This is a genomic window from Lysinibacillus odysseyi 34hs-1 = NBRC 100172, assembly GCF_001591965.1.
GTDB classification, from domain to species: Bacteria; Bacillota; Bacilli; order Bacillales_A; family Planococcaceae; genus Lysinibacillus_B; species Lysinibacillus_B odysseyi.
Window position 1 is genome coordinate 1 of record NZ_BCVX01000006.1, and the last position, 230686, is coordinate 230686.

General features: G+C 40.1%; 241 protein-coding genes and 2 riboswitches (1 of these 243 cut by a window edge). Of the genes, 91 read left to right on the forward strand and 150 right to left on the reverse strand.

The window, feature by feature from the left end; all coding sequences use genetic code 11:
- Positions 1 to 228: 228 nt before the first annotated feature.
- From BOD01S_RS10730 to BOD01S_RS10750, 5 genes are all read right to left on the reverse strand, one after another.
- Positions 229 to 513, reverse strand: coding sequence for a hypothetical protein (locus tag BOD01S_RS10730; protein ID WP_036154048.1), 285 nt, complete (start codon positions 511 to 513; stop codon positions 229 to 231).
- A gap of 175 nt (positions 514 to 688) precedes the next feature.
- Positions 689 to 862 carry a hypothetical protein gene (locus tag BOD01S_RS23700; protein WP_233153140.1) on the reverse strand — a complete coding sequence of 58 codons (174 nt, stop codon included), beginning with the start codon at positions 860 to 862 and terminating at the stop codon, positions 689 to 691.
- A gap of 644 nt (positions 863 to 1506) precedes the next feature.
- A complete protein-coding gene (locus BOD01S_RS10740; protein WP_036154046.1) occupies positions 1507 to 1815 on the reverse strand; it encodes a hypothetical protein in 309 nt (102 codons plus the stop codon).
- 46 nt (positions 1816 to 1861) lie between these two features.
- Entirely contained in the window at positions 1862 to 2257 is a 396-nt protein-coding gene (locus BOD01S_RS10745) for a DUF6508 domain-containing protein (protein WP_052124817.1), read from the reverse strand.
- A gap of 183 nt (positions 2258 to 2440) precedes the next feature.
- On the reverse strand, positions 2441 to 3427 hold the full coding sequence (locus tag BOD01S_RS10750; RefSeq protein ID WP_036154044.1) for a YhdH/YhfP family quinone oxidoreductase: 987 nt from the start codon (positions 3425 to 3427) through the stop codon (positions 2441 to 2443).
- A 103-nt stretch (positions 3428 to 3530) separates the two neighbouring features.
- Between BOD01S_RS10750 and BOD01S_RS10755 the strand changes: the two genes are divergently transcribed.
- Complete coding sequence (locus BOD01S_RS10755; RefSeq protein ID WP_036154042.1) at positions 3531 to 3953, forward strand: MarR family winged helix-turn-helix transcriptional regulator; 423 nt, start codon at positions 3531 to 3533, stop codon at positions 3951 to 3953.
- Positions 3954 to 4323: 370 nt separating this feature from the next.
- Here BOD01S_RS10755 and fabZ read toward each other — a convergent pair whose 3' ends face one another.
- Entirely contained in the window at positions 4324 to 4761 is a 438-nt protein-coding gene (gene fabZ / locus BOD01S_RS10760; RefSeq protein WP_036154040.1) for a 3-hydroxyacyl-ACP dehydratase FabZ, read from the reverse strand.
- Positions 4762 to 5255: 494 nt separating this feature from the next.
- On the opposite strand from fabZ, the gene BOD01S_RS10765 reads away from it, so the two are divergent.
- The 3 genes from BOD01S_RS10765 (at position 5256) to BOD01S_RS10775 (ending at position 7414) form a co-directional block, all read left to right on the forward strand.
- The gene (locus BOD01S_RS10765) at positions 5256 to 5600 is read left to right on the forward strand and encodes a DUF2500 domain-containing protein (RefSeq protein ID WP_036154038.1); all 345 of its coding nucleotides are present in this window, start codon (positions 5256 to 5258) and stop codon (positions 5598 to 5600) included.
- Positions 5601 to 5936: 336 nt separating this feature from the next.
- The gene (locus BOD01S_RS10770) at positions 5937 to 6347 is read left to right on the forward strand and encodes a hypothetical protein (protein ID WP_036154035.1); all 411 of its coding nucleotides are present in this window, start codon (positions 5937 to 5939) and stop codon (positions 6345 to 6347) included.
- 704 nt (positions 6348 to 7051) lie between these two features.
- The gene (locus tag BOD01S_RS10775; RefSeq protein WP_036154033.1) at positions 7052 to 7414 is read left to right on the forward strand and encodes a hypothetical protein; all 363 of its coding nucleotides are present in this window, start codon (positions 7052 to 7054) and stop codon (positions 7412 to 7414) included.
- Between the two features lie 229 nt (positions 7415 to 7643).
- Here BOD01S_RS10775 and BOD01S_RS10780 read toward each other — a convergent pair whose 3' ends face one another.
- Together BOD01S_RS10780 and BOD01S_RS10785 are read right to left on the reverse strand one after the other, a co-directional pair.
- A complete protein-coding gene (locus BOD01S_RS10780) occupies positions 7644 to 9041 on the reverse strand; it encodes an amidase (protein WP_036154031.1) in 1398 nt (465 codons plus the stop codon).
- Positions 9034 to 9225 (reverse strand): hypothetical protein, encoded by a 192-nt coding sequence (locus tag BOD01S_RS10785; protein WP_036154030.1) that lies wholly within the window; start codon positions 9223 to 9225, stop codon positions 9034 to 9036. The genes BOD01S_RS10780 and BOD01S_RS10785 overlap by 8 nt, the downstream gene beginning before the upstream one ends.
- A gap of 467 nt (positions 9226 to 9692) precedes the next feature.
- Between BOD01S_RS10785 and BOD01S_RS10790 the strand changes: the two genes are divergently transcribed.
- Positions 9693 to 10460 (forward strand): hypothetical protein, encoded by a 768-nt coding sequence (locus tag BOD01S_RS10790; RefSeq protein ID WP_036154028.1) that lies wholly within the window; start codon positions 9693 to 9695, stop codon positions 10458 to 10460.
- A gap of 100 nt (positions 10461 to 10560) precedes the next feature.
- On the forward strand, positions 10561 to 12027 hold the full coding sequence (locus BOD01S_RS10795) for a hypothetical protein (RefSeq protein ID WP_036154026.1): 1467 nt from the start codon (positions 10561 to 10563) through the stop codon (positions 12025 to 12027).
- 90 nt (positions 12028 to 12117) lie between these two features.
- Here the strand turns inward: BOD01S_RS10795 and BOD01S_RS10800 are convergent, their stop codons facing one another.
- Entirely contained in the window at positions 12118 to 13176 is a 1059-nt protein-coding gene (locus BOD01S_RS10800; protein WP_052124816.1) for a hypothetical protein, read from the reverse strand.
- Positions 13169 to 13750, reverse strand: coding sequence for an RNA polymerase sigma factor (locus tag BOD01S_RS10805; RefSeq protein ID WP_081977934.1), 582 nt, complete (start codon positions 13748 to 13750; stop codon positions 13169 to 13171). The genes BOD01S_RS10800 and BOD01S_RS10805 overlap by 8 nt, the downstream gene beginning before the upstream one ends.
- A 110-nt stretch (positions 13751 to 13860) precedes the next feature.
- Between BOD01S_RS10805 and BOD01S_RS10810 the strand changes: the two genes are divergently transcribed.
- Complete coding sequence (locus BOD01S_RS10810) at positions 13861 to 14592, forward strand: TspO/MBR family protein (protein ID WP_036154024.1); 732 nt, start codon at positions 13861 to 13863, stop codon at positions 14590 to 14592.
- Between the two features lie 138 nt (positions 14593 to 14730).
- On the opposite strand, the gene BOD01S_RS10815 is transcribed toward BOD01S_RS10810, so the two are convergent.
- Complete coding sequence (locus BOD01S_RS10815; RefSeq protein WP_036154022.1) at positions 14731 to 15912, reverse strand: MFS transporter; 1182 nt, start codon at positions 15910 to 15912, stop codon at positions 14731 to 14733.
- Between the two features lie 35 nt (positions 15913 to 15947).
- The gene (locus BOD01S_RS10820; RefSeq protein WP_036154020.1) at positions 15948 to 16925 is read right to left on the reverse strand and encodes a dimethylarginine dimethylaminohydrolase family protein; all 978 of its coding nucleotides are present in this window, start codon (positions 16923 to 16925) and stop codon (positions 15948 to 15950) included.
- A gap of 105 nt (positions 16926 to 17030) precedes the next feature.
- Here BOD01S_RS10820 and BOD01S_RS10825 point away from each other — a divergent pair, with 105 nt between their 5' ends.
- Positions 17031 to 17858, forward strand: a complete 828-nt coding sequence (locus tag BOD01S_RS10825) for a MerR family transcriptional regulator (RefSeq protein WP_036154018.1) — start codon at positions 17031 to 17033, stop codon at positions 17856 to 17858.
- A gap of 212 nt (positions 17859 to 18070) precedes the next feature.
- Here BOD01S_RS10825 and BOD01S_RS10830 read toward each other — a convergent pair whose 3' ends face one another.
- The 4 genes from BOD01S_RS10830 to BOD01S_RS10845 all read right to left on the reverse strand — a co-directional run bounded on the left by BOD01S_RS10830 (position 18071) and on the right by BOD01S_RS10845 (position 20815).
- Positions 18071 to 18925: a helix-turn-helix domain-containing protein gene (locus BOD01S_RS10830; protein WP_036154016.1), complete on the reverse strand. Its 855-nt coding sequence runs from the start codon at positions 18923 to 18925 to the stop codon at positions 18071 to 18073.
- Positions 18926 to 19077: 152 nt separating this feature from the next.
- The gene (locus BOD01S_RS10835; RefSeq protein WP_036154015.1) at positions 19078 to 19620 is read right to left on the reverse strand and encodes a short-chain dehydrogenase; all 543 of its coding nucleotides are present in this window, start codon (positions 19618 to 19620) and stop codon (positions 19078 to 19080) included.
- Between the two features lie 140 nt (positions 19621 to 19760).
- Entirely contained in the window at positions 19761 to 20042 is a 282-nt protein-coding gene (locus BOD01S_RS10840; protein ID WP_036154013.1) for a hypothetical protein, read from the reverse strand.
- Positions 20043 to 20350: 308 nt separating this feature from the next.
- On the reverse strand, positions 20351 to 20815 hold the full coding sequence (locus BOD01S_RS10845; protein ID WP_036154011.1) for a DUF2975 domain-containing protein: 465 nt from the start codon (positions 20813 to 20815) through the stop codon (positions 20351 to 20353).
- 94 nt (positions 20816 to 20909) lie between these two features.
- Between BOD01S_RS10845 and BOD01S_RS10850 the strand changes: the two genes are divergently transcribed.
- On the forward strand, positions 20910 to 21395 hold the full coding sequence (locus tag BOD01S_RS10850) for a CDI toxin immunity protein (protein WP_036154009.1): 486 nt from the start codon (positions 20910 to 20912) through the stop codon (positions 21393 to 21395).
- 109 nt (positions 21396 to 21504) lie between these two features.
- On the opposite strand, the gene gdh is transcribed toward BOD01S_RS10850, so the two are convergent.
- Together gdh and BOD01S_RS10860 are read right to left on the reverse strand one after the other, a co-directional pair.
- On the reverse strand, positions 21505 to 22290 hold the full coding sequence (gene gdh / locus BOD01S_RS10855) for a glucose 1-dehydrogenase (protein WP_036154007.1): 786 nt from the start codon (positions 22288 to 22290) through the stop codon (positions 21505 to 21507).
- A gap of 18 nt (positions 22291 to 22308) precedes the next feature.
- A complete protein-coding gene (locus tag BOD01S_RS10860; protein ID WP_036154005.1) occupies positions 22309 to 23169 on the reverse strand; it encodes a RhaT/GlcU family sugar-proton symporter in 861 nt (286 codons plus the stop codon).
- Positions 23170 to 24013: 844 nt separating this feature from the next.
- On the opposite strand from BOD01S_RS10860, the gene BOD01S_RS10865 reads away from it, so the two are divergent.
- Entirely contained in the window at positions 24014 to 24781 is a 768-nt protein-coding gene (locus BOD01S_RS10865) for a hypothetical protein (RefSeq protein WP_036154003.1), read from the forward strand.
- A 102-nt stretch (positions 24782 to 24883) separates the two neighbouring features.
- Here BOD01S_RS10865 and BOD01S_RS10870 read toward each other — a convergent pair whose 3' ends face one another.
- Positions 24884 to 25300, reverse strand: a complete 417-nt coding sequence (locus BOD01S_RS10870) for a GNAT family N-acetyltransferase (protein ID WP_244887301.1) — start codon at positions 25298 to 25300, stop codon at positions 24884 to 24886.
- A 229-nt stretch (positions 25301 to 25529) separates the two neighbouring features.
- Here BOD01S_RS10870 and BOD01S_RS10875 point away from each other — a divergent pair, with 229 nt between their 5' ends.
- The 7 genes from BOD01S_RS10875 to BOD01S_RS10905 all read left to right on the forward strand — a co-directional run bounded on the left by BOD01S_RS10875 (position 25530) and on the right by BOD01S_RS10905 (position 32904).
- Complete coding sequence (locus tag BOD01S_RS10875; RefSeq protein WP_036154001.1) at positions 25530 to 26285, forward strand: ABC transporter ATP-binding protein; 756 nt, start codon at positions 25530 to 25532, stop codon at positions 26283 to 26285.
- Complete coding sequence (locus BOD01S_RS10880; RefSeq protein WP_036153999.1) at positions 26285 to 28210, forward strand: FtsX-like permease family protein; 1926 nt, start codon at positions 26285 to 26287, stop codon at positions 28208 to 28210. The genes BOD01S_RS10875 and BOD01S_RS10880 overlap by 1 nt, the downstream gene beginning before the upstream one ends.
- Before the next feature lie 15 nt (positions 28211 to 28225).
- On the forward strand, positions 28226 to 28588 hold the full coding sequence (locus BOD01S_RS10885) for a YxeA family protein (protein WP_036153998.1): 363 nt from the start codon (positions 28226 to 28228) through the stop codon (positions 28586 to 28588).
- Positions 28589 to 28903: 315 nt separating this feature from the next.
- A complete protein-coding gene (locus BOD01S_RS10890) occupies positions 28904 to 29611 on the forward strand; it encodes a response regulator transcription factor (protein WP_036153996.1) in 708 nt (235 codons plus the stop codon).
- 2 nt (positions 29612 to 29613) lie between these two features.
- Positions 29614 to 31020 (forward strand): sensor histidine kinase, encoded by a 1407-nt coding sequence (locus BOD01S_RS10895; RefSeq protein WP_036153994.1) that lies wholly within the window; start codon positions 29614 to 29616, stop codon positions 31018 to 31020.
- Between the two features lie 410 nt (positions 31021 to 31430).
- Complete coding sequence (locus BOD01S_RS10900; protein ID WP_036153992.1) at positions 31431 to 32063, forward strand: TetR/AcrR family transcriptional regulator; 633 nt, start codon at positions 31431 to 31433, stop codon at positions 32061 to 32063.
- 106 nt (positions 32064 to 32169) lie between these two features.
- The gene (locus tag BOD01S_RS10905) at positions 32170 to 32904 is read left to right on the forward strand and encodes a glucose 1-dehydrogenase (RefSeq protein WP_036153990.1); all 735 of its coding nucleotides are present in this window, start codon (positions 32170 to 32172) and stop codon (positions 32902 to 32904) included.
- A 186-nt stretch (positions 32905 to 33090) separates the two neighbouring features.
- Here the strand turns inward: BOD01S_RS10905 and BOD01S_RS10910 are convergent, their stop codons facing one another.
- The 4 genes from BOD01S_RS10910 to BOD01S_RS10925 form a co-directional block, all read right to left on the reverse strand.
- The gene (locus BOD01S_RS10910; RefSeq protein WP_036153988.1) at positions 33091 to 33708 is read right to left on the reverse strand and encodes an NAD(P)/FAD-dependent oxidoreductase; all 618 of its coding nucleotides are present in this window, start codon (positions 33706 to 33708) and stop codon (positions 33091 to 33093) included.
- A gap of 131 nt (positions 33709 to 33839) precedes the next feature.
- A complete protein-coding gene (locus tag BOD01S_RS10915) occupies positions 33840 to 36266 on the reverse strand; it encodes a heavy metal translocating P-type ATPase (RefSeq protein ID WP_036153986.1) in 2427 nt (808 codons plus the stop codon).
- Positions 36267 to 36338: 72 nt separating this feature from the next.
- On the reverse strand, positions 36339 to 36545 hold the full coding sequence (gene copZ, locus BOD01S_RS10920) for a copper chaperone CopZ (RefSeq protein ID WP_036153984.1): 207 nt from the start codon (positions 36543 to 36545) through the stop codon (positions 36339 to 36341).
- A 73-nt stretch (positions 36546 to 36618) separates the two neighbouring features.
- A complete protein-coding gene (locus BOD01S_RS10925) occupies positions 36619 to 36951 on the reverse strand; it encodes a metal-sensitive transcriptional regulator (RefSeq protein ID WP_036153982.1) in 333 nt (110 codons plus the stop codon).
- A gap of 373 nt (positions 36952 to 37324) precedes the next feature.
- Between BOD01S_RS10925 and BOD01S_RS10930 the strand changes: the two genes are divergently transcribed.
- Positions 37325 to 37729 carry a hypothetical protein gene (locus BOD01S_RS10930; protein ID WP_036153980.1) on the forward strand — a complete coding sequence of 135 codons (405 nt, stop codon included), beginning with the start codon at positions 37325 to 37327 and terminating at the stop codon, positions 37727 to 37729.
- Positions 37722 to 38387 carry a TVP38/TMEM64 family protein gene (locus tag BOD01S_RS10935; RefSeq protein WP_036153978.1) on the forward strand — a complete coding sequence of 222 codons (666 nt, stop codon included), beginning with the start codon at positions 37722 to 37724 and terminating at the stop codon, positions 38385 to 38387. Before BOD01S_RS10930 ends, BOD01S_RS10935 begins: the two co-directional genes overlap by 8 nt.
- 59 nt (positions 38388 to 38446) lie before the next feature.
- Here BOD01S_RS10935 and BOD01S_RS10940 read toward each other — a convergent pair whose 3' ends face one another.
- The 9 genes from BOD01S_RS10940 to BOD01S_RS10980 form a co-directional block, all read right to left on the reverse strand.
- A complete protein-coding gene (locus BOD01S_RS10940; RefSeq protein WP_036153976.1) occupies positions 38447 to 39478 on the reverse strand; it encodes a C45 family autoproteolytic acyltransferase/hydolase in 1032 nt (343 codons plus the stop codon).
- A gap of 15 nt (positions 39479 to 39493) precedes the next feature.
- A complete protein-coding gene (locus BOD01S_RS10945; RefSeq protein WP_244887302.1) occupies positions 39494 to 40240 on the reverse strand; it encodes a MerR family transcriptional regulator in 747 nt (248 codons plus the stop codon).
- A 110-nt stretch (positions 40241 to 40350) separates the two neighbouring features.
- Complete coding sequence (locus BOD01S_RS10950; protein WP_036153972.1) at positions 40351 to 41535, reverse strand: MFS transporter; 1185 nt, start codon at positions 41533 to 41535, stop codon at positions 40351 to 40353.
- Between the two features lie 392 nt (positions 41536 to 41927).
- The gene (locus BOD01S_RS10955; protein ID WP_036153970.1) at positions 41928 to 42431 is read right to left on the reverse strand and encodes a hypothetical protein; all 504 of its coding nucleotides are present in this window, start codon (positions 42429 to 42431) and stop codon (positions 41928 to 41930) included.
- Positions 42432 to 42525: 94 nt separating this feature from the next.
- Positions 42526 to 43026 (reverse strand): methylated-DNA--[protein]-cysteine S-methyltransferase, encoded by a 501-nt coding sequence (locus tag BOD01S_RS10960; protein ID WP_036153968.1) that lies wholly within the window; start codon positions 43024 to 43026, stop codon positions 42526 to 42528.
- Positions 43010 to 43927: a DNA-3-methyladenine glycosylase family protein gene (locus BOD01S_RS10965; RefSeq protein WP_036153965.1), complete on the reverse strand. Its 918-nt coding sequence runs from the start codon at positions 43925 to 43927 to the stop codon at positions 43010 to 43012. Before BOD01S_RS10965 ends, BOD01S_RS10960 begins: the two co-directional genes overlap by 17 nt.
- Positions 43914 to 44453, reverse strand: a complete 540-nt coding sequence (locus BOD01S_RS10970) for a bifunctional transcriptional activator/DNA repair enzyme AdaA (protein ID WP_036154121.1) — start codon at positions 44451 to 44453, stop codon at positions 43914 to 43916. Before BOD01S_RS10970 ends, BOD01S_RS10965 begins: the two co-directional genes overlap by 14 nt.
- A 60-nt stretch (positions 44454 to 44513) precedes the next feature.
- Positions 44514 to 45284, reverse strand: coding sequence for an isocitrate lyase/PEP mutase family protein (locus BOD01S_RS10975; protein ID WP_036153963.1), 771 nt, complete (start codon positions 45282 to 45284; stop codon positions 44514 to 44516).
- A gap of 263 nt (positions 45285 to 45547) precedes the next feature.
- The gene (locus BOD01S_RS10980; protein ID WP_036153961.1) at positions 45548 to 46135 is read right to left on the reverse strand and encodes an NAD(P)H-dependent oxidoreductase; all 588 of its coding nucleotides are present in this window, start codon (positions 46133 to 46135) and stop codon (positions 45548 to 45550) included.
- Positions 46136 to 46252: 117 nt separating this feature from the next.
- Here BOD01S_RS10980 and BOD01S_RS10985 point away from each other — a divergent pair, with 117 nt between their 5' ends.
- Together BOD01S_RS10985 and BOD01S_RS10990 are read left to right on the forward strand one after the other, a co-directional pair.
- On the forward strand, positions 46253 to 46681 hold the full coding sequence (locus tag BOD01S_RS10985) for a MarR family winged helix-turn-helix transcriptional regulator (RefSeq protein WP_036153959.1): 429 nt from the start codon (positions 46253 to 46255) through the stop codon (positions 46679 to 46681).
- A 350-nt stretch (positions 46682 to 47031) separates the two neighbouring features.
- Entirely contained in the window at positions 47032 to 47283 is a 252-nt protein-coding gene (locus BOD01S_RS10990) for a hypothetical protein (RefSeq protein WP_036153958.1), read from the forward strand.
- Between the two features lie 431 nt (positions 47284 to 47714).
- On the opposite strand, the gene BOD01S_RS10995 is transcribed toward BOD01S_RS10990, so the two are convergent.
- The 7 genes from BOD01S_RS10995 to BOD01S_RS11025 form a co-directional block, all read right to left on the reverse strand.
- The gene (locus tag BOD01S_RS10995) at positions 47715 to 48458 is read right to left on the reverse strand and encodes an SDR family NAD(P)-dependent oxidoreductase (protein WP_036153956.1); all 744 of its coding nucleotides are present in this window, start codon (positions 48456 to 48458) and stop codon (positions 47715 to 47717) included.
- Between the two features lie 320 nt (positions 48459 to 48778).
- The gene (locus BOD01S_RS11000; RefSeq protein ID WP_036153954.1) at positions 48779 to 49888 is read right to left on the reverse strand and encodes a sensor histidine kinase; all 1110 of its coding nucleotides are present in this window, start codon (positions 49886 to 49888) and stop codon (positions 48779 to 48781) included.
- On the reverse strand, positions 49866 to 50558 hold the full coding sequence (locus BOD01S_RS11005) for a response regulator transcription factor (protein ID WP_036153952.1): 693 nt from the start codon (positions 50556 to 50558) through the stop codon (positions 49866 to 49868). Before BOD01S_RS11005 ends, BOD01S_RS11000 begins: the two co-directional genes overlap by 23 nt.
- 33 nt (positions 50559 to 50591) lie before the next feature.
- Positions 50592 to 51167: a VanZ family protein gene (locus tag BOD01S_RS11010; RefSeq protein ID WP_036153950.1), complete on the reverse strand. Its 576-nt coding sequence runs from the start codon at positions 51165 to 51167 to the stop codon at positions 50592 to 50594.
- Positions 51168 to 51417: 250 nt separating this feature from the next.
- On the reverse strand, positions 51418 to 52263 hold the full coding sequence (locus BOD01S_RS11015) for a hypothetical protein (RefSeq protein WP_143815057.1): 846 nt from the start codon (positions 52261 to 52263) through the stop codon (positions 51418 to 51420).
- Positions 52264 to 52884: 621 nt separating this feature from the next.
- Positions 52885 to 53310 carry a hypothetical protein gene (locus BOD01S_RS11020; RefSeq protein WP_036153946.1) on the reverse strand — a complete coding sequence of 142 codons (426 nt, stop codon included), beginning with the start codon at positions 53308 to 53310 and terminating at the stop codon, positions 52885 to 52887.
- 434 nt (positions 53311 to 53744) lie between these two features.
- Positions 53745 to 55118, reverse strand: a complete 1374-nt coding sequence (locus BOD01S_RS11025) for a vWA domain-containing protein (protein WP_244887303.1) — start codon at positions 55116 to 55118, stop codon at positions 53745 to 53747.
- A 969-nt stretch (positions 55119 to 56087) separates the two neighbouring features.
- Between BOD01S_RS11025 and abc-f the strand changes: the two genes are divergently transcribed.
- From abc-f to BOD01S_RS11035, 3 genes are all read left to right on the forward strand, one after another.
- Positions 56088 to 57347: a ribosomal protection-like ABC-F family protein gene (gene abc-f / locus BOD01S_RS11030; RefSeq protein ID WP_322786774.1), complete on the forward strand. Its 1260-nt coding sequence runs from the start codon at positions 56088 to 56090 to the stop codon at positions 57345 to 57347.
- A 47-nt stretch (positions 57348 to 57394) separates the two neighbouring features.
- Positions 57395 to 57535 (forward strand): P-loop NTPase family protein, encoded by a 141-nt coding sequence (locus BOD01S_RS23920; protein ID WP_322786773.1) that lies wholly within the window; start codon positions 57395 to 57397, stop codon positions 57533 to 57535.
- Between the two features lie 449 nt (positions 57536 to 57984).
- A complete protein-coding gene (locus BOD01S_RS11035; protein WP_088321756.1) occupies positions 57985 to 59247 on the forward strand; it encodes an Nramp family divalent metal transporter in 1263 nt (420 codons plus the stop codon).
- Positions 59248 to 59388: 141 nt separating this feature from the next.
- Here BOD01S_RS11035 and BOD01S_RS11040 read toward each other — a convergent pair whose 3' ends face one another.
- From BOD01S_RS11040 to BOD01S_RS11055, 4 genes are all read right to left on the reverse strand, one after another.
- Positions 59389 to 60300 (reverse strand): sigma factor regulator N-terminal domain-containing protein, encoded by a 912-nt coding sequence (locus BOD01S_RS11040; protein WP_036153940.1) that lies wholly within the window; start codon positions 60298 to 60300, stop codon positions 59389 to 59391.
- Positions 60273 to 60791, reverse strand: coding sequence for an RNA polymerase sigma factor (locus BOD01S_RS11045; protein ID WP_036153938.1), 519 nt, complete (start codon positions 60789 to 60791; stop codon positions 60273 to 60275). The genes BOD01S_RS11040 and BOD01S_RS11045 overlap by 28 nt, the downstream gene beginning before the upstream one ends.
- Before the next feature lie 226 nt (positions 60792 to 61017).
- Positions 61018 to 61764, reverse strand: coding sequence for a YwqG family protein (locus tag BOD01S_RS11050; protein WP_036153936.1), 747 nt, complete (start codon positions 61762 to 61764; stop codon positions 61018 to 61020).
- Between the two features lie 54 nt (positions 61765 to 61818).
- The gene (locus BOD01S_RS11055) at positions 61819 to 62865 is read right to left on the reverse strand and encodes an ankyrin repeat domain-containing protein (RefSeq protein ID WP_036153934.1); all 1047 of its coding nucleotides are present in this window, start codon (positions 62863 to 62865) and stop codon (positions 61819 to 61821) included.
- 216 nt (positions 62866 to 63081) lie between these two features.
- Between BOD01S_RS11055 and BOD01S_RS11060 the strand changes: the two genes are divergently transcribed.
- Entirely contained in the window at positions 63082 to 63672 is a 591-nt protein-coding gene (locus BOD01S_RS11060; protein ID WP_036153932.1) for a TetR/AcrR family transcriptional regulator, read from the forward strand.
- Positions 63665 to 64762 (forward strand): DUF418 domain-containing protein, encoded by a 1098-nt coding sequence (locus BOD01S_RS11065; RefSeq protein ID WP_036153930.1) that lies wholly within the window; start codon positions 63665 to 63667, stop codon positions 64760 to 64762. Before BOD01S_RS11060 ends, BOD01S_RS11065 begins: the two co-directional genes overlap by 8 nt.
- A gap of 280 nt (positions 64763 to 65042) precedes the next feature.
- On the opposite strand, the gene BOD01S_RS11070 is transcribed toward BOD01S_RS11065, so the two are convergent.
- Positions 65043 to 65930, reverse strand: a complete 888-nt coding sequence (locus tag BOD01S_RS11070; RefSeq protein ID WP_036153928.1) for a LysR family transcriptional regulator — start codon at positions 65928 to 65930, stop codon at positions 65043 to 65045.
- 118 nt (positions 65931 to 66048) lie between these two features.
- On the opposite strand from BOD01S_RS11070, the gene BOD01S_RS11075 reads away from it, so the two are divergent.
- On the forward strand, positions 66049 to 68052 hold the full coding sequence (locus tag BOD01S_RS11075; RefSeq protein WP_036153926.1) for a YhgE/Pip domain-containing protein: 2004 nt from the start codon (positions 66049 to 66051) through the stop codon (positions 68050 to 68052).
- Positions 68053 to 68215: 163 nt separating this feature from the next.
- Here the strand turns inward: BOD01S_RS11075 and BOD01S_RS11080 are convergent, their stop codons facing one another.
- Complete coding sequence (locus BOD01S_RS11080) at positions 68216 to 68731, reverse strand: hypothetical protein (RefSeq protein ID WP_233153138.1); 516 nt, start codon at positions 68729 to 68731, stop codon at positions 68216 to 68218.
- A gap of 5 nt (positions 68732 to 68736) precedes the next feature.
- A complete protein-coding gene (locus BOD01S_RS11085) occupies positions 68737 to 69210 on the reverse strand; it encodes an RNA polymerase sigma factor (protein ID WP_036153922.1) in 474 nt (157 codons plus the stop codon).
- A 335-nt stretch (positions 69211 to 69545) separates the two neighbouring features.
- Between BOD01S_RS11085 and BOD01S_RS11090 the strand changes: the two genes are divergently transcribed.
- Positions 69546 to 73328 carry a S8 family serine peptidase gene (locus BOD01S_RS11090; RefSeq protein ID WP_052124815.1) on the forward strand — a complete coding sequence of 1261 codons (3783 nt, stop codon included), beginning with the start codon at positions 69546 to 69548 and terminating at the stop codon, positions 73326 to 73328.
- A gap of 246 nt (positions 73329 to 73574) precedes the next feature.
- On the opposite strand, the gene BOD01S_RS11095 is transcribed toward BOD01S_RS11090, so the two are convergent.
- Positions 73575 to 74534 (reverse strand): helix-turn-helix transcriptional regulator, encoded by a 960-nt coding sequence (locus tag BOD01S_RS11095; protein ID WP_036153920.1) that lies wholly within the window; start codon positions 74532 to 74534, stop codon positions 73575 to 73577.
- A gap of 108 nt (positions 74535 to 74642) precedes the next feature.
- Here BOD01S_RS11095 and BOD01S_RS11100 point away from each other — a divergent pair, with 108 nt between their 5' ends.
- Positions 74643 to 75122, forward strand: a complete 480-nt coding sequence (locus tag BOD01S_RS11100; RefSeq protein ID WP_036153918.1) for a GyrI-like domain-containing protein — start codon at positions 74643 to 74645, stop codon at positions 75120 to 75122.
- Positions 75123 to 75425: 303 nt separating this feature from the next.
- Entirely contained in the window at positions 75426 to 75851 is a 426-nt protein-coding gene (locus BOD01S_RS11105; RefSeq protein WP_052124814.1) for a DUF3995 domain-containing protein, read from the forward strand.
- A gap of 125 nt (positions 75852 to 75976) precedes the next feature.
- Here BOD01S_RS11105 and BOD01S_RS11110 read toward each other — a convergent pair whose 3' ends face one another.
- From BOD01S_RS11110 to BOD01S_RS11130, 5 genes are all read right to left on the reverse strand, one after another.
- Complete coding sequence (locus BOD01S_RS11110; protein ID WP_052124813.1) at positions 75977 to 77446, reverse strand: MFS transporter; 1470 nt, start codon at positions 77444 to 77446, stop codon at positions 75977 to 75979.
- A 450-nt stretch (positions 77447 to 77896) separates the two neighbouring features.
- Positions 77897 to 78565, reverse strand: coding sequence for an ankyrin repeat domain-containing protein (locus BOD01S_RS11115; protein WP_036153916.1), 669 nt, complete (start codon positions 78563 to 78565; stop codon positions 77897 to 77899).
- Between the two features lie 27 nt (positions 78566 to 78592).
- Positions 78593 to 79285, reverse strand: a complete 693-nt coding sequence (locus tag BOD01S_RS11120; RefSeq protein WP_036153914.1) for a response regulator transcription factor — start codon at positions 79283 to 79285, stop codon at positions 78593 to 78595.
- 18 nt (positions 79286 to 79303) lie between these two features.
- On the reverse strand, positions 79304 to 80755 hold the full coding sequence (locus tag BOD01S_RS11125; protein WP_036153912.1) for a sensor histidine kinase: 1452 nt from the start codon (positions 80753 to 80755) through the stop codon (positions 79304 to 79306).
- A 68-nt stretch (positions 80756 to 80823) separates the two neighbouring features.
- Complete coding sequence (locus tag BOD01S_RS11130; protein WP_036153910.1) at positions 80824 to 81786, reverse strand: DUF4822 domain-containing protein; 963 nt, start codon at positions 81784 to 81786, stop codon at positions 80824 to 80826.
- Between the two features lie 363 nt (positions 81787 to 82149).
- Between BOD01S_RS11130 and BOD01S_RS11135 the strand changes: the two genes are divergently transcribed.
- Entirely contained in the window at positions 82150 to 83007 is an 858-nt protein-coding gene (locus tag BOD01S_RS11135) for a dimethylarginine dimethylaminohydrolase family protein (protein WP_052124812.1), read from the forward strand.
- A 290-nt stretch (positions 83008 to 83297) separates the two neighbouring features.
- On the opposite strand, the gene BOD01S_RS11140 is transcribed toward BOD01S_RS11135, so the two are convergent.
- The gene (locus BOD01S_RS11140; RefSeq protein WP_036153908.1) at positions 83298 to 84035 is read right to left on the reverse strand and encodes a class I SAM-dependent methyltransferase; all 738 of its coding nucleotides are present in this window, start codon (positions 84033 to 84035) and stop codon (positions 83298 to 83300) included.
- 306 nt (positions 84036 to 84341) lie between these two features.
- Between BOD01S_RS11140 and BOD01S_RS11145 the strand changes: the two genes are divergently transcribed.
- Entirely contained in the window at positions 84342 to 85049 is a 708-nt protein-coding gene (locus tag BOD01S_RS11145) for a DNA alkylation repair protein (protein WP_036153907.1), read from the forward strand.
- An 861-nt stretch (positions 85050 to 85910) separates the two neighbouring features.
- On the opposite strand, the gene BOD01S_RS11150 is transcribed toward BOD01S_RS11145, so the two are convergent.
- Positions 85911 to 86408, reverse strand: coding sequence for an AAA family ATPase (locus BOD01S_RS11150; protein ID WP_036153905.1), 498 nt, complete (start codon positions 86406 to 86408; stop codon positions 85911 to 85913).
- A gap of 378 nt (positions 86409 to 86786) precedes the next feature.
- Between BOD01S_RS11150 and BOD01S_RS11155 the strand changes: the two genes are divergently transcribed.
- Complete coding sequence (locus BOD01S_RS11155) at positions 86787 to 87257, forward strand: DinB family protein (RefSeq protein WP_036153903.1); 471 nt, start codon at positions 86787 to 86789, stop codon at positions 87255 to 87257.
- Positions 87258 to 87532: 275 nt separating this feature from the next.
- Here BOD01S_RS11155 and BOD01S_RS11160 read toward each other — a convergent pair whose 3' ends face one another.
- The 5 genes from BOD01S_RS11160 to BOD01S_RS11180 all read right to left on the reverse strand — a co-directional run bounded on the left by BOD01S_RS11160 (position 87533) and on the right by BOD01S_RS11180 (position 92781).
- Positions 87533 to 88186, reverse strand: a complete 654-nt coding sequence (locus BOD01S_RS11160; RefSeq protein WP_036153900.1) for an SIMPL domain-containing protein — start codon at positions 88184 to 88186, stop codon at positions 87533 to 87535.
- A 120-nt stretch (positions 88187 to 88306) separates the two neighbouring features.
- Positions 88307 to 89035: a 7-carboxy-7-deazaguanine synthase QueE gene (gene queE, locus BOD01S_RS11165; RefSeq protein ID WP_036153897.1), complete on the reverse strand. Its 729-nt coding sequence runs from the start codon at positions 89033 to 89035 to the stop codon at positions 88307 to 88309.
- A complete protein-coding gene (gene queD / locus BOD01S_RS11170; protein WP_036153895.1) occupies positions 89028 to 89501 on the reverse strand; it encodes a 6-carboxytetrahydropterin synthase QueD in 474 nt (157 codons plus the stop codon). The genes queE and queD overlap by 8 nt, the downstream gene beginning before the upstream one ends.
- A gap of 340 nt (positions 89502 to 89841) precedes the next feature.
- A riboswitch (PreQ1 riboswitch) is annotated at positions 89842 to 89888 on the reverse strand.
- A 157-nt stretch (positions 89889 to 90045) separates the two neighbouring features.
- Positions 90046 to 91239, reverse strand: coding sequence for a M20 metallopeptidase family protein (locus tag BOD01S_RS11175; RefSeq protein WP_036153893.1), 1194 nt, complete (start codon positions 91237 to 91239; stop codon positions 90046 to 90048).
- A gap of 12 nt (positions 91240 to 91251) precedes the next feature.
- The gene (locus BOD01S_RS11180) at positions 91252 to 92781 is read right to left on the reverse strand and encodes an AbgT family transporter (protein ID WP_036153891.1); all 1530 of its coding nucleotides are present in this window, start codon (positions 92779 to 92781) and stop codon (positions 91252 to 91254) included.
- A gap of 151 nt (positions 92782 to 92932) precedes the next feature.
- Between BOD01S_RS11180 and BOD01S_RS11185 the strand changes: the two genes are divergently transcribed.
- Positions 92933 to 94222 (forward strand): hypothetical protein, encoded by a 1290-nt coding sequence (locus BOD01S_RS11185; RefSeq protein ID WP_036153888.1) that lies wholly within the window; start codon positions 92933 to 92935, stop codon positions 94220 to 94222.
- A gap of 682 nt (positions 94223 to 94904) precedes the next feature.
- Here the strand turns inward: BOD01S_RS11185 and BOD01S_RS11190 are convergent.
- The 3 genes from BOD01S_RS11190 to BOD01S_RS11200 all read right to left on the reverse strand — a co-directional run bounded on the left by BOD01S_RS11190 (position 94905) and on the right by BOD01S_RS11200 (position 100543).
- Positions 94905 to 96665, reverse strand: coding sequence for an extracellular catalytic domain type 1 short-chain-length polyhydroxyalkanoate depolymerase (locus tag BOD01S_RS11190; protein WP_036153887.1), 1761 nt, complete (start codon positions 96663 to 96665; stop codon positions 94905 to 94907).
- Positions 96666 to 96810: 145 nt separating this feature from the next.
- On the reverse strand, positions 96811 to 98301 hold the full coding sequence (gene dacB, locus BOD01S_RS11195; protein WP_081977932.1) for a D-alanyl-D-alanine carboxypeptidase/D-alanyl-D-alanine endopeptidase: 1491 nt from the start codon (positions 98299 to 98301) through the stop codon (positions 96811 to 96813).
- A 994-nt stretch (positions 98302 to 99295) separates the two neighbouring features.
- Positions 99296 to 100543 carry a helix-turn-helix domain-containing protein gene (locus BOD01S_RS11200; RefSeq protein ID WP_036153883.1) on the reverse strand — a complete coding sequence of 416 codons (1248 nt, stop codon included), beginning with the start codon at positions 100541 to 100543 and terminating at the stop codon, positions 99296 to 99298.
- 154 nt (positions 100544 to 100697) lie between these two features.
- Between BOD01S_RS11200 and BOD01S_RS11205 the strand changes: the two genes are divergently transcribed.
- The gene (locus BOD01S_RS11205; RefSeq protein ID WP_036153881.1) at positions 100698 to 101456 is read left to right on the forward strand and encodes an SDR family NAD(P)-dependent oxidoreductase; all 759 of its coding nucleotides are present in this window, start codon (positions 100698 to 100700) and stop codon (positions 101454 to 101456) included.
- 623 nt (positions 101457 to 102079) lie between these two features.
- On the opposite strand, the gene BOD01S_RS11210 is transcribed toward BOD01S_RS11205, so the two are convergent.
- A complete protein-coding gene (locus tag BOD01S_RS11210) occupies positions 102080 to 104455 on the reverse strand; it encodes a DEAD/DEAH box helicase family protein (protein ID WP_036153879.1) in 2376 nt (791 codons plus the stop codon).
- Positions 104456 to 104782, reverse strand: coding sequence for a nucleoside triphosphate pyrophosphohydrolase (locus tag BOD01S_RS11215; RefSeq protein WP_036153877.1), 327 nt, complete (start codon positions 104780 to 104782; stop codon positions 104456 to 104458).
- Between the two features lie 192 nt (positions 104783 to 104974).
- Here BOD01S_RS11215 and BOD01S_RS11220 point away from each other — a divergent pair, with 192 nt between their 5' ends.
- The gene (locus tag BOD01S_RS11220) at positions 104975 to 105433 is read left to right on the forward strand and encodes a hypothetical protein (protein ID WP_036153875.1); all 459 of its coding nucleotides are present in this window, start codon (positions 104975 to 104977) and stop codon (positions 105431 to 105433) included.
- Between the two features lie 90 nt (positions 105434 to 105523).
- Here the strand turns inward: BOD01S_RS11220 and BOD01S_RS11225 are convergent, their stop codons facing one another.
- Both BOD01S_RS11225 and BOD01S_RS11230 read right to left on the reverse strand, forming a co-directional pair.
- On the reverse strand, positions 105524 to 106045 hold the full coding sequence (locus tag BOD01S_RS11225) for a hypothetical protein (RefSeq protein ID WP_156117028.1): 522 nt from the start codon (positions 106043 to 106045) through the stop codon (positions 105524 to 105526).
- A gap of 41 nt (positions 106046 to 106086) precedes the next feature.
- Entirely contained in the window at positions 106087 to 106425 is a 339-nt protein-coding gene (locus BOD01S_RS11230) for an anti sigma factor C-terminal domain-containing protein (protein WP_244887304.1), read from the reverse strand.
- A 261-nt stretch (positions 106426 to 106686) separates the two neighbouring features.
- Between BOD01S_RS11230 and BOD01S_RS11235 the strand changes: the two genes are divergently transcribed.
- Positions 106687 to 107916, forward strand: a complete 1230-nt coding sequence (locus tag BOD01S_RS11235; RefSeq protein ID WP_244887305.1) for an MFS transporter — start codon at positions 106687 to 106689, stop codon at positions 107914 to 107916.
- Here the strand turns inward: BOD01S_RS11235 and BOD01S_RS23705 are convergent.
- The 6 genes from BOD01S_RS23705 to BOD01S_RS11260 form a co-directional block, all read right to left on the reverse strand.
- Positions 107845 to 108678, reverse strand: a complete 834-nt coding sequence (locus BOD01S_RS23705) for a helix-turn-helix domain-containing protein (protein ID WP_036153867.1) — start codon at positions 108676 to 108678, stop codon at positions 107845 to 107847. The genes BOD01S_RS11235 and BOD01S_RS23705 overlap by 72 nt on opposite strands.
- A 367-nt stretch (positions 108679 to 109045) precedes the next feature.
- Positions 109046 to 109210 carry a hypothetical protein gene (locus tag BOD01S_RS22940; protein WP_156117027.1) on the reverse strand — a complete coding sequence of 55 codons (165 nt, stop codon included), beginning with the start codon at positions 109208 to 109210 and terminating at the stop codon, positions 109046 to 109048.
- 157 nt (positions 109211 to 109367) lie between these two features.
- The gene (locus BOD01S_RS11245) at positions 109368 to 109853 is read right to left on the reverse strand and encodes a GyrI-like domain-containing protein (RefSeq protein WP_036153865.1); all 486 of its coding nucleotides are present in this window, start codon (positions 109851 to 109853) and stop codon (positions 109368 to 109370) included.
- 104 nt (positions 109854 to 109957) lie between these two features.
- Positions 109958 to 110830, reverse strand: a complete 873-nt coding sequence (locus BOD01S_RS11250) for a GNAT family N-acetyltransferase (RefSeq protein ID WP_036153862.1) — start codon at positions 110828 to 110830, stop codon at positions 109958 to 109960.
- Between the two features lie 15 nt (positions 110831 to 110845).
- Positions 110846 to 111313, reverse strand: coding sequence for a GNAT family N-acetyltransferase (locus tag BOD01S_RS11255; RefSeq protein WP_036153860.1), 468 nt, complete (start codon positions 111311 to 111313; stop codon positions 110846 to 110848).
- Between the two features lie 192 nt (positions 111314 to 111505).
- A complete protein-coding gene (locus BOD01S_RS11260) occupies positions 111506 to 111874 on the reverse strand; it encodes a class I SAM-dependent methyltransferase (RefSeq protein WP_156117026.1) in 369 nt (122 codons plus the stop codon).
- 272 nt (positions 111875 to 112146) lie between these two features.
- On the opposite strand from BOD01S_RS11260, the gene BOD01S_RS11265 reads away from it, so the two are divergent.
- On the forward strand, positions 112147 to 112527 hold the full coding sequence (locus BOD01S_RS11265; protein ID WP_036153856.1) for a nuclear transport factor 2 family protein: 381 nt from the start codon (positions 112147 to 112149) through the stop codon (positions 112525 to 112527).
- Between the two features lie 54 nt (positions 112528 to 112581).
- On the opposite strand, the gene BOD01S_RS11270 is transcribed toward BOD01S_RS11265, so the two are convergent.
- Together BOD01S_RS11270 and BOD01S_RS11275 are read right to left on the reverse strand one after the other, a co-directional pair.
- A complete protein-coding gene (locus tag BOD01S_RS11270; RefSeq protein WP_036153854.1) occupies positions 112582 to 113208 on the reverse strand; it encodes a hypothetical protein in 627 nt (208 codons plus the stop codon).
- Positions 113209 to 113511: 303 nt separating this feature from the next.
- The gene (locus BOD01S_RS11275) at positions 113512 to 114327 is read right to left on the reverse strand and encodes a lipid II flippase Amj family protein (protein ID WP_174523085.1); all 816 of its coding nucleotides are present in this window, start codon (positions 114325 to 114327) and stop codon (positions 113512 to 113514) included.
- A gap of 172 nt (positions 114328 to 114499) precedes the next feature.
- On the opposite strand from BOD01S_RS11275, the gene BOD01S_RS11280 reads away from it, so the two are divergent.
- The 3 genes from BOD01S_RS11280 (at position 114500) to BOD01S_RS11290 (ending at position 117416) form a co-directional block, all read left to right on the forward strand.
- Entirely contained in the window at positions 114500 to 114937 is a 438-nt protein-coding gene (locus tag BOD01S_RS11280) for a GNAT family N-acetyltransferase (protein ID WP_233153137.1), read from the forward strand.
- Between the two features lie 46 nt (positions 114938 to 114983).
- Positions 114984 to 115766: an MBL fold metallo-hydrolase gene (locus tag BOD01S_RS11285; protein ID WP_036153852.1), complete on the forward strand. Its 783-nt coding sequence runs from the start codon at positions 114984 to 114986 to the stop codon at positions 115764 to 115766.
- Positions 115767 to 116129: 363 nt separating this feature from the next.
- Positions 116130 to 117416 (forward strand): murein hydrolase activator EnvC family protein, encoded by a 1287-nt coding sequence (locus BOD01S_RS11290; protein WP_036153849.1) that lies wholly within the window; start codon positions 116130 to 116132, stop codon positions 117414 to 117416.
- A gap of 98 nt (positions 117417 to 117514) precedes the next feature.
- Here BOD01S_RS11290 and BOD01S_RS11295 read toward each other — a convergent pair whose 3' ends face one another.
- Positions 117515 to 118243 (reverse strand): hypothetical protein, encoded by a 729-nt coding sequence (locus tag BOD01S_RS11295; protein WP_036153847.1) that lies wholly within the window; start codon positions 118241 to 118243, stop codon positions 117515 to 117517.
- 200 nt (positions 118244 to 118443) lie between these two features.
- On the opposite strand from BOD01S_RS11295, the gene BOD01S_RS11300 reads away from it, so the two are divergent.
- Complete coding sequence (locus BOD01S_RS11300) at positions 118444 to 119853, forward strand: LysM peptidoglycan-binding domain-containing protein (protein ID WP_036153845.1); 1410 nt, start codon at positions 118444 to 118446, stop codon at positions 119851 to 119853.
- A 314-nt stretch (positions 119854 to 120167) separates the two neighbouring features.
- Here the strand turns inward: BOD01S_RS11300 and BOD01S_RS11305 are convergent, their stop codons facing one another.
- From BOD01S_RS11305 to BOD01S_RS11325, 5 genes are all read right to left on the reverse strand, one after another.
- Positions 120168 to 122639 (reverse strand): ABC transporter permease, encoded by a 2472-nt coding sequence (locus BOD01S_RS11305; protein ID WP_036153843.1) that lies wholly within the window; start codon positions 122637 to 122639, stop codon positions 120168 to 120170.
- Positions 122632 to 123366: an ABC transporter ATP-binding protein gene (locus BOD01S_RS11310; RefSeq protein WP_036154105.1), complete on the reverse strand. Its 735-nt coding sequence runs from the start codon at positions 123364 to 123366 to the stop codon at positions 122632 to 122634. Before BOD01S_RS11310 ends, BOD01S_RS11305 begins: the two co-directional genes overlap by 8 nt.
- Positions 123367 to 123415: 49 nt before the next feature.
- Positions 123416 to 123952, reverse strand: coding sequence for a sigma-70 family RNA polymerase sigma factor (locus BOD01S_RS11315; protein ID WP_233153136.1), 537 nt, complete (start codon positions 123950 to 123952; stop codon positions 123416 to 123418).
- 281 nt (positions 123953 to 124233) lie between these two features.
- A complete protein-coding gene (locus tag BOD01S_RS11320; protein ID WP_169804319.1) occupies positions 124234 to 124518 on the reverse strand; it encodes a hypothetical protein in 285 nt (94 codons plus the stop codon).
- A 170-nt stretch (positions 124519 to 124688) separates the two neighbouring features.
- Entirely contained in the window at positions 124689 to 125264 is a 576-nt protein-coding gene (locus tag BOD01S_RS11325; RefSeq protein WP_036153837.1) for a hypothetical protein, read from the reverse strand.
- A 330-nt stretch (positions 125265 to 125594) separates the two neighbouring features.
- Here BOD01S_RS11325 and BOD01S_RS11330 point away from each other — a divergent pair, with 330 nt between their 5' ends.
- On the forward strand, positions 125595 to 125924 hold the full coding sequence (locus BOD01S_RS11330; protein WP_036153835.1) for a four-helix bundle copper-binding protein: 330 nt from the start codon (positions 125595 to 125597) through the stop codon (positions 125922 to 125924).
- A 170-nt stretch (positions 125925 to 126094) separates the two neighbouring features.
- Positions 126095 to 128173: a thioredoxin domain-containing protein gene (locus BOD01S_RS11335; protein ID WP_052124810.1), complete on the forward strand. Its 2079-nt coding sequence runs from the start codon at positions 126095 to 126097 to the stop codon at positions 128171 to 128173.
- A 729-nt stretch (positions 128174 to 128902) separates the two neighbouring features.
- Here the strand turns inward: BOD01S_RS11335 and bioB are convergent.
- Genes bioB through bioD form a run of 4 tightly spaced genes read right to left on the reverse strand, consistent with a single transcriptional unit; the run spans position 128903 to position 132542 of the window.
- Complete coding sequence (gene bioB / locus BOD01S_RS11345) at positions 128903 to 129898, reverse strand: biotin synthase BioB (RefSeq protein ID WP_036153830.1); 996 nt, start codon at positions 129896 to 129898, stop codon at positions 128903 to 128905.
- Positions 129899 to 129905: 7 nt separating this feature from the next.
- The gene (locus BOD01S_RS11350; protein WP_036153828.1) at positions 129906 to 130487 is read right to left on the reverse strand and encodes a biotin transporter BioY; all 582 of its coding nucleotides are present in this window, start codon (positions 130485 to 130487) and stop codon (positions 129906 to 129908) included.
- On the reverse strand, positions 130454 to 131857 hold the full coding sequence (gene bioA, locus BOD01S_RS11355) for an adenosylmethionine--8-amino-7-oxononanoate transaminase (RefSeq protein ID WP_052124808.1): 1404 nt from the start codon (positions 131855 to 131857) through the stop codon (positions 130454 to 130456). The genes BOD01S_RS11350 and bioA overlap by 34 nt, the downstream gene beginning before the upstream one ends.
- Positions 131838 to 132542 (reverse strand): dethiobiotin synthase, encoded by a 705-nt coding sequence (gene bioD / locus BOD01S_RS11360; RefSeq protein WP_036153826.1) that lies wholly within the window; start codon positions 132540 to 132542, stop codon positions 131838 to 131840. Before bioD ends, bioA begins: the two co-directional genes overlap by 20 nt.
- Before the next feature lie 393 nt (positions 132543 to 132935).
- Between bioD and BOD01S_RS11365 the strand changes: the two genes are divergently transcribed.
- Positions 132936 to 133790: an MBL fold metallo-hydrolase gene (locus BOD01S_RS11365; RefSeq protein ID WP_036153824.1), complete on the forward strand. Its 855-nt coding sequence runs from the start codon at positions 132936 to 132938 to the stop codon at positions 133788 to 133790.
- Between the two features lie 284 nt (positions 133791 to 134074).
- Here the strand turns inward: BOD01S_RS11365 and BOD01S_RS11370 are convergent, their stop codons facing one another.
- Positions 134075 to 134866: a permease prefix domain 1-containing protein gene (locus tag BOD01S_RS11370; RefSeq protein ID WP_052124807.1), complete on the reverse strand. Its 792-nt coding sequence runs from the start codon at positions 134864 to 134866 to the stop codon at positions 134075 to 134077.
- Positions 134853 to 135203: a PadR family transcriptional regulator gene (locus tag BOD01S_RS11375; protein ID WP_036153821.1), complete on the reverse strand. Its 351-nt coding sequence runs from the start codon at positions 135201 to 135203 to the stop codon at positions 134853 to 134855. Before BOD01S_RS11375 ends, BOD01S_RS11370 begins: the two co-directional genes overlap by 14 nt.
- A 261-nt stretch (positions 135204 to 135464) precedes the next feature.
- Here BOD01S_RS11375 and BOD01S_RS11380 point away from each other — a divergent pair, with 261 nt between their 5' ends.
- From BOD01S_RS11380 to BOD01S_RS11400, 5 genes are all read left to right on the forward strand, one after another.
- A complete protein-coding gene (locus tag BOD01S_RS11380) occupies positions 135465 to 135797 on the forward strand; it encodes a hypothetical protein (protein ID WP_036153818.1) in 333 nt (110 codons plus the stop codon).
- Between the two features lie 15 nt (positions 135798 to 135812).
- Positions 135813 to 136211 carry a DUF350 domain-containing protein gene (locus BOD01S_RS11385; protein ID WP_036153815.1) on the forward strand — a complete coding sequence of 133 codons (399 nt, stop codon included), beginning with the start codon at positions 135813 to 135815 and terminating at the stop codon, positions 136209 to 136211.
- 141 nt (positions 136212 to 136352) lie between these two features.
- Positions 136353 to 136685: an RNA helicase gene (locus tag BOD01S_RS11390; protein WP_233153135.1), complete on the forward strand. Its 333-nt coding sequence runs from the start codon at positions 136353 to 136355 to the stop codon at positions 136683 to 136685.
- Between the two features lie 8 nt (positions 136686 to 136693).
- Positions 136694 to 137941, forward strand: coding sequence for a glutathionylspermidine synthase family protein (locus BOD01S_RS11395; protein ID WP_036153811.1), 1248 nt, complete (start codon positions 136694 to 136696; stop codon positions 137939 to 137941).
- 261 nt (positions 137942 to 138202) lie between these two features.
- Positions 138203 to 138805, forward strand: a complete 603-nt coding sequence (locus BOD01S_RS11400; RefSeq protein WP_036153809.1) for a hypothetical protein — start codon at positions 138203 to 138205, stop codon at positions 138803 to 138805.
- Positions 138806 to 138955: 150 nt separating this feature from the next.
- Here the strand turns inward: BOD01S_RS11400 and BOD01S_RS11405 are convergent, their stop codons facing one another.
- Positions 138956 to 139702: an SDR family NAD(P)-dependent oxidoreductase gene (locus BOD01S_RS11405; RefSeq protein WP_036153807.1), complete on the reverse strand. Its 747-nt coding sequence runs from the start codon at positions 139700 to 139702 to the stop codon at positions 138956 to 138958.
- Between the two features lie 155 nt (positions 139703 to 139857).
- On the opposite strand from BOD01S_RS11405, the gene BOD01S_RS11410 reads away from it, so the two are divergent.
- A complete protein-coding gene (locus BOD01S_RS11410) occupies positions 139858 to 140406 on the forward strand; it encodes a TetR/AcrR family transcriptional regulator (RefSeq protein WP_052124806.1) in 549 nt (182 codons plus the stop codon).
- A gap of 119 nt (positions 140407 to 140525) precedes the next feature.
- Here BOD01S_RS11410 and BOD01S_RS11415 read toward each other — a convergent pair whose 3' ends face one another.
- Positions 140526 to 141566 carry a DUF4179 domain-containing protein gene (locus tag BOD01S_RS11415; protein WP_036153805.1) on the reverse strand — a complete coding sequence of 347 codons (1041 nt, stop codon included), beginning with the start codon at positions 141564 to 141566 and terminating at the stop codon, positions 140526 to 140528.
- Complete coding sequence (locus BOD01S_RS11420) at positions 141563 to 142123, reverse strand: sigma-70 family RNA polymerase sigma factor (RefSeq protein WP_036153803.1); 561 nt, start codon at positions 142121 to 142123, stop codon at positions 141563 to 141565. The genes BOD01S_RS11415 and BOD01S_RS11420 overlap by 4 nt, the downstream gene beginning before the upstream one ends.
- A gap of 197 nt (positions 142124 to 142320) precedes the next feature.
- Between BOD01S_RS11420 and BOD01S_RS11425 the strand changes: the two genes are divergently transcribed.
- Positions 142321 to 142863, forward strand: coding sequence for a DUF5412 family protein (locus BOD01S_RS11425; protein WP_052124805.1), 543 nt, complete (start codon positions 142321 to 142323; stop codon positions 142861 to 142863).
- A 406-nt stretch (positions 142864 to 143269) separates the two neighbouring features.
- Here the strand turns inward: BOD01S_RS11425 and BOD01S_RS11430 are convergent, their stop codons facing one another.
- The 3 genes from BOD01S_RS11430 to BOD01S_RS11440 form a co-directional block, all read right to left on the reverse strand.
- A complete protein-coding gene (locus BOD01S_RS11430; RefSeq protein WP_244887307.1) occupies positions 143270 to 144493 on the reverse strand; it encodes an erythromycin esterase family protein in 1224 nt (407 codons plus the stop codon).
- 67 nt (positions 144494 to 144560) lie between these two features.
- Positions 144561 to 145130 (reverse strand): DUF2812 domain-containing protein, encoded by a 570-nt coding sequence (locus BOD01S_RS11435; RefSeq protein ID WP_036153801.1) that lies wholly within the window; start codon positions 145128 to 145130, stop codon positions 144561 to 144563.
- Entirely contained in the window at positions 145117 to 145434 is a 318-nt protein-coding gene (locus tag BOD01S_RS11440; RefSeq protein WP_036153799.1) for a PadR family transcriptional regulator, read from the reverse strand. The genes BOD01S_RS11435 and BOD01S_RS11440 overlap by 14 nt, the downstream gene beginning before the upstream one ends.
- A 1265-nt stretch (positions 145435 to 146699) precedes the next feature.
- On the opposite strand from BOD01S_RS11440, the gene BOD01S_RS22545 reads away from it, so the two are divergent.
- Positions 146700 to 146852, forward strand: a complete 153-nt coding sequence (locus BOD01S_RS22545) for a YrzI family small protein (RefSeq protein ID WP_081977928.1) — start codon at positions 146700 to 146702, stop codon at positions 146850 to 146852.
- A 1183-nt stretch (positions 146853 to 148035) separates the two neighbouring features.
- On the opposite strand, the gene BOD01S_RS11445 is transcribed toward BOD01S_RS22545, so the two are convergent.
- The 3 genes from BOD01S_RS11445 to BOD01S_RS11450 form a co-directional block, all read right to left on the reverse strand.
- Positions 148036 to 148524, reverse strand: a complete 489-nt coding sequence (locus BOD01S_RS11445) for a YndM family protein (protein WP_052124803.1) — start codon at positions 148522 to 148524, stop codon at positions 148036 to 148038.
- A 117-nt stretch (positions 148525 to 148641) separates the two neighbouring features.
- Positions 148642 to 148809 carry a hypothetical protein gene (locus BOD01S_RS23290; protein ID WP_169745608.1) on the reverse strand — a complete coding sequence of 56 codons (168 nt, stop codon included), beginning with the start codon at positions 148807 to 148809 and terminating at the stop codon, positions 148642 to 148644.
- A 63-nt stretch (positions 148810 to 148872) separates the two neighbouring features.
- Complete coding sequence (locus tag BOD01S_RS11450) at positions 148873 to 149517, reverse strand: SDR family oxidoreductase (protein WP_036154088.1); 645 nt, start codon at positions 149515 to 149517, stop codon at positions 148873 to 148875.
- 311 nt (positions 149518 to 149828) lie between these two features.
- Between BOD01S_RS11450 and BOD01S_RS11455 the strand changes: the two genes are divergently transcribed.
- Positions 149829 to 150707: an aminoglycoside phosphotransferase family protein gene (locus BOD01S_RS11455; protein ID WP_036153795.1), complete on the forward strand. Its 879-nt coding sequence runs from the start codon at positions 149829 to 149831 to the stop codon at positions 150705 to 150707.
- Positions 150708 to 150795: 88 nt separating this feature from the next.
- Here the strand turns inward: BOD01S_RS11455 and BOD01S_RS11460 are convergent, their stop codons facing one another.
- The 6 genes from BOD01S_RS11460 to BOD01S_RS11485 form a co-directional block, all read right to left on the reverse strand.
- Positions 150796 to 151212, reverse strand: a complete 417-nt coding sequence (locus BOD01S_RS11460) for a DUF4279 domain-containing protein (protein WP_052124802.1) — start codon at positions 151210 to 151212, stop codon at positions 150796 to 150798.
- A 30-nt stretch (positions 151213 to 151242) separates the two neighbouring features.
- Entirely contained in the window at positions 151243 to 151800 is a 558-nt protein-coding gene (locus BOD01S_RS11465) for a cysteine hydrolase family protein (protein WP_036153792.1), read from the reverse strand.
- A gap of 99 nt (positions 151801 to 151899) precedes the next feature.
- Positions 151900 to 152364 carry an NUDIX domain-containing protein gene (locus tag BOD01S_RS11470; protein WP_036153790.1) on the reverse strand — a complete coding sequence of 155 codons (465 nt, stop codon included), beginning with the start codon at positions 152362 to 152364 and terminating at the stop codon, positions 151900 to 151902.
- Positions 152365 to 152433: 69 nt separating this feature from the next.
- Positions 152434 to 152868, reverse strand: coding sequence for a hypothetical protein (locus BOD01S_RS11475; protein ID WP_036153787.1), 435 nt, complete (start codon positions 152866 to 152868; stop codon positions 152434 to 152436).
- 149 nt (positions 152869 to 153017) lie between these two features.
- Positions 153018 to 154049 (reverse strand): DUF1835 domain-containing protein, encoded by a 1032-nt coding sequence (locus BOD01S_RS11480; RefSeq protein ID WP_052124801.1) that lies wholly within the window; start codon positions 154047 to 154049, stop codon positions 153018 to 153020.
- A gap of 10 nt (positions 154050 to 154059) precedes the next feature.
- Entirely contained in the window at positions 154060 to 154668 is a 609-nt protein-coding gene (locus BOD01S_RS11485; protein WP_036153785.1) for a DJ-1/PfpI family protein, read from the reverse strand.
- Between the two features lie 138 nt (positions 154669 to 154806).
- Here BOD01S_RS11485 and BOD01S_RS11490 point away from each other — a divergent pair, with 138 nt between their 5' ends.
- The gene (locus BOD01S_RS11490; RefSeq protein WP_036153783.1) at positions 154807 to 155223 is read left to right on the forward strand and encodes an Lrp/AsnC family transcriptional regulator; all 417 of its coding nucleotides are present in this window, start codon (positions 154807 to 154809) and stop codon (positions 155221 to 155223) included.
- 110 nt (positions 155224 to 155333) lie between these two features.
- On the opposite strand, the gene BOD01S_RS11495 is transcribed toward BOD01S_RS11490, so the two are convergent.
- A complete protein-coding gene (locus tag BOD01S_RS11495; RefSeq protein ID WP_036153780.1) occupies positions 155334 to 155972 on the reverse strand; it encodes an NAD(P)H-binding protein in 639 nt (212 codons plus the stop codon).
- A 239-nt stretch (positions 155973 to 156211) separates the two neighbouring features.
- On the opposite strand from BOD01S_RS11495, the gene BOD01S_RS11500 reads away from it, so the two are divergent.
- Entirely contained in the window at positions 156212 to 156733 is a 522-nt protein-coding gene (locus tag BOD01S_RS11500) for an RNA polymerase sigma factor (protein WP_036153777.1), read from the forward strand.
- Positions 156705 to 157820, forward strand: a complete 1116-nt coding sequence (locus BOD01S_RS11505; protein ID WP_052124800.1) for a hypothetical protein — start codon at positions 156705 to 156707, stop codon at positions 157818 to 157820. Before BOD01S_RS11500 ends, BOD01S_RS11505 begins: the two co-directional genes overlap by 29 nt.
- 84 nt (positions 157821 to 157904) lie before the next feature.
- Here BOD01S_RS11505 and trxA read toward each other — a convergent pair whose 3' ends face one another.
- Positions 157905 to 158222 (reverse strand): thioredoxin, encoded by a 318-nt coding sequence (gene trxA, locus BOD01S_RS11510; RefSeq protein WP_036153775.1) that lies wholly within the window; start codon positions 158220 to 158222, stop codon positions 157905 to 157907.
- Between the two features lie 237 nt (positions 158223 to 158459).
- Between trxA and BOD01S_RS11515 the strand changes: the two genes are divergently transcribed.
- Positions 158460 to 158915, forward strand: a complete 456-nt coding sequence (locus BOD01S_RS11515; RefSeq protein WP_036153773.1) for a hypothetical protein — start codon at positions 158460 to 158462, stop codon at positions 158913 to 158915.
- Between the two features lie 144 nt (positions 158916 to 159059).
- On the forward strand, positions 159060 to 159686 hold the full coding sequence (locus BOD01S_RS11520; protein WP_036153769.1) for a DUF3885 domain-containing protein: 627 nt from the start codon (positions 159060 to 159062) through the stop codon (positions 159684 to 159686).
- Between the two features lie 208 nt (positions 159687 to 159894).
- Here the strand turns inward: BOD01S_RS11520 and BOD01S_RS11525 are convergent, their stop codons facing one another.
- Both BOD01S_RS11525 and BOD01S_RS11530 read right to left on the reverse strand, forming a co-directional pair.
- Positions 159895 to 160635 carry a hypothetical protein gene (locus BOD01S_RS11525; protein ID WP_036153766.1) on the reverse strand — a complete coding sequence of 247 codons (741 nt, stop codon included), beginning with the start codon at positions 160633 to 160635 and terminating at the stop codon, positions 159895 to 159897.
- Between the two features lie 63 nt (positions 160636 to 160698).
- Positions 160699 to 161577 (reverse strand): hypothetical protein, encoded by an 879-nt coding sequence (locus BOD01S_RS11530; RefSeq protein WP_036153764.1) that lies wholly within the window; start codon positions 161575 to 161577, stop codon positions 160699 to 160701.
- A 66-nt stretch (positions 161578 to 161643) separates the two neighbouring features.
- Here BOD01S_RS11530 and BOD01S_RS11535 point away from each other — a divergent pair, with 66 nt between their 5' ends.
- Genes BOD01S_RS11535 through BOD01S_RS11545 form a run of 3 tightly spaced genes read left to right on the forward strand, consistent with a single transcriptional unit; the run spans position 161644 to position 166269 of the window.
- Positions 161644 to 163635 (forward strand): sensor histidine kinase, encoded by a 1992-nt coding sequence (locus BOD01S_RS11535; RefSeq protein ID WP_052124799.1) that lies wholly within the window; start codon positions 161644 to 161646, stop codon positions 163633 to 163635.
- Positions 163636 to 164259 (forward strand): response regulator, encoded by a 624-nt coding sequence (locus BOD01S_RS11540; protein WP_036153761.1) that lies wholly within the window; start codon positions 163636 to 163638, stop codon positions 164257 to 164259.
- A gap of 57 nt (positions 164260 to 164316) precedes the next feature.
- Positions 164317 to 166269 carry a S9 family peptidase gene (locus BOD01S_RS11545; RefSeq protein WP_036153759.1) on the forward strand — a complete coding sequence of 651 codons (1953 nt, stop codon included), beginning with the start codon at positions 164317 to 164319 and terminating at the stop codon, positions 166267 to 166269.
- A gap of 363 nt (positions 166270 to 166632) precedes the next feature.
- On the opposite strand, the gene BOD01S_RS11550 is transcribed toward BOD01S_RS11545, so the two are convergent.
- The 3 genes from BOD01S_RS11550 to BOD01S_RS22945 all read right to left on the reverse strand — a co-directional run bounded on the left by BOD01S_RS11550 (position 166633) and on the right by BOD01S_RS22945 (position 168310).
- A complete protein-coding gene (locus tag BOD01S_RS11550; protein ID WP_052124798.1) occupies positions 166633 to 167427 on the reverse strand; it encodes a helix-turn-helix transcriptional regulator in 795 nt (264 codons plus the stop codon).
- A 127-nt stretch (positions 167428 to 167554) separates the two neighbouring features.
- Complete coding sequence (locus BOD01S_RS11555; protein ID WP_036153757.1) at positions 167555 to 168070, reverse strand: tubby C-terminal domain-like protein; 516 nt, start codon at positions 168068 to 168070, stop codon at positions 167555 to 167557.
- An 87-nt stretch (positions 168071 to 168157) separates the two neighbouring features.
- On the reverse strand, positions 168158 to 168310 hold the full coding sequence (locus BOD01S_RS22945; RefSeq protein ID WP_156117024.1) for a hypothetical protein: 153 nt from the start codon (positions 168308 to 168310) through the stop codon (positions 168158 to 168160).
- Positions 168311 to 168626: 316 nt separating this feature from the next.
- Here BOD01S_RS22945 and BOD01S_RS11560 point away from each other — a divergent pair, with 316 nt between their 5' ends.
- Positions 168627 to 169166, forward strand: a complete 540-nt coding sequence (locus BOD01S_RS11560) for a DUF402 domain-containing protein (RefSeq protein ID WP_036153754.1) — start codon at positions 168627 to 168629, stop codon at positions 169164 to 169166.
- Positions 169167 to 169285: 119 nt separating this feature from the next.
- On the opposite strand, the gene BOD01S_RS11565 is transcribed toward BOD01S_RS11560, so the two are convergent.
- Positions 169286 to 169567 (reverse strand): redox protein, encoded by a 282-nt coding sequence (locus BOD01S_RS11565; protein WP_244887308.1) that lies wholly within the window; start codon positions 169565 to 169567, stop codon positions 169286 to 169288.
- Between the two features lie 257 nt (positions 169568 to 169824).
- Here BOD01S_RS11565 and BOD01S_RS11570 point away from each other — a divergent pair, with 257 nt between their 5' ends.
- The 4 genes from BOD01S_RS11570 (at position 169825) to BOD01S_RS11585 (ending at position 173142) form a co-directional block, all read left to right on the forward strand.
- Positions 169825 to 170553: a ZIP family metal transporter gene (locus BOD01S_RS11570; RefSeq protein WP_036153751.1), complete on the forward strand. Its 729-nt coding sequence runs from the start codon at positions 169825 to 169827 to the stop codon at positions 170551 to 170553.
- Positions 170554 to 170741: 188 nt separating this feature from the next.
- Entirely contained in the window at positions 170742 to 171062 is a 321-nt protein-coding gene (locus tag BOD01S_RS11575; RefSeq protein ID WP_036153747.1) for an ArsR/SmtB family transcription factor, read from the forward strand.
- A gap of 12 nt (positions 171063 to 171074) precedes the next feature.
- Entirely contained in the window at positions 171075 to 172031 is a 957-nt protein-coding gene (locus BOD01S_RS11580) for a cation diffusion facilitator family transporter (RefSeq protein WP_036153744.1), read from the forward strand.
- A gap of 322 nt (positions 172032 to 172353) precedes the next feature.
- On the forward strand, positions 172354 to 173142 hold the full coding sequence (locus tag BOD01S_RS11585) for an SAM-dependent methyltransferase (protein ID WP_244887309.1): 789 nt from the start codon (positions 172354 to 172356) through the stop codon (positions 173140 to 173142).
- Positions 173143 to 173316: 174 nt separating this feature from the next.
- On the opposite strand, the gene hslO is transcribed toward BOD01S_RS11585, so the two are convergent.
- Both hslO and BOD01S_RS11595 read right to left on the reverse strand, forming a co-directional pair.
- Positions 173317 to 174225: an Hsp33 family molecular chaperone HslO gene (hslO, locus tag BOD01S_RS11590; protein ID WP_036153739.1), complete on the reverse strand. Its 909-nt coding sequence runs from the start codon at positions 174223 to 174225 to the stop codon at positions 173317 to 173319.
- A 40-nt stretch (positions 174226 to 174265) separates the two neighbouring features.
- On the reverse strand, positions 174266 to 174697 hold the full coding sequence (locus BOD01S_RS11595) for a MarR family winged helix-turn-helix transcriptional regulator (RefSeq protein WP_036153736.1): 432 nt from the start codon (positions 174695 to 174697) through the stop codon (positions 174266 to 174268).
- A 510-nt stretch (positions 174698 to 175207) separates the two neighbouring features.
- Here BOD01S_RS11595 and lepB point away from each other — a divergent pair.
- Entirely contained in the window at positions 175208 to 175768 is a 561-nt protein-coding gene (gene lepB, locus BOD01S_RS11600) for a signal peptidase I (protein WP_036153734.1), read from the forward strand.
- Positions 175769 to 175942: 174 nt separating this feature from the next.
- Here lepB and BOD01S_RS11605 read toward each other — a convergent pair whose 3' ends face one another.
- From BOD01S_RS11605 to BOD01S_RS11620, 5 genes are all read right to left on the reverse strand, one after another.
- Positions 175943 to 177190 carry a tetratricopeptide repeat protein gene (locus tag BOD01S_RS11605; RefSeq protein WP_036153732.1) on the reverse strand — a complete coding sequence of 416 codons (1248 nt, stop codon included), beginning with the start codon at positions 177188 to 177190 and terminating at the stop codon, positions 175943 to 175945.
- A 363-nt stretch (positions 177191 to 177553) separates the two neighbouring features.
- The gene (locus BOD01S_RS23295) at positions 177554 to 177694 is read right to left on the reverse strand and encodes a hypothetical protein (RefSeq protein WP_156117023.1); all 141 of its coding nucleotides are present in this window, start codon (positions 177692 to 177694) and stop codon (positions 177554 to 177556) included.
- A 109-nt stretch (positions 177695 to 177803) separates the two neighbouring features.
- Positions 177804 to 178757: a polysaccharide biosynthesis protein gene (locus BOD01S_RS11610; protein WP_036153730.1), complete on the reverse strand. Its 954-nt coding sequence runs from the start codon at positions 178755 to 178757 to the stop codon at positions 177804 to 177806.
- 35 nt (positions 178758 to 178792) lie between these two features.
- On the reverse strand, positions 178793 to 179422 hold the full coding sequence (locus BOD01S_RS11615) for a DUF1796 family putative cysteine peptidase (protein ID WP_036153728.1): 630 nt from the start codon (positions 179420 to 179422) through the stop codon (positions 178793 to 178795).
- A 285-nt stretch (positions 179423 to 179707) separates the two neighbouring features.
- A complete protein-coding gene (locus tag BOD01S_RS11620; RefSeq protein ID WP_052124797.1) occupies positions 179708 to 180070 on the reverse strand; it encodes a DUF4183 domain-containing protein in 363 nt (120 codons plus the stop codon).
- A 168-nt stretch (positions 180071 to 180238) separates the two neighbouring features.
- On the opposite strand from BOD01S_RS11620, the gene BOD01S_RS11625 reads away from it, so the two are divergent.
- The 5 genes from BOD01S_RS11625 to BOD01S_RS11645 all read left to right on the forward strand — a co-directional run bounded on the left by BOD01S_RS11625 (position 180239) and on the right by BOD01S_RS11645 (position 184846).
- Entirely contained in the window at positions 180239 to 180589 is a 351-nt protein-coding gene (locus BOD01S_RS11625) for a DUF4183 domain-containing protein (protein ID WP_081977923.1), read from the forward strand.
- A 336-nt stretch (positions 180590 to 180925) separates the two neighbouring features.
- Positions 180926 to 182164, forward strand: a complete 1239-nt coding sequence (locus BOD01S_RS11630; RefSeq protein ID WP_036153726.1) for a glycosyltransferase family 4 protein — start codon at positions 180926 to 180928, stop codon at positions 182162 to 182164.
- The gene (locus BOD01S_RS11635) at positions 182157 to 182996 is read left to right on the forward strand and encodes a hypothetical protein (protein WP_169804316.1); all 840 of its coding nucleotides are present in this window, start codon (positions 182157 to 182159) and stop codon (positions 182994 to 182996) included. The genes BOD01S_RS11630 and BOD01S_RS11635 overlap by 8 nt, the downstream gene beginning before the upstream one ends.
- A gap of 34 nt (positions 182997 to 183030) precedes the next feature.
- Positions 183031 to 183939 carry an NAD-dependent epimerase/dehydratase family protein gene (locus BOD01S_RS11640; RefSeq protein WP_036153721.1) on the forward strand — a complete coding sequence of 303 codons (909 nt, stop codon included), beginning with the start codon at positions 183031 to 183033 and terminating at the stop codon, positions 183937 to 183939.
- Positions 183917 to 184846 carry an NAD-dependent epimerase/dehydratase family protein gene (locus BOD01S_RS11645; RefSeq protein WP_036153718.1) on the forward strand — a complete coding sequence of 310 codons (930 nt, stop codon included), beginning with the start codon at positions 183917 to 183919 and terminating at the stop codon, positions 184844 to 184846. Before BOD01S_RS11640 ends, BOD01S_RS11645 begins: the two co-directional genes overlap by 23 nt.
- 897 nt (positions 184847 to 185743) lie before the next feature.
- Here the strand turns inward: BOD01S_RS11645 and BOD01S_RS11650 are convergent.
- From BOD01S_RS11650 to BOD01S_RS11665, 4 genes are all read right to left on the reverse strand, one after another.
- Entirely contained in the window at positions 185744 to 186487 is a 744-nt protein-coding gene (locus tag BOD01S_RS11650; RefSeq protein ID WP_036153715.1) for an HAD-IIB family hydrolase, read from the reverse strand.
- 285 nt (positions 186488 to 186772) lie between these two features.
- Complete coding sequence (locus tag BOD01S_RS11655; RefSeq protein ID WP_036153711.1) at positions 186773 to 188110, reverse strand: TrkH family potassium uptake protein; 1338 nt, start codon at positions 188108 to 188110, stop codon at positions 186773 to 186775.
- A gap of 146 nt (positions 188111 to 188256) precedes the next feature.
- A riboswitch (cyclic di-AMP (ydaO/yuaA leader) is annotated at positions 188257 to 188395 on the reverse strand.
- Between the two features lie 118 nt (positions 188396 to 188513).
- Positions 188514 to 189623 carry a DUF4179 domain-containing protein gene (locus tag BOD01S_RS11660; protein WP_036153708.1) on the reverse strand — a complete coding sequence of 370 codons (1110 nt, stop codon included), beginning with the start codon at positions 189621 to 189623 and terminating at the stop codon, positions 188514 to 188516.
- Positions 189607 to 190173: a sigma-70 family RNA polymerase sigma factor gene (locus BOD01S_RS11665; protein WP_036153705.1), complete on the reverse strand. Its 567-nt coding sequence runs from the start codon at positions 190171 to 190173 to the stop codon at positions 189607 to 189609. Before BOD01S_RS11665 ends, BOD01S_RS11660 begins: the two co-directional genes overlap by 17 nt.
- A 469-nt stretch (positions 190174 to 190642) precedes the next feature.
- Between BOD01S_RS11665 and BOD01S_RS11670 the strand changes: the two genes are divergently transcribed.
- Positions 190643 to 191623 carry an HD domain-containing protein gene (locus tag BOD01S_RS11670; RefSeq protein WP_036153702.1) on the forward strand — a complete coding sequence of 327 codons (981 nt, stop codon included), beginning with the start codon at positions 190643 to 190645 and terminating at the stop codon, positions 191621 to 191623.
- A gap of 49 nt (positions 191624 to 191672) precedes the next feature.
- On the opposite strand, the gene BOD01S_RS11675 is transcribed toward BOD01S_RS11670, so the two are convergent.
- Positions 191673 to 191981 carry a hypothetical protein gene (locus tag BOD01S_RS11675; RefSeq protein ID WP_036153700.1) on the reverse strand — a complete coding sequence of 103 codons (309 nt, stop codon included), beginning with the start codon at positions 191979 to 191981 and terminating at the stop codon, positions 191673 to 191675.
- A 132-nt stretch (positions 191982 to 192113) separates the two neighbouring features.
- On the opposite strand from BOD01S_RS11675, the gene tsaA reads away from it, so the two are divergent.
- Positions 192114 to 192575 carry a tRNA (N6-threonylcarbamoyladenosine(37)-N6)-methyltransferase TrmO gene (gene tsaA, locus BOD01S_RS11680; RefSeq protein WP_036153698.1) on the forward strand — a complete coding sequence of 154 codons (462 nt, stop codon included), beginning with the start codon at positions 192114 to 192116 and terminating at the stop codon, positions 192573 to 192575.
- Positions 192576 to 192679: 104 nt separating this feature from the next.
- Here the strand turns inward: tsaA and BOD01S_RS11685 are convergent, their stop codons facing one another.
- The 4 genes from BOD01S_RS11685 to BOD01S_RS11690 all read right to left on the reverse strand — a co-directional run bounded on the left by BOD01S_RS11685 (position 192680) and on the right by BOD01S_RS11690 (position 196077).
- The gene (locus tag BOD01S_RS11685) at positions 192680 to 193900 is read right to left on the reverse strand and encodes a hypothetical protein (RefSeq protein WP_036153694.1); all 1221 of its coding nucleotides are present in this window, start codon (positions 193898 to 193900) and stop codon (positions 192680 to 192682) included.
- A gap of 192 nt (positions 193901 to 194092) precedes the next feature.
- Positions 194093 to 194236, reverse strand: coding sequence for a hypothetical protein (locus BOD01S_RS22950; protein WP_156117022.1), 144 nt, complete (start codon positions 194234 to 194236; stop codon positions 194093 to 194095).
- Positions 194205 to 194312, reverse strand: coding sequence for a hypothetical protein (locus BOD01S_RS23980; protein ID WP_407655998.1), 108 nt, complete (start codon positions 194310 to 194312; stop codon positions 194205 to 194207). The genes BOD01S_RS22950 and BOD01S_RS23980 overlap by 32 nt, the downstream gene beginning before the upstream one ends.
- A 358-nt stretch (positions 194313 to 194670) precedes the next feature.
- Entirely contained in the window at positions 194671 to 196077 is a 1407-nt protein-coding gene (locus BOD01S_RS11690) for a GGDEF domain-containing protein (protein WP_036153691.1), read from the reverse strand.
- Between the two features lie 153 nt (positions 196078 to 196230).
- Between BOD01S_RS11690 and BOD01S_RS22955 the strand changes: the two genes are divergently transcribed.
- A complete protein-coding gene (locus BOD01S_RS22955; RefSeq protein WP_156117021.1) occupies positions 196231 to 196371 on the forward strand; it encodes a hypothetical protein in 141 nt (46 codons plus the stop codon).
- A gap of 114 nt (positions 196372 to 196485) precedes the next feature.
- Here BOD01S_RS22955 and BOD01S_RS11695 read toward each other — a convergent pair whose 3' ends face one another.
- On the reverse strand, positions 196486 to 197028 hold the full coding sequence (locus BOD01S_RS11695) for a GNAT family N-acetyltransferase (protein WP_036153690.1): 543 nt from the start codon (positions 197026 to 197028) through the stop codon (positions 196486 to 196488).
- Between the two features lie 179 nt (positions 197029 to 197207).
- Here BOD01S_RS11695 and BOD01S_RS11700 point away from each other — a divergent pair, with 179 nt between their 5' ends.
- From BOD01S_RS11700 to BOD01S_RS11725, 6 genes are all read left to right on the forward strand, one after another.
- A complete protein-coding gene (locus tag BOD01S_RS11700) occupies positions 197208 to 198020 on the forward strand; it encodes an MBL fold metallo-hydrolase (protein WP_036153688.1) in 813 nt (270 codons plus the stop codon).
- A gap of 161 nt (positions 198021 to 198181) precedes the next feature.
- Positions 198182 to 198964 (forward strand): MBL fold metallo-hydrolase, encoded by a 783-nt coding sequence (locus BOD01S_RS11705; protein WP_036153686.1) that lies wholly within the window; start codon positions 198182 to 198184, stop codon positions 198962 to 198964.
- Between the two features lie 111 nt (positions 198965 to 199075).
- Entirely contained in the window at positions 199076 to 200041 is a 966-nt protein-coding gene (locus BOD01S_RS11710) for a S66 family peptidase (RefSeq protein ID WP_036153685.1), read from the forward strand.
- 176 nt (positions 200042 to 200217) lie between these two features.
- The gene (locus BOD01S_RS11715) at positions 200218 to 200604 is read left to right on the forward strand and encodes a KGG domain-containing protein (RefSeq protein WP_036153683.1); all 387 of its coding nucleotides are present in this window, start codon (positions 200218 to 200220) and stop codon (positions 200602 to 200604) included.
- Between the two features lie 315 nt (positions 200605 to 200919).
- Positions 200920 to 201477, forward strand: a complete 558-nt coding sequence (locus BOD01S_RS11720) for a hypothetical protein (protein WP_036153681.1) — start codon at positions 200920 to 200922, stop codon at positions 201475 to 201477.
- 358 nt (positions 201478 to 201835) lie between these two features.
- A complete protein-coding gene (locus BOD01S_RS11725) occupies positions 201836 to 202120 on the forward strand; it encodes a hypothetical protein (RefSeq protein WP_036153679.1) in 285 nt (94 codons plus the stop codon).
- Between the two features lie 71 nt (positions 202121 to 202191).
- Here the strand turns inward: BOD01S_RS11725 and BOD01S_RS11730 are convergent, their stop codons facing one another.
- On the reverse strand, positions 202192 to 203568 hold the full coding sequence (locus BOD01S_RS11730) for an aminotransferase-like domain-containing protein (protein WP_036153677.1): 1377 nt from the start codon (positions 203566 to 203568) through the stop codon (positions 202192 to 202194).
- Between the two features lie 158 nt (positions 203569 to 203726).
- Here BOD01S_RS11730 and BOD01S_RS11735 point away from each other — a divergent pair, with 158 nt between their 5' ends.
- Positions 203727 to 204629, forward strand: coding sequence for a DMT family transporter (locus BOD01S_RS11735; protein ID WP_036153675.1), 903 nt, complete (start codon positions 203727 to 203729; stop codon positions 204627 to 204629).
- A gap of 259 nt (positions 204630 to 204888) precedes the next feature.
- Here BOD01S_RS11735 and BOD01S_RS11740 read toward each other — a convergent pair whose 3' ends face one another.
- From BOD01S_RS11740 to BOD01S_RS11760, 5 genes are all read right to left on the reverse strand, one after another.
- On the reverse strand, positions 204889 to 205419 hold the full coding sequence (locus BOD01S_RS11740; RefSeq protein ID WP_052124796.1) for a GNAT family N-acetyltransferase: 531 nt from the start codon (positions 205417 to 205419) through the stop codon (positions 204889 to 204891).
- Positions 205420 to 205583: 164 nt separating this feature from the next.
- Entirely contained in the window at positions 205584 to 206201 is a 618-nt protein-coding gene (locus BOD01S_RS11745; protein ID WP_036153672.1) for an ABC-2 transporter permease, read from the reverse strand.
- Entirely contained in the window at positions 206194 to 207063 is an 870-nt protein-coding gene (locus BOD01S_RS11750; protein ID WP_036153670.1) for an ABC transporter ATP-binding protein, read from the reverse strand. The genes BOD01S_RS11745 and BOD01S_RS11750 overlap by 8 nt, the downstream gene beginning before the upstream one ends.
- Complete coding sequence (locus tag BOD01S_RS11755; protein ID WP_036153668.1) at positions 207063 to 207440, reverse strand: GntR family transcriptional regulator; 378 nt, start codon at positions 207438 to 207440, stop codon at positions 207063 to 207065. The genes BOD01S_RS11750 and BOD01S_RS11755 overlap by 1 nt, the downstream gene beginning before the upstream one ends.
- A gap of 327 nt (positions 207441 to 207767) precedes the next feature.
- Positions 207768 to 208322, reverse strand: a complete 555-nt coding sequence (locus tag BOD01S_RS11760; protein WP_036153666.1) for an HPP family protein — start codon at positions 208320 to 208322, stop codon at positions 207768 to 207770.
- A gap of 390 nt (positions 208323 to 208712) precedes the next feature.
- Between BOD01S_RS11760 and BOD01S_RS11765 the strand changes: the two genes are divergently transcribed.
- Complete coding sequence (locus tag BOD01S_RS11765; protein ID WP_036153664.1) at positions 208713 to 209183, forward strand: DinB family protein; 471 nt, start codon at positions 208713 to 208715, stop codon at positions 209181 to 209183.
- A gap of 109 nt (positions 209184 to 209292) precedes the next feature.
- Here the strand turns inward: BOD01S_RS11765 and BOD01S_RS11770 are convergent, their stop codons facing one another.
- Positions 209293 to 209550, reverse strand: a complete 258-nt coding sequence (locus BOD01S_RS11770) for a hypothetical protein (protein ID WP_036153662.1) — start codon at positions 209548 to 209550, stop codon at positions 209293 to 209295.
- Positions 209551 to 209795: 245 nt separating this feature from the next.
- Between BOD01S_RS11770 and BOD01S_RS11775 the strand changes: the two genes are divergently transcribed.
- Together BOD01S_RS11775 and BOD01S_RS11780 are read left to right on the forward strand one after the other, a co-directional pair.
- Positions 209796 to 210212 carry a MarR family winged helix-turn-helix transcriptional regulator gene (locus BOD01S_RS11775; protein WP_169804321.1) on the forward strand — a complete coding sequence of 139 codons (417 nt, stop codon included), beginning with the start codon at positions 209796 to 209798 and terminating at the stop codon, positions 210210 to 210212.
- Entirely contained in the window at positions 210212 to 211405 is a 1194-nt protein-coding gene (locus BOD01S_RS11780; RefSeq protein ID WP_036153658.1) for an MFS transporter, read from the forward strand. The genes BOD01S_RS11775 and BOD01S_RS11780 overlap by 1 nt, the downstream gene beginning before the upstream one ends.
- Before the next feature lie 328 nt (positions 211406 to 211733).
- On the opposite strand, the gene cydS is transcribed toward BOD01S_RS11780, so the two are convergent.
- The 3 genes from cydS to BOD01S_RS11790 are packed head-to-tail and all read right to left on the reverse strand — an operon-like array spanning position 211734 to position 214218.
- Positions 211734 to 211853 carry a cytochrome bd oxidase small subunit CydS gene (cydS, locus tag BOD01S_RS23985; protein WP_407655999.1) on the reverse strand — a complete coding sequence of 40 codons (120 nt, stop codon included), beginning with the start codon at positions 211851 to 211853 and terminating at the stop codon, positions 211734 to 211736.
- Between the two features lie 11 nt (positions 211854 to 211864).
- The gene (locus BOD01S_RS11785; protein WP_036153656.1) at positions 211865 to 212890 is read right to left on the reverse strand and encodes a cytochrome d ubiquinol oxidase subunit II; all 1026 of its coding nucleotides are present in this window, start codon (positions 212888 to 212890) and stop codon (positions 211865 to 211867) included.
- On the reverse strand, positions 212881 to 214218 hold the full coding sequence (locus tag BOD01S_RS11790; protein WP_036153654.1) for a cytochrome ubiquinol oxidase subunit I: 1338 nt from the start codon (positions 214216 to 214218) through the stop codon (positions 212881 to 212883). Before BOD01S_RS11790 ends, BOD01S_RS11785 begins: the two co-directional genes overlap by 10 nt.
- Before the next feature lie 278 nt (positions 214219 to 214496).
- Here BOD01S_RS11790 and cydD point away from each other — a divergent pair, with 278 nt between their 5' ends.
- The 4 genes from cydD to nadR all read left to right on the forward strand — a co-directional run bounded on the left by cydD (position 214497) and on the right by nadR (position 220030).
- Positions 214497 to 216233, forward strand: a complete 1737-nt coding sequence (gene cydD, locus BOD01S_RS11795; protein WP_052124795.1) for a thiol reductant ABC exporter subunit CydD — start codon at positions 214497 to 214499, stop codon at positions 216231 to 216233.
- Positions 216202 to 217866 (forward strand): thiol reductant ABC exporter subunit CydC, encoded by a 1665-nt coding sequence (gene cydC / locus BOD01S_RS11800; RefSeq protein WP_036153652.1) that lies wholly within the window; start codon positions 216202 to 216204, stop codon positions 217864 to 217866. The genes cydD and cydC overlap by 32 nt, the downstream gene beginning before the upstream one ends.
- A 438-nt stretch (positions 217867 to 218304) precedes the next feature.
- Positions 218305 to 219006, forward strand: a complete 702-nt coding sequence (pnuC, locus tag BOD01S_RS11805) for a nicotinamide riboside transporter PnuC (protein ID WP_036153650.1) — start codon at positions 218305 to 218307, stop codon at positions 219004 to 219006.
- The gene (gene nadR / locus BOD01S_RS11810) at positions 218993 to 220030 is read left to right on the forward strand and encodes a multifunctional transcriptional regulator/nicotinamide-nucleotide adenylyltransferase/ribosylnicotinamide kinase NadR (RefSeq protein ID WP_036153648.1); all 1038 of its coding nucleotides are present in this window, start codon (positions 218993 to 218995) and stop codon (positions 220028 to 220030) included. Before pnuC ends, nadR begins: the two co-directional genes overlap by 14 nt.
- Positions 220031 to 220213: 183 nt before the next feature.
- On the opposite strand, the gene BOD01S_RS11815 is transcribed toward nadR, so the two are convergent.
- The 5 genes from BOD01S_RS11815 to BOD01S_RS11835 all read right to left on the reverse strand — a co-directional run bounded on the left by BOD01S_RS11815 (position 220214) and on the right by BOD01S_RS11835 (position 223248).
- The gene (locus BOD01S_RS11815) at positions 220214 to 220642 is read right to left on the reverse strand and encodes an SMI1/KNR4 family protein (protein ID WP_036153646.1); all 429 of its coding nucleotides are present in this window, start codon (positions 220640 to 220642) and stop codon (positions 220214 to 220216) included.
- Between the two features lie 23 nt (positions 220643 to 220665).
- Positions 220666 to 221181, reverse strand: a complete 516-nt coding sequence (locus BOD01S_RS11820; protein WP_174523088.1) for a SecY-interacting protein Syd — start codon at positions 221179 to 221181, stop codon at positions 220666 to 220668.
- Between the two features lie 107 nt (positions 221182 to 221288).
- Complete coding sequence (locus tag BOD01S_RS11825) at positions 221289 to 221540, reverse strand: hypothetical protein (protein WP_036153644.1); 252 nt, start codon at positions 221538 to 221540, stop codon at positions 221289 to 221291.
- Positions 221541 to 221571: 31 nt separating this feature from the next.
- Positions 221572 to 222060, reverse strand: coding sequence for an SMI1/KNR4 family protein (locus BOD01S_RS11830; protein ID WP_036153642.1), 489 nt, complete (start codon positions 222058 to 222060; stop codon positions 221572 to 221574).
- Between the two features lie 225 nt (positions 222061 to 222285).
- Entirely contained in the window at positions 222286 to 223248 is a 963-nt protein-coding gene (locus tag BOD01S_RS11835) for an alpha/beta hydrolase (protein WP_036153639.1), read from the reverse strand.
- Between the two features lie 248 nt (positions 223249 to 223496).
- Between BOD01S_RS11835 and BOD01S_RS11840 the strand changes: the two genes are divergently transcribed.
- Positions 223497 to 224402 carry a glycine betaine ABC transporter substrate-binding protein gene (locus BOD01S_RS11840; RefSeq protein ID WP_036153637.1) on the forward strand — a complete coding sequence of 302 codons (906 nt, stop codon included), beginning with the start codon at positions 223497 to 223499 and terminating at the stop codon, positions 224400 to 224402.
- Positions 224403 to 224525: 123 nt separating this feature from the next.
- Here the strand turns inward: BOD01S_RS11840 and BOD01S_RS11845 are convergent, their stop codons facing one another.
- The 9 genes from BOD01S_RS11845 to BOD01S_RS11885 form a co-directional block, all read right to left on the reverse strand.
- Positions 224526 to 224717, reverse strand: coding sequence for a hypothetical protein (locus tag BOD01S_RS11845; RefSeq protein ID WP_036153634.1), 192 nt, complete (start codon positions 224715 to 224717; stop codon positions 224526 to 224528).
- A 39-nt stretch (positions 224718 to 224756) separates the two neighbouring features.
- Positions 224757 to 226196, reverse strand: coding sequence for a vWA domain-containing protein (locus tag BOD01S_RS11850; protein WP_052124794.1), 1440 nt, complete (start codon positions 226194 to 226196; stop codon positions 224757 to 224759).
- Positions 226197 to 226600: 404 nt separating this feature from the next.
- A complete protein-coding gene (locus BOD01S_RS11855; protein ID WP_036153633.1) occupies positions 226601 to 226939 on the reverse strand; it encodes a hypothetical protein in 339 nt (112 codons plus the stop codon).
- A 14-nt stretch (positions 226940 to 226953) separates the two neighbouring features.
- The gene (locus tag BOD01S_RS11860; protein ID WP_081977918.1) at positions 226954 to 227568 is read right to left on the reverse strand and encodes a pentapeptide repeat-containing protein; all 615 of its coding nucleotides are present in this window, start codon (positions 227566 to 227568) and stop codon (positions 226954 to 226956) included.
- A gap of 227 nt (positions 227569 to 227795) precedes the next feature.
- Positions 227796 to 228335: an RNA 2'-phosphotransferase gene (locus tag BOD01S_RS11865; RefSeq protein WP_036154060.1), complete on the reverse strand. Its 540-nt coding sequence runs from the start codon at positions 228333 to 228335 to the stop codon at positions 227796 to 227798.
- A 23-nt stretch (positions 228336 to 228358) separates the two neighbouring features.
- A complete protein-coding gene (locus BOD01S_RS11870) occupies positions 228359 to 228712 on the reverse strand; it encodes a hypothetical protein (protein WP_052124793.1) in 354 nt (117 codons plus the stop codon).
- A gap of 71 nt (positions 228713 to 228783) precedes the next feature.
- Positions 228784 to 229146, reverse strand: a complete 363-nt coding sequence (locus BOD01S_RS11875) for a hypothetical protein (RefSeq protein ID WP_036153631.1) — start codon at positions 229144 to 229146, stop codon at positions 228784 to 228786.
- A gap of 97 nt (positions 229147 to 229243) precedes the next feature.
- Positions 229244 to 229750: a hypothetical protein gene (locus BOD01S_RS11880; protein ID WP_036153628.1), complete on the reverse strand. Its 507-nt coding sequence runs from the start codon at positions 229748 to 229750 to the stop codon at positions 229244 to 229246.
- Positions 229751 to 230564: 814 nt separating this feature from the next.
- Positions 230565 to 230686 carry the final stretch of a hypothetical protein gene (locus BOD01S_RS11885; protein ID WP_036153625.1) on the reverse strand. It continues 235 nt past the right edge of the window, so the window shows 122 of its 357 coding nt (coding positions 236-357); its start codon lies beyond the right edge, outside the window; it ends in the stop codon at positions 230565 to 230567.

Sequence of the window (230686 nt, forward strand, 5' to 3'; positions counted from 1 at the left end):
CCCGTTGTTAATCCTATAGAAATTCTCTTTTTCATAAAGTAGTCATCTCCCTCCATATAAATTTATTTTGCTCGAATTTTAGCATACACTTCTTCCCAATATAATCCAACTAAAGCACAGCGCTTATTCAACAACTGCACCAGTTAGGTGAAGTATAACTTTCCTAAAGCGAGATTTAGGGACGTTTTTTGCCTTACATTATAAAGCCATATGAATCGCCATAAGAAATTATTTTTTATTTTTTAATTCTAAAAGTACAGGTGCTATATTTAGTATAATAGAAACAATTGTCAAAAACCAAAACGCCCTTGCCATACCAGGTACTACATCTGATAAAGCAGCCCAATCTTCTACTTTTACCCACCTATTTAAATAACTGTAATCCGCACAAATTGTTAGTGCTGTAAATGATAACCCCATTGCCATTGCAAGCCTATAATCTTTACCTGTTGCATACATAAAAAGATTTATAAAAGTTGCTACTATTGCGATAAGACCTAATATTATCCACATAATGATGCCCCCATTGAACTTTCAATTTCCCCTATAGACATAAAATGGAATGACAAAATTCCCTAACCGTTGTTTGGGAATGTTTATTAAGTTTGTTTTGTATACTTTATAAATCCTTGTTTCGCTAAAGTACCCGTTAATTTAAGGCTATTTGTATCCTCTTAGAACTTCACTGTTAGTATTTCTCAACCTTTATTTTTATTTTTATTTTTTCTTCGCTAACTGTTTCTGATTCTGAGACATTCTTAATAGAATCTTCAACTATTTGTTGAATCAACGTATCATCAATTTTTGCATCCTTCGGGAAACCTACTGAAACTGTTAATTCATCAGTACCACCATCTATCATTGTTGCTAGTGAATCACTTTCAAGTTCTGTTTGCTCTGTAATAGATGTTATTATTTCATTATGTAATTCAGATATTAAATTTGATATCCCATCATCCCCCCCCCGTTTGTCCGAGAAAATACTATTTCCTGCTCGCTTTCTAATACCTCGGTTGTATTACATCCAACTAACAAGATTGAACAAAATACAATTCCTGAAAATATAGCTTTTCTTAACACTTCTAAATTCCCCTTTCAAAAGTAAATTGCACATCCCACCAACACTTCTCTATACGTAATTCTGACGTTATATATTGGTTATAGTTCCAAATTTTATAAAGTCTCTCTTGAAATTCACTTGATGTTCTGTCCAGAAAAAAGTGCCTAAACCATCGTTTGTGGAACAAGAAAATGTCTTGCCTATCTACACAGGAATCTGATTAAACTTTTTTATAAACGATCAGACTTTATCATAAATTATCGAACTTTATTTCAAAGCCACAGCAATCTGTAATTACCCGATGAAGGTAACTATCTTCTCGGCCAACATACGTAAAGTTTGTCTGAATTCCAGAAAAATGTAAAAATTATTTTCTCAAAAAAAGAGAGTGTCTCTCCGTCTTTTCACGACTAAGTTACACTCTCTCTGGGGACATTTTATAATAATCAGACAAATCCATCTTCAGGTTCACCAACCTCAAATCCTACTACTTTTGTCGCCTCTACTTTAAAACTTTCTATCCAAGAACTCCAATCACTATTACTCATCTGGGCATAAAATGATAATCCACTTGGTTCTACTGAGGCCATGATAAAAACATCTTCATCTTCCTGCCCGAACCAATGGGGAATTCCATTTTTATATCCTATCCAGCCCGGCATACTTTCATATATTTTCGTTACTTTACCCCACACTTCATCAGGCAAGTAATACCATATATTTAGATTACATGTTTGAGCGTTTATGTCACTCATTTGTATCCCCCCTTTTAGCCTGAAGATATGAAAAAATGTAAAGTTACTACTTATCCATTAATTCCTTCAGTCTTGTTAGTATTTTAGTTACATGACCGTTTAGGATGACTCCTTCAAATAGTCCTTCAGTAAAACGATCGCCGCGTATATAGCTTGTCGTCAACTTTCGAAGGGTATCTAAATCTGCTTTCGTTACATGTTCTTCTATATTGTTTGCTATGTTCTTATAAATTTCATTTTGATCCAGCCAGCTCTTCCAATCAAATACAAGGAGAAATCCTGTATTGTATAGTTCTTCGTAGAATTCCATAATTTCTTCACATTCAAGCATATCTCTTTTTTCTTCTTCACTCATCAATGCATCTACTCTTTGGAAAAAATCGAGAAATCCGACCAGCCTATTTAGCTCTTCGAATTTTATTTCTGAAATATGTGAGATCATATTCACCCCAATGGCGGTTTATTTCCCTAAAGTTGCTTTTTGTTCTATCTGGATGATTTCCCAGGGCGCGGCTCCAACGAAATGGTTTCGGGGATAGACCCGAAACCATTTGTTTTTTTAAGCACGGGCTCATCCTCAACTTACGTACGATGAAGAGCCTAAATAAGGATTATCAATGGAACACTAGAATTTTATAATTGTTCTACCTAGATGCTGGCCGTTTTTCACTGCTTCAATTGTCTCCGGTACTTCCTGAAGAGCAATTTCTTTCGTTAATGCTGTATCGCTGATATTCCATTCGTCAGCTATTTTTGTCCAAATAGGTGAACGCTTTTCGATCGGCACATTCACTGAATCAATTCCCAGTAAGTTTACACCTCTCAAAATAAATGGCAGTACATTTGTCGGTAACTGAACGCCGCCAGCATTCCCGCACATTGACATGCTGCCGCCGTAGTGAATTTGAGGTATGAGGGCTGCCGCAACATTACCGCCTACCGTGTCTAGAACATAATGATATTTAGCTTTACTTAATGGCTTTGGACGGTCCTCTAGGTCAGTAGAAAAAACAACTTCTGTTGCGCCTAATGATTTTGCGGCCTCTACCTGATAGTCTTTGCGTACTAAAGCCGCAATATTTTTGTAGCCGATTTTAGATAAAATTTGCAAAGCAACGCTTCCTACACCGCCCGTTGAACCAGTCACTAAAATGTGCGGGTCACTTTCGACGGACATACCGTTCTTCTGTAGCGCCATAATGGATAACGCTGCTGTGAAACCTGCAGTTCCAAAGATCATCGCATCCTTTAACGTAAGGCCATCCGGTAACGGAACGATCCATTCAGCAGGAATCCTTGCATACTCAGCAAATCCGCCGGTATGGCTTACCCCTGTACCAAAACCTGTAACAAGCACCTGCTGCCCTTCTGAATACTGCTCGTTAGAAGAACTTACAACCGTACCGCTTATATCAATACCCGGAATCATCGGATAATCCCTAATAACACCGCCATTTGCTTGAACAGCAAGCATATCTTTAAAGTTAACAGAGGAATACGAAACCTTAATTAACACTTCCCCTTCCGATAAGTCAGCAAGAGACACATCTTCCAGCTGATACGATACTTCTTCGTTTTCTTTTCTCACAACAATTGCTTTAAATGATTCCATGTTACCCCTCCTAATTTCCTTTTCAAAATATTTCTGTAACAAAAATATTTGTATCACGAAACTACCATGTTAATATAGTATTGTCAATATGGAGGTGGAATAGTTGAATTTGAATGAATGTATTAATTTTTTGCTGAGTGTGTCCCAGCACAAGGTGTATAAATATTTTAAAGGTTATTTGGAGGAATTTGAAATTACCCCTGCCCAATACGGTGTTTTAAATTGCCTATGGGCAGAAGGCAAGGTTTCACCGAAAAGAATCGGAGAGCTGCTTTACCTGGAAGCTCCTACTGTATCAGGCATTCTCGATAAAATGCAAAAAATGAACTTAATTGACAGGGAGATTGATCCTAATAACCGCCGGAATGTTTTAGTGACGAGCACAGAAAAAGCAAATGAACTGCGGGATGTCATCCAAGCGGCAAGCAGCGACATGAATAAAAACGTGCTTCAGGAGCTCGATGATCAAGAGATAGAAGCTTTGAAAAAAGGATTATCCAAAATAATCGGAACTGAATTATCTTAGTAGATGTAGTATAGCGTTACGGGGGATATCTTGGATAAGAGCCAAGAAAAGGCTGGCCTCAATCGGTAATGCAGCTATAGTCTAAAAAGCAGTCAATCTACTTACTTTAAATAAATCTACAGCTTATTAAGCCTTATAGGAGCTGGCTCATAGCAAAATAAGTCCCGTTTTATGCAAGCGGGACTGGTTTTGTAGGGGCTGTCCCTATAAAACGGTAAGGTCAAACACATACGTTATATACCCTTGGTCCCACTCTGCAATTACCTCATAGTCGTTTAAAAATCCTTCTTTCACTAACGAAGCAGATTGGTTCAACACGAAGTAGAAATAATAAAGCTATAGAAAATAGATTGAAGATGATAACAAATTTTTAGGCTTCTTCATTATTATAAAGAGCGAATGTAACTTCCGCTTCACAAGCAACTTCTCCATCTACTGTAGCAACAGCATTTGCTTTTGCGATTAATCCACGAACTCGCGTCATTTCTACTTCTAAACGTAATTGATCGCCAGGGTGGACTTGTTTCTTGAACCGGCAGCGGTCAATTCCTGCAAATAACCCAAGCTTTCCTCGATTTTCATCTTTCATCAGCATAATAACTGCACTTAATTGTGCTAGCGCTTCGACAATAAGAACGCCCGGCATTACCGGATAATCTGGAAAGTGACCATTAAAGAACTCTTCATTAGCGGTAACATTTTTAATTCCGACTGCGCGTTTTCCTTCCTCTACTTCAAGAACGCGATCAACTAGTAAAAATGGATAACGATGTGGAATAATTTCTTTAATTTGTTGAGTATTGAACATAAATACTTCTCCTTTATACTTTCACCTCAGGCATTTAATTCTCTTTATTAGTACCTGGTACTTATATTAAACCATAAAAGCAAGCACTAAAATAGCGAAGAGAGCAAAAAAATCTGCGGAAAGTAAAAATTACATTCATCGGTGAAAACTTATATTCAACAAGAAGCACGATTGGACAGCGGCGCGAGTAAAAAATTATCAAACTTTATTCTAAAGCTACATATAATATAGGATTGAAAGAAACTTCCGTTGATTGTAAAAAAGATGCGAAGTTTAAAATAAAGTCGCGAATTTTTTTATTTCAGAATCGGGCCATATTGTTTAATAACCCATCGACTGTAACATAGATGAATATGTTGATTTAGGAAAAAAGTAAAGTTCGAACCCTGTGCACGAGGGACAGAAGTAATTCTCTTTTTATGCAAAAATCACAGTATTTATTGAAACTCTTCCAGTAATAGGAACGTATAGAAATAAAGAAAGGAAGTGTCCATATGTTTTTTGATGATACGATGTTTACACTTGTTCCGATATTTATTGGCATAATGTTTATTATTGTTTTTGGTTTAATAATTTTAGGCATACTATCGAGTATTAAGCAGGGCATTAAAAATAACAATTCTCCCCTTCTTACGGTTCCAGCAGAAATTGCTTCCAAACGGATTCACGTTCAAGGTGACCATTCGCGCACTACATATTATGTAACGTTTGAGGTACAAAGTGGCGATCGAATGGAATTAAATGTTGAGGGCAAGGAGTATGGAATGCTAGTTGAGAAAGATCTTGGTCTATTATCATTTCAAGGTACACGTTATATCTCCTTTGAACGCCAAAAATAAGCAGCAACGCTTTGCAACCGCTGTACTATTTTAGCCACTAAACGAGGCGTGCTGAATAATCGAAAAAGTAATCTGGAGTAAAATTAAGTTGGAAACGATCGGTGGAAAATAAAATGATAGCTTGTCTGTCGAGAACGGGTATTGAAAATTCTTTTTAAGCCAACGAAGATAGTTGTTAAATATAAGAATACCGAAGTAGTTGATGAACTAATTTAATCTAGTAATAATACGTAAGCAACTCATAAGTTAACTTTTCACAATCGGACGCTTTTCTTAAAGGAGGAGAGTGTCTTTCTTCATGAACATGACCATAGATATAAAAGGGAGGATAATATATTGATAAAGCGACTAGGGATTGTTTTATTTTCTTTTTTGCTGTTAAGTGGATGCAATGGCAGTGACATTAAAAGAAGCACAGAATTAGAAAAAGAGTTCCACTCGGCTATTAATACGGTATCTGATAATAGGGACAGCGAAGTATATATAAAGACCCTTGCAAATTTTAAATGGGACAAGGCATTTTTAATTAATCCCTATACTTCGCAGGAAGAGATAGAAAAACAAATAAGCGTTACATTCAAAGACCCAAGTAATATTAATTCGAGAGATGATATTTATTTATTGATATTCTTACATCAAGGCAAAGTAATTCAGTATGCAGAAATAGATCGTTTAAAATCCTCCTTGTCCTTAGGTGAAAAAGCGTATCTTACTCCCTCTGATGATGTAATTTACATAGAAAGATAAGAATTAGTATTCAGCACTTGGGTATGATTGTGGAGCAATACTCTTAGGGAATGATTAAATTTTACTCCAATCCTACAGATGATTGAATATAGATAATAAAGTAGGTTACTTTACAGTAGGATCATTTGAAAATAATAAAGTTATTTAGAAATTCTTATACAACAAATAGGCAGGTTAGCATCGGATACAAAGTCGACTTATAAAACCATGCTTTCGCCTATTCAATTCCCCTTCCGCTGTCAAGCATAGCTAAAGCATCTCTGCATAAAGAATCAAGCTCTACTTTTTTGGATGCCAAGATCTTTAACAATCCTAATAAGTCATATCCGCTATGTTCTTTTCTTACCAAGGACGTTTTTCCTCATTTTCCTTTCTTCCAATAAGGCAGTTGATTACGAGCTGCAATTAATGGTAGGATTTTCTTGTACATACAGCGTAACTAACCTCTCTTTTGAGAATAAAAGTCCCTTGCAATTTAAATACTATAGCAGGATTTTTCACTATATCTTTCTACCACCAAAATGCCTAAAAACCATCATCTTAGACCTTAAAGCTAATTTTGGAAAACGCCGTTAAATTCTATAGAGTACCAATATAAGAAAGAGCAGGTTTTTCGCTGCATTCATAACCTTACATCTAAAAATCTTGTTTTCCACATAATTTTATTGACGCTCAAAGCAAGATGACAAAACGGAGGAAATTTGATGAATTTTACTTTTTCTGAAACATACCAGTCCTATGTCAGCGAGGGACCAATACAGTTTCGTATACCAAAACATTTATTTAACGAACAATTTATCGAACAAGCAGAGGTCATCGCCCAATTATATGAACAAAAATTAAATGAGTTGGCAACGTTCTGCCTTGCAGATGCTCATTTTTCCAGATGTTACCCAGGCCAAACAGTCCAATCCATAATTGAACAACTAGGAAACCCTATTATTTCCATTGACGAAGCTGGTGGAGTGCTAACCTATACGCAGCATATACTAGATATGGATCATATTATAGATATCGAATTCATTGGAGCATTAGAGAGTTTCTTCTCTGTCTTTATTGACGGTTAATACCCCATACTCCAAACTCAAGATCATCTCTGCTTCTATCTGGGGAAGACTTGTTATGTTTATTCTCTCGCTTGTAAGAATGCCTACATTCACCCTCTAGCCTTTTTTCTTTAACATTGGAAGGATAAAATAATGTTTTCTCTTTCATTATTTTTATCATGCATCTTCAAAAAAGCAAGAGGCCTTTTATCCGAAGGCTTCTTGCTTTTATCATTATGCATTTATCAATTTAATCCGTTTCATCCATCATATAACTCAACGGCTTAGTACTTTCCCACGCAGCCCCTATTTGCAGCAGCTGCTTTTCGGAAAGATGTCTGCCCATAAACTGCATTGCAGCAGGCAGCCCGTTTGAACATAATCCGATTGGTACAGAAAGACTTGGGATACCAGTTAAGTTAGCCGGCACCGCAAATGGCAGACACCGTGCCGTAACCCCGAGATTTTGCTCAGCCCAGTTTTTACCGATTGCCGGTGCTGTAATCGGAATAGTCGGGCCGAGAATGATATCTACTTCATCAAAGGCTTTTTGGAATGCTTTTACGAGCTTTCTGCGGGCTTGCTGTGCTTTCATGTATTGCGTAGCACTTGTCAATGTCCCGGATAATAGAAGCGCCCGGGTATCTTGGGCATAAGCTGCTGATTGCATCTGCAACGGCTCATAGTTGGCAGCGGCAGCCTCCCCTGCTGAAATGACAAAACCGGAAAACGTGGACATTGATAATTCAGGGATGACCAATTCCTTTATTTCTACCCCCATCGTTTGAAGTGTAGAGACAGCCTTATTAAAGAGCTTTTCTACTTCCGGTTCCAGCCCTTCCCGATAATACGTTGGAATACCAATTTTGATTCCGTTAATTCCTTTATTCAAATCAGCCGTATAGTCCGGAACGGCTGCCTTCAGGCTGGCAGGATCATTGGGGTCATAGCCTGCCATATATTGAAGCATTAATGCGATATCAGAAGCCGAACGTGCAAGAGGACCGGCGTGATCAAGCGACCATGCTGTTGGGAGAATGCCATACGTACTAATAAGTCCGTAAGTAGGCTTCAATCCGTATACACCACTCATTGCAGCAGGTATGCGGTTGGAACCCCATGTATCAGTGCCCGTAGTCAGTGTGGCCATCCCGGCTGCTAATGCCGCCCCACTCCCGCCGCTTGACCCGCCAGGCATATGTTCTGTATTCCATGGATTTTTTGTCGTCCCAAAAAGCTGGTTAGTACCAGTCGACCCGGCACCAAGCTCGTTCATATTCAGCTTGCCTATGATAATACCACCTGCTGCTTGCAGTTTATCGACTGATGGGGCCGTCTGCTCCGGGATGAAGTCCCGAAACAGTTTGGAGCCACCCGTTGTCCGTATCCCCTTTGTTTGATAATTGTCCTTTATCCCAATCGGAATTCCGTGCAGCAGTCCTTTATACTCGCCCTGCATGATGGCGGTTTCAGCTTCTTGTGCCTGTTTCCCCGCTGATTCATTCAGCGTTGTAATATATGCATTAATCGATGGATCCATTTTCTCGATACGTTCCAATACTTGCTTCATCAGCTCTACAGGCGACAGCTGCTTCGTTTGGAGTAACGGTGCCAGCTCCGTAGCGGTTAAGAAGGCAATATCAGTCATTTGCCAGCACCTCCTTGTCTACAACGATAATCGGCTTTTCTTTATATAAATCAGGAAAATCCGTTAGAGAGGTTTGGGCTTGTTTCACTATAGCCAGAATGCCTTGAGTATAAAGGATATCTGTTTCATCAACAGGAAACCCTTGTAGTTCTAGTAATTTCTTTATACTTTTTTCTTCCATCATGATCATTCCTCCTCATCACATTATTTCATTCGATTAAAACAAGGATGGATGCTTGCTCTTTAGCTGGCCCTTCCTGGATATTTAACGAGCCTGTTTAAAAAGAATCGGACTCAAGACCTTGGCAATACAATTTTTCCAACGACTGCTTACGAGAGTAGTACTATACGAATTGTGTAACGATCAAGGACAGTTCATACCTTCAGATGAAGATGCTTCCCCTTATATCCGTTTACAATGAACTGACCATCACCTCCGCTCTTCATTTGCTCATCCACCCTATACCCTCCTGCAGACAGATTAGTATTCAGAGTTTCTAAGAAATTCTATTCAAAAATGATAAAAACCCACAATTTCCTTTCATAAAAACGAGCATTCCACTTCATATTTATCACCGCTACACTATTTTGCTGTATAATTTAGGAAAGTGTATATTAAAATCGAGAAGAAACTCGGAAGGAGGAATACAATTGGATTCAGGTGATAGTGTTCACTTTTTTCTCATTGGTTTTGGTATAGTAATCGGGATTATTATCATCAGCTTTATTTTACGAAAACGAAAAAAGGTAGCTATTACATTGTCACTGGCACTTTTAGCAGGCTATGTTGGTTACTATGCCTACTTCCCTACTATGCAAGAAAACACACATGCCGAGCGTTATCGACTACTCGAGGCTTACCTGAGTAAAACATATCCGGAAAAACAGCTCGTAATCTCCCCAAAGCACTACGAGGCTGGAGATAGAGTCGGTGAGTTTAATGTGAATGATATTACAACCCCCACAATAGGTGTTGTATTACGTGTTGATGAGGAAGGACAGGTTTCGCAAATCGCGACTTGGTCAAACGTTAATTATCCAGCACAGCAAGAGGTATGGCAGGATCTTGCATTCTCATATGGCGGAGCGTATTCATTAGATAAAGAGATGCCTGACATAACGAAGGAAGATATGTGGGTTGACGGCGAGATGTCGGTATTTGCATTAACGATCAATGGGGCGCCTTCGATAGCGGTTTATCATTATTCAAACGAGGGATACGGATTAGTGGAATTAACAGAAGGAAACAGCGGAGAATTTGTGACTGCCGAAGCTGATGGTCGTCTGTTCATTTATATTGATAAAAACTATAAGAAAGAAACAATAACTGTGTATTCGGAATCCGGTCAGCAGCGTATACTTCCCACCCCAGAACTAAAAGGACAATTGCTTGTTGGGGAACTTGACTCTTTCATGTAAAGCATCAATATTATTAGCAATTATTATTTTGTATTTTCACTAGAATTTCAGTAAACTTATAATAGTTTTCCTACAAACTATAAGTGGAGGGATTTTTTAGATGAAGAGAGTCTTACTGGCATTGATTGCTATTTTCGTTTTTTCAGTCCAAGAGGATGCTGAGGCAAAGGTCATCTGGGACGGCGGAGAAATAGTGGAAGGCCAAAATGGAAAAATGACATTTAAAAAAGATGTCAAAGTGTATAAACAGCTGCCGAACGGACAGTATGAATCACTGGTTGTAAAGCGCAATACCTATTTCCGCGTGTATAAAATCGAATACTCTTACAATAAAACATATTATTGGATGAGCTCAGGCTACCGCGTGCAGGCAACGGATTTAGTGATCTTTAAAGAAATTCCCAATGAGGTAAGGGAACAAGTAATGACGGATTACTATTATTATGTCTCGAATCCAAACGGGGCTGAATTCCGTACAAGACGTTCTGACACATTAGGTACGGTTGTCAAAAAAGTAGACACTGGCTATTCTTTCTTCGGTCCCGCTGTGAATAACGGCTATATTACACAATCGTTCTTTGAAATGATCCAGTGTTACGAGGAAGAGTGCCAGCCCCAGGAAAAGATAACGAATGGCTTTATCAATGCAAAAAATGTTAAACAGGCAGAGAAAACCGCTGCTCCTTATAAAGCTGGTTCCTATTTAGTACTGACACAGGATGCGCGTATGTATGCCAACCCGATCACAAAAGAATACCAAAAGGATTATTCATTCAGCTCTACTTACTTTGATAAACAAACAGTAAGTATATTACCGAAAGGAACGGTCGTCCAAACGAGCGGAAAATTGGTTGGAGGACTGCTGCAAGTAGGAGACTCTCCCTATTATTATCAATCTGCCTATATCGATTTAAAGAATGTCGCTCCATTGCCAAAGCCGACAACGCAATATTTGCAGTATGGTCAAGACCTTTCTGATGCAAATACTGGATGGGATTATGTCTCGATTGCTGGACTAGGCGGTTCATACGTTCCGCGAAACGAAGCTGTACAAGTATATGCTACTAATGGCATCAAGTCATTCGTATCGTACAAAGGCAAGTATGGATTTGTTCCTTCAAAAGCACTTTCCAGTAAAAAAGCAAATGTACCGTCCATTACGGGTACAATTGCACCGAAAAGTGATTTAACCGTCACCTATCATAACCTGCATTTTACGCCATCCATGGATCAGCCAACCGTCTTAACAAGCAATGATGGAAAATCATGGTTAGCTGCGGATGGAAACGGATTTTTTTATGAGGAAACGGACAACTATTTCCGCTTCAAACATCATATCACGCACCCTGGCTATACTTCGGACTATGGCTGGTACACAATTCAAAAGCCTATTAAAGAAGGAAGTAAAATTGATTCCTACGGTAAAGTACTGACAATTTTTGATACGTACAAGACACCTGCCGGGACTTTTAAAAATGTATTTTTAACAGATATGGGCTACTATATCGCACCAGGATACGGGGTTATCCAGTTCTGGGACAGCGCGTATGCGACGGAAATAAAATAATGATTTTAAGGCACATTAGCATTTTCAAATGTGCCTTTCTATATGAGCTTGCTGTTATGAAAGAAATGGCTTACCATTCCTGCGGTTGTTTTATTGCATCGGCAAAAACGAAACCTGCCAAATGCCATCATTATTCTTTCTTAATTGAAAACCAGCCAGGGCTTCTGCACCCTCTTGGATAAAGGAAATATAACCTTCATTTGCGGATGTTTGAACAAACTTCCCTGCCGATACTTCATAAAAGAGCATCTTTGCTTCCTCTATCGACTGTTGAAAGAAAGGCGAAAATTTCAAATGTTCCTCTAAGCTCCAGGCAATATAATCCGCTTCATCCGTATAAAAGGCATAGGTCAGCTCCTTATCACCTTCCATTTCCGAAAGGAAATAGAGACGGGCAATACTTATCGGCCCCAATGCAGCCAAGTCGATGTTGTTTTTCGATTGCTTAAATGCCGAGTAAGCAGCCAATTCTTCAGAAGATAGATTCAAATCTTGAATAAGCTGTTCAAAATCGACTTTTTTAACACTCAGATGATTCAATGTGTACCAGCTGTAATATTGGGTGTTTCTTTCTCCTCCCGTTTCATAGGTGATTTTTAGAGCCATATTTTTGATAGGCTCAAATGCATCGCCTAATACAAATTCAAAAACAATGCGGTTATCCACATTTGGCTGGAAGCTCATTTCGGATAGCTCCCGGTACTCGCCAATATCCTTACCCGTATAAAGCCCTGCTTTCTTTGAAGAATCCGCACCATACGCTTGCAGAGCAATGTGGTCTTTTTCATACTGTAAGGGATTTCGGGCAGCATCTACAAGCTCTACCGATTGAATAACCGCTTCTTCTTTCCCCCCCCAAAACAGCTTTGCGACAAGGAAATGCGACTTTCGGCTTTCAAATGGGTTAAATCCAAATTCACTTATAGAAAATCCCGTTTCCCCGCTTATAGATTGTTCATTTTCAAATGGCTGAGCAATTAAAAATACAAGCAATGCAGCGATTAATGACACACAGGCAGCCGCAATATATGGGATAGATCGTTTTTGCCTGAATGGAGCCGGTTTTCTTAACTGCTGCCGAACTCCGTTCATTACTTCTCTCTCTGCTTCTTCAAGGTTTTGCAGTTTCTTCATGCGGTAGTTATTCATGCATAAGCACCTCCCATACATGCTGGTGTAGCTGTTCTTTCAGCTTTTTTCTCGCTGCTTGCAGCCGTGTTTTGACCGTGCTTTCCGGGATTTGTAAAATAGCCGCAATCTCTCTGGTCGTTAATTCCTCAAGATAATAATAAACAATGACCTCCCGCAGTTTAATTTTCAAATTAAGTATTGCTTCATCTAATATTTCCTTTTCCTCTTGTTCAATCAGTTCGTCTTTACGATGAATCAACGGTTCCTGACCAAAAGACCGCTGCAGCACCAGCTTCCGGTAATTCCAGCTTCGCAAGTAATCCATACAGCGGTTCTTCATCATTGTTGATAAGTAAGCTTTTATATTCCCCTGCTCGATGTAATCGGAGTAATATAATTTAATAAATACGTCCTGTACAAAATCTTTCGAACGATCAATATCTTTCGTATAGTAATAACCGATCCGAATTAAGTATTGTGTGAATTCATTCATTATGTGCTCCAGCTGCTGCTCATTCAAGACATCCCCTCCTCCTATCCCTATAACGAAGCTGCCGATGAAATGGACGGTTTTTCTCTTACTATTTTTCATCACTATTCATATTCTTTATGTAAAAAGCGAACCGTCGCCGTTTTTAACCTCCGAATAACCGTGTCAGAAACAGGGTATAGCCTACTATTACAACAAAGGAGATGCTTGAAATGAAACAATGGATCGTCATGTTCATCGCCTATGTCTTTATGGTTTCGGTCAACGCGATGGCCAGTATGCTGCCGATTAACGACCAGACAACTGGAGAAATCTCGGACCGGCTGGATGTTCCTTTCACACCGGCAGGCTATGTCTTCTCCATATGGGGTCTTATTTATATTCTACTAGCTATCTGGCTTATACTAGTCTTTAAGAAACGCCATAACAGCAGAGCTGTCCCTGGGAAAATAGGCGCTTTATTTGTCCTTAGCTGTATACTAAATGCTTTATGGCTGTTTTCCTTCCACTATGAGCAATTCATTTTATCCACCATCGTTATGATTGCGCTGCTTCTTTCCTTGATTGCTATTCACCAGTCCTATCCAAAAAGTGACAGCCGTTTTGGCGGCCGGCTTCCTTTTTCGTTTTATCTGGGCTGGATTTCCGTTGCGACAATCGCGAATATCAATTACACATTAAAATTCCATGATATATCGCTTCCTATCGGAGAATTGGAAGGAACAATCGGACTAGTCGTTATTGCAGCAATACTTGGCATTGCCGGCCGCTATCTTTCCGATGATCCTTTTTATGCCCTCGTCTTTGTCTGGGCCCTTATTGGTATCGGTGTCGCAAACAGTGGAATAACCCTTGCTACTGCGTCTTATATCAGCGCAATTCTTGTTTTCATTGCGATCATCGCTATTTCATTCGTGCGCAATAAAAAAACGTCGTATGCTTAATTGATTGACGCTTTGAAGAGAGAGTTGATTGCCCTCTATTTTACACCAAATAAAATGAATCCATTTTGAAAAAGACTGTTCAAAATGGATTCTTCTTTAGCTTATTCAAGTTACCATCTTATAAAAAGGGCCTATCAGCTAGTGGTTTTCCTTCCATATTAATGTTAGTCCAAAGCCAATAATGAGGACGATTCCTGAAAAAATGTATGGGTAGTGTATATTAACATCAAATAAAATACCGCCTAGTGCTGGACCAAAAACATTCCCTAGACTAGTGTAAGTGGAGTTCATCCCTGCCACGAAACCTTGTTGGCTACCTGCCGTTTTTGAAAGGAATGAAGTTAAGGCCGGGCGCAATAAATCGAATGCAAGGAAAATGATACACGTAACAATTAAAACGGATAAAAATCCCGATACAATTGTAGAAATGAATGTTAAGCAAGCGGCGATGATTAAACAAAGTTGAATGAGCCTTTTTTCTCCAAGTTTCTCTGCCATCTTTCCAAATAGTAACAGTTGGATGATCACAGCGATAATGGAGCTAAACGTAATAATCGCTGCAATATTTTTAGGCGTAAAGCCGAATTTATGGTCAGTAAATAAGCTGAAAATCGTTTCGTAAGCTGACAGACCAAAGGATAATACGAAGACTATTATAAAGGCCACTAAATAAATAGGGCTGATTGATTTTTTAATGTCTTTAAAGAAACTAGATTCCTGGCTATTGGAAGAATTTAACGCACGTTCTTCTTTGGACATTGGTTCCTTGAGTAGAAAAATGGAAGCTACTGCAGCAACAAAAGCAATGGCTGCGGCGAAAAAGAATGGCATACGTATGCCAAAGTCCGCAATGAATCCCCCTACGCCGGGGCCAATAATAAAACCAGTACTAATGGCTGCGGATACATACCCCATCGCTTTTGATCTTTCCTGGATTGTTGTAATATCAGCAATATAAGCTGTTACGGCTGGCATAATAAATGCCGCACTGGCCCCTCCCAATACTCTCGAAAAGTAAAAAATAGAGATGTGGCTTCCTAATCCAAAGATCAGCTCAGAAAGGCTGAAGATAAAGAGTCCCAACACAATCATTATTTTTCTTCCGAATTTGTCTACCCATCTTCCCGCAAACGGGGAAATAATCAGCTGTGAAACGGCAAATACAGCAACGAGGGAGCCCATTGAACCACCCGACAAATGCATGTAATTCATAAACGAAGGCATTACAGGGATGATTAACCCGATTCCTAGAAATGCAATAAAAATATTACTTAATAATATAATTAAAATCATTTTTTGTTCTTTTATTGGTTTTTTCATAAAGTAATTTCCTCTAAAACTCTTTCTGTATAAATTTAATCGTCATTTCTTAAGAGAGGCTGCGTACTGCACCTAAAAGCCCCTCCAAAACTTCTAGTTATTTTAAAATCTATATATTCTACTGTCATTCCTCTTCTTTCCAGTTCATCACCTATATACTTAAATTCCGGGTCTGTAATATAAACATTTTCATTAATCGGAAGCCCATTAGCAGCAAGCTTTGATGCATCTTCCAGTGATATATTTATCCGGTCCCAGCCTTTAAGCTGTTCAGGTACCCCTTTCAATAAAGCCTCTTCACAAACAATCATTAGCCCTTCTTTGACTAATCCTAATGCACAATCGAGGTGCAGTATTGCCGGATGAAGAGGAACATCAACTACTTCATATCCATAGTGATCTAATAAACGTTCAAGCCACTTAATTCCTTTACTATTTGATGCAAGCCCCGATCTGCCTGCAAATATCGTTTTGTCCAGTACCAGAATGTCCCCGCCTTCCAGGAATGGACCGTCTTCTGATTTCGGTCCTTTTGATATATCGGGTCTTGGAAGAGATACATACATACACTTGTTAGTAGAAGATTCATTCACTAAAATATCCCTCGCAGGTAGGACTTCATTTCTTCGATATGGAAACCTTAATGAACCCTCTATTAAGAAATGGCCAATCGTGAAAAAAGGATCTCTAATAAAGAAGTTGCTGTATCCATCCTCTTTTCCCAATTCCTTTTCATATTCTGTTAACAGCCTTGGAACTATTACTTCGACATTGTATTTTTCTAAAACTGTTTTTAAATTCTCCCTTTCCTCTTCCCACTTTTTCTGTTCATCTGGAAACAGGTCCTTAAAGTTTTTGCCTAAAATGTCTACTCCGCTATATCGGTCTTCTTCCTCTTCCTGTAAAAATTTCACTTCTTCAGGGTCTATTATTAATGGAAAGGCAACTTCTGACTGAGCCATTACCACCCTTTTTAATGGGGCAAATTCACTTTTAACAAAAACGTTATTCATTTGAAAACTCCTTAATCTATCATTTTCAGCATTCAAGATAGTATTGCTATCCTTGCTTTCTAAATAGTAAGGTGTAGTGTTACACTATAGTCAAGGAGGATTTTGATGAAAAATTTTAATAATAAAGGATATTTTTCAACAGCGGAATTTGCGGAATTGGTTGGCGTAACAAAACATACATTATTTCATTACGATAAAACGGGCGTTTTTTCTCCTGAAATTAGATTGGATAATGATTACAGGCTCTATTCATATACTCAAATAGATGCTTTTCTAGTAATATCTGCACTAAAAGAATTGGGGATGAGCCTTAAGGAAATCAAAAATTATTTAGATAAAAGAAATCCTCAAGATCTTATTTTGCTGTTGGAAGAAAAAGAAAAAGAAATGGAAGAAAAGATTCATAAGCTTTCGCAAATGAAAAAACATATATCAACGAAGGCGAGACTGACGAGGGAATCCCTCACAATTCAAGAAAATTATATATTTACTACAGTTGAAGAAGAACAGTGGATGCTGGTGACAAACATAATGGAAGCAGAGGATTCGAGGGATGTCGGAATTCTTATAAGCAACCATATTGCAAATTGCAAAAATCAGGGATTATTAACCCCAAGCTCTATCGGCCACATCATTAAAATAGAAGATGTGAAAGCTGGAGACTACCTTAACTATTCTTACTTTTTTACAAATATCAATCATGCTGAAGAAGGAAAACAAGTTCATCTTAAAGAGGCAGGCAGGTATTTGAACATAATTCATAAAAACGGTTTTTTCTCTACTAGTACAGCATATAAAAGCCTGCTTGAGTACGCGAAAGAAAATAATTTACCACTGGATTCTTATTTTTATGAAAATGTAATTTTAGACGAATTATCAGTGAAAAGCTATGAAGACTATACTTTAAAAATCTGTATAAAAATTTTAGACTAAGTTCCCGTTCGCTATCTTCTTAAAAATTAGTTTTATAACTCTTTGATGGGGGTGGCGGCTCCTTGGGAATTAACACGCTCGGATAATCCAAAGGTTTCGGAGTCTATCCCCGAAACCATTTAGTTGAAGCCGTGCCCCGGGAAAACGTTTAGCCGGAATGGAAATCACCTTGTGTTCCGGTGACAAATCTATACTTTTATAATCTAAAAACACTAATTCATTGTTTGATTTCCGTATATGGCTAGCAAAGAATCCAACAAAGCAACGTCCTCATACAAACGCAATAATGAATTCAATTTTTCGAGCTCTTCATCTACAGGCAGCTGCAAATGAAATAAACAAATCGCCCTATTTGTAAATAACATGGCTACTGTTTGATAAGACATCTTCTGTTTGTAATTTTTCTCGATTTCATTCAGTTTTTTGAGTGCCAGCTCATATTCACGGTGGTGGATACAGATTGCACATAGATCCATTTGGAAATAGACTTTTAGATAGGTTAAATCCTTCTCGAAAAGCTGATAGGCATCGATTCTTTTTAGAGCTGTTGTTGTTATTTCCATAGCTGTTTCTAATGGAAACAAGGTTAATAGGCTATTTAACAAAATTAAATCATCTATGTACCAGCTATCCAGCTTTTGAAAGTCCTCCCACACTAAACCGGCCTTTTGTTTTGCTGATTCAATGTCCCCTTCTTCAGCCTCCAAGTATAAAACTTCATAGGCTATGAAAATCTTCCTTAAAGTTGAGGAAGGGTATTCTTTTAAATATGCGCTCAATCTCCTCATATGATTGTTTAATATCTCCGGAAAAGTGATTTCTAAGTTTCTAAAGTCTTTCATGATTTCTTCAGGCTCTGTCATTTGATAATTATTATGAATGTAAAAAAACTCATTGCTAGACAGATTTAAGCGTTCAAGTAACTTCGTAAATATTTCTAAATCCACTTGTAGCTGATCCCGTTCAATTCTTGAATATGTTCCTTGACTTATTAAGCCTGCAGTAATTTCTGCTTGCGTCATATTGCGGTTTAATCTGATTTTCTTTAATGTTTGCCCAAACCCCATAGTTCCTCCAAATATTCCAGACTACATATTTTGAAATGAATGACTCCATTTTCCATTATACTAAAATAGCAGGTCTTACATAGTAATTGTAGAGTAATACTAAAATTGTTTGATTCCAGTATAATAAACAAAAACCTTATTACATTTGCTATTCATGAGGGGCGTTGTTCCCATGGTTCTATAGTTCCAACAATATAATTTGCTTCTTTTTGAGAGATAGCTTTAATTACTCCAAAAGAGATTTCTGTATTTGTTAACCATCTTGCTTGGTTATTTTCTCTAATAAAACCTAATTGCACTTGAGAATAGCTACAATTTTCAGGGACACTGATGTTCTTCTTTATTGTTTCTAAATTTGAACTACTGCCTAAAATATGAACTAAACTCCAATTATTATGCTGTTTAGAAACCGTATTAATAATTGTGAAAAGGGCAGTAGGTGCTGTAGAATGGATCCAAGCAACAATTAAATCGATATGTCCCAGCTTTCTTATTTGCTCTTCTATTTCCACCTTCAAATTATTCGTATCATGATAGTCTAAATATAAGGGTTTAATGTTATTGCATTGATTGATAAGGGAGTCCATTTTCTTCTTACTTCGTCCAATTACAGTTACATAATCATATCTGCTAGCTAACCAAATTGAAGTTCCCTTTAGCATTCCACTACCGCCTATAATGAGGGCATGGCTCATTGAATAACCTCCTTTATTTTTAACTTTACCCCCATGAAAAAAATAAAAGTATCGTTCTTTTGTATGAAAACATCCCCAATGCAAGTTTTGTAGACTTTTTACTCTTACTGTCGTAAAGACATATGAACCCCATAAAAAAATTATTTTTTGTTTTTTAATTCTAAAAGTATAGGTACTATATTTAATAAGATAGAAACAATTGTCAGAAACCAAAACGCTTTATTCATAGGAGGTACATCCAATAAAGCCGACCAATCTTCACGCTTTATCCAATTAGATACAAGGCTATGTTCTGCACAGAGTGTCAATGCTGTAAATGATAATCCCATTGACATCGCAAGTTGATAATCTTTTCCTGTTGTATACATAAATAGATTTATAAAAGTTGCTGCTATTGCAATAAGGCCTAATATTAACCACATAATGATACCTCCTTATAGTTATATAAGATTAACGTTTGAATGAAACTACTAATCAAGGAAATCTTCAAGAAGGTAAATAATTTCTTTTAAGACTGTTTTATTTTAGTAAGTTACCAAATTCTCATCTGGGTACTTTATTAATATACGTCTAATGAGACTCTTTATCGGAGTAACAACTACTTGCTGAAACTACAAAAAGATTAATATCTTTTATCGAAGCTGTCTAAAACATGAACTGCACCTTCAGTAGTTAGACATATCTAACTACCAAGGATGCAGTTCACATTAAGCCCCTGTGGAATTGTTTTTCATGAATTAGATAACTGCAGCTGAGTTTTGTTTAGTACATTTTTTATAAAAGCCGCTCCTGCTGCCACCATAATCGTTATTATAACGATACCCAATCCAGCCACCGAAACTGCTGGCGGCAATGCATTGGTATAATACAAGACGGAGATTCCTAATACATACAAACCGATAATGATAAATGCACAGTATTTTATATAATTTAATCCTTCGACAATGCGGGTTGAAAAAATAGATTCACGCCGGATAACTTGGATCATTGTCACCGTTTCATATATCGCATAAAAAAATGGCAGTGCTGTCGCATACATTCCCAATAAAACTGGATATTTTAAGTAGGCAACTTCAGGGTGTATAAGAGCGGTTATATGTGCCGCCCTCGGCAAAACAAATACGCACAACAGCAACACAATCGTACCAATTAAAATAAGAACTAAACTTAAAAAAACAGAAGTAATTTTCTGCAAATGAATCCCCCTCCATTTCGGATTTACTAATATAACGGCAGAAAGTCCATAATGTTCCTAAAACATGCCACTTCACTAAAAGGAGTATAAACCTATGAATAGAGAAGAAAGAAGAAAGCGTTTAGAAGAGCTGCTAAAGGAAAGAAAAATGAAGGAAAACAAATTAGAAGCCGAACGCCGCATTGCGGAGATGTTAGCGCTATTCCCCGATCAGGCGAACGTCGAAATACTGGATGATAAAGAAAGTGATCGGGTGGAAAACGAAATGACAGAAGTGTTCCCTTTTGCGTGGTACGGCAGAATTGATTGGAATCAGTGGAGTAACAAAATGATCATTGCAAACGAGGATATCGCTGACATACCGGCTATTATATCAAGCCTAAATATAGATAATGCTATCCCTGTCTATCTAATTGTCGGGATATACAAATACCCTTTAGCTAAAACTTCATTACCTGCAGTATTGGATAATATTGAAGAGGTAATGAGTATGGGGGCTGACCAGTACATTTACTGTCCGTTATCAAAATATGTCATCGAGTTTTCCCACGATGATATTATTACTTTAGGGTGGCTGTAAGTTTTTAGCAGTAAACAAAAATAGGAAGCCTTATTCAGAAGGCTTCCCTTAAACTACATATAAACTTTGCATTGAGTTTTAACACAGCCCAAATTTCGAAGGTTTTGTGTTAGCCACGTCCTGCCTGGAATGATGGATACAGTGTCATACCGCCATCTGCAAATAGTGTAATTCCTGTTACATAGCTTGACTCTGAAGATGCAAGCCACACAGCTACTGATGCAATTTCCTCCGGCTCCCCAATATATCCCATCGGCACCAGGCTTTCTACATCCGCACGCTGCACAGGATCGGCAAATTTCTCTGCGTTAATCGGTGTATTGATGGCTCCCGGTCCAATATTATTGACACGGATACCTTTGGGTGCGTACTCCAAAGCCAATGTCTCAGTCATTAGCTTAATCCCGCCTTTACTCGCTGCATAATGCACGAATAACGGCCAAGGAATTCTTTCATGAACACTTGACATGTTAATGACATTGCCTTTTATGTTGTTTTCTACAAAATACTTAATTGCTTCCCGGCATCCGATGAAAGCCCCGGTTAAGTTTGTATTGATTACTCTATTCCAATCGCTTAACGGCATTTCATGAGATGGAACAGGGTTCTCTAAACCAGCATTGTTGATCATAATATCTAATTTCCCGAAGTGTTTGATCCCTGCTTGTACTAAGGCAACAACCTCTTCTTCTACCGTCACATCGGCCTTTACAGCAATCGCTTCTCCACCGACTTTTTTGATTTCCTCTAAAACATTTGCCGCTTCTTCCTCAGAAGACCGGTAGTTGACAACTACCTTTGCTTTTTCCTTTGCAAAGCGAATGGCCATCGCTTTACCTAATCCAGTGGATGATCCTGTAATACAAACTACTTTACCTTCTAAATCTTTATACATCTTTAAATCCCCTCCTATTTATTCTTTGGCAAGCCCCAGCATTACACCCGCTATGATAATCAAAATAATACCGAAAATAACTCCCGTAATTTGGCGTTTCGTTTTCCTTTCGCCCAAAATAAGGATACCGCCGAGCGTTGAAATAACGATTCCCATTTGGGAAAGTGAAAAGCTGGTCGCTACCCCGACTCTTGGTTGTGAGATAAATAAAAACAGATTCCCAGCTGCCCAAATGAGACCGGGGAGAATGTTGCGAATCGCATATTTATTAAATGGTTTATGTTTAAAGGTGAATAAGACTCCTCCAATAACCATACCAATTGCCTGTGGTAGTAAAGCAGTCCATCCGTCTACATCAAACAGGCGGATTACTACAACGTAAACTAAATAACCAGCAGTTGATATTAATAAAATAACGATTCCTTTTTTTAAGTTTCCTTGGCCTTCTTCTCCCTCCTTCTGCTCTTTGTTCGGGAGCGATGTGAGAATAATACCGATAACGATAAAAACTAGAGCCAGTACACCGAGGATAATCGATGTTCGTGTAGACCATTCATTAAAAACGATTACCCCAAATAATGAAGTGGAAACTAACTGAAGCCCTGTTGAAATAGGCATCGTTAAGGAAACGCCCATTAATTGAATACTTTTCAGCTGATTAATTTGTCCGACAGCCCAAAATAATCCGGAAACAATTCCTACCGCGAAAATTAAAGGGGTCAAAGTAGGCTGTACAAAAAGATAAATACCAATGGAGAAAATTAACGCCCCAAACGTAGTTCCAAGTAATTGACTGTAAGGCCCACCACCAAGTTTTACGTTAAACAGCACGATACTTCCCCAAAAAAGTGCCGGTAAAATGGCTAATAATATATCCATACTTCAGCTCCTTCCTATACTGAAAGAATCTTTGTAAACCATTGCTTAAATTGATACCTTTAAACCCGTGTTGTTAAACAAAATAATGACTGAGTAAAATCATTATCAGCTAGGAAAAACTATCCTTCGTTAGTATTGCAGGAGAAAAAATAAATATACTTAATTTAACTAAATCGAAATCTTTATATATCGGCTAATCCGTGCCTGTAAATTAAAGCGCTAGAAGAAATACGAACAGCTTCATTTGACACCGTTGTTCAGTATTTTCTTTTTAAATTATTCAATCATAGAAAAAAGACAATAACCGGTGATCTAGATGATCTCCGGTTATTGCCCCATTCCCTCAAATAATTGCGATAAAACTTATGTTACACGTAGCTTCTTGTAAAATCCCTCATATTAAAACCCATGCTAAGATGGATAAAATAATATATCCATACATATTGCCCTTTAAAAAAGCATGATAAAAACCTGCGCCTCCTGTGAGATAAGCAATCGCTGCCATAAACCCCCGCTTCATGTCACACTCTCCTTTCATGTTCAGTTTCATTCTAATGTTAAACGGATTTTCACTATAAATCGGTTATAACAAACTAGTTTTATAATGAGTTGATTGGAGTGGCGGCTGGCGGCTCCTTGGGGATTAGCATATGCGGAAAATCCAATGGTTTCGGGGTCGATTCCCGAAATCATTTAGTTGGATCTGTGCCCCCAGGAAAGCGTCCAGCCAAAATGGAGATCAACTTCAGATTGAGGATGGTGAACCTTTAAATGGTATTTATGTAAAAATGACCATAACTCTTCCATTTATAATGGTACAATAATAGCATAAAGGAGGCTGTAAATGATGAAACAAATTCTGGCGTTTGAAAGTATAGAAGAATACGATTTATATAAAGAAGATATAGAAAAATTACATAGTAAATGGGAAAGCTATCAGGAATTGCTTGTAAAAGAATTTGATTTAAGGGAGTTTCCTAAGGCCATCGTATGGACAACGAGTGAAAATGCTACTTCCGTCTTTTCAAAAGTCCCGGTGCCAGCCTACACTAACAGGGATACCATTTATATGACGCCCAGTGTACAGGAATGGCGTGCTTTTCATCTTTCCCAATTAGACGGGCTGGAGACAGCAGAACACTCACATATACAGGAAATTAAAAATTACTTTAACTCGATTACAATTGATCATGTTTTTTGTATAGCAGCCCACGAATTGACTCACCATATTGAGCTCTTTCCTGACGAATTTGAGGATGGGCGCTTCGATAGCATTTGGTTCGAGGAAGGGATGTGTGAATATATGTCCCAAAAGTTCACGCTAACTGCCGAACAATTTAAAGAAGCACGGGCAATAGATCAGAAAATGATTCAATTGTTTAAAGAGAAATATGGCCGGCATTCACTTGACGACTTTGGTACGGGGAGTTATGGAACAGACACGCTTCCTGCCATCATGCTGAACTATTGGAGAAGCTCATCGGCTATTCAATATTTAGTAGAGGAGTGCCATGAAGGTGACATCAAAAAAGTATTTCAGTTATATGCTGAATGGGATAAATGCGGGAGAACTCAGCCTTTAACCGAGTTCTTTGGGGTCAGCCATTTTTAAATACAGCTGTTAATAAGATTTAAATAGATGAACGAAAGCCCCAAACGCTTAATAATAGTGTTTTGGGCTTTTAGCAGATAGATTTTTCACACAATCTCTCTTCTATTCTGATGAAAACCAGACTCCGCCAGCACCGGGTGTGAATCCGGCCGTTCTATAAAAATTCGTATTCTTTTCCTCGTATGATACAGTAACAATTTTCAATCCAAACTGTTCAGCCTCTTTTAATAACGCCTTTACTAATTCGACTCCTATTCCCCGTCCCTGATAGTAAGGATGAACGATGATATCTTCCATGTACCCATGTTCCAAACCCATTCCGCAAATATACCCGAAGGCAATGAGCTTGTCCTTCTCATCCCTCACCCCGGCCCAGAAATTACAGCGTTCAAACAACGCCGGGTAATCTTTATCACGTCTCCCCCATCCGACAAGCTCCCTTAAATCCGGTACTTCATTATCGGAAATCGGCATATTGATCATAACTTTAACGTTTATATTATTCTCCCCCTCATCCATAGTTATTACGTTCTATATAAACAGGCTCTATTCCTTTTCTCTCCATCAATTACAATGGACCCGCCGGCAAAACGTCTTTCTTTCTAAGCTGCAAAATAAAGATTGAGAATCAAAAAACTGCATTTCGGACGATTTCTCTATTTTTAAGGTTTATGTAAGGTTGGGATTAAAACGGTGTAAGGTTCGGTCGTTATAATCAGTTTTGTAGTCATTAAAGGAGGACTTTTCGATGAAAACCATCTTACGTGCAAAAAATGTGCAGAAAGTTTACGGTACGAAAGAAAATCAATATAAGGCGTTGGATAATATTGATTTTGAAATAAAAGAAGGAGAATTTATTGGCATCATGGGGCCTTCAGGTGCCGGGAAATCCACATTACTCAATATATTATCTACCATTGATACACCAACTTCAGGGGAAGTTATTATTGCCGGGCAAAATATTGTTACGATGAAGGAAGAGCAATTATCGGACTTCCGCCGTAACAACCTCGGCTTTGTTTTCCAGGATTATAATTTGCTTGATACTTTAACGGTTAGGGAGAACATCTTGCTGCCACTGGCATTATCAAAAATGCCTGCTGAAGAAATAGAAAACCGTGTCAAAGAAATCGCCGTTACGTTTGGAATTGAAGGAATACTTAATAAATATCCCTATCACATTTCCGGGGGCCAAAAGCAAAGAACGGCTGCTTCAAGAGCGATGGTAACAAAACCAAGTCTCATATTGGCGGATGAGCCTACAGGAGCACTGGATTCAAAATCCGCTGTTGATTTGCTGGAAAGCTTAACAGCGCTTAACGAGCAGAATCATTCAACGATCATGATGGTTACACATGATGCCTTTGCAGCAAGCTTCTGTAAACGTATTTTATTTATCAAAGATGGCGGAATCTATGCAGAGATTCAAAAGATGCAGAATTCCCGACAAGAATTCTTTCAAAAAATACTAGATGTCCTTGCTTCACTCGGAGGTGGGCATTAATGACGCTATTTAGCATCGCCAGAAAGAACATCAAGAAAAACTTCACCAATTATTTCTTATATATCGGTTCAATGATTTTCAGTATTGTCATTTACTTTACCTTTGTGTCGTTAAAATATGATCAAGTAGTACAGGAAACAACAGACTCGTCTACTAAAATCAGCTCTGTCTTTAATGGAGCATCCATTGTGCTCATCATATTTGTGGCGATATTTATCTGGTATTCCAATTCATTTTTTACGAAGAAACGGAAAAAAGAAATCGGGCTCTATTCTTTACTTGGTGTTCGCAAAAAGCAAATTGGCCGGATGTTATTTTATGAAAACTTTATCATGGGGATTATCGCCCTATTGATCGGGATTATCCTCGGCTCAATCCTATCTAAGCTATTTGTTACGATTTTGCTGAAGATCATGGGTTATGACGCGATTGGAAGCTTTGCTGTTTCACCTCAATCAATCATAAATACGATGATTGTATTCGTTCTGATTACGGTGATTACTTCGATACACGGGTACCGCTTAATTTACCGTTTTAAATTAATCGAGTTATTCAAGGCCGAGCAGGAAGGTGACAAGGAGCCAAGAGCTTCTATCATCACAGCTATCATGTCCATTCTGTTAATTGGAATTGGATACTGGCTTGCATCGCAAAATATGCTGGAATCTGAAGCGTGGAGAAAAATTGGCTTTTTATTAACTCCGCTTGTCATCTTAGTCACAGTCATTCTTGGAACGTATTTATTATTTAGTACATTAACGGTTTATTTATTAAAGCTGCTGCGAAAAAATAAACGCCATTTTTGGAATGGCATCAATTTAATCAGTACATCCCAGCTTCTCTACCGGATCAAGGGAAATGCGCTTACTTTAACGATTATTGCTGTGTTAAGTGCCACTACGTTGACTGCAGTCGGCGCTGCCTATAGTTTTTACTATAACAATACTAGCAATGCAGAGCTGGCAAATCCGAATAGCTTGATGTTTATGGCACAGGACAAGCATGTAACCAGCCAAATTGAAGAGCGTATCTCACAGGATAAAGACCATACAATTGTCTATCACATGACTGTCCCAACGGTAATGATGGATGTCGATATTACAAACCTTCATAACAATAACTTACCGGATGTCATGGAATACAGCATTATCGACAATAAAACCTTTAACAAATTAGCCAAATTGCAAAACAAAGAGGATTCCCTATCATTAAAAGGAAATGAGGCAGCTGCACTGGAGGCTGGATATTACGAAGGCTTCTCCCCGAAATATATCGGGGCATCGGTTTCGCTAAACACTGATGACCGCAGCGAGAATATTACCTTTACAAATATGAAGGAATATAATGTCCTCAATCCTTCAACAGCAGGAATTACCGTTGTTGTTAGTGATGAGTTGTTTTCTAAACTTGCAGGTGGAACAAATCTTGTAAACATGGAAGCTTACGAATTGAAAAATGAAGAGGATGCCAAAACATTAACAAAAGACATCCAAACGTTGTTACCCGAGGAAGCAAGTTTCTCAAGCTATTATGCCGATTACTCTCGGGGATTGGAATCAACAGGTTTACTTATCTTTATTGGCGGATTTTTAGGATTGGTATTTCTCGCTGCCACTGGAAGCATTATTTACTTTAAGCAGCTGACAGAGGCAACTATGGATAAAGACCGCTATATGATTTTGTACAAAATCGGCTTGAAAAAGAAGGAGATAAAAAAATCAATTTCAAAACAGATTTTATTTATCTTTGCCCTGCCATTATTGGCCGGTGTCTGTCACTCGATCATGGCCTTAACCGCATTATCTAAATTAATGCAAACGAACTTGATTACTCCTGTCATCATCTGTATAGGCGTCTACGCTTTTATTTACATTGCCTATTACTTCTTAACAGTAAGAAACTACTACAAAATAATCGTTAAATAGAAAAGAGGAAAAACTATGAAAAAATTAATAGGATCTATTGCAGCTATCGCAGTAATTCTAGTTGGCGGATTACTTGTACTCCAAAATGTAAACTTCAATAGACTCGGAGCAGAACAATATTATACTCAAATTACTGGACCAGGAAAAATACTAGAAGATAAAGATGACAAAGGAGTAAAGTATGTAAGCTATGAATATAACCTCCCTGCCTTTGACAAGGATGGCAGCGAAACAACAGTAACATTTACTGCTCAAAAGCAGCTGCGGGAAAACGCTTATTTAACTTTGTTTTTGAAAGATGATAAAGGTGTTACCTCTTATCAGGAAGTAAAAGAGGATGAGCTCCCTAAAAAGGCTAGTGAGAAGTTAGCGAAATAATAATAAAAGGCTAGGAAATAAATGAATGTTTTGGATGATTCGTTTATTCCAGTAGCAAAGAATTATATTAAGAAATTGATTGGAGTGAAGGGGCGACTCCAGCGGGAACAGCCCGTGTCTTGAGACCCCGCAGGAGCAAAGTGACGAGGAGGCTCTAGCCGGGCCCGTGGAAAGCGTCCACGTAACGGAAATCAATTCTCTCTATATCGAAAAAAAGACATTTTTTCTGAAAAGAAATATGGCTTTTTTTTGTTTTGTCCCAACTCCTTTTTACTATAATATAATAGGCAAAAGACAAACTTGGAGGTAGCGAACTTGTCGACTAACAAAAAAGTCTTACTCATCGACGATGAGGAAGACATCTTACGACTAATTAAAACAGTATTAAAAAAAGAAGGAATAGAAAACGTAATAACAGCCACTACTTCAAAGGAAGGGCTTGTTCAATTTCAAAACAATAATCCGGATATTGTTCTACTGGATATTATGCTGCCGGATGGCGAAGGCTATGATGTGTGTAAGCAAATCAGAAACATCTCCAACGTCCCTATCCTGTTTTTATCTGCAAAAACCGAGGAAATTGATAAAATATTGGGCTTTGCAATCGGCGGCGATGATTATATTACAAAGCCATTTAGCCCTAAAGAGGTTGCTTATCGTGTAAAGGCTCATTTGCGCCGGGCTGAATATATGCAGGCTGAACCGCTGAAAGAGACAAAATTCAAGGCTGGCCCGTTTGAATTGGATGAAGAAAAGGCACAGCTCACAAAGAACGGACAAGTGATTGAATTGAAGCCAAAAGAACTCGGATTAATGAAGGTTTTCCTTCAAAACAAGAACAAGGTGATCAGTAAGGAACAGCTTTACGATAATGTCTGGGGAGAAGACTTCTTCGGCATGGATAATACAGTCATGGTCCATATCCGCAGACTTCGGGAAAGAATCGAAGACCAGCCTTCACACCCTCAATATCTAGTGACCGTTAAAGGTTTAGGCTATAAGCTCGTTATCGAGGATGCATAAGTATGAAATGGAAGCTGACAGGAAGATATTTATTATCTATTGTATTAGTTGTTGTCCTAGTTATTTTCATCAATCTCATCTTAGGGGTAGCGATGCTTACGGCACAACTTACTTTCGATATCCCTATTTTTCAAAATCGTGAAATATCGCCGGAGCAATTCACGAGAGCTTTCCAAAAGGAAATTATGACAGATAATCATGGGGTAACAATTTCTGAAACCGGACAAAAAAAGTTGGTAAAAAAGAATGCTTGGATCCAAATACTAGATGAAAACGGTAAAGAAGTCTACGGTTTTAGGGTTCCTGGGCATGTTAAGAAAAAATATACCCCTGCTGATATTGTTCAAATGTATAAATATAAAGAAGTAGATGCCAATACAGTCGTTTACGTTGGGGCAAAGGAAAATAACGACCGTGAATTCAGCTATTTAATCGGAATTGAAAATCCCGCTTTAAACCGGAATTTTATCTCTTTCGATGAACGGGATATTTTTAGAGCAATTAATATAGGAATGATTATTTTCCTGATAGACATCTTTATAGCGTTATTAGTCGGCTATCTTTTCAGTAAAAGGCTGACACAGCCATTATATACGCTCATTGAGAGTATAAAAAAATTGGCCAATCATGAATTTAATCATCACCCCCATTCAAAAGGACTGTATAAAAACGTATTCTATAATTTAAATCATTTATCGGACCAATTGAAGCTGAGCGAAAGAGAAAGAAAAAGGTTAGATTCGATGAGGGAAGAATGGATTTCGAATATTTCCCACGATATTAAAACCCCGCTGTCCTCCATCCAGGGGTATGCGGAGATGATTAAGGAACCTTCATATGACTTCACCCTGGAGGAAATAAGGGAATACGCAGAGATTATCGAAGCAAAATCTATATATATTAAAGAGGTAGTGGAAGACTTAAATTTATCCACAAGACTAAAAAATAAAGAACTGTCGTTAGTTAAAAAAGAGGTAAATATTGTCGCTTTATTGCGCAAAATCGTAATTGATCTATTAAACGACCCAAGATATGCCAACCATAATATCCAGTTTGCTGTAAACGAGGAGAGCATCATATTAGATGTAGATGAAATCCTTTTCCGCAGGGCGGTCACTAATTTAATTTATAATGCGATTGTTCATAACAATGATGACGTAAAGATAGAAGTAATTATTGAGAAAAAAGAACACATATATATTTCGATAAAAGATGACGGCAAGGGTATAAAAAAAGAGGAGCTTGAAAGAATATTTGACCGGTATTACCGCGGTACAAATACAGGGACTGCTCATAAGGGATCAGGACTCGGCATGGCGATCGCCAATGACATTATAAAAGCCCACGACGGCCAAATCACCATTCATAGTGAAATCGGCTGTGGAACAACAATTGAAATACAAATTTGATATATGAAAATGCTTGTGCTAATTCACACCAAAAAGCTGCTTCGTTAGCCCTTTTCCTTATAGGGCTAACGGGGCTTTCATTTCGCTAATCAAATTACATTTCCTACAATCCGTTAATCAACCTATGCAGAAAGCGTTCCGCTAAATGCAGTAGCATAGCCGCTGCCAGATTCCACTACACGCTTTAACTTCTGGCTGGCTACCTTTATCAAGTAGCCGCCCGCATACTCTTCATAATAGCGGGTCTTCGGTACAATGCTGCTTATTTTGGTTCAAACTAAGCAATGGAAAACTTCCGCTCTTATTTATTCACTCTTTTTTAAGCACCCTGCCCCTTATCCCCTACATACAGTTGTCAGTGAAATAAGTATGTTACAATTCTTGCATAATGCACAGTTGGAGTGAAGAAAATGAACAAACGGGAACAACAAAAACAGCAGCGCCGCCAGCATATTATCCAGATTGCAAAAGATTTATTTTTGGAGCAAGGTGTGCAGCATATACAAATGCAGGACATAGCAGATACCGCTGGAGTTGGGATTGCGACATTGTTTCGCTATTTCCCCAAAAAAGAATACTTAGTTATCGCCGCGACGAATGCGATTACAGATGAAATGGCCTCGGCTATTGGGGAAATTGTCGAGCAGACGATACCTGCATATGAAAAAACAGAGAAGATCCTGGACTATTATATAGAAGGAATGAAGGACCCGCAGCTGCGATTGGCAAAGTTTTTCGAGTCCTTTGATTTATATGAAAAAATAGCCGAGGAAGCACCTGATCATCACGCCGAATATTTTTTAGTACGGAGCAAATTAGCCGGTATCTTATTAACCCTCGCTGAACAAGGCAAGCAGGACGGCTCGTTAAGAAAAGATGTGGAACTGGATGTATTTATGTTGACAATGGTGCAAAATTTCGCCATCTTCTCTTTCAAATCCAGTTTGACTGCTCATGGTTCTGATCTGTCGGCACTGCTTTCTGTGGATAAGCAGCTCGTCTTGATGAAGGATGTATTTTTATCTTATATTCGGCCATTATAAATAAGCGCGATTAATTGACATTCGAACGGGAAAGTTGTTTACTAGTAAATATAAAAGTGATAGTTAACTATCAACTTTAGTGAATCAATTATAGGGGGCTTTTTAGATGAGTCGTTTAGCAGGCAAAGTAGCAATTATTACAGGAGCAGCACAAGGTATGGGTGCAGCACACGCAAAATTGTTCATAGAGCAAGGGGCAAAGGTTGTTTTAACAGATTTAAACGAGGAAAAAGGTCAGGCATTTGCAGCTGAATTAGGTGAAAATGCACTCTTCGTTAAACAAAACGTTGCATCTGAAGAAGATTGGGCAACAGTGATTGCGAAAGCGGAAGAAGCTTTTGGCCCTGTTAACGTATTAGTAAACAACGCCGGTATTACAATGGCGAAAAACATACTTGATATTACAGTTGAGGAATACCGCCGTATCGTAGAAATCAACCAAGTATCTGTATTCCTGGGCATGAAAACAGTGGCACCTTCCATGATGAAAGCAGGCGGTGGTTCCATCGTTAATATCTCTTCAATGAACGGCTTAGTTGGGGGAGCAGTCGGTTATACAGATACAAAATTCGCAGTACGCGGTATGACAAAAGCAGCTGCGCTGAACCTAGCACCAATGGGTATTCGTGTAAACTCTGTACACCCTGGTGTTATTGCAACACCGATGATTGTACAAGAAGATACAAAAGCAGCAGTAGAGGAATTCTCAAAAAGTATTCCATTAAAACGCTTAGCGCAATCAGAAGAAGTATCTAAAATGGTATTATTCCTTGCTTCTGATGATTCAAGCTACTCAACAGGATCTGAATTCGTAATTGATGGCGGATTAACTGCTCAGTAATTACTATTCATAAAGAAAACCGGCAAACCTTATTAGGAAGCCGGTAAACATAATAAAGATCTTTTAAGCGGCCTGTACCCGGAATTTGAATGGGTACAGGCCTTTCTGTACGATGTTATAGAGTGAGATCCCGCTTATCGTAATACTACACTTGTTAGGTAAACTTCTTGCTCCCCTTCCATCTTTTTAACCTATCAATTGCTCTTTACCAAATCGCTTTAGGAACTTATGAAATGACTCCCGCTTTTTCCCCTGCTTCGAGTAGACAGCTAGTATTTTTTCCACTGTTTCATACAGTTCCTCCGGCGTTAAATTTTCCTTGAATAAAGAGCCGACTTCAGCATCTTTTCCTTTTGCTTTTCCACCAATATATAAATTGTAATGGTCTTTCATTTTCATTACGCCGATATCACTTAACAAAGGCTCGCCACAGCCAACGGGACACCCTGTGTAGGCGACTTTCAATGTAAAGGGTACAGGTTTCCCTGCAACCCGGCGGTTTAGTTCTTTAGCTACAGGCATTCCTTCCTCTTCTTCCCCCTTGCAGAAATTGCATGTTCTCAAGCTCTTAACGTAGTTTCCAACAGGATAACATGCTAACCCAACACTTTGAAACTCTTCTATTATTTCCTCCTTTTTATCTTCTGGTATTTCAATGTAGAGCTGTTGAAACGTTGTGAGCTCAAGCTGTTCATCTTCATTCATATACTTCGAAATGGTAATAAGCTGTTTTGCGCTGAGCTTTGCACCAAAGTCTATTCCACCATTTATAGCAATCTTTATTTTCTTCACGACATTTTCCATATTAGTTCCTCGCTTTCTTTTTTTATGTACAATAAGCACGGTATAAAAAATCACAAAAATAACGGCCGGCTAAAGACCGGCCGTTATATAAGGTTTATAGAGAAGATTTCCATATTGATTGAAATCTCATATTATTTTTCTAATTTTATTCTTTGTAGACGCAGCGCATTAAGCACAACGGACACCGAACTAAACGCCATAGCAGCTCCTGCTACCCACGGGGCAAGGAAGCCAGCTGCAGCAATTGGAATACCAATAATGTTATAGGCAAATGCCCAGAACAAGTTTTGCTTGATATTACGCATCGTTTTACGGCTCATTAAAATTGCATCCGCAATACTGTTTAAGTCGCCGCGTATTAATGTAATATCCGCCGCTTCCATTGCAACATCTGTACCTGTACCGATTGCCATACCGATATCGGCTGTCGCGAGTGCCGGTGCATCGTTAATACCATCCCCGACCATCGCTACTTTTTTGCCCTGCTGCTGCAGTTTTTTCACTTCATCTGCTTTCCCCTCAGGAAGCACTTCCGCAATAACTGCATCTACGCCTACCTCTTTGCCGATCGCCTGAGCTGTCCGTTCATTATCACCTGTCATCATGATCACGTTGATACCCATTTCTTGCAAACGGTGTACTGCTTCTTTAGAAGTATCTTTAATTGTATCCGCTACGGCAACCATTCCGGCATATTGTCCATTAATTCCTGCCAGCATAGCTGTTTTACCGTCTTTCTCTAACTCCTCCATTGCTGGTAGTACAGAAGTGATATCAATACCGTACTGCAGCATGAGCTTTCGTGTGCCGATAATGACTCCCTGACCGGAAATCGTCGCCTGCACACCATAACCTGGAATCGCTTCGAAAAATTGAATGCTGCCAAGTTCAATGCCTTTATCTTGAATTCCTTGCACGATTGCCTGCGCTAATGGGTGCTCCGATTGTTTTTCCGCTGCACCGATCAGCGATAAAAACTTCTCTTCATCTTGACCATCTGCTACATAAACATCTGTTAAAACAGGTTTACCATGTGTGACAGTACCTGTTTTATCCACAACCACTGTGTCAATGCCTTGCGTTTGCTCTAAATGCTCGCCGCCTTTAAACAAAATACCGAATTCAGCAGCACGGCCTGAGCCTGCCATAATGGAGGTTGGTGTTGCTAAACCAAGCGCACACGGACAAGCAATCACAAGGACTGCAATTAACACTTCAAGTGCCGGCGTAAATTCACCAGGCTTCACCCATATAATCCATACTAAGAAGGTAATGACGGCAATCCCTACTACGATCGGTACGAAAATACCCGAAATTTGATCGGCCAGACGCTGGATTGGTGCTTTGGAACCTTGGGCATCCTCCACCACCTTAATAATTTGAGCTAATGCTGTATCACGCCCAACCTTTGTTGCAGTCATCTTGATATAACCGTTTTTATTAATTGTGGAGCCGTATAATAAATCCCCTGCTTTTTTATCCACCGGTAAACTTTCGCCTGTCAGCATCGATTCATCAACGGCCGTTGTTCCTTCTACTACTTCCCCATCAACTGGAATTTTTTCACCCGGCTTCACGAGAATCATGTCACCAATCACTACTTCTTCCAGCGGTATTTCCTTTTCTACACCATCACGGACAACGATGGCTGTTTTAGCCTGGAGCCCCATTAATTTTTTAATTGCTTCAGATGAACGGCCTTTAGCTTTTGCCTCAAATAATTTACCTAAAAGAATCAAGGTAATCAGTACCGCACTCGTTTCAAAGTATAAATGCGGTCCATGGTGTGAACCAGCCGTAATAATCGCTTGATACAGGCTGTAAAAGTATGCTGCTGAAGTCCCCATCACAACGAGTACATCCATATTCGCACTGCCATTGCGGAGAGCTTTATAAGCACCTACATAAAACTGTTTCCCGATAATAAATTGTACCGGTGTCGCTAAAATCAATTGAATCCACGGATTCATTAAGAAATCCGGTACATATAAAAATGAAGTAAAAGAAAAGTGACCGACCATCGTCCACAACAGCGGCAACGATAAAATCGCCGAAATAATGAATTTACGCTGCTGGTCCTTAATGTGTTTTTCCCGGTGGTCTGCCTGCTCTTGATCTTCCTGCTTTTGGTGCGCACCGTAGCCCAGCTTTTCTACCTTAGCAATTACATCTGCCACCGTTACTTCTGAAGGATTAAATTCAATTGTTGCTTTTTCAAGAGCTAAATTGACACTTGCACTTGCCACACCATCCATCTTGTTCAGCCCTTTTTCTATGCGCGTTGCACATGCTGCACAAGTCATTCCCGTAATCTCAAATTCCGCTTTTTGTTTTACTACACCATAACCGAGTGCTTCGATTTTCTTTTCAAAATCCGCTTCGCTCAATCTTGTTGGATCATATTTAATCGTCGACTTTTCAAGCGCTAAATTGACAGATGCCTGTTCGACACCAGCCATTTTATTCAGCCCTTTTTCTATACGGGTCGCACATGCTGCACATGTCATCCCGGTAATTTGAAGACTTGCTTCTTTTACGTTGCCAGCTTCCGTACTCATGTTACCTCTTCCTTTCTCATACCTGTATAGGGTATATATTAGTGAAAATAAGAGAGTGCTTAAATAGCACTCTTATTCTACATCATAACCTTGTTCTTCAATCGTTTCTTTAATTTGGTCTAAAGACACCTCGGATTCATTAAAAGATACATCAACCAAAGCTTCGGCTAATTTTACATTTACTTCGCTAACACCGGCTAATTCACCAACGCTTCCTTCTATCGCTTTCACACAATGACCACATGACATTCCTTGTACGTTTAACGTTACGTTTTGCATATTTTTTCTCTCCTTTAATTGATTAATGGTTTAGCACACTATACACACAAGGGGTATATAAAAGATAAAAAAATTACTTTTTCATTAGCTTTTGAATTGTTACTAGCAATTCGTCTAAAACTTCTTCATCACCTTCAGAAAGACGGTCTACAACGCAGCCTTTTAGATGGCCTTCCAATAGAATCTTCGCTACACTATTTAACGCAGATTGTGTTGCAGACAGCTGTGTAATCACATCATCACAATACACGTCTTTTTCTATCATCCCTTTAATGCCCCGAATTTGACCTTCAATACGATTTAATCGGGTTGTTAAATCCTTTTTCACGCGTTCAGGGTGATGACTTTTCCGGCAGGATACCGCTTCTTCTGTATGGCAGGCAGCTTCTGTTACTGGGTTTTCCATCGCTTCAACCTCCTAACTTAATTCCACTTTACCATACCCTCGTGTGGTATGTAAAGTGAATTATTTCATTTTTTTATATGGACAGGTTCTTTATTTTTTTAGCTTATCTCCAATAAGCATTTTTAAACTAAGTATTATATTCCCCTCCATCCAAGATTAAGGCTTTAAGACTTACGACTTTCCTGTTGCTTTCATAACATCCCTTGCCGGCAAGGTTTTTGCCTTAGAGGTAGACAGTTAGGGAGGGTTTTACATTTCGATTGTTCCGAAAATTAATAATTAATATATTATAATAATTCCTATTTACTTCAACTCTACTTTCTTTAAATTATCTTAAAGCATTGCTACAATAGGATAGTTAGGAAGTGAATTTATGGTTAACCTCATGCGATTTAGCTGTACAGGTGGAACTGCTGTGAAATCGTTCGCTTTATTAGGGTTTAAAGAGGGACTTGTAGCTAATATCACATTGACCGATAAGCTGGGAGCGGAACCAGGTTTTATTCGGAAAGGATCAGCTAAATTATTGCGGAAAAATATTATGAAAGAAATTCAGGGGTGCGGCGGCCATGAATTGACCGTCTTTCAAGGAAAAACAACCGTATATAATAAGTATGGCACAATTACAGAAGACGTTCCTCCAGATGACAATTCATATAAAATGCAGTACATAAATCAAATGATTCTGGATACCGGAGCCGAATGGCAGCAGAAAACAATGAATGTTTTGAGCAAAAATACTATCTATCTCTTTGCAAAAGGCTCTTATTATGAATAAACGCAAACTCATTTATCGCGTAATCGGGTATATAGCAGTCGTACTTTGCCTGTTCTTTTTATTAAAAATAAGCGGCTTGACGGTTGCCGATTTAACACCTGAAACGATTCGTGCTCTGGCACACAATAATATTTTGCTCATTTGCTTAATCATGCTTGTTATTATGATTTTGCAAAATCTCTTTACATTCATTCCGCTCGTTCTAGTAATTGCTACTAACATCACATTATTCGGTTTTTGGCATGGTTATTTATATGGCTGTTTGTGCAGCGTCATTGGCAGCACACTCATCTTCTTATCCATCCGCCATCTTTTCCATGATGCATTTTCAAACTCAACAGCTACAAAGTACCATGAAAAAATCGAAAAAAACGGCTTTCTTTTTGTTCTATCAGGGCGCATTCTTCCTTTTATACCAACGAATTTAATTAACATTGCCTCCGGATTGAGTACAATAAAAACGTCACACTTTATGGTCGCCACAACAATCGGTAACATGGTTTACGGCTTAGCGCTTGCTTCTGCATCCTTTAGCATCATTGAAGCAATAACACATCACCCTCTTTATTTCCTAATTATTGTCCTCATCATCTTACTGGCTGCAGTACTCTATCGCCAGAAGAAGAATAGATCAATAGAAAGGACGCAAAATAGCTGATGAGAAATTCGTTTCTCGTCAGCCTTTTTATCAGCCTTTCTCCTTTAAAAATACGCCCCTTACTTTTCTCGATGAATGATGCCCTTTATCGAATGTGGAAGAGGCAGTGTCCCCTCCATGTAATCTGTGAGATTCACTATTAGCGGAGTGGCATTTTCGCCAATTCCAATCACTATACTTAAGTCCCCTGGTGAATAGACAACCGTATGCAGCGTTCCGAAGTATTCCGTATAGTGCTTAAGAAATAGTGGAGATCGATCATTATTAAAATGACGGTAAGCGGATATAAGGGATAACCCCTCTGATCCTATCGATTTTACATATTCTTTCCGTTTGATTGACCCTTGTACTTGAAGTCTGTTTTTGTTTTCCAGCGCTTCTGCCTCAAAGTGATTCGTACAAATGAGCGGGTTTTCAAAGCGCACAACTTGCTGCTGCGGAGAAGCTTCTATCAATATGCTTCTTCCGCTTTTATCTAAAATCGAGTAATTATAGCAATAGCCATGAGGAATCTCTGTAATAAAGGCGATTGCTTCTTCGCAGTTTGCGCACTGCTCAAGCAGCATCCTGACAATGGCTGTTGCCATAAACCCCTCTTCCCTATGCTCGTTATTGACAAAATGCAGCCCCGCAACGAGCCCTTTTTCATTCATCCCATCAAGCCTGCCAATTACTTGCTGACTAAATCCGATACTGGCATAGCCATCTAGAGGCTTCGTAAATACAAGTCTGCCATCGTACATTTCCGGGCTGAAATCATAATTACGCACATAATAGCCACCTGTTGCCAATGTGGTACAGCCCATTGTAGGAAATAGTACATCATATCCGCTGAACAGTTTGACAGTCGTATCAAAATCCATCCCTAGCCCCGTTGACAGGCCTTGCAGCTCTTTATATAAATTCGGTGAAACTTTGCTTATGATTTCCTTCGCATTTTCGATATTGGAGTTTTTAGTCAATTCTTTTAGCGGTTCCATTTGGTCCAGGGTTGGCGATGATTTGATTTCACCAGCTTGTTCCATGCCAAATTGATAATAATCCCCTTTTAATTCAACTATTCTCACTACTAATTCTTCCGGTGTACCCATTACTCATAACCCCCTTTATTCTAATTGGGTGACGGGCATCAATAAGTCCACTTCCGTAAAGTCAACGCCGCGATACCATTCCAATATGGTGCCTGCTGGAATCCATCCATGCTCGCTTGCATAGTTGAGCAATTTCCGATAACCATTTTGAATATCAGTTACCGGTTCATTGAAAGATAGAGCTATACAAATGCAGGCATCCATCTGTTCCAGACCAGCAGCTTCCACGAATCCGTTTGCTGCTGTATCCGGAACGCCAAAGCCAATTTGAGCTTTCACCACTTCTTTTCCTGATACATATTTTAAATAACAGCTTTTGATCGGAATGCTGAGTTTCTCCAGCTCTTTTCCTCTCTTCATAAACGCCTCTTTGAACTTTCCAACTTCACACTCCGCTGAAAACCATATAATTGTTTCTGCCGGTTTTTCAATGAGATAAATTTGATGAACGATTGATCTGCTGTCCAAGTATCGTAAACTGACGTTTAGAATATCCACTTTTTTTCTGATTGTTTGTATCCAATGATCCATTATTTTATTTCTGCTGCTTTCACCCTCTTTTAAATAGAGTTGAATGTCTTTAATAGACACACCCGCTACCCGCAAACTGGAGATTAACTTAACTGTTTCAATTTGGTCCTCCGAATAAACGCGGTAACCGTTTGTATTTCTCCCAGCAGCCTGAAGTAAATTTTTTGTTTCATAAAACCGTAATGCACTTTTAGAAACCCCCGTTCTTTCGGAGAAATTCTGAATTGTCATGAATTTGTTCACACCATCCCCCCCTTTCTCTTCCATCGTACAGCTTCAAGTTAGTTGAAGGTCAAGAAAATTTTAAAAATAAAAAGCCTGCTATTATAGCAAGCTTTCTTTTAAGCGATTTTTCTTAATTTCCATAAAAAGAACAATGTCGGAATAATTAAAAGAGCGGCGGTAATAATTCCACCTTGCACGGATGTATAAAGGGCGATGATTCCAACTAATGGTCCACCAGCTACTTGTCCAAACGCATCAAGTTGTCCATACATTGAAAGCGTAGTTGCTCTCCCTTGTGAATGTAGTTGTTTATTTGTCATAACACTTACTAATGGATAGTTCACCGCTCGAAGTGATGCAATTCCCCAGTATAAAATAGCAGCTATTAAAAATTGTTCAGCTATCGCGAAATATATCATTGCGACAACAAGCAAACTATTAAGTAATACTAAAACAATGGCAAAACGCTCTTTTACATAAGTTTCGACAATTTTTAGTAAACCGATATTCAATAAAAAGGCAATGGCATAAAATGCACCGAACCAATAAACGGCATCTTCTTCATTCATTTGGAAGCCTTCAATAAAATGTGCACCCCAAAGTCGATCGAAGCCCTCACTAGCTAAACCAGTAAATAACGTAATTGCGGCAAGACCAAGTAAAATAGTATTCCCTTTTATTAGAGAAAGACTTTCTTTTAGTGCGATTTTCATTTGTTTGATACTAGAAGTGCCTTCACGTGCAATACTAATAAATTTCGTTTCAGGAATAACTTTAGATGAAATAATCGCGATTAATATAAGTAAGCCTCCCGCAATTAATATAGCAATCTGCACTGTGAAAATAATACCGACAAGCACACTCACAATAATGCCCAAGAAACTACCTAGCGAGCTACACTTAGCCCCGTTTAATAAAGTAGTATCAAGTGCTTTATTTTCTAATTCATCTGCAATCCAAGCCGTTTCTGCACCGCTAATAAAGGTCCATCCAATGCCCCACAATGCAGCACCAATAGCAATTGCCCAAAACGAAGGAATGCTGCCTTCTAAAAGATGAGCCGAACCGATAAGGAAAGTCCCAATAATAATTGATTTTTTACGTCCAAAAATATCAGCAACTAAGCCCGTGGGTATTTCAAAAAATAGAATAGCCAATTCCATAATTGTTCCAAGTAATACTAATTGAAGTGGATTTAGACTTGCTTGAGACACATAGTAAATAGCATTTAGTGTAAAAACGATTTGAATACAAAACGAGCGAGAACTCGCCAATAAATAATAAGCGGCTTTAATGTTCAAATAGATGACCTCCGATGTTATCGAGTAAATAGTAACCCTCAAACCGGAGAATAAGTGACAAGATTAAATTAAACCAACATACCCTCCGATTCATTTATGATCGTAAAAGTAATGACTGTCATATTACTCTCTCCTTTAAATTTAATCACTTGAATATACCATAAAAAACCAATCATTAAAATAATTCAAACAATTTATAAAAATATCATTAATAAAAGGTAGAATCTTTTCTCTTATATAAACTCATACAAATATCGCTCTAAAATGAAAACTTGAATATACACAAAAAAGCCACAAACATTTTCAGATGATATGCCCCCAAAAGTTAGAGTGAAAAATTAACTTTTTGGGGTTTTTTATACGGCAAAGATAATGTAACGCTCTCAAGCTTTTCAGAAAAAGTCTATGAAAAAAGGATAGCTGAATTCCGCTCTAATTTGAACAATAGCTTTGATCGGTTTGCCGTCATTTTTTTGTGAGCCCAATTCTCCTGGTTGTATATCTCCTTCAAACCATACCTTGCCTTCTTCAATTTGCTTATGATAGTGACCTGCAAAGTATATTTCAAATCCTACCCTCTTCGCATCTTCGCCGGGTGCTGAAAATACATTGCCTTTATTGTAATAATCATATAGTTCTTTTTCACTTAGTTCACTTTCAATTTCGATATATGATGCAACTGTTGGATAACCTCCACTGCCTGAAGGCCCTCCACCAAATAATACGCCATAATCAAAATTTCTCTCAGTAACCTTCGTTTTGTCCGGAAGCGGGTATTCATAAAGTTCAGAAGCAAAAGACCTCGCGTATAAATATTCCTGACCAAATAAGGCATATACCAAAAATCCGATGATAAAGATTGCTACGGAAGTGATTGCTATTCTTTTTGATTTCATATACAGCCTCCCCGAAACAGCTTTCACATCCATCTTCTCCATATTCACGTATGCATAGCCGAGCAAACAATACGATATGAAACTCCGGCGTTTGCTAGCAAGTTTCGGAAGAATGAGCTTGTCTCATCATTTTCTCATGCTGAAGCAGCCATTCCTTCCTCCATAAGCCTCCTGCATAACCAGTCAGTTTCCCGCTAGCGCCGATTATTCGATGACAAGGAATGACGATACTTAACTTGTTTTTTCCGTTTGCGCTTCCTACTGCTCTGATTGCCTTTTCATTGCCGATGGAGACAGCGATATCCTTGTAAGATGCTGTGGCAGCGTAAGGTATGGCAGTTAACGCTTTCCATACAGATTGTTGAAAAATAGTCCCTTCAAAGTAATAGGGAAAAGTAAATTCCTGACGTTCGCCGTTAAAATACTCATCAAGCTGGTTATAGCATTCCAGTAAAACTGGCGGAGTTTCGGCTTGTACTCTATTCTCTATTTTGACGCCTTCAGAAAACAGGATGGAACTTATCGCCTCGTGTGTGCCGATTATTTCCAGTATACCAATCGGTGATTCATAATCTAATTTATAATTTGTTATCATATAACGACCTCCAAAGATAGAAGACAGCATACGCCTGCCATCCTTCCCAGCCGGCTGCATATCTTTCTATTTCTTTTATCACCGGTTTCTGCTTAAGACCGAGTAAGTTCTTTAATGCATTATGAAGACCGACATCCGCAATCGGAAAAGCTGAAGGCTCATGCAGGCATTTCATCATTACATAATCGGCTGTCCAGGCACCGACACCTCTGATTGCCAGTAATACCTTTCGCCTTTCCTGTACATCCGGCTGCTGAAGCAATACATCCTTTGTCAGCCTGCCGCTTTCGATTTCCTTCGCAATCCCGATAATATACTCTGCTTTTCTCTTAGAAAATTGCAGCTTTGTTAAATCCTCTACATTTAAGGATGCAATCTTGTCAACAGAAGGAAATACCCAAAACCTGTCTCCTTCAAAAGTGAGGCCCTCACCAAAATGTTCAACAAACCGCTTTTTTAATGTATAGGCAAAGGACAGAGTAATTTGCTGTCCTAAAACCGCCCAAACAAGCGCTTCAAATAAATCCGGAATACACATGATCCGTAATCCATCGTATTTAGAGAGAAGTGGTTTTAATACTTCATCCCGACTTGCCATTTCATAAAATCCACTTATATCCTGAACCAGATCAAACCATTCCCAAATATACTCCCCCGCCTTTTTACGCTCGTCAATAGATGGAATGCCCATTGGAAATTCAATAATCAGGGAGTTAACACTACCCCTAACTTTACATAAAATCAAAGTGTCTTCGATTTTCACTAGTTTATATACAGCATCCTCTTTTATCAGGTGAAGTACTTCCTGATCAGATCTTTCTAAAAAGATAAGGCATTCGCTAAAGCTACATTCCTTCGGTGGAAATATCTCAATATACGTTCCATGATCAACCCAATTCATGCCGGCATTCCTTTCTGTATTGGCTTGGCGAACAGTTGTGTTGGCTTCGGAATACTTTATAAAAATTGGAGGGACTTTGGAAGCCTGCCTCATAGCAAATCTCAAGGTTTGACAGTTTCGTGCTTTTCAGGAGATGCGCTGCTTTATCAACCCGTATTTTTTCCAAATACATACGCGGCGTTTCAGCGGTTTCCTGTTTAAAAATGCGTTCCAAATAATACGGACTTAAGCCGACATAATCAGCTATATCCTTTAGCGCTACATTTTGCTTATAGTGATTGACTAAAAACGACACACTGTTTTGGACAACTTCAATATGCGGGGAATGTTCTACTTCCGGCCGGCACCTTTTACAGGGGCGAAAACCGGCTGCCTCCACTTCATCGATGTCGTAATAAAATGCTACATTCACTTTTTTCGGCTTCCTTGACCTGCAGGATGGGCGGCAGTATATTTTCGTTGTTTTGACTGCCGTAAAAAATAGGCCGTCGTATTTACGGTCACAGGCGATAATTTTTTCCCACATTTCTTCAAAAGAAAGATTAATATGATTGTCCACGTCCCCCGCTCTCCTTTCTTATCTATCCTACATTTCATATAAATAGGCAGTATCCATAGACGCCAGTAGTTCACCCGCGCTTTTTTCTATATAGTCGATTACTTGATCAGACAGGGTATTGCCAAAGCTAAATCTTTTCACACCTAACTCTTTCAGTTTATGACAATTCGTTAGTTCAGGTAAAGATAATACATTGAGCGGCGCATTGACATGCAAAACGATTTCTTTTATTTCGTCGTCCTCTTTAAGACCGGGAACAAAAATCCCGCTGGCACCGCTTACCACATACGCCTTAGCCCGCTCTATTGTCTCCATTAAAGGGTTTTGCCGTTGAAAATACGTGTCCGTCCTCGCGTTAACATAAAAATCCTTGTAGCTATTATTGTCTAATGCTGTCCTTATTTTCTCCAGAAGACAACAGTGTGCCGAAACGTCCCGTAAGCCGTTTGATTGCTTTAGGGAATCTTCTATATTGATCCCTGCTGCACCTGCATCTGCTGTTCTCAGTACATTTTCGACAATTACGTCGAAGTCTTCACCATACCCCGCCTCAATATCGGCAGTAACAGGAATATTCACATTCTTTATGATCGCTTCAATGATCCCTAAATGCCTGTCAAAATCAATCAATTCACCATCCGCAAATCCGAGTGAACTTGCGATACCCCAGCTTGTTGTACCGATCGCTTTGAACCCTGCCTTTTCTAATGTAATGGCTGATAGTACATCCCAGGCATTACCTAGAAACAGTAGCTCATCTGTAAAATGCATCTCTTTAAATTCCCGAATTTTGTTCATGCTATGTCCCCCCTACTTGCTTGTTGGACCTATTGTAACAACTGTTCCACTTCAATTTCGTCCTCATTCTTGCGCTTATGGTCCAGCTGTCAAAAGAAAAGAGCTATTCGGGAAATTTTTTTCCGGACAGCTCCTTCTGAAGTTTATATACAAATTTAAATAAAAGGCTGGAACGATTTGCCTTTGCTTAGTTTATTGGACGTTGACTATGATCAAATAGATTTAAAGAGCGAAATCCCTTTTTGAAACGAAGGAGAGCCCATCTACTCTTTAAGCCTCTTAAAATAATGATAGACTTTCTCCAGTTTTTTCAGTTGATTTCCTTTTGAGCCCTCCATACTCCCAAATTCAAAGAACTTTACTTTCTTGATTCCCACAAAACCGAACAACGCCCGTTTCATAAGAACTTTATGTGCATTATGTAACCATAGAAGTGGATAATTGGCGGGGCCTTTCATTGTAGAAATACATACAACAGACTTTCCTTTTAAAAGCCCCTCCGGGAAAAGCCCTTTCTTGTCCCGATAAGCAAAGTTGGATGAAAACATTTGATCAATATACCCCATCAGCATAGCAGGCGGTCTTCCCCACCAGATTGGGTAGATAAATACTATTTTGTCCGCCCATGTAAGCTGGTTTCTGTACTTTTCGAGACGAGGATCCGTATGCATATCACGTCTTCGCTTTTGCTCGTTAAATACTAACACGGGATCAAAATTCTCCTCATATAAATCGAGCAGCTGCACATTTTTTATGTTCGCATTTTCATTGCTGCCTGTGAGCACTTTTTGTAAAAACGCATAATTTAAGCTTTTATGATTCGGGTAGGTGTAAACGATTAATATATTCATAGCGCACCTCTTATTTATCATTTGATAACTAAACAATACCACCATTCCAATTACTTATCAATTGATAATTGTAATTTGATAACAGTTTTGTTATGGTGACGTTTAGAGGTGAGGAAAATGGACAAACAAGCTCTTTTTTATAAACTCGTATCATTTACATCTTCTGTTCATCGGGTCACACATGAATTAACGAAAAACGCAAAATCGGATTCAATTTCGCAAGTGCAGTACAATATGCTGGAATATATAGCAGTCAGCCAGCCTGTCACACCTAGCGATATTAGCGATTGTCAAGGTATGGCTATGCCGAACACAAGCCGTGAGCTTCGAAAGCTAAGTGAAAAAAATTTAATCGAAAAAATCCATCACCCCGAAGACCGGCGAAAACAGACGATTCGTCTCTCAAAAGACGGTGAAGCATTGATGAACGAAGCCTTTTCAACAATTGAATCACGCTTTCTTGATCGAATTCAACACGCTTCAGAAGCAGATCTGGAAGAAATTGATCAAGCTATCGAGACCCTGCAAAAAAAGCTCTTTTATTAAAAGATATAAAAATGGCTTCCACAACCGTGGGAGCCTCTTAATTATAGTTGCTTCCTGATTGGCAGCGATTTTGATGCATAGACTGGCTTAAAAGGAGCCGAGATTCCATATGTTGTAATTACTGAACAGCCGCCAGCTTTGAAATATACCGGGCAGATTTTCGAAGCGTCTGATTTTACGGAAGTTTGGACATGGATGAAATTTGAAGGCGAGCATTATAAAGAATTGTATGGACAATTTCGCGGCGCACCAATAAGTGTGGGAATATCTCATAAATACTCAACTTGCTATATGCTAACGAACTCGATATATATATTTGATCCAAAGACATAGTAAGGGAGGCTTTAAGTTTGCAATGGTCTAACGTATTTAGAAAAATTGCTTTGGCAGTGCTCTCTGTTATGGTTATCGGTGTTCTATATTTCTTTATTTGGCATAAGGAGAGTTTTAGCAGACCAATTTGGATACAAGTTGTTATGGCTTTTTGCTTTTTAATGTTAAGCATTAATAATTTCACATTAAAGAAATATGCGATGGGATGGATTTTTGCTGGAATAGTGTTGGCCTTTGGAATCAGCATATTTTGGGATGCTGCTGTGTAATCAATTATCAGGCTTATCAAGTCAGCAAAGGCTTAAAAACTGTGTATACCAGGATAGGGCCTTTTCTTTTTATAGGGAGGACAATTAAAAGGTTTTATCGGCTGTGCCGATTGGCTAAATTCATATAACAAGCTAAAGGGCGGGATTTCTCCCGCCCTTCCAGAGTGAAGACAAAGTCATTTTACGATTTTGTCTTCACGTATTTTTAGATAATATGATAAAAATAAGGTGTATCCAGCCTGTCTTGAAAACGCTTGCCAGACAAGGCGCGCCGATGAGCGAAGACGCGAATAGAACCTAAGTTCATGAGCGAATTGCCCTTTATTTGCGACGAAAGCGAAGCGACAGGAGCAGACGAGCGAGGCAAGCAACGCTGGATGAAAACGCTTGTCAACAGGCTGAAGGGGCGGGTTTTCCCCCGCCCCTCTATATTAGTGGGCAGTATAACCGCCATCTACAAGAAGGGTTGTGCCATTCACAAAACTGGCATCATCGCTTGCCAAGAATAGAACGGCCTTTGCTATTTCTTCCGGTTTCCCTAGTCTGCCCTGTGGGTGAAGGGACGCTAAATATTCTTTCGTTTGAGGATCCACCTCATTGAGTAATGGGGTATCAATATAGCCGGGACATACAGCATTAACGCGGATACCTTGTTTTGCATAGGCAGTACATAGGTTTTGCGTTAATAGCTTTACGCCGCCTTTTGCGGAAGAATACGCTGTTGGAGCCGGCAGTGAAACAAAACTATGAATGGACCCGGCGTTAACAATTACGCCGCCTGTACCTTGTTTCAGAAACTGTTCAATCGAATACTTGTCGGAAAGAAACACTCCTGATAAGTTAATATCAATTGTTCGTTTCCATTTTTCATAGGACAATTCGTGTGCGGGCGCATCATCAGCAACACCGGCATTAGCATACATAATATCCAGTCTGCCGTATTTTTCCACCGTTTTGTTGATCATCTGCTTCGTGTCTTCTTCTTTGGTTACGTCAGTCTTAACAAATAACGTATCATACCCCTTTGAATTCAATTCTTCGGATACGCTCTTTCCGCGTTCTGAAAAGTCTGCAATGACCACTTTCGCACCTTCTTCTGTAAAAAGACGTGCAGTTGCTTCACCAATTCCGCTTGCCCCGCCTGTTACGATTGCTACTTTATCCTTTAATTTCATTTTACCTCTCTCCATTCCTTATTGAGTTCAGGATCATTTTCTTTTCAGCATGACTCGGCTATCCTGCCATCGCTTATCGAGCTTGCATCAGTTGGGAAGCCAGATTCAACTGAATCAAGAAAAAACTCCGGATTTCCTAGAGGAAATAAACGGTCCCATTGTTTTTTAGAATTTCCCGTTGCATTAGAAGCATACTCGGCATTCCACTATCAATGTACCCAGGATGGAACAGGTTTACTCTACCCTTTACAGAAGCATGCTCCATCGTTGCTTTATTTTGTATTTCGCACTTTCACATACGGTTTTTTGATAGAGTTTCCTTACGCACGTCTGGGAAGCTTCACTGTGAAGGCAGTCCTTCCTGCTGAGCTTTCCGCTGCAATGTGGCCGCCGTGCAATTCTACAATACTTTTCACAATGGCTAAACCTAGACCTGAACCGCCAGTTTGATGGGATCGTGACTTTTCAACTCGATAGAACCTTTCAAATATATAGGGCAAGTCAAAGCTGGGAATAGCCTGACCATAATTTGCAATTTCAATTTCTAGTACCCCATTGCTTTCTGACAATGTGATATCAATATATCTCCCTTCTCTCCCATATCGAATGGCATTCTGAATCAGATTTTCAAATACTCTTGCCAGTTTATTTCCATCCCCCATCACAATCGGTTTTTTTACAGGTAAGGGATACTGTCTCATTTCCATACCTGCTTCCCTTATTTGAAACTGATATTGAATTGCCAACTGATTTAACATTTCTTCTATATCTATAGGAATTTCATCTACGAGCGATTCTTTATTTTGAACAAGCGTATATTCAAACAAATCATTCATCAACCGGTGTAGGTCTTTAGATTTTTGATGAATGATTTGAATATAATATCTCAGCTCTACTTCGCTCTTATACCTATCTTCATCAATCAAATCCAGATAGCCGACAATTGAAGTTAGCGGTGAACGAAGGTCATGGGCAACGTTTGTAATCAGTTCATTTTTTATTTGCGCAGAATCTTTTTGATCAGCTATCGCCTTTTCCGCTTGAGTAATAATTTGATTCACTTTTGCGCCTAATTCACCTATAATACCGTTACCTTCAATAGAGATTTTCTGCGTAAAATGACCTTCAGCTATATAGTGTATTTCATTAATCATGTTTGCCAGCAAATACTCACCGTACTTCTGGCGTTCGTAATGAAAGAAAAGGAATAGATACGGAAATACCAATAGACAAAGACCTATTATAAATGGTGCCCGGCCAAAAGAGGCGATCAATTCTATTAAGTCTGAAAAACGGGAGGACTGTTTTTCCAAATAGAGAATAGCAAAAGTTAGTATACAGGCAGTTATACCAGTTAATAGTACGGCTACTAATACATATACCGCTGATTTCCAAAGAGGAATGAATTTAAGGACTTTTATCAATTTTATAGCCCACTCCCCAAATAGTCTGAATCATCGTTTCTCCTGGAATAGCCGCATCCATTTTATCTCGTATATTCTTGATGTGTACCATTACAGTTTTATTTGAACCCATACTTTTTTCCTTCCACACCTTTTCAAATATTTCCTCGGAACTGTATACAGTGCCCTGGCTTTTTGCGAGTAAATACAGGATCTCAAATTCAATGGATGTCAGCTTGATTTCCTTTCCGTTTGCATTAACTTTATGCGATTTTTTATCAATTTCGATGGAACTAATCCGGATAACATCCTTATTCATGCCTACCGGTGTATAATTTGATCTCCGTAATAATGCCTTCACCCTAGCCGCCAATTCAAGCGGGTTAAACGGCTTTATCATATAATCGTCTGCTCCTGTCATCAGACCGATAATTTTATCCATATCCTGCACTTTTGCGCTAAGCATAAGAATGGGCACTTGGTTATTTATTCGGATACGCTTGCACAGTTCCAATCCATCCATATTCGGCATCATGACATCTAAAATAATGAGATCTACAGGAACGTGTTCAATGATATGTAAAGCTTCCAGTCCATCCTGTGCCTGGGAGACATGATAGCCCTCATTCCGCATATATATTTCCGCCAGCTTGGCAATCTCCCTATCATCATCAACAATTAGTATGTTATTACTCACCCGATCCAGCCTCCTAATAGAAAATAAGGAATATTATATTCTTTCATCACTTTTTTTCAGTCTTAACTTATAAAGAATAGGAGAAACAAATCCTACTTTTGCCAGTCCTCTTATTATGAGAAATCCTAATACGGTCCCCAGTGTATTCGCAATTACATCATTAATGTCTGTACTTCTCCCATTTCCCAATAGTATCCTGATCAAGAGCTGGGTAAATTCGAACGACAAACTAATATATAATCCTATGGAAGCCGCCTTTTTAACTGTTTGATATTTGCTGCTCAGTAGTGGCAAATACATACCAAAGGGTACTAGCATAATTATATTTAATAGAAAGGTTGTCGCGTCTATCGTCAACAAAGGGATAAAGTTAATAGATTTGTACCACGGAGTCAGGTTTGCATATTTCCCAATATTAATTTCAATCGGGAAAAATACTAAGTGAATCATACATAAAAAATAAACAGCAAAAGAAGTGACTAATACAAACTGCCCCCATCTATATTTTCGTTTTTTCATTGTCACCAGGAACATATAGATTAAAAAAATGAGAAATGCAGGTATAAGAATGTACCACGAATCTATTGTATACATGAATGAGTTTTCCATTTATTCGTCCTCCTGAAAGTTTTTTGCTACGAACCATATTCCAGCCAAATCAAGTATAGCTTTTGTTTTTTAAGTTTTTCTTAAGAAAGTAAAAGTAATTCCTTAATGTTTAATAGGTGATTCCTTAATATTGAAAAAGAAAACGAACCTGGAAGAAAGCGACCAGAAATGCACTGGAGTATCTGTAGAAGTCAAAAGCCATTAAGTTGAACTGCTGTTCAATTAATGGCTTTTCTATTATCATAATGTCTTAATCAACAGTAATGATTTGATCATTTATCATAATCTTTTTAATCTCAGCCTTATCTAAAAATACACGTTTTCCTTTTCCATCCAGACTATATTGCCATTTGAATCCGACATCGGTTGTACTTGTTGAGCCCACGCTTAATTCCATCATTTGATTATCATTTGTTATCACTTTGACGACAGGAGCAATTTCAGGTAAATAACTTGTCTGGTCGTCCAGTCGTTCTCCTTCAATTTCAATCCCGATGGCCGAAACATATATAGTTTTCAATCCTACTTTTTCGTTTTGCTGTGTAAGTGTTAAATCAATATCATATCTATCCGAACGGTCATGTGCCGTAAATTTATTTTTAATTGGGCCGCCAGCAAGTACCTCCCCTGTTACATCATCTACAATCGCACCAGCTTTAACCGTAACGCTTTTGCCTTCCAAGCTACTTGCCGTATCTATATCAAACAACGCAATAATCTTCTTTCGATCCTCTGTTAATCGCTGCTCTACCATATAACTTACATCTTGCTTCATGTCCAATTCCAGATCTGAAATGGCAGCTCCATCTGGAAATCCAGTTCCATCTTCTTTTTCAAAGGAGACAAAGACAAGTGAGCTTTTCTCGCCGCTTACACTTTCCACTATCTTCATTTTGATTCCAGCTTCTACAACCACCTGGTCATGTGTTTCTTTTACAAAGCTATTTGCCATCCCGCCAAAAAAATCATTAAAATAATCAGTATGCGGGGATGCTGCGACAGTCGTTGAAGTACCAATGACTAATAACGAAACACCCGTTATGATCTTTCTTTTCATATTCATCAAATTTTTCTTACCTGATTTGTTCTTATTCATTTTTTTCTTCCCTTCCGCTTTCATGATATTTTTCCAAAACCACTGTTTGGAACAAGCAAACTTTGCTTATGTTGCTGATTATAGCCGCAGAATTTAAAGTTTTTTTCAAGAAAAAGAGAAGGTTCTCTTAAATATAAAAAAATTCAATTTCTAAATAAAAAAAGCGGCCTTACAGCTTAACGGGTTCGGTTATTGGAGAGAAAACATTAAATAACAGCATATTTAGGGACACAATTCACGCATGAATTGGTGTCTCTATTTACGTTGTTATATCAGCACTTCAGTTAATTCAGTATAAAAATTAACACATCAATTAGCATACTAATTTTAGGAATACATAAATTTATGCGGTATTGATAAAACTAGTGCTAAAAGAGCTACGAACTATATGACCAATTTTAGACAGGAAATCGATGAGGGGGAAGTTCGTTTTAAATGCATTGCAGGTGATTTGTGTTAAAAAGATTATATAAGGAACGATTCAGATTGATACGAATTTTGAACGTTAAGCACTTGATATTACCAAACGAGGGTTTGGGTAGTTTTACTTTTTAAAGAACGGTAGCTGGTTAACTCAATAATAAAAAGAAAAACTACTAGGCTGAATGTCTAGTAGTTTTTTTATTCCAATGACTTTAATGTTTTGATTAACTCATTTTTACCTACAACTTTATTTAGCGTCCCGCCACCGTTAGTTGAATTCGTGTAAATAATTTTATATTTAACATCCACAGCGACATAAAAATCCCTGTATTCAGATGAACCAATATAAGCATTTATTTTATAGTCTATGTACGGAAGATCAGTTGTTTCAACTAACTCCATGTCAGAATGTTCGTATATCAGTTCATTTATAATTGCTGCATCTGTAACCTCAATCGTTCCCCTATCCGTTTCAATTATAAGTTTAGTTACCTTTTCTTCACCGTCATAAAGCTGTTCAACAACTTCTCCATAAGTGCGTTCTTCTGGTTTTTCATAGATTAATACCATTATAGCAATTACAATCAAAACGGCACTAGCTGCTATCCAAATGATTTTTTTCATTGAATACCCCCATTTTATGTATATATACCATTGTATTTGAATATTCCAAATTATACAAAAAACTTTTCTTATGTACATTGTTTTCAACTTACTTCTCCCCATTAAGCGAACCTGTTATAAATAGGTCCTTTTCTTTCCATAATATCTAGTATCATAATCTATTTAGCTTTTTTCAACTAAAGAAGTATATTATCGAACAAACACAGCTATGAACATTTAAAAACGCTCAGTTAATCTGAGCGTTTTTGTTTGCCATTTATATTGCCAATTCACTGTTGAAATGTATGTTAATTAGGTTGTTAATTACATTACTTTTAAGGTTTTTCTCCCCCTCAACCGAATCCGTTACTTACTGCTGGCCGCTTTTTGATTTTTACTTTGATTCTGTATTTTATCTAAAACTACTCTTGTCTCCGCATGTAAAAACAGATTTTTTATTTATTTTCCCATTGCTGGCGCCATGCCTCGACCTTCGCGTTTATTTCATCCTCTGCCTGCTTTCTCTCTGATTCCTTGGCCTCTTTTAAAGCTTTAAAGTGATCATTACGTACATCATGAAGGGATTCGGCCAATTCCAGAACCTGTTTCTTCACATCATTAGCAAGAAGTCCCTCATCTTGCAGGAAATTGATAGCATATCTGATACGGTTCAATTCTGCATCGGAGGCCGTATATAAAGGGTTGTAAATCTCATTCATCCGCTCCATTGCCTTCGTATACTGCTGTATCGTTACGCCCTGTGTCCAGACGAGCTGGCCGATTGAAGGCTGCCATTTTTTTGTTATTTGGACTTCAAGCTCAGCAGAATCGTCTACTGTCACATATTCCCCACCGCCCGAATCAGCTACTTGCTTCAGCTGCTGCTGGCCTTCATTATCTACATTGAAACCGATAATATTGACCTTCGCTTTAATATTTTGGCTTTGAAGCTGCTTGGCTGCAGCAACAGGATCTCCATCACATGTTTCCACACCGTCGCTCACCATATAAACAAGATTCGAATACTCATCTGAAGGATAAGCCTGCAGAATTTCTCCGGCTTTATTGATTGCGCCGGCTAATGGGGTCCAGCCTTTCGCCTCAAAAGAGTTTAACGAACTAGCAAAGTTGTCGGCTTGGTAAGCGGACAGCGGATATACCGATTCTACAGCCTTACAGGATGCCGCTTTATCCTCACCGGCTGATGTACCTACATGTCCATAGGCGATCAATGCTACGTTGGCATCATCGGGAAGCTGCTCCACAAATCCGGCAATCGCCGTTTTTGCCAGCTCCATCTTCGTCTTTCCGGCTATTTCCCCCTTCATGCTGCCACTTGCATCCATCAGCACGACTACATTCATCTTCTTTTGTTTTGTCGTTACCTCATCCTCGCCGTCCGGTAATTCCGGCATCACAAATCCATGTTCATAGTCAGTCAACTGCTTATAGTAGTGTGGATAATTTCCTGAACCAAGCATATAAACGAGGTAATCATATACCTCCTCACTGCTTAGATTCTCATGTTTAGTAAAATAAGTTTTGAGCTCCTTTTCTGCAATCGGGTTGAACGTTTGCTCTAAAAAATCGCGGTATTGCTGACTATCCCAGCCTCCAAGCGTTTCCAGCTGCTCGTCCATATGTTTTTCAATCAATACACCCGCTTTTTGGCCAACCATCTCTTCCACCGTTCTTCCGGCATGCGGGATCTTTTCCACCGCCACTTCTTCGGCTGCCGTCGCTTTGTCAGGGTTTTCATCTGCTGTTTGCGTTTGATCATCCCCGCACCCTGCCATTACTGCTGCACACATCATGAGTACTAGAATCATTCTTCTATTAAAGAGTTTCATCCCTCTCTCCTCCGTCTATTAAAATACCTTTGACTTTTCTACGTATTGAAGATCAGTTGGTTTCTAAGGTTTTCGGCTCATTTATGCCGGGCTACGCAGAGTATATATTCCTATATCGTGAAAATTTCATTGTAACTCTCATTCCTTTAAAGTTTTATTCGCCAAAAAGAGGCTTAATTTCGCCAAATCTACCAATAATCTCGCCAATAAAGTAAACATTTTCGCTAAGCTCGTCTGCATGCTAGAAGCAGGGAAAACCCATTCTATTTAATAACAGGGGAAAATAAACTACTCTTGAAAGCAAATCAGATAAAAACAGTTGATTGGACTCGCCTTGTTTCTCCCGGTCCTGTAGATGAACCATTATAAAACAGAACTAGAAATGAATAAGGCAATTGGCAGGACATATCATATAAAGATGGTGAAAGCTTTGCATAAAAGTGCTTTTCTGGCGTGCACTTCAAAATAGCTGTATCGCTTCTAAAACAGCTCATTATTCTAACTTGTCCTTCAGCTACGGTAACCCCTTGCTCTAGTTGGTTTTAGGTTAACCTCTTGATTTTAAAGTGGGTTGCTTTAATACACGTTGAAATGACGGCCATAATCAAGTATGATAACAGTAATTTATATGAAGGAGGGCTGTTTCTATGTATTCTATTCGTTTACGCTAAGCTGGCAATAAAAAAGCAAACCCCTTGAACCGAGGGCTTTTTTGTCATGCTTGTAAACGAAAAATACGATAGGACGTCCTTTTTATCGGGGTTTTCTATACTTTTTTCGAAGCAGGCAAATACATGTCTGCTTTTTTATTGCGTTTTAGGCTTACTTTTTTACAGGAGGGCTAAAACTATGCAGATGCTATTATTCTTTTAATACGAGCGGGCAATACACAATCCGCTCGTATCGATTCGCTATCGGTACGAAATTTAAATTTCGGAGGTAGCACAAATGGAAAACATTTTTTTTGAACTAAAAAATATTCATATACAATTTTTAGATAAGGACATTTTATCAATCCCCCATTTAACGGTACATCAATTTGATCGTATCGGAATTGTAGGAAAAAACGGCGCAGGAAAAAGTACATTAGTAAAGCTTATCGCTGGTGAACTTCATCCTCGGCAGGGCAATGTAACCGTACACACAGACTTTTATTACTTCGAGCAAACAAACCTTGCCCTATCCGATCAGGATATAGATGTAGCATTACAGCACAAATTGCATGCAGTAGACCCGCATAGCGGCGGTGAGCTTACACGGCAAAAGCTTGCGCAGGCATTCAGTCATTACTACGAAGCTCTTTTGCTTGATGAACCGACAACACACCTGGATAAGGAAGGGATACGCTTTCTTCAGGATCAGCTTCGTTATTATTACGGAGCACTCCTGCTCATCAGCCACGATCGCCTATTACTCGATGAAGTCGTGACAACTATTTGGGAAGTAGACGACGGGAAAATTACCGTGTACAGCGGCAATTACTCAGACTACGAAGCACAGAAGGAACTCGAGAAACAGCAGCAACAGGAGGCATATGAAAAATATAATAAAGAAAAAGCCCATCTGGAAAAAGCCGCTGCTGATAAAATGAAAAAGGCTGAAAAAATTACACAGGCAAACAATATGTCAAAGAAGGAAACAAGGGCGAAAGCAAATCGTATGTTCGAAACAAAATCAAAGGGCACGAGCCAAAAAGCTGTTCACCGTGCGGCAAAAGCGATTGAAAAACGGATTGAACAGCTGGAGCCTGTCGAGCAGGTAAAGAAGGCGGTGCCGATTCAATTCCATCAGGCCAAGACATTAGAACTTTATAATCGATTCCCTATTATGATGCAAAATCTAACGTTAACACAGCATGAAAAGACGTTATTAAAACAGGCTCGGCTGCATATTGGCCTGCATGATAAAATAGCATTGACTGGTCCGAACGGAAGCGGAAAGTCGACTCTTTTACAGGCGATTCTCTTAGGACACGAAAGCATTGAAATATCACCAAAAGTAAAAATCGGCTTCTTTACACAGCTTGCTTATGAAAAACTGCCGGATGAAACGGTTTGGCACTTTTTGAAATCGCGCTCAGATTACAGCGATCCGTTTATCCGAAGTGTCCTGCATCACATGCAGTTCGAACATACAGGTTTACAAAAGCAATTAAGTGCTTTAAGCGGTGGTGAGCGGATCCGGTTACTATTAGCGAGCTTTTCTTAGGCCGCTATAATGTGCTCCTCCTCGATGAGCCGACTAACTTTTTAGATATGGCTGCACGAGAAGCACTCACTCGCTTTATACAGGCGTATGACGGCACGATTTTATTCGTCTCGCACGATGAGTATTTCATTCAGCAGACCGCAACACGGATTATTGCATTCGAAAACCAAGCTTTGATAGAAAAATAAATATGAAGAGCCTCTCCAAACACAGGTAACCTGCTGTTTAGGAGGGGCTTTTTTACTTTTGGTATGGTGCACTGTTTATAAATCCCCTTGTAAAAGTCAATAATCCGGCTTCAGCAAAACGCCCTAAAACCTAATATCAACACTATTTTATAAGTGGTGCAACGTTGGTAAAAAACGGATGTTTACAATATTTGTATTGGTGTATTCTTATATGAAGGCAAAAAACCGACTACTTTTGTATTGTAGAATAAAATCTTGATGTATTTATAAATGAATTAAAAATATTGACTCAGAAATAAAAACATGCATATAATTTAGACAACAGCAAAAGTTGCCCAAAGGAAACAAATTAGCTATAAGCAAACATATTGGGCTTAATAGAGTAACAAATTTTTAAATTGGAGGAACACTACATGGATTTCGATGAGGTTGATAAAGAGAAAAAGGATATGAAAAATAAATCATTATTGAATAATGCCAACACTTCACTAAATGATGAATCACGGGGGCTAAAGCAGCTCCTGCCATTTTTGGGTCCTGCTTTTGTTGCTTCCGTAGCCTATATTGATCCAGGGAATTATGCAACAAATATTGCAGCGGGATCGAAATATGGTTACCAGCTGTTATGGGTTATTCTCGCGTCGAATTTGATGGCTGTACTGATTCAAATGATGTCTGCAAAACTCGGCATTGCAACAGGTAGAAATTTACCGGAAATAAGCCGCGAACGCTTTTCCAAAAAAACATCTATCTTGCTGTGGCTTCAGGCAGAATTAGTCATTATGGCGACAGATTTGGCCGAGTTTATCGGTGCCTCGCTAGGGCTTTATCTCCTTTTTAATATTCCAATGATAGCAGCGGCCCTTATAGCAGCAGTCGGTTCGTTTGCCATTTTAGAATTGCAGCGCAGAGGAGTACGGCCGTTGGAAGCAATTATTACGGGCATGATTTTTATTGTCGTCATCGCATTCGGGATTCAAGTATTCTTTGCTGAACCTGAAGCTGGTCCCCTGCTCAAGGGGCTGTTCACCCCGACATTTGATGGAGTAGACAGCATTCTTCTATCTGCGGGGATATTGGGAGCTACCGTCATGCCGCATGCCATCTATTTGCATTCCGGTCTTACAAGCAGCAGAATTGTCGGTAAAAATGAAAAAGAGCGGAAAAAGATTTTTAAATTCGAAGCAATTGATGTTATCATCGCCATGATCATTGCTGGAGGAATCAATGCAAGTATGCTCATTGTAGCTGCTGCCTTATTTAATAAAGAAGGACTGCTCGTCGAAGATTTGGAGGTTGCTTTCAACCACTTTGATTCTTTGCTAGGTCCAACGGCAGCGATCTTGTTTGGTATCGGCCTTTTATCCGCCGGTTTATCCAGCTCCTCTGTAGGTACGATGACAGGTGATATCGTGATGCAGGGGTATATTAATAGGAAGATCCCTCTCTATTTAAGACGGTTCATCACTATGGCACCGCCCCTGGCCATTATCATTATGGGCGTAAATCCTACCAAAGCTCTCGTTATGAGCCAGGTTGTTTTATCCTTCGGGATCGCTTTTGCCCTTATCCCGCTCATCATCTTTACAAGTAATAAAAAACTAATGGGAACGCTGGTTAACCGGAAACTAACAACTGTTATTGCCTGGTCCATTGCTGTATTAATTATCTGTCTAAATATATTCCTGCTGTATGAAACACTTTTCGGATGATTCTTAGGAAATGTTTTGTTAGGGAAAAACTCACTTATTTTTCAAGCATAAAACAAGCCGATTTTTATCTACACATAAAAATCGGCTTTTATTATAAAATTTATAAATAGTTGTTCCAGCTACGCGCAGCCTATTTACATTTTATTTTACTGTTTTAATATACGAAACGGTAGGTACTGTCACCCCGACGGATGCCCCCCGAACGAAGTCTCTTCCGAGCAGCCCTTCAAAGCTTTCCGTTTTCCCTGTTAACATGACACCGAGCACTGTTACTTTGTTAAACGGTTTTTGTTCATTCTGCTTAATATAGTCCTGGATCGTTTCGTCCGTTTTGTCTTCGTCATACTCTTTTAATACTTCAATAAACGAATCAAATCCTTCCTCTGACAGCTCACTATCCGCATACCCGTAAACAGGTAACCCTAAAGGACCCATTGATTCATCCCCCACTTTTGAAGCCATATAAAGCCATACTATATTTAAGTTATCAGGAATACTGTTCTTCACTTCATCCATTGTCATGGGCTCCTTAAAGGAAATCGCCACTTCCGCTACATGATCTTTCATTTGCACGAGCTCAGGCAATTGATTTTGCACGCCATCATAATATTTTTTTATCGCCGGATGATAAAATGTGGCGACTTTTTGTTTCGTCTGTTTATCATATTCGTATTCTGTAGCCCCTTGGGAAAAGTAGCCGGGTATTAACTCATTATAGTCGATGGATGCGCCAAACCATGAGTAGGAGCTTGTTAACGTACTCCACGGCACAAGATAGCCGTTAATATTTTTTGAACGGTTTGTCACAATATTTCCGCCGAACATCGATGAATTTGCTGTCACCTGTGAGTCAATATCTACATTCGGCTGCGTAATCGCCTGCGCCAAAAACAATCTCTCATGTAAATTTTTATGATGAATTGAGGTAATATAATTCCCTAATCGATTGATTCCGATTAACAGCAACATACTTACAAATACCGAGACTACCGCAATTTTCAGCAGCTGCTTTAACTTCGCTTTCCTTAACGCCTTTTGAATCGATTGATCCATTTTTGTATCCCTCCAACCTCTGATTGAATTGTTTTCCTCGCTCTATACAATTTCTTTTTCACATTCTCCACCTGCAGCTGCAGCAGCTCTCCAATTTCCTCATACGACAAATCATAATAATATTTCAAAATAAAAATTTCCTGGTATGTAGGCTTCACATTTTTTAATAACGAAATAATTTCATCCTGCTGGAGAATTTTCTCGATTGGATTTGATACATCCGCCAATTTCTCTTGCAGCTCCATACTTAACGTAAGATGCTGGGTATGCTTTTTACGCTTCAAATCGATAAACTCATTTAGTGCAACCCGGTAAAACCACGCGCGTAAATTGCTTTCTTCTAAAGCGTCAATCATCGTATACACCTTATAAAATGTATTTTGGATAATGTCTTCTGCATCTTCTTTGGCAGCCCCTTTTGAAATTAAAAACCTAAATACTTCACCCCCTACTTCCAGTAAATAAGAGGTGAGTTTATCATGATGGCTCATTGATTACCTCCTCATTCATATAACGACCGAGAGCTATGTAAAGTGGACAGAGTTTTTTATTTTTTTGAACACTATTTATGTAAACAGTAAAAAAACCATGAAATGAAGAGAATCTCATTTTCATGGTCTTATATAAGGTCGTTTTTCAGAAAAGACACATCCATTTATCCTATAACAAACCGCAATATTGTTCTAGAGCTAAAGCTGCTTCTAACCGGGCTGCTTTTCAGCCTGCGTCAGCTTTCAAACTGCTGAAGTCTAGATTTTTCAATCGGGCTGCTTCGATAAATATCATTAATTTGTCGCCGTCATGCCAGCACCATTCCAGATCATCATCCGAATCAATGGTTAAGAGTGAGACCCATTCTCCTTCAGGCGTCGGATTATAGCCCAATGAATAATGCGAAGGGTAGCCTAGAAGATAGTCTGGGCTTTTATGTAAAGACTCTCGCAGTTCAGTATAGATCTCGCTCTCCTCTTCCGTAAACGGCGAGTCCTTCAGCTGATATTCGTCATAAGGAATATCAATTGTCGGGGAAAACTCAACCACTACAGCCCCACCTGTTTCGGAATATGGCGGGAGTATCGTTTCTAAATTGGCAGGGTCAGGAATGTATATACCATGAATATATCCATCCTCAAAAGGCTCTAAATCAGGGTCAGAGTCGTCATCAGGAAGTATATCCGCTGCAAAAAGGCTAAATAGACCCTTTGCCGGCAGACCTGCTTCGGTTGGCGGTATTTCCGCAAAATTAATTTGGCCGATAAACCGGTATGGCTTCGTCCCATATGTAGGCCATTCGCTGCCGATCGGTAAATCAGGTGCGCCCCCGAAACGGCTGCATCCCAACCGCAGGTCTGCTTCTTGTTTTTTAAGGATGTCAATTGCAGGTCTTGAATACTGTAGCAGATACTCTTTATGGTTTCCAATATCCGACTGCTCAATTATTTCCTTAAAATTTTCCTTATTCATTTTACGTTCCTCCTCTGTGAGTTTCCTATAGCTTACATGATGATTGACCCGCAGCTAAATGCGCAGCAGATTAATAATATCTTTATTTTCGCTGGCGTCTGCTAAATCCACAGCTGTTTTTTCATCAGAATCTTTAGCATGAATGTCGGCACCGTATGTTAACAGCATATCAACAGCAGCAGTATTCCTTGCTCTCACCGCCCTATGGAGAGCTGTTTGTTTATACTGATTCCTGCATTCAATATCGGCACCGTGCTCCAGAAGAAACTGGATTCCGGCAACATTATCATAATCCGCAAAACTATGCAGCGGCGGAAATGGCTTCCCTTCTTCGTTCATGTCGCCGATGCACCTTAAAATATCCTCCAGCAGCGCCTCGTCCTGACAACGAAGAGCAATGCCGAAGCCTTTCTTTTTTACTTCCTTTTCGTAAATATCCGGAAACGCCGAACGAATATAATTTACAATATCACTCGAGTATGTAAAAGCAATTTCAAGCGGTGTTTGTGCCATAACCCGCTTCCCTACATTTGCGCCTTTTTCAGCTAATAGACGGAATGCCTCAACATTGTCGTACCTGCTGCAAAACTGCAAAGGAGTGCCGCTATATTTCAAGACCTTATCCAAATGGGATTTTTTCGCACTGGCAGCCAGTTCCCTAATCCGTTCCTTGTCATTCATATAACATGCAAAGACTAGTGTTTGTTTAATTTTTTCGGCCTTCAGCGATTGCTGCAGCACCTCTTTTCTGTTCTCTTTCTTTGGCTCCAAACCATACCTTTGATAATTCAACAACTCATAGACATCGATATCAAAAAGTTCAGGATTTGCATCTTTGATTAAGCAACTTTCAACTAATGTACCGGCATCTACTTTCATACACAGAATGCCCTGTCCTTTCATAAGCACTTCAATTTCATCGGCATACTTTTCAAAGAGCTCAATCGTTATGTCTCCATCATATGAAGCCTCATTATCAGCAATCGGAAAATAACCGCTCGTAAATGAGTTCTCCGTCCCTGAAATGAAATATGTATACGTTCCTCCTCTTACAATCGGCTCATTGATAATTGCTTCTTCCAAATCTTCAAGGTTATTCATTTATTCATACCCCCCTTCAAAACAGCTGCATCTTCTTTATTAATGATAGCATAGCAGAAATGGTACATTCACCCAACAGTTTGTGGTTCTGCAATGCCAGAGCTTAGTATGCATTAGCAGGACCATAAAAAATGCCTAAAAGTAAACTGTTCACTTTATCTTTAATTCATGTTATTATCAATTTACCGACCGGTAAGTAAATAAAGAGGTGATGATATGAGGAATAGGGAAGAAACTTATGGCCTTATTGTAGAGACAGCTTATAAAATGTTTGCGGAAAATGGATTCGATAAAACAAGTTTAGCGATGATTGCAAAAGAGGTAGGCATTTCAAAGCCGGCTATTTATTATTATTTTGATTCGAAAGAAAAACTGATTGATTTTCTATTTGACGAAATCTGCAAGGAAATCATGGATCAATATGCATTCACAGTAGAAGATTTAACAGTAAATAACTTTGAACAATATTTGCTTACTATTGGATTTCAAATGATAGAAGAACAGGAAAAGGATGTCCATTTCAATAAAATATTTAATGAGTACATTTTATTAGCCACAAGGAAAGAGCGATACATGAAGCAGTTAAATAAAATACAGAAGGGCTATTTTGAAAGCTTTAGTATGCTAATGAATCATGGTGTTACTATTGGGGCCATTAATCAGGAAAATGTAGAATCCAAATCCAATATGCTTGCGATGGTTATAGATAATATCGGTAATTTTATACTGACAGGGCTTGAATTGGATTACAAAGGGATATGGAAGGAAGCCGTGAAAAGTGTGCTTTTGAGTGTAAGAAATGACTAAACATCAAATTCCAAATCAGCGGATAGAGGGTCTGGACGTTGCTAGAGCATTGGCGTTATTTGGCATGTTTGTTGTTAACTATAACGTAATTACTGGAGCTGAGGGTAATGGACCAGAGTGGTTAATATGGTTTACGAATCTTTTCCAAGGAAGAGCATCTGCACTTTTTGTTTTGCTGGCTGGTATTGGTACGTCCTTAATGACTAGCAAGGCTAGAAATGAAGCCTCTCCTATACTAATGAGGAAGAACCGAAAGAGTTTATGGAAAAGATCCGCTTTTCTATTCCTATTAGGTATGGTTTTATACGCAGTAGACTGGACTGGAGATATTCTACACTACTACGGTGTGTTCATGTTAATTGCTTCATTTCTCATAGCAGCTTCCAATAAGACTATTATAATAATTTGTTCCCTTTTTGGACTAACGGCACAAATTATGCAGGTTACAAGCAATTATTTAAAAGGATGGAATCCCGATAAGCCATTTATAGAATACATGGACTTTTGGACAATGGAAGGATTTTTGAGAAATTTACTGTTCAATGGATATCATCCCCTATTTCCTTGGATCTGTTTCTTTTTAGTAGGCATGCTGATAGGCAGATTTGAATTGTCAAATAAGGTGGTAATAAAAAAAACAGCAGTAATTGCCTTGTTCTTTTTCATGATTTCCGAATTCACATCCAGCATGCTTCTTCATTTTTCTCTAAGCCTATTAGATGTAGACAGCGCAGCCTATTTATTTCAAACAGGACCCATTCCTCCAAATTTATTCTACTTGATATCCAATACCTCTTCAGCTGTTCTTATCGTAGTAATTTCCATTTATGTTACGAGAAAATTCTCTGGCAATTGGTTACTAAATGCCCTCATTAAAACAGGTCAGCTAACGTTAACTCATTATGTAAGCCACGTGTTTGTAGGTATCGCGATATTGGCTCTGTTAAGCAGATCGGCAAATCAAACACTTGAATTCATCCTAATATTTTCCATATTATTCTTTGCAGGGAGTATGTTATTTTCAATCATTTGGAAAAAGAAATTTAAAAGAGGTCCGCTTGAATTCATGATGAGAAAGCTTACAAACTAAAACAGATTTGCATTTGGCACTCCTTCAATCAGCCGACAGTAAGCTACCCATAGAGTTGGATTCATCTACTAAGGGGACGAATACCTTGTGGAGATAAATACGTAAACTATTTGGCAGTTTAGTAGAATAAAAATCAAGCAGCTTTGAGGAGCCTTCCTACAATAACATGCGGCAAGGCTCTTCTATACAGGATTCGATTACTCCCCCTCACTTTCAAGAATATACATAATCTTTCACTCTTCCACAGTACAATCCCTCTAGCCAGAAGAAGGGCCTTTAATCAATTTTCGGAAAGTGCTAAAAAGTAGTCTAATACAAACAGGCGAAACTGCTTAGCAATTGGCGTAAAATAGCGCTTTTCGGACCAGGTTAATCCGATAGTCCGCTGGCAGGATGGCTCGTCTATTCGAAGTTTATGCGGAAACTCCGCTGATTTTGGTTCCCATGATAATTCAGACACGAAAGCAACACCCAGCCCCTGCCTAACCAGGTCTGAAATAACAGTAGGTTCGTCACCTTCAAAGGCAATATTCTGGACAAATCCTGCTTCCCTGCAAAACTGATCCGTTAAGCTGCGGAAGCCGTACCCTGTATTCATGCCGATAAATGCCTCATTCTTCACCTCTTCAAGCCGAACGCTTTCTCTGCCTGCTAACCGGTGATCAGGCGGCACGATTAAAAATATTTCTTCTGTAATGAGAGGTTCCCACTTAATACCATCCCCTTCAATTGGAACGGAAGAAATACAATAATCCAATTCACCTTCCAACAACATTTTTTTCATAGCCGAAACGGATTTTAAAAACTGCTGAAACCTTATATCAGGATATTTTGATAAAAATGAGCCTAACAATGCAGGCAACACTCTCGGAATCGTAACCGCTAACGTAATACTCCGCTGATCTTGATCAATAAATTGATTTAGCTCTCTTTGCCCCTCATTCAATTCCGCAAAAGCCCGGTCTACGCGGTTTAAAAAAATCTTCCCTGCTGCATTCAGCTTGATTTTCCGGTTTTCCCGGTCAAATAAATCTACTCCTAAATCTTCCTCTAAACGGGAAATTGTTTTACTGAGCGATGGCTGGGCAATTCGAAGTTGCTCAGCTGCCTTCGTCATATGTTCTAGACGGGCAACTGTTTGAAAGTACTTTAATTGCAAAAGTTCCATGTAGATTCCCCTTTCATCATAGACTTAAATCTATTATGCAATAACTTTTTATGTATTATACAACATTAACATATTAAATTATGATGAAATAATGATTTAAAGAAAGGCAGGATATTTCATGAAAGGATTAAAATTAGTATTTCAAGACTTAGGCGCTATTTGGAAACATAAGCATGGGCGAATCGCTTTGATTTTCCTTACACTTGTTCCTTTAATATACGCTGGATTCTTTTTAGCAGGATATTGGGATCCATACGGACAGCTGGATAAACTTCCCGTCGCAGTCGTGAATCTGGATGAAGGCGCTGCTATCGATGATGAATCCCTTCATATCGGTGATGATTTCGTTGATGAATTGAAGAAAAGCAATGAATTAAATTTCCAATTTGTCTCTGATTACACCGCCCAAAAAGGGCTTAAAGCAGGCGACTATTATATGGTCATCAAGATTCCAAAGGATTTTTCTAAAAACATTGCAACGGTAATGGATAAAACTCCAAAACCGGCAAAACTCTTCTACGAAGTCAATCCAGGGAAAAACTATGTAGCCTCACAAATCTCTACAACGGCCGTTGAAAAAATGAAAGCAAAGCTTAACGCCAATATCACAAAGTTCTACTCGGAAACGATTCTAACTAAATTCCATGATGTTTCAACTGGCTTCACCGAGGCAGGAAACGGAGCACAGAAACTTTATAGCGGGACAGTTGATGCACAAAATGGAAGCGGCCAATTAACTGATGGTATTCAACGTCTAGATGAAGGAGCACAAAAGCTTCAGACAGGCAGCACGGAACTTTCAGCTGGACAAAAGAGCTTATCTACTGGTGTAAATGCCCTCACGGCAGGTTCTAATTCTTTATACACAGGGTTACAGCAACTGACAGAAGGAGAGCGCTCCCTCCAATCGGGAATGAATCAAGTAAGCCAGGGCGTTACAAACTGGTCCGCCGGCAATGCAAAATTGGCGCAAGGACAAGAACAGGCAGCTACTACTGCCAAGAATTTAGAAGAACAATTGACTCAATATGTAAAAGAGCATCCGGAAGCGGAGCAGGATCAAAAGCTCCAGCAAATTCTTGCTTTATCACAGGCTTTATCCGCAGCACAGACTAACTTAAAAGCCGGTCAAGAACAGACGGATGCAGCAGCAAAAGAAATCGCTGCTGGTCAAACTTCCCTTCAAACCGGTATGGAAACGTTTGGGGAAAAAATAGCTCAGGCAACAGAAGGAGCTAAACAATTACATGAGGGTACGACTGAATTTGCGGGCGGATTTACAAAATGGATGACAGGTTATGCAGCACTTAATACCGGCATCACAACTCTCGCTGACGGAATCAGTCAAGAATCAAACGGTCTAACGGATCTGCAAAACGGGCTTTCTTCTTTGGCAGCCGGTTCAAATAAGTTAGCGGCAAACCTAAACGAAGCAGCAGAAAAAACGTCTACTCTTCAATCCAATGACTCTACTACAACGATGTTTGCACAACCAATTAAACTAGTAGCATCCGATTTATCTGATGTTCCAAACTACGGAACTGGTATCGCCCCTTATTTCCTTTCCCTTGCTTTATTTGTGGGAGGCATTATGGCAGCCAATATTCTGCCGCTGGGACGTAGAGAACTTCTAAAAGTGACAGGTACTGTTCACTTTATCAATAAATTAGGATTAGTTTACGTAGTGGGATTAATTCAGACAATTATCGTGGACCTTATCGTTCTGTTTGGCTTTAAACTAGCAGTAGCAAGTGTACCGTTATTCATCCTGTCAAGCATGGTCATATCATTAACTTTCATGACCTTTATCCTAATGCTTATTATTCTCTTTGGAAATCTCGGTAAATTACTGGCCGTCACTTTACTAGTCTTCCAACTAGCAACGTGCGGCGGAACTTTCCCGGGGGAACTGGGAAATCCGGTGTTAGCTAAAATTGGTGGAGTTTTACCAATGGCGCACTCATTAAAGAGCTTCCAGGAAGTTATCTCTCTCGGCGGCTGGTCAAACCTAGTCACACAAGGAGGTATATTACTCATTTACCTTCTACTTGCTTTCAGCATCGGCTGGATTACAAGCCATATCCAGCATAAAGAATCATCAGCTGCAGAAACTGCTGAGTAAGAGACTAGAGACAATTGCATTTTGGAAACGGACAAGTACCAGCCTTTATACAGGCTGGTACTTTTTTTTGAAAGTCCCTAATTACTTATAGTCTTCAACTGAGTAATAGCATTGCTATTAAGTTCGTCATTCTTCACGCTCGAATCCTTTAAATTTAGCCACCTTACCGAATCGGATCCTCAAAATTCCAGTTAGTATAAATGGCTGCTGCCGTAACTGGATCTGCATTCGTATCTTCCGTAAAACCGCCGATTAGATTGCCTACTCTAAATGTTGGCTCAAATAACTGTTCTTCTTTAGGGGGTGCTGTCGGGCCATCTATCCCCAATTCTGTCTCATCTGTAACGACTACTTTCATTCCGTTATCCAGCGTAAAGCTCATTCCGTCCTCTCCCACTTCAGTTATTACGCCTTCAATATTAAGCATTACTTTTGCAGCAGGACCTGAATTATTTACCTCAATTCTATCCGTCAAATCTATTGATACATCATTATTTATATTTGTTAAAGCCATGACAGCAATTGCTGCACAAGCTGCTAATCCCCCACCGATTAAACTTATTTTTTTCATAGGGATTCTCTTTTCTCTTTTCTCATATTCCATCATCTCTTTTTGCATTTTGTTCTTAAATTCTTCGGATGCATGAATCTGCTTCATCACTTTCTTATAAGCACTCATCACACTTAACTCCCCTCTTCTAAGATGGTTTTCAGCTTCGTACGTACCCTTCTCAGCTTTGAACCTACCGTATTTACGTTCATCTCTAATAGATTGGCAATTTCTGCGGTCGTGTAGCCCTCATAATAATGCAAATAAACAACGGCTCTTTCTTTTTCATCAAGCTGAAAAATTTCAGGGAGAACGATTTGTTCCTCTTTTGCAATAAAGTTCATCTCTTCTGTAATCGGTATTGTCTTCTTGACACGTGAAGACCTAAAGTAGTCCCTGCATTTATTAAATGTCACTTTGATGAGCCAAGCCTTTAAATGCTCCTTACTCTCGAAGGGCTTTTTCTGTCTCATCAGTGTCATATAGACCTCTTGAACAATATCCTCAGCCTCAGACATATTTTTTGTCTGCTGCACGGCAATTCGTATTAATGTATCGCTATAGGTTTGAACTATCTCATGCACATGTAAGCCGGCGATCGTCTTCATATCCAACCTCCTTCACTTCATAATACGATTCATTTTCGTCTATTCGTGCAAGGGAAAAATCTTTTTATGTATTTGATTCTATAACTGTTCATTTATATGACAAACCTTTGGGAAATTCAATAAATGAAGATAAGTAACTTTTCGTTTGAAAGATCTATTCTATTATTAATCTACTAGGAAAATAGCTTTAATCTTCGTTTGATAAACTAATACTATTTATCAATATTTTGGAATGTCCTGAAATTCCGATATTCGTATTAATTTTCTTATGATAAATTAGTATTGTCGCACTAAACTGAAAAGTGTGAAAATTTCAGGTAAAGGGGAAATGAGATTTGAAGAATTTTAAGTTTACAAAATTCTTTAGTAGTATTCTAGCTTTCGTTATGGTGCTTTCTTTATTAGTTCCATTCTCGAATGCTGGTGCTGAAGAACTGAAACCATTCAAGCAGAATGGTCAAAGTGAAAGTATCATCCAACTAAAGGCGGCTATTGCTGAACAGCTAAGCTTATCTAAAGATGGTCCAACCCTTCATGAAAGCTTGCAAAATGTATCAGGCAATCAAGAAGTAGCAGTCATCGTTCATTTATCTGAAAAGCCTGTGGCGTTAGAGCAAGGTATGAGCCAAGTCAGAGGAAAAAAATTCTCTAATGCCCGGGCAAATGAAGTTCGTGCAAATGTAAAAGCACAACAAACACATGTAAAAAAAGAGTTAGATGCTAAAAAAATTCAGATGACGCAAGGATACACATTTGATACTGTTTTAAACGGTTTTGCGGCAACTGTGAAAGCAAATGACCTTCCGAAACTGCTGACAGTCGAAGGAATTACACTAATCGAGCCTGATGCAACTGTTTACGCATCGGAAGATAATACGGCGCAATCATCAGATCTTATTAAAGAAGATGAATTAGAAGCTCAAATGAATACAAGTATTTCCTTCCTTGGTATCGAACAGCTTTGGAATGAAGGAATTGAAGGACAAGGGATAAAAGTAGCAGTATTAGATACTGGTATTGATGCAGATCACCCTGAGTTTGCTGGAATTTATAAAGGTGGAAAAAACTTCATTCCACATTCATCAACTTACACGAAGCCTCGTGCAGATAACGATGCATCGGAAACTTCGCCTTCGGAGCGCCCAGCCGGGGTACCTGAATTTAATTCAAACGGAAGTTCTTTCTATACTTCCCACGGTACACATGTTGCCGGAACAATTGCAGCAATCGGAGCTAACGAATTCGGCATTAAAGGAATTGCTCCAAAAGTAGACTTGTATGCTTACCGTGTTCTTGGGGCATATGGAAGCGGAGCTACATCCGGTATTGTTAAAGCAATCGAAACTGCTGTACTAGAAAACATGGACATTATCAATCTTTCACTTGGCGGCGGAGCTAACTCTGAAACAGATGCCGGTTCATTTGCTATTAATAACGCAATGATGGCTGGAACAATCGGAGTAATTGCAACAGGAAACTCTGGTCCAAACCGCGGAACAATGGGAACGCCTGCAACTGCTCGTTTAGGGATTGCTGTTGGTAACACAACAAACCCTGAAGTAATGTATAACGGGAAAGTGAATGTTACAGTGGGCAACTATAAATTAACAAAACAGCTTCCATTAATGGGAACGACTTTCGGGAAAGATTTAGCAACACAGCTTCAAGGAGAGTTTGATCTTGTTGCTATTCCTGGAAACGGAGAAAGTAAAGACTTTGAGGGAATTGATGTAGAAGGTAAAGTGGCATTGATTTCTCGTGGTGGTATCGCATTTGTTGATAAAATTGCGAATGCAAAGGCAAATGGAGCAGTCGCGACAATTATTCATAACTTTGCCGGCGGAACAAATGCACCGGATATTTCAGGCACATTCCTCGGTGATTCATTTGATTTCCTGCCAACATTTGATATGTCCCAAACAGATGGTGATGCAATTCGTGCTGCATTAGCAGGCGGAACAGGGAAAGTAAGCTTTGGTAATTTTGCTTCTACAAAGACACTGGGAGATGAAGTAAACTCTTCAAGTTCGCGTGGGCCATCTACACCAAACTTTGATATTAAACCAGATGTAAGTGCACCTGGAACAAACATTATGTCAACGATTCCAATGTATAAAAAAGATTTCCCAGATGCAGATTACGGGGAAGCATATGCCCGTAAAACGGGAACTTCTATGGCAACACCGCATATTACAGGTATTGCTGCATTAGTTAAACAAGCAAATCCTAATTGGAGTGCTTTTGATGTAAAAGTGGCGCTTTCTAATACAGCAAAGGTTTTAGATAAAACAAAATATGATGTATTTTCTCAAGGTGCAGGGCGTGTAAATGCTTATGCAGCAGCACATCCGGAAATCCTTGCCTATGCACTTGATAGCGCTATTTTAGATGGAACTGGGGCAGTTGCAGAAAACCTAAAAGGTACAGTTACTTTCGGTCCACAATCACTTAAAGACGGAGATATTTCTGTAACGAAACAAGTTTTAGTAAAAGATATTAAAGGAAACGGCGGCAATTATAATGTATCAGTTGATGTGACAAAAACATTTGGTGATGCAACAGTTACAGTAGATCAGCCAACATTCAATCTAGCTGGTGAGCAAGTTTTAAATATTACATTAACTGCTTCACAAGCTTCAGCACCAAACGGCTCTGAAATACTGGGGTATATTTACATCAGTAATGGTGCTACTGAAATTTCATTGCCATTCGCAGCTGACTTTGGCAGCGCAGCAGCAACGGAAATTAAAGATTTCAAAATTACAGAAACAGACCTGTCATTTAACGGAGACGGTGTGAAAGACTCAGCTGTACTTTCATTTACCTTAACAGGAGATGTAACAACTAACTACATCGAGATTTGGGATATTATGAATCCTGAAGGCGGAGAATACGGGGACGGCTATATTGGTTATTTACATTCAGGTACTGCGCTAGGTAAAGGCTCTTATACGCTGAATGTTGGCGGGCAGTACAAGCCTTGGGGATCAGAACCTGCCACAACGATTCCGGACGGACTATATACAATTGACTTCACTGGTCTTGCAGCATCAGGAACAGTTTCGGATTATGTTGGACCAATTGTAGTAAAAACGACGAAACCAGCAATTACTGGTTCAGTAGCGGAAGGTGTCGCTACAGGACAAGTAACAGATAAGTATATCGACTACAATGAAGAGTTATATTTATATGGTCTAGATTATAACCTAAATGATAAATTAAAAGCTTCCTATATTGCGACGGTAAATGGCGAAGTACAAGCGCCGGTTGCTTTTGAATTAAATCAAGACGGCAGCTTCACATTCCCAGTAACAGCAGAAACGACTGCTGTATCAGTAGTAATTACTGACGCTGCGGGGAATGTTGGCGAAGCAACGATCTATGAAAAAGAAGCAGTAGAACCAGTAACAGCACTTTCCGTAAACCCAACTACGCTAGACCTGACAGCTGGAGAAACTGCACAGCTTACGGTTACAGAAACGTCAACACCTGCTGAAGGTGATGCAACTGTGGAGGACGTAACTTCAAAAGCTACTTATGTTGTCGCAGATGAAAACGTCGCAACAGTAGCAAATGGATTAGTAACGGCAGTTGGAGAAGGCACGACTACCATTACTATTTCATACGGCGATAATGAAGTAACGGTAAATGTTACAGTTAAGGCACCTGTTGTAGAAGCCCCAGTAGTAACACTGGAAATCGACCAAGCTCACGTGGAAACTAGAATTGGTAAAGAAGCTAAGGTTACGATTACTGAAGTAACTACTTTTGAAGGTAAAAAAACAGAAAAAGATGTGACGAAATTTGCAACGTATGAAGTAGCAGATGATAAAATAGCTACTGTAAAAGAAGGTACTGTAAAAGGAAAAGGTCAAGGTAATACGACGATTACAGTAACTTACGGTGAGCACACACTAACGTTTGATGTGAGCGTTGTAAAGCCAGGTAATGGTAACGGCAACGGCAACGGTAACGGTAACGGTAACGGCAACGGCAACGGCAACGGCAACGGCAACGGCAACGGTAACGGTAACGGCAACGGTAACGGTAACGGTAACGGTAACGGTAACGGTAACGGTAACGGTAACGGTAACGGTAACGGTAACGGCAGGCAGTAAAGAAGTTACCAAGTGTAAAACATCATTAATTTAAGTTCAAGCAAAAAGAGAAATTGCACAGCGCAATTTCTCTTTTTGCGATTTGATATGAAAATACCCGAGGTGTTAGCCTTTTCCCAAAGATCGCCCGCCCCTTCTTTTTATTTCTACTATAAAAAATAGCACCACAGATCATGGTCTTTGCTGGTGCCGCTCATGTTTGTATAGTCAAATTAGTTAAAACCCCCGCTTACTTATCAATACAGTTCACCGTAATAGAGATGCCCTTTTTTGCAAAACCGCTGCCAGCTCTTCCGGCATTTCCTTGATTGTAAGGTCCTCCCCTAGAAAAAGCAGCCAATTAGTCATATCCCTTATCTCTTCTGCATTATCCACATTTATGAACGTATTTAGAGCAGCTGTTGTTTGGTATGGGTTCGTATAGGAAATCGACATGTTTAGAGGATGGTACTTTTTGAACTGGGCTATCGCCTTTGGGCCAAGCTCAAGGACAAGATTGATTGCCTCTTTCTGTTTACTAAGTTTTTCTAAAATCTTTTTCCTGCTTATTCTTTTTTTCACAGGATATACACTGACATCCGTGAGATGATCCACAGAAAAAATCTTTCTCTTTTCTTCTTGCAGGTCAACCCCTTCAATCAGCCAAATGCTTTTTTCGCGATAAAGATGTAAAAGAAAAATTGGATAAGACTTGATATCCTTCTCTTCTTGAACTGTAATCAATAAATAGCTATCCAAAAGAATAAGCTGTATCAGTTTTTCCAGCATTGGATGTGGAAGATCAGTCAGATCAAGCAGGTCTGGATTATTCGGATTGGTCCCTTCGAATAGTAAAATATGATTTAAATGGACAAGTTCATCTTGCTGGCTTGTTGAGAGAAGACCGATTAATTTTTCAGCTAAAGACTGCCGGCTCTTCAAGTAAGGAAGTTGTTGATTTCTTGTAGCCATAAAGGCAATAAAAAGAGCTTTGATTTCATTATCAGTAAAACGAACAGTTGGCAGGACGGAGTTGTTCATAACAAAATATCCCCCGCTCCTCCCCACTTCAGCAACTAGCGGCATCCCCATCGATTCAATTTCTTTAATATCCCGGATAGCTGTTGAACGGGAGATATTAAATTCCTGCATAAGTTCAGAAATTGTAAAATGGGTTCGGTTGTTGATATACCGCATAATGATGTTTATCCGTTCAATTTTTTTCATCGGGACCTCCTAAACAGTATCACTTTTTGACATGATTAAAGTTTATTATAAATTTATCAAGTGAAACAAACAATTACTTGAATAAACAATAAAAAGGGAGATGTGGATATGGGAAATTACACGTTAGAGGAAAAAGACAGTTTTACGGTTTTAGGTTTTGGAACGGAGTTAAAAAGCGATTACACAGACTACGCTGGCATTAACAAGGAGAAGTCAGATTTTTGGCTCGAAGTGCAGAAAGATGGACGGCTGGACAGATTAAAAGCCGTTGCCGCAAACGACTATATTTTTGCGGTGAATGAAGCAGTCAATAATAAAATGATGCACTATGCAGGCGTTATGACAGACGAATCACTGCCGGATGCATCTAGAGTAATTCAATTTCCTAAGGGAGAATACCTCGTTGTAAAAGGAGAAGCCGCAACTGCTGAGGAATTAAGTAACATGCTTACCGGTATTGCTTTCGGTCAGGCGCTGCCCGAAGCAAAAGAAGTTTCCTACGTTGGCGGTCCAAATACGACAGTTGAAATGGGAAAACGAAACGGCTTAGTATTCGGTGAAATGTGGATACCGGTTGTTAGGTCTTAATAAGAAAAAGACCAGGCATACCCGGTATCATTGACTAAAAAGATTTGTCTGCAGGGAGTTCGGAGTCTCCACCTGCAGCAGAAGCACTCGTTTATGGTAAATAGCAAACCAATTTGAAGGCTAATTCTAATATGAATTGGCCTTCATTTATTTGGTGTTATATAAGACTTGCCATGACTGCAACAAGTCCATTAGCCGGAGAGACACCGAGCAAAACTGTCCTAAAATACTTAAACAATGAGTATACTAATGATATGGCTCATTTACATAATGAGGACAATCACATACAGAAGAGGTGGTAAATTGATAAAGATTATTATAGAAATAACATCACTACTATTTATATTTATTGGTATATTACATGTCTTCTGGGCATTTGGCGGGAATTGGGGAATACATGCAGTTCTTCCAACTAGTGAAGATAGTAAATTAGCAGTTTTACGGCCAGGAATGCTGGGTACCCTATTTGTTGCATTGCTTTGCTTTTTTGCATCTGTACTTCTATTAGTTCAAATAGATTTATTCACTGTCATCAAACCCTCCCCTCTTACAAAATGGCTTTGTATAGCTGGAGGAATTGTTTTCTTGTTACGTGCTATCGGGGAAGGAAAATATGTAGGCTTTTTCAAGAAAGTTAAACATACTCGATTTGCAAAACAAGATACCGCCTTCTATTCCCCTCTTTGTGTATGGATGAGTTTCGCTTTTTTGCTGGCGTCATTTACTTGAGATTTTGTCAATCTACATATGGATGAACGAACTGCTCAAGTAAGTAAAGTGGATGTCAAATAGATGGCGAAATACAATAATAAAAGCAATGGAAAATGAATTCCATTGCTTCGGACTGTTATTTATTAGTCTTTATATAATAAGCTGGTTAATAGACCTTTGCCAAGACGACCTTTTCTAGGTGATTTCAACTCATCATGCCACCAGTATGCTTTCTCCGGATTTTTAAGCACTTCTTTTATTTCGCTCGGATGCTCAACAACCGGTGCGGAACCTCGAAGTGACCTACCTGCAGTCTCTTTTACAAACAGCGTGACGATTACAATTCCGAATAAGCACATAGCCATCAAGTAGTATGCCGGTACCATTTTATTACCCGTTACACTTACTAGCCATGCAACAAGGACCGGTGTCGTTCCTCCAAATAGTGATGTCGCCGTATTATACGTGATGGCAAGGGCACCGTAACGCACTTTTGTAAAAAACAGCGATGGAAGCGTAGCTGGCAAGGATCCCTGCAACGTTGACAGCAGTATACCGAGAATCAGCAATCCAAAAAATGCGCCATAGATATTGCCTGAACGAACTAGCATAAATGCAGGAACACTTAGTACAATCGCTCCAATTAAGCCTGCTTTTAATACACGATTTCTGCCGATTCGGTCACTCAAATGCCCCATTGCCATAACAAGCGGTATCATCGCAACCATTACTAGAACAAGCAGTAAAAGCCCTTTTTCTTCACTGTATCCAAGCTCTTCTGACATGTAAGAAGGCATATATGTCAGGACGGTATAACTCATTACATTGTAGAAAATAACGATGGCTGTACAAATTAATAGTGCCTTCCGGTGCTCCGTAAAAATTTCTTTTAAAGACGAGTTTTCTTTTCTTTCTTCTATCGTTTGATTCATCGCCTTGAATGCCGGCGTCTCATCCAAATGGTTACGGAAATAAAAACCGATTATACCAAGCGGTGCAGCAATAAAGAATGGTATTCTCCAGCCCCATGCCACCATCGTCTCACTTCCAAGGATATATGTAAGCAATGTTACAAGACCGGCGCCGGCAATATAGCCTACCAATGTTCCTACTTCCAAACCACTTGCCATAAAACTGCGTTTTTTATCGGGAGTCGTTTCCGCAATATAGGTCATAGCCCCTGCATACTCCCCGCCCGTTGAAAATCCTTGAACAAGTCTTGCTGAAAGTAATAAGATCTGTGCAGTAATCCCAATAGCTGCGAAACCAGGTATTAACCCAATGCTCAGAGTGGCAGCTGACATCAGGATCATCGTGATAGCTAAAACATTTTTCCGTCCTATACGGTCACCTAACATGCCAAAGAACATCCCGCCGATTGGTCGTGCTATAAAAGCAACAGCAAAAGTAGCAAATGCATAGATTAATTGAAAAGCTGGGTCAATTTCAGGGAAAAAGACTTTCCCCATTGTAACGGCCAAGAAGGAATAAATACCAAAATCAAACCACTCCATGGCATTCCCGATGGATGTACCAAACATGGACTTTTTAGCTGCAGTGCTCTCTACTACGGAAATATCCTTTTTCTTTAGTTCTTGTAGTTGTTTACTCATTTATTCCCTCCTCAATGCTGTATAAATTGCTTAACAGTTTTTCCCCTTATTTATTCCACTTGAAACACTACAAAAATAGAGAAGTTATCGTAAAATGAAGATTTTACGCTGGCTGCTCAATTAGAATACTTAAATTTATCTGATTCATGGCTACACATCCTGTTCCTTATATGAAGTTGCTTATGTAGACTTTCTGGATTTATCGGGGGGCTATACAAATGAGGGAGGTATGGGGCTAAATGGCTTAGAATTCTCAGACATTGTTTTGATGAGCAAGCAACGAAACGTCCGGCTCGGCAGGCTTCCCTATAAGAGTTGGTCAGCAATCAAAAGAAGATAATCCACCAGAACTGCTCAAGCTGTAAAATAGATTCTCAATGTATTTCGAACAATAGGCGAAATTCAACACAAAAAAGACGGATATGCCTAATTGCTATATCCGTCTTTCTCCTATTCTTCTAACATTTTAATCATTTCTGTATACCCCTTCTCCTTAGCGTAATCAAGTGCTGTTTTCCCGGAATTGTCACGAAGTTCTTTATTCGCATTATGGGCTAATAATTCCTGTACAATCTGCTGATACACGAATGAACCGTCTGTTAAGGCTACCGCTTCAATTAAAGCCGTATAGCCAAAGCTATTTTGATGATCGATATCTAATTTACCATCCGCTAAAAGCAGCTTCACATTGTCTAAATGTCCTTTTTCCGCTGCTGGTATTAATGCATTGCCGCCATAGCGGTTAACAATTTCCTGATTCGGCTCCGCATGCTCCAGCATATACTTTAAAATCTCTGTTTTTCCTTGCGCACCTGCATACAGATAGGCGCTATCCTGAATATTATCCTGTTGATTAATATCTGCTCCCGCTTTAATTAACAATTTTGCCGCTTCAATATAGTTTTCATGTACAGCAATTAATAAAGGCGTTTCCCCCTTATCATTCGTTTCATCGATCGGATATGATGAATCCTGGACAATTTCCTGCACTTTCTCTAAATCATTGTTTTCTACTGCCTGAATAAGTTCTCCCGGTTGTTGCTTCATATGCTTTTCCGCCCCTTCATTACACCCTGTTAATATGAATAATATGGTTACGACAATGCCTATAAATTTCATGTAAAACCTTCCTTAGACAAGGAGATTTCAACTATTAAACCGGTAGCCGCTGCCCCAGATTGTCTCAATTGGCAGCTCTGATAGTTTCCCCTTTTTTAATTTATCCCGAATCCGACCTACATGAACGACAACCGTAAAAACATCCCCATCTAAATCATCCATATACCATAATTGACGGAATAGCTGCTCCTTTGTCCATACGCGGTTCGGATGCTCCATAAAAAATACGAGTAAATCAAATTCCTTCGTTGTAAAAATAACTTCCTGACCTAAAACGAATACTTTGCGTGCAGCTTTATCAACTATAATATTATTCCTCTCTAAATATTCCTGTTGTTGTCCTGTACCTGTCAGCTGCTTATAACGTTTACTATGGGCTTGTACACGTGCAACAAACTCGCTTGGGCTAAATGGTTTCGTTATATAATCATCCGCACCTAAACCAAGCCCTCTTATTTTATCGATATCTTCTTTTTTCGCAGATACAATTACAAGCGGTATATTTTTCTTTTCACGAATACGGCGGCAAATTTCAAACCCATTCATTGAAGGGAGCATTAAATCAACGACAATTAAATCAAATGGTTCATTTAATGCTCGATTCAATCCTTCAAAACCGTCCGTTACAATTTCTGCTTGGATGTCATGAATTTCCAAATAATCTCTTTGTAATTCCGCAATGCTTATATCATCTTCAATGATTAAAATTCGTGATGGCACTAGTTATTGACACTTCCTTTAAGCCTTTTCCAAGATTATCGTTACCGTTGTACCATGATGCAGCTTACTTTGAATTTTAACGTGACCATTATGCTTTTCAACGATTTGCTTTACAATCGCAAGCCCTAAGCCGCTGCCGCCTGTCGTCGATGTTCTTGCCTCTTCACCACGATAAAAGTGATCGAATACATATGGGAGTTGTATATCCGAAATTCCCTGTCCGTTATCCTTCACAACTATCTCAACTTGATGACCAGTGACTACTACTTCCAAACTCATATACAATGGTTCATTCGGCTTTTTAAACTTGATACTATTTTCTATTAAATTCGTAATTGCCCGGTTCATCTGCATACGATCAACCTGAACATATACATCCTCCACTACATTCAGATCCCATTGAACTTCCCGATTATATAATTGAAATTCTTCCACTATATGTGTAAGGAATTTAGCAAGCTGTATCCGTTCAAAATGGAACTGAACTGCCTCCGCATCAAACTTGGAGTAAAGGAAAAGTTCCTCGATCAGGCTGTTCAATGCGAGTGATTTAGAATGAATAGTCTTCAAATATTTCTCCCGCTTTTCAGGTGTCTCGGCAACTCCCTCCCGCAAACCCTCAACATACCCAATAATAGTTGTAATCGGTGTTTTTAAATCGTGGGAAATGCTTGCTATTAGGTCTTTACGATTTTTTTCAAGATGTCGCTGCTCCTGGATAGACACTAAAAGTGCTGTTCGCATACTCTCAAAATTAGCTGTCAGCTCATGCACTTCCCTTGCTGTATTGGCAGGTATAGTCGGTGTCTCGACCATTAAATTTCCCTCTTGTATTTCAGACATGGTCTGTCCTAAATTTTCCAAAGGCTTAATAATTGTCTTGTGCAAAAGCCGGTTTAAAAAGAGCATTGCTGCGAACGACGCAAGAAGGATGATGAAAATAATAATAATTCCCCATTTTGTAAGAAACTCTAAAAAGCTGTTTTCTTTCTTCAACACTAGAATGCTGCCCTTCGACTTGTCGCTATAGTAAAAATCAAACTTAATATAGCGGTACAGCCTCCCTGCATTATCTATCGTGCCCTTCGTTTCAATATTATTCGTATCGAAATTCGGGAAATGCACGACAAGCGACTTTTCTACCAAACCTTCCGAATAATATACAATCTCTCCTTCATGGCGGATAACAACCCCAAGTGCCTCCTTCTCAATCCGCTGTAATTTCCCCTTCATATCCTGTACTAAAAGCTTGTCAGGTTCCTGCTTGGCAATATTACGCAGCTCTACATAAGCAAGCTCCTCTTCCGGGCTCAATGAGCGCTGTTTTGTAAAAGTTTTATACAATGTTTTAGGCGTCGGGACTGACCCTGTTGTCACATAAAAAACAATACATAGAATGGAGAGAATAGAGACACTCGCAATAACAATACCACCGATGTAAGAAACTAAAAATCTATTTTTGATCGTCATATTGATCTCCTTTCCTCAATATATAAAGGAGATTCCTTATTTTTTCAAGTGACGGAGATTATCCTTGATTAAAAACTAAAAGATGGCTGTAGATCTCCCTCATATGGCTCATGCTCTACAAAAATTGTGATATCACTGCCATCTGCACCCTTACCAAGACGTTTATAAGTAAACTTATCATCATTTAACTCAGTAAGCTCCAATGCTGCACCGTATTTATTATCACCTATTGATACATGAGCGCGAATTTTATTGTCATGGATGACATTAAAGTAACCGTAATCTCCCCGACTTTCTCCGGTTTCCATATTAAAAAATTCATATTTATTTGTGTCCTTAGCAAATTTTGCGACACTTAAAAAATTCATATTATACTGTGTGACATCATTGCCTTTTTCATCAAGTACCTTTGTTCCTTGCCATAAAGTATTACCAAGAATCTCATCACCATCTACACGTGTATCAATATCTCCTGTAGAAGCAGTTAACTTTTGCTCTTGTTTAGAGAAGGTTAAATCATTTTCATATGGTATATGCTCTACAAATACTTCCGTGTCATTACCTTTCGCATCTTTCCCCATACGCTTGTAAGTGAAAATCCCCTCATCTAATTCAGTTATTTCAACGACAGCCTGGTATTTCATCGTTTCTGAAATTAAAATGCGTTTCAGCCCGTCGTTCGTCATAAAGAATGTCCCCTCATCGCCGCGTGTCTCACCTGTTTTTGCATCAAAAAATTCATATCGGCCTGTCTGAGAATCGTATTTTGCTAAACCGATAAACCCAGCATTTTCCTTAGTTAAATCATTGTTATCCTTATCGTAAACACGAGTTCCCTGCCAATTTGTGCCGCTTAATATATCCGCCATTTCTTGACCCTTTGTAAGCTGTTTTTCAGCTTTATTGGCTTTCACCTGTTCATTTTGCGTTACTGTATTATTTGTCTCATTTTTTGCCATATCAGTGCATGCCGCCAATAATGTGACTGAACTAAAAATAGCGAGTGTTGCGAATTTTAACTTATTATTCATAAGTTATTTCCTCCTTTATCATTTGCTTATACTTCATTATGAAGCGCAGTTCTAAACTGGATATATCGCAAATATAAACAAAATATAAATTCGAAAAAACGCTACATGTGCTAAGCCCTATGCTTTTTTATAGATGAAAGCAAATAATAAATAGCGGCAATAAATGATACTTACTTATGATAAGGATCAGTGCATCTATTGAACTCATATTTTTTACTATTTTCTTCAGATCAAAATAAGCCCCATTTCTCCTATCTAAAAAGAAAGATTCTACTGTGCAAAAAAATTCTTACTGTCTGTTTGTCATAATAATAACTCCTTCGGAAAAACTAGCTTAAAAAGCGATGATTGGAGTCCCTAAAGATGACAGAACGTCCACAGACAAACAGCAAGACTTTTTGTATGAGTGAATACGATGTGCTAAAACGAGTAATCCTTTGTCAGCCTCAATATATGACCATCCGCGAAGTGATTAATGAAACGCAGGAACATTTTAAAAATGTAGGTATCCATATAGAGCGCGCACTCGAACAGCATAGTGAACTTGTTAAAACGTTAAAGGAAAATAAAATCGACGTTATTTTATTGCCTTATCACAAAAAATATCCTGAACAGGTTTTTACACGAGATATTGGTTTTACACTGGGGCAGACAATCTTCGTCGCTAAAATGGCAACAGATGTCCGCTCGGGGGAGGAGGACATTTTAAAACAATGGCTCGAGGATGAAGAAATCTCCTACTATAATTTAATCGAGGAACGGATTGAAGGTGGAGATGTTGTGATTGATGGGAAGACAATTTACGTGGGACTCAGTAACCGGACGACCCTAAAAGCTTCCGAACAATTACAGCGTCTTTTAAATCAATTTGATGTCATTCCCATTTCATTTAAAGAAAAATACTTGCATCTGGATTGTATATTTAATGTCGTTTCACCTGAAGTGGCCCTTATTTACCCAAATGCATTAACGCAAAAAGACATCGATTTTTTTGCTGCACGCTATGATCTAATTGAAGTATCGGAAGAGGAACAATTTCAATTGGGCACAAATGTATTAAGTATTGGCAACAAGCGGGTATTGAGCCTGCCAGTAAATAAAAATGTAAACAAACAGCTTCGCAACCGAGGCTTCCAAGTAATCGAAGTGGATATTACAGAAATCATCAAATCAGGCGGCTCTTTCCGCTGCTGTACCCTGCCTATCTTACGGGAAGCTTAAATAAATGAGTGACTAAATAAACAACCCGCATTTTCTAGAATGGGGTTGTTTATTTGGTTATTAGCTTTAATTTCACTCTAGGAGCAAATCGATAATAAACGTTGATTCTTGCATATGACATGACACTTTTTGGTCGGTCTTTTTTGTTTTGTGTACGTATTTCAAATCGAAAAGATTTTTGACTAGGATAGTTTTCTGTTTAATTAACATAAACATCGTACCTAGTTATGATACGGGTCTCCATAACATGTGTAAGTGCGTTTTTAATTGTCGTTTCTATGTTCTTTAAATTATACTTTTTTTGCTCTAACAATTAAAAACGAAGGTCGACGGAATTCTTTATTCAGACTTGGTAAATTACACACCGCTTCTTCACTTGGCACTGGCTCAATCATTTTTTCAATTTGTAATCCACTTTCAATAAGGGTATTTAGGATAGTAGACATCGTGCGGTGATATATCATCACATTCTCAACTAACCAATTTTGAGTACGTAAGCCTTCATCCTGATAATTGTCTACCGCAAAATAAAGGAGATCACCTTCTTTATTTGTGATCCAATTCTCTCTTCCTTTATTTGCAGTTACAATCGGGTGCTCTAGAGAGAATAGTAAAATTCCTCCTTTGCATAATGCCGTACTTATCTTCTTTATAAGCAACTGAAAATCTGCAATATAGTGAAAAGCTAAGGAGCTACTAACAAAATCAATAGTTCCATTCGTCACTGTCATATCTTCAAATGCAGCCTGCTCAAAAGTAAGCCCTTCATGAATATGACGCTTTTTTGCATGAGCAATCATGTTTGAAGAAATATCAATTCCCGTGACATGTTTTGCCCCTTGGCTAATACAATAGGCTGCAAAATTCCCCATTCCACAGCCAATATCTAATACTACTTTATTTTCAAGATTTGGAATTAGCGAGAAAAAGTTTGGCTGCTCAAGCAAATTGTTATAATTATTTTCCCGAGCCCGTATTTCTTGATATTTCTCGAAAAACGTATCGTTATCATATATATTCTGTTTCATTTTACCCTTCATTTCACCATAACGTTATGAAGTATTTGCGCAAATTAATTATTACATGTAGGCAAAAGTAAAAGTAGACTTATAATTCAGTTTTTGCTAGGATGTAGATAGAGGCATGTCTTCTTTATAAAATTCCATGAAAACAATCTATTAAAAGGCAGAAATCCCACTTGATTTCTGCCTTTATTTTTTTGTATAAATTAAGCACCTATAATTAATGACATCGATCCAGTGTTTGCCATCCGGGCTTTTTCCGTTACAATTATGAGTAAATGTTCCAACGAAATCTATAGAGGATGTGCAAATATGACTTTTGAAGAAGTGATGGAAAACCTAGAAGTGCTAGGAAAAGAACGTACAAAGAAAATTTATGTATCAAACGGTGCAAAGGAACCTGTATTTGGCGTCGCAACAGGTGCAATGAAGCCGATCGCAAAACAAATAAAGATCAATCAGCCTTTAGCAGAACAACTCTATGCCACAGGAAATTATGATGCGATGTACTTTGCAGGTATTATTGCAGACCCTGTGCATATGACAGAGGATGATTTTAACCGCTGGATTGATGGGGCTTATTTTTATATGTTGTCCGACTATGTCGTTGCAGTGACATTAGCAGAATCGCCTATCGCCCAAAGTATTGCCGATAAGTGGATTAGTAGTAATGAAGAGTTGAAAATGTCTGCTGGCTGGAGCTGCTATTGCTGGATGCTTGGCAATCGGAAGGACGAGGAATTCTCTATACCTAAATTAACAGGCATGCTGCAAATCGTAAAAGAAACGATTCATAAGGCACCGCCGCGCGCGAAAGCTTCCATGAATAATTTTGTTACGACTGTCGGTGTCTCCTTCAAACCGTTACATGAGCAGGCACTTGAAACTGCGCAAATTATCGGTCCTGTGGAAATAGAGCGTGAAAATAAAAAAAGCAGTGTTGTGAATGCGTACGAAAGTATTGCAACGGAAGTTGAACGCAATCGGATAGGATTTAAACGAAAATATGTACGGTGCTGACGGGAGGGCGCGGTATGAATTAGGAGCATTTAGTAAATGAAAAGAGACGTGAAGCTTTTATAAAACTCGTAGAAGCGATAGAACAAAACTTACTAGACGGATTTGAAAAAGCTGAAGAATACGGCGGGATAAGCTATGTCGTCCCTCATTCTCTATACGCGAAGGGCTATCATGTGACACCTGAAAAGCCGCTCCCCTTTCTTAGCCTTATCGCATAAAAACAGCCATATCAGACTTTACCATATGGTCATTTATGCTGATGAGTTTGATCAAAAAAAAACGTAGCCCCATATTTAAATTTAAATGAAAAGAACCCGTTTTGAAATAGGTTTGTTCAAAACGGGTTAACTCTTTGTGAAACACTGTCCATTTTTATAAAAAAGTTTGATCATTTTCTCAGAGTCTCATTCCACAATTGCGTCCCATTGTTGAAGATCGTTTCATCTAAACCCCCAGTAACTGAAGTAGCGGATTGAGAAAAATATAGATTTACAGAGTCTCTATATACAGGTTTTTATTCAGATAACACCCCTAGATTGTTTTCTGCAAAATCTTGAAAAGTCTTATTGCGGCTATCTTTATCTACCTTTGCATAAAAAGCTGTATAAACAATATTCAAAGAAAAAGTTAAGAAACGTTCATTTTACAGCGGTTCTTAGCTTTTTGTGTTTATCAAAAATTTCGTTTGGGAACGTTATTTTATATGCTATCGTATATTTTGTTAGTGCTATTACAAAACTTGAAAAAAGAATTAAGTTCTTAATATATATTTACATTGTAAAATTCCAGCAGAGGTTTCTATTGACGGTTTAGTTCAGCTAATTATCTCTCTAGTACTATAGCGCTGTGTTGGACTCCTTTTTATTCTTTTTCATTAAGCTCTAAAATATTTAAACCCTCGGATGCTTCTGGTGCTTCAAAAAATTTAGTAACATTCATAAACGTCTCTTCCGTGTCAAAAGTTGCTCTTTCGGGTTGTTCGTTACGCCTTTGTGCAATTTGACGTAAGCATTGCTCATTATTTAAATTAAGGAAAATTAGTTGATGGTTTGCATTGATCTCTGACGCTATATCTAAAAACCATTTTCGCTGTTTTTGAGTGTTACCTGGAAAATCCATCACTACATTTGTACCAACACTTAATATGTTTTGGACGTGCTTTTTCATCATAGGCTTGAGTTGCGCCGAGAATTTTAGATAGTCTTCAAATGATGTGATTTGATTAGGATAAAGAGATGAAAGCCATTCATCCTCAGATAACAGTACTGCATGTTTTTCTATAGCTAATTGTTTTGATTTAGTTGATTTCCCTGCTCCCATTTTTCCGCAGAAAAAGTATATAGTTCCTAATCTTCCCATATTTTTATCCTCCGAATTTATTTTATTGGTTGTTGCCCACCTTGTAAAATTATAATTTACAACCTAGATTATTGGTAATAGTAACTAACTTCATTAACTATAATTATTCAGTTTCAAATATTCCGTATCTAAATCGGGGCTTTAATTTTATTTTAGGATATAAAGAGCCTCTATGACCTAACTTATTATAATTTTCATTCAAGAATATGACCCTTTAATGGAAAAAGACGCATTCTTTATTAAAGAATTGCGTTAGGTTTTGGGATAAGAAGAAGATCTAATGACTTGGAAATGAGGTATGAATTTTTTGCCATAATGGTTCACCGCGAACATTCATTCCTGTATATTAAATATATACCAATAGATGGAGGATAAATTATGAATTCAATTGATTTAATTCTTTTAAATTTCAATGAGGTACGAAGAAGAAGTATTAAGCTTTGGACTTCTATTCCTCAAGAAAAATTACATTGGAAACCCGATGATGAAGCAATGACTTGTATTGAGATGATTAGGCATGTTCTTGAAAGTGAACATTATTACCACCTAGCTATTCAAAATCGTGGAAGTCTGGAAGTATTCGACTCTCCTTTCGAACAACAACCTTTTTCTACTGTAAGCGCTGAATTAAATTTTGCTGAACCGTTTAGAAATCACTTCTTAGAAACTATTAAGTCATTTTCAGAAGAAGACCTAATAAACATTAAAATTGATCGTTCCGAATCAGGTTACATAAGAAGTTTAGGCGACATGTTGTTAAGAGTAGCCTACCATGAATCTGTTCATACTGGCCAATTGCTGGGTTACTTAAGAACGGCAAAGGTTCCAAGAATACGAGTTTGGGATTGAGTTTATCTATAGGTGGTACGCCTTTTTATTTGTTATTACGATAAATATTTCTAATACAGAAAAAGCGCCCGATTGTTGAAAGTCATCGTTGAAATAAATACTTACTAATTTAGGTATGTTACTTCACTATCATTATACTTATCTTTGTTAACCTTACTATTTTATGTAATTATAAACAATGTCGGCATCTTCTTATTATCACTCGAAGCACCTTTTCAACTAGAAAACGGTGCTTCTTTGTCGCTCTATTTTTAATGACATCTTATACTTTAACATTAAAACCGAAATTTAACCCGAACTGAGGCATTAATAGGAATTGTTCCCTGTTCAATAGGTGTTATAAACTCCCGGCTGCTCAGTTGAACTGCCTTATACGGAACTGGTGTAACATCATGGCTTTCTTCAATAATCTCGATCGGTATAGGCTGTAATGGTATATGCATCGTTTCAGCCATGGATTTGGCTTTCGCTACTGCATTGATCAGTGCTAAATTAAGCGCCCTTTGATAATGGGCATCCGAATTCTCTATTTTAAACTGAATCGCTGAAACATGATTTGCCCCATTTTGTATAGCTGTATCAATAACCGTTCCAGCTTGACCAATATCCGTTATTTTAACGGTAATCGCATTTTGCACCTCATAGCCCCTAAACACTTGTTTTCCCTCAATATAATCGTAATTTGGAGAAATAGTATAGGCAGCTGTTTGGATAGCCTCTCTAGGAATATTTAACGCCACGAGCGATTCGATGACACGGTTCATGATACGGGCATTTTCCTGCTGAGCTAAACTGACATCCTTTCCTTCTGTACGTACTTCTATCTGAATCTGCACATAATCAGGCTGCGCAATTATTTCCCCATTCCCTGTCACGGTCATTTCACGTGAGATTGGGAACAGCTGATACTGCATTTGTGGATGATGCAACGGATTCCGCCTTTCGTATATGTCTTTTCAATATACTATGCATTTTGTGTAGATGGTTGTTTGCATCTGTTTTTCTTTTTTACTAATTTCAAGATTTACATATCGTTTTACAGTCTGGAACTATACCCCTCTTTTATTTCCCCAGACAAGTGTATGCAGCTGCGGCAGTACTTTCACATTCTTTAGTTCTTCATCCATCATCACTTGATCAATCAGTGCTTGATACTTCTCTAATAAATGGCTGACCAACCGAGTATTGTCCATTGAAGCAATGTCATCATTTCCGACCTGCAGATAAAAAGGAATGGTCGGATACCGGAGATGAACCTGTTTGGCATAGGCATAATCCTCTTGGTTAAATACAACGATTTTGAGAGAGATATGCTGATTGCTGTTTCTATCTCTGAGTTTCCCTAAAATCTCTGTGGGCATAGAAAAATCTGTCGACATTCCAGAGCTGGGAGGCTTTGGTGAAATCGTTAGTTCATCGATATCATAGAGCCAATCCTGCCATTTGCTTCCCTGTGTTTCAACACCGATCTTGATGTTATTTTCTTTTAAAAGGACAACAAGCGCATCCAAATGACGAAGGAGTGCCGGATTTCCTCCCGAAATTGTAACGAACGAAAAACCGTTCCCCCCAAGACGTTTTAACTCAGCCCAAATTTCTTCCGCTGTCAATTGAACGATCAGATGCTTACCGCTGCCATCCCACGTAAAGGAGGAATCGCACCAAGAACAAGAATAATCACAGCCGGCAGTGCGTACAAACATCGTCTTCTGGCCCACCACCATCCCCTCTCCTTGAATCGTCGGACCAAAAATCTCTATAACGGGCACTTTACTCAACTTCCATCCACTCCCTTCTTGCTTCGGCATAGCTTGTCGGCGTTTCATACAGCCTGATAAATTCCACGCGTGCCCCATTATTTTGATGTTTCTCAAGCAAAGCTTCCTGCAGTTTTTCGTAGATCCAAACGACGATATTCTCTGCCGTTGTATTCATCGGCGGCAGCGTCTCATTTAGATAGCGATGATCTAGATAAATCTCTATTTTTTCTTTCCATATCTCCTTGATGTCACCAAAATCAATCATGAGGCCCCGTTCATCCGTATATCCACTTAACCCCAAGACGGCACGGTACGTATGACCATGTAAATTCTTGCATTTCCCTTCATAGTTGTGTAAATGGTGAGCAGCATCAAAGGTAAATTCTTTACTTACGAGAACACGCTTTGTATGATAGTTCAATTGACTTCTTTGAATATCTTCATCTATTTTTTGCAGCTTATCCACAATTCTAAAATTAGACATCGTTTTCCCCCTCCCCGGACAGATGATTTATGCTGACCTGACTTCTACTACATACAACGTTCGAAATTACTTGTTTCACCTTCAAAAACTCCTTTCTAACGAAAAACCAGTATTGGAAAAAACGCTGTTTTCCCGATTTTTTATCAGTAAGATTTACACGCAGCCGATTGACTGCTCATCATTACCTTTTACGTCTTTTCATCCTGGCAGCCGGACACAAAAAACCTCCCCTGAAAAATGTTCCTGTCACTTTTCAAGAGAGGTAATGCCAATCATTCTATTAAAACATATGTATAAAACATAAAAAGCCATGTCCTATATGGACATGGCGGATTGTCATGTTTCCATAGTTTTTTATAGAGGGTATCAGCTATGAACCTCTCCCGTTCGATTACGGGCAATCTTTCATAAGAATATCATATATGGAATGGATGAAAAATACAAACATACTTTTATTTTTGCGTCTTCCGAACCATACGTCTCTAAAGAAAAAGCAGCCATTGCCGGAAATAAGATTACAGGCGTTCTAACTTTAAAAGTTGGATTAATTATGTTTCGCTAAATAATCTAACGTTGCTTGCCCCAATACATTTGCTGCAATACGTAATGCCCTCTCATCGATATCGAATTTTGGATGGTGATGCGGGTATACTTCCTCCCAAGCTGGATTTTTTGCCCCTGTAAAGAAGAATGCCCCTGGAATCTCTTCCAAGTAGTAAGCAAAATCCTCGCCTCCCATAATCGGTTCAACGGTTTCAACAGCTTCCACATCGGCCACTTTTTCTGCCGACGCCATAATATGCTCTGTTTCTGCAGCATGATTTATAACCGGTGGATACCCCCGGACAAATTCATATTCATAGTCTGCCTTCGTTAAATAGCACGTCGCCTTTAGTAGCTCTTCAATCTCACGCTCTAATAAACCGCGCTCCTCTTCGTGGAAAGTACGCACTGTTCCTTTCATATACACTTGATCTGCAATAACGTTGAAAGGGTTTATTGCTTCTAAATGTCCAATCGAAACGACGGCCGGGCGCAATGGATTAATACGACGTGCAACGAGCTGCTGTAAATTGGTAATAAACTGCGCTGCCAGAACAACCGAATCTTTCGTGTCGCTTGGATTTGAACCGTGACCACCCTTCCCTTGAATGGTGATGTAAATGCCATCTGCCGCAGCCATTAGCGGGCCTTTGGCAGTTTGTACTTTTCCAAGCTCAGTTGGTGCCCATAAATGCGTGCCGAAAATAACATCTACCCCGTCCAAGCAGCCATCCTGAATCATCGCAATCGCTCCACCTGGCGCAATCTCCTCAGCATGCTGATGAATAAATACAATAGTTCCTGCTAATTCATCCTTCATTCGATTGAATGCTTTGGCCAAAATTAATAGTGAGGCTGTGTGCCCGTCATGTCCACAAGCATGCATCCGCCCCTTCACTTTTGATTGGAAAGGCAGGCCTGTTTCTTCTGTAATGGCTAAAGCATCGAAATCTGCACGCAGCGCTACTGTTTTCCCCGGCTTACCACCTACAAGCTTTGCGACAACACCATTACCACCAACACCTTCACGCACTTCATGACCTAGCTCACGATGAAATGCCGCAATTGTTTTTGGCGTATTTATTTCCTCAAATGATAACTCAGGATTTTCGTGGAAATGACGACGAAGCTGAATCATCTCTTCCTCGTATTCCTTTAATAGATTAGCTAACTGTTCTTGTTGTAATAATATCATTCAAAACACTCCTTATTTTATGTAAATAGTATCTCCAGGTCCAAGCGGTAAACCGAATAAGAACCAAATTGCAAATAGTAAAATCCAGCCGATTGCAAAGAAAACCGAAAACGGTAACAAAGCAGAAATTAATGTCCCTATACCGATATTTTTATCATAGCGTTTTGCAAATGATAGTAATATAGCAAAATACGGCAGCATCGGCGTAATTGGATTGGTAATAGAGTCTCCTACACGATATGCCATTTGTGTAATGGCGGGAGAATAGCCTAAATACAGGAACATTGGCACAAAAATCGGTGCCAGTAATGCCCATTTTGCCGAAGCACTTGCGATCAATAAGTTCACGAACGCACAAATTAAAACAAACCCTATCATCATCGGTAAGCCAGTAAAGTGTAATGCTTGTAAAAGTTCTGCTCCTTTAATTGCTAAAATCGAACCGATATTACTCCAGTTGAAAAAGGCAATCATTTGTGAAGCAGCAAATGCCAATACAATAAACGGTGCCATATCAGCAATGGATTTGAAAATTTTCTCAGCAACTTCCTTATCATTTTTAACTTCCTTCGCCGCAATCCCGTAGGCAAGACCCGGTAACAGGAAGAAGAATAACATAATCGGCACAATGCCAGACATAAAGGGCGAGTTTAAGAAGCCACCTGTTTCAGGGTCGCGTAAAAGACCATTAGACGGAATGACCATAATTGCTAGGAGAATAACATAAGCAAGCGTTACGACACCCGCCCACTTTAAGCCGCGCTTTTCTAAAGCCGTCAAAGGTTCTAACTTTTCAAGCTTCCCTTCGAATGCACCGAAGCGAGGCTCAGTAAACTTTTTCGCCACCCATGTACCGATCCCTACCAATAAAAACGTTGAAGCGATTAAGAAATAATAGTTCATCGTCGCACGACCAGTGTATTCAGCGTCTGCAATATGGGCTGCTGACTCTGTAATCCCTAGTAATAATACATCTATGGAACTAATTAAAATATTTGCGCTGAAGCCTCCAGCTACCGCCGCATATGTAATAATTAAACCTGCTAGTGGATTTCGACCAATACTCATAAAAATCATTGCTGCAATCGGCGGCAAAATGATAAATGCTGCATCAGCCGCTAAGTTACCAACTAAGCCTGTGAAAATAATAAATGGCACGATTAGTTTTGCAGGGGCTGACATCACAAGCTTTTTCATCACAGCCGAAATAAGTCCTGTTTGCTCAGCCAAACCAATACCAATCATTGTCACAATTACTAACCCTAACGGAGCAAAGCCTGTAAACGTTGAAACCATCTGTGTTAGGATTAATATAAGCCCTTCTTGGCTCAGCAGATTTTTCACTTGAATCACAGTATCTGTACCTGGCTGTACGGCCGAAATACCTAACATCGATAATATCCATGATAAAAGGAGCACTACACCTGCTAGAATGACAAATAGCGTTATAGGATCTGGCAGCTTATTGCCTGCATGCTCGATCCCGTCCAGCATTTTATCAATCCAAGTTTTCTTTCTCGTTGTGTCCGGATGTCTTTGCATAAATCTCATCTCCTTTTATACTTTAATAAACTTGTATCGTTAAATATTACTGCTTTTATTTTAAGACACAAAAATCGCTTGTCCTTTATACAAAGAAACCACATATTCTGACTATTTTCAATATTTATTTAATAATTAAGGAGATAGATATATGTATACTGTGAATGTTTTCACCGCTAAACTGTCCCTCCCATGGGTACAAAGACTCGAAAAAATGAAGCCTACTTTTTGTGAATTTCATTACTATGCTTATACAGATTTTGAGGAGTTATTTATTCTTTTAGAGCAGCATTTACTTACAGGGGATGGGGCACTTTTCAGCGGACAAATTCCTTATTTTTTTGCTCAGGCACATTTCCAAAAAGCAGCTGTGCCCATGCTGTATTTTGATATATCAGAACGCGATTTTTACCGTGCCCTAACGGAGTTATTTTATGAGAAGAAAATAGCGATGAATCGGATCGCTATTGACTTTTGCTATGAAGAAAATGGCTATCTAGGCATCCATGAATGGTCGAAAGGAAAAAAGCCCTATCTTTTTAGTCAAACAATGAACGAGTTTGCAAGTACTGACATTATCGATAAAGCAGCAGATTGGCATATACAATTACATATCGAAAACAAGGTGGATTTGAGCTTTACACGCATTGCCGAAATGCGCGAGCGATTAGCAAAGCACAATATACCATTTATCGTATTGCATCCATCTCCTTATGCAATGCAATTAACGCTGGATAATCTAGTGAATCAGCTGCAGCTTACACAAAACAAAGTCGTCGTTGTGCATGTTGGTATTCCAATAGACAAGTCGAATATCGATGAATTGGAGTACCGGCAAATCGCCTTATATAAAGCCATTTTAGATTTCAAACAGCTGTATACGAACCCTTTTATCGTACATCGCGAAGTTTCCTATATTGAGGTCATCACGACGTATAAGTACTTTTTGACGACAACAAACAATTATACACATTGCCAGTTAGTTGATTTTTTAGATGATAAGCTGCCGTTTCCTGTCAAAATAGGATGGGGAGTCGGCAACACGCTATTCGAGAGTCAGGCATTTGCTAAAAATGCCGCTGCGCTCTGTTCTTCAAAGGAAACCCAAGGGTATATTATTGAAAACGGACAAGAAATCGGCCCGTTGTTATATGGCACGCTGCTGCAATTTGATGATGAAAAACAGCAGCATTTAAAAAAGTTAAGCGCCACAAATGATATTCCATTATTGCAGCTGCAAAAAATCGAAGCCATGCTGGAGAAACTATCAACGACCATCGTCAGTGGAGAACTGCTAAGCACACATTTAGGAGTTACTGTACGATCTGCCAACCGAATCTTAAAGCATCTTCACGAAAAAAAATTAGCCGATGAATTACCAAGCATCACCTCCACTACTCGTGGTCGCCCGAAAAAATATTATGAAATTAAATTGTATTAGTAAGGGATGGTCTGGAAAATTACTTTCCAGACTGCTCTTAAAAACTGGAAAGCACTCGATATAAACCTCATTGTTCAAACCCAACGGGAAATTATTATTTAAATCATTCACAACGTAATCGGCTTACCCTAGCTCGCTTTGCTGTGCGAAATCAAAACGAATCCCTATCGGACGTTAATAAAAGTTATACCAAGCCGGATCGGTAATAGTACACTTTCCCTCCCAATTTTTAAGTCCTCGATTTACTTAGTATTATGTAGAAAGAATTAGTATTTTTTTCTAAACAAACCGCCCCGTTAGTTCAATAAATCCAATAAAAATAGGCAATAATCCTTATTAGATTATTGCCTAAAGGTTTAAAGAGAATTTAGTCTATCCTCTCAAATTTTTGGATTAGTTACCTCTCTTAGGAGAAGAATAAGACCATCTCTTCTGAACACATTAAACTATAGAAGGCGATGATACCATGCCAAAGAATAACAAACCAGATTATAAGAAAAAATAGCCTAATTCAAGAAAAGACACGCGTGAAGAATTTGCAGAAGCACATAATTTGAAACAAGCTAAACGAAATAACGCACCACAAAATAACCAACAGGATCGATAATACAACTATTAATAACTGCCATATATTATTCAAAAAATACGAAACCTAAATTCCTCCGTGTTTTTACTGCATGTTTTAATTGCTACTATTAATAATTAGTAATGGTGCATAATCGACAGTTTCGCCTCCATAAAACTCTATGAAATTAGAGCTGAACCCCGCCGTAGTATCTGCTTTTAATCGGAATTGTGTAGTACCGTTCAAGTTAATGTGAGACAAACTATTGACTGGTATATTAATATCCATATATTCACCTTCAATAGGTAAGAGACTACTTATATTAGCTTGGGTAGCTGAATTGGCGTAATCTGCTTGTTCGATTGTAGCGTTACTACCGAATACCCCTGTTTTAATATCTAAATGGAGTAATAAAATTGCTCCTTGTTTTGCTTTAGGGTATAAACGTATTTTTGCAGATTCTATAGGTTCTGTTATTGTACTGGTGTCGAAGGATAAAATACCTCTATACGTATCCGTATTATACATTCCTTTATCTCCCACCTTAATTGTTGAATTGCTCTTTCCATCTGCAATGTACTTCCCTACAAACCCATCTTCATCAGCAATAGAAGATACGGTTGTTACAGCTGTAGGATCATCTCCCGTTTTAATTAAATAGGATTCTGTTTTGACCGATTCTGTTTTGCCATCATTACTAATACTAAAGAATTTTAAGGTTGTGTTTTCTGTTATTATAAGCGGCTGCGAATATATTGTTGAGTGAATTGTTGGTTCAGATCCATCAGTTGTATAGTAGGTAGATCCAGCTTTATTAAAATTAAGTTCTACACTTACAGAACCTTTGTAAGTTCCCCCACCTGGTGTTGCAGTTGTTACAGGAAGATCATTAGGGGGCTCTATGTTAGATTGAAAAAATTCCCACATCATACGACTTGCATCAGGACCTTGAGGATCTGTATAGCTTCCTTGTGAACTTCCTCCAGACCATGCATGCCCCATATTTAGTATGTTTACTTTTTTCATCCAAACTTTTTCATCCGGTGCTTTAAAGTCATATACTGTATAGCTTTTGCCTGATGGTACCCCTAAATTTTCCGTGTTATCAGCCTGATCATCTAGCCATCCTTCCGTTCCAGTCGCGGCTAGGCTATTTGTTATTGCCCATTGGGAAATGACTTGATCACCATTCACTTTATTAACTGTGTAGTCAGAAGTCCCATGAAAAACGATGACCTTCAATGGTTTTGCTCTACTTCCCATTGCTTTATAAGCATCTCTACCTCTTTGAATTGGATTTGGTCCGCCGCTAGACATCGCAGTAAAAGCTTCAACCGTGCTGATTGCTGCCTTATATTCTAAACCCGCTCCAACTCCTATGCCTGAAAAAACATCTGGATAGGTTGCACCCATAATAACACTCATTGCAGCACCAGCGGACAAACCAGCAACAATCACTTGGTCATCCTGAATGGAATAATTCGTTTTAATAGATTGCACCATACCAGCAATCACTCCAGGTTCACCACTTCCGCGGGCTTGATGACCCGTTTCAAACCAATTCCAGCATTTATTTGGGTTAGAACTAGAGTTTTGTTCTGGATATAGCACGAGAAATCCTTTTTCCTCTGCAAGCTCATTCATTTTTGTTCCTGTTGAAAATTGATTAGCATCTTGTGTACAACCATGTAACATGACGTATAACGGGTAGCTTTTACTAGAATCATATTGACTCGGCACATACAACTTATAGCTCTTTCCACCATAAGATCCAGAGATAAAACTTCCTGACGCCTTTGTCATAGAAGGCAAACTAATCATTGAACCAATCACTACTAGACAGATAATAATCAGCCAAACACTTTTGAGTTTTAACAAAAATACACCCCCTTTTAACTTGTTTAACAAAAGAGACAAAACCCAGTTTAAGTAAAGGTTTTTTTATTTAATATCATGTTCAATTTTAGTAGTTTCGCTTTTCCCCTTCCCTTTTACACTTAACAGTAGAAATACTAACTTAACCCTATAATTCCTCCGCTATTTCTTTCACAATTTCATCAATTACTATGGATATATCCGATTTATTTTGTACTAACACGCTAAAGATGTACGATTGCCCGCTGCTTGCTTCTACATAACCACTTAGCGTACTAACACCAGTTAATGAGCCTGTTTTTGCATAGACTTTTCCTGCTGTTATCGGATCCTTTAATCGATTTCTTAAAGTACCGCCTACCATTCGATCCGCATTTGCAGCTACTGGTAAGCTAGTAAAATAGGTAGGAAACCAATCTTCACCTTGCACTTTAAATAACAATTCGCTCACCAATAAACTCGAAACGCTATTTTCATGAGACATTCCAGATCCATCTTCAAATTGCCAATCTTCCATATTTAAGTTAATAGAGTTTCCATATTCTTTTATAACTTTTAATCCAGCCTTTGTGCTACCGTGGTGATTTTTCACTTTCCCCATTGTTTTTACTAAAATATCAGCAATGCCATTATTACTTAGTTTCATATAAGGGATTAACAGTTGCTCCAGTTTCATCGATTGCTTTATTGCTACAAGTTTTGCACTATTTGGTGTTGCAGCTTGAAATACTTTTTCTTTTGTATACTCGATTCCTGCTTCTGCTAAAACTGCTTGGAATGTTGTCAATGTATGTGTCGTTGGATGTTGGACAGTCACCCATTCTTTTTTCGTTTTATCAATAGGAAGATTTCCTTTAATGAAAATCTTGTTTGTTTGATATAATCTTTCAATCGTTATTGTATTAGTTTTTCCAACTTCCACTGTTTGTGCTTCATTTACTATTTGTAAATCACCTATGTTTGGCGTCACTTTAACGGACGGTAAGTCCCCTACTTTAGACCCGATAGCTTCTACAATTATCGTACCGGAATCGTAGTCTGTATTTGGCGAGGTAGTTAAAGCTGTTATTGGTGCAGCATAATAATAAGACTCGTCCCCGACCCAAATTCCTGGAGTTAATAAATCATTATCAAACCATTTGTCATCACCGACAATCCGTCCATCAATTTTATGAATTCCCAGTGCTTTTAACTCTTCTGCAAACTGTTGTAAGTCTTCGATGGATAGAGTTGGATCGCCTTGCCCCTTTAAATAGACATCCCCTTTTAAAACACCATTTGACAACTTCCCAGTAGTATATAGACTAGTATTAAAACGGTAATCCTTTCCTAGTACTTCTAAAGCTGCTGCAGTGGTTAACAGCTTCATATTAGATGCTGGTTTTACAGTTGTTTCACCAGAATAGTCATATACCATTTTTCCAGAAATTCGGTCTCTTACGGTGATGCTCACATCTGCTCCAGCTAATTTTTCTTCTACAATTCTATTAATAGAATCACTTAATGTAGACTCTGCTAGTTTCTTTGCTTGACCAACTTGTTGAAAACTGAACATGCTCACTACTAACATAATCGCCATTATCATGGCTGACCACTTTTTCCTCATAAAATCCCCCTTTTTGTTTGAATATTCAGTCATTTATAGATATATTCATCATACATAAATTTTTTCCTTTAAAGTTATTAAAAACAGGCTTATCGAGGGAGGTTAAAAGAATTAACCTAAATCGATAAACCTATATATTTTCTGTTATTACATAAGGAATTAGCATAAGTACAATAAAGACGATGTGAAAAAGACACACTTTACCACAAATAGTATACTAAATCTCTTCACATTGGGGGATTGAGCATATAATGATGCATCCTGAAGCAAGGAAGGGTTACGTAAACTTCAACTAGTCGCATTTCATATGCGTAAATATTTAAACCCTGGTGACTATTTCGTATTGGATAGCTGTTGGATTAGAGAAGAAACTAAAAAAGAAATGCTGGCATCAACGTTCATATTGATGAATTAAATTAGGACACGATTGAAGTTTTTGAGGAATCTTTGGTTACTTTTCAATTTTAAAACTTCCTAAATGTTTTACCAACGACTTAGATTGTCTTTTTCATAAATCGCACTTACTTGTGGTACGGTTCACCGTATCGTATCTAAATACGGTTCCTCCATTTTTATTTGGGTCGCTTGTAGCTCACTTTTTCAATTTATTTATACTGAATTTATTTAGAACTTCTAAAACTTTTTTTTGTTCTCTTAAATCCTTTAGTATTCTTTTGCTTCGAGTTGCTATTAGCAATATATCAGTATAATATCCTATTTTACCCTATAGACAGTAAGGTTTACCTTATTTTTCTTACTTATAAATGTTGAGAGGTGTACATATCAAAGGCGATTTTAATAATTCGGAAGAGATTTGAACCAACATCACAATCCAAGAATTTTGCATAGTCTTTTGATGCACTAATGAATTCGATAATTTTGTCATTACTGACTACTTAAGTCTTTTTTTGCTTGAGCGGAAATTATAACCTTCTACTCAAACTTAGGTACAACATATGTCATTGTATTCTCCTAAACCCCACCAATTATTGGCTTTTTAAAATAACAGAAAAGATACCTTCCTCCTTCACGTCACTTTATTTCCTGAACGATTACTTCTAAACTGCTTTGGGGTTAACCCCGTGTATTTTTTGAAGACCTTTATAAAATAACTTTGATCGTTAAAATTTAACCATGTACATATGTCTGAGATCGAATACTTTGATAAAGTTAATAACTTTTTCGCTTCCTCAATTCGTTGCTGTTGGATATATTCACTTAAAGTAATCCCAACTTCTTTTTTAAAACATGATGATAAGTAATTTGGACTTAATTGACAGAATTGTGCAAGATGATCAAGTGTAATCTGGTCATAGAGATGATTATAAATATAATGCTGGCAAGCTGTAATGGTGGGAGAATATTTTCCCACATTCATTTTGTAAACACGATTGGTAAAATCTCTTATAGCTTCTTCCGTTAATTTCAATATTGCTTTTAGGTTTCCCAATTCCTCGAGTTGTTGGATATAGAAGTCACTTAAAGTAAAGGCTGTTTCTTCATTTAAACCTCCTTCAATGGCAGCTCTGCAAACAAGGGCAAGTCCAGTTATCATTAAATTTTTCTCACTTCTTAAGCGATTTCGTTTCGACAATAATCCCAATTCTGCCTCACCGACTATGGAATAATCGAAGATATCCTGTAATTTATCGATCTGCCCGTTTTTAACATAATCAAGCAATACCCGTTCATAGGAAAGATTGGAATGAAAAATGAGATTCCTTCTCCCTCTTGAAAGTTCAAGGTCTAACTTCTCTGATTCATTAATGACAATGTCTAATGCTTTATTATTTTCAATAACATATCTTTTTTCTAACGTTCTATGATAAATCAAATCATAAACCAATATACTAATCGCTAGAAGTTGTTGATGATCCATTATAGGGATGGCTTGAAAATATTCAATGAGATTCCTTTTATTAACGTTTCCTTTAAATACCTCCGTGATCTTGGTTATCTTTTCATCAGATATCTCTGACTCAAGGACAGGCCCTACAATAAGAGTTCCTATAAAGTGATTGGCTTTTTTTAAATTTATAAAGAAAAAGTTCATATTTGAATTTGAAAAGAAGATAGGGAAAGCATTTGAATCCTCTTCATACGTATACACACTAATCTGTTCCTTAAAGGTAGTATAATATGGATTTTTCTGCAAATCATTTCTTGAACATTCGTATTCAAACTCACCAAATTGGTTAACATAATTAATGGGTATTTGATGAGCTTCATAAATAAGCTGGCAAATATTTTGCAACTCTTCTTTCGCCTTTTCCATTTATTCCATCTACCTCTCTTATTTTTTAAAAACCAATGTATATTTTATTTTGATATTAAAAAAATACTATTAACCGTAAAATTACACAATAATTAATACTTTATCAGCCATATAATAAATCATGTAAGAAATCATAAGTAAAGGGGATATAATCATGGAATTAACTAATAAAATTGCTGTCATCACTGGTGCAGGAAGTGGTATCGGAAGAGCAAGTAGTTTGAAACTTGCAGGTAACGGCGCAACAGTTGTCCTGGTAGATTTCAATAAGGAAACAGGCGAGGAAACGTTGAAACTCGTAAAAGAACAAGGTGGAGAAGGAATTTTCGTTCAAGCCGATGTTTCGAAAACTGATGATGTGCAAAACTATGTAAATAAAGCAGTCGAAACATATGGACGTATTGATATATTCTTCAACAATGCAGGTGTTATTCAAAAGTTCGCTCCCTTCACTTCAGTAGAAGAACCTGAATATGAACGTATTATGGCGATCAATGTAAAAGGGGTCTTCCTTGGAATGAAATATGTGTTAAAAGTAATGGAGGAGCAAGGCGGCGGCTCTATTATTAATACTGCTTCTACTGCAGGGATTCGTCCTGAACACAGTGTAGCTGTATATTCTGCAAGTAAACATGCAGTTATCGGTTTAACCAAAGGTGCTGCATTAGAATATGCAAAAAAGGGAATCCGTATAAATGCGCTTTGCCCAGGCGGCGTGGAAACAGCTTTAACCGCTGGTGTAGCGAAACAGTTTGAAACGGGTGATTACATTCCAGAAGAGGTTTCCAATATGAGAATGGGCCGTTATGCAAAACCGAATGAGCTCGCTGAAATGGTTGCCTTCTTAGCATCAGATAAAGCCAGCTATATGACTGGTTCAGTTGTTCTTGTTGATGGTGGTTTAACTTTATAAGTTGCAGGATAATCATTAAAAAAATTTGGCTGATTCCATACTTAATGTGTGAAATTGGCTTTTTTGTCGCTGTCAATGATTAAACCCATTTCTTCAACTTCATCTGTGGTTTAGGATAAACAAAATCGGTTCAGTTCAATTATTTATTTTGGGTAATTTCATTAATAATTTGAGTGAGCGCCGCTTTGGTTGACATAGCCGGACGACCAAGAAGTTTCTCGAAATCGTTGCTTTCAACATCGAGTGAACCTTCGCGAATACTTTTTTGAATTCCTATACTTGATAGTATGGACGAGTAGAGTAAAAAATGTTTAAAGATAAATAGAAAGGTATTCCGCCATCAAATAACTAAAAAGTTAAAGCACAAACGGGTCTTAAGAGACTAAATGGCGTGGAGCAGAATCATTAGCTTCACTTAAGTTATTCGAAGCAACAGGACATCTGGAAGACCCTGCCTCCTCTCTTAAGGTTATAAACATAGGGACAGAACTCCATTTTCACTTTCATAATAGAGGTGGAACTGTCCCTGTCCTTCAGAGGGAATGAGAATTCACCCATAACAAGTACCTTTTTAGCCTCGTGTTACCAAAAAACCTCATTTACTTATGATACAGTTCTCCTATCTATATTCTTTCACTCTTCCGCAAAAAATACCGATGCAGCCTATACTCACATATATCCCTCACCCAATCAAACACCACCTGCTGCATATCCTCCTCAATGTCAACAGCAAAGCTAAACTCTCCATCCTGAAATGTCACCAGTCCCTTACTGCTGTCGCTCCATTTCGTCATCGGCATCGCCTGAACAAGCTGCACAACCTTTTTATGATCAAGATTAATTTTGTCGATGACCTGTCTTGAGGGCTTAGATAGATAGTCGGCAAAGAACGGTGCCACCTGCTCGGCTGTGATAGACTTGTACCACTCAGCCGGCCCACGTTTCAGCATAGCTTGCAGTACTACCATCTTGTAGCTTCTCGTCATCGAGGTTTTTTCGATTTCCTGCAGTAATGGTTCATATGCCTTGAAAACAGCCCTCTCCTTTTCCGACAGCTCCCCCGCTTCCTTCAGCATGCCGATATACGAACCAAATTCACGGGTAATGTTAATGTCCTGAAAACCACTCTGTAAATACATTTCAAGATAGCTTGGCCGTCTGCCGAGTTCCATTTTCAAATCAACATATGCATCGATGATCTGCTGCTTGTAGTTGCTGTTTTTCTTCGCCATTTCAGCGAGCAGGTCAATAACGCTCACATCGAAATTCAGCTGGCACGCTGTTTCGGCGATTTGCTCGGAAGGTTCCAGTTTCTTTCTTCCTTTTTCAAGCAGCTCGGGCTTGAAGACAAGCAGTTTCCGGTCGGCGTTTCGGTAGTTTCCGATAAAGTCGATGATGACGCAGTGACTTTTGCCATCAGCAACGCGCAGACCGCGTCCAATCTGCTGGGTGAAGACGGCAATCGATTCGGTCGGGCGGACAAACAGCAGTGTATCGACAGTTGGAATGTCGACTCCTTCATTAAATAGATCAACTGTAAAGATGATATCGATTTCCCCGTCAATCAATTGCTGGCGAATGTTTTTCCGCTCAGTCGTTGTACTTTTTCCTGAAAGAACGAACGCCTTTACTCCCTTTGAGACAAAAAAGGCACATAGCTGCTCCGCCTGGCGGACTGTCGAGCAGAAGCCGATCGTTCGCGTCTGTTTCAGGCCGTGCCATTCCTCGTAGATTTTCTCCATGAAGGACTGCCGTGTCTGCGCAGCCGTCATTTGCTCCTCGTCATAATGAGAGCCAAGCCAGCGGATGCTGGAATAGTCCGTGTCGTCCTTAATGCCGTAGTAATGAAACGGGCTCAGCCAGTTCCGTTTGATAGCATCGATGAAATGAATTTCAATTGCCACGTTGCCGTCGCAGATGCTGAAAACATCTTTATTGTCCAAACGGTCAGGCGTCGCCGTAATGCCGAGCAGAAATTTTGGCTTAAAGTAATCCAACACCTTCTGATAGCTGTTCGCTACTGCATGATGGAATTCATCCACCACAATTAAATCAAAATCGGCCGGATTGAATTTTTCCAGATGGTATTTCCGCGAAATCGTACTGATAGAGGCAAAAACAAAATCGCTGTCCGTATCCTTCTCGAAACGGTTGAAGAAACCCGCTGTTTTATGCGGGTATACAGTCGCAAATGTCTCCTTTGCCTGCTGCAGGATTTCATCCCGGTGTACGACGAACAGTACTCGTTTGAAGCGCTCAGCAAAAAAGGCAGCCAGATAGGTTTTACCAAGTCCAGTTGCAAGAACGGCCATCGCCTTATCATAACCCTGCTCTAACGTCTCCTTTAATGCAGTAAGTGCCAGCTTTTGTGCGGGCCGTGGCTCCAAGATGGTTCCGGCTTCTGCTGCTTCTGCAACGATTGCCGGCTCGCTTTCCTGCCCGTACATCAAGCCCTGCTCTTCAGCAGCACTCCACTTCCTTGACATCGGAACCGCTTTGTTCGCCGCAGTATAATACTCTTCATACTTCGCAATCGTCTCTCTATTAATAGGAATTGTATTTTTCCCATGGAACAGATTGTGGAATTCATCCATCGCATGCTCGAAAGTCTGTGCATCAACCGTTTCTAGGTTCCACTCCACCCCGGAAGTGAGGGCAGAGTTTGAAAGGTTGGACGAGCCAACAATGACATGCTGGCTGTCCTTTCCTTTAAATAAATAGGCTTTTGGGTGAAAGGAACGTCCATATGATTGGAACATTCTGATTTGCGCCGCCGGGAGATTTTCCACAAGCATGCGAAGTGCTTCGGGCTGTGTAATGCTTAAATAATCACCTACAAGCAGCTGGATTTCACAGCCTCGCTCCTCTGCCTTTTTCAAATCTTCCAGCATCAGCTTGACGCCCGACTTCATCATAAAAGCAGTAATCCAGCAAATATGTACGGCATCGTGCGAAAGCTCTTGGAGTTCAGTGACTAAATTTGCTGTAATAAGCTTCATTTACTTATCCTCAACATCAATCAAATAAAGCCCCTGATCAAAACCGCCGCGCTTTTCCTTCTTTTCGACGCGGACAGCTTCCAATTCATCGAAAGACTTACCGTATACCTTCAGTGCAGCGTGTAGTAGCTCCAGCACATCCGCCATTTCCTCCAGCGCATCGGTTTCGTTTGTTGTTTCGTCGAATTCCTTTACTTCCTCGTACAGCTTTTTCTTAATTTCCGTAAGATGTTCTTCCGGTGCAAGTGTGCGGGCATTGTAGCTTGAGCCGCCTGCCTCGATGATTTCGAGGATGCGGTCACGGATCAGTTTGTTGTATGTAGGCATGCAATCACTCCTTCGTGTTAGTAATTCAATTCTACTGGAAGTTATTTAGTGAAGCTAGAAAAATCGATGTAGTTGCCTGTCCACCCTAAGATCCCGTAGAAAGCAACGCCTATTGCCCATATTTATGCTTTATAATAAAAATGAGAATCAGCTTTATCCCAATCACTATCCAATTGTTTCGGAGGTACATATATGAAATATTTAATCGATGAGGATCACTGGCATTTAACGGAGTATCTTGAGGAAAGAGCTACGCTGCTTTCCCGCCTTAAACCGAAGACCGCCGAGTTTTTGGCAAAGGGTTCGTTTCATGACGGCAAAGTTTTGGATATACATATTATCAACAAATCAAATGGGAAGAAAAAAGATCCGACGACCATAAAAATGAAAATCAGGCATTGGAACGGGAAAATCTATCAGGCTACATGGAAAAAGGTATATAAATTTTCCATCGACTTTGATATAACCCGGAATGTATACGCAAACAAACCGCATAAAATCGTCTTTAAAGGCAAGGGAGGCTTAGACGAGTGGGGGTATGATGAATTGCTGCCGGTAGACGAAAAACGGATGCATCATGAGATTCACCTGCATTCACAAGCAGTTCTTCATATTTACTGTTCCTCTTTTAAGATCAAGAAATTATCGTGATAACTGTAAGAAAAAAGCGTGAACACTGATCTTAAATCTTATTTGATAAGCTGGAAAGACCGCTCTTCTGTAATGAAGAACGGTCTTTTATCAGCATGGCAGTGCTTCTATGTTTACCGGTATTTCAGCCATAGGCATTGTCCGGTAACCTGCGCCGAATGTTTCCAATAGCGTGCGGTGCAGAAGCTGGAAGATATCATAAATAATGACCTTTGTCGCCGCGCTTTCAAGGCCCTCCTCAAAAATGAAATCATAATATGGTGTACCGCCGCCCTTTTCCGCAAAACCGACGGAATGTGCGAGTACGGTCAGTCTGTCTGACAGACCGAGTGCTCTCCACGGCTTTATGTAGAGGCGAAGGGTGATGCCTGTCACTTCATTATTGGCGATCTTTTTCGAACCTCCCACGTACTGGACAGTAGCAAGCTGGTTTGTCACACCTGTCTTCGTTTGCCATTCCTCCGGCAGTCCGAAGCCAACGCTTTCTGAGCCTTCTTTATGGATGACAAGCTTTACTTGCGCCAGCTGATCACAGAGCTGTAAAAACAGTGCCTTACCTGTTGGTTGATACTCCATGCCATTCTCTCCTTTATCTTCTGTTCTACCCATCATAATCTAGCAGGAATATAAATGTAAATAATACCCTCTCTCTATTACCAATTCCACAACTCCACATCTCCCAGCTGCTCATCCCGGATAGAGGGCACGTCTTTCAGCTTTAAAAGCTCTTTTACAGGTCCGGTGACAACCGCTCCGTAAACAGTAAAGCCCTTTTCTTTTAAGTAGGCCTGTTTTTCCTTCAAATAGCCAAGTCCTAACAGCCCTTCATAATAGCTTTTGTTTTTCTCCAGTAGTTCTTCCATGTTTTGGAGCATCATTTGCTTGCTTTCTTCCAGCGTTTCATCTGCTAACATATTGACTCTGAACTGCCCCTGGAACTGCTCGTCATGATCTCTTCCAGTAGTCAGACCGATGATATCATGAATGCTCACATCTATTAACACATTTTTCCATCTTACATGTTACAGGTGATTTTTTGAAGTTACAAAATCACTTACACAGAAGCACAACATCCATCATTGCTATTGTCATAAGTTCCATATGTATACGGGGAATTAGCACATAGTTATCAATTAGTGATTCCTTATTTCATGCATATAAATCTTGTTAGTTAAGGCAGCAAGATTACGATAGTTTCAGATTGCCATACAGCGTAATCTAACGATGAGGTGATGAAATTGTATCGAAATGCTATGAAAAATAGAGGTGTATTAATCTATCTGGCAGGTGCCGGAATTTCTCAGTTAGGAAATGTATTGGCGGGTCTTGCTTTTCTTTTTCTCTCGTATGAAATGACCCAGTCCACCAGCCTTACAACTATTATCGCTATTGTACAGGCGGTCCCCTACCTACTATTTGGCCTTATCGGGGGAGCTATTGCAGATCATTTCAATAAAAAGAGGCTTTTGTTGTGGCTCGATTGCCTACGAGTTCCCATTATTCTATCGCTCGTTGTTCTCTATGAGCTGAATAGCTTAGCTTTTTGGCATTTACTTTTAGTGAGTGTGGTCATTCAAAGCCTTGGCTGTTTCTATAACCCAGCATACCGGTCCATTTTACCGCTCATTACACCTAGTGACCAACGCACAACTGTTAATAGTTTACTGGACATAGTCACTAGAGGGGTACAGGTGCTTGCTCCTATCTTCAGTGTTAGCTTGCTCCACTCTGGACAGACCATTCATTTCTATTCAATTGACGCACTGACCTATCTCTTAAGCGCATTTTTCATTTTACGGCTCCATTGGGTAGAGCCTATCCAATCAGCTGAGGCTTCCAAAGAAACGAAGGAGGGTGTTTTTCGTTCAATTCATACCTTTTTAAAGTGGACGAAGGAAGAAAAGACGATCAAGGCATTATTTAAGGTGACGTTCCTCATCGTATTTTTCAATACATGGGTTTGGCAAGTCGGCTTGCTAATTCTTCTATTGGGAAAGTATCCGGAACATGGTGAAGCTTTCTACAGCCTTTTGTTGAGCTGGTACGGCATAGGTGTCATCCTTATCAACCTTACTATCCCTTTTATCTGGAAGAGGATGACGCTCTCCATCTACCTGGCTGGTTCCCTTATTTGGGGAATTGGAATAGTGGTACTTGGCTTTGCCGCACACCTTCCTTTCTATTTTCTTGGTGTTTTTATAGCTGCCATCGGTCTTCCAGTCAGCGGTTTAGCCCGTGTTTATCTCATCCAAACATTAGTCCCTGCCAACAAATTAGGACGGGCGTTTAGCTTTAATGCAGTTATCTTGTACGGCTCGAATGTCATTTCCCTACTGCTGTTTGGTTCTCTTGTTTTGGTAGTTGATATCCATTTCATTTTCATCTTCTGTGGCAGTATGATGATTGGGAGTTCAATGTTTTATTTGATTCGAATAAGATTTTCGGAAAAAGCTGGGTGTAAATCCGTAAAGTCGCTTAAATAACTGATTATAAACAGCAACAGAGGAAAAGCCACAGCCGAGCGCAATATTCGTGATGGTCTGGTTGGTATATAACAAAAGCTCCTGGCTCCTCATAAGACGATATATTTGGAGCCAGGAAAAAGGTGAAACACCAATCGCTTCTTTAAAAAGATGCGCAAATTGAAATTTGCTAATATGCAGAATGGATGCCATTTCTTCTAAGCTCCAAGGATGCTGATAGTCGTTTTTCAACGCCGCCATTACTTGAGCTAGTGCTGGTTGAACAGAGCTAAAAGGCTGTGTGATGAAATCCGTACTTTGTGTACTAACCGCCGTTCTTGCCAGCACAACACTTAATTGAGTAAAGCTATGATCTAAAAAAATGCTCAACCCTTTATTTTCACTTTGTTCTTCCATCTGTATGTATGAATAGATAAATTGGACCCATTGGGTAACAAGTGGATTCTTTTGAATGAATTGAGCAAAGAATATATCCCTTTGTCCTACAGTTATCGAAGACACCGCCTCGTTCAAGAAGCTTGCATCTAGTTCGACGAGAAACTTATGGTCTTCTACTGCTATTTGTCTATGCTCCTCACTCGGATTAAAAACTATAAATTCATGTTCGTGCAGGAACAAATCATTTCGTTTGCTTTGATAGCGCATAGAGCCTTTCAACGAAAATATGAATTTATAGCAAGGATCATCTCTCCAAAGACTTTCCACCTTTTTCTGGTTGGTAGATAACAGCAAGCAACCAGACATCTCTAGTAATGTCTTCATGAATTACACCCTTTCTGTCTGTACTCATTTAATCGAAATAACACCACTTCATTGATCAAAAAGTTAATAAGCACTCATTGCCGGGGTTCCGGGTATCAGTGGGTTATAGGAAATAGGAATTTCCATTCATCACGATATATAGTGTCTCTATTTATTATCATACGCTTAAACTAGACTTAATTGTTTCATTCATATGTCTAATTTTGTATATAGGCTTGCAACTAATCCAGCGTCTGCTATGGAGGACAAATTCTCATCGGCACCTTAAGTGAACTCCATATGAATACCATCAAAATAGATGTAGAAATATATCTATTAACGCAGCTAAAAATACCCCCACTTAGCTAATACTTCTTAGCTATATTTTTTATTTTCCTACATACTCCCAGAAAAATGAAAGACAGTCCGCCACATCAAAGTGGTAGAAAGCCTGATAGCCGATAAAGGGATATTTGCCTTTTGAAACGGCGTGTAGATTTTCTTCATGACTTATTCCGTTTGCACCAAGATAGCAGTACGTACGCTTCTTCAAAGTTCCACAAACTTAACCCCGTTCCGATTCAGAACGGGGTTAGAAATATGGTTGTTTAGTGTTGGATTTAAAATCTTGCACTATCCTAAAAGTAAAACAATAAAGTTTTTTGAAAATCTCTTTTCATTGAGCAAACGTTGTGTTTAGTAAGAAAACATTATTTTTCTACAATCGGGATATAAATATCAAAATGCGGATCATTCAGATCATGATTAACTGGATAATATTCATGTTTGATCGGCATATAAGGATCGTAGTACCCTACACCAGCTTCCCTTAATGCGGTATAGTCACTATCAAACAACCATTGATGTAAATCCGTATAGGTTTTTTGTACATCTTCTCCTTTGTTATGCGTCGTCCTCACATAAGTCCATTCCGGGACTCTTATTTCGATCATCCCATCAGGAATTTCCTGCTCCTCACTCACTTCATACACGGCGTAATGTACGAATCCATCCTCAACTACATGATAAGATAAACCCAATTGAACATCAGGGTTCACCTTATTCTCTAATTCACTGGCACGGTCTTTAGCTTGTTGGATTACATTTTGTAAATTCGGCACAATGTCAGAGAAAGTTCCCTCCCATTTTAATCCTATTGCTCGGTAAGCTGGTAACGTTATAATTTTATAGCTCAAATTATTTCCTCCCTTTCTTCAAGGCGTGGAGATCAAAATTTCTTTTAAAAAGGTGAGTTGCATTCATAATCGATCCATTAGAAATATTCCTTCCTATCAGCAGACTATTTTTCACTTTTTAAAACGTAGCTGTACAGGACATCCTTTCGTTCAAAGCCTGCCTTCACATACACATGATTTGCCTGGTCATTTTGATGATCGACACATAGCTGGATGCTCTCGATTTCAGGAAAACTGAATATATCCGTTAGCACTTCCCTCAGTAAGGTCGTGCCGAAGCCCCGGTTTCTTGCAGCGGGGGCAATCGCGATGTATTCTAGCGTTGCCTCCTTCATTTCCCGGTTAATTTCAAAGTAGGCATAGCCGATGACCCCATCAGCTTCTGTCTTCCCAATACGTAAAATATGCTCGTCATTTAACCGGCTTAAAATAGTTGATGCATCGTAATATGTACGTGGGAATTCTGTATCATGAATTTCACGGAAGGCCATTTCATCTTCTTGTGAAAAGTTTTTACTTACGTATTCCTCTATCGGCTGCAACTGATCCTTTACCATCAAAAGCGTCAGATGCTCACCGGTTTTTCGTGCCCCAAGCTGTTCTGCAAACAATTGTTGTGCCCGGTTTTCTTCATTAATAAAGAAGAAAAACCTCTTTATCTCTGGATAGGCTTGAATGCAGGCTTCCCATAATCGCGTCTGTTCTTCTGGTGCAGCCGACCGGTTGAACGGCCCCCACACTTCCGCAGTTTCTTCGTCCATATCGAGTCCAATAGCGGCAGTCATTTCGCCTGTTTCACTCCTTGCTACAAAGAAGGCGGCATTTCCGTCTTGATCGATAAAGTCCTCTGTAAGTGTCTGTTCGATCTCCAACGCTTTTTCACCGCAGAAGCCGATATGATTTTGCTTGGATTGATTCATTTCCGCAAGAAATTGAGCCAATTCTTGAAATGTTGCTCTTTCGATTGTTTTTTCCATACTTGTCCATCCCTCTTATAAATAGTAGCTCATGACGATTTGCTCGCCCCTTTTGCCCATCATACGTCTTCCTTCATCAATAAAGCCGCATTTTTTATACAGTGCCTGTGCTGCTGTGTTCCGGAGGTTCACCCCGAGGACAATTTCCGTAATATGCGGGAAATGATTTCTGACAAAGTCCGGCAGCAGAATAAGTGACTGCTTTGCATAGCCCTTTCCCTGATGGCTGAAATCTGTGGAAAATGCCCGCAGCAGAATCGCTTGCGGGTTATCTGAATAATCCTTCGGACCTTCTTTTTCATGCAGGACAAAAAAGGTTACAAGCTTTTCCTCTTCTAATGCCAAAATACAGTGACGGTCTTGGTCCTCCTGTGCCAGTTTGATACTTTCCAGCGGTGTACCCGTAAATTCAAGCTGTTCTTCCGATAGCTGGTACTGTTCAATTAACGACCAAAAAGATTCAGTATATGTGAAAAGATTCATTTATCTCCACTCCGTTGTATTATTTTTATCTTTTAATGTTTGAAATGATTATTTCTCGGGAAATAGTTTATAATATTTTGTTATTTCGCAACTGTCAGAAAACAAAAGCGATAGTTCCCTATTCCTCTCTTTTTCTCCTTCGCTACTTTTCAGCCTGCAATGGACAACCATAGAGGTACTATTCTTTGTAAATCATGCCTTGCTCCAGTCGCCAAATAAAGCAATAAGCTCAAATCCATGCCCTTCTATCAGCCAAAAAAGCTCCTGCGGATACGTATAACGAAGCGAAATGGAACTCTTCTCCACATGTGCGACCTCGCCATCCTCTACTGTTTCCATCACAGCTGTACAATGAAGAACTTGGGTAATCGGATCGAATATTTCTGCCAGCTCACCAAGGAGCGGGCTTCTTGTATCAAAAATAAAATAGCCATTTGGCTGAAGGTGACGTTTTATCGATTCGAACAGCGCATTTTGATCTTCATTTGTCAGGAAATGCCGAAAGGAACTGCCTGTCATAAAAATGAGCGGCACCTCGAGTGTAGGTTCTACTTTGTACAATCCTGTCTGTAAAACGGGATGTCCAGCCCTGCTTCTGCTGCTTTCTTTCTTGCACGCTCCAGCATGCCTTCATGAATATCCCCCCTACTATGGCATATCCCTTCTTGCTGTTTGTGCTTTTTAAGGAAAGAATATTATTATACCTATTCTAACTTGAATAAAAATGACAATACAACAGAAATATGGAAAAATATTCTTCCTTTATAAAAAGGTTTTTTTCTCAGCCCGTTGAATACTAACTGAAAGCTATATACATGGAAGGGGGAAAGAAGATGGAACTGACAATCGAAAAGCTAATGGAAGATTATTTCAATAGCTGGAACGAGGGATTCATCAGTAAAAACGGTGAAGGCATTCGATCGTTTATGTCCAGAGACTTCACAGGCTACTGGGGGCATTCCGGTTTAACAAAGCCGCAGGAATATGGATATGATTATGATCTGGATGCTGTTCTCGTGAACGAGGGAAGTGCCTATAAAAGCTTTGATATTTTATCTGTAACAGAACGTGGAAACGGGCAGGAATTAATGGTGTTTGGCAAGGAGACAAATATGATAAATGGCCAAGCCTTCCCCGCTCAATGCCTCTTTGTTTGGCGAAAGGAAGCGACGGGCTGGAAACTGCTGCGCGAATATATTGAACTCATAAAATAATTAAAAAAGCAGCCATCTTCTTTTGATGGCTGCTCAAAGGCTTTCTCATAAAAGCTAAACGATGGTTGACAGGAGACTGTTATGGACTCCTTCGATCATTTCTTCTGGATGCCATATGCTGCCTTTTTGATTAATCATGGACGACATTTCCTCTACGACCTCTTCCAGCATTTGTTCAGTCATGACTTCGATCAGCAATTGCTTTACAAGACATTTACAAGAAGAGATAGATTTTACATAATCAAATGCTTCCAACGGAGAAAGATACAATTCTTCCATCACAATTTTCATTATAAAATTCGCAAATTGCTCGATGATAATCATAACTTTTTCCGCTTCAAAACGATTGTCCCAAAACGACATAAACACTTGACGAAGCACCTTGACGAAATACTCATCCTTCTCACTGACAAAAAAGAAACGAAGATAGTGTTCAACCTGTTGGGCTGTGTATGGATTTTTCCCTTCCGGCGCTATTTCTTCTAAATAGTTCATAAAAATCGCGCTCAATGTCAGCCCATTTTGCTGGCATTTTTCGTACAAGGATTGGAGCTTTCTTTCATCTGAATAGGTAAAATCGTATAACACCAGCATCTCCTGTAACCGGTTAACTACCGACACTTCCTGATTCAACGTAAGAGTCTCCTGCATTTTCGCCCTTGGTTTAACAACTGAAAACATACTACTATTCCCCCTGTGTTGATTTAAAAGCACTCAAAAACGGCAACATTTACAACGATTGAGAGAACAATATGGTTAGAAATTTTCCTTGCTAGTGTGTTTATAATGCAGTGCACAAAAGCATAAGGCATCTCTACCTGGTTAGCTTTAGAAAACCTTCCCTATTCTATTTCTCTCTTTCTCTACATACTTATATATTTATAAATCCAGAAAAATATTACTTAATTTTTACAATATTTTTAATTAATATATGACATTTATAGAGAAAAAATCAAGATAGGAAATCAGAAATATGCTAACACACTACAAAATGATTCCAGAGAACCACGCTACATAGTAAGCACCTGGTACAAAAAGCACCTGTGCAAATAACGTCCCTAGCAACCTCGATACCATCATGTTAACAGAGGCTTTTTTTAAAGCTACATAGCTCCCCCTGCCATTTACTACATCATCAGCGAGAATCGAAATTTTAGGATCGATAAAAAGAATAAGGAGAATGGTAGCTACCCCATTAATTAAACCGGATGCCATAATAGCTGTCTTCTGATGCTCCGGTACAAGAAGCGAGGCATAGATAGCTGATAAGACGCCAATCGTGTAGATAGCTGTAATCACGGCGTTTGTAATAAACAGCTTCACCGGTATGTCCCTCATCCCAATTCCCTTGATGTACGAGATGCTAGGTTTACGAACATATTTTATTCCCTTTTTTATGTATCCGATCGTTAGGCCTTTACGCAGCACCGCCGGAATCGACCCTTTTTCTTCGACTAAATGAAGGATGGCCCTTGAAAATATAGCCATAAAGGTAGGCAAAAGCAGCATGCCTAGTATTGTACCTGCCGACGCAGCTCCAATAATAATGCGGTATTGTTCCTCTAAAAAGGGTAATGCTTCTTCTTTCGGAGCCGTATCCGCAAGACTCCCCGTAAAAGGCTGCTGCATCATATTGGCAAGTCTCGATACCATCACCATAACATTGAAAAGTGCCAAGGCAGAAGCAAGCAGACGTACCCGCGCCCCAGCTAGCCTGACGGCGTAGGCTAACGTTTCAATTGAATGAATAATTAGGATGAAAAATGCAATCATAAGTAACTTTCCCGTAATGATTTCCATTGCGTCTCTTCCTTTCTACGACCAGTTTGGCTTTTTTACTATGCATCATATATTCACAAAAAGACGTGCCTTACTGGAAATAGTTTCTTTTTCTATAGGCCTGGGAGGAAATCTTTTGGTCACCGAGAATCTAGTAAGAAGTAGTTAATTTTGAATGAAGGAGATTTTTTCTGTGGAAATTACGATTCGTACACTAGAAAAGAATGATTATAAAGAATTAACCATCCTGCTGGAGGAACTGGGCTATCCTTCAACCGAAGAAGAAATTGCCGAGCGGTACGATAAGCTCGCTAACCTTCCGGATTACGCTTCTCTCGTCGCTGTTGCAAATGGCTCAGTCGTTGGTTTTTCCGGAATTTGCAGAATGCATTACTTCGAGCAAAACGGTACATATGCACGAATTCTTGCCTTCGTAATAAGTTCGACTGTACGAAAGCAAGGTGTAGGAACGATTTTGTTGGAAGCCTCGGAAAAGTGGGCACTCAAGAATGGCTGCAGCGGCATTACATTAAACAGCGGCAACCGCCCTGAAAGACAGGCGGCACACTTCTTTTACAAAGCAAACGGCTATCTAGCAAAAAGCACGGGGTTTTCCAAGTCATTTAGTTAGGCAATCGCTTTAATATGAAGTACAAGTTAACAAAAGGAGGATCAATATGATAGAAGATAAATGGTTCACAGTTCAACAAATTGATGGGAAAACATATGCCATCAGTGAATATGGACATTGGGAGAAGGTGCATTCCTTTTTACTACTTGGTACAGAGAAGGCTGTCCTGATTGATACTGGGTTAGGTATTGATAGTATCAAGCGGATAACCGATCAGCTAACAGATCTGCCAATTCGTGTTCTTACTACACATGTCCATTCCGACCATATCGGCAGTCACGGGGAATTCGATGCTCTTTATGTGCATGAAGAAGAAGAGGACTGGCTGATTAACGGTATCAAGGGACTGTCCATCGATATTATTCGTAAAAATATAGGCCGCGATATTACCATCCCTCCCCCTTCCACATTCAACCCGGAGACATTTACTCCCTTCCAAGGGAAACCAACCGGACTGCTGAAGGATGGGGATAAAATTGAACTAGGAGAACGAACGCTCGCTGTCCTCCATACACCTGGACATTCACCGGGACATATTTGTCTATTCGATCAAGCAGCAGGCTATCTATTTACAGGGGATCTGCTCTATGACGAAACACCGGTTTACGCTTTCTATCCGACCACTAATCCGATAGAGTTGGCTGCTTCCTGGGAACGGATTGCCCGTTTAAACGGTGTCCGGAAGATTTACGGCTCCCATAACACACTTGGACTTGATCCTCTTTTACTTCAGGAGGTAAAAAAAGCTGCACACTATCTTCGGGAACAGAATTTATTAAAATTCGGCACAGGGATTCACCAGTTCAACGGATTTAGTGTGCAGTTTTAAGACTAAAAAACTTGCTGGGATACCCGGCTGAAGATTTGAGAGAAACTTTGCAGGCTAGAGGAATACCCGCGGATTTTGGAGAAATACCCGCCCTTTTCGAACAGATACCCGCGAAATTCACATATTTACCCGCGAAGTCTACTTTTCTTCATACTTCTGCACAGTTTTTTCAAATTTATAGTATAAGATAGCATTGGTTGTCCACATTAGACATCCTTTCGAAAAAGTGGTAGCATATGTTAGGTCGATTTCTATTCGGCCAAGCTGTCTTTCTCTTACTGAGATGGGATGATAAGTGAATCAATGTTATATTGGACAACTATGGGCAGTTTACGATATTTATAGAAAAGAAGGTTTGCAGAAGTGAAGAAGAAAACAAAGAGACCGTTGCAGTATGCTGCATTGCTATTGGCATCCTCCCTATTTATCGACTCTACCGGATCAGCTGCAACACTCGATGAATTGAAACAAGAACAGCAGCAAAATGAGTCACAGAAAGGTCGCCTACATACAGAAATCAAAGATAAACAAACGAAGATGAATGATATTGAAGCGACACAAACAAAAGTATATGACCAAATCAAAAAGCTGGACGATGAAATCCTTAGCACGAACGAAAAAATGGAAAAGGTCATCACTAGCATTAACGAAACAAATAAAGAAATTACTTCGTTAACAAATTCTATCCAAACATTAATCGAGAAAATCAAAGCGCGTGATGAACTGCTTCGTGAACGGGCGCGTGCCATTCAAGAAGCCGGCCCTGTCAGCTATTTAGATGTTTTACTTGGGGCAAACAGCTTTGTCGATTTTATCGACCGTTTCTCTGCTGTTAACACACTGATCGATGCAGATAAAGAGATTATGCGTGAACAGCAGGAAGACCAAAAAGCATTAGAGGAAAGTAAAAAATCATTAGAATCAAAACGTCAAAAGCTTGAAGAGGATAAGGCATCTCTTGAAAAATTAAAAGCGTCCCTAGCCTCTCAAAAAACACAGAAAAATAAATTGCTTGATGAATTAGAAGCAAAACAAGAGCAGCTGAAGTCTGAAAAAGTGAAGCTGGAAGAAGAATATTCCGAGGCTTTGGAATTATCCAAGGAATTACAGCAATCAATTCAGGCTGAACAAAAACGTATTGCTGAGCTTGTGAAGAAACAGGCTGCCGCTGCAGCTGCTTCCCACTCATCTGGCTCATCGTCATCTGGTTCTTCTGGCGGTGGTTCCCTTCCGCAAGTCTCCAGTGGCAGCTGGACAAAACCTACAACCGGTCGTCTTACATCCGGTTATGGCTGGCGGGAATTCGGTGGCTCTGAGTACCATTATGGAGTAGATATTGCGAACTCTTCTGGTACACCTGTAGTCGCTGCTGCGGATGGTATTGTTTCCTATGCAGCGCCGCTCAGCACTTATGGGAATGCGGTCATCGTGACGCACTCAGTCGGCGGACAAATCTATACATCTCTTTATGCTCACTTAAGTTCCTACAATGTAAATGTCGGAACAAAGGTGACAAAAGGAATGCAGATCGCGAAAATAGGTACGACTGGACGCTCGACAGGTCCCCATCTGCATTTTGAAATCCATGCAGGTACATGGGTCAACCAAAAAACAGGTAACCTGAATCCGCTGAAATTTATTCCGTTGTAAACCAAAACAGCTCTTTCTATGCTGGAAAGCCGCTATGCCGATAAATATCGACATAGCGGTTTTTTATTGAACTCCGGTAGAAACTGCAATTTACTAGTTTAGGATGGTTCTATTGCTTCCTTTAATTCCTCGATTTCATGCTGTTGGCTTTCTATCATTTCATTCAGCTCTTCTATTATCCTGCTCTGTTCGTCTAACTCCCGAAGCAGCTCCTCGTTTTTCAGCTTGCCCTTAATTGCACCGTGCAGCCTTCTACTATACATGTCTTCTCTCATTTCCAGCTCATATAAATTAATGCACTCCTTGATTGTATCTACCCGTAATCCTCTGAAATATTGCAGCATTTTTTGAACTGCCTCCTGCTTCCAATAATCCGGCGGAATGATGGAATAGCGGCGGAGTTCATCTGTAACTTGGCGGATCGGCAAAAGCAGCCGCTCATTTTCTTCCTCAAATAGCCGGCAATCCTCGTCATAATCTTCCTGGACTGTCTCCTCATACATAAAAAAGTCGATACGCTTGAATAAATACTTAACAGGCCGTGAAACAATGTAGCAAATCACTGTCAAAATAGCGTAGATCACTATTTTGGCAGGAAGCCCGGCGACTGGCAGCGCAAACCAAAGCGGAATACCAAATACGATGATTATGAGAATCAAGCGGAATAGATCAGGCAGCATATATTCACTTTTTTCATAATATTGATAGAGCGAATTCTCCGTTGGATTTGTTAGTTGGAACTCTTCATATTCTTCTTTTAAAAGCTCCAGCTTTTCTACCTCTTTCAATGTCCATTCTATATTATCGATACTTTCTGCTCTCCCCATCGTTCATCCCCTTCTCTATAAACAGGCTAAATTAGGACAAGCTATCCGTTACATATTATGAACAGTGCTTATTTAAATAGAAGAAATGAGACAGCTAAACTTATGGTTATGTACACTTTAGCCAAATGAAGGGATGCTTTTTTCTTTTATGAATAGGCCCCGCATATGATGGAGTAGCAAACAGAAAAAGGAGCTGCGAATTGTTAATTCATGTTGTGAAAAGCGGGGAAACGATGGCAGGACTTGCAAACAGGTACCATGTTACTGTGAATGCCCTGCAGCAAATCAATCAGCTGCCGGACCCGAACAAACTTCTGATCGGCCAGGCTATTCTCATACCGGTCTACAGCACCTACCATACAGTAAAACCAGGAGAAGCGCTTTGGCAGATTGCACAGCAATATCATATAACTGTCGATGCCCTCATCCAGGCGAATCAACTGGCAAATCCAAACCGCATTTCCCCAGGAACGAGACTGTATATTCCTCCTATTCTCCATGTTGTACGCCCTGGTGAAACGCTCGGACAAATTGCCTACCTATATGGGGTGACCGCTAATGCGATCATGCAGGCAAATCACTTATCTAACATTAACCTGGTCCATGCGGGCACCCAGCTGCTGATTCCTCGAACAAAGCCGATCATAGAAGTAAATGGCTATACGTATCAAAAAGATGAGGAAGCCGCACAGACAGTCAAGTCGCTCGCACCGCTGCTCACCTATTTGAGTCCGTTTGCGTATAAGGTGAAAGAGGATGGAACGCTTGAACCATTTAGCGATCAGCTAATGCTGGCAGCCGCAAAGGAAAATGGTGTCGTGCCGATGATGGTGATCACAAACTTTACGTCCACCCAAGCAGGTTCCAATTTAATGCACGTTATTTTTTCCAGCGCGGAAATTCAGGAAAAACTATTAACAAATATCCTTCAAGTGATGGATGAAAAAGGCTATAAAGGGCTGAACATCGATTTTGAAAACGTGCTGCCCGAAGACCGGGAAGCATATAATACCTTTTTGCAAAAATCCGTTGATGCACTTCATCCAAAGGGCTATTTTGTTTCTACAGCGCTTGCACCAAAAACGGGTCCTACCCAAGGCGGACTACTTTACACGGCTCACGACTACGAGGCGCACGGGAGAATTGCCGACTTTGTTATTTTAATGACGTATGAATGGGGCTATCGTGCTGGTCCCCCACAAGCTATTTCTCCTGTGAACCAAATGAGGCGCGTTGTTGAGTATGCTCTATCCGTCATACCAGCCAATAAAATTTACCTTGGCTTTCAAATATACGCAAGGGATTGGCAGCTTCCCCATGCCCAAGGACAACAGGCCGAAACGTTCAGCCCGCAGGAGGCAATCCGCCGTGCTACCCAATATGGAGCAACCATCCGTTACAATGAAACCGCCCAGTCACCATATTTCCGTTATACAACGGAAGAAGGACAGGAACATGAAGTATGGTTCGAGGATGCCCGCAGTGCCCAGGCAAAATTTGACCTCGTCAAGCAGTACAACCTCCGAGGCGTCAGCTACTGGGCGCTCGGCTACGATTTCCCGCAAAACTGGGTGCTGCTTGATGACAACTTTACAATTAAAAAACTTTGAACAACTAAACGAAAAGAGCCGCCTCTTCTGTAATGGGAAGAGGCGACTCTATTTTAAGTGACAATTTTATTTATGCTATCCTTGCTGTCCGGGTTAAGTAAGGGGTGATTAATAGATAGTTTGCTGCCTGTTAATAGACAATTTTGATGAGTTAATAGACATTTCCAGCACAATAATAGACAATCTCCCATACTTAATAGACATTTCTTAAGAATTAATAGACACTCCACCCTTATTAACAGCATCCCCCTGCTTATTAGACACCTGCTGCCAATCATACGAGAGATTTTGTCTAAAAAGCACTCTCGTCCCCATCATTCCACTAATTCCCCGGCCAAATACCGACGACTAATCAAATAGCCTTGTATCAGGAAGGTTATCATTACTGCCAGCACAAAGCCGATGATCACAAAGAAAAGCATCTGTACATCAAACAGCAAGCCGCTTTCATTGTCCACAAGAGACAGTAATTGTGACAGCAGGACGCCAATAATGACGCCGACTATAAGTCCGTACAACACGAATGATAAAACTTGTGTCAAAATCAGCTTTATCAATCCATTCGGTGATAATCCAACGAGTCGCTGGATGGCGTAATCCCCTCTTTTACTATAGATTACATGTAATAGATTCTGTATTACCCCAAGGCATGTCGCCACAATTAGAACCATCAGTACACCGACAAATAAGCTCCAACGCTGATAGAACATGCGATTGGATTCCTCGATGCTGGACTGCTCATCCTTAATTAAAAGGGAAGGCCAGCTGCTCTTGAGGAACGACAGCTCATCAAGTGCTGCATCAATATCCTTCGTTTCCACCAGAATGGTCTCAATTGCGACCGGTTCATCCACTTTTGGAGCCATAGACCAATCGGCATACACTAGTTCACCAGAATATGTGTCTGGCAGAACTGCAAGCACCTCTAGTGTATCCAAAAGCCGGTAAGCACCTGTATCTTCTCCATATTCGTACACATCCAGCGTTTCCCCGACGGTCAATTGATTGGATGAAGCAAAGTCTTTTGTTACGAATATACCTTGAGAAAAGTCTCCTTCGCCAGCAATCGGAAGGTGTTCTTTCTTCTCTATCCCCTGTAAATCGACCAGTTGGAAATCCGGAAAAGCTTCCTCCCTACTATCGTTTATAGTCGTTTTCATTGGAAAGTAGTTACTCTTTGCATAGACATCCTCTATCGAAGGCAATGTTCGAATTTTCTCCACTGTATCCATTGTTAAGGACTCATCATTTAACTCATTTTCAATAATAATCGGGGTCTCAAACACATGGCCCAAATATTCGCGTTCGTTCTCTTGCACTGTCTTAAACAAGGTGCTGCCGAAAACAAGAATGACCATCAATCCGATGATGCCGAGCACAATCGGCATATTTTTTCGAATCTGCGGCATGAGCTGCTGACAGGCCAAGTATGCTTCCTTTCCAAAGAGCGATCGAATCGGCTGTAGGGAAGCTTTCAACAACATACTAAATCCAAAAGGTATGCAATATAATACAACGAAACAAATACCGAGCGCTCCAATTAAAATTTGTAACGCACTTTCTCCGCCTTCATTTGTTGCTATTCCGACTAGGATAAGCAGACAAGCGAGCACAAATACTATTCCAATAATTAAAAGCTTACGTTTCGTCCACTTGATGTCAAGCTCGACCTTTTCACTAGCGATTTGCAGCGGCAGAAGCTTCATACTTTTACGAATTTGTTTTACAGAAATCCCGTAAAGTACGACAAAAACACCAATTACAATACATGCCATCAGCCAGACCGGCATGTCCGTCTTTGCTGCTGGAAGCTGGAGCTTTTCAATCAGAAACGGCAGCCACCGGTGAATGAGCAGCATAGTTAAACATGTGCCGACGACCGATCCAGAACCAATTATAATGAGTAGTTGAAATCGGATGACCTTCCCTACCTGATTACCAGTCGCCCCGAGTGAACGCAGGACCATCAGCTGGTCCTTCAACTTGTAAAAGACAAGCTGGAATGTCGACAGCAGGAGCATCGCCGTAATAAGCAGCACAAAAGCGGACAGGATGATGATAAAGATGGCAAGCGCCTGGAAGTTTCTCTTCACTATTTCGTATTCGCTTGGTATATCGATCCTTAGTGAGCTTCCGATTTCTTGAAAGGACTTCGTTAGTGACGCATGATCTACACTCCCATTCGTCTGAATAAGGGTGAACAATGCAGCAACTTCCTGTCCATTTTCCGGCAGCCACTGCGCGACCTGTTGACGGGGCAAAATAACAATCTTCAATTCATTTCCGCCGGATAACGGTGTCACTATTTCTTTTATCTTAAACGGTTGCTGCTCGATGACAATGGTATCCCCCAAGGCTTTGTTATATAATTCTGCCATCCGCCGGGAAATAACCGCCTCGCCGTTGTGTAAATCTTCGTTAAAATAATAGCGGCTTTTAACGAGATTGTCATTTTCCGCCCCGATTGTATAAACATTAGACTCCCCTTCTACAGTAGTCCATGAAAGCAGAACAGGTGATACGGTACTGACACCATCGAGCTCTTCGAATTGATCGAGCATGCCGTCAGTCACCCATTGGTTTTGCTGCGGGTCATAACCGACCAGCATATCAGCATCTCCAAAAATGGCGCGCATCTCTTCTTCCATCTGCGCGTTAGCATTCCAAATATAAACGCCCATTGTCATGAGCAAGCAAATCGAAATAGCGATGATGCCGATACTCGTCAAGACCTGTGCTGAAGCAGCACGCAGCAGCTTGAGGGAGACCGATCTTAAATTAAACATGGCCGGCTCCTCCTGTTATCTCTTTGAATTTGTCGAGGATGGCATCCAAATCCCCAGGATGTTTTTCGTTCTGGTAACTGTCCACAATCGCTCCGTCATGGAAGAACAGCACTCGATTTGCGAAAGTTGCTACGTATGGATCATGCGTCACAAGTAAAATCGTCTGCCTCATCTCTTCTTGCAGCGAAACGAGGAGACGCAAAATATCATCTGTTGTATTAACGTCAAGTGCCCCAGTTGGTTCATCCGCCAGCAGAATCGGCGGATTGGTGACAATTGCCCGTGCAATAGCTACCCGCTGCTTCTGCCCTCCTGATAATTCATGCGGGCGATGCTTGCGCCATTTATCAATTTGCAGCTGCTTCATTACCTTATCGACCCGTTGCTTGATTTCCTTGTTTGACACATCGTTTAAGATGAGCGGGAGTGCGATATTATCCTCAACATTCAAATCCTGCAAAAGGTGAAAGGATTGGAAGACAAAGCCGATATTTTCCTTCCTGAACTTTGAGGCATTTGGCTCTTTATGCAGGTCATTTGCCTCCTGTCCAAACAGAAGCATCTTTCCTTCTGACGGAGCATCGACAGCACTAATCATATTCAGGAATGTACTTTTTCCCGAACCGCTTGTCCCCATGATTGCCACCATTTCTCCTTCATAGATTGTACAATGTATGTTTTTCAGCGCATTGACGGTATGCTCCTTTTGTTTAAACACTTTCGACATGCCTTCTACACGCAGCACTTCCCTTAACCGCTGCTGTGGAATCGGAATTTTATCTATGACTGCTTTCAACGGATTTAACCCACTCATCTATATACGCCCCCTTCAACTGTTGTCGTAATGCGTGCAAGCCTCTCCGGATATGGGTTTTTACTGTCCCTTCCGGACATTCCAAAATAGCTGCGATTTGCTTTACCGGATAGTCCTGATAAAAGCGGAGGATCAGTACGGTTTTATATTTTTCCTCCAGATTGCATAGTGCCTTCCATAAATCTAGCTCCTCCTCGATATTGCTGGTGGACGCTCCCTCCAATAAATCTAGTTCTGCCGGTTCCACCGATTCAATCCGCTTTCTTTTCGCTATGTATGTTTTGCTGCAATTAATAACAATCCGAGTCATCCATGTTGCAAAGTAATGCTGCTCTTTCAGCTGCTTGATTGATTCATATGCCCGTATCATCGACTGCTGCAATATGTCAACAGCGTCGTTTTCGTTTTGAACATATACATAGGCGATACGGTACAACTGTCCCTGTAATGGTTCTATCAATTGATAGAATGCTTCTTCCTCTCCATTCTGAGCTAACAAAACGAGATCTACTTGCCTTGTTTCGATTCGTAACGCCCCCTTTCCCTTATTAGACTTGGCAGACCGCCATTACGATTCAACTTTTTCTATTTTTTATATTACTTGAATGATAATGGATAAAAAATGTTTGGTAATTTTTTTGTATATTTATTTAATACAAATTAAAAAAGTGCTGGAACATTTCTGCTCAGCACCTTTACTCTACTATAAAAATTTTAACTAATAACAGGTTGAATGAAACCATTTATGGCGCTTTCCTCACGAGCCGTTAACAAAAGCTTCTACATTTCCCTGCGCTGTTCCCGGTGTTTTTTTACTTGCTCGAGCGCGGTAGCTTGTCTACGTCTTGAATAATGTGTCATGAGTTCTGATAATTGATTGGTAATCAGCGCCAGGTCGGCCTGTGTGCATTCCTTTGTCATTGGTGTGGCATCCCATAATAGCTGCAGGATGTCCCCTGTATTGATCTTTGCCAATTTCCTCACCCCGTTTGTCCAAATTTCCCCTTGCATCATCATACAATAGAGGTTACAAACTAATGACTGTTCTGCAACTAGAATGTGCATATTTTTAGAATTCATTAGTCCCAATTTCAAAAGGTGTGACATACAGGAGAAACGTAAAATTAAAAACAACGCATGCCGCCCGAGATGAACCTTTTCACAAAAACTGCTTTTATCTCAACGAAAACAGGGTCCGTCTTCGTGACGCACCCCTATTTCCTTCGGCGTTTGCTCTATACTTGAATATTTTTGAAAAACTCCTTTGCCATATCTTTTTCCGTAAGATGAAGGAATCTCATAGCGGTAACAATCTTCGCCAGGATCATTTCCATCTCCTCGGAAGGTATGAGCTCAACATTATATTCCTTTTCCAGATAAGATTCGAAGTCTCTCTTTTCTGGTCCGATTGATTGGTATTCATTTTCGCTTTCGACAAAGAGCATCTCAACAAACGGCGCAATAAGCGGGTGCTTATCATAGAGCGGATGGGAAATAGGTGCTTCGAGTGAAGCAAATTCCTTTAGCATCAGCTGGACAATTGTTTCCTTTGGAATGATCTGTTTAATCCGCTCAACGAACTTCCCCGATTCCTCCCGCTCAAATTCCTGTGTGACGACACTCTTCCCGGCTATAGCGAGAACTTCTGCAGTGTGCACATTATCATCAACGGAAAAATGGACAGCATATCTTGACCCAAGCTCGCGTAGCATAAACTGGATATCCCCTACCTGCACTGTGACGAAATAGGCATCAAGCCGTCCCATATTCCGGATTTTAATTTCCTGGTCTTTCTTGGACACCAAAAACATTGAAACACCTCCTAATCGTCCCCATATTGTCAAACGATATGCGGAGTTCTAATTTTCAATCCACTTAGTATATGCGCTCAAAACAACAAGAGCAGTGCGCCTGTGTACGGTGCACCGCTCGTCGCTTAATTACTTTTCACATGTCTGGTTATCTGAACTACTCAGCTAACATAAGTCTTTCTTCTTCACCTGTTCTTGCCCTCCGAATAAACATTTCACGATACTTCTACCATATTTACAAAATAAACAAAACAATTACTGTGTTTCAATATACGCTATAGGGGTATATAGATAAAGACGAACGTCAATAAAACATAGGAGGAATAGGATATGTCACATGAGAAACACCAACAATTAATTCAGGTTTTACACGAATGTATGGCTGCCTGCAATCACTGTTTTGATGCTTGTCTTCAGGAGGAAAACGTAAAGATGATGGCTGAGTGTATTCGGCTGGACCGTGAGTGTGCAGATATCTGCAACTTTTTAGAACAGGCATTGGCACGTAATACACCATTTGCTGCAGCACTTGCTTCTGTTTGTGCAACAGTGTGTGAAGCATGCGGCAATGAATGTCAAAAGCATGATCATGACCATTGCCAAGAGTGCGCAAAAGCTTGTTTTGCCTGTGCAGAGGCCTGCCGGAAATTTGCTGCTTAATTTCATTAAGGTGTGAAAAATACACCATCCGGAAACTGTATATTTTACAAAAGGCAAGACGTCCAATTATTGGGCGTCTTTTTTCGTTTTTTGGGCATATTAAACATATCCAGCCAGCTTCGGCATCGTTTTAAGGAGATCGGCAATAAACATAAAGGAAGTGTTTGCAATTGGACAACAAGCCGCGGAATGCAAGACCCTCACCGGAACATAATTGGCTCATTGAAACAAACTCCCCCTATTTGCTACAGCATGCTCATCAACCTGTTAACTGGTATCCATGGACAGAGGAGGCGTTTAGGCGTGCCAAGTCGGAGAAAAAGCCTATTTTCCTGTCCATCGGTTATGCGACGTGCCATTGGTGCCATCAAATGGCACACGAATGCTTCGAGGACCAGGAGATTGCTGCTTATTTGAATGAACATTATATTGCGATTAAGGTCGATCGTGAGGAGCGGCCGGATATCGATAATCTATATATGAATGTCTGTATGCTGATGAATGGTCATGGCGGATGGCCGCTTTCCATCTTTATGACACCCGATCAAGTACCGTTTTACGCAGGGACGTATTACGCTAAGAAAACCTCACTGCATATGATCGGCTTCCATGAGCTCATCATTCAACTGCATAAGCTGTATGAGCAGGACCAAGCACAGGTCATTTCAGTAGGAGCGGAAATTAAACAGGCGTTGGCACAGCTGCAGGAACAGCAGGCAGCAGGAACTCTTCCCCCCGCTGTTTTTCAAATGGCCTTTGAGCAGTTATACGTCACATATGACAATCTGTATGGAGGCTTTGGACAGGAAATGAAATTTCCGATGCCGCACCAGCTGTTATATTTATTGCGTTATGGCAAATTTCATGATGAGCCTGTTGCACAGAAAATGGCCCTCAATACATTGAACAGCCTTTATAACGGCGGAATTTATGACCAGATTGGCTTTGGCTTCTCCCGCTACTCTGTAGACGAAACGTATATCGTCCCCCACTTTGAAAAAATGCTGTATGACAATGCCCTTTTGCTTTATGCGACCGCGGAAGCCTATCAAGTATCAAAGGACCCCTTTTATGAGCAGAAAATGCGGGAGCTGATCACTTATATTCGGCGTGTCATGGTCTCTCCGGAAGGCGGTTTTTACAGTGGAGAGGATGCTGATACAGAGCAGGAGGAGGGCAAGTTTTATACATGGACGAAGGAGGAGGTGCTGAATAGCCTTGATGAAGAGCTTGGTCCATTATACTGTGAAGTCTTTCATATTACAGCGGAAGGAAATTTCGAAGGAAAGAATGTCCCTCATCTTATTCATACAAAATTAGCGGATATCGCAGCGGAACATGAAATGCCTGTCGAGACACTGCAGCAGAAATTGGAGAAAGCACGACAAATACTTTTCGAAGTACGGGAACAGCGTACTCATCCAAACAAAGACGATAAAATTTTAACAGGCTGGAATGGGCTCATGATTGCCGGGCTTGCGAAAGCGAATGCGGTTCTTCAGGATGAGGGCGTGGAGCTGCTCGCGGTCGGTGCGATTCGATTTCTGGAAAAACAGCTTTTCCAAAACGGCCGGCTGATGCGGCGCTACCGGAATGAAGAAGTACGGGAATACGGTATACTCGATGACTATGCGGCTGTGCTGTGGGCCTATATCGAGCTGTATGAGACAACCTTTTCTCCTGAATGGCTGCAAAAGGCTGTGCATATTGCCGATGAGATGGTCGAGCTTTTTTGGGATCAGGAGGAAGGAGGATTTTTCTTAACGGGCAGCGATGCGGAGCCCCTGCTTATTCGGCAGCGGGAAATGCAGGATGAGGCGATTCCTTCCGGCAGCAGTATCGCCGCTGTTGCACTTGTGAAGCTTGCCCGCCTTACGAGCAGAGCAGACTACGAGGAAAAAGTCATCACGCTTTTACAGCTCGGGGCCCGCACCATCAATGCGCATCCCGAAGGCTATCTCTATTTACTGATTTCCTACATGATGCTGACGGAAGGCACAAAGGAAGTTATTATGGTCGGCAAACTATCGGAGGAGCAAAGGCAGCTGCTCTCCTCATTAAAGAAGGATTTCCTTCCAAATACGATTTATCTACATTGTGAGGATCCCGAGGCGTACAAGGACATCATTCCAAATATCACCGACTACCAGCCAGCCGAAACGGGCGCTAATTTCTATATATGTGAAAACTATACATGCCGGCAGCCTGTACATGACCCGAAAGACATCCAGCAGATGCTGGATAGATAGCTTCATTCTTCTTTACCAGCAAATACAAACACTCCATTTTGAAAAAAGAGTGATCAAAATGGAGTGTTTTGTTTTAGTTAATTATAAGACTTTTATAAAAGTTTGTTCCTCTTCTACCATCATGCCTTTAGCTGGAGATGAACATTGAAAAAATTTCTTAGCTTTGCTGCTTCACCATATTTTTTCTTGTCTTTTCCACTTCTTATAGTTGTAGCTTATGTCCAGTACTACGAGGAGCAATAAAATGACTCCGATTATTTTGAACTCAGTTATGCTTAAATCGCCAAACCAATATATAGCAAAATAGAATAAGAATAAAAGAGGAGCAGTCCATAGAGCACGGATAAATCTTCTTCTATACGTTAATTTATAATAGACAAAAACAAAACCTTTATCCTTTTTTTCTACATCCTTATATATTACCGACATTATTATCTGAGCAAGTAGAACCACTATGAATGAAACAATAAAATACTGTAGAATGTCCAAGATTTCCTCCTTGATAAAAAAATAATTGGGTAATAATTCCAGAAAATATATTTTGCTAGTGATCAACCAACTGTTATGGTGAAGATACTCTGCAATTACTTATTTTCCATATAATTGAATAATTATATTATCCCCTACTATTTTTTAATTGGCAAGGAAAACTGAAATTCCGATTCATCCTTTTTATTAACAGTTCCATTTTATTTTCAAGTCATATCTTTACTTTTCGTATAACCATTATTAGCAGAACGCAGCTGTTTGCTTTTCTGTCAGCTCAATTTCAAAGCCTAGATCTTCGAGCATTAAGTAGTCGCTGTTGACCTCTTGTCCTTCTGTCGTCAAATAATCCCCGACAAAAATGCTGTTTGCGGCATACATACCAAGCGGCTGAAGTGATCCTAAATTCACTTCCCGGCCTCCCGAGATACGGATTTCCTTCGTTGGGTTGATATAGCGGAATAGCGCCAGTACTTTCAGGCAGTAGCGCGGATTCAATTCATTCGTCCCCTCAAGCTTCGTGCCGTCAATCGCATGCAGGAAGTTAACCGGAATCGAATCGGCATCCAGCTGATAAAGCGCGCGTGCAATTTGTACCACATCTTCTTTTGTTTCCTTCATGCCGATAATAGCGCCTGAGCAAGGGGAGATGCCGTGCTTTTTCACAATTTCCACCGTATTGACCCGGTCCTCATACGTATGGGAAGTCGTAATATAGGAATGATGGCGTTCGGATGTATTTAAGTTATGATTATAGCGGTCAACGCCGGCTTCCTTTAATTGCTGCGCCTGCTCTTCCTTTAATAATCCGAGGCATGCACATACCTTTAAGCCGTATTTTTCCTTAATTTCCTCTACCGCCTCACTAACGACATTTACATCTTTACGTGTCGGTCCGCGGCCGCTCGCAACGATACAGTATGTGCCGATTTTATTTTCAAAGGCACGCTTTGCTCCCTCTAAAATTTCCTCCTTTGTAATAAATGGATATTTCTCAATCGGTGCAGTGGATTTGGAGGACTGGGAGCAATATCCGCAATCTTCCGGACAGTAGCCGCTTTTTGCATTCATAATCATGTTCAGTTTTACTTTTTTCCCGTAATAATGCTTGCGGATCGCAAAAGCCCCATCCATCAGCTTTAGTAATTCATCATCATCACTATTTAATATCGCCAATGCCTCCTCATTACTGATGATTTTCCCCTCAATCACTTCATTTGCTAATTGTAACCAATCCATTTTCTCTTCACCCTTTTTCATGTAGTAGTTTGTATGAGCGGGCAGTGCGGAATACATGATACAGCCGCTCTGCCAGCAATGCCGTTACGATGGCGAGGCAGAAATCTGCTACAATACTGCCTAAAAAACCAACGAGGAACACATGAGACCAGCTCGTTTTCATATCCAGCCAAACATTCAGCGAGACATATAGATACGGGACGGCAATCCCGTATATAACGAGCAGTCCTATTATATTTGCACCGATAAAATGCTTTTTTGTCGGTGTTTCTACCCTTTCAATGATCAAGCCGATTAGAAATGCCGCAGCAGCAAAGCCGATTAAATAGCCAAACGTAGGCTGCAGTACATATGTAATTCCGCCACCCTGTGTAAACACTGGCATCCCCACAAGCCCGATGCCGATATAGACAATCTGGCTCAGCAAGCCGTTACGACTGCCAAGCAGGCACCCCGCCAAAAAGACAAACACAATCTGCAGTGTAAAGGGAACTACCGGCAGCGGCACTTTAATAAAAGCACCAATTGCTGTTAAAGCGGCAAACATCGCGATCATTATAACGGAGAGTATTGCGGATCGTTGCTGCATGTCCTTCCCTCCCGTTCTGCAAAAAATGACTCGATTGTTTGTTTTGTCGTATCAATCATGAAGTGTATTTCCTCCGCTGAAATAATATAAGGCGGCATAAAATATAAAATATTGCCAAGCGGCCGTATCAGCAGTCCTTTTTCCAGCGCATTTTGATAAATTTGATAACCGATGCGCTCCTCACTCGGCAGCGGCTCCTTCGTATTTCGGTCCGCTACAAGCTCAATTGCCCCGACAAGTCCGATTTGCCGGTATTCTCCAACATACGGCAGATGGCTAAACGCTTCTTCTGCCAGCTTCCTCATCAGCCCGCCTTTTTGCTGAATCATTTCGATATAATTCTCCTCTTCGAACATCGTCAACACTTCCAGCGCGACACGGCACGCCAGCGTATTTCCTGTGTAGCTGTGGGAGTGCAGAAACGCTTTCATTGTCCCGTATTCATCATAGAACGCATCGTAAACTGTATCGGTTGTCAGCACGACAGAAAGCGGCAAGTATCCGCCAGTCAGCCCCTTTGATAAACACATAAAGTCCGGTGATATCTCCGCCTGCTCACAGGCAAACAATGTACCGGTGCGTCCAAAGCCGACCGCTATTTCATCTGCGATAAGATGGACATCATAGGCTGTACACAATTCCCGCAGCTTTCGTAAATAGATTGGCGGATACATCTTCATTCCTGCAGCTGCCTGGATTAACGGCTCGATAATGACAGCAGTGATTTCCTCGTGGTGTGCGTCAAGCTTCTCTTCCACAGAACGAATACATTGTGCCTGACAGCTTTCGGGCTTTTCATTGAATGGACAGCGGAAGCAATCCGGCCCCTGCGCCCGCACTGTATCCAATAGAAGCGGCTGGTAGACTTCGTTATAAAGATCAACGCCCCCTACCGACAATGCGCCAAGCGTTTCCCCGTGGTAGGCATCTGTTAATGCAAGGAATCGTTTTTTGGATGTCTTTCCCGTCTGCATATGGTACTGAAAGCTCATTTTTAACGCTACTTCAATCGCTGCTGATCCGTTATCGGCAAAGAATACCTTCTGTAAGCCAGGTGGTGTTAAGGCAACTAATTTTTCCGCTACCTTTACAGCGGGCTCATGCGTGAAATTTGCAAAAATGACATGCTCCAATGTGAACGCCTGCTCGCTTAAAGCCTGGCTGATCCGTTTATTGGCATGGCCGAACAAATTCACCCACCAAGATGACACCGCGTCTAAATAGCGCTTGCCGTTTTCATCATAAAGCCATACACCTTCCCCGCTTTTAATAACGATTGGGGGAAACTGTTCATAATCCTTCATCTGCGAGCATGGGTGCCAAACGTGCTGTAAATCCCTTGCCTGTAACTCAGTTAACACTTGCTTCATGCGGCAACAGCCTTTCGAATAGTGATGTATGGTAAATCGAATAATTTACTACTTGCTGAATGTCCTGCTGCTCCGGAATGACAGCATGTGGCAGCGGTTGATTAAGTAAAATCGTCTCGATATTATTCACTTCCATTGCTGTCTGTGTATATCTGTTGAAGACTAGTCCGAGCACTTCGATTCCTCTTGCCGCCAAAGCTTCAAGCGTCAGCAGTGTATGGTTGATCGTTCCAAGCTTTGTATGTGCTACGACAACGACCGGTAGGCGGCTTTTCTCAATCACGTCTAGAAGTGTCACCTTTCCATTCTCCGCTAGCGGCACCATAATACCGCCAGCTCCCTCGCAAATGACGACATCATTTGCTTGCTTTAATGACTCGATCTGCTCCAGTAATAATTCGTGATCAATTTGCTGCTCCTCCAGTTTTGCAGCAAAATGAGGTGATGCAGGCTCTTTGAACGAATAACCATTCAGCGCTTCAATATGTAATGTTTGCAATGAGTACGTTTTATACATTTCTGTATCGTAGTAATAGGTTCTTCCCTGCTCGGTCACCTCTCCCGTTTGGACAGGCTTATAAGGTGTCACCCGAAGGTTCTGCTCCTGTAAATGACGCATAAGCAATGTAGTAATGCATGTTTTTCCAACATCTGTATCTGTCCCGACTACCCAAAAATGCGGCACTCCCCTCACTCCTTTTACGTTAACTATTTATATTTTTAAGTTAACACAAAACTTTTTAGTTTGTAAACGCCATTTTATAGTTCCCTATTATTTTTACGCTTTTTGGCGGATTGGCGGCACCTGCAGGTAGAAGGATTTTCTCTTCTTATCATGATAAATAGACGTTTAAATCAGGTCATTTTTATCCAACAAGATGGTTAATTTATAGCGATTTTCACCTGTGTCATTGTATATAAACGGATTAGTTTAAAAATGTATTGCTTGTTTGGACTAATAAAGCGTTTCTTTCAGTGAAAAACATTTAGTTACTATCCGTTTTCCTTATGCGGGAATAACAATACCTTTACTAGCAGAGAATAAGCTGAATTTTATTGTCAAAAGGAGGACTAGACATTGGAAAACAACATGAATTACGGGGATGATTATAAATACATTCCTACCACTTCTGTAGGAAGCGGCGTGGGTATTGAAGTATTGCCGGATTTATACTGCTTCACTGTTCAAATTGTGAATGTTATGTTAGTCGGCAATAGTAAGGATGATTTTGTTTTAATTGATGCAGGAATGCCTGGTTCAGCTAATGATATTATTGCTGCTGTAGAGGATCGTTTTGGGTCAAACAGCCTCCCAAAGGCTATTATCTTGACGCATGGTCATTTCGATCATGTAGGGGCTATTATTGATTTAGTAAAGCACTGGAAAGTTCCTGTTTATGCGCATGAAATAGAGCTGCCTTTCTTAACGGGGAAAATGAGCTATCCCGAACCGGATCCGACCGTTGAAGGCGGTATGGTCGCAAAAATGTCGCCGATGTTTCCGAATGAACCGATCAATCTAGGGAACCGTGTCCAAACGCTTCCCCAAGATAATAGTGTTCCTCACATGCCGGGGTTCCGCTGGATTCACACACCCGGGCATTCACCGGGACATGTTTCATTATTCAGAGATGAAGACAAAACATTAATTGCCGGGGATGCATTTATTACTGTCAAACAAGATTCACTTTATAAAGTGTTCACACAAGAACAGGAAATAAACGGCCCACCTAGATACCTCACTCCAGACTGGAAAGCCGCAAAAGAATCAGTGATTAAACTGCAGGCATTGAAACCGGCTGTTGCTGTTACAGGACATGGGCTGCCAATGTCAGGTCAATTATTAGCTGACAGTTTAGAAAAGTTAGTCCGCGAATTCGACTCGCTCGCTGTTCCGGATTACGGCAAATTTGTTAATAAGGATCTGCATTAAGCTAAAGTCCTCTTTTCTTCTTAACCACTATTCCAAAAAAATCCATATACAAAAGCAGCTTTTAGCTACAGATGTAGTTAAAAGCTGCTTGTATTCAACTATAAAAGCTTGATACATCCTCTTCCTCAAATATACTTGAAGAATAACTCCCAACAAATATGTAATAAGAGAAAGACAAGAAAATAGAGTACTTTATATGGAATTCCCCTTCCAAATCAACAAGCTACAGCTCGTTTTGTACATTTTCGCTAATGGATGGTATTTCCCTATAGGATATATTTTCTTTAACGTCTCCGCGACACCACATACAGCAGATAGCCGAGTACGTTGAACACGCTAAACAGAATCACCCAGCCGAAATGCAGTCTTTTTTGATGGTAGGTATTTACAATAGCCCAAATAGCAAATAATACCCAATAGGCGCCAATGCTGAACAGCAGAATCAGCAAAGCACCACTGCCGTATCCTTTCCATTCGGTTTGTACATTCCAAATATCATTACTATAGTTATGTGAGTTGTATTCAAGGAAGCCGATATTATTCCAAAATGAAAACAGATTTGCCTCCCGGTAACTATAGATGGGTTCATTGATTACTCCAGATTTTAGAAGCGCATCCGCTTTATAAAGATTAATGCCTATAATCCGTTTATCGTTATCTACAATCTTTTCAATATCCTGTACTACTTGTGCAGGTACTATTTCACTATTTCCTAAAGATTCAAGGATTCCTGCAGCGGGCAGGCTGTTTTCCTCCGCTTTATTCATTTCAGCCGAAAGTGTAAAGGCGCTCATGACACAGACCACAAAGAAAAATACCGCCGCATACAACACTTTCTTGGCGAACAACTTTTGAATCGTGAACATTTCCCTCACGGCCGTCCGAAGCTCTGTTTCCCCGCCGAACCGCTCGATTGCCAGCTGAATGGCTTCCTGTTCGGATTTCCCTTCCAGCTTCAGTTCATGTACGGCCTCCAGCAAATGGCTCTTCATCTCTGTTTTCATATCCTGTACTTCTTTTTCTTTTCCGTCCATTTGCTCGTAAATCGACTCAACAAACAAATCAATTTGCTTCATTTTTATGTCCCCCTTGCAAAAACATGTCCATTAAATTTTTGACAAACTCCCATTCCTTACGTTTCTGCTCCAGCCCTGTCATACCTTCTTCTGTCAACTGGTAATACTTCCTTCTTCCGCCCGGGCCCTGCTCATCACTCCAATATGATTCGATCCAGCCGTTCTTTTCCAGCCTCTTTAACGATAAGTACAGCGTTCCTTCCTTCAGCTCGAACTGATCTCCACTCTTTTCGCGTACCATCTTGGCCAGCTCATATCCGTACATATCCCTGCTCTCTAACAGTGCAAGCAGCAGTGTATCAATATGCCCCTTTAATACCTCTTTGTTTATATCCACATTATTCCACCACCTTGTTTCCAATATAAATTATAATACCTAATAATACAAGGTACTTAATTTAATATTGTTTCAGCACAAAAGACGCTCCCGCTTGGAGATGGTTTTCCAAGAGAAACGAACTTAACCGAGCTCAGCTTGACAATGAAAGTCTTTTAGAATAATAATTTACGAGGTTCTTATTCAATAGTGAATTTCTTGAATCTTTTCTTACTAGCGTTTCGTACATTAAAACAGGAAAGGAATTGGAGGTGGATAGAAATGGAGAAAACAAAAAAATTAATGGCCGGTATATCGGCAACAGCCTTAACGTTAGGATTAGCCGGCTGTGGCTCATCGTCAAGCAGCTTACCCCCAAAACCTACAGATAAAAGCTGTAACGATTGGGATTGGTCAGATGATGAAGGCGTATGGCAATGTGATGAAAGCCATTCAGGACATTACGGATCCTACTACTACGGCGGAAGATACTATAAAAATAAAACAGCATTACATAGCAGCAGTGACTACAAAAATTATAAAAGCAGTTCCAGCTTTAAAGCGACGAAATCCAGCTCTGGGTTTGGCAGCGGCTCAAAAAGTTTCGGTGGATAAGAGAGGCGGAAAAACATGAATGTGTATGTAAATTTTTTATCATACGTAGGTGTATCAATTGGTTTATTAGTAATCGGTATGTTGCTGTTTACGTTAAGTACACCAAAAATTAAAGAGTTTCAATTAATTGCACAAAAAAATGTAGCAGCGGCTATGTTGTTAGGCGGGAAAGTAGTAGGCCTGGCAATCGTATTAGGAGCTGCTGCCGAATACTCGATCTCGTTACTGGATATGGCCATTTGGGGCGTAATCGGCATTGTGGCGCAAGTCGTTGTATCTTTCCTGGCAGAACTAATAACAATCCGCTTTAGCATTCAACAAGCGATTACAGAAGACAACCGGGCAGTCGGCACAATTTTATTATCGCTGTCACTAGCAGTCGGCTGGATTGTGGCGAAATGTTTATCTTATTAGTTTGAGGAGGAGGCAGCTCTGAAGCAGTTAATTTATTATATCGATAAAGGAAACGGGCATTTTGAGCCGTTTTATGAATATAAAGAAACGGATGTAGGCCTGGATGAATTTTATGCGCGGCAGCTTTGTACGTATTTCATCATGCGCGGTACACAATATGAGCTTATATCAAACGAGATGGAAGAGGATATGGAAGTGCTCGTACTAAAGGAAATAGGACGCAATTTATCAGGTGAGGATGAGCGCAGCTTCCGCGGCCATGGCATCCATCTCGAATTCCGAAGACCGGATGAACGTGAAAATTACCGATTGCTCTCACGTATTCCTTGCGAGACGCATTTTGAAGTGATCCGGTATTTATTAAAGGACGTTGTAGATGTGCCTGGAATTGGTCAAATGCTCGTTACTTCCACGGAAATTGATGAAGACCGCGGCGTATATGTCATTTACGTAACGGATTTGAAAGTGAGCTGAATCATTCCATGTACAAAAGCGAGCGCCAACAGTTTTATACGCAAATAGAACAGTTTTGGGCGGATTTATATGACGAGGAATATGCACTTTATGACATATATGAAGTAACCGGTGAAGAAGTCGAAAAAATCCGGCTGGCGACGGAACGTACGGGCCACATTTATTTTAAAATCGCTCATTTATTACGCAACGTACCGGATGAAACATTGCTTGAAATGGGCTATCCAGAAGAGACACTCCCTTTTCTTCGTTTAAAAACGCTGGAAGCTGAAAGTGTCATCGCACGCTTTGATTTCATTCCGTATAACGGCAGCTATAAATGTATTGAAATGAATGCAGATACACCGACGTTTATTAAGGAATTATTTTTTGTCAACGATCGTATGTGCGGCGCTTTTGGAATGAAAAGCCCTAACGCTGACACAGAGCAGCTGTTAAAAGAGGCAGTCCAGGATAGTGTGGCACAAAGCATGTCTTCACCAAAAGCACATATCGTTTTTACAGCCCACGAAGAAAACATAGAAGATTACTATACAGCGCTTTACTTAATGCAATTTGTACCCGGAGCGAAATTTACGCCGTTACATCAACTGCAAATTCTAAGAGGCGTTGGGCTGTTTGATGAGGATGGAAAGCGGATTGATATTCTGTACCGTCAAACGGTCCCGATTGAAAATGTTATTCAAGACGAAGACGAAGCACAAAATAAGATCGGCTTATGGCTGCTAGAGCTGGTTGAACAAAATTTGCTGACGATCATTAACCCGCCCTCTGCTTTTTTACTGCAGAATAAAGCGGTGCAGGCTGTCATTTGGGGCTTGCATGAGGAACGACATGCATTTTTTTCAGCTGAAGAGCATGAGTGGATTGCCCACTATTTTTTACCGACTTATTTGGAAGAAAGTCCGTTTATCGAAAAAGGGCTTCGCTATGTCAAAAAACCCGTATTCGGCCGTGAAGGTGACACGGTAGAAATTTACGAAGCAGACGGACAGCTACTAAAGGAAGATGGACAAAAATCGTATCAGCAGTATATAAAGGTGTACCAGCAATATATCGAACAGCCAAAAACAACATTCCAAAGTGAAAAAGGCAAGCAAACAGGAGAAATGCTCGTTGGCAGCTTTTTAATCAGCGGTAAACCGGGTGCTGTTGGCTTACGTATCGGTGGGATGATTACAAACAATTTATCGTATTACTTGCCGGTCGGGATAAAAAGGGCTCATTTAGAGCCTGAACTATTTATTAGCGAGTAACAAATTGGTCGTAAAACGGCAGGAGCTTGGATTGAATAATATTTTGTGATCATCTGCGTGTGGTTGTAATAAGTCAGAGGGAGAAATACCCGACCTTTTTATTAAAACCCAGCTTCGACCGGCTGGAACAGAACCCATTTAAATAATGATAGTTTAAATGGGTTCCGGTTACTTGATATGAAATACTGATATGGATAGTTTTTATGATCAAACTTTGTTCCAAAGCAATATTATAAAACATTTTATTTGAGGTGAAGAACTTTGGAATTTACAAATGAACAGCTACAAAAGATGATTTCAAAAGAGCCGATTGGCGATATGTATCCATACAGTACGAAGGACAGGGAACAAATTGAATCCTATATTCAAGAATTGGTTGATACATTAAATCGTTCCGAGACTTTAAAATGTGAAGCAATGTTTGACCATTATGGAAGCGGCTATGCATCTTATGTCGATCTTTTCTGTTATAAAAGAAATGAAAAGAGAAAGATAAAAGAGGACAATGAAGAAGTTACAATCTATTTAGAAGGGCTTGTAATTTATATAAGTAGATTAGCTCCTGTAGCGATTATTGGGCAAGATAACCTGCGTTCTAAGACTAGATTTAATACTGAGGAATTCAAAGATGGTTCATTTAGTTCATTCTGTATGATGTGTGAACCGGAAGAAATGATTGATGAATCGCCGAAATTCATGACAGATGGGTTCCTGGAAATTAAACAGAAATTGGCTGATGCAGGGTATAGCATTTTACATAAAGAGTATTTATCTCAACCACTTCCGTTCAAAACTGAAATACAAACTTCTACAGATCCTAGTGAATATAAAGTGTTTGATGCGATTTTTTATTGGATGGATTAACTAACTGTATATCAATGCAGCTTACTATATTCAATAGGAATGGTCACGCAGCCCCTTGTTTGCCCATGAATCTCTTCAAATAAGAAATCCATCTTGCCAAAGCAAGATGGATTTTTAAGCCTACATATTAACAGCCGAAATAAATAGCTATTAGTTATAAATTTGTCCACCAGCACAATTGATTGTGGCGCCTGATAATAATTGCCCGTTTTTCATCGCAAAGATCATCGCTTCAGCTACTTCTTCAGCAGTTGCGGCAATATTGGGTGCGGTAGTTTCGTATATCGCCTTTCCAATTTCCTCATTCAACGTTACGGCTGCATTCGCCGAGATATTTGTTTTCATGTTATTTGGAGCAACACCTACAGCAAAGATTTGTTTGCTTTGATAATCCTGTCCGATGGATTTTGTTAATCCAATGACAGCATGCTTTGTTGCTGCGTAAATGCCGTTATAGGCTGTTGGTTTAAATGAGTTAGAAGAAACAGTATTGACGATTGTCCCCCCGCCGTTTTCCAGCATAACAGGAATTACATATTTCAATCCTAAAAAAGCACCTTTTACATTGATATTCATAATACGATCATATTCGGTTACATCATATTCATGGATGAGGCGGAACGGCACCATAATGCCTGCGTTGTTCAAGAAGTAATTAATTGTTCCGAATGTTTCTACAGCTCTTGTTACATAGTTTTTTACATCTTCTTCATTGGATACATCGGCTTTTACGAACATAGCCTCCGCTCCCAATTCCTTCACCAATTCTGTTGTTTTAATGCCTTCCTCTTCATTGAAATCGACGATAACTAAATGATATTGTTCTTTCGCTAATTTTAATGCGGTAGCACGGCCAAGGCCTGTTGCCGCTCCTGTAATCACCACTACTTTACTCATGGTCATTTCCACCCTTCAATCAATTTGGCTGTTAACCAACAGCTGTATGTTAAAATTATAAAAAATGAAATAGGAAGAATGGAACGACAACCTAAAACGACTTGTTGGTTATCCAACAGGTAAATAATATTTGTTGTATAAATGGAGGGAGAACGTTGAATGAACAAGATCTTCGGGTCATCAAAACAAAAAAAGTATTATTTCACTCCTTAGTAGAACTATTAAAGACGGAGCATTTCCATGAAATTACGGTAACGAAAATATGTAAAAGTGCCCAAGTAAACCGCTCTACTTTTTATGCCCATTATGCAAATATAGACGAGCTGTTTGAACAATATTTTAATGAGATTATGAGCGACCTGGAAGAAGATTATGAAGGGATTTTAGAGCAGCTCAACAGGCGGGAGAAAGAAAGCATGGTACCTTTATACGAGCATATTCTGGACAACCGCTCATTTTACGATATGCTGCTGTCCGAAAACGCTCCGCTGAAATATGTGTCTGCCTTTAATCAATTATTAATTCGCTTTCCAAAAGAAATCATTGACCAAAATGTACGTGAGGGAACAGATTTAGAGTTATATTATGCCTTTTGTACGAGTGCTACAATGGGAATCATCTATCATTGGAAAAACTCTAATTATGCAAAATCGCCACTAGAAATGGGCATTCAGACAATGAATTTTTTCACGCGTGATCTATAATAAAGTATGGTGACATAAAAAACCCTCTAGAATAGATTTTCCACGCAACCATTCTAGAGGGCATTTTTCATTATGTGTGCCTTTCTATGATTAATTTGTGATAACCATATATAAGCCTTCTATTTATTCAATTGCACTTCAATCGGATCCATCATTAATTCCTCATGCCCTTTTCCGTACATTAGACTCAGGATCGTGGTCGGCTGGATAATGAGCTTCGTTGCCTTTTCATCGATCGTTCCGATAGTTGTTGTCCATTTATACGTCATTCCCGCATCATACGAAACACCGCCGCCCCCGCTGCCGGATTCATAAATATTCCCTAAATCGTCCGTTATTTCAAATATTGGCGAAACATCTGGCCACTTTTTGGCAACTGCTTTATCGATTGTCTGTTCGAATTGCAGAACGGTCGATATATCCGTCTTTTCAACCGATTGCAGCAGCAATGTCACGCCTTCTTTTGAAGTGGATTCATTCACCAGCTGCATCTCTCCGTCAATCCGTCCTAAAGAGAATTCAAATGACCAATCGCCCTCTATCACAGTTTCACCCGATTCATTTTCAAATGCTGTCGGCTCCCACGTAACATGAACCGTTTCTGGGGCGTCTTTTCCTTTTTCAAAATGTGGAGTGAACGTTGTTACCCCTACATAACGAGTATCGCTGATTTGTCTGAGAAATACACCATCTCCCCCTGAACCGCTAGCCTCCTTCACATCAAACCAGTATGGTGCTTTGCCCTGTAACCCCTGTCCTACATCCTGATCCGTCTGGATGGCATAAGAAACCTTGATCGATGTACCGTCATATACCGCATTATCGATCATTACCGTTGTTCCGTTGCTCGTATCAGCAAGCCCAATAGCAGTCGAAAATTCATCAAAATGTGCATACTGCTTGTCGTCATCCTGGAAATAGCTCATTACATCCGACATAAACGGAATCTGGGAAGCGACTGATGGAAAAGCAGCGCCCATCATAACCGATCCGCCGAGTAAAACAATAGCTGCAGCAGCTGCATTCCGCCATACCGGTGATTTTCTGCGTTTCCCCTGCCTTATCACATGCTGCTTCACTTTTTTCTTATCAAACGGAGAGACCTCTACCGGTTCAATGCTGTCAATATCCAGCTCCGCCCATTCTTTATATTTCGTCATACGAATCGCTCCTTTAGTTGTATCGTTGCCGCCAGCTTTTTCTTCCCCCTGTACAGCCGGTTATCAACGGCTGCTTTCGTAAGGCCGAGCGCGTCGGCAATTTCACTATTTGATAGTTCCATAAAATATTTCATCATAAAAATGTCACGGTCGATCACGTCAAGTTGGCCTATCGCAAAAAGCAACTCGTTCTTTTCCTCTGTTCCGAGCACCTGCTGCTGCAGATCCTGACCTGTTTTTACGGTTTCCAGTGCGACCGGACCTTCCTCACGTTCATGCTGCTTTTCCAGCTGCCGGTACAGGTCGATTGCCTTATATTTCGTGATCATCCCGATCCATTTTTTAAAGTCCGCAGCATCCCCCTCAAACTGGTGGGCATTTTGCCAGACAGATAAAAATACGTCGTTCACACACTCATCTACTGCATTACTATGTTGGTAAGATAATATTTTAATCGCGATCGCCTTCACAAAGGGCATATATTCATCAATGACATACTCAAGCGCATCTTCCTTATGCTTTTTGAGCCGGATGATAAATTGATTTGGATTCCTCATATTCATAGCTCCTTTTAAGATTGAAAAAGCTTTTTCACTTACTACAACGAATGATCCATAAAAGTATTCTCATATTTTTTTGAAAACTTTTTTTAATGTGCATAGAGCATGTCTTCTCGGCAACACCGGAACTAACTAAAAAACTCAACGTCTTCTGTTAATAATACAGAAAGTTCCAGCAGAAAGGAGGTGCTGACTTGAAATTGATTTGGTGGGCACTCGGCTTATTTGTCGGCACTATTTTATACGGGGCGCTTAGCTGCTGGCTGCTCTTCACAACGTTATGGGATATTACATCGGCTCTTTTACTGTTCGTTCTCTCAGCAGCTGCTTTTTTATTAGCGATAATAGGCTATCGCAATTTCCGAAGTATCTTTGGGAAAATAGGCGGCTGGCTGCTTGGCACTGGTTCTTTTTTGCTGGCTGGCTTTTTCCTCCTGTTCTTATTGCTGAAACCTGTCGCCCTGACACTTGGCGGAGTAAAACATATTACAGCAAGCGAATCACCAGATGGGTATTATACAGTGAACTTTATATATTTTGATGCAGGCGCAACAGGGACATTTGGTATTCGTGGTGAGCTGGACGGGCCGCTTTGGTTCACTAAACGTGTTTATTACGAACAGCGCGTTACAGAAGTGGATGTCATATGGAAGAATGACAATACGATCGTGATCAATGGGCATAGTATGAACCTTCAAAAGGGGGAGGTATTTGGCACAGCACAGGAAAATGAATGAAGATGTCAAAAATATAACTTCTGTATGAGCGAAAAGATCAGGAGAGCCAAACGGAAAGATTACCATATGCAGGTATGGAAATGAAGCTGAATGTTTTATCAGTTGAAGGAGCCCCGACGCATTCAGCTCTACTATATACCGATTACAGCTTTCAATTCAGCGGACCCTCTGTCACTTCAGGAGTTTTGTTGCACCTGTTTTAAGTGCTCTTTTGTATTTTTAGTACACTTAAAAAGCCCAATTTCTCAATATTAAATTAAGAAATTGGACTTTTATCATTACTGCGGAACGGTGCCCTATAATGGGATGGCTTTATACTGCACCTTCAAAAATATACAATTTTAGCTAATGTATATTTTACTTAACTATGAACCTATTTTGAAGAATGGCAATAAACTAGTTTGTTTTAATCAATCACATCTGTTGGTGTTGCCTCTTTTACAATAATTATGCCGTCATATGCCTTGTTGGGTACCATTTCAATTGTATAAAACATTTTAAATAGCCTTTGCCAAGAACGAAAGTCGTCACCTACATTTACCATTTTTTGTTCACTTTTTATAACGTCCAATAATTGCTTTGACTCACTGGCTTTTTCAAAATTAACATAAAAGATATTTGGCTCTACTTCACTAAATGCATCGACTAAATCATTATGATTCTTTATCTTATAGTCCTCTCTTTTATCAGATCCGCGGTTTAATGCTTGAAATTCACTATTCATTAAGTCGGTGCCAATTGCAAAATACTTGGCCCCATATAGCTCATCTAAATAATTCCCCATCGATTTATAACCAGCTAATGAGGCGGACGTTTTTTCGATATGTCCATTATGGCCGGAGAAGAGCACTTTATCATGACCACGGGCTGCTTCAAACTCAACAATCCATTGCAAATTGTCAGCTAAATACTGATCACGAAGCTGTTGATAGTCCCCTTCATTTAAAAATAGCTCTGTTCGTTGCTTCATAAGCTGTGCGTATTGGAAAGCAAAGGCAAATGTATCCGATGATGAATGTTTCGTATAAGCTGCTTCATTTGATTGCAGATCAAACATGATATTATCGAGCACTTCATTAATTTTTTTTACCTGCTTCGTTGATAACGATCTCATTGTATTATTTGAAGCATGTTCCAGTTGGACTGCATATTTTCGTCCTGCTTCCTTGTTAACAACTTCATAATAGTCAAGTAGACCTTTTTTACTGTAATCATACCGCTGCATATCATTTCCGTAAAAATATATTTTCTCATCATCACTGGCCGCAGCGTTATAATCATGCATCCATTGAACAAAATCGATCATTTGCTCCGTTTTATAGATGCTGTAATCAAGTGCGCCCAAGGCTTCTTCTGCAGTACCCTCTCCACCTGAAATAAACTGATTAATTTCCTGTCCGCCTCCAAAATCCCCTTCAATTACAAACACACGGACCTGCTCATTGTTTCTGATGAATGCTTCAAATATATCTTTTTTCAACTTCTGAAGTTCTACATTCCCATGTGTTGCCTCTCCTAAGCCAATTACCTTTACATCATCCGGAATATTAATTTTTTCAATAGACGAAATATATTTTTCTGCCTCATCAACCACTCCATCATTCTTACTGCAACCTGATAAAACAATCATGAGACAAATAACAGCCAGTAGGAAAGGTTTCTTTTTAGAAAAGTGCATCTTTACATCCCTTCGCTTATTATTTTTCTTTTAACATTGAATACTTTCGTTGAGCCCTATAGTAACTGAGGCCATAGAAAACGACCATAATAGCAGGGAGTAACCTCAAAAGGGCAAACGGTGTTTCAAATAAAAGTGCCTTCCAAAATAATGAGCCTTTCATACTCCAAAGACCGTCAGTTAAATATAAACCTGAATCTTTGTAAAGCATATAAGAGACAAGCAAAAACACCATAGCTAAGCTAGATGCATAACCCATCACCCTTTTATAATAATTACTCCTGGATTGGCGGTCCGAAAAAATTTCATTTTGACCGTCATCTTCTTTTTGCCAATATTGAATTCCACCAAGCCTGGTTCCCTTTATATAATCCCAGCCGAAGTCTTCATATATCCCCTTATAATCATTGAGCTTTTCCTTTGATAAATAATCTTGATAATCCAGCCGCATCACGTATCTCTTATCTGTTTTTTCGAAAGTGTATATTCCTAACCCGCTAATATTTGTACAGCGATAGCCTTTTTGCAATTGCTCGTTCAGCCATTGCTCCTCTTTTTCGATATCGAAAAACACCTTACATTTTTTCATGCGATTCACTTCCTTCATACAGGGATAAAATATGCAATAACCTGTTTTGCTCCATTTTCAAAATGGCGCTTCCTTCCGCAGTGATCATATAAACTTTTCTTCGGCCGGACTCTCCAACAGGTTCAATCCAGCCATGTTTATTCAAGTTTTCAATCGCACCATACAATGTCCCCGCTGCTAGAATAACGGTTCCATTACTCATTTTTTCTATCTCCTGCATGACGGCGTAGCCATGGAGGGGCTCACGTAGAGCTAATAGAATGTAGTGCATCGTTTCAGACAACGGCAATAATTTATGTTTCATACTTTCACCTCATATTCAGTTCAACTATATAGTTCAACTTAATAAGAATTTAATACAGTTCAACTGAATAGTCAACAACATTTTTAAAATTCACAAAAGAAGCTTAAAGTAAAATCTTTGTAATTCAGCAAAAGTTCAATCTAAAAAAAGCCCATTTCCTTTACGTTGGGAAATCGACTTTTTGTATGGTCTTATTCAATTTGATGGACCGATTGTAAAATAAGAAAATATCTTGTCTATCTACACAGGAATTTTGATCAAACTTTTTTGAATTACCAATTTTTTTTATAATTTATCGAACTTTATTTTACATCCACACCTGAAGGAGCCAAAATATTGATGAAAGAACTAAAGAAGTATCAAGTCGAGTTTTAAGAGCCAGCCACCTTAAACTAACGGGCAGGTTAGTTAAAAATGGTGTCGTTACTATTTTGCAAGTCATTACGTCTTATAATTGAGGTGAAGTTAATGAAAATATTGCTTGTTTTAATACTCGCAATTTTACACAGCCAATTTACTGTTAAAAAATATGTTAATTGGTTTGTTAATTACATTACTTTTTGGGCTTTTCTCCCCATCGAACGAACCTGTTAACCTTAAAGGCAGCCTTTTTTCTTAAGATGTAACTTAAAAAAAAGTTTAATCAGAAACAACCCACAAACCCATATTTCAAGTTAAACTAAAAGAACCCGTTTTGAAAAAAGTTTGTTCAAAATGGGTTAATTCTTTATGAAACAATGTGTAATTTTTATAAAAAAGTTTGATCATTTCCTACTGTTGATCTTCAACTAAAACCCCCTTAAATTTAATAATTCTAAATCATTTCTGAAATTCATACCTTAATGATAATCATGTTTTTGCTTTAAATCTTCTATTTGTTCTTGCGAAAAAATCAGGTCACTTACAAGGTAAAGTAGCAAAGAACTCTTCTAGCTATTTTACAATTTTTTAAAAAAATCGTAAAAAATGTTTACAAATAATATGGAGATGGGTATACTTACACAGTAATCAAAAAATTCTTAAGGAGGTCGAATAAAATGATCGTTATCAATAAATTAATGTCACTAGTAGTTCCAACTTCAGCAAAAACGAAAATCACACATTCGACCAGATCGGAATGGATTGCTTAAAGTTTTTTATAATTAAGTATACTCATGCCGCAGGGAGAAGTGTGCCCCTGCGGTATTTTTGTGTCTTTTTAACCGTAGGAGAAGTCTCTCTACGGTTTTTCCATTTTTTAGGTTAATTTAAGGAGGTGATAATCCATGATATTAAACATTTTTTCTCTTACGATAGCTATTACAAAGCGTGAACGTGAGATTTCTTTTGAGAAAGGGCTTTATGATGAAAATGTGAAAAAAATCTTTGAAGAGCACCGAAGGAAAGTAGAAAATTACGCTCGTCTTCGTCAATATTAATTTTGTTAATTTAAATAATGAAAGGTGGGAATTGAAATGATTTATATGTTTAAAAGAAACTATGCAGTTTTATGGGTGGAGAAAGACTCCACTTAGCTAACAGAGGAAGTAATATAAAGTAGTTAGTTTTAAAATCTCCATAAAGCGAAGGGGATGTGCGAAAAGTAAATTCTTTTCACACATCCCCATATCAAGATGTTAATTAGTTGCGGTGGTCGGAGTATAGGAACGAATGCTAAAACCGTCACATCCCGTGACAACGCATTTGTGACCAGTGTCGTGCCGGCCTCCACTATCCTTGCTTTAAGAAATATTTTAAACATACAACTTGGTGTAGTTTAGGAAAATGCAGAATTCAAATATCTTTGATACCTACATTCTAAGCAGGTTATTCAAAAATAGCGCCCAATTGTTGAAGTTAGTTATTCAGCTAGAGAGTCTATCTAATGATAAAGAGCGCTCTGTTAAAATTATTCTACTAATCTAATCAAGAAAAAGATGGCTCCTTTACAATACAGAAAACCATCTTTTAGTTAATTAGTTTCCCTTAGCCACAGAACAAGTATCAGTGAAGCGTCCTGACGGGAGTTTAACTAATGTTACATGTACGTTTAGAAATTACTATAATGTAAGCAGATATACTTGCCCGTGTGGTGATTGTTATGGTAATGCTGGTACTTTCGCTTACACAGCTCATACTGTAGCTCATTAAAAATGCTAAATTTTAAAGAAATAACTTCATAAAGCAAGAAAAAGATTCGGCTACTTTCTCCTATACTATGGTCGTTATGTAGCCTAATCTATATTCTAAGAGCAAATTCTATCGAGATTATTATTTATTCGTAGATGAATATTTTTTTCTCGATATATATTTATCCCACAATCATGCCCGATTGCTGCCCAATGAACCGCGTCCTATTTTTCAATTGATAAAAACGAATCGTTTCATTGATTGCTTGATATTTCTCTTTGGATGCCTTTTTATCACGAGATGATGAAAATAGAATAACCCCGAATAGTGCACTTTTTTTAGTGCCTACTAATCGAGGTTCATTTCATGCTTCCTCAAGTTCTTCTATCCTTTTGTTTTCTTTTTATATAATGCACGATATATAAGAACTCTTCGTTTTAATAATTCCAGCTTACAACTTGACCTTAAATAAAAAAGTAGAACAGTCCTTTTTTATTTCGCAGGTCCTTCCGTTTCCTTATTGGTAACTTCACTGTTCTCTTTCTTATCCTGGTGTTCATCAAAGTCATGGGAAAATTCAGTTTGCGCAGCTCCTGTTCTGTAATTATAGACTCTATTCTTCTGCGGCTCCTGTCCTTTTTCCATCACATGATCTTTAAAATATCGATGATAAAACAATTCCCCAGCCCCAATAAAAAGGGCTGATAAAAAGGCAGCGGAAAATACGGCTAGGCTTTGGCCAAATAAAATTGCTCCTAATGCCCATACACCAAAAAAGGCAAGAAGAAAATCACCTGCCGCCGCTGTTATATTCCCAACCTTAGGCAGAACGAACACATCCCCCAAAAAAGCAACAATTGTGAGAATGGCTCCAATAAGAAGTATGTTTCCAAATGAAACTCCAAAAAATAGCCCCAATACAATCCATAACATAACGATTGTCATAGCCAGTTTAATGAAAAACGCTTTTGTATACTGCATGATAACTTCCTCCATTCTTTATTTCTTAACGTATAGACTTTCCTGCTCTTATACCTTCATACATATAAGAAATAAAGAGTTGCGGAGAAGTGATGTTTTTAAATTTCAGATTGTTCCCTAGCTTCTTTTCTTCTCTTCTTTAACCGTTAAAATCCGGGGTCCTTGTCCATATGTTAGACGTATCGTTTTCCTCGCTTCTACCGGTGTTCTTGCTACAATAGGCTTTGATTGAATTTCACCATTTACTTCGAATTCAACAAGAAAGCATTTTGCCCCGCATCTCACGTCAGTCCAAGCCTCCTTTACATCACATACAACCCTTTTACATGTTGAAAGGGCTGTAGAATATTATATATTCTTTACCGCCTCTATAATTGGCACCTCACCTGACACAAGATCAAATGATTTATTGAAGGTGCTCTCTTCATTTATAACCGCGAGAATAGTTTTCGCCACGTCTTCTCTTGGAATACTTCCTCTTTCAAGGTTTTCCGCTATAGTTACTTTAGCGGTACCAGGCTCATTCAGAAGTCCTCCAGGGCGGATGATTGTGTAGGTTAATTTGCTTTGAACGAGGATTCGGTCAGCATAATGTTTCGCAACATAGTAAGGCTTAATTTGTTCATTCCAATTTTGGCGATTGTGTGCCTGTAGCGCACTGACCATAATAAATCGTTGTGCTCCTGCATTTTCAGCTGCTTCCATTACTTTCACAGCCCCATCAAGATCAATGAGCAATGTTTTGTCATACCCAGTTTTTCCGCCTGAGCCTGCTGTAAAGACGACCGCATCACTGCCCTTTAACGCTTTTTCAAGCTCTACAACCGTTCCTTCAAGATTCCCTAGGACTGTTTCCACCCCAAAGTCTTCAAACTCCCTTGCCTGCTGCTCTGTTCGAACGAACGCAGTAACACTGTACTGATCACTCTCCTTTAACAGCTTCACCAATTGTTTGCCGATCTGTCCATTAGCTCCAACGACTAATACTTTCAATCGTATAACCCCTTTCCCTATCGTCCGTTTCATTATTCCATAGACGTTCAGTATTTTAAAAAGAAATGCTCTATCTTTCATTAATAGTAAGCCCAAATTATAAAAAATAACGCACCTTTTCATTACACATGTTAGCCAAATAAAGCATATCCAAAGAAGTCAGTTAGAAAGAGCGGAAGTAAACTCTTTTAACCTCAACCAGAGGCTCTATGATACGTCTTGAAATAATTAAAAGCAGGAAAATTCAGGTGGATGTTGAAATTCATTACTATAACGCCGCTGTATAAGAACGAAAGAAACAGGAGAACAAAATGGACCAATTAGCATACGTAATCAAGAAAATGAACCTGCATGTTTTAGCGGTGGAAGGCGTGCCTGAATCATTCAGCTCTGCTGTATACCGGTTAAAGCTTTCAAGTCAGGAGACTGTCTTTCTTAAAATCCCTTACACAACGGAGAAGCTGGTACGGGAGGCCGAGGCATTGGAGGTATTACGGGAGACTATACGAGTGCCTGATGTCCTGGACTATTGGGAAGGAGATGAAGAAATTACAGGTGCCCTGCTGCTGTCTTGCATACAAGGGCAGCCCGTTCCTAAAAAGGTAGATAACAAACTTGCTTATGATATTGGCGTAAATCACGCAACGCTGCATACCGTTACGCCTGACGTCACGAAGGAATACCGCGGGCTTTCAAATGTCTACGAGGAATGGGGGACCTTTCTGAATAAGCAATTCTATAACTTTGCGAAAGATGTAGAAGGAGCTATCCCAGCCGATTTATATGATCAAACGCTCGAATTATATGAAGCGTGGAGAAAACTGCTGCCGCCGCCTGATGGTCCGTGCTTTATTCACAGGGATTTCCGGTCGGCAAACATACTAACTAGTAATAATCAGGTATCCGGTATTATCGACTTTGAAACCGCCCGATTCGGCTCTACGGAAATCGACTTTACGAAAATCAATCGTGATATCTTTTTGCACAACCCGGGGACACGTGAAGCCTACCAGGAAGGCTACCGCTCCGTTCGGCCGCTCATCGATCTTGACATGATCCTGCCCTTTTACCGCTTTACCGATGCTTTTACTTCATTAGGCTGGTGCAGACAGCGGGGGCTTGAAAAGCATCAGGCATTTTTTGATGAGAACTTGGCTATTTTGAAAGGGCTTTTATTAGCCTTTAGATGAATTCCCCACATAGGAAAACCCCCTTGTATTTTGGATATTGATTAAAATATAAGGGGTAACCCAACTTCCATAAAAAGCAATTAGCCCTCTAATCTATTACCTTATCAATATATACGTCAATATACGCACCGATTTCATGGGCAAATGCGATGACTTCCGGCTCCACCCGCATTCCCGGTGTCTGTGCCCAATAAAATGAATAAAGAGCAAAAAATTTAGCTTCAAGCTGATATTTCGCCCTATATTTATTAATCAATGGGATATGAGGACGCAACTGTCTTATGATCGTTTCAAAGAATTCCCTGTCTTCCTCTTCCTTATAACGAATTTTCATATCCTCTGTCTGGATACTCCAAACCGTTTCAAACCGACTAAAATCGGGTTTAAATGTATCCCCTTTTTTATAGCACGTTGTCGGCTTAATCCCGATTTCTTCCGTGAACGCTTCAACAGGCCAATCGTCGCCGTATAATGTAAATTCAACTCTCACTATATCTTTTTTCATTTTGGTACCTTTTTGTCCCTTTGCAAAATGCTACCGGTAGTCGTCATGAATCGGCTCAAATAGTGCTTCCTCTGAGCTTCTCACTACAGAAAAATTGTCTACGTTGTAGTGGCCATGCAATGTTTTATTATGATGTGCGATAATCTGCTTGGCGGATAATACTGTAGAGTCAGTCGTTGAATGTCCGTTCTCTACAAGCGTCACGTCAAACCCGTTCACTGTTGCCGTCCTGACAGCCGTGTCGATACAATACTCTGTCTGGCAGCCCATTACGACAAGATGGCCCACTTCACTATTCTGTAAATAACGAAGCAGCTCCGTTCCGTAGAAGGCATTTGTCGCCTGCTTATTGAACATCGGTGCTCCCTGAGGGACATGTATGTCCCGGTGCACTTGAAAACCATCACCCTCGCCCCCTGCAACATCCACATCCCGCACGAAAAGAATCGGTATCTCTCGCTTCTCTGCTTCCTCTATCACGTTGTTAATCGTTTGGATCAGCTTCTCTTTTTCATAGACAGGCTTCTGTTCCCCCTTACCTTCTATCAATTCCTGTTGTGCATCAATAATCAGCAGCGCTTGTTTCATTTTACATCCCCTTTATTTTTCGTTAAAGCTGTGCTTCTTTTAGGCTCATTTTTACAAGATAATAAAATCATTGGAGCGAAATACCAGCTAAACAATGTATCAATTCATATCTCCCAGATAAACCGGAGATTTCACACCATTAAAGTATTCCATAATATATTTCCGTAACTCTTTAGGATATAACCTATATCGGAGCAAATCATTTACAGGCACCCATTCCATCCCAACTTGATGACTGTCAGGATTAGTAGGCTCTTTATCGTTATGTGCTTCTTCTACGATTTTACTAGTAAAATAATACTCAACTTGATGAAGATTATAATCAAACGGCCAATGTTCGTGATTTCGTCCGATATACTCCCGGATATGAAGCAGTTCGCCGACTTCTACCTGGTGGCCAATCTCCTCCACGCACTCTCTGATTAATGCTTGATGGATTGTCTCCCCGTGTTCCTGCCCACCGCCGGGGAAAAGATAAAAATAGCCATCTTTGTCTTGATTTTTTGTTAATAAAACCTTGTCCCCGCTAATAATAATGGCTTTTGCCGAATTTCTAATATGCATTTCCCTTCCTCCTCTATTTCCAGCCCCTTACTTCACTTTGCCTTCTGCTAAAAGACCCTCGCCCTTCCATCAATCAACGGAACTATCCGCTTGATATTTCATCCCGATTTGTATCACAAGAGCAATGCTGATGCAGGCAGCAAGCAGCAGTATCAACCGTTCTCCTTCATACAATTCAAACGTAAAACTTATACTAAAGAAAAAAACACAGCTGAGAGAGTTTACAGTAAATATAAACCCCCAGATAGCTGCCTTCACTTTCCGGTACATCCGATGACCAGCCAAATATCTTATATAAATAAAACAAACCAATCCGAATGCAAATAGTATAAGTAGGGACTTTCCAGTAGACGAGGCGAATGGAACCCTCTCCTCCCCCGGCATATCTACCAGAAGAAAATTTACATAATTGAGCAAGTTAAAAGTTAGGACAAATAGAAAAACATAGAGGAAGAAAACCCACTCAGCTATATAAAATACCGGAACTATTATCTTTTTAGCCATTTTCCCACCCGCCGTTTCGTTTGTATTTTACATGAATTTTCCAACTACAAACGAGACGGTGTATATAGTAAAAAGTTCCATTTTAAGGTATTACAAATTGAATGGTTTTTACTTAGCAGATTTGCTTGTATGTTCTTACTTACCCCTGTTTAAAAAAACGACTCTTTCAACTTTACCTCGTAAAACCGCATAGCGTGCAGCTCTCCTCGGTATTCAAAAACTCCCTGCTCGATTAAATAACGGAGCCGGTATTCGATCCATTCGTCTCCGTTATATTGCTTCGTATGCCCAATCACTTCCCCAACAAGTCGTAGTGCCTTCATAAATTTATGTGTTTTATGTTTTTTATGCAGGCTGCTTGCACATTCAATGATGAATGAATCTTCCTTGTCTTCCCTGACGTTATGAATTTGTCCATCTTCCCATACTCTTAGAAGTCCATTTGTTTGAAGGAGAGTTTCCCCTTCCATCCAAAGAGTTGCTCGCTGCTCCAGTTTCAGCAGTTTGATTGGCAGTTGTTCATAAAATAAAAGGAACTGCTCTCCGTTTATTTCACCGGAAGAGCGCGGATAAAAATCCTCTTCCCGAAAAGGTATATCAAATAATTTATGATACGCTTCGAAAGTATTGATTGTCTTTATCTCATTCGCTTTTTCTTTCAATAGATAGAGTACAACGCGCAGCGCTGTCTGCTCAGCTGCGTTTTCACATGTCCAGATAATGACTTGCTGATGCGGCTGGATAGCCTCGATTTGCTGCATTGCTTTTTCCATGTTACGCTTAACAGTTTCTAAATCATCAAACTCATCACGGAAATGGTTTTTAAGCCACTTAAAACGGTTGTCCAACCCTTCTTTTGTATGTAATGCTTGTATAGGGCCAACTGATAAGTAGCCTGGCAGCGTGATGACTGATTCCGTTTTTTCATATGGCGTGTCACGAAATGCATGCTTTAAACTGCCTCCTGCCGACTCACCAAATATAATATGTACCGTTTGTGGTTTACTGGTTTGTTCAGTATGGTTCTTCCTGAGCAAAAACTTTTTTGTATTCTTCAACATTTTAGAAATCTGCTCTGTATTTCCTTGTTCGTTCTGCAGCAATAGCAGGAACAACAGACTTTTTGCTTCGTGATTCTCCAGTTTGTTGATCGCCTGCTTTAGCTGATCAATCGTTTCCATTACTTGCCCCCTATTTTACGGGATTCTGCTGGCAAATATTAAACCCCATTAAATCCCGCACCTTTTCAGTATTCTCTTTTGATGTCAGCATCTCCAGCAGCAAGAACGCTACGTCGATTGCCGTACCCGGATTCGAAGATGTGATAATATGTTCGTCCACTACAATCCGTTCAGTCGATACGTGCACTCCATAGGATGCAAGCTGTGCCATACGGATGCTTGTCGGATGACTATAGGTCGTCGCTTTTCGTCCGTACAAAACTCCACTGTGAGCCAGGGCTAACGAAGCGACACAGATCGAAGCAATTGGTTTTTTATATTGATTAAAGTGTCGGATAATCTTAGAAAATATCTCGCCGAAAGCCTCTTCATAAAAACCTGCTTCCTCAAATCCGCCGGGTATCGCCAGAGCATCGAATTCTTCCAAGTTGAGATCCTGCACAAGTTTTTCAGGTGTTACATTGAAATTCCATGTTGCCTGCAGGTATGGGCGGATTCCAGCAGTGATAACCTCCGTCGTGCCGTCTCCCTCCAGCTGATTCCAGCCGAGCACGTCCGTAAACACGCTCGCCTCATATGCTTCAAATCCATTTGCCAATAACAATAAAATCTTCTTCATCTAAATCTCCTCCTTACTTTTCACTAGTGTAAGGATTTTTCTTCTGTTCTTGAATAATTTAAAAAACGGATTTTATTGAATTCACTTTTATTTTTATGGATAATTCATAGAAAGACTTAATTTAATAAAGGAGACAATATGGATACAATTGATTACGAAATTTTGAAGCAGTTAGAGCGTAATGCAAAATGCACGACAAAAGAGATTGCGTCGCACGTTCACCTCTCTCCCCCTGCAGTCGCAGAAAGAATTAAGAAGCTAGAAGAACAAGAAATCATCACCGGCTATTACGCCTCAATTGATTTTAAAAAGCTCGACCGCCCAATCGTAGCCCTCGTTCTGTTTAAATCCAGCGACTGCAAAAAACTGTCGGCGTTCTGCTGCAGCCATCCAGATGTATTGGAGTGTTACCGGGTAGCGGGTGAAATCAGCTATATCGTCAAAATCGCCACGCAATCTGTCGAAACACTCGAGCAATTCATCGATCAGGCCATGCCGTACGGAACTCCCTCGACGAATATCGTGCTGTCCGGACAGAAAAATATGGTTTTCTGAATCGGAGGGTGTGCTCTGATACGCCAGCTCCTTATTACGAATAGAACAGGTGAATATCGCTGCGCCCAAGATTCTGTTTTATATATTCCTTTATTAGCAGTCCTATAAGATCAATGGGAAATGAATGGCGCTTTCTTTATATACTTAAAGTCATTTATCTGGCTGATGATAAAGGACGCTATATCTTGATTGGTAATTTTCGTACCGGGCATATCTACGAGATTTTCCTTTACATGAGCCGTTTTTATCCCATCAATGATAAAAGGGAGCCTGATCAGTGTCCATTCAATATGTTCAGTTTCGTTTAAAATCTCCCATTCCCTTTTTTTATCTTTCATCATAGTAGAAAGGAAAATATCAAACATCTTTGCTCCAATTCGGTTCCAAATACTCTTTTTATCACCCTCGATTGTTAGGGAACCACCTGTAACACCGATATAGCGTCTAATTTCAAATTCCTTCATGGCGTCCAGTATATTTTCCGTTGACTCACTATATATAGGCTTATCTTTGTAAGGCTGACCAAACGTATTAATTACAGTTCCGCAGCCTTTCAGTAAAAGACGGATAGCCTCTATATCCTGTATACTCCCTTTAACGATTTCAATGCTTTTGTCCAGATGTTTCAATTTCCCCGGGTCTCTCACCAGCATGCGCACTTGATATCCTTTTTGTAGAGCCTCTGCTGCTATATGACGACCTGCTTTCCCTGTTCCTCCGATAATGGCCACCTTTTGAGGATTGTTCATATATACCTCCAGCGAATGTAATACTTCGTATACGCTTAAGGGAGTAAAGAGGTTCCGATAATTCACCTATTCCGTATTACTTTTCCATAAAACTTGATTGTCCCTATCCTCAACCCGGGTCAACTAATTTATTTATTCCAACTTTCCTCTCTTTTTAAAAAAAATATCATGTAACATTAACTTTTATGAAAGAATTTACCTGTTTGCACCGTCTATTATAAATGAAAGGAGGCGGCGATGTGGAATTTGAAGAAGTTGTCCATACATACAGCAAGCATATTTATCAGACCGCTTATCTATATACGAAGAACCGGCAGGCGGCTGAAGATATTACACAGGAAGTGCTGCTCGCCTTTTATAAAAAGCAGGGCCAGTTTCGTCAGGAAGCTTCTCTAAAGACATACTTAACAAAATTGACCTATAACCGGTGCCATGATTATCTTCGGAGCTGGAAGAACAAAACACATGAATGGCTGGAGAAATTCACATTTCGAAGCAGGCAATCCGTAGAAATTCAGGTTGCCAATCGGGCGAGAAAAGAGGATGTCCTAAATACAGTGCTTGCCTTGCCGGTTATTTATAGGGAAGTCATCGTTCTCTACTACTTTAACGAATTAAAAGGACGGGAGATTGCTGGGATTTTACAATGCTCAGAAAATACGGTCCATACACGGTTAAAACGGGCAAAGAATTTATTAAGCAAGGAGTTGCGAGAATGGGAGGTACAGCTGGATGAAGAAACGATTGGAAACAGAGATTGAACAACAAGCCCCCTACCGCCAAGGGCTCGAACAGCGAATTATACAGAAAACGAAACAGCAGCATAACGGAAAATACCGGATTGTTCTGGCAGGATTTCTTGTCTTGCTTTTATGTGCCGGTGCCCTGTTTTTAAAAGAAGAGCCCATGCTAACAAGTGGTGAAAATAAAGCAGATGTACATGTCGAGGCGGCGATGATTCCAGGTGATGATGGATACGTGTATATGAACTCGGTGACAAAAGTGACACACAATGGCAAGCAGAAGATTATGGAGCTCCAGATGATCGAAGACTATTATTTACAGGACGGCACCTATAAGGAAACGAAGCTAACAACCGGTTATTTGGAAAAGACAGGTGAAGAGGTCATTGACAATGTACAAAAAATTGTCGTGATAAACGAACCATCGACCGTCGTTGTCGCAGAAGAAATGACCGGGAAGGTCGTCAAAAACGGCGAGAGGTTTGTGGAAAAACAGATTGCCCGCATGTTCGGGAAGCCCGATGAAAAGAAAAATTTGCGTCATTTGGCGTTTTTTACGGTAAATGAACATGATCCTATTTTTGCGCCTGAAGATATTTTAGCGCTGCAGCAAATATTTGGACAGATTGTTTGGCATGAAGGTGTCGAAAAGGAAATGGTACGTGGTCCTGACGCAAAGCTGGCACTGTTCATCCGCTATGATGCGAACGAGCCGGAGCGGCTATTAGAGTACAACATCTGGATCGGAAAGGCGAAAATTATGTTTAGTGGGGAAGATGGCTATGGCGAACTTACCGGAGAACATGTAGTAGCACTATTAACAGACTACCTGCAAACTGATGCAGAAGCACATAACGCTTACAAAACAATTTCCGACCCTGAAGATATAGAAGCAGCGAAGGAGCTAATTAAAACAGCACACCAGATGCCCGGTATCGCTAATATGGCTGATCCTGACATGAGTTTCGAACTGGAAGGAGAACAATATTTTTTATGGTGGAATGAAAATGGCTCACCCTCGCTTATGCACGCAGATGATACACATACGGTCTATACAATTTCCGAAACAGCCGAACTAAAAGCCATTTTAAAGCGGATTCAGTAAAAAGCCCCCTTTTGAAAAGGATACCTATATATATGAAACCACCCCTGAAACGTGACAGCTGTTCTGCCCGTTTCAGGGATGCTTTTATGCCATATTATTCTCTATGAACTCCAACAGCAGCTCCTTTGGCTGATAGCCGCCTGACCTTCCCTTCATTTCTCCATCCGAAAATAGCAGCAATGTCGGTACAGACATAACACCATATTCTTGAGCCGTCACCGGATTTTCCTCCACTTCGATTTTGACAATCTTCACTTTGCCCCCGATTTCTGCCTCAAGCTCCTCGAGCACAGGAGCAAGCATTTTGCATGGTCCGCACCATGTCGCCCAAAAATCAACAAGTACTGTCCCTTCCTTTATTTCCTGTTCAAATGTTTGATCTGTTGCCTCTACAATTGCCATTGCTTGTTCCTCCTCTTTATTTGATAGTTGTTTGGCTCACAGATATAGAACTTTCATCTGCCAAACTCGTCCATTATTTATACTATTCCCTTTTTCGGTTCAAGAAAAAGGCTTTTTCTAAAATTTGATTATGTCTGGTCATTTAATCGACAGCAGGGAAAGCGGTGATTTATGGTAAACTATTATAATCATCAGTTAAAAATTGCATTTTAAGAAAATAAATAGGAGTGGTGCGATATGAGCCGATTGATTAAATTTATGATAGGCATATTGCTTATCCCGGCGTTAGCAGGATGTATTGGAGAGGAATATGATTTTTCCCCGCCCACTGTTTCACTTATTAACCCTGATGATATTACTCAAGAAGAAAAATTAGCAGAAGCAAATATCGATTGGACGTATGATAACAAATACAATAAGGAAACGAAAGATATTTATTCTTTAGCGAAAAGGCAAAGCAAAATGGTATTTACTGCCGGGCAGAACATACAATTTTCCATTGAAGACGGCCATTTTGACATAAAAAAGGTCCAAATAGCGCTTTGGCAAAATGAAGACAAAATAGAGGTAGCAATTGATCATACCGGCCAATCTTTCACCCTGCCGAACGAAAAAGGCGAGTATATCATTGTCGTTGACCTCCCTACTGACAAAGGCGATGCTCAATATGTAGGGAATATCGTCATTCAGTAAGAGAGGGGTGGGATGTCAATGAACGTCGCTTTCATGAGAGCAGTAAAAAACCTTTGCTACTATCATTGCTTGGGAAATATCAGAAACTTATATCCATGTAATTCGGGTCACCTAGATTGATCATACTAACTTTGAGGTGTTGAGATGCGGTTAAATGACTTTATGCAAAAAAATTATCCCCAATTAGAGCTTAAACCACCATTGTTCTATAGTTGGCCTACTGGCATACGTTTTGAGCTTGGAATACCGGGAACTTTTTCAGATGCCCTTTATGCACAAAAATGTTATAAAAGGGCGATTGCTTTATTTGAAGCCGTACATTCTCCAGCAGATGACACTTTCATCGTGATAGATGTCAATGACTTTTATAACGGAAAAAACCTTAAACGTCAGCTAAAGAACTTCCCTCCCTATGTAAAAAAATCATTGTTATTTACATTGCAACATCAAGAACTTCCTTATATTTTTCCTGAAGATAATGAAGAAGGCATATTTAAGACGCACAGATTTATTTTACAATGCAAAACATCCGATATTAAATACGCTCCGTTATTAAAAGCAATTTGCAATCAGGATCTGGGGTTGAAGCCAAGGCTGTTTCATAGAGTTTATTTTATTAATATGAATAGGAAAACGATTTTTCACGTTTACGATGATAGGGGTTGTGATCTATTGGCAGCGTCCTCTGATTCAATAAGAGATATTTATCAAAAATACAATGATTGGATTTTGGATTACGACAGGCCTGCTATTGATAAAGTATTTCTTTGAAAGTTAAAGGAAACGCCATCTTTAGGCGTTTCCCTTTTTACTCTCTATAACCCATTGAATATTATGCTTTTTTGCCCGGCCTTCTCTTTCTTGTTTAACGCTTTTCCCCAATTCAACCTGCTGAAGCTGACATGGCAATTTTCTACCTTTTATTTTCCTTATAAATATTCCGTACAGCATGTTCATTTTCTTACTGCTGTAACTCTTTCTAGATTTGTTTAAACTCCCAATCTATCAGGATACTACCACTAACCTCGTCTCCCCAAAGAACAATGTAGTATATCCCGTCCTTCTCGGCTTTATATCCAAGCCAGTCTTCTCCCAGCTCATCCATCCCGGTCGGCCGTCCCTTCGCATCTTCAAAAGAGTGACCGTAGCCTCCTCCGTTGTCAGCATTAAAGTTGATTGTAAAGGCGATAGACTCCCCCTTCTTCAATTCCACTGGGATGCGGTGCTCCCCGTGAAAATACTGGAACGATGCTTCATATCCTTCTTCTGTTCTGTTTTCTTCCCACCCCTGCTTCACTGAAAAATCGACCCAGGCGATAATAAGAAGCAAAGCCGGCAGCACAAAGGCAAATACGAATCGGTAAATCTTTGAATGCCTTGCAGCCATTTCGCCGATATAAAAGAAAAACGCAAAGACTGCTGAAATGATGCCCGCAATGACAGCAAACACATTTACTCCAAAAGCAAAGAATATTAGAAAGCCTGCAGCCATATAGCTGACGGGCCGAACTTCCCGCCTTTTTATCTGGAACTTCCAGATGACTCCTTCTACTATGAGTGCCACTAGTAAGCCGTAGCCGAAAAACAACAGCCACAAATGACGGTTTGACAATGTCTCGCTGACCTCGTACCAATCAATTCTTGAAGTGACCAATATCCATAGGAACAGCACCGTCATGCCTGTTCCTGCGCCTGCTATTTTAGCGATTACCTTCTGCATTTGTTCTTCACTCCTTTTTCTTTAAAACCTTTTATATGAAAGCTTGCCAGTTGCAGCACTATATTATAGAAGGGCTCTACTAGCAGCCGCTGCATTACGCTTTTTTCTTCGTTGCAAAAAGAATCCCAGTAATACAAAGATCACCCCGAAAGCCGCCGTACCAAATGGATAAAGTACCGGATAAAATAGTGATGGATAATAGTGCAGTAAATCAGAATAATACCCCATGGAGATCAATCCTGTTTCCGAGAAATTAATCAGCCTGACAGCAAGCGGATTTTCTGAACGGGTGCGGTACTGAATTTCCTCCTCTGACAGCTCGCCGTCTTCAGCAATCGAAATGATCTTCCAGCGGTAGTTCTCCTGCATGACACTATCATCAGACAGCCTTTGGACAATTGTGATCTGCTCCTCATCGTTCTTTTTGTCCTTTACAAGCAGCACATCGAGCCACGACCAGTAACGGCTGCCGCTGTCACTGCCAGAAAGCGCAATTTCATCGGCACTTGATATTTCCTTGCCGTTTACAAGGAGCTGGAGCTTTACGATATCGTCCGCTTCCCCATTCTCCTCTGTATTCCACCAGGCCTCAGGTGCTTTTCTTCCTGTCGGCTTCTCTCTCGTTTCGATCGTAAAGCCGTTTACTTCAATTTTTTGTGTATCAAGCACTGATGGAAAGCCATCTCCCTTATAGGCGTGAGCAATATCATAGCGGCCAAACAGAAGATTGTTTATATAAGTTTCTCTAGCCATTAAAAATAACGGAACAATTGAAATAGCAAGACAGAACAGCCCAAACAGTGTCAATGGATGCTTCACTTTACTTCCCCCTTTTTCTGTTAGCCATACCGTAACACGATACGCACCGCATACACGATTGCGCCTTTCCGCTGCCGTATTTGCGCTATCGCGAAAAAATGGGTGTGGAACCGAAAATGGCACTTGCTCCCTTCCCCTTTTCTGGAAAGTTGTTCATAATGGAAAGAAAACGGCAGGAAAGGAGTGGTAATGATAGATACTCTCCAGCTCATAAAAAAACATTGGTTCGGGCTGTCACTTTTTACCTATTTGGCATTCGGGCTATACATACTAACCGCAGCTTACAGCTTTACCCAAGGACAAGGAGTTTCTGTTCATCCTTCCTATTCCTTTTACTTATATTTCTTGCTGCCTTCCTTTTACTTTCTGCTGACATTCTGCTCGGCGCTGTATCTTGTGCGCTTTAACGGAAACCGTCTGCTGCCGATGCTCATTCTGTTTTTACTCACTGTCAGCCTTGCTTATATAAGCTCTGCTGGGGCATTTGGCAGTGATTTGTTCAGTTATATTATTTTTAGTACGGCCATGATGCTGTGCATTAGTATACTCGTGCATTTCCTGCGGAATTATTTCGACCGGATAGCGGTAAAATGGCCGTACACATCCAATCTGCTGTTTATGTACAGCTTTCCTATTGTCATTTTCTCAGCAAGCTTTATAACGATGTTCTGGCCGCGGCTGCAGACAATAGTAGATTGGATGACACTGCTGTTCTTCTCGATCGGGGTTCTGACGATTTTCCGTATTCTGCTTTACGGCTACGCCCGGTCAAAAAAGCTGCAGATTCGAATTTTAATCCTCAGCTGCATTGTACCGTTTTTGCCGTATGTATTTTTGTTTGTCCTGCCCAAGCTGCTGACGGGAAATCCTTTTGTAGCACCGGAAATTGCGGCCGTTTTCTTTTTGCTACTGCCGTTCAGCTTCATTTTCACACAGCTGACCGAGCGCTTATTTGGGCTGCAGTATCACCTGTCGCGCCTGCGTTACTACGGGAGTATTTCTACTGTTTCTTCGCTGTTGTTTTCCGGCGGGCTTGCTGTCTTTTTATACGATGTCCTTTCAATCCCGCAATTTTTGCTGCTATTTTTAGCAGGGACAGTCTATATATACACTCTGCTCGTCATTAAAGAAAAGCTGGATTTCAGGCAGCGCAAGCTTCTGCCTGTGACAGACAGTGAAACGGGGCGGCATTTATACGAAGTATTAAAGAAAATGGGTTTCGCCCGCAGTGAAGACGAGCTGATGCGTATTATCGCAGGAGAGATCAAGCGTAAGCTCGATTTTGAGGAAGTAGTATTGCGGGAGCTTCCCTATGACCAGATCACACTCCGGCCGTTTGAAGTAACAAAACGCGGCGGATTTTATGAGCTGCTGCTGCACCGCTATACGACAAAACAGCTGCTTATTATTATTGGATCCGAAAAGGAAACGATCCAGCTTCGGAACGAGGAAATAATCTGGCTCGAGCTGCTGGCTATGTATAGTGATGCGTTCTTCAGCAGCCTGAAGCGTATGGAGGAACTGATGGAGGAGGCTTCACGGGAAATCGGTGACATACCATGGGTGAACCGCCTTGTGTGGCAATTTGTCGAACAGGAAAAAGCCATTTTAGCCCAGGAGCTGCACGACACGATTCTGCAGGAGCAGCTTTACTTGGCAAGGGAGCTGGATATGTCCACTGCACTAGTTGATAAACAGAAGCTGTCCGATATCAGGGAGCAGCTCCTCGATATTTCTTATGAGCTTCGTGAATATTGTGAAACGCTGAATCCGCCGCTGCTTGATACGCTTGGGCTGCATTCTGCCCTGACAAAATTTTGCGGGAAGATCAAGCTGCGCGCCGATTTTGTGCTGAAGGAGCAGTTTCAGATTGAAGAGATACCGAATCCAACCTATGCCCTTATGATTTACCGTATCGTGCAGGAGCTGCTAAACAATGCGATGAAGCATGCCCATGCCTCTTATGTAACCCTCACTGTCTCCGCCCGTTCCCGCCGTATTGACATTGTTTATGAGGACGATGGTGTTGGACTGGAGAAAAACGCGCTTGCCGCGTCTCATACAATGGGCATAAAGGGCATGCATGAAAGAGTACGTGCCTTTAATGGCACAATGCATATTGACGACAGGCAAGAAACCGGTCTTCGAATTGCCATTCATATAGAGGAAGGAGATGAATAAATGAAACTATTACTTATAGATGATCATCCGGTTGTATTGAACGGCACAAAGGCACTGCTGGATCATGACGAGCAGTGGTCTATTGATACAGAAACAAATCCGGTGTTTGCTTTAGAGCTGCTGCGCCGGGAAACATATGACTGCTGCTTGCTGGATGTTAATATGCAGCCGATTAACGGCATTCAGCTCGCAGCAGAACTCCGGGAAATCTCCCCCGGTACACGCCTTATCCTTTATACAGGCTATGATTTAAAAGACTATTATGATCTGCTTATTAAGCGGAAAGTCGATGGCCTGCTGTCAAAAACCGCAACAAAAGAACAGGTCAACCATACAATCAGCGCCGTTCTTCGGGGAGATCTGCTTGTGCCCGCCGAATTCCTTGATTACATTGCGAGGAAAATGACAGCCGGAAAAACAGCGGGCAGCTCTTCGCTGCCTGAAAAGGAGCGTACCATTTTAAAGCTGGTCGCCGAGGGCTTTACAAACAAAGCGATCGCAGTAGAGATTGGCGTCTCACAGCGAACAGTCGAAAACTACCTGACAAAGATTTTTACACACCTGCAGGTCGAATCCCGCGCCGAAGCAGTGAATAAAGCAAAGGATGCCGGGCTGCTAGATTAAATTAATAGAAAAATATTCCGCTCCCCCTATAAGAAAAGATACGAGGAGGTTTATTAATTGACTGAAAAAACATATCTAACAATAGAAGAGATTATTTCATTACCAGCGTTATCCGGTACACATATAAGTGATAATGGCAAAAATGCAGCATTTGTTAAGCGGACAGCCAGCTGGAAAGACAATACATACCGGAATCAAGTATGGATATACGAACAAGACAAGGAGCAGTGTTACCCATTAACAGCTGATGATATCGATAGTACATCTCCGTTATGGTCGCCCGATTCTAAAGTGATCGCCTACCTTAGCCCAGTCGGTGACGGGGAAAATAAGAAAAACCAGATCTTTGTGAAGTTGATAGATGGTGGTAGTGAGGTCCAAATTACGGATGAGCAGGAAGGTGTTAGTCAATTCAAATGGGAGCCTGCCGGCAAAGGTTTTTATTATGTAGCACAATCAGAAGAACGTGAGTCGATAAAGAAACGTAAGACGCTATATGGCGATTTCCATCATATAGGCAAGGACTACCGGAATAATTGTTTATATTATATCGAAAAAGAAAAAGTGATGCATAATGAAAACAGCGCAGTGTATCGACTAACTGACGGCATGGATTTTCATGTTCATGCATTCGATATTTCAAATGACGGGAAAAAAGTTGTATTACTAGCTGCACCAAGCCCAAATATGGGAGATTATTTTAATGGAGATCTATACATTCTGGACATCAAAGCCGGCAAGCTGCAAAAGTTAAAGATAGATAAATTGTTAGGAGGGAGTGTTTGCTTTTCTCCTGACGGCAGCAAAATATGTTACTCGGCAAGCATAAGGGGGAAGGAGTACTATCGGACCCATATACAGGACAGTACACTGGAGATATATGATATACAAAATGGACAGTTCACCCGGCCTTTAACAGATGTTGATAGTACAGTTACTCCATTACGATGGACGGCTAAAGGGATTTTAATCAGGTGGCAGCATAAAACGAATTATCTAATTGGATTGCTGTCTGAAGACGGCTCTGTGGACATATTAAGCGAAAAAGCAGATAGTTTTATAATGGATGCTTCCATCACAAAGGATGGAGATCATCTATCCTATAGTAAGGCTATAACAAATGAAACATTTGAAATCTATTTAGACGATAAAAAAATAACGAATGAAAATAGTTTTTTCAACGGAAGGCTTAAAAGTAATAGGGAAATCATCTCCTGGCAAAGTAGTGATGGTCTTGAAATAGAAGGAGTTTTATCAACGCCGTTAGAATTTGACATAAATCAAAAATATCCGTTATTAGTGATCGTCCATGGCGGCCCAGCCTGGGCATCCTTCCCCATATTTTCAGACTGTTTCAATGGAAAATATCCAATTGAACAGTTTATAGAAAAAGGTTTTATCGTTTTAGAGCCGAACTATCGGGGAAGTTCGGGTTATGGGAATGAATTCTTGCAGGCAAACTATAGGAAACTCGGAATTGCTGACTACGATGATGTACTATCTGGAGTGGATAAACTAATTGATAACGGGATTGCAGATAAAGGCCGGGTAGGCGTTATGGGATGGAGCAATGGTGGATATATATCAGCCTTCTGTTCAACGTTTAGTAATAGGTTTAAAGCCGTTTCGGTTGGAGGCGGAATCACTAATTGGCGTACCTATTATGCAAATACGGATATCCCTTATTTTAGTAAAATGTATTTGGGAAATACCCCATGGAATGACCCGGAGATCTATGCGAAAGCTTCACCAATGACCTATATTAAATCAGCTTGTACTCCTACTCTGATCCAACATGGCGAAAAAGATGCAAGAGTCCCTATTCCCAATGCATATGAGCTATATCAAGGGTTACGGGATATGGAAGTTGATACAGAATTGATTATCTTTACAGGAATGGCCTATAGTTCTGACCATCCAGGAATTAATATGGCGATTATGAAACAGAATTTGATGTGGTTCTCCCACTATATCCTCGGAGAAAGCATGAAAGATTTCACCGTTCCATAATTAATAAGTGGATAGCCCCCCTAGCCTGGACAACTTTTTTGTAATCTCATTAGGTGCGCTTGTTAAATAAAACTTAAAATCTCAAACGATTTTATTAACATTTTTAGATAGTGAAGAATCTCAAAAAAAGAATATACACCTCTATTTTTAACCCTGTCTACAATAAATCGGGGTTATGCTTAGTTGAGCTTTTAAAATTACACAACGTTATTGCCATATAAGATTTACTCATCCAGCTAAAATGCTTGCCAGGCAGACACAGTTTTGCGATAAGAGCGTGGCAAGCAGCACTGAATGAAAGCAGTTGTCGACAGGCTGAGCTGTTTGCCAGTGAAAAAAAGCAGCTTCCCTATTCCCGCTCTGTCAGCCAGTCATAGAACTCCACCTTCCGTCGTACAGGCTCAGCTGCTGTGGGCTGTGGTGCTTTCTTAGGGTGTCTTTCTCGCATAACACCTTGTAATACAGCGCGAATTGTCGTATTGACCGCCAGTTTCCGGCATGTACATCTCGGATTATTCCCATTAGGGCATCACGTGTTTGTACGAAGGCTGGAAAATCAGGCATTGGGCTGGCGATGATTGCTTGATACAGCCCGTCCTTCAATTCCTCTTTTACAGGTGCTTCATGTAAAAGCTCATACAGCATCCGCTGGTATTCATTCAGGTAAGCCATTTTTCTCTCTTTTTCTTCCTGCAAGGTTGTATAAATAAGATGTAAAGGGCTTGTTTGGGAAAGATTAAAAGAAGTAAATGATTGATTTTGCGGCAGCAGCTCTTCATCATTGCGACTACTCGTTTTCCCGCAGTCTCCCCGTTCGGACACACTCGATGGGACAAAGGGAAGAATACGATAAATGTTCGCACCTTTAATACCGTTCAGCTTTTTGGAAGGAACTTTTTCTATGATCCCCATCTCCTCTAACTTTGCTGCTGCACGATATACTGTCTTTGTACTGATATGTAGACTACCCGCAATAGTGGCTGCCTTTAAATGGGACACCCCTGGATAAGCAAGTGCGTGAGCGGCAATTTTCTGGACCACCGCTGCTTCATTCTCTGTCAATACCGTATTATAGTGCTCAAGATGATTCGCTACATGCTCGTCCATTTCTGCAACTGAGCTAAATGTGATAAATTCCGTTAAATAATCAAATACCATGTCCATTCTCCTTTTCATTATCCTCTATTAATATCTATCGAAATCGAAGGTACAATTTGGGACAATAAAACAAAAAAACATGAGAAATTTTTTATTTCTCATGTAAACGCGGCTTTTTCATATTCCATTATGGCTCCTCTATGAATGTCTGATACAAGACAGCGATTAAAGAAGCGGAGATATCATCTCTTGCTTCAATCCGAATGCGTTTCGTCGTATTCACATGAATGCTGTCTACTTTTTCTATTTTAGCAATTTTTTCATCGTTCCGCGTCAGTAATCCGGCACCAGTATAATCTTTTTCAAATTGGAAATCATCCCCTTGAAGACGGAATGTCTGTACCTTTTCAAAAAGCTGCACATGGTACTGATCAATTTTATTTTTCTTTTGCGAATGCATAGATTGAATCGTGTAGCCTACTCCCGAAAACGGACAATCAATCTTAAAAATCGGCCGGTCGTCGGGAGAAATTGCCATATAGCAGTACGGCATGCCCACCTTGGACATATGGTGCAATACACTATTCAAAAGACGATGCGGACTCTTTCTAAGCACAAAAGCGGTTTGCCTGTCTTCATCATAAACAGGTATGCTCGTATGCTGTGTCTCTTGGTCGGGAATCATATACAAATAGATGTTCACTTGCCTGTCACCTCGCTGCCTTACTAAATATCCAATACACCAAGCGCATACTGATATCCACCCTTCCCTATTGGAGAAGAAATCTCCCTATTCCTCCACCTGCTCCATGTTCTTTTGGAGATAAGTGAGTCTGTTTATTATCTCTTTGTTCTGTTCAAGCAATTGTGCATTTTGCTTCCGAATGGTATGCCCGTCAAATAGCAGGACGAACATGATAATGATAACGAGGATTTCTATCATTTCTTTTCCCCCTTTATGTATTACATTGCATCATTAATAGAATCTTCCGAAAATAACGATTTACAATATATTCCTTCTCAAAAAAATCTTATTAACTCCTTAGTAATTTGTACGGATGAATAAGGAAAATGTTTCATTTTTTCTTCCGAAATAATGATACTATCAGGATATGACATCTAATTCAGGGGAAAAATTTTCTTTTTACCTTTTCTTTTTGCATGAATACTGCTTTGCCTGGGTAAAAGAGTTTAACAAAAAACTGATAGCGGCGGCCCAGTTAAAATCCTGCTTAATAAAAAGAAGGGAGTTACTTCCGATGGGACACAAACGTTTTATTACAAGGGAAGATTGGTCAAGGGTATTGGAACGCAATTTTACTATGGTCTATATAGATGACGGAAACTATGCCGGTCATGTTGCATTATTGAAGATAAAAAAAATAAAAGAGCCTTTATGGACTACACATGAAGGCAAGACATTCTGCATTGCAGATGAGGGGTATTCATGGCTGCAGCATTTACCGGATGATGAGCACTTTGGCATCACGACGATGTTTGATGAGAAGGGAAATATTATTCAGTGGTATATTGATATTACAACCCATAATGGCATAGAAGACGGGATTCCTTATATGGAGGATCTGTATCTCGATCTTATTAAGCTGGCCTCTGGTGAAGTGATCAAGAAGGATATTGATGAGATAGAAAAAGCCCTGCTAGAGGAAGAAATTACGAAAGAAATATATGACCTTGGCTTTAAGGAGTTTCATAAAGTGTACGAGCAATTAACAAATGGGTCATTCAAATATCTTGATTTCAGCATCCCGCATAAGAAAATGTTAGAAGAGGAAATGTAAACGCTCCCTTCCCGCTGCTATGCCGGAAGGGTTTTTTCAACTGATCATTGTGCTGCTGAAGACGGCTGTTCATTGCTAAAAAAGTGAGGACATTTTCCATGTCCTCACCTTCTCAAATATTAAAATAGCCAGTCCATCACAATGCCAAGTCCCTTGAACGCAAAATAACCGACTAGAGCAAACAGCGCAATCATAACAAAGCAGGAGAAAAAGCCCGAGAACATAAACATTTTCACATTAGGCCCTTTTCGTTTTCCCCACTCATTTTTATTATCACTTTTTACTATATTGAGCTGCCCGCAGCTCGAACATTTCTGGAAGAATGTGCGGCTCTCTTTTTTCTTACCGTTTAACACAGTCAGCTGCGAGGAGAATTCTGCAGTATTAAAATCGATTTCCACCGGCTCTCCGCATGTCCTACATGGGATTTCAACTTTTTTTGCTTCCACATTAAACACTCACTTTTCTCTAGCAACATATACTTCTATTTTATAATAGTCCTCCTGCTATGTACAATAAGCGCTCTTTTCCAGTGTTTCCCAATTATTTGGTTGAGGCTGTTACCCGCGAATCCCCCAAAATCCCTATGCATGTCCTTGATTTCCGAGACATATCTTATTGCAGGCGTTCTACTATTAAATAAGTGTAGGGGTTATTTATGGATATTCTTTTCTATGTATTGCTTGCAGCAGCTGCGAATGTGGCGGGCGGTCTGCTCATTATGGCAAAGCGCTCTTGGTCGCAGCATGAGTCCCATGCCCTCATGGCGCTAAGTGCAGGGCTACTCTTCGCTATTGCTTTAATGGCGATTGTGCCGGAAGCAGTTGAACTGCATAAAAGCAGTCCAATCTTTATCATTTTAGGCTTTGGCTTGTTTTTTCTTATCCAACAGATTCTTTCTTCCCATGATCATTCTGTTAAGAGTCCGCGCACGAGAGGTATGCTGTTCGGTATGATGCTGCACACCTTTTTGGACGGAGTATCGATTGTCATGGGGTTTCAAATGGACAAAGCTGTAGGAATTGTCGTATTGTTTGCAGTCCTTCTTCATAAAATTCCCGACGGACTGACGCTTTCTTCCATCATTTATACAAAATCACGGAGCAGAAAAAAAGCGGTCTATGCTTCCTTTTTACTTGGATTATCTACCGTTGCCGGGGCGCTGGCCACGATGTCGGCAACGCAGTTTTTTGCTGCCAACCCGGTTATCCTGCCGTTTGCCCTGTCTCTGACGGCTGGTATGTTTCTTTATATTGTAACGATCGACTTGCTGCCGGCTGTGATTGCCCTGAAAAACAAAAGGGTATCAATTTACTTTTTTTACGGAATTCTGCTTTACATTGGGCTTCATGAAGTTCTTGATCTTCTGCCCTTCCAACTTCATTAAAAAAATAAGTGAGCATCTTCCACTTTCCGGGTATAGCGTATATAGCGGAACTTGGTAGATGCTTATTTTGCTTGGAAAATTATCTTTTCAAAATTTCTCCAATCAGACAGTTGCAAAAACCTCCTAAAGAGAATACACTATATATGAACATATACTCATATATTCATATTAACAATGGGAGGCATTTTATGAACGAGCAACAATGTAATTGCCAGACACATGGATTGGATGAAGAAACATTATTTATTACTGCCCAAACTTTTAAAGCATTGAGTGATCCTACGCGCATCCGTATTCTATATTTTCTTTGCGAGCATGAGCATTCCGTGAACGATATTGCTGAAGCACTCGATTTAACACAGTCAGCGGTATCCCATCAGCTCCGTTTCCTGAAAAATCTGCGGCTCGTCAAGTTTCGACGCGAGGGAACAACCCTTTATTATACGTCTGATGATGCCCATGTAATGGGTTTACTCAACCAGGCAATCGAGCATGCCAAACATACGTAAGGAGTGTAAACAATGAGTCACCAACATCAACATGGGCACGGCCATGACCACTCCCATGTGCATACTTCTAATAAAAAAGTATTATTTGTTTCTTTCCTGATTATCGCATCCTTTATGGTTGTGGAAGTTATCGGGGGCTTACTGACAAACAGTCTCGCGCTGCTTTCTGATGCTGGACATATGCTGAGTGATGCTTTCTCACTTGCGATTGCCCTTACCGCCTTCAAGCTGGCCGAAAAGGCAACGTCACAGGCAAAAACATTCGGGTATAAACGTTTTGAGATTCTAGCTGCTCTATTGAACGGGGCAACACTGATCGTGATTGCTCTATTTATCTTCTATGAGGCAATCAACCGCTTCCAGAGCCCGCCCGAAGTTGCATCATTTGGGATGCTGACAATTAGCTTCATCGGGCTTGTAGTGAATATTATCGTTGCTGTTTATATGTTTAAAAGCGGTGATACAGAAGGAAATCTGAATATGCGCGGCGCCTTTTCTCATGTAATCAGTGATATGCTAGGCTCAATCGGCGCTATCATCGCTGCTCTGTTGATCATTTTCTTCGGCTGGCAATGGGCAGACCCTTTGGCAAGTGTCATTGTTGCGTTGCTCGTTCTCCGCAGCGGCATTGGTATTACCCGCTCAGCTGTCCATGTATTGATGGAAGGAACGCCTGCTTCGGTTGATCTGCAGGCAGTAAGAGCAGAAATCGAAGACTTCCCTGAAGTCATCAACTTACATGAAATTCATGTTTGGTCCATCACAAGCGATTATGTAGCGCTGAATGCTCATATCGTCGTAGCAGATACAATGACGGTTGCGGAAAGCTCGTCATTACTGGAGAAAATCAAGCACAGTCTGCTCCATCTAGGTATTCACCACATGACAATCCAAGTAGAAACAGAAACGACATGCGATAGTCACGATCTCCTCTGTAAAATGAAACACGAAGATCATCATCATGAATGATTTAGCAAAAAGACAGGTCCGATACAATAAGGGCTTGTCTTTTTCTGCTTTTTCCGCAAAAATCCGATTGCTTCCTCGTGCTTTACTATGGTTAAATAAAAGTAATTATTTGTAAGGAGTCGATGAATTGATGGTAGATTTTATATACAGCGAAAGAGGCACACATTCATATTGATTAAAAAACTATAAGAACACGTCGTTTGAATGGTGCCCCCTTTCCTCATCGAATAAATAGCAAGAACAATCTATCCTTGTTTTATATCAAATAAAACAAGGATGTAGAAAAGAAAGTGGGAAAGAAATGGACCATCTACTACGATGTATGAAAATAGTCGGTGATGATACGATTCAGCGTACACAGTTACGGCATCGCCTTGAGTTAGTGAAAGCATTTGATGTGAAAGAAGGTATGCGGGTTCTTGAAATCGGCTGCGGGCAGGGAGATACAACCGTTGCTCTTGCTGATCAGGTAGGTGATAGTGGGCATGTGACGGCGATCGATATTGCAAGACCCGACTACGGCGCTCCGATCACGTTAGGTGAAGCAGCCGATACGATCAAGGCTTCCCCGCTTGGTGAACGCATTACTTTTTCTTTTGAGACGGATTTACTGGATTTAGCCGTGGACGAGCCGTTTGATATAGTTGTCCTATCCCACTGCTCCTGGTATTTTCGTGACCCTGAACAGCTAAAACGCTATTTTGCTTATTGTACGAAAGTGGCAAAGCGTATTTGTATCGCAGAATGGGACGTACATTTTACAAAACGGGCCCAGCTCGCTCACTTTCATGCGGTATCAATTCTGGCACTATATAGTCAATTTGTTGAGAATGACGGGAATATTCAGCACGTATTCAGCAAGGAGCAAATTATTCAGATGCTTGAAACATGTGGCTGGCTACTAACAGAAAACAAAATTATAGATGCCGCATATTTGCAGGACGGCGGCTGGGAAGTCGATTATGCCCTTTCTGTTGAGCGTGATTTTATCGGTACTCCTCCAAAGATACAATCGCTTATTCACACTTACTATGATCTGCTCAAATCGTGTCCAGCACCTGTTCGAAGCCTGGATAGCATTGTTATAGCAGGAGATTTAGCACCCCATTAAAATTCCACCTGTTTCTTAAACGGAAAATTTTCTCCATGATGATGAAATAAAATATCATGTAGGGAAAATAAATGGCCGCTTACAGCTTTAGCGAGCAGGCTCTTTGTGGAATGAAACAAACAGCCCGTACAGAACCGGAGATCGGCTCTATGCGGGCTGCTTTTATTTTTTCAATTAGTTGTCTAAGCGCTCTTGGCGTTGGGCATGAATTTCATCAATCAGGCCTTGCAGCTCCTCTTTCGAGAAATTATATGTTTCAAGGCAGAAATGACATTGTGTTTCAATTTCTCCTACTTCATCGATCATTTCCTGAATTTCCTGTTCACCAAGACCAAGGATTGCGGCTCCGTAGCGTTCTTTTGAACATTGGCATTGGAATTTCACCGGCATTGTGCTTAAAATTTGGACATTTCCTTCTTCACCAATTACTGCTTCTAAAATTTCTTCCGGTGTCATGCCCTTTTCAATCATTTTGGAAACAGGCTCGATTGTCGCCAAATGCTTCTCGAGTGCATCAATTGTTTGCTCTTCACAGCCAGGCATGATTTGCACGATAAATCCGCCTGCAGCTAAAATTGTATTATCCGGATTCACAAGTACACCTAGTCCAACAGATGAAGGTACTTGCTCACTTGTTGCGAAATAGTACGTAAAATCTTCTGCAATTTCCCCTGATACGATCGGTGTCTGGCTGGAGAACATATCACGCAGGCCAAGATCTTTAACGATTGTCATAAACCCTTCATTACCTACTCCAGCACGCACATCTAGTTTACCCTGTTCATTCAAATCAAAATGGACTTGTCCATTCTGTACAAAGCCGCGGACATCGCCTTTAGCATCTGCATCGATGATCATAGGACCAATTGGACCGTTACCTTCGATTTTAATTGTTAATTTATCATCGCCTTTTAGCATGGCGCCCATCATCACACCAGCTGTCATAGAACGGCCGAGTGCTGCCGATACAACCGGCCATGTACTATGACGGCGCTGTGCTTCTCCTACTGTCTCGGTTGTCCGGGCTGCAAATGCACGGATTTGTCCACCATAGCCAATTGCTCTAACTAAATAATCATTCATTTGTTTTGTCTCCTTCGTGTTGTAAAGTATTTATAGAAGTTCAGTATGATTCGTCAATGTTTTGCTGAATACGCTCAAGCATGTTTGCCAGCTCCTGCAGCTCTCTCACATTAAAATTCCGAAACATCTGATCAATAAAACTCACTTTATCTGATTGGCATCCACCGATCCGCTGACGTCCTTCCTCTGTAAGGCGAACAAATATTTCCCGATTGTCACAGGGATTTTTCCGTCTCGTCACCATTCCTTCTGCTTCAAGCTGCTTGAGATGGCGTGTGATCGCTGCATTGTCAATATTGACGGACTTTTGCAAAGCAGACTGGTTGATTTCCTCGGTTTGCATGAGACCATATAATACTTCAAACCTCGATAAACTCATCTGCGCCGCCTTTTCAAACTTTGGGCCGATCTGGTTGCCGAGCGACTTAAACATCAATAATATCCGCTCCTGCTCCGATATCGAAACGTTCATTTGCGAGCCTCCCTTCGTTCATTTGTCAGTGGATAAACTAAGTTTGCCACATCTTTTGCTGTTTCATTAATTCTTAATCATTGAGGTCTCAATAATTGACCCCTCAATAATATAATCAAAATCTACCCATTATACAAGAAAAACGATTCCGCATTATTGAAGCATCTATGTATTATTTTCTCCATGCCGAAAAAGATAAGAGAAAGGCTTTTAGTACTATAATGTATACAATAACCGATTGCAAATGCTTTGTAATACTGGTCAAGCAGGATCGTTAATTTTCTAGACTTATGTCAAAACATAACAGGAAGCTGTCTATTGCTTCTTTTGTTTTCCACTATTATTTATAGAAATAAACATTCAACTAGCTATATAGACGTTTTTTGCTTTCATGAGAAAATTTTACATAAAAATTGCAGCTATGTAATGTTATCTAGGTCATTTCCCCTGTATAATAGTAAATAAGAAACAAAAAAGTATGACTACGTTTTTATATAAAGGAAGGAGATTATGATGAAAGAAAAAAACGAGCTGTTTGAATGGGTGAAAGTACTTTCTTTTGCAGTTTTATTAGCTTTCGGCATACGTTTTTTCCTAATGACCCCTATCGTTGTAAATGGCGCATCTATGATGCCTACGCTGGACGATGGCGATAAGCTGATCATTAATAAACTAGGACCGAAGCTATCTGACTATGACCGCTTTGATATTATCGTTTTCAAATCACCGGATGGCCCGAATTATGTTAAGCGTATCATTGGCTTGCCTGGGGACAGGATCGAGTATATTGAAGATGAACTTTTCATCAATGGCAAAAAGTTTGAAGAGCCGTATTTGGATGAATATAAAACAGCGCTAATTGATTCCGGCACGCTGACAGAAGATTTCCGCATGGAAGACTACTTAGGTAAGACGACCGTGCCCAAGGATTCTTATTTTGTATTAGGCGACAACCGTCGTGTAAGCAATGACAGCCGCTTTCCGGATGTCGGGTTCATTCCAGAGGATGTCATATTGGGCAAAGCTGAACTAATCTACTGGCCATTTAATAACTTTGGAACGGTAAATTAATTGAGAGATGGAATATGTCTCTCTTTATAAGCAGAATTTTTTTGTCTATTACTACTCTATTTTAACTTTTTAGTTATTTAATTGTGCTGATGCATTTTTCTTCTTAGACCTTCTTTGGTCCATGCAGCTAATAGCAGACATGTAAAACCCGGAGCAGCTTTGCTCCGGGTCCATTTACTTACAATATATTACATTTGTTGATGCTGTCATTTCTTGATAATACAGCAGCGCCTGCATCTGGTGCGAGCATTCTTTCGGTGTGATTGTATCAGGTTGGAAGCGGCAGCCCGCATAATATTTCTGCTCCACAAACGGCGTTAACAGCCCCGCCAATTCTTCTTCTGTCAGTTCTGTATATAAATAAAAGCCAAATGTATTGATAAAAGTAGTCCATATATAATGATGATGCTTTCCAATTGTAGCAAGAACAGATTGGATATCATTTGTTTTCAACACAAAAAATGTTCCGCATGTTCTGTTGATCTTGCGGAAAAAGCTTTCATTCGGCTCATAATTCGGTAACGATCCATGAAAATTCGGCATGCTTGCCATTTTCAGCTGCACGTTCATTTCCTGCTTCTCCTTCATTTCCTTATATGATTGCTTATACATATTGTAAGCAGGACTATTTAATGCTTTTGCTGCGAGTATCATCAGCTCATAGATCTCATGATAAATATAAAGAAATTTCCCAAGCTCGGGGCATTCCGACAGCATTTTCAAGGTTTCCTCACATGTGGTAATTGCCTTTTCATACTTCCCTTCCTCATATTCTGCTGAGGCAAGCTGCAGCTGCAACTTTAAACGGATAAAGGGCGGTATATTGAGCGCCAGTAATTCTCTCATCTGTGCTTTTGCTTCATCATATCGTTTTTGGCAAATAAGCGTGCGGCAATAGATGAGATACACATCGATGCAGGCTAAAGGATCGGCCTCCTGCATTTCTTTTATATTAGCAAGGTTATTTTTTAATAGCTTCAGTATTTTAGGGTATGATACTTGTTGCTCATGCATAATGAGCGCCATTCCTGTAATGGCTAGACTCAACATGCGGGGAAAACGATGCTGAAATGCAAGACTGGCTGTTTTCTGATAATAGTGGAGAGCATAGTCCAGATTTTTCGTCATATATGTATGGTAATGTCCTGCGAAAAGAGCCAATTTCACACAATCTTCCGGTTTGCCATTACGCTTAATTTCTTCCTTGTAGAGAGTATACGCCGCATAGAATTTCTCCTGATCATGTAAATTCAGATAGATTTCGAGCATCATAAGACGCACTGTATAATAAGATGAATCATCTGACTGAAGTTTTTCTAAAATGTACTCACATAAATCACGGGCTTCCACATAGCGCGTTTGACCCATCACATATTGTAAACAGTCAATCATTTGAGAATTCGTCAGCATCTTTACTTCCATATTCCACATCCTCCCATATTACCTTTTATCATCATACCATATTTATACAATTTGAAATACGTTTTACTTATATAATCAAACGTTTTTATTACTAAAGAACTGCCGTCTGCTATACAAACTATACCAAAAGAAACCTTCATTTGCACAATTATTATCAATCCTTTCTCACATTATAAAATTAAAAGGCAGAAAAAGGAAACGTTTTCAACTGAAAAAGGTTTTTACATCTCCCTGCCTCAGATATTTACTCCTATAATGTTTCCTTTTCTTTTTGACGTAAAACTTCTTCCCAACTAAAAAAACGCTGCACTGCCGACTGAGAACGTAAGCTGTATGTGCCCCTTCTCCTTCAGGTCCGTTCTATCATTCAGCAAAAAGGTGCCCCCTTTTTTTTACAACTGACATTTGGTGCAGCCATGACCAATATTTTTTCAGCAGAATAGCGCCTGCTACTGCGCATAGCAATAGCGGGAATATCATCTTCACCAATTCTTCCTCGTCCATTCCTTAAAATGAACCGATTATCCTCTTATAAAGTACAGCCCATCCGCAGCACTATTGCCTCTAGATGGACTGTATGTTTCTATGGGTATTTGTGTCTGGCGAGCTCTCCTTAAATGAACCCGGCTTCTTTTAGCATGTGTTCGATTTCATCTTTCTCCAGAAGTGGTGTTTCACTTTCAAAAAGGAGTGGATAAGAGGAAGTAACCTCACCGTGAGGGAAAGTAACCAAAAGATCTTCATCGAAGATAAATGTCGAGGCTTTTTCACTCTCGGCAACGAGCACCTCTTCCAGCTTTTCACCTGGTCTTGCACCGATTTCAACAATATTGACATCTTTGCGCTTTGAATGTTTAATCAATATTTCTGCCAGGTCAATAATCCGGAAAGCATCCATATTCATAATAAATATTTCGCCGCCATGCGATACTTCTCCAACCTTCAGCAGTTGGACAATCGCTTCCTGTGGAGAAATAAAATAGCGGACCATCCGCTTATCTGTTAGATGGACCTCCCCTAATTCCTTAATTTGCTTTTTAAATAGGGGCAATACACTTCCGCTGCTGCCTAGTACATTTCCTCCTCTTACACATGTAAACTGTGTGCCTGATTTTTTCCGGTTGGCATGTATGATTAATTTTTCCCCTAATGCCTTTGTCATGCCATACGTATTGGCCGGGTCTGCCGCTTTATCCGTCGAGACATAAATGACTTTCTTGACATTGTTTTCAATCGCTGCATCGATAACATTTTGTGTTCCGATGATATTCGTTTTAATAGACTCAACTGGATTTTCTTCACAAACAGGCACATGCTTCAATGCAGCCAGATGGAAGATAAAATCAACACCCGCGGATGCCGTAATCATGGCTTCCTTATCACGGATATCCCCGATAAAAAATCGAAGACGTGAATCTTCCATTTTTCTTCTCAGTTCTACCTGGCTGTTCTCATTTCTGGAGTAAATAATAATTTCTTTGGGGTCTAATGTAAGGAGTTGACGGATTAACTCAATCCCCCAGGAACCGGTCCCCCCTGTCACTAAAATTGATGAATCCTTGTACATTCCTTTTCCTCCTAATATTTGCTACAGCTATATTTTTAATTTTCTAAATAGATGCCTTGTAAAATCTCTGACCAAAGCGCATTATTTCCTTCCCATTTATCAACGCTATTTGGGAAAGCGACTGCATAGACGTTAGGAAGTGGCCAGTTCTTTTCTACAATTCCATCTACAGCTTCATGATTAATGACTAAAATATTGAAATCGTTTTTTACCATACCGCGCAGAGTTGCCTGTAATTCCATCACATCCCCAAAGTCACCCTCAGTTCGAACAAATAAAATCCGCCTTGCTGTATTCATCGCATAAAGGAAGCGATTAATGCGCCGATTATATTTATCCATTACCTCATAATAGGAACCAAGATATGTCATTGTATTCTTTGATAATTCAAAGTCGTGGTTGGAAACAAAATCATAATAATCATCTGCTACGCAGAGCATTGTATCACTTGCCGGGCCGATTGCTCTTAAATGACTTACCTCCATAAATTGGGCAAATCTGTTTCTCAACATCATATTTACTTTTGATAGTATCGGGGTAGCAGCCCAGTCAAAAACACCCGAATAGGGTCTCAGGCCGTGTTTTTTCAATTGTATTGATGTTAAACATAAATCACCAAGACTGAATATTGCATCATAACCTCCCAGTAATTCTTCTCTTTTCATTCCTTCACCCCCCCTCTTTTAGAAGCGATGTCTATCAGCTCAAAAAATAAACATCGCCGATACTCTCATTTAATGCTGTTTTTACATAGAGATGTAGGGCAGGTATACAATTTTTTTTCTTCCGCTAACTTTATCATTCACTTGCTTGTAAGATGGAGAATTCTTCCCAACTGCTTGCCCCACTTGCAAGCATAACAACCTTTCCAACAGGAACTTGCCTTTCTTCCAATAAAAAAATGCCCCTGAGGCATTAATGAATGTACCTAATTAGGGGCTATTATATATTTAGATTTGTGGATAGAAATTAACAATCTCCACAATGATTGGTGTGCCTACAGGGATTTCTGTATCTTCCGGAATAGACATTAATAAGGAGCCGATTCCTTGCTCTCCTGCTGTATAAGCAAAGTTGTCGTCCATTTGCAGGACGCCATTCACATACACGTGGAAATAATTATTGTTCAAATTAAGTTCCGGCAAATTCTCTACGACTTCCCCAGAATCATTTAGAAATTCATTTACGTTAATTTTATACGTTGAAATACCACTAAGCGTTTCTCCAACTTCATGAAATAACCGAGTAACCAATGGTGATAAGGCGATAGCCTGATTTGTATTAGGCGCAATAGTAATAATTTTTAACGGCAAAAAAGATCCCTCCTAAATTTTATCTTTACCATGATATGTCTTCACAAGAGAGAGAACCGTGACATTTGAAAAATGAAAGAAACAACAGTGCTTTATACCTACACTTTATAATGGATCTTTACATACTAATAGAAAGAACCTTTTATTTGCAAATTAAGGAGGAGTCTTATGTCATTTTGGCCTGAATCAAATAGTGGATTAGCTCGTCCCCTGCTGTTACCATTTCCTAAGCTTCCCTCCGAATCCCTTTATATAAAAGGCCCTAGAAAAGTCTCCATTCTGGAGTTTTATACTGTTTCCGATGGAAGAAAAAAAGTGTATACAATTGATGACTGCCTGGAGCATACCGGGGACCGCATCATACGAAGCACATCAGACGTTTCTTTTATGAACCTTTTTATCAATGGGGTACTCCAGCCAAAAGTAAATTATAGGATAGAAGAAGGGAAAATTATTTTAAATACGTTAGATGCACCATTGCAGGGATCACCAATTATCCTCCAAATGATTACGATTTGACCCATTAAATACCCTTTCTCAGATAAAAAGGCCTTTCAAACCTCTTTTAGGTAGTGCTGCTGGATAGTACAAAAATAGCAAGCTGTGATGAACCCCTTCGCTCCTCAGTACTACCAGCCATCTTTATATCTCGCATATTCAAAACTTCTCTTTCAGCTGTATCCTGCTGGATTGCTAATAAGCCCTACCTAATCTTCCCCTGAGAACTCTTCATATAAAAGAACAAATACTTTATCCCCCGTCCCCTATCACTTTATTTATCTAGTCATACGTCCAAAGGAACATATCCATTCTGCATATGCTTGTTATATGCGAATCTAATAAGGGAGAATTGATATGAAAATTTTACTTTGTACCTATTGGACAATCCCCCATATGGGTGGTGTCTGGGCATACATGCAGCAGTTGAAGAAGGGCTTAGAGGAATACGGCCACGAAGTAGATTTAATGGGCAATGGCGAAGAGAATAACATTGTTCATATTGTCGGATCGGATAAAAAGGTAGAGAAACATAATATCCTTCCTTTCCTTCAGGCAAAACTGCCCCCTGCGATGTATCCTGACCTTTATTCAAATAAACTTCTTGAGTATACGGAGTTTCAACGTTACTTTTTTGAATTGGCAGCTGCTTATATAGGACTGGATCAGTATGACCTTATCCATACACAAGATGTTATTTCCACTGCCGGCATACGACGAGTCAACAAGACAAATGTTCCAATGGTTGCAACCATTCATGGCTCGGTAGCCCGGGAAATCAGCCAACAGCTCGGAAATATTCATAAAGACTCCAACTCTTATATTGTAAAAGAATATTATGATGAGATGGAAAAACTCGGCGCAATCTCTTCTGATCTTAGTATTGTAGCCAACCACTGGCTGAAGGATATTTTAATAGAGGAATTTGGTATACCTGAAAGTCATTTACGAGTCCTTCATTATGGATTTGATACAGAGGGATTTGTAAAGCAAAAGCTAGAAAATGTAATGATTGAACGCCCCGCCAATAAAAAAGTGATCATTTATACAGGGCGTCTTGTTGAATTGAAGGGAGTTCAATATTTACTTCAAGCCTTGGCCAAACTAAAAGCAATACGGCAGGATTGGGTATGCTGGATTGTTGGGGACGGTGATATGAAGACGGAACTCCAAATGTTAAGTAGATCGCTTAAAATCGAAGATGACGTCTTCTTCTTAGGCCGCCAGGAAGGCATTCCTTCGCTTCTAGCAAAATCCCATATTTATGTTTTGCCTTCCTTGATTGATAACCAGCCTCTCTCATTGATTGAGGCGCAGCTGGCCGGGAAACCTTGTATTGTCTCAAACGTCGGAGGGCTGTCTGAAATGGTAAAGCATAATGTAACAGGCCTTCTTACCGAGCCCAAGGATGTCAATGGCCTCTCTGAAAGCTTAAATCTTCTATTATCGAATCCTATCGTTTCAGAAATCCTCGGAAGGAATGCGAAAAAGTGGGGGATGACACATTGGTCATATGAAAATGGTGTCAGGAAGTTATTGAAGATTTACGATGAAGTGACTTCTATGAGAAAGACAGGTGATGAACATGTTGAGTAAAATTTATCTTGCTATTAAAGCCTGGATTATCCTTCAGCTAACGAATTTGAAAAACTGGTGGTTATCATTATTTAATAAAACATCAAACCAAGATAATTCGAGACCAGCTGATGCTAACAATGTGGATTCAGTAAAAGAGGCATACTTCAATGAAATAGAGAATGAGCACCGTGAATTACAAAGTATAGAGGATTATTTATTAGAAGATGTACAGGAGCCAGTTGGCAACATCCCGCTAGATCCTCCGTTAGCCGAAGGTATGTCTAGTACAGCGCCTCCGCTGGAAGGAAGTATGGTTAGCGTGCCTCCTCCACCGAGTGCAGGTGTGATTAGCGTGCCTCCTCCACCTGGTGCAGGTGCAATTAGCGTACCTCCTCCACCCGGCGGAGGTGCAATTAGCGTACCTCCTCCACCTGGTGCAAGTACAATTAGTGTGCCTCCTCTACCTGGGAACGGGGTTGTTCCTCCAGCTATACCGCTTAATATCGGGCAGCACGCCGCTTCATCTGTCTCAAATATATCGGGTGGGGCAGCGTCAGTAACTCCTTTTACAACTACTGAAGCAGCGGTACCTTCATCCCTGAATGAAGCGGATGGAAATAGTACAGTTTCCCTTGAAAGTGAGGTGGCCAATATGTCTCTTCCTTCCGAACCCGTTATCCCATTATATGACGGCAAATATGATCATTTATTTTCTACAATCGAAACTGAATCCTCTGTCCCATCTACTGTTGTTAACGAAGAGATATGGGATACCCTGAAAGAGAAGCTTCCAGAAGGTTATTCTATACCTGCGCCTACTTCTATGATGCTTTATAAACGTAAATACTAGAATGATTGATATTTTGTAAAAAGGAGCCAATTTCATGAAAACAGTCGTAACAGGCGGAGCCGGCTTTATCGGCTCTCACCTGGTGGATGCTCTCTTAGCAAAAGGAGCTGACGTCATCGTTATTGATGACGTCAGCTCAGGACTTTTATCCAATCTTAATACTGCTGCTACCTTATATCAGTTAGACATTTGTGACCCGGAAGTTAAAAAGCTTATTAAAGATATAAAGCCGGATGTCCTCTTTCATTTAGCTGCTCAGGCAGATGTAGGGCGCTCCGTTAAAAATCCAGCAGAGGATGCACGCATTAATATTGACGGGACGATTCATTTATTGGAGAGCTGTGTAGAAGGCGGCGTTAAAAACTTTGTCTTTTCCTCAACTTCTGCTGTGTACGGAAATATAGAGAGGGAAATCATAACAGAAAAAGAAGCAACCTCTCCTTCCAGCTTCTATGGTTTTTCCAAGCTGGCGGCAGAATGCTATATTAAGTTATTCCACAAGTTATTTGGTTTGCCATATACCATTTTACGTTATGCAAATGTTTATGGTCCCCGACAATTACCCAAAGGAGATGGCGGTGTTGTAGCTGTCTTTTTAGAACGCTTAAAAGCAGCAGAGACTATCCTCATTCAAGGTAGCGGTGAGCAAACCCGGGATTTCATTTATGTTCAGGATGTAGTAAAGGCAAATCTTTTAGCAGCCAAAGCTCCGACAAACGAGGTCATGCATATCAGTACCGGCAACAGTATTTCTATCAATTCTTTGCTTGAACATCTCATAATGGTACACGGAGCTCCCGCTGAAACACATTTTACGGAACCAAGACCGGGAGATATTATGCATAGCTGTCTATCAAACGAGCTGGCAAAATATTTACTAGACTGGCAGCCCGAAGTTCCATTAGCGAAAGGGTTAGAACATGCATATCGATCCAGTAACTGAGACGCCGAAAATTCTTATAACGGGAGCAAACGGATTTACCGGTCAGCATGCATGTATCTACTTTGCAGAGGCAGGATACAAAGTCTATGCGCTTGTTAGAGGCAACAGTTCACTATCCCACGAAAATATTCAGCTTGTGCGCGGAGATTTAACAGATCGGGAAGCTTTACGGAAAATAGCAGCAGGTCTGCAACCTGATTTCGTCCTGCACCTTGCCGGCCAAAATGCTGTCGATACTTCCTGGATAAAGCCGGTAGAAACGTTGGAAGCAAATCTTCTGGGTACTGCTTATCTTCTTGATGCATTGCGCACAGAGTCAAGCCAAAGCAAAATACTCGTTGTAGGTTCTATTCTTTCGTCAGATCCGGCAGATATAGACTCGTTCATTCACCCGTATGGCTTGAGCAAAACGATGCAAACTTTATTTGCACAAGTTTATAGTTCCTTATTTACGCTTCATGTCGTTATTGCGAATCCTTCAAATCTCATTGGCCCGGGTCATTCTGCTGGCGTCTGTACAATCTTGGCAAAAAGAATCGCCCAGATGGAGGTTGGGTTAGAGGAGCCAAAGCTATCTGTTTATAACTTGCTTGCCATACGGGATTTTTTAGATGTCCGCGATGCTATTACAGCCTATGATATGCTTCTTAAAAAAGGAAAGGTTCAAACGACATACAGCGTTACATCGGGGCATCCTGTCACACTTAAAGAGGTAACCGATATTTTTCAAAATATTTCAGGCGTTTCATTCGAGGTGACAAGCGAAATAGAGGAAAAGGAGAGTTTCTGTTCTATCTCACCGGTAGATCTACAGCAATTAGGCTGGTCACGAGCCTTTTCGTTGCAGCAATCGCTCTTAGATATTCTAGATTTCCAGCGAAAAAATAGAGACGATAAAAGAATTTGAGCTTTTTAATTTATTCGCCCCGTCACTCTTTCTTTTTCTTCATATAGTAGATATTAGAAAGAGCTTATAACTCTTTCTAGTTTACAAGGGGAAGTTGAAAGGGAATGAAAATCTATTTTCTATAATAGATTTGCCCTGGTAAAAATCAAATGGGACCCACCCACCCCATCGCAGGATTTCTAACTTTTTATTGATTGGTAAACTACAGGCTGTTCGCACTGCATGCCCCTCCGACGTATGCTGGCCTGAACAGCGGCGGTGTATCCGATCTGCTCTTTTCTCTACAGCAGCCGCAGCAAAACAACACAACTCTTGGTTAGTTACTATTCCTCTCCCACTCAGTACAATCCAAAATAGCGGGATTTTCCTGAGTAAAAAATATGTAAAGGGTACGGTTATACGGTTTATCCCTTGGTTGCTTTTCTGGATGGATGATGAAACAGCAGCCACGGTAGAAAGTCAATAAGATAATCAAGCAAATTTAGCACCTCCTTCATTCCTTCTTGGTAAAACAAATGATGCGAAAACCAGCTCTATCTCTTATCTTTCAAAAAGAGTCTGACACTATTCTCAAAATATAAAACCATTTGTCTAATACCGAACAGGCTATGTATCACTCCCGTGTCTCTTTTAGTAGAATCCATTACCCGTCAATTATTTAATTGGCTATGATGATTACACAATGTACGCGGCAAAATAGCAGGCTCCATCTGCCGAGTAAACATCTCCCTCAATAAAGCAATGCAGGCAATCGGAAGATAAGAAAAATGAAACTGGATGCTTGTCACTGTATCGAAAGCGCCTGTCCGTAGAAAAATAGAGCCCTTTCTCCCCCCTTCTAAACAGCAAAAAAGAGAGACTGCCATGTCTGGCAGTCTCTCTTTATCTCACTTTTCCCTACATAACAATTTTCTCACGGAAACGAACAGCCAGTTTTTTGACCGTATGACTTACTTCTTCCGGTGTCGTCATCTCATCTGCAAACTGTGATATCGGATGATCACCTACACAAACACTGTACGCTGCATATGTAAATAATTCATGATCATTTTGGTCATTTCCAAATGCAATATAATCCTCGATACCGAGCCGCTTCAATCCCGCTGCCTTATTGATCGCTGCAGGGCTAATATCAATTAACCGCTCCGCATGATGGTGGAAAATCGTTACCGGTAATGCAGTGATTGCCTGGCGAATGAATTCATCATCTGTAAACAAAACAGCTTTCGAAATATTCTCCAGCTCATGAAGCGGCTTATTCTTTGCAAGCTTTAATGGATCAAGCCCCTCATAAATCGGCTGCTCCTCGCCGCCAGTGTAGCTATATTCCCAATCGCTGTCAAATAAATACTTAACCTCATGCTGCATTGTCAACGCCTTTAATTTTTCTGCTGTCTCCGCATCAAATGAGACACACGATGATTGATCACCATGCCGTGTAAATGCTCCATTCCCTCCGACCATTCGAAAACCATGATATTTTTCCGGTAAAACAGGAAGCAGATCCCGAATCGGCCGTGCCGAAGCGAATACAACTTCGTGCCCCGCTTCTATACATTCATCCAGTGCCGCACAGATATCCGTTGTTAGCGGTTTTCCGTTAAAGCAAATTGTCCCATCTAAATCAAATACGAAAATCATAACTGCTCCTTTCAAACTGCCTGCTTTTCCTGCTGTCTACCTATATGACAGGCATATCTATTTCCATTATCAACAAATTCCCTCCGTATTGTCCAGCCTTCCCTTATAACTTCACTGTCTTTCTATCAAAACACTGAACAAAAGCATAGTTGTTCTTCCTCTTTGGCTACGGGCTGTTGCATCTCCAAAGAGAGGAATACCAGTTCCTTTTTTTGACGGACCTGCAAATTTTGCGCAAAAAATTGACAGCCAGCAGCAGCCGTCAATCTTTTCCCTCTTTTTCCCCTAGCCAATCATCACATTTCCTTTTACATATTGATACCGTTCCCGTCCTGTCTTTTTTACAATGGAAAAGACAATGGTAATAATGCCGACGCGCCCGATAAACATGGTGATAATAATAAGCACCTTACCAATTACTGATAGTTCAGGCGTCAGTCCCATTGACAATCCAACAGTCCCGAAGGCGGAGGTCGCCTCAAATAAATAAACAATGAAATCATAATTTTTCTCTGTCAGGCTCAATAGAAATGTTACAGCTATAACGATGAAGCCACCGCTTAGAGAGAGAGTCATAACTTTTAAAATAGTTTCCGTTACAATTCTCCGCTTAAACAAAACAACATCCTCTTTTCCTTGCAGCTGCCGGAATATGGCGGCTACAAGAACGGTGAAGGTCGTTACTTTAATCCCGCCGGCTGTCGAACCGGACCCTCCTCCGATGAACATGAGGAAGATTGTTAAAAGCAAGGTCCCATGGGTCAAATCCGCCATTGGCAGTGTATTGGCTCCTGCTGTACGCGGCGTCACACTATGAAAAACTGCTCCTAGGATTTTTTCCGGCAACGTCAGCGTCCCCATTGTTTTCATATTAGTATACTCGAACAGGAAGACGAGAACTGCCCCTCCGACGAGCAAAACAGCTGTCGTACTTAGCACTACCTTTGTATGGAGGGAGAGCCTTCTTGCTTGGTGATATTCATATAGCTCATTAATGACAATAAAGCCAAGACCTCCTGTCACAATCATCGTACAGATAACGAGGACAACAATCGGATCCCCTACATATTCAGTCAGGCTGCGAAATCCTCCCATCAGATCAAATCCTGCATTATTAAAATTGGAGATCGCATGGAAAAAACCATAATAAATCGCTTTTGAAACAGGCATTTCATACGCAAATCTAGCAGCTAACACCGCCCCTCCAAGAAATTCCATAACGAAGGTGAAAATGAAAATCCGCTTTGCAATTTTCACCATTCCCGCTGTCGAACTTGCATTGAACGCCTCTTTCAGTAATAAACGTTCTTTTAATGAAATTTTTTTCCGCAGCATAATAAACAAAAACGTCGTAAACGTCATGAAACCAAGCCCGCCGATCTGAATCATCGCTAAGATACTTAGTTCACCAAACATCGTAAACGTATCAGCAGTATCTACCACAACAAGCCCTGTTACACATGTTGCGGATGTCGCAGTAAAGAATGCATCTAAAAAAGGAAGCCCTTTTCCGTCCTCTGTTGCAATCGGCAGCGACAATACTCCCGTACCTATCAATATAATGACCGCAAAGCCCAACACTAAAATAGCTGATGGATTGAGCCGGTTTAATAAATAACCCATTCTGATCTCCCCTGTATAATATAAAATCAACCAACTAGCAATCTCTTTCTTGCAAGGCTGGAAAGTTAATAAAAAAAGACCGACTTCAACTAGCAGATTTTTTGCATAGCAAAAAAACCCCTCGTTAAGGCGGTCTTATATAATAGGACCTCCTTCGCTTTAGCCGACGAAGTTAGCTGACGGGTAGGATGGCGAAAGAGTCTATCATCCCTTCTGCTAGGCAGAATTAACCCCAAAAGATTGGTTCCTCCGTTCTCATGACATGAGATTGAGCCATATAATTTTGAATTAATGAATGTATTCTACTCCTCGGCCAGCAGTTTGTAAATACGCTTTTGACCTGTACAGAAAAACTTTTTCAAAGCTTTCAATTAAAAAAACAGCAGCCTGTTGGCTGCTGCAATCATTTAGATAACGGAACCTCTATCGGTCCGATCATATACGGCTCCCCGACTACTTCAAGTGGGGTAATACTGCCACTTTCAGCTGCACGAGGAGTGCCTAATTTTAAAACAGATACATATGGCGTAATAATTAGAGACGACGCATCCTTATGAATAGCGTTCATCATCAGGCGTGTTTGGCCCAGGTTATTTAGCTCTTTTTCAACAGCAACACCGTGGTCAGTAATGGTCGTGTATTCATTCCCTAAATTGTCTGCTACCTTATATTCCACTTCGATACCATGCCAGTTTTCGATTGGCGGCTGGAATTGGTCGTGCAGTACCTTTTCAGTCAAATACAATGTGGTAGTGACTGGCGTTTCCACCATCTTGCTCATATTAATTTCGAACCCTTCTTCCTGCAGCAGCAGACCGTCATCCGAAAGCTTTGTCGTCTTGCTCTTCAACGTCTTCAGGTGGAACTGGAAGTCCCAGTCTCCTTCGTACGCGGTTGAAACATGATCAAAATCCATCACGGTATTTCCGTTCCAGCTAATATGCAATTCTTCGGGTTTGCTTCCCTTCACGAGCTGGTAAACGAACAGCCCTGCATACTCATGTTCATCTACTTTCTGGGCAAGATAGTTTGTGGAGTAGCCGCCGTACTTATATCTTTCCTTTACCTCTTCGATAATAAAAGGACCATCCAACGCAGGTCTTGCCCCCAGATCTTTTTCACTTGTCATTGTGTAGGCGATCGTAACATTCTCTCCGTCATACACCGCATCTGTCACGGTGATGCTGATCCCATTGCTTTCTTTCGTCACCCCAATATCTGTCGCAAATTCTTCATAACCTTTAAACATGTACTTATTTTCATCATTGAACCGCTCGAATACGTTGGAGAGGAAAGGAATCTTCTCAGCATAGGCGGGAAAAGCAATACCCGCCGTAATATTTGCGGCAAGAAGGAGGGCTGCTGCCATGCCTGCTATTTTCGGAATTTGTTTTCTTTTCCTCCTCTTTAATACTCGCTGTTTGATCCGTGCCATTTCAAATTCACTGACTTCCATCGGCTCAAGCTCCATGTCTATGTTTAGTTGATTGAATTGCTTATATACCTTCTTCATTGAACACCCCTCCTGCATACATCTGTTTCAAATTTTTCTTGCCCCGGTACAATCGGTTATCAACAGCAGCCTTTGTGATTCCAAGCGTTTTACCGATCTCTTCATTTTTCATGTTTAAAAAATATTTCATCAGGAAAATATCGCGGTCTATCTTTTCCAGTTTTTTCATGATGATCATCAAGTCATGTGCATCACTTTTTAAGAGAAACTCTTCCTCTGCTGACTGTACATGTAAGCGTATATCATCTACATCCGTTATGACCGGGCTTCGCGCGAGCTTTCGCTGCCTATCGACTGCCTTGAATTTCGCAATCGTACAAAGCCATTTTCGGAAATCCTCTTCATTCCCTTCAAACTGCTTGGCATTTTCATAGGCGCCGATGAAAACATCACTGATACATTCTTCTACCATGTATGGATCTTTGTATGAATGTAATGCATTATATACGACCGCTTTTACAATTCCTGCGTATTGCTCAATCACATATTCAAGCGCTGATTCCCTGCCCTTTTTGAAATACTTTATAAAATTGTCACTTGTAATGTTCATACAATATACTCCTAATTCGAATTTAAAGGCCTTTATATGTAATACATCGTTTGATGGAAAAAATATTCTCACCCTGTTTTTTTCATTTCGGATAAATTCAGCTGGATGCTTTATATTTCTTATTGAAAAGCGTAATTCTTATATATAATTCATCACCGTAAACCGGGGTTGATTTCCGTTCTGGCTGGACACTTTCTGCGAGGGCACGGCTTGGGCTGAATGGTTTCAGGGATAGACCTCCAAATCGTTGGATTTTCCGCGCGTTCTGATTCCCAGGGAGTCACCAGCCGTCACTCTAATCAACTCATTGTCATACTAGCTTATCATCCCTAACTCACAGTTTATTTACTTATATATTCCATTTTATCAAATGCGAGGTTAATCTTAAGGGAGGTTATGCTTAATTTCTGCGACTACCTGAACGGTCAAAAAACTATTTAGAAAGCTTCATTGAATAAGGAGGGCTCCTATGCAGATAATCGATGAAATATATGGTACTTATATGATAGACGGAGTGCTAAAAGAGCTCATTCTTAGCGAGCCGCTACAAAGACTGAAAGGTATCTACCAAGGAGGGGCAAGCTATTTTGTGAACGAGAGTTGGAATGTCACCAGATATGACCATTCGGTAGGTGTCATGCTGCTTATTCAAAGACTCGGGGGAAGTATCGAGGAGCAAATCGCCGGGCTACTGCATGATGTCTCCCATACTGCATTCTCGCATGTTATTGATTTTGCTCTCCATAATAAAGAAGAGAATTTTCATGAAGAAATTTACGAGCAAATCATAATGGCATCTGATATTCCTCATATTCTAACTGCTTACGGCTATAACTATAAGGAGCTGCTTGACGAGACGAGATGGACTCTTTTGGAGCAGCCTGCTCCGGAGCTATGTGCCGATAGAATTGACTATACACTGCGGGATATGTACCGGTACGGCAATATTTCGATGGAAGAGATTCATTCCTTTTTAGAGGCTCTTTTTGTATTGGGAGGCAAAGTATATATAGGAGATGTAAAAACTGCCGAATGGTTTGTCCGTACTTACTATATGGAGGTCATTGATTTCTTTTTGAATCCCCTGAATGTGTACGGCTATGATGTTTTAGCAAGAACATTAAAATTGGCGCTCGATCAACAGCTGATCACCATTGACACGCTTCTTGGAAGAGATGAAGAAGTGATGGCACTTTTACGTTCATTGGATGACCATGATATAAAAGGATTGCTTGATGGATTACATCCCTTAGTAGATGTGATAGAAGATCGGTATAACTATGATATCCATGTTATAGGCAAAATGAGATGTATCGATCCATCCATTCCTATAAACGGCCAACTCGTCCGTTCTTCTTCCGTGTCCCAAGAAATAGTAAAGATGAATCAAGCAGCTAAACAAAAGGCAGAGGAAGGAATGTTTGTAAAAGTACAATCTGCTTCAAAGTAATTCCTTATCTGCTTTACTAAAGAGCCCTGATTTAGAAAATCTGGACTCTTTAGCTCCCCTTATGTAAAGAGGGTTTTTCATCATTCACCTCTACAATCTTCCCTGTCCTGTATTGATACACTTCCTTCGTATCTTCTCTTTCTACTTGCCACTTTTCATAGCCTGAGAATAAACTATGCTTTCTTAATATTAGCTGTGGCATCTCCTTTATCTGTCCATCTTCCTGAATAAAAGCGCTCACTTCTCCAAGAACGAGCTGTTCCTTTTCCCGCATCTGCTTCGTGTAAACTGAGATAGCACCCATCACAATAGGGAAGAAAAGCGCAGCTAGTACACTCCTGCATACTAATTTCCCCACTTCCTAGCCCCCCTTGCTGCTTTTATTAAAAGCTTGACGCCCCTTTATAAGCGAGGTTCCAAATGGTAGAATAAATGTAAATAAAAACATAGCCATTGCCCGCTTGGAAACTGGAAAAAGGAGGCAGTAACCATGCATTATTCCATCAAACCCGTTGCATTTGTACGGAATACAAGAAGCGCAGTAGAAGATGATTATTGGGGAACGGTCTTATCTACCATTGAATTGGCAGAAGATTTACATGAGGAAGCACTAGCAGGGATTGGAGACTTCTCTCACTTAGATATTATTTTCTACTTTGATCAAGTAGCAGATGAGAAAATTCAATATGAGGCAAGACACCCACGAAATAACGATCAATACCCTAAAGTTGGGATATTTGCACAGCGAGGAAAAAACAGACCGAACAAGCTTGGTTTAACGACCGTAACACTACGAGAGGTCAAAAAAAGAAGTTTACTCGTAAGTGGATTGGATGCTGTCGATGGCACACCTATTATCGATATAAAACCTGTTATGGCGGAGTTTTTACCAAAGGGAAAGGTTACACAGCCCGAGTGGTCTATTAAATTAATGGAAAACTACTGGTCATAATAAAAAGTTTTACGCTGTCTTCTCACGGAATACTTATCCCGTCTTTCATAATAGAGGACCCTCCTATTAACTTGAGGGTCCTTTATTACTTCTACAGCTTTTGTTTATGTCCGCTCCTTATAATAAACTTGCGCTTGCAGAAGATAGTAATAATCACGGCCTGTTATATCGTCTTCACCGCTGTGGCAAAAGCTATATTGCTTTGCATCTACTACAGGTACTAACAAAGCCTCTACTTCTCGTTCTGTGAGCAGCTGCGGTATAAAAATACCGATACTGTTTGTCAGGCATGTCCAGCTGAGGGGATACTGATCTTTCACGACTGGCAGGATTGATGCCGCATCAGCGTGCTGGATGAGGATAAACGTGCCTGTTGCGGATTCTACCTCCGCGTAAAAATCCTTCGCCTTTAGGAAATGAGGCATATTTACATGGATTTCCGCAGAAACTTTTTTGTTTATTTGCTTTTTCACTTCCCCTAACCGGCGATAATGCTCATACTGCTGCTCATATGCCTTATAGACGGGCAGATTCATTGCCTTAGCGGCGAGCTTCATTGTCTTATAAATATTTTCGTACCCCGCTACATAGCCCTTCAACGCAGAATCCTGCTCTAAAATAATAAGTGCTTTTTTACTCGTTTCCAGCGATTGTATATATTCACCCGCGGTATATTGGCAATACTGTAATGCATGGAGCACGCGTACCCTCGTCATATTATTCAGATCTTTTTCTAAAAACAGGGCAATCTTTCGCTTCACATTGTCAAACTTTCGGAGCATCGTCATAATCCGGAAGTACATTAAATGCCCCTCTACATAACTATTACTATTTTGATCTTCTATTTTTTCGGCAACGATCATATTAAACTTCAAGAATTGGTAAATTGTCTGGATAGGTACATGCCGTTTTTCGAAAGCAGCAGTCATATTATTGATGGCCACGACCAGCTGTAAGTGATATTGGTATTGGAAAGCCAGGCTGATACTTTTCTGATAATACTGCAGACATTCCTCATAATCATGCCCGATATGCAGATAATAATGCCCTAACAGCAGGTTCATCTTTGTGCGGATGAACGGATTTGTGTGTTCCTTTAGTATATTCTCATAATGGTTAAATAAACGCTTAAAGCTCTCTCCATCATTTAAAACGATGTAGATATCTAAAAGTTGGAGACATAGCGCGATACCTAGCTCATCCAGATGAGGATGACGGTCCAGCAAATATTCACCAAACTCCCCGGCTTCTTTATAGCGCTCCATTTTGATTAAATACTCGATATTTTTTATCGCTTCTTCATCAATCCGTGGTTTTATAGCCATCTTTTATCACCTATGTCCACTTAATTTTAATATAAAACTATTTCCCTCAAAATAAAAACGACAAACTTTCTTTCCAGTTTAGTGTATCTTCGACAAATAGTTATGATGGTGAAAAGGGAGATAGGCCAACTTGCAGAAACCACTTAGTAGAAACAATAAAGATAATTATTTTGCCTTTTCGTTTCATCTCTACTATGAATATTGCTTTTGTTCGTTTTGCTTGATTGCTTCCAAGTGTTGCCTGATGATATGCTCATCAACCTGTGCATATTGTTTTAATGCATAGTAAATAAACTGCACCTGCTTATAGATGAGGAGGTACTTCCGACAATACATACTGCAAGGCCCTTATATGTGTTTTATTTTGTTTAATCGGATTGTAAAAGGGATACTTCTTGCCATTTGGAAACACCTGCGTCCCATTTTTGCAATCTCCGTTTCCGTAGATCCAAGCGCTGTAATTTTTATTCCTTTGTTAAACAGCACTTTTATGAGGGACTGCCCTGTTTCACTTTTATATATTTGGTGAGATGGCAGAACTTCACTTACTTTCTTTTTTAATAAACCAAACAGAATCCCCTTCGCCCGAAAGGAGATTAATACAAATTTAATACAATTATACAGTTACTTATACTTTTTATATTTATTCATTGCCCGATATCTATACCGCTTACTCTACTGCTCAAATAGCGATGCTCTTTTTGAATGATAGACATAATAATGGGTGAAAAATCAGATAAAAAATCGAAAGTAACGTACATTACTTTCGTTTAATGGATCGCTTCGCGGAACCGAACCTGATTTCTTCCATTTTGCTTTGCATAATAAAGGGCACGGTCGGCTGTCTCAAATAGCTGAAGCAAAGTAGCAGGTGTTTCATCTGTGTAGCCGACACCTATACTCACTTCAAAATTGATGACTTCCCCAGTGCCACGGACAATGAAATCTGCTGTCCCGATTAATTGGCGGAGGCGACTAACCTCCTCTTCGATCTCTTCTTTTGGATATGGCATAAAAATAATGAATTCATCCCCACCGTAGCGGATGAGCTTCATATCACTTTTCGGCATCCACTTCATCGCAATGGAGGCAATAAATTTAATTGCCTGGTCACCGACAAGATGACCGTACGTATCATTAATAATTTTAAATTTATCTACATCGAACACCGCCACAGAATAGTGAATCATCTCCCGGTTCTTCTCCAGCTGCTCTTCGAAATATGCCCTGCTTTTTGCACCGGAAAGACGGTCATGATGCAGCCGCTCTACTACACCGCTTGTAGAGAACTTCGAAATGATCTCCGAACGTCTCACCTTCTTTTCCATCGCAATATGCTCCTGCAATGCTTCTACTAATAAACTCTGGTAGGCAAAGGCTTGTTCAACTTCTCCGTGCTCTTTCATCGCGTGAACCCAGCGTTCAATATAATTGACAAAGTAGAACTTGTCTTTAATCATGCTGTAAGCTTTTTCAAAATAGTATTTAGCCTTCTCAATTTCTCCATGATGAAGAATAAAAAGACCCTTAATACTCCAATAAGGGAATTCGAGGGAAGGAACCGTCTTATATATACTATCTTTTTCCAGCTTTATTAAGTTTTTTTCGATATTCTCAAAGTCCTTGCGTGCATAGTAGATGTCGAAAGAGTTAATGTAAAACATCATTGGCCCTATTGGGTCATTTTTATCCACCAGTTCAAGGTATGGTGTTATCCGCTCGATTAATGCATACCCTTCCTCGATTTTTTTCTCTTCATTATAGGAATGAAGCAGGTTGTTTGCCGCCCTGAAAATATGACGGATATCATTAATTTCAATTGCTTCCTCCAGCAGTACACTCAGTTCCGCGATTGGCGACTGAATGCCCATTACATCTTGGAAGATCGCTTTGATCAGCCGGAATGCGAGGTGTTCAGTTTTTGCTGCATACTCTTCAACATAAGGTTCAGTTTCCAGGATATAATCGAACATTTCCTCATATCTTTGTGTATTTACTAAAATTCTAATTAAGTAGATGTTTACCTTTATATAGCTTTCAAAATCCTGATCTTGTAAAAAACTTTCCCGAAGCAGCTGCAACAGTTCTTCTGCTCCTTCATATTCACCACTTTGAAACTTTTTCAAAGCCAGAGCATAGTATTGCTTTTGCTCCTCATGTGTAAATATTTTCTCCATCTAATCACCTACTTCTCAGTTATAAATACTATATACTTATTACCTAAATATTAACATAAATTAGAAAAGAGGAAAGAATTTTTTTACTATAGCGACAATTACTATTTTAAAAATTTTCTGAATATTGTAAAATAGAGGCAGGAGGTGAGGGATATGACATTTCATATCTATCTAAAGCAAGTAATCAGTACCTACCCTTATACGTATGAAGCATCCTCTGAAAATGATGATGCCTACCTACGTGAAGAACAGTGCACCTGTACATTAGACAACTTTGACGACAATGATTTTTAAGAGGAGAGCAAATGAACAGTATCGTAAATGAAGCGGAATATGATCGAAGAGAAACAGCTTCCATCGTATTCCGTTTTTTTGTTTGTAAATCCTCTATTCATTTATAAAAGATGGTTACGAAGGCCAATGTTCATCTGTAATAGCATACATTTTTACATCTCGATGACTCCCCTTCATATATAAAGCCTTCCGGAGAGTTCCTTCATAAATCATACCGCATTTTTCCATGACCCGTGAGGATCCGGTGTTTTCCACAACACATCTGGCCTGCACACGCACGAGCTGAAGTTCTTTAAACCCAAAATCAATCACCTTTTTCGCTGCCTCTGTAACAATGCCTTTATTCCAATATTCTTCCGCCAGTACATAGCCGATTTCCCCTACTTTATTGTGCTGGTGGATCATAACATAATCAATTGTCCCGATGAATTTCCCTTCATATTCAATACCCCAATGATAAAAAGGATGCATCTTATATGTTTCCAGCGCCATCTCAATAAACTCTTTTGAATCCTCCAACGTTTCATGCGTATTCCATAACACATATTTTGTCACGTTTTCATTTGATCCATATGTAAACATAGCTTCCGCATCATCCAGTGTTACTGCTCGAAGTTTCAGCCGTTCGGTTGTTAAAACCGGTAAGCTCCATTCCATCTTCCTTTCCCCCTCTATACTTATTCCACCGTATTTAAACGGATTGATATGTTATATTACACAAACGGCGATAAAATTCCTCGTTTTAGCAGGAAAAACTTCCCTGTTTACCAAATGAATAGGTGTTCATTTTCCCGAACGCTTGTTATACTAGAAAAAAGCGCGAAGGAGAGATTGCGATGATAAAAGTAGAAAAAAGCAGTGAAATCAAAAAGGAAAACGATGTGTTGATGGCTAAATGTACAGCCAATGTTCCTGGAAGTCCAATGAGTGTCTACAGTTTTAATATTGATGGCATTCTAATTGACACGGGCTCCAGCTCTTTACTTGAAGAGTTCAAACCGTATTTTCATGAAGCCGATTTTGATGCTGTCTATATCACCCACTTTCATGAGGATCACACAGGAAATGCAGCCTATCTGCAAAAGGAACTGGATATCCCGGTCTTCATCCACTCGTCTTCTGCTTCCTTTACGCCAAAACCTTTCCAGATTCCTATCTACCGCCAGGTCGTTTGGGGAAATTCCGCTCCTTTTTCTTCTACAGCGTTAGGGGAAACATTCACCTCACGCAATCACACATGGGATGTCATTGAAACTCCCGGTCATACAAAGGATCATGTAGCCTTTTACAACCGTGATATAGGTGCCATGTTTACCGGGGATTTGTTTATATCACCAAAAGTAAAGGTAGTACTTGCAGAGGAGAATATACTTAATACACGGGCTTCACTGAAAAAACTATTAGCCTATGATTTTGAGGATATGTACTGCTGCCATGCAGGTTATGTGAAGGAAGGAAAAAAGCTGCTTCAGCTTAAAATAGAGTATATTGATGAATTGGAAAATAAGGTACTTACGTTGGCCAAGCAAGGGAAGGATGTCCATGAAATTACAGCTGAACTGTTCCCTACACCTTACCCAATCATCTCCATTTCCCATACAGAATGGTCACCTGTTCATATGGTACGCGTTATATTAAACAGGGGGTAAAACCGAGTACAGAAACAACTACCTTTTGTAAGTCACCACTGCTTCCCGGGGTAAAGAGTACCGGAGAATGTAAAATTATTAATACAATAGAGGCTTTTAATAAAAATAGCCGACTGTTTATCGTAGAATGGAATTATCTCTTAATAGTAAGGACTGATTCGATGAAATTAATTCCACTTGGTGTTGGAGGAGCTTTTACAGAGCGCTTCTATCACAATAACTACATCGCGGAAATCGGCACAAAGAGGCTGCTGATTGATGCAGGCACGACACTCCGGGAAAGTATGAAAAAAGCTGGCTATACCTATACGGACATTGATGCTGTCTGGATTTCCCATCTGCATTTTGACCATGTCGGAGGGCTTGAAGAGCTTGTGATGCAGCGGTTCTGGCAATTTACAGACGGACAGCATACCCCGGGGAAAACGCCTGTTTTAGTTCATGAGAAAATCTATCCCCAGCTTCGTAAGCTGCTTTCCGCTGCTCTTGACAACCAGGGCCGTACTGTCGATGATTTTTGTGATTTTACTATCGTAAGCGATAAGGAGGTCATTGATTTAGAAGGGTTAGAGCTGCAGATTTTTGATACGACAGACTGTCATGCAAATGGCTTGGTCAGTTCGGGCCTTCTCATTAATGGACCACTCGGCAATGTCCTGTTTCCAAGTGATGTAAAAGATTTGCGTAAAGCCAATCTATTGCGCTTTATCAATGAAGAAACGCTTGCCATCTTTCAGGATACGAGCTTTACATTTAACGGTGTACATGCCCAGTTTAAAGATGTACTCGCCTATTACCCGAAGGAATATCATCATCTGATTTATGCGATGCATTATAACGATAATATAGAGGATTATATACCTGAAATGGAGAAGGCCGGCATCCAATATGTAACGGAAAGAACGGCTATTCTGCTTCCCTTATCCCCTGCTACACCCGAATAACGCCAGACGTTATTCGGTTTTTTATTTTCTCTGGACAGAAGGCAAAGCCCCTATTATAATGAACAGTCAAAAGGAAAATTTTTCTTATTTTCCGATAAAGGGGATACTTTTATGATAACACCTAAAAAACTCCAGCCTGGTGATGAGATCCGTGTCATCGCCCCAAGCCGTAACGCTTCTATTCTTTCGAAGGAAGGCATCGAATTAGCAAAAGAACGTTTGGAGCGCCTTGGTTTTCATGTCAGCTTCGGCAATTATATTTTCGAGGACGACCTTCAGCATTCTTCTTCTATTGAACATCGTATAGAGGATTTACATGCAGCCTTTGCTGACCCGCATGTTAAAGCCATCTTGACTGTGATCGGCGGCTTTAACAGCAATGAACTGCTCCCTTATCTTGACTATGAGCTCATCCGTAACAATCCAAAAATATTCTGCGGCTACAGTGATATTACAGCAATTGCTACTGCTATTACAGCTCGCTGCGGTTTCGTTACCTATTCGGGCCCGCACTTTTCAAGCTTTCAAATGGAAAAGGCTCAGGATTATCAAACAAGTGCCTTTTTATCTGCGGTTACAGAAGAATCTCCTTACATGCTTGCTGCTTCTTCCGAATGGAGTGATGATGCTTGGTATGCAGATGAGGTAAATCGAAACTTCGAGGAAACAGAATGGAAGGTCTATAATGAAGGAACAGCTGAAGGAACGATTTGGGGAGGTAATCTATGTACGCTAAATCTTCTCCAGGGAACCGCTTATATGCCAGAGCTAACGGATGGCATTCTTTTTGTTGAAGATGATTATATGGTGACACCAGAATTATTTGCCCGGGACCTAACCTCCCTCCTGCAGGCATGCCGGTCTATGAAAGCACTCGTTATAGGAAGATTCCAGCGTCAGTCCAATATGACAGAAGAGCAGCTGCATTTTATTTTAGACAAACATCCTGCCCTGAAAACTATTCCCGTTCTTTATAATGTAGATTTTGGGCATACCCAGCCGATCTTTACCTTCCCTATCGGCGGATTCGGAACGGTTAATACAGGCACAAAGACAATTAATATTACTAAATCATAAGTGAAATAAAATTGTAATATTTCCCTGAAAACCCTAGTATTGATGCGCTTTTTACCCATGTAAATGACATGCCTTTGTCAAAAGATTTGGAGAAGGATGTTTACTCTATCATCTCCTGGGAATATAACTTGTAAGCTTAACCTTATAAGCTAATAATCATTTAGGAGGAATTACAAATGGCTAACAAACGCAATAACAACAACAACGAAAACATGACAGTTCAAGAAGCAGGTCGTAAAGGCGGAGAAGCTACCTCCAATAATCATGGTCGCGAGTTTTATGAAGAGATTGGCCGCAAAGGCGGAGAAGCTACTTCACAAACTCACGACAAAGAGTTTTACCAAGAAATCGGCCGTAAAGGTGGAGAAGCTACTGCTGAAAACCACGGTCAAGAATTCTATGAGGAAATCGGCCGTAAAGGCGGAGAAGCTACTCAAAACAACAACAACAATGGCGGCAACAACAGTGGCAGCAACGGCGGTAAAATGAGCCGTGAGGAAGCGGGTCGTAAAGGCGGAGAAGCAAGCAGCCGCAGCCGTTCAAACAACAAAAACAACGACTAAAATAACAAAGCACCAACAATCATACTAATTACTGTATGAGTGCACCTAGTTACAAGATTCCAGCGATTCCACTATAGTACGATACTAGTAAGCACACTAAAAAACACGTCAATCGAAAAGAGGCGTTTGCAGATGTTGATACAGCTGCAAATGCCTCTTTTTCTTTATGGCGTTTTTTGTAGCCTCTCTTCCCTTTCCCTCGAAATCAAAATAGTTGAAAAGTCTCAAATTATGGTATATATTTAATCAGCTTTCATATATTATTTACTAATATAATAATTTATTTTAGATATAGAGGGAGAAACGAGAGACTACATGCAAGACAACTATAAAGAAAAAGACCTTCGTCAACTGATCCTTTCGACTATAGAAGCCGTTGGTATGAACACCGAGCTGAAAAAGGATGAGTGCGGTATTAATATGAGCTATAACTTTATCGGTGACTATGTAGGATATGATAAAAAACGGCTGGTGGATGCTTGGAAGGAAATGCAGGCGGATATCCCGTTTGAGCAATATGTGAAAACACTGACAATGCATGAACTCGGTCATGCAATAGACCGGGAAGCATTACAGGCATCTTTGGAGCGGACACTTGAAATACTAGATATGAAAAACAGCCATTGCCCAAGAGAGCTTTATACTAATATTGATCTTTTATCTGTATTGCTTGAAGAACAGAAAATGGATATTACATTTGAAGAAACTGCCTGGCGCAATGCAAAATATTTAAACGAAGCAGCAGGCCTTGTCGATGACTTTACGTTTGAATTCATCAAAAAGCACAGCTTGGCGACATATAAAGATTTATATGAAGAAGATTTAGCGTTATACAATAAGCTTGCGGAAGAACGTACTCTGCAGCCGGTGTAAAAAGCCTGTTTTTTTATACTAAAATACTAACTAAACGAAAAGGGAGGATAATGGTGTTACCCCGCCATTATCCTCCCTTTATTCTATGTATCCTTATTGTGGCCTTACCGCACAGCTTACTATATGGATATTACTATCTTTCCTCCTCCCCTTTTCTTATTTATATTCCTTCCTATTGATAATGACCATTCTCTGCTCGTCCTTCATATACTAGAAGAAGGTATTTATTCCTCATCTATACAGAAGAATGAGTATCTTCAAGCATATGCTACTGTATTTTGACTAGACAGCTGATGAGTTAATGTGAACAAAATTATAAATATCCATGGAAGTTTCATAACTAAGGGAGGAAAGAGACATGCTAAATAAAGCATTGAGAATGGTGTTGCTGACTGGTATCTTTCTAAGCGGAATTGGCATATTACTCATATTTTTAAGCCCTGAGCTGGGAATGAGTTTAACAGAAAACTGGCTGCGTAACGTCGGAAGTGCAGAAACAGATCTTTACCATCTTATTGTCAAACATTATATAATGGCTTTTTTGATCATAGGGGGCATTTTTTTGTCGATAGGATTGACGACCTCCATCTATTGCTTCTATAAATCACGTCTGTTAGCCCTAGAGAAGCACCGCAGCTTCTAAAAATGCCGAGCGCCCTTCTCCGAATTGGAAAAGGGCGCTTGTTAACTGAAAGCTCCTTTACAATACCCCTGCTAAAAGAGCAGTAGATTTCTTGGCTTAATATAGTTTCTCCTACTGCTTAACATAGCAATACACTTCGCCAGCTCCTCTACCCCCTGCCTGATTTGGTGCTCCTTCACCTGTGAGATGCTTAACCGAAGAAGATTTTCCTTTTTATATTCAGGCAAAAACATCCTGGAGGCATCATCAACTAATATGTTCTTTTCGTTTAATAGGTGAACAATCTGCTTTGCTGTTACATTCCCTGGCAGGCTGACGGAAAGGTAGAAGCCTGAAGGCGGTTTAGAAAAATAAGTATCACTAGGTAGCAGACATTCACATGCTTCTTGAAGAATATGCATTTTTGTATAGTATACCTCTTTGATCTTTTTAAGATGACTCGTAAACATGCCGCTTTTTAAATAGATTTCCAGCGCACCTTGAGAAAGGGCAGGACTATTAAAGTCAGCGCTGAATTTATACCGCAGGAAATTTGAAACCATCAGCGAAGGCAAGACAATTGTAGCTATCCTCAACCCTGGCAAAAAAATCTTTGAGAAGCTTTTAATATAAATTACTCTGCCTGAAGGGGCAAAAGAAAATAAAGGATCTGATTTTGTATCGGTGTCAAGATCTCCTAAAAAATCATCCTCGACAATATATACATCGTATTTTTCAGCCAGCTCCACGATTTTTTTCTTTTCACTATTTGTATAGCAATGCCCCAGAGGATTGTGAAATCTTGGAATGATGTAGAAAAACTTTATATCATTATTTCGGAAAATATACTCGAGACGTTCCAGATCAATCCCCTTCATCGATAATTCAATGCCGAATGTAGTAGCCTGCTGCAGCTTGAGGGATTCGATGAATCCGAAATAAGTAGGCTGCTCAATAAGAATATTGTTCTTGCCATTTGGAAACGGCATGGAGGCTAATAGATGAAGAGCCTGCTGGGAGCCGGAAACAACGACTACCCTTTCAGGCACGGTAAATACCTGTAAGTTCTGCAGATATCTAGCTACCTGCACACGCAATGAGTAGAGACCTTGCTGATCAGAATATGTAAACAGCTCCTCCTTATATTGTTCAATTGCCTTGTTCATACAATGCTGAAACTCTATATAAGGCATCACATTTCTATCAGGTCCAGCTGAGAGAAAATCAATTACGGCCGATTCATCCGTTTCCAGCTGCCATTCATTCACCACAAAGTAACCGCTCTTTGGAACAGAATAAATCAAATGTTCCTTTTCCAATTCCTCGTATGCTTTAATAACCGTATTTTTACTGCAAGATAAATGGTCAGACAGCTGGCGAACTGAAGGAAGCCTACTTCCTGCAACAAGCGATTTGCTTGCCAGACGCTGCTTAATCTCCTCCATAATTTCGATATATTTCGGACGCATACACTTCTTCCCTTCAACTGTACTGGTACAAATGGTGAAAACTATGATTTTTTTCATCGTCTGTTCCAATTATTATATTCATTATATCAGGGCTGTTTATTCTGAAAAGAAAAAATGGCATAGATATACAACAACAAAAGAAAAGACGGGTGAATGAGATGCAAAAAGAATCCAGAGAGAAGCTCGGATTATTGCTGGGGTTAGTAGGTGTCATTTGTTTTAGTTTAACGCTTCCTTCAACCAGTGTGGCAGTAGAATATTTTGGGACGACGGTCGTAGGGCTGGGAAGAACAGTAGTTGCTGCTATTTTAGTGACGGTTGTATTAATTGTCCGAAAGGAAAAGCTGCCCAATTCCAGGCAATTCAAAAGTCTGCTTATTGTTGCTTTTGGTGCAGTGTTAGGATTTCCTATCCTTACCTCCTGGGCGATGGAATCCTTGCCTGTTTCCCATGGCGCTGTCGTATTAGCCTTGCTGCCATTAGCTACAGCCGGATTTGCCTTTTTCAGGGCCGGTGAGATTCCTTCGCTTAAATTCTGGCTTGCAAGCATCATCGGCTCTTCAGCGGTCATTGCCTACGCTTTTCATCTGGGATTTGGCGGGTTACAATTGGCGGATTTGGCTTTATTGGCAGCCGTTGTGATCCTCGGACTCAGCTATGCAGAAGGCGGAAAATTAGCCGAGGAAATAGGCAGCTGGCAGGTCATTGCCTGGGCAGTCATTATCGGTGCTCCATTTTTTGTTATTCCGGTGGGGATGAGCGTGTCGACAGAAATGCTCCACGCGCCGCCACAGGCTTGGATCAGCTTCCTTTACCTCGCCATTGTCAGTCAATTCTTGGCATATGTCGCCTGGTACAGCGGCATGGCGATGGGCGGCATCGCACGAGTCAGCCAAATCCAGTACCTTCAGCCGTTTTTAATGATTATGTTTGCCACAGCTTTTCTTGGTGAATCCATCTCGCTGTTTACCATCGGTGCCGCCGTGATTGTTGTCCTATCAGTGATCATAGGAAAAAATGCGGGCGTTTCAAAGAAAGCTGCCCTTCCCGAAAAGAGCTGATTTTCTGGAAGATATAAATAATCAAAAATCCCCCATGCAGATTTTTCAATCTGTATGAGGGACTATTTCAAAAATCGTATTTTTTCGCTATTGGTTTGGATTAAAGTCTGATTAATTTCTGCCTAGTACTTTTAAAAAAATCGTGACCGATTGTAGTATAAATATTATCCCTTTGCTAAGACAGAGTAAACAAAATCATTATTTCCTTCTGGATATTTATGTTTATTATAGGTCGAGACATTGAGGGTTTACATTTTTTTCATTTGTCCTGTTCTACTAGGGAGTTCGTTATTTCCTTACTTAGGTTTCTAATCGCCAACATCGAATTATCTTGAATGATACCTGTTTCTACGAAATCAAATGAAGCGTATAATGTTTTAGCTTTGACATTGCTTGTATGATAAAAGAGAGTTACATATTCTGCTTCTCCATCTGGCATAGTTTCAATATCCATTAGCATTTTTTCAAAAGCAAGCTTGCCATATCCTTTTCCCTGGCAACCCTTTTCAATCATCATATGCCAAATAAAATAACTCTTCTTGCCATAAAAAACTTCATTTTTAAATGTTTCATGATCCAACGTATCATAAATATACATCAAAAATCCAACTACAGCTTCATCGGTATAAATGGCAAGAGGAGTCGCTGGTATCCCGTCTGCATTCAGCATATGAGCGTCTGCAAAGCTTCTGAGATTAGTAGTTTGTATGAAGTCTTCCTGGTTTTCTTCCACTTCAAGTGCTATTACTGCTTCTATGTTATCCCCGGTTATCTTTCGTAATTCAATCATTTTTTATCCCCTCTCCCCTAAGACAAGCCACTTCCGCACAGGGCCTAAAACATCCGCATTATCATTTTTCTAATCCCCAAAATAGGATGCACAAAATATTCATCAATACTAACTCGTTCTCCCCTGTGATGTCTAATCCTTGTTACGCAAAATGGCCTGTTGTTTTAAAAAACCTTCCGTTCATAAATGCGCATCGATAGCAGCCAAGAAGCGCTGTATAACAATAAAATAACAAGAGCAGTGAATGAATATAGCTGTAGCTCAGGCAAACTGGCCAGCCATTGGAAGACTTTATCAAATTGTTCATTGAAAATCTGCATTACGATTCTGAATGCGAAGACAGCAACAACGAACAAAACCATTGCGCCAATCATTAAATATTGCTGTTTGAATTTATAGAAAAAAGGAAAGATGATGGACAGAAAAGCCATTATAAGACCAAAAGTATGCAGTATATCCTTCCATGAAAAAGAGAGTTCCATCCCGTTTATAATAAAACCCCCTCCCATAATCACCCCAATGAATAATCCCGTAAATACAAGGGCACCGAGGTATTTCGAAATGACAATCTGCTTTCTCGTATATGGCAGGGAGTTCAGCAAAATATTGATATTATCTTTTTCATCATAATAGAAAGCGTTCATAATGAACGAGATGCTTGTAATAAACGCCAACCACCATAAGGGAACCCCATCCTCCCAGAAGCAAAGTATAATAATGCCTAGATAAATAGGTATTTGCCTCTTTTGAATAAGTATATCTTTCCATATCAAATTAACCATTTAAGCGCCCCCCTTTTTTCGTATAATACATAATATCTTCGAGTGTTGGCTTTTCCAGCACGACCGATTCCCCAAATAGACTTTCGATACGTTCTTTGTTCCCTGTCAATCCTTCAAAGCCTATATTCGATTTCTGCACCGCGACGAATTCCTGCTCCGTATCCGCATCGAGTAAGTCGAGCGGCCCCTTGACGATCGCATAGTCCTCCTGAATTTTATAAAATTCCTTCGTAAACACATGCTCGCCGTCATTTAAAAAGATGATATAATCCGCAATCCGATCAAGATCGGTCGTAATATGAGTTGAAAAGAATATCGTTTTATCCCCGTCCTGCATGAGCTCATGCAAAATATTCAGCAATTCCCGGCGAAATACCGGATCAAGTCCTGAAGTCGGTTCATCCATAATAATGAGCTCTGCTTGATGGGAAAGTGCAATGGCGAGTGACGCCTTCATTTTCATTCCTTTTGAAAAGGTTTTGATTTTTTTATTAAGGGGCAGCTCAAACTGATTTATATATTTCTGAAAGATGGCATCATCCCATTGCTGGTAGGCAGGCCGGATAATTTTCTTCATATCTTTTAGTGTCAGGTTTTCGTAAAATATATTCTCATCATAGACAAAGCCAATTCGTTCTTTAATGGCTCTCTCATTTGTTTCATGCGTAAGTCCGAATACCGAAATAGAGCCGCTGTCCTGCTTTAATAAATTCATAATTAACTTAATCGTTGTGGATTTCCCTGCTCCATTCCCCCCGATAAACCCTGTAACAAAGCCCTTTTTCACGGCAATGGAGAGATCCTTCACCTGAAACCCTTTAAATGATTTCGTAACGTTCTGTAATTCAATGACATTTTCCATCATTCTTCCTCCGAATATAATAATGTAAGCATTTCCTTTAGTTCGGCCAATCCAATGCCCATATCCTTGCTGTTTTCGATTGCTTCCACTAGCTTTTCTTCGATAACCTTCATCTTTCTCTCCTTAATCATTTCCGTATTTTGCTCAGAGACAAAGGACCCTTTTCCGACAATGGAATAAATAAATCCGTTTTTCTCCAGCTCTTCATAGGCGCGTTTTGTAGTGATGACGCTAATCTGCAAATCTTTCGCCAGCTGCCGCATGGAAGGAAGCGCCTGCCCTTCCTGTAGATCACCTGTCAAAATCTGCTTTTTGATTTGTGATGTAATCTGCTCGTAGATCGGCTCCTTGGAACTGTTGGAAATAATAATTTGCATGCAAAGACCTCTTTTTAATATTGTATATACACTTTATATACAATATATACACACCTTCCATTTTTATCAACTCTTTTTTGAAAAAAATTAAAAATAAAAAAGCAAAGGTTTTTTAAACCCTTGCTTTTACGATGTATTCGAAATACGTATGAAACTACTGCAGCTATATAGCCATCCAGCATGATGCCGCGCTTCCCGTCCTATTCTTCGCATGGAGGGAGACACCTTCTAACAGAGGCTTTACTAGCAGACTAACCGTAATTGTAATACCTCCTGCTGTTATGTTTATTTCACCAGTCTTCTTTTTTTACAACCCGTTATGTATGGTTACCACCAAAACAATGGATAATGCCGGTTTTGCCGGATATTGTTCAAAATGACCGCATACAGGATGATGACAAATGCCCCGACGATCACCGGAGCAAACAGATAGTGCCAGTCATAACCGCCAAGCATAATGATAATAGGATTACCTCCTCCCGGTGGATGGACAGTCTTTGTTAACATCATCAGGAAAATAGCAAGGGCTACTGCCGCGCTGATCGCAAGAGGATGAGAACCAAATAACTCGTAAAAAGAAATGCCGACCAGCCCTGAAAGAGCATGTCCTCCAATTATATTACGCGGCTGCGAAAATGGGGCGTTCCAGGCGCCAAAAACAAGTACACAGCTTGCTCCAAGTGAGGCTATAAGCCACGGAGTCCCCGTCATATATGTCAATAGCAGCAATGTCCCAATCCCGATAAATCCGCCTACCGCTGCTGTTAAAGCATCCGCCATATTAGTACGGTGGCTCACGGCTAAGTGCTGCCCTCTCATTTTTATGAAATATTCCTGCCACCAGCTGTTTCTAATCTGCTGGTGCTGGTCTACTTTTTCCAAATTATCATCCCCTTAAAAACTGTAGAGTAAATAGATGTTTACTAGTATAGCAATTCTTCAATACGTGAGGAAGAGCTGAGACATAGATTAACGAAATAAATGATAAAATATATTGGTTTACTTGTATAATTGAGGTAACAAGGTTCTTTACTAGTAAGCTGGAAATGACAAACTAATTTTGTCACGAGTTGATTGAAGCGGCGGCTGGCGACTCTTTGGGGATAAGCACGTGTGGAAAATCCAATGGTTTCGGGGATAGATTCCAGAAACCATTTAGTTGGAGCCGTGCCCCCGCAGAAAGCGTCCAGCCAGAATGGAAATCAACTCCAGGTTACGGTGATGAACCAATAATAAGCATTTTAACCAATCTACTAGACGGAGGATTTATATATGAACCCTTACTGTGCCGGATGTCTGCATCAAATTGAAGTAGCCTTACAAAAAACACTGGATATTATGCAGTTCCTTAAAGATGAGGATCTCTCCTTTCGGCCAACGCCAGGTAAAATGTCTATTCAAGAGCTTTTGGCGCATATCGCTACCATCTGCAAGACAGATTACTATATTTCACTTGGCTACAGCGAGAAAGAGATGACAGATATTTATGAGGAAATCCAATTAGCATCACTGGAGAAAATGAAAACTGAAATGAAGACATCCTTTGCCATGCTTAAACAAGCCTATGAGCACTATACGGACGAAGAGCTCCAGCAGTCTGTCACTTCTTATTGGGGAGTCAGCTATACGCGTTTTGAATGGCTGGTAGAAATAACAGCCCATATTTACCATCACCGCGGTCAATTACATACGGTGCTCACACATTGCTACGGGAAAGACTACAACCTAGCGCTATTCGAATAGGCAACCTTTTCTCAAAGACAGACATCCTTCCGTAAACAAAACGGAAGGATGCCGGGTTAGAAGTACATTGCATGCTGCTGCCCGCTCATCATGACCGGCTTGCGGCTCTTTATACCGCTGCCTTTTTAATGCTTGCAAGCTTCAAAATCAGCCATGTGACGACGGCTACTACTATAATAGAAGCAAGCGACGCCCAGAGCGGAAATATTGTACCGAATACTAGTTCATCTTGTAGGAACTTCCCGTTGGCCTTTGAAAAATCCGGAACATACAGAAGCGTCTTTATATATCCCCGTCCCAGTAAAGCGACAGCATACAGAAAATGAAGCAACAGTGATATGAGCAAAGCGCGGATGATTCGTTTCATGAGGAAGCTCCCCTTTCTTGTATTTTATCCTACTATTATATAGACGTATGAAGCTATAGGAAAAATTCATTTATTTTTATTTTCCCTCTTTTTTACTGCTCCATTGAACATTTTTTCACGATTAAGACGTGAACTTTCTTGAATAGTCTTTTGCCTTCAAAAATATGCCCGTTCTTCCCGTGACAAATTGTTCACAATTTGGTTTAATAGTTAGGTAACCTAACTAATTAAAAGGAGCGAGTATGTTGAAAGTATTTTTACAAATCCACCGCTTTCACCGAAACTATATGGCCCGGTTAACAACAATGCTTGTTCCGCATAAGCTGACACCCGGTAACTGGTCGCTTTTGCAGTTTCTGCATGCTCATGAAATTGCCACAAGCAGTCAGCTTGCTGCCCACTGGGATGTGGAAAAACCAACCGTATCAAGCAATGTAAAGCAAATGCTTGCGCTTGAGTTAATTGCTGTTGTTCCTGGAGAGGATAAACGGGAGAAAAACCTTGTGTTAACTGCAAAAGGTATGGCGTTGTATGAAAGCCTCTCTGAAGAGGTTCTTACAATGCAGGAGAGCATTTTGCGTGATATCCCTCCAGTTGTCCGCACACAAATGGAGCAGGTGCTTACGGTTATGGAAGATTCTTTAAAGGAGGCACGTTCGTAATGCAAGAAAAAATTTGGACGAAGGATTTTATTATTGTTTCCTTCATTAACTTTATGGCGATTTTGATGTTTTATCTGCTCATGGTGACAATCGCCTCTTATGCAATTGATAAATATGATGTATCGACAAGCACAGCCGGTTTAGTATCAAGTATTTTTATTATTGGATCATTATTTGGCCGTCTTGGAGCAGGGCGAAGCATCAGCAAGCTCGGTCCTTCAAAAATGCTATGGATTGGACTGATACTCTTTTTCATCACTTCATGTCTGTACTTCCTTGAAGCGGGTGTTGGTGTACTGCTGATCGTGCGTCTTGCACAAGGTGTTGCCGTTGGTACGATCGGAACAGCGACTGGTACGATTGTCGCTTATTTACTGCCAGCCTCACGTAAAGGAGAAGGAATTGGCTATTTTAGTTTGAGTGCCATTTTGGCAACAGCTGTTGGACCATTTTTAGGTATTTTCATGATGAAGCTTGAAAATGGCTTTATGACTATTTTTACGATGAATGTCGTATTATCAATCCTTATCCTGATCGGCTTCTTCTTTGTGAAACTGAATTTACCCGTTACGAAAAAGACAGCTGCACAGGAGGAAGAGACATCCTTTATTTCTAAATTCATTGAGCCAAAGGCAGTACCGATTTCCTTTATTGCCTTAATCGTCGGCTTCGCATACTCAGGGATCATGTCATTTATCTCCTTCTTTGCGAAGGAAATTAATTTAGTGGAAGCATCCAGCTACTTCTTCCTCGTGTATGCTGCCGTTATTATTTTCTCCCGCCCTTATACAGGCAAGCTGCTGGATTCTAAGGGAGCCAATATTATTGTTTATCCATGTATTGCCCTATTTGCGGTCGGCATGCTGCTATTCAGCCAGGCAAGTGCCGGATGGATGCTGCTAGTAGCCGCGGCTCTTATCGGCTTTGGCTACGGAAATTTCAACTCGATTGCGCAGGCTGTCGCTGTCAAAGTAACAGAACCACACCGCTTCGGGCTGGCAACATCCACTTACTTTATTTTGTATGATTTAGGGCTTGGCATTGGGCCGTTTTTACTCGGCTTTGTAGAGCCATACACAACATACCGAATGATCTTCCTAGCGATGGTTCCGGTCATCGTCATTTGCCTGCCGCTCTACTATGTGCTTTACGGCAAAAAAGAAGCCATGCAAAAGAAGAATGCGGCTGTATAAGTTTGTGCTATAAAAAAGGTGTCCGAAAATGACTTCGGACACCTTTTATCTTTTACTGGACGCTCATATGAATGGACAAATTTCGAGTTATAGACAGTTTCCTTGCGTTTATAGACAAACCTGTCGTATTAATAGACAATTCGCCCGCATTAATAGACATTTCTCTCGTACTAATAGACATTCTTTACGTTATAGACAGTTTCCTCGCACTAATAGACATTTCTGTCGTATTCATAGACAATTTGCTCATGTTATTAGACAATCCACATGCGTTAATAGACATTCCGCGTGTTATAGGCCAGTTGCCTTTCCTTAATACGCCCTTTTCCTACCGGCCATTGCCCTTTTCATCGTCAATCCACTCTGTTCTTGTAGACACGACAAAAGCAGCAATTATAGAAAGGACAATAATGATAAATGGGGCTTGAAATATAAGAAAATCAGTCATTGAATCACTCCTTATACATGTGTCTCGTCTTTTCCGGATACATAATCTTTTGTAAAGAATAGGCGGAACACAAGATACAGCGATGGCAGCAACAGCGCAAATCCAAGTAAGAAGACAACGATAAGCGAGACGGCCATTGCTTCATTTGTAAAGCTATCGTAAATCGTCAAATGCGGGTACAGTAAATACGGATAGTGCGATGCCCCGTATGCAAAGAATGCCACAGCAAACTGCACAATAAGCAAAATGACGGCCAGTCCGTAGTTGCGTCTTTTCCCGATCAGCAAAATCGTTATGACAAACAGAATACCGGAGATGAGGAACAGCCACCACAGATCAAGAATATTATCATAGTGCCAATTGCCGAGCGACTTCAGCTCGATAATAATACCGAGGGCACTAATAATAAGCGGGGCTGCCCAAATGAGTGCATACGTCCGCATCAGTTCACTTGCGCTTGTATCTCTCGCCCGCCATGCGTACCATGTTAAAAAGACAGCCGAAATATAAAGAACGGCAACAACACTTAAAACAACGATCGACCAGGACAGCGGGCTTTTCAGCAGCGCCATTAAATCAAGCCGCGGATTACCGTTTACAATGTTAATAAAACCACCCTCTGAAATGGCCAGCACGACAGATAGAGAAGCCGGCAGGAAGAGGCCGGAAATCCCGTATGCCATTGCATAACCTTTATGCCCGCTCGCTCCGCTGTAGGCCTCAAATGCATAATAGCTTCCCCGTACGGCAAGCAAGACAAGGGCAATGGACGCAGGCACAATCAATACCGTTCCGTAGTAATAGGCGGTTTGCGGGAAGAACCCGACAATCCCTACAAAAAAGAATACGAAAAAGACATTCGTAATTTCCCAAACGGGCGATAAATAACGTTTTATAATTTTTGACAGAATGTGATTTTTTCCTCGGACAAGGCTATAGGCATTAAAGAATCCCGCGCCATAATCAATAGAAGCGATGATCACATAGCCGAACAGGAAGAGCCATAACACGGATATCCCGAGTACTTCTAATGCCATGTGCCGCCACCTCCATGTCTTGATGATAATTCCTTCTCTACCGGATTGTTTCTAAACATCCGGTGCAGTACAACCGCACAGCCTACCCCGAGAATCAAATAGACGACAGCGAACATGATGAATATATATTCCAATCCCGTAGCGGTCGTCGCTCCCTCCTCTGTTCTCATGATGTGGTACAGTATCCATGGCTGGCGCCCCTGTTCTGCGAGCCACCAGCCTGCTTCAATGGCAATGACGGCTAGCGGACCTCCGAGGACAATCAGCCACCTGAATGGCTTAGATTCAACCCAGCGCCACTTGCGCCATTTCCCAAATACGTACGCGAGCGATACAAAAATCAGCAGCATGCCGATGAACACCATAATATTGAAATAGTAATGGTTAATGAGTGAAGGCCATTCATCCTTTGGGAACTCATTTAACCCTGTCACCTCTGCATCGAAACTCCCATGCGCTAGGTAGCTCAGCATTTTGGGAATACGGATCGCATACTCGACTTTCTCCCCATCTGTAAGACCGAGAAGAATGAGTTCCGCCCCTTCCTCCGTTTCGAAGTGCCACTCCGCTGCTGCCAGTTTCTCCGGTTGATATTCGGCTAAATATTTCGCCGAGAAATCTCCCAAAAAAGCGGAAGCAAGAGAAAAAATTAACCCTAATTTCATCGTTAAATACAGTGCTTTTTTGTGGTACACATGGTTTTCCCCACGCAGCATTTTATACGCCGCAATCGCAGCAAATATAAAGGCGACCGTCATATAGCCTGTCGCAAGCACATGGGTTACCTTTGTCGGCATCGCAGGAGTGAATATAGCAATAATAGGATGGATATCAATCAATTGACCATTTTCCATGTTGAAGCCCTGCGGTGAATTCATAAAGGAGTTGACGATTGTAATGAAGAGCGCTGATGCAGTGGCGCCTATCATTACAGGTATAAGCAGCAGCATGTGGTGCTTTGGATTTTTAAACCGGTCCCATGTATATAAGTAAATGCCCAAAAAGATTGCTTCAAAGAAAAAAGCAAATGTTTCCATGAATAGCGGCAATGCAATAACCTGACCTGCAAGCTCCATAAATTGCGGCCATAACAGCGATAATTGAAGACCGATAATTGTTCCGGTTACGACCCCGACCGCAACAGTAATTGTATATCCCCTCGCCCACCGCCGCGCTAAGAGCGTATAATGTGAGTCATTTTTCCGGTAACCGACATACTGTGCGATTAATATGAAAAGCGGTACCCCGACACCGAGCGTTGCAAAAATAATATGAAAGGATAGGGTTAATTCTGTCAGTGCCCGACTCCAGAAGACTGACGTCTCCATACGTATTCACTCCTAACGTATCTCGTTATATTCATTACGACTTGGCGTAATTGTAACTGAATCTGATGTTACGCCTCGTTCTACGGAAGGCAGATTAGTCAGCCTTTGTCGGATGGTATGACGACTTCAGACTAACTTTCTTTGCAGCATTGTACTTCCGCATCTGTTACATCTTCTCTACAACATGCCCGAATAGGATGTGACATTAAACCATATTCATTCTATAAAAAGGATTAAAAGTATGAATTTTTGGAAATGCCATAAATAGAAGGGAGTCGATGTCTTTGCAAATACTCCGCATGTGGACATTACATAACAAAAGTGTGCTTATTTTGATTATCATATTGTCCTTATTACAAAGCGGCAGCATCATTTTGCAGGCGGTAGGCATTGTTAAAACAGTAGACCTCGTGTTCATCCAGAATGCTGCTTTTTCTGCGGTATTCCCTTATTTATGGATGCTGGCTGTTGCTATTATTGTCCGGCTCTCCACACAGCTGCTTATTGCAAGGCTAGGAGGTCGGCTGGCTGCCTCTATAAAAATGAGGGCACGCACAGATCTGCTCGAGCATTGGTCCGCGCATGCATTTACAGTGCAAGGCGCACGGCAGACCGGCAGCAACGTTACACTGTTTACCGACACCGTTGATGAACTCGAAAGCTACTACCGGGAGTATATTCCACAGGTAATCAAAACAACAGTTATTCCGCTTGCCGTGCTCGTTGCTGTATTTCTGACACATCCGGCAAGTGCTTTGATCATGGTGATTACTGCCCCTTTTATTCCGCTTACTTATATCATCATCGGTATGCAGACAAAGGCAAAATCAGAAGAGCAGCTTGTCGAGATGAACCGCTTTTCAGGGAAGTTTCTTGACCTGCTTCAGGGGCTGCAATCGTTGAGACTGTTCGGTCAAAGCCAAAAACAGCGCATGTTGCTGGCACATAATAATGAAAGTTTTATGAACGCCACATTGGCCGTATTAAAAATCGCTTTTGCCTCTACGCTGTTTATAGAACTGATCACAACGCTCGGTATAGGTCTCGTTGCTCTTGAGATCGGGTTTCGGATGATTGTCTTTGAAACGCTTGCCTTTGCCCCTGCTTTTCTTGTGCTGACGCTTGCACCGGAGTTTTACAATGCACTAAAAGAACTCGGTGCTGCCTTCCATACAGGGCGCGGCAGCCTGGGAGCCGCTTCTTTACTGGAAGAAACACTGAAGGAGCCTGCCGTTCCGGTACAGTGGGGAGAAAAGCAGGTTTCTTTAAAGCAAAGCCTATCCTTACAGAAGGCGGTATTTTCCTATAAGGATGGACCTGCCATCGGACCGCTATCCATAAGCGCCCGTGTTGGAAAGACAACTGCCATTATCGGACCGACCGGGCACGGGAAGACAACAGCCCTCCATATGCTTGCCGGCATGGTCGAGCTGCAATCCGGGACCGTTCTTATTGATGGCGTTAGCCGAAAAGAAATCAGTGAGGAAGCTTGGTATAACGAGATGACATATATTGCCCAGCACTCCTATGTGTTTGCCGGCACACTTCGGGATAATATTTGTATGGGACAATCTTGCTCTGATGAAAAGGTTATTAATGCATTAAAGGAAGCACAGCTGCTTGACTGGTTTTATTCTTTGCCGGCTGGGCTGGAGACACATATCGGGGAAGCGGGACGCGGCTTATCCGGCGGAGAAAAACAGCGGGTGGCATTGGCCCGGGCCTTTTTAAAGAAGCCGTCCATCGTCTTTTTCGATGAACCGACGGCGGGCCTTGATGTGCTGACAGAAAAGCTGCTGACTATGGCGATTAAACAGCTTAGCAAAGAAGCTACCGTTGTCATCGTAGCGCATCGCTTTGAAAGCATCGGACATGCTGACTATATTTATATACTGGAAAATGGCCTCATTACTGCCTGCGGGACACATAGCGAACTTGCGGAGCACCCGTTCTATCAATTCATGAGGCAAGGGGGAATGCCGGATGCAGATACTGCTCCATATGATTTGGCGTGAAAAACGCGATGTAATCCTATCGATGACTGCGGGTTTTCTCAGCGGCTTAACGGCTGTCGCCTTATTTGCCCAAAGCGGATTTCTTATTTCAAAGGCCGCTCTTATGCCGCCGTTTTATATTATTTTAATTTTAACGGCATTTTTAAAGCTTTTCGGTGTGGTAAAGTCTACAAGCAAATATGCAGAACGCTATATATCACACCGCGTTACCTTTCGTCTTTTGAGTGATATCCGCATGCGTTTTTTCACCAAGCTTGAACCGCATGCCAACACATTGTTCTCCACTTACCGAAGCGGGGATTTGCTAAAACGGATTACAAGCGATGTGGAAGTGCTGCAAAACTTTTTCTTGCGGGTTGTTTATCCCCCGCTTATTACTTTGCTTGTATTTATCGTAACGATTCTCTTTACACTTTTTTTTTCCGGATGGCTGGCATTCGTATTATTGCTCGGCTTTCTTCTTACCACACTTGTCATACCAGCCGCCCTCGTCCATAAAGAAAAAGCACCAGCCCTTACAAAACAGCAGCTGACAACTGAACTGACCGAATTTCTCTACGGCTTTCGCGACCTGCAGCTCCATCACCAGGTACAAAAAAAGCAGCAGGCAATAAACAGCATCAGCACTGCCTATACCGAAGAACGCAGACAGGAGGAAAATGAAAAGCAGCTTGCTCATACGTGGAACCAGGCGATTGCCCTTTTTACTAGCCTTTTTGTTGTTTTACTCGGTGCCTATTTTGTCACTAACGATTCACTGGACGGTCTGTACTTGGCAATGCTTATCCTTATTTCTCTCACCGTTTTTGAGATCGCTATCCCAATGGCAAATGTCCCCTCCTATTTATACGAAGCACGCACTGCCATGAATAGGCTTGAGGAAATCACAGAAGTGGCGAAGGAACGAGAGGAAAAGCTGCAAATGGCTGCACATTATTCGTTCACATGCCGCCATGTGTCATTTTTTTATCCAGGGATGGACCGCCCTGCACTGGAGGACGTGTCCTTTGATCTCCATCCTGCTGAAAAAATCGCCATCATCGGTCCAAGCGGCTCAGGGAAATCTACCTTATTTCAGCTCCTTATCAAGGCATTGCAGCCATCAGCAGGCAGCATCTTAATCAACGGCCAGGATCTTGCGGAAGTACAGGAAGAATCATTATGGCAGAAAATGAGCATTCAGCTGCAGCATAATCATTTCTTCTCCGGCACTATACGCGACAACCTGCAGATAGCAAAACAGGACGCAGCAGATTCCGAACTTGCTCAGATACTAGCAAAGGTCCAAATACCGAAATCCCTTGATGACGTTGTATATGAAAAAGGAGAGAATCTGTCTGGAGGCGAAAAGCAGCGTCTTGCCTTTGCCCGGGTACTGCTCCGGGATGGTCCCCTTTGGCTGCTTGATGAACCGTTTACGAGCATCGATGAACGTACAGCCGCCAAACTGCACACGCAACTACTTGCAGCAGAAGAAAGGACCGTTATCGTGATTACACACAAGCTGCAGGGACTAGAGAGTTTCGACCGTATCCTTGTCATGCAGGACGGCAGACTGCAGGAAAACGGTACATTTGAGGAACTGATGGCGCGTAAGGGGCTTTTTTATCAAATGAAGCAGCAGCAGAAATAGCAATCAGCCGGAGGGTCTATTTATGATGAAGCAGGGATTTTCGATTAACGCTGGGTTGTCTATTTTGAAGCAGATAATGCTGATTAAGTGCAGATTGTCTATTACTTGAGCAAAAATGCCTATTATGAAGCAATTATTGTCTATTACCCCAGAAAGACGCAGGGAGTTTATACAGTGTCAGTAAAAAAGGGTCCCGGCGGATTGCCCTTTCCGTTAGGATACTTTTTTTGCTGGCTGCAGCTTATTAGTAAGCCTTGATTTCACAGCAAAAGTACTGCCTCCTATACCGTAAGCACAGGCTGGTGGACTTTATCTTACATATAATCCGGTATGTAATATAGGATTTATCTACGGGTTCTCTTCTGTCAGTTTGGTTCCTTTGTCGCTCATCCATTTTGGGTAAAAGTGCTAAAATTGAGTGAAGAAGGGAAGGTTTTTATGCTGAAAGATTGGACAAAATTTGAAATTTTATGGCTGTCGGTTTTCACCCTCATCCAGATTGCTTTATTTTTCATCTGGGATGATACGCTGCTTGGCTTCATCAGTTCCATTAGCGGCATGTTTTGTGTCGTGCTTGTCGCTAAAGGAAAGATCAGCAATTATTATTTCGGCATGATTCAATGTGCCACGTATGCGTATATTTCCTATACGTACAATCTATATGGAGAGGCGATGCTGAACGGCCTTTTCTATCTGCCGATTCAGTTTATCGGTATTTATATGTGGAATAGGCACAAAACCGGCAGCAGTACGCACGGAGAGGATATTGTCGCTAAACGGTTGACAAAAAAGGGCTGGATTATCCTGCTTGTTATATCTGTAGCAGCCTCTCTCCTTTACGCGGAGCTCCTATATTTGATAGGCAGCCAGCAAGTACGGATTGATTCTGTTGCTGTTGTACTATCTATTATTGCGCAGATTTTAATGATACAGCGTTATGCAGAGCAATGGTTTATGTGGATTGTCGTGAATGTCCTGACGATTGTGCTGTGGCTCGTGACACTGCTTACTTCCGGCGGCAATGACTGGGCGATGCTTGTTATGTGGACAGCGTTCCTTATCAACTCCGTCTACGGCTATATCAACTGGCTGCGTATATCGAAGCAGCAAAATACGGAGGAAGCATATGGGCAAGCGTAAAATCGGGATGTACGGCGGAAAATTTCTCCCGGTTCATATGGGGCATGTGTATGCGATGATTAAAGCTTCTACTATGGTAGAAGAACTGCATGTGATCGTTTCATATGATGAGGAGTACGAAAAGAAACATTATTTTCATCATTCGCCTATGGCACCGATACCTTACAAGATGCGGCTGCGCTGGTGGAAGCAGATTACAAAGGATCTGCCGCATGTGCACGTGCATGCCATTTATGAGCCGCAGACCGGTCAATTTTCAGATTGGGAGCTCGGGGCAGAAAGAATAAAGGAAGTTATCGGAAAACCGATCGATACTGTCTTTTCATCCGAGGATGCATACGGGGAATATTTTGCAAAGCTGTACCCGGATGCAGAGCATGTGATAATCGACAGCGCCCGCAAAGCTTACCCTATTTCAGCGACAAAAATCCGCGCGGAAGGCGCGCTTGCACATTGGGGAATGCTGCCAAAAGCGGTGCAGCCCTACTTTGTGAAAAAGGTAGTCGTTGTCGGAACAGAGAGCTGTGGGAAATCGACACTCGTCAAAAATTTGGCTACCTTATTTAATACGGCACATGTAGAAGAATGGGGACGCACGTATTACGAACGTCTTGGCACTTATGAAACACTGGAAAGCGACTTTCCCGACATCGCTTTCGAGCACCAGTACCAGATTAAAGAGCAGCTTAAGAAAGCAAACAAGCTGCTGTTCATCGATACAGAGGCACTCGTCACCCAGTTTTTCTCGATTGCCTACGAAGGAAAAACCCAGCCGGTGCTGCATGAAATCGCCAAGCTCCAGCAGTTTGACCTATGGCTGTTTCTAGAACCCGATGTAGACTGGGTCGATGATGGGACACGGATATTCGGAGAGAAACAGGTGCGGCAGACGAACAACAGTATTCTAAAATCGCTGCTGGAGGAAGCAGGGATTCATACCATTTCCATTTCCGGCAATTATGAAAAGCGGCTGGAGAAAGCGGTTGAAGAAGTGAATAAACTACTTGGGATAAACGGATTATAATCATGATAAAAGCCATGCCGGTACCAATAAAGGACCGGCATGGCTTGCTTAGATTATGTATGTCGCCGTTATAATAGTGGAACAAAAGAAGCTTTCAGCAAGTGAACGCCCCGATTGTTTTTAATGGGTCATTCTACGAATATAAGGACATATAGCTTTTCACACTACCTATGCCTGCCATGATTAGCAATCAAAGTACTCCATCAAAAACGCATAAAAGCTCGGCCATGCTTCCGGCAGCTCACCTTGTAACAGCCTCTTGTCCTCTCCTTCAAAATTCACGCAGTACACTTTGTCTGTTACACTGTCCAAAACTAATATCGCATTGGTCGATATTTCACTCAGCACGAGATAGCGGTCAGGAAATCCATGCTCTTTTCGGGCGATGTATGTATAAGATGTAATATTACGCTCTTCCTCTGCTACATCCAATAACTCAAATGGAATATGCTCTTCCCAAAATGGGCCTGCATACTTGCCATAAAACTCCTTGAAAGCAGGAGATGGATTCACATTCAGCATGCTCAATGCTTCTTTTACTAAATCAATGTCATTCCGCTGATAGATTTCCCCAGCCAGAATATGAGAAAGCCGCTTCGGTAAATGAGTCATATCATTTCCACCTTCCTAGCTTCTTACCTTTTTAGCCTCATATTTTCGATTACATCCTCAAGGCTTTCGGCCAAATCTTCAAATGTACCCCACTCGTAATCTTCCAATCTGATTTTTCCGGTGCTGTTATCTACTACAACCAATAAGCCGTTCCCCTCTATTCCAATCGGTATATTCTCTAAGCTGTCTCCGTGGGCTTTTTTATATCCCTTCAGCAGCTCTCTGAAAGAATTTACTTCGGCGTTCGGCAGCACAGGTTGCAGGGCAATATAATAATCCTTAAAAAAGCCGTCCAAATCCGCAAACCAATAGGAGCTGAAATACGCAATAATGGATTGATGTAAATGCAATGAAAACTCATCTTCCACTTCTCTCATTTGAGGGGAAACGGTCATTTCTACCGGCTTCCATGACCTATATCCTTCCTCATCGGCCATCCCCTTATAAATAAGTAAATCTTTCTCTGTTTCGGGAGTCTTAAATAGAAAATCCAGCCCTTGATCAGCTGTTTCTTTCCTCATTTGAAAATACTTTTTCATCGCCTTTTTTATATCCAAAGTAATACCTCCTTGTTTGTATAGCTTTCAATCCTATGTCATACAGAATACCGCCTTTTCAGCAGCTAATCCTCCTAAAAAGCGTAGTCCTATGATTCAAAAGCCATTCTCTCCGGAAACATGCCCTTTTCTCTTACATGACACACCGACAGCTTCACGGCTGCACGGTCAAAGTAAAATCGGGAGGGCAGCGTTGAATCACGTATTGCTTCTAATTCTGTAAACTTTCCCGTTACTTTATTCAGCTGGATTGTTCCCATCCTCTTTTCATCAGGGCCAAAACGGTAGATGACCTTTTCATCGTCTTCATATTCTTTTAACAGTAAAACATAGGAACCCACTGCTGCCCCCTCCTTCTCCGCGATAGCTCTATCACTCATATAGCTTTCCGAGAAAATCTGTAAATGAATCTGCCACATAAAAGAGATTTTCTCTCGCCCGCTCTTCTGCCTGTTCTGCTGTCAGTCCTTCTTCATGCATCAGCATTTCCTTTTCAGCTGCATTTTCATGTTCCCAAAAGACAACAATTGGGTCATCCTCATGATTTTTATAATCAAAGCACAGCAGATTTCCCGCCGGATCGAAAGCAATCGGCACTACTTGTGCAGGAAGTGTTTCCTTATAATCATGATAGACTTCCACTATATATTCACTATCTTCTGTTATGTAGCTTAGGAATGTCCCGAAAACCCGCTCTTTTTCTTCCACTTGGAAAAGATGAGGGTTTACATGACCGCCATGATTGGCCATGGCACATTTTATATAGTCCTCAGGAAATGTAACAGCAAGTTTTTTTGCGACTTCCTCTACTGTTTCTCTTGTCACCGGCTCATCCCATACATTCCATGTTACGTTCACCATTTAACGACTCTCCTTCTCTTTTCTTCTACTAGACGTCCGAGGAAACTTCATGTTTCCGTCTATCATTATCCTTATCTATCAATCGGCAGCTAACCCCCGCTAAAAAACCACCCGGCGTCCATATTCATGGATACCGGATGGTTAATAGTGTGCAGCATCCTAACCGGGAAAGCCCGTCTTTTAATTACACGACAATCTCCTTCGTATAATATTCCGTGCTACCTATTACAGGTGCTCACCCATAAATCGGTCCACTGCCTGCCAATACGTATCAGGCGCCACTTTTACAGCTTCTCCGTGACCAGCACCCTCGATAATAAGCTGTTCCTTCTCGCCGGCTGCCGCATTATAAACATCATCCAGCATCTCAAACGGCACGAATGTATCTTTGTCTCCATGAATGAATAAAATCGGCAGCTGGCTTTTCTTCAGCTGTTCTAAAGCAGAAGCCTCGTATAAATCATAGCCCGCGCGTATATTCGTAACGGTATTGGCCGCTTGGATAACCGGAAACTCCGGCAGTCCGAATAAATCATCCAACTGATAAATAAATACATCACTTACAGATGCATAGCCGCAGTCTTCCACAATGACTTTCACATTATCGGGAAGCTCTTCCCCTGCTGTCATCATCACAGTGGCTCCGCCCATCGAAATGCCGAATAATGCAATTTCTGCTTTTGCATCCTGCTGAACGACTTCATCGATCCATTCGACCATATCAAGACGGTCATGCCAGCCCATGCCGATATAATCACCCTCACTATTGCCGTGTCCGCGCAAATCTACCGCCAGCACATTGTAGCCTTGCTCATAGAAATGGCGTATGTACCGAGTCATCCCTGCTGCACTGCTTGTATACCCATGTGCCACAATGACCCATTTTGATACTTTGCTTTCCTGCTCATACATATAGCCGGCCAGCTTTAGCTTTAATTTATCGTTTGATGTAATCGAAATAGATTCAGTTTGGTGCTCTGCTAAAAATGCTTCATCTGCTGCCGTTGCATCCGCCTCTAAACGTTCATCGATTAACAAGCTGTCCTCAAGATGCTCATTACCCTCCATAAATTCCTTCTCGTCGTCTGCGTTTAGCGCAAAGTTATAAAAGTAATTCCCTACAGCAAAATACGCCGCAATCAGCAAGACAACAATAATACCTAGTATAATGGTTAACTTCTTTTTCATATGATGCTCCTTATCAAAAATTTCCATGTCTTATACCATATTACTAAAATATCGAGGAATACACTAGCTGCTATAGAAGGTCGGTACGGAATTGACCCTTGCAACTGGTGTGACAGAGGAAACAATGGCAATTTGACACAAGTAACAACCTATTGTTAATATTAAGTTGTTACTTTTATGTCAAACTAATTATACATAGAAGGCAAAAGTTACGGGTCCGTTTAAATTTTTCTAAAGGGGATGTAAAAATGACAAAGCTAAAAACGTTAAGCATTACTTTCGGGATTTCTGCTTCATTACTTTTGGGGGCCTGCGGGAATGAGGATGAAAGTAACAGCTCTGCAGAAGGTGCATCGAGCATCGGGCAACAGGTTGATTATAAAATTATCGGGATTGAACCCGGAGCTGGATTAACAGGCCTAGCACAAGATACACTGGAGCAATATGAAAATCTGGAAGGCTGGACACTTGAGGAAAGCTCTACAGCAGGGATGCTCGGTTCTCTTGAGCAAGCTATCCGCAATGAAGAGCCAATTATCATCACAGGCTGGACGCCCCACTGGAAATTTTCCGCCTATGATTTAAAAATCCTCGAAGATCCAAAAGGAACGTTAGGCGGCGCTGAAAATATTAATACACTGGCAAGAAAGGATTTAAAAAAGGATTTACCTGATGTCTATACAGTGCTCGATCGTTTCTACTGGGAACCGGAAGATATGGAAAAAGTAATGTATGATGCGCAGGAGGGTGACTTTGAGGATGCCGCTGTAAAATGGATCGAAGACAATGAAGAAAAAGTGAAGGAATGGACAGAGGGTATCAAAAAAGCAGACGGAACAGAAGTAGAACTGGTTTCTACACCATGGGACTCAGAGCGTGCTTCCAGCAGTGTCGTAAAAGCAGTGTTGGAGCAGTTAGGCTATAAAGTGACAGTCACACCAGTAGATCCTGCTATTATGTTCCAGGCCATTGCCACTGGCGAAGGCGATGCGACGGTAGCGCCGTGGCTGCCGACAACTCATAAGGCGTTTTATGAAAAACATAAGGAAGATATCGTCGATTTAGGTGAAAACCTCGAAGGCACACAAAACGGCTTTGTCGTACCCGCCTATATGGATATTGATTCAATCGAGGAGCTGGAGCCGAAAAAATAGTTTTTTAATTTGCCATGAAAACGGCCAACTTGATTATTGATCTTCTCAGAAAAAAAGCGTATTCGACTGACAATAACGAATACGCTTCTTTTTCTTTTGTATCTTAATGATTGGTGATAGACATTACTGACATCTTTCACACATTACATTGTTCGCTGTTCTTGCAATTGTATAATCTAATCTTCCTACTAGCATAGCTTTTTCAGAAGGCATTGTTATAGTAGCATTAAATCTTTCGCCTTCTTCAATTTCCCTGCCACAAACAGTGCAAATTAATTGCTTAGATGAAAATGCATCCTTTATTTTATCTAACAATTTTTCCAGCCCCCCTTCTACCTTCCCCTTTTACTGTATTTACTGGTTTGCGCGCAATGTATTCATACGGTCGGTCCATTCTTGAACCCGCTTGATAATTTGCTGGCGTTTTTCTTCATTTTCCTCCATTTTGTGCAAATCTAATTGCTTACGGATTTCCAAAACAGCAGCCGCCTTATCTTCAATAAGAGTTTTTATCTCCTCATAGGTCTCATTCGTAATCATTTTTTGTGCTCTCATTATATTAATCGCTTCATAAAAACGGCTTTTTTCATTTAAGCCGGCATAATAAATTTTATCGGCCAATTTTGTACGCTCTGTCATCTCGTCATAGCTCTGCCCCCATTGCTTTATCAATGAGTTAGATTTGCTTGCTACCTCCTGAAAAGAGGGAACCCATGCTTTTTTGATGGAATTATTCAGCTCTTCAACCGTTTTTGCGGATATATATTCGCCGTTTCCTGCAGCAGCCACTTCCTTGAGAGCATTTTCCCCAGCTTGATCGACATCAAAGCCGATAATGTTTACTGTGCGATTTGCATTCTCTGCTGCAAAAGCTTTTGCCTCGGCTACAGGATCGCCATCACATGTCTCCGCACCATCACTGATGATGTAGAGGGTGACATTTTCTGAGGAGCCAGCCATCTTCTCCTTGGCAGCTTTTATCGCATTTCCAATTGGCGTCCATCCCTTTGCCTCGACATTTGCCACCGCTTGCGTAAACTTCTCTGCCTCAAAAGGCTGGGAAGGATACACTTCTTCAATAGTTGTGCAGGATAACTCCTTATCCTCACTATTTTGTGATCCGGCATGACCATAAACCATTAATGACACATCATTGGTATTTCCTATCGTATTCGCAAAACGAATGGCAGCCGTTTTCGCAATACCCATTTTTTGCTGTCCTTCCACATTTAAAAGCATACTTGAGCTTGCATCCAAAAGGATCACTGCTTTTCCCGGGTCAACTGCATTTTCTCCCTGTTCCATTTCGCCTGGCTCAGGCAAATAAGGCTCATACCAATCCACAGTGAATTCATTTAATTCGTTTATTGCTTGATTATAAGCATGACTGCCAATATAAAAATGCAGGGCTTTAAAGATGGCCTCTGGATCTTGAGTTGCCTCGGACACAGACGTTAACTTTTCTGTTAATGGCTGTTCATAATCCCCAAGTCCAAAATTCCCCCAAGATTGCTTCGTCTCCTCTGCATAAGAGATATCCTCAGTAAATATTCCTCCCGTTTGTGCAGCCAGTTCCTCTTCTGTTTCCGGCACTAAAAAGCTTTCAATTCCTTTAAGCTCTTCACCCCAGCTGGCAGCTCCCTTTACAGTTTCCTCTTCCATATTCTCGCTTTCCGGCACAGCTGTTTCCGCAGCAGCATCTTCTGTCGAATTAGCCTGGTCTTCAGTTTCCCCGCTGCCCGAACATCCGCCAAGCAAAAGAAAAATTAAAAGTCCAAATACCCTTTTTTCCATTTTTTTATCTACCTGCCAATCATTCTCTTTTCCACTAGTATAACAAAAAGAAAGAAATGAAAAATGACAAGAATGATATTCACGGTTTAATAAGCCCGTTAGTATTACTACGATGGGCCTTTCTTCTTAATTCTTATTAACAATCGGAAAAAGGCAGCCATTCTATATAACAATCGATGTTTTCTTTAATTCTCTCTCACCTTTGCTCATTCAGCGAACAGGTCCTAGTTTTGTTCTACCTCAGGCTTCTTCATTCTCTTCTGCTATGTAATAGGTTAGATATTATTGATTTTGTCCTTATATGCTTTTAAGACTTTTATGTTTAATAGAGCATATATGTTATTTGTTGAATAATGAATCCACTGGGCAGCTTCATCACATCATGGAAAATATCTCATACTATCTTATGAATACCACTCGTCTTCAGAGAATTTCTCATCATCTTCACCAGGCTTTAAATTGTTTATGTCTATGAACCTTTTTATTTCTGACCTAAACAACACCAGATCCTTACTCCCAACCACAAAACCCCTATGGTCATTCCAGCTTTTATCAACCTCTAAATTTATATCCATCTCCTGACACCATTCAATAAAATCAAACATGAGCATTGTAAAACAAACGTTAACATTATGAAGCAAAACCCAAATACCTATTCGCCCATCTCCAAAATCTTGTTGTCGTAATTTTAAATCTCCATCCAGGAACCACTTAGTATGCTGATGTTGCTTTTCCTTAAACATTAATTTGTATACTCCTATTCATTATCTAAGCTTTTATTTTGCAACCATTTTATAGCTTCTTCATCTGTTAGAATGATTGGTTTTTCTACAGTTCCGATATTGATGCTTTTAATAAACGCCTCTTCTAACCCTCGAACCCCTGTTAGTTTAGCTCCTTTCAGCAAAACTTTTTCAAATGTCGATTTGCTTACATCAGCATTTTGAAGATTAGCATTGCGGAAATCTACTTCATCAAAAAGAGCGCCCACTAATATTGCATTGCTTAAATTTGCATTATTAAATATAGTTTCAATACAATCAGTTCTAGCAAATCTTGTGTTTTGAAGATTTGCATTTGTAAAGTTGACATAAGAAACATTGGCCTTATAGAAATCAGCATTTACTAAATTTGTATTTTTAAATGTTGATGAACACAACAATGATGAGGACATGTCCATATTACATAGATTCATCCCGTCAAATTTACATTCTGTCAAAAATGCTTGGTCTAAAGGATATCCTGTTAGATCAAAGTCTCGGAAATCTATTTCATCAACGCCCAGCTTTTCCCCTCGCTTCCCTATAGATTCAATCCAAACTCGATGTAATTTTAAACGTTCTATTATCTCTACACGGTTAAATATTTCCAATTATCAGCAACTCCTTTATGGATACCAGGTAACTGGACTGCCCCAATCCATGCCTTCCTTCTGCCCGGGCATTGCAGCCTAAAATAATTCCCCTGAGTTCAGTATCCTCTCTTAAAACAAAAAGCCCCTGTTGCTTATTAAACAATCAAGTGCTTTAGCGTAACTCATTAACCATTCTACCTTTTCATTAAATGCTTTTTTCCAATTGTAATTATATAACGCGTAATTTAATGGAATTCAATATATTCACTATTAATTGAATCTGATAACCAAACATCAGCATTCCCTTTGTAAAAGGAAATACCATTCATAAATGCCAGCTTAGCTTTAATTCTTAATATAACAGGTTTTTCGTCTCTTCTCTTTCCTACTTCATAAGCAGTATTTTCATCTACCGACAAATGAACATATTGTCTTTCCTGTGGTAACAATCCTTTTTCCTTAATCGACTCAACAAACCGCCTAGCTGTTCCATGATATAAATGCTCTGGAGGCTCTGCTATTTCTTTTTTTATAGGGGAAGGTATTGTATGGCCATATAAGGCTCTAATCTTTCCGCCAACTAGTTCGTGACGTTTCTTGTCAGCGGCTTGTATCATGCTTAGTAAATCGTTAAGCTCTATAGATGCCCATTTATTATTTTCTTTTAGTGCTTTAAGAAGCTCTTGAACATCCACCCACCCATTTTCGTCCAAAACCAAGCCGTATTCGGAAGGTGCATGTCTTAATGCATAAGACACTTCTTTACTCAACTCTCGATAGTTAATAGTTATCACCACCCCAGGATTGTTTATCTGTTACGCTCTATAAGCTCATTAACCGCTTCTTGCAGCCATTCCCATATGTCCTCATAAGTTCTTCTCTGTTCATAGCCACGCGATGCAAAGTCATGAATTATTTGAACCTTTTCAGGCTCCCTTACATCAAAACAGGCAATATCATCATCGTCGTCTCTTCTAGCGAACGGTACTAAATATCGTTCAGGATATCTTTGCCTTAAACCTGCTAATCTCTTTAAGGCTTGTTCTTCACTCATCATATACCAGTAATCAAAGTCAACTAAATTCAGCTCAATAATTTTGGTGTATGATTCTGGATATTGGAAGCCTTTCTCTATAAACTCTTCTGGTACCTTCTTTATCATTTTATCTTTTTCCTCTCAACTGAACCAAAACCTTGAAAGGTATATAAAGCCCTTCAAAGTAAGACAAAATATTAATCTGTATCTTTTACATCTTGTTTTGCTAATTCAAGAGCTACTGCCAATTTAATTTGTTTTTGCTTACTTAGACCTTGTAAATAGTGAGTAATAGATTCAACTTTAATAATTGGCTCTATTTCCTCATTAAATCGATCTAACTCTATCTCCAAGATAATATTTTCATTGATTAATAACTTATAAATATCCTCACCTTGCTCAGGGATCCAATCAATAATATAAGCTACTTTCATTTCTGGATATAAACTTCTTATCACTTCAAGTAATTTTTTATTATCTTCACTATTGAAAAGTGCTTTATTCGATTTCACAAGCTGTTTTCTCATATCTTGTTCTGTTTTACTACCGATTAGCTTCACGCTTTTCGCTTCCTTTATCCACTATTTTATTACCCAGGCATAACTGTCACTAAATTGCTCCGACTACTGTCAGATCAAAACAGGCGTATTTTACAATTTATTTTTCTATTTCTAGTATCAAATTTTCCAAATTCAAAATATCTTTATTATCCTTATTATTTAACACTCTTAATTCTTCGATATATAGTTTGGTCTTATTCACTGCCTCTGTTTTGAGATCCCCATAACTAACCTGTTTATCCTTCCAATACTGATAAATTAAATTAGGCATTTCTTTCATTTCTATTGCCCCACTTCCTTCAGGTTTATCAGCAGTAACTTTACTTATTTTCACTATATTTTTTTCTTTTTTTAGTTCAATCCAAATCTTTGGTTTTTCAATATCACTAATTAAGGTATAGCTTTCCGTCTTCAACATTAATATCGCTTTTAAAAGATAATATAACCACCAATAAATAGATACCGAAAATTCATCGATATTTTCGGGTATGAAAATGCCGTAAGTTTCATTATCAATTTTAAATTGAAAATACCCATCTGCCCCGTTGAGCTCCATTTCCTCTACATTCTCATTTTCAAATATTTTATAACTAATTTTGAACATCTTTTCCCACCCTATTTAGTTATTTTTCTCATATCTTCAACTATAAGCTTGTGTCTTCCATAGGAAAAAATCAAATGCATACTTGGCATATGTTGCTCATCCGTGTGGCGTAGAATAATTCCCCATATTTTAGTATCTTCTCTTAGAAGAAAAAGCACTAATTGCTTATTAAACAATCAAGTGCTTTAGCGTTGTGTTATAATGCCAAAAATCCGTAATACTCTAATTGGCTATCAGTGAAAAGTATTCCGAAGAGGGTTACCCCCTATAACTCGCTATTTTATCTTTTTGACTTTTCACCGCAGTTTCTTTAAATTTTACCAGCCAATTTCTGCGGCTAATTGTAAGAGTAATTTCCTATCAAAGTCATCTAAGGTTTGATACATGAAAATGTCCTCCATATTTTCACCTAGCTTTTGTAGAGTTACAATTGCTAGATCACCAATCTTATAATATCCTAATAGTTTATCTTATGTGTTCCGTTTTAAAGACAAATCGTATAGTTTTTTTATCACATTTTCGTTGTATACTCCCTGCTTACCATTAGTGGCCATAACATGGTATAAAATTATAGGATTCTTTTTGTAGCTTTAGAATAAAGTTTGATTAAAAACAACCCACAGACCCATATTTTAAGTTAAATTAAAAGAGCCCTTTTTGAAAAAAATCTGTTCAAAACGGGTTAATTCTTTGCGAAACAATGTATCATTTTCATAAAAAGTTTGATCATTTTCTACCTGCATTACTCCATAAACACGAACGATTGTTGGGGAGTGACTTCATTACCCTTTTCCCCTCTGCTTTTTGGCTTTTATTATCTATTCTCTATTAAAGTAATTTCTTTTGCTTCTAAAATCCGACTGTTTATATCTTCAGTCAATTTTTTCTGTTCTTTGAGAAAAACACTAACAACATCATTTTGTTGTAAATCGTTAA

Bases quoted from the DNA above. Each gene is read 5' to 3' on its own strand.
- BOD01S_RS10730 (WP_036154048.1), bottom strand. From the start codon at position 513: ATGTGGATAATATTAGGTCTTATCGCAATAGTAGCAACTTTTATAAAT.
- BOD01S_RS23700 (WP_233153140.1), bottom strand. From the start codon at position 862: ATGATAGATGGTGGTACTGATGAATTAACAGTTTCAGTAGGTTTCCCG.
- BOD01S_RS10740 (WP_036154046.1), bottom strand. From the start codon at position 1,815: ATGAGTGACATAAACGCTCAAACATGTAATCTAAATATATGGTATTAC.
- BOD01S_RS10745 (WP_052124817.1), bottom strand. From the start codon at position 2,257: ATGATCTCACATATTTCAGAAATAAAATTCGAAGAGCTAAATAGGCTG.
- BOD01S_RS10750 (WP_036154044.1), bottom strand. From the start codon at position 3,427: ATGGAATCATTTAAAGCAATTGTTGTGAGAAAAGAAAACGAAGAAGTA.
- fabZ (WP_036154040.1), bottom strand. From the start codon at position 4,761: ATGTTCAATACTCAACAAATTAAAGAAATTATTCCACATCGTTATCCA.
- BOD01S_RS10765 (WP_036154038.1), top strand. From the start codon at position 5,256: ATGTTTTTTGATGATACGATGTTTACACTTGTTCCGATATTTATTGGC.
- BOD01S_RS10775 (WP_036154033.1), top strand. From the start codon at position 7,052: ATGAATTTTACTTTTTCTGAAACATACCAGTCCTATGTCAGCGAGGGA.
- BOD01S_RS10780 (WP_036154031.1), bottom strand. From the start codon at position 9,041: ATGACTGATATTGCCTTCTTAACCGCTACGGAGCTGGCACCGTTACTC.
- BOD01S_RS10785 (WP_036154030.1), bottom strand. From the start codon at position 9,225: ATGATGGAAGAAAAAAGTATAAAGAAATTACTAGAACTACAAGGGTTT.
- BOD01S_RS10795 (WP_036154026.1), top strand. From the start codon at position 10,561: ATGAAGAGAGTCTTACTGGCATTGATTGCTATTTTCGTTTTTTCAGTC.
- BOD01S_RS10800 (WP_052124816.1), bottom strand. From the start codon at position 13,176: ATGAATAACTACCGCATGAAGAAACTGCAAAACCTTGAAGAAGCAGAG.
- BOD01S_RS10805 (WP_081977934.1), bottom strand. From the start codon at position 13,750: ATGAAAAATAGTAAGAGAAAAACCGTCCATTTCATCGGCAGCTTCGTT.
- BOD01S_RS10810 (WP_036154024.1), top strand. From the start codon at position 13,861: ATGAAACAATGGATCGTCATGTTCATCGCCTATGTCTTTATGGTTTCG.
- BOD01S_RS10815 (WP_036154022.1), bottom strand. From the start codon at position 15,912: ATGAAAAAACCAATAAAAGAACAAAAAATGATTTTAATTATATTATTA.
- BOD01S_RS10820 (WP_036154020.1), bottom strand. From the start codon at position 16,925: ATGAATAACGTTTTTGTTAAAAGTGAATTTGCCCCATTAAAAAGGGTG.
- BOD01S_RS10825 (WP_036154018.1), top strand. From the start codon at position 17,031: ATGAAAAATTTTAATAATAAAGGATATTTTTCAACAGCGGAATTTGCG.
- BOD01S_RS10830 (WP_036154016.1), bottom strand. From the start codon at position 18,925: ATGGGGTTTGGGCAAACATTAAAGAAAATCAGATTAAACCGCAATATG.
- BOD01S_RS10835 (WP_036154015.1), bottom strand. From the start codon at position 19,620: ATGAGCCATGCCCTCATTATAGGCGGTAGTGGAATGCTAAAGGGAACT.
- BOD01S_RS10840 (WP_036154013.1), bottom strand. From the start codon at position 20,042: ATGTGGTTAATATTAGGCCTTATTGCAATAGCAGCAACTTTTATAAAT.
- BOD01S_RS10850 (WP_036154009.1), top strand. From the start codon at position 20,910: ATGAATAGAGAAGAAAGAAGAAAGCGTTTAGAAGAGCTGCTAAAGGAA.
- gdh (WP_036154007.1), bottom strand. From the start codon at position 22,290: ATGTATAAAGATTTAGAAGGTAAAGTAGTTTGTATTACAGGATCATCC.
- BOD01S_RS10860 (WP_036154005.1), bottom strand. From the start codon at position 23,169: ATGGATATATTATTAGCCATTTTACCGGCACTTTTTTGGGGAAGTATC.
- BOD01S_RS10865 (WP_036154003.1), top strand. From the start codon at position 24,014: ATGATGAAACAAATTCTGGCGTTTGAAAGTATAGAAGAATACGATTTA.
- BOD01S_RS10870 (WP_244887301.1), bottom strand. From the start codon at position 25,300: ATGGATGAGGGGGAGAATAATATAAACGTTAAAGTTATGATCAATATG.
- BOD01S_RS10875 (WP_036154001.1), top strand. From the start codon at position 25,530: ATGAAAACCATCTTACGTGCAAAAAATGTGCAGAAAGTTTACGGTACG.
- BOD01S_RS10880 (WP_036153999.1), top strand. From the start codon at position 26,285: ATGACGCTATTTAGCATCGCCAGAAAGAACATCAAGAAAAACTTCACC.
- BOD01S_RS10885 (WP_036153998.1), top strand. From the start codon at position 28,226: ATGAAAAAATTAATAGGATCTATTGCAGCTATCGCAGTAATTCTAGTT.
- BOD01S_RS10895 (WP_036153994.1), top strand. From the start codon at position 29,614: ATGAAATGGAAGCTGACAGGAAGATATTTATTATCTATTGTATTAGTT.
- BOD01S_RS10900 (WP_036153992.1), top strand. From the start codon at position 31,431: ATGAACAAACGGGAACAACAAAAACAGCAGCGCCGCCAGCATATTATC.
- BOD01S_RS10905 (WP_036153990.1), top strand. From the start codon at position 32,170: ATGAGTCGTTTAGCAGGCAAAGTAGCAATTATTACAGGAGCAGCACAA.
- BOD01S_RS10910 (WP_036153988.1), bottom strand. From the start codon at position 33,708: ATGGAAAATGTCGTGAAGAAAATAAAGATTGCTATAAATGGTGGAATA.
- BOD01S_RS10915 (WP_036153986.1), bottom strand. From the start codon at position 36,266: ATGAGTACGGAAGCTGGCAACGTAAAAGAAGCAAGTCTTCAAATTACC.
- copZ (WP_036153984.1), bottom strand. From the start codon at position 36,545: ATGCAAAACGTAACGTTAAACGTACAAGGAATGTCATGTGGTCATTGT.
- BOD01S_RS10925 (WP_036153982.1), bottom strand. From the start codon at position 36,951: ATGGAAAACCCAGTAACAGAAGCTGCCTGCCATACAGAAGAAGCGGTA.
- BOD01S_RS10930 (WP_036153980.1), top strand. From the start codon at position 37,325: ATGGTTAACCTCATGCGATTTAGCTGTACAGGTGGAACTGCTGTGAAA.
- BOD01S_RS10935 (WP_036153978.1), top strand. From the start codon at position 37,722: ATGAATAAACGCAAACTCATTTATCGCGTAATCGGGTATATAGCAGTC.
- BOD01S_RS10940 (WP_036153976.1), bottom strand. From the start codon at position 39,478: ATGGGTACACCGGAAGAATTAGTAGTGAGAATAGTTGAATTAAAAGGG.
- BOD01S_RS10945 (WP_244887302.1), bottom strand. From the start codon at position 40,240: ATGACAATTCAGAATTTCTCCGAAAGAACGGGGGTTTCTAAAAGTGCA.
- BOD01S_RS10955 (WP_036153970.1), bottom strand. From the start codon at position 42,431: ATGAAATCAAAAAGAATAGCAATCACTTCCGTAGCAATCTTTATCATC.
- BOD01S_RS10960 (WP_036153968.1), bottom strand. From the start codon at position 43,026: ATGATAACAAATTATAAATTAGATTATGAATCACCGATTGGTATACTG.
- BOD01S_RS10965 (WP_036153965.1), bottom strand. From the start codon at position 43,927: ATGAATTGGGTTGATCATGGAACGTATATTGAGATATTTCCACCGAAG.
- BOD01S_RS10970 (WP_036154121.1), bottom strand. From the start codon at position 44,453: ATGTGGGAAAAAATTATCGCCTGTGACCGTAAATACGACGGCCTATTT.
- BOD01S_RS10975 (WP_036153963.1), bottom strand. From the start codon at position 45,284: ATGAACAAAATTCGGGAATTTAAAGAGATGCATTTTACAGATGAGCTA.
- BOD01S_RS10980 (WP_036153961.1), bottom strand. From the start codon at position 46,135: ATGAATATATTAATCGTTTACACCTACCCGAATCATAAAAGCTTAAAT.
- BOD01S_RS10985 (WP_036153959.1), top strand. From the start codon at position 46,253: ATGGACAAACAAGCTCTTTTTTATAAACTCGTATCATTTACATCTTCT.
- BOD01S_RS10995 (WP_036153956.1), bottom strand. From the start codon at position 48,458: ATGAAATTAAAGGATAAAGTAGCAATCGTAACAGGCGGGGCAAGCGGA.
- BOD01S_RS11010 (WP_036153950.1), bottom strand. From the start codon at position 51,167: ATGGAAAACTCATTCATGTATACAATAGATTCGTGGTACATTCTTATA.
- BOD01S_RS11015 (WP_143815057.1), bottom strand. From the start codon at position 52,263: ATGAATAAGAACAAATCAGGTAAGAAAAATTTGATGAATATGAAAAGA.
- BOD01S_RS11020 (WP_036153946.1), bottom strand. From the start codon at position 53,310: ATGAAAAAAATCATTTGGATAGCAGCTAGTGCCGTTTTGATTGTAATT.
- BOD01S_RS11025 (WP_244887303.1), bottom strand. From the start codon at position 55,118: ATGATTCTAGTACTCATGATGTGTGCAGCAGTAATGGCAGGGTGCGGG.
- abc-f (WP_322786774.1), top strand. From the start codon at position 56,088: ATGGAAAACATTTTTTTTGAACTAAAAAATATTCATATACAATTTTTA.
- BOD01S_RS23920 (WP_322786773.1), top strand. From the start codon at position 57,395: ATGGCTGCACGAGAAGCACTCACTCGCTTTATACAGGCGTATGACGGC.
- BOD01S_RS11035 (WP_088321756.1), top strand. From the start codon at position 57,985: ATGAAAAATAAATCATTATTGAATAATGCCAACACTTCACTAAATGAT.
- BOD01S_RS11040 (WP_036153940.1), bottom strand. From the start codon at position 60,300: ATGGATCAATCGATTCAAAAGGCGTTAAGGAAAGCGAAGTTAAAGCAG.
- BOD01S_RS11045 (WP_036153938.1), bottom strand. From the start codon at position 60,791: ATGAGCCATCATGATAAACTCACCTCTTATTTACTGGAAGTAGGGGGT.
- BOD01S_RS11050 (WP_036153936.1), bottom strand. From the start codon at position 61,764: ATGAATAAGGAAAATTTTAAGGAAATAATTGAGCAGTCGGATATTGGA.
- BOD01S_RS11055 (WP_036153934.1), bottom strand. From the start codon at position 62,865: ATGAATAACCTTGAAGATTTGGAAGAAGCAATTATCAATGAGCCGATT.
- BOD01S_RS11060 (WP_036153932.1), top strand. From the start codon at position 63,082: ATGAGGAATAGGGAAGAAACTTATGGCCTTATTGTAGAGACAGCTTAT.
- BOD01S_RS11065 (WP_036153930.1), top strand. From the start codon at position 63,665: ATGACTAAACATCAAATTCCAAATCAGCGGATAGAGGGTCTGGACGTT.
- BOD01S_RS11070 (WP_036153928.1), bottom strand. From the start codon at position 65,930: ATGGAACTTTTGCAATTAAAGTACTTTCAAACAGTTGCCCGTCTAGAA.
- BOD01S_RS11075 (WP_036153926.1), top strand. From the start codon at position 66,049: ATGAAAGGATTAAAATTAGTATTTCAAGACTTAGGCGCTATTTGGAAA.
- BOD01S_RS11080 (WP_233153138.1), bottom strand. From the start codon at position 68,731: ATGAGTGCTTATAAGAAAGTGATGAAGCAGATTCATGCATCCGAAGAA.
- BOD01S_RS11085 (WP_036153922.1), bottom strand. From the start codon at position 69,210: ATGAAGACGATCGCCGGCTTACATGTGCATGAGATAGTTCAAACCTAT.
- BOD01S_RS11095 (WP_036153920.1), bottom strand. From the start codon at position 74,534: ATGAAAAAAATTGAACGGATAAACATCATTATGCGGTATATCAACAAC.
- BOD01S_RS11100 (WP_036153918.1), top strand. From the start codon at position 74,643: ATGGGAAATTACACGTTAGAGGAAAAAGACAGTTTTACGGTTTTAGGT.
- BOD01S_RS11110 (WP_052124813.1), bottom strand. From the start codon at position 77,446: ATGAGTAAACAACTACAAGAACTAAAGAAAAAGGATATTTCCGTAGTA.
- BOD01S_RS11115 (WP_036153916.1), bottom strand. From the start codon at position 78,565: ATGAAATTTATAGGCATTGTCGTAACCATATTATTCATATTAACAGGG.
- BOD01S_RS11125 (WP_036153912.1), bottom strand. From the start codon at position 80,755: ATGACGATCAAAAATAGATTTTTAGTTTCTTACATCGGTGGTATTGTT.
- BOD01S_RS11130 (WP_036153910.1), bottom strand. From the start codon at position 81,786: ATGAATAATAAGTTAAAATTCGCAACACTCGCTATTTTTAGTTCAGTC.
- BOD01S_RS11135 (WP_052124812.1), top strand. From the start codon at position 82,150: ATGACAGAACGTCCACAGACAAACAGCAAGACTTTTTGTATGAGTGAA.
- BOD01S_RS11140 (WP_036153908.1), bottom strand. From the start codon at position 84,035: ATGAAACAGAATATATATGATAACGATACGTTTTTCGAGAAATATCAA.
- BOD01S_RS11145 (WP_036153907.1), top strand. From the start codon at position 84,342: ATGACTTTTGAAGAAGTGATGGAAAACCTAGAAGTGCTAGGAAAAGAA.
- BOD01S_RS11150 (WP_036153905.1), bottom strand. From the start codon at position 86,408: ATGGGAAGATTAGGAACTATATACTTTTTCTGCGGAAAAATGGGAGCA.
- BOD01S_RS11155 (WP_036153903.1), top strand. From the start codon at position 86,787: ATGAATTCAATTGATTTAATTCTTTTAAATTTCAATGAGGTACGAAGA.
- queD (WP_036153895.1), bottom strand. From the start codon at position 89,501: ATGTCTAATTTTAGAATTGTGGATAAGCTGCAAAAAATAGATGAAGAT.
- BOD01S_RS11175 (WP_036153893.1), bottom strand. From the start codon at position 91,239: ATGATATTATTACAACAAGAACAGTTAGCTAATCTATTAAAGGAATAC.
- BOD01S_RS11180 (WP_036153891.1), bottom strand. From the start codon at position 92,781: ATGCAAAGACATCCGGACACAACGAGAAAGAAAACTTGGATTGATAAA.
- BOD01S_RS11185 (WP_036153888.1), top strand. From the start codon at position 92,933: ATGTATACTGTGAATGTTTTCACCGCTAAACTGTCCCTCCCATGGGTA.
- dacB (WP_081977932.1), bottom strand. From the start codon at position 98,301: ATGACTGAATATTCAAACAAAAAGGGGGATTTTATGAGGAAAAAGTGG.
- BOD01S_RS11200 (WP_036153883.1), bottom strand. From the start codon at position 100,543: ATGGAAAAGGCGAAAGAAGAGTTGCAAAATATTTGCCAGCTTATTTAT.
- BOD01S_RS11205 (WP_036153881.1), top strand. From the start codon at position 100,698: ATGGAATTAACTAATAAAATTGCTGTCATCACTGGTGCAGGAAGTGGT.
- BOD01S_RS11210 (WP_036153879.1), bottom strand. From the start codon at position 104,455: ATGAAGCTTATTACAGCAAATTTAGTCACTGAACTCCAAGAGCTTTCG.
- BOD01S_RS11215 (WP_036153877.1), bottom strand. From the start codon at position 104,782: ATGCCTACATACAACAAACTGATCCGTGACCGCATCCTCGAAATCATC.
- BOD01S_RS11220 (WP_036153875.1), top strand. From the start codon at position 104,975: ATGAAATATTTAATCGATGAGGATCACTGGCATTTAACGGAGTATCTT.
- BOD01S_RS11225 (WP_156117028.1), bottom strand. From the start codon at position 106,045: ATGATGGGTAGAACAGAAGATAAAGGAGAGAATGGCATGGAGTATCAA.
- BOD01S_RS11235 (WP_244887305.1), top strand. From the start codon at position 106,687: ATGAAAAATAGAGGTGTATTAATCTATCTGGCAGGTGCCGGAATTTCT.
- BOD01S_RS23705 (WP_036153867.1), bottom strand. From the start codon at position 108,678: ATGAAGACATTACTAGAGATGTCTGGTTGCTTGCTGTTATCTACCAAC.
- BOD01S_RS11250 (WP_036153862.1), bottom strand. From the start codon at position 110,830: ATGGAAAAAACAATCGAAAGAGCAACATTTCAAGAATTGGCTCAATTT.
- BOD01S_RS11255 (WP_036153860.1), bottom strand. From the start codon at position 111,313: ATGAATCTTTTCACATATACTGAATCTTTTTGGTCGTTAATTGAACAG.
- BOD01S_RS11265 (WP_036153856.1), top strand. From the start codon at position 112,147: ATGGAACTGACAATCGAAAAGCTAATGGAAGATTATTTCAATAGCTGG.
- BOD01S_RS11270 (WP_036153854.1), bottom strand. From the start codon at position 113,208: ATGTTTTCAGTTGTTAAACCAAGGGCGAAAATGCAGGAGACTCTTACG.
- BOD01S_RS11275 (WP_174523085.1), bottom strand. From the start codon at position 114,327: ATGGAAATCATTACGGGAAAGTTACTTATGATTGCATTTTTCATCCTA.
- BOD01S_RS11285 (WP_036153852.1), top strand. From the start codon at position 114,984: ATGATAGAAGATAAATGGTTCACAGTTCAACAAATTGATGGGAAAACA.
- BOD01S_RS11295 (WP_036153847.1), bottom strand. From the start codon at position 118,243: ATGGGGAGAGCAGAAAGTATCGATAATATAGAATGGACATTGAAAGAG.
- BOD01S_RS11305 (WP_036153843.1), bottom strand. From the start codon at position 122,639: ATGTTTAATTTAAGATCGGTCTCCCTCAAGCTGCTGCGTGCTGCTTCA.
- BOD01S_RS11310 (WP_036154105.1), bottom strand. From the start codon at position 123,366: ATGTCGAAAGTGTTTAAACAAAAGGAGCATACCGTCAATGCGCTGAAA.
- BOD01S_RS11320 (WP_169804319.1), bottom strand. From the start codon at position 124,518: ATGCACATTCTAGTTGCAGAACAGTCATTAGTTTGTAACCTCTATTGT.
- BOD01S_RS11325 (WP_036153837.1), bottom strand. From the start codon at position 125,264: ATGTTTTTGGTGTCCAAGAAAGACCAGGAAATTAAAATCCGGAATATG.
- BOD01S_RS11330 (WP_036153835.1), top strand. From the start codon at position 125,595: ATGTCACATGAGAAACACCAACAATTAATTCAGGTTTTACACGAATGT.
- bioB (WP_036153830.1), bottom strand. From the start codon at position 129,898: ATGGATTGGTTACAATTAGCAAATGAAGTGATTGAGGGGAAAATCATC.
- BOD01S_RS11350 (WP_036153828.1), bottom strand. From the start codon at position 130,487: ATGCAGCAACGATCCGCAATACTCTCCGTTATAATGATCGCGATGTTT.
- bioA (WP_052124808.1), bottom strand. From the start codon at position 131,857: ATGAAGCAAGTGTTAACTGAGTTACAGGCAAGGGATTTACAGCACGTT.
- BOD01S_RS11370 (WP_052124807.1), bottom strand. From the start codon at position 134,866: ATGAAGCAAATTGATTTGTTTGTTGAGTCGATTTACGAGCAAATGGAC.
- BOD01S_RS11380 (WP_036153818.1), top strand. From the start codon at position 135,465: ATGGAGAAAACAAAAAAATTAATGGCCGGTATATCGGCAACAGCCTTA.
- BOD01S_RS11385 (WP_036153815.1), top strand. From the start codon at position 135,813: ATGAATGTGTATGTAAATTTTTTATCATACGTAGGTGTATCAATTGGT.
- BOD01S_RS11390 (WP_233153135.1), top strand. From the start codon at position 136,353: ATGCGCGGTACACAATATGAGCTTATATCAAACGAGATGGAAGAGGAT.
- BOD01S_RS11395 (WP_036153811.1), top strand. From the start codon at position 136,694: ATGTACAAAAGCGAGCGCCAACAGTTTTATACGCAAATAGAACAGTTT.
- BOD01S_RS11405 (WP_036153807.1), bottom strand. From the start codon at position 139,702: ATGAGTAAAGTAGTGGTGATTACAGGAGCGGCAACAGGCCTTGGCCGT.
- BOD01S_RS11415 (WP_036153805.1), bottom strand. From the start codon at position 141,566: ATGACGAAATATAAAGAATGGGCGGAGCTGGATATTGACAGCATTGAA.
- BOD01S_RS11420 (WP_036153803.1), bottom strand. From the start codon at position 142,123: ATGAGGAATCCAAATCAATTTATCATCCGGCTCAAAAAGCATAAGGAA.
- BOD01S_RS11430 (WP_244887307.1), bottom strand. From the start codon at position 144,493: ATGATTGTTTTATCAGGTTGCAGTAAGAATGATGGAGTGGTTGATGAG.
- BOD01S_RS11435 (WP_036153801.1), bottom strand. From the start codon at position 145,130: ATGAAAAAATGTAAGGTGTTTTTCGATATCGAAAAAGAGGAGCAATGG.
- BOD01S_RS11440 (WP_036153799.1), bottom strand. From the start codon at position 145,434: ATGAAACATAAATTATTGCCGTTGTCTGAAACGATGCACTACATTCTA.
- BOD01S_RS22545 (WP_081977928.1), top strand. From the start codon at position 146,700: ATGATATTAAACATTTTTTCTCTTACGATAGCTATTACAAAGCGTGAA.
- BOD01S_RS11445 (WP_052124803.1), bottom strand. From the start codon at position 148,524: ATGCAGTATACAAAAGCGTTTTTCATTAAACTGGCTATGACAATCGTT.
- BOD01S_RS11455 (WP_036153795.1), top strand. From the start codon at position 149,829: ATGGACCAATTAGCATACGTAATCAAGAAAATGAACCTGCATGTTTTA.
- BOD01S_RS11460 (WP_052124802.1), bottom strand. From the start codon at position 151,212: ATGAAAAAAGATATAGTGAGAGTTGAATTTACATTATACGGCGACGAT.
- BOD01S_RS11465 (WP_036153792.1), bottom strand. From the start codon at position 151,800: ATGAAACAAGCGCTGCTGATTATTGATGCACAACAGGAATTGATAGAA.
- BOD01S_RS11470 (WP_036153790.1), bottom strand. From the start codon at position 152,364: ATGCATATTAGAAATTCGGCAAAAGCCATTATTATTAGCGGGGACAAG.
- BOD01S_RS11475 (WP_036153787.1), bottom strand. From the start codon at position 152,868: ATGGCTAAAAAGATAATAGTTCCGGTATTTTATATAGCTGAGTGGGTT.
- BOD01S_RS11480 (WP_052124801.1), bottom strand. From the start codon at position 154,049: ATGGAAACGATTGATCAGCTAAAGCAGGCGATCAACAAACTGGAGAAT.
- BOD01S_RS11485 (WP_036153785.1), bottom strand. From the start codon at position 154,668: ATGAAGAAGATTTTATTGTTATTGGCAAATGGATTTGAAGCATATGAG.
- BOD01S_RS11490 (WP_036153783.1), top strand. From the start codon at position 154,807: ATGGATACAATTGATTACGAAATTTTGAAGCAGTTAGAGCGTAATGCA.
- BOD01S_RS11495 (WP_036153780.1), bottom strand. From the start codon at position 155,972: ATGAACAATCCTCAAAAGGTGGCCATTATCGGAGGAACAGGGAAAGCA.
- BOD01S_RS11505 (WP_052124800.1), top strand. From the start codon at position 156,705: ATGAAGAAACGATTGGAAACAGAGATTGAACAACAAGCCCCCTACCGC.
- trxA (WP_036153775.1), bottom strand. From the start codon at position 158,222: ATGGCAATTGTAGAGGCAACAGATCAAACATTTGAACAGGAAATAAAG.
- BOD01S_RS11515 (WP_036153773.1), top strand. From the start codon at position 158,460: ATGAGCCGATTGATTAAATTTATGATAGGCATATTGCTTATCCCGGCG.
- BOD01S_RS11520 (WP_036153769.1), top strand. From the start codon at position 159,060: ATGCGGTTAAATGACTTTATGCAAAAAAATTATCCCCAATTAGAGCTT.
- BOD01S_RS11525 (WP_036153766.1), bottom strand. From the start codon at position 160,635: ATGCAGAAGGTAATCGCTAAAATAGCAGGCGCAGGAACAGGCATGACG.
- BOD01S_RS11535 (WP_052124799.1), top strand. From the start codon at position 161,644: ATGATAGATACTCTCCAGCTCATAAAAAAACATTGGTTCGGGCTGTCA.
- BOD01S_RS11540 (WP_036153761.1), top strand. From the start codon at position 163,636: ATGAAACTATTACTTATAGATGATCATCCGGTTGTATTGAACGGCACA.
- BOD01S_RS11550 (WP_052124798.1), bottom strand. From the start codon at position 167,427: ATGGTATTTGATTATTTAACGGAATTTATCACATTTAGCTCAGTTGCA.
- BOD01S_RS22945 (WP_156117024.1), bottom strand. From the start codon at position 168,310: ATGATAGAAATCCTCGTTATCATTATCATGTTCGTCCTGCTATTTGAC.
- BOD01S_RS11560 (WP_036153754.1), top strand. From the start codon at position 168,627: ATGGGACACAAACGTTTTATTACAAGGGAAGATTGGTCAAGGGTATTG.
- BOD01S_RS11570 (WP_036153751.1), top strand. From the start codon at position 169,825: ATGGATATTCTTTTCTATGTATTGCTTGCAGCAGCTGCGAATGTGGCG.
- BOD01S_RS11575 (WP_036153747.1), top strand. From the start codon at position 170,742: ATGAACGAGCAACAATGTAATTGCCAGACACATGGATTGGATGAAGAA.
- BOD01S_RS11580 (WP_036153744.1), top strand. From the start codon at position 171,075: ATGAGTCACCAACATCAACATGGGCACGGCCATGACCACTCCCATGTG.
- BOD01S_RS11585 (WP_244887309.1), top strand. From the start codon at position 172,354: ATGAAAATAGTCGGTGATGATACGATTCAGCGTACACAGTTACGGCAT.
- hslO (WP_036153739.1), bottom strand. From the start codon at position 174,225: ATGAATGATTATTTAGTTAGAGCAATTGGCTATGGTGGACAAATCCGT.
- BOD01S_RS11595 (WP_036153736.1), bottom strand. From the start codon at position 174,697: ATGAACGTTTCGATATCGGAGCAGGAGCGGATATTATTGATGTTTAAG.
- lepB (WP_036153734.1), top strand. From the start codon at position 175,208: ATGATGAAAGAAAAAAACGAGCTGTTTGAATGGGTGAAAGTACTTTCT.
- BOD01S_RS11605 (WP_036153732.1), bottom strand. From the start codon at position 177,190: ATGGAAGTAAAGATGCTGACGAATTCTCAAATGATTGACTGTTTACAA.
- BOD01S_RS23295 (WP_156117023.1), bottom strand. From the start codon at position 177,694: ATGGACGAGGAAGAATTGGTGAAGATGATATTCCCGCTATTGCTATGC.
- BOD01S_RS11610 (WP_036153730.1), bottom strand. From the start codon at position 178,757: ATGTACAAGGATTCATCAATTTTAGTGACAGGGGGGACCGGTTCCTGG.
- BOD01S_RS11615 (WP_036153728.1), bottom strand. From the start codon at position 179,422: ATGAAAAGAGAAGAATTACTGGGAGGTTATGATGCAATATTCAGTCTT.
- BOD01S_RS11625 (WP_081977923.1), top strand. From the start codon at position 180,239: ATGTCATTTTGGCCTGAATCAAATAGTGGATTAGCTCGTCCCCTGCTG.
- BOD01S_RS11630 (WP_036153726.1), top strand. From the start codon at position 180,926: ATGAAAATTTTACTTTGTACCTATTGGACAATCCCCCATATGGGTGGT.
- BOD01S_RS11640 (WP_036153721.1), top strand. From the start codon at position 183,031: ATGAAAACAGTCGTAACAGGCGGAGCCGGCTTTATCGGCTCTCACCTG.
- BOD01S_RS11645 (WP_036153718.1), top strand. From the start codon at position 183,917: ATGCATATCGATCCAGTAACTGAGACGCCGAAAATTCTTATAACGGGA.
- BOD01S_RS11650 (WP_036153715.1), bottom strand. From the start codon at position 186,487: ATGATTTTCGTATTTGATTTAGATGGGACAATTTGCTTTAACGGAAAA.
- BOD01S_RS11655 (WP_036153711.1), bottom strand. From the start codon at position 188,110: ATGGGTTATTTATTAAACCGGCTCAATCCATCAGCTATTTTAGTGTTG.
- BOD01S_RS11660 (WP_036153708.1), bottom strand. From the start codon at position 189,623: ATGAAGAAGGTATATAAGCAATTCAATCAACTAAACATAGACATGGAG.
- BOD01S_RS11665 (WP_036153705.1), bottom strand. From the start codon at position 190,173: ATGAACATTACAAGTGACAATTTTATAAAGTATTTCAAAAAGGGCAGG.
- BOD01S_RS11670 (WP_036153702.1), top strand. From the start codon at position 190,643: ATGCAGATAATCGATGAAATATATGGTACTTATATGATAGACGGAGTG.
- tsaA (WP_036153698.1), top strand. From the start codon at position 192,114: ATGCATTATTCCATCAAACCCGTTGCATTTGTACGGAATACAAGAAGC.
- BOD01S_RS11685 (WP_036153694.1), bottom strand. From the start codon at position 193,900: ATGGCTATAAAACCACGGATTGATGAAGAAGCGATAAAAAATATCGAG.
- BOD01S_RS22950 (WP_156117022.1), bottom strand. From the start codon at position 194,236: ATGTATTGTCGGAAGTACCTCCTCATCTATAAGCAGGTGCAGTTTATT.
- BOD01S_RS11690 (WP_036153691.1), bottom strand. From the start codon at position 196,077: ATGGAGAAAATATTTACACATGAGGAGCAAAAGCAATACTATGCTCTG.
- BOD01S_RS22955 (WP_156117021.1), top strand. From the start codon at position 196,231: ATGACATTTCATATCTATCTAAAGCAAGTAATCAGTACCTACCCTTAT.
- BOD01S_RS11695 (WP_036153690.1), bottom strand. From the start codon at position 197,028: ATGGAATGGAGCTTACCGGTTTTAACAACCGAACGGCTGAAACTTCGA.
- BOD01S_RS11700 (WP_036153688.1), top strand. From the start codon at position 197,208: ATGATAAAAGTAGAAAAAAGCAGTGAAATCAAAAAGGAAAACGATGTG.
- BOD01S_RS11705 (WP_036153686.1), top strand. From the start codon at position 198,182: ATGAAATTAATTCCACTTGGTGTTGGAGGAGCTTTTACAGAGCGCTTC.
- BOD01S_RS11710 (WP_036153685.1), top strand. From the start codon at position 199,076: ATGATAACACCTAAAAAACTCCAGCCTGGTGATGAGATCCGTGTCATC.
- BOD01S_RS11715 (WP_036153683.1), top strand. From the start codon at position 200,218: ATGGCTAACAAACGCAATAACAACAACAACGAAAACATGACAGTTCAA.
- BOD01S_RS11720 (WP_036153681.1), top strand. From the start codon at position 200,920: ATGCAAGACAACTATAAAGAAAAAGACCTTCGTCAACTGATCCTTTCG.
- BOD01S_RS11725 (WP_036153679.1), top strand. From the start codon at position 201,836: ATGCTAAATAAAGCATTGAGAATGGTGTTGCTGACTGGTATCTTTCTA.
- BOD01S_RS11730 (WP_036153677.1), bottom strand. From the start codon at position 203,568: ATGCGTCCGAAATATATCGAAATTATGGAGGAGATTAAGCAGCGTCTG.
- BOD01S_RS11735 (WP_036153675.1), top strand. From the start codon at position 203,727: ATGCAAAAAGAATCCAGAGAGAAGCTCGGATTATTGCTGGGGTTAGTA.
- BOD01S_RS11740 (WP_052124796.1), bottom strand. From the start codon at position 205,419: ATGATTGAATTACGAAAGATAACCGGGGATAACATAGAAGCAGTAATA.
- BOD01S_RS11745 (WP_036153672.1), bottom strand. From the start codon at position 206,201: ATGGTTAATTTGATATGGAAAGATATACTTATTCAAAAGAGGCAAATA.
- BOD01S_RS11750 (WP_036153670.1), bottom strand. From the start codon at position 207,063: ATGGAAAATGTCATTGAATTACAGAACGTTACGAAATCATTTAAAGGG.
- BOD01S_RS11755 (WP_036153668.1), bottom strand. From the start codon at position 207,440: ATGCAAATTATTATTTCCAACAGTTCCAAGGAGCCGATCTACGAGCAG.
- BOD01S_RS11765 (WP_036153664.1), top strand. From the start codon at position 208,713: ATGAACCCTTACTGTGCCGGATGTCTGCATCAAATTGAAGTAGCCTTA.
- BOD01S_RS11770 (WP_036153662.1), bottom strand. From the start codon at position 209,550: ATGAAACGAATCATCCGCGCTTTGCTCATATCACTGTTGCTTCATTTT.
- BOD01S_RS11780 (WP_036153658.1), top strand. From the start codon at position 210,212: ATGCAAGAAAAAATTTGGACGAAGGATTTTATTATTGTTTCCTTCATT.
- cydS (WP_407655999.1), bottom strand. From the start codon at position 211,853: ATGACTGATTTTCTTATATTTCAAGCCCCATTTATCATTATTGTCCTT.
- BOD01S_RS11785 (WP_036153656.1), bottom strand. From the start codon at position 212,890: ATGGCATTAGAAGTACTCGGGATATCCGTGTTATGGCTCTTCCTGTTC.
- BOD01S_RS11790 (WP_036153654.1), bottom strand. From the start codon at position 214,218: ATGGAGACGTCAGTCTTCTGGAGTCGGGCACTGACAGAATTAACCCTA.
- cydD (WP_052124795.1), top strand. From the start codon at position 214,497: ATGTCTTTGCAAATACTCCGCATGTGGACATTACATAACAAAAGTGTG.
- cydC (WP_036153652.1), top strand. From the start codon at position 216,202: ATGCAGATACTGCTCCATATGATTTGGCGTGAAAAACGCGATGTAATC.
- pnuC (WP_036153650.1), top strand. From the start codon at position 218,305: ATGCTGAAAGATTGGACAAAATTTGAAATTTTATGGCTGTCGGTTTTC.
- nadR (WP_036153648.1), top strand. From the start codon at position 218,993: ATGGGCAAGCGTAAAATCGGGATGTACGGCGGAAAATTTCTCCCGGTT.
- BOD01S_RS11815 (WP_036153646.1), bottom strand. From the start codon at position 220,642: ATGACTCATTTACCGAAGCGGCTTTCTCATATTCTGGCTGGGGAAATC.
- BOD01S_RS11820 (WP_174523088.1), bottom strand. From the start codon at position 221,181: ATGAAAAAGTATTTTCAAATGAGGAAAGAAACAGCTGATCAAGGGCTG.
- BOD01S_RS11830 (WP_036153642.1), bottom strand. From the start codon at position 222,060: ATGGTGAACGTAACATGGAATGTATGGGATGAGCCGGTGACAAGAGAA.
- BOD01S_RS11835 (WP_036153639.1), bottom strand. From the start codon at position 223,248: ATGAAAAAGAAGTTAACCATTATACTAGGTATTATTGTTGTCTTGCTG.
- BOD01S_RS11840 (WP_036153637.1), top strand. From the start codon at position 223,497: ATGACAAAGCTAAAAACGTTAAGCATTACTTTCGGGATTTCTGCTTCA.
- BOD01S_RS11850 (WP_052124794.1), bottom strand. From the start codon at position 226,196: ATGGAAAAAAGGGTATTTGGACTTTTAATTTTTCTTTTGCTTGGCGGA.
- BOD01S_RS11855 (WP_036153633.1), bottom strand. From the start codon at position 226,939: ATGTTTAAGGAAAAGCAACATCAGCATACTAAGTGGTTCCTGGATGGA.
- BOD01S_RS11870 (WP_052124793.1), bottom strand. From the start codon at position 228,712: ATGATAAAGAAGGTACCAGAAGAGTTTATAGAGAAAGGCTTCCAATAT.
- BOD01S_RS11880 (WP_036153628.1), bottom strand. From the start codon at position 229,750: ATGTTCAAAATTAGTTATAAAATATTTGAAAATGAGAATGTAGAGGAA.